Origin of the sequence: Anaeromyxobacter sp., from assembly GCA_016718565.1 — a bacterium.
Classification (GTDB): domain Bacteria; phylum Myxococcota; class Myxococcia; order Myxococcales; family Anaeromyxobacteraceae; genus JADKCZ01.
The window spans coordinates 114,601-342,510 of the sequence record JADKCZ010000001.1 but is presented as its reverse complement, the minus strand read 5'-3'; the positions used below and the strand labels follow the sequence as shown (position 1 = coordinate 342,510).

190 protein-coding genes and 5 pseudogenes (2 of these 195 cut by a window edge) are annotated in these 227,910 nt (G+C 75.3%); 89 read left to right on the top strand and 106 right to left on the bottom strand.

Annotated features, from left to right (window positions below):
* The 4 genes from IPO09_01485 to IPO09_01470 form a co-directional block, all read right to left on the bottom strand.
* Positions 1-514 carry the 5' portion of a hypothetical protein gene (locus tag IPO09_01485; GenBank protein ID MBK9516023.1) on the bottom strand. It extends 236 nt beyond the left edge of the window, so 514 of the gene's 750 nt are visible here — the first part of the coding sequence; the start codon lies at positions 512-514; its stop codon lies beyond the left edge, outside the window.
* A 174-nt stretch (positions 515-688) separates the two neighbouring features.
* Entirely contained in the window at positions 689-2,161 is a 1,473-nt protein-coding gene (locus IPO09_01480; protein ID MBK9516022.1) for a sigma-54-dependent Fis family transcriptional regulator, read from the bottom strand.
* Entirely contained in the window at positions 2,158-3,621 is a 1,464-nt protein-coding gene (locus IPO09_01475; GenBank protein ID MBK9516021.1) for a HAMP domain-containing histidine kinase, read from the bottom strand. The genes IPO09_01480 and IPO09_01475 overlap by 4 nt, the downstream gene beginning before the upstream one ends.
* A 10-nt stretch (positions 3,622-3,631) precedes the next feature.
* Positions 3,632-6,514, bottom strand: coding sequence for a beta-propeller domain-containing protein (locus IPO09_01470; protein MBK9516020.1), 2,883 nt, complete (start codon positions 6,512-6,514; stop codon positions 3,632-3,634).
* Positions 6,515-6,713: 199 nt separating this feature from the next.
* On the opposite strand from IPO09_01470, the gene IPO09_01465 reads away from it, so the two are divergent.
* Together IPO09_01465 and IPO09_01460 are read left to right on the top strand one after the other, a co-directional pair.
* Positions 6,714-8,048, top strand: coding sequence for a metallopeptidase family protein (locus IPO09_01465; GenBank protein MBK9516019.1), 1,335 nt, complete (start codon positions 6,714-6,716; stop codon positions 8,046-8,048).
* A gap of 53 nt (positions 8,049-8,101) precedes the next feature.
* Positions 8,102-9,529: a peptidase S41 gene (locus IPO09_01460; GenBank protein MBK9516018.1), complete on the top strand. Its 1,428-nt coding sequence runs from the start codon at positions 8,102-8,104 to the stop codon at positions 9,527-9,529.
* Positions 9,530-9,532: 3 nt separating this feature from the next.
* Here the strand turns inward: IPO09_01460 and glgA are convergent.
* The 8 genes and pseudogenes from glgA to IPO09_01420 all read right to left on the bottom strand — a co-directional run bounded on the left by glgA (position 9,533) and on the right by IPO09_01420 (position 20,646).
* A pseudogene (gene glgA, locus IPO09_01455) lies at positions 9,533-10,964 on the bottom strand (glycogen synthase GlgA).
* A gap of 20 nt (positions 10,965-10,984) precedes the next feature.
* Positions 10,985-11,986, bottom strand: coding sequence for a DUF4931 domain-containing protein (locus tag IPO09_01450; protein ID MBK9516017.1), 1,002 nt, complete (start codon positions 11,984-11,986; stop codon positions 10,985-10,987).
* Between the two features lie 9 nt (positions 11,987-11,995).
* Entirely contained in the window at positions 11,996-13,159 is a 1,164-nt protein-coding gene (locus tag IPO09_01445; GenBank protein MBK9516016.1) for an MFS transporter, read from the bottom strand.
* 117 nt (positions 13,160-13,276) lie between these two features.
* The gene (locus tag IPO09_01440) at positions 13,277-15,457 is read right to left on the bottom strand and encodes a glycoside hydrolase (GenBank protein MBK9516015.1); all 2,181 of its coding nucleotides are present in this window, start codon (positions 15,455-15,457) and stop codon (positions 13,277-13,279) included.
* A gap of 20 nt (positions 15,458-15,477) precedes the next feature.
* Complete coding sequence (locus IPO09_01435; GenBank protein ID MBK9516014.1) at positions 15,478-16,044, bottom strand: PilZ domain-containing protein; 567 nt, start codon at positions 16,042-16,044, stop codon at positions 15,478-15,480.
* A gap of 147 nt (positions 16,045-16,191) precedes the next feature.
* Positions 16,192-19,728, bottom strand: coding sequence for a hypothetical protein (locus tag IPO09_01430; protein ID MBK9516013.1), 3,537 nt, complete (start codon positions 19,726-19,728; stop codon positions 16,192-16,194).
* 81 nt (positions 19,729-19,809) lie between these two features.
* A complete protein-coding gene (hpt, locus tag IPO09_01425) occupies positions 19,810-20,340 on the bottom strand; it encodes a hypoxanthine phosphoribosyltransferase (protein MBK9516012.1) in 531 nt (176 codons plus the stop codon).
* A gap of 96 nt (positions 20,341-20,436) precedes the next feature.
* Positions 20,437-20,646 carry a hypothetical protein gene (locus tag IPO09_01420; GenBank protein ID MBK9516011.1) on the bottom strand — a complete coding sequence of 70 codons (210 nt, stop codon included), beginning with the start codon at positions 20,644-20,646 and terminating at the stop codon, positions 20,437-20,439.
* 225 nt (positions 20,647-20,871) lie between these two features.
* On the opposite strand from IPO09_01420, the gene ispE reads away from it, so the two are divergent.
* The 3 genes from ispE to IPO09_01405 all read left to right on the top strand — a co-directional run bounded on the left by ispE (position 20,872) and on the right by IPO09_01405 (position 23,120).
* Positions 20,872-21,774, top strand: a complete 903-nt coding sequence (ispE, locus tag IPO09_01415) for a 4-(cytidine 5'-diphospho)-2-C-methyl-D-erythritol kinase (protein MBK9516010.1) — start codon at positions 20,872-20,874, stop codon at positions 21,772-21,774.
* Positions 21,741-22,040: a septation regulator SpoVG gene (spoVG, locus tag IPO09_01410; GenBank protein ID MBK9516009.1), complete on the top strand. Its 300-nt coding sequence runs from the start codon at positions 21,741-21,743 to the stop codon at positions 22,038-22,040. The genes ispE and spoVG overlap by 34 nt, the downstream gene beginning before the upstream one ends.
* Before the next feature lie 114 nt (positions 22,041-22,154).
* Positions 22,155-23,120, top strand: coding sequence for a ribose-phosphate pyrophosphokinase (locus IPO09_01405; GenBank protein ID MBK9516008.1), 966 nt, complete (start codon positions 22,155-22,157; stop codon positions 23,118-23,120).
* A gap of 10 nt (positions 23,121-23,130) precedes the next feature.
* On the opposite strand, the gene IPO09_01400 is transcribed toward IPO09_01405, so the two are convergent.
* The 5 genes and pseudogenes from IPO09_01400 to IPO09_01380 all read right to left on the bottom strand — a co-directional run bounded on the left by IPO09_01400 (position 23,131) and on the right by IPO09_01380 (position 27,456).
* Positions 23,131-24,639, bottom strand: a complete 1,509-nt coding sequence (locus tag IPO09_01400; protein ID MBK9516007.1) for a hypothetical protein — start codon at positions 24,637-24,639, stop codon at positions 23,131-23,133.
* A gap of 204 nt (positions 24,640-24,843) precedes the next feature.
* Positions 24,844-25,194, bottom strand: coding sequence for a cytochrome c (locus tag IPO09_01395; GenBank protein ID MBK9516006.1), 351 nt, complete (start codon positions 25,192-25,194; stop codon positions 24,844-24,846).
* Between the two features lie 432 nt (positions 25,195-25,626).
* Positions 25,627-25,962 (bottom strand): annotated as a pseudogene (locus IPO09_01390) (cytochrome c).
* Positions 25,945-27,030, bottom strand: a pseudogene (locus tag IPO09_01385) (cytochrome c). Before IPO09_01385 ends, IPO09_01390 begins: the two co-directional pseudogenes overlap by 18 nt.
* A 270-nt stretch (positions 27,031-27,300) precedes the next feature.
* Complete coding sequence (locus IPO09_01380) at positions 27,301-27,456, bottom strand: hypothetical protein (protein ID MBK9516005.1); 156 nt, start codon at positions 27,454-27,456, stop codon at positions 27,301-27,303.
* A gap of 289 nt (positions 27,457-27,745) precedes the next feature.
* Between IPO09_01380 and IPO09_01375 the strand changes: the two genes are divergently transcribed.
* The 7 genes from IPO09_01375 (at position 27,746) to IPO09_01345 (ending at position 32,695) form a co-directional block, all read left to right on the top strand.
* Positions 27,746-28,468, top strand: coding sequence for a 50S ribosomal protein L25/general stress protein Ctc (locus IPO09_01375; protein MBK9516004.1), 723 nt, complete (start codon positions 27,746-27,748; stop codon positions 28,466-28,468).
* A gap of 5 nt (positions 28,469-28,473) precedes the next feature.
* Positions 28,474-29,052: an aminoacyl-tRNA hydrolase gene (locus IPO09_01370; GenBank protein MBK9516003.1), complete on the top strand. Its 579-nt coding sequence runs from the start codon at positions 28,474-28,476 to the stop codon at positions 29,050-29,052.
* Between the two features lie 145 nt (positions 29,053-29,197).
* Positions 29,198-29,656 (top strand): 30S ribosomal protein S6, encoded by a 459-nt coding sequence (rpsF, locus tag IPO09_01365; GenBank protein MBK9516002.1) that lies wholly within the window; start codon positions 29,198-29,200, stop codon positions 29,654-29,656.
* A gap of 3 nt (positions 29,657-29,659) precedes the next feature.
* Positions 29,660-30,058 carry a 30S ribosomal protein S18 gene (locus IPO09_01360; GenBank protein MBK9516001.1) on the top strand — a complete coding sequence of 133 codons (399 nt, stop codon included), beginning with the start codon at positions 29,660-29,662 and terminating at the stop codon, positions 30,056-30,058.
* 9 nt (positions 30,059-30,067) lie between these two features.
* The gene (locus IPO09_01355) at positions 30,068-30,514 is read left to right on the top strand and encodes a 50S ribosomal protein L9 (protein ID MBK9516000.1); all 447 of its coding nucleotides are present in this window, start codon (positions 30,068-30,070) and stop codon (positions 30,512-30,514) included.
* 406 nt (positions 30,515-30,920) lie between these two features.
* Positions 30,921-32,021, top strand: a complete 1,101-nt coding sequence (locus tag IPO09_01350) for an aminoglycoside phosphotransferase family protein (GenBank protein MBK9515999.1) — start codon at positions 30,921-30,923, stop codon at positions 32,019-32,021.
* Positions 32,018-32,695 carry an adenylyl-sulfate kinase gene (locus tag IPO09_01345; protein ID MBK9515998.1) on the top strand — a complete coding sequence of 226 codons (678 nt, stop codon included), beginning with the start codon at positions 32,018-32,020 and terminating at the stop codon, positions 32,693-32,695. Before IPO09_01350 ends, IPO09_01345 begins: the two co-directional genes overlap by 4 nt.
* On the opposite strand, the gene amrS is transcribed toward IPO09_01345, so the two are convergent.
* The 3 genes from amrS to IPO09_01330 form a co-directional block, all read right to left on the bottom strand.
* Entirely contained in the window at positions 32,578-33,657 is a 1,080-nt protein-coding gene (amrS, locus tag IPO09_01340) for an AmmeMemoRadiSam system radical SAM enzyme (protein ID MBK9515997.1), read from the bottom strand. The two genes, IPO09_01345 and amrS, sit on opposite strands and share 118 nt — an antisense overlap.
* A complete protein-coding gene (gene amrB, locus IPO09_01335) occupies positions 33,654-35,018 on the bottom strand; it encodes an AmmeMemoRadiSam system protein B (GenBank protein MBK9515996.1) in 1,365 nt (454 codons plus the stop codon). The genes amrS and amrB overlap by 4 nt, the downstream gene beginning before the upstream one ends.
* A 180-nt stretch (positions 35,019-35,198) precedes the next feature.
* Entirely contained in the window at positions 35,199-37,013 is a 1,815-nt protein-coding gene (locus tag IPO09_01330; GenBank protein ID MBK9515995.1) for a protein kinase, read from the bottom strand.
* Positions 37,014-37,091: 78 nt separating this feature from the next.
* On the opposite strand from IPO09_01330, the gene IPO09_01325 reads away from it, so the two are divergent.
* From IPO09_01325 to IPO09_01295, 7 genes are all read left to right on the top strand, one after another.
* Positions 37,092-39,152 carry a S9 family peptidase gene (locus tag IPO09_01325; GenBank protein ID MBK9515994.1) on the top strand — a complete coding sequence of 687 codons (2,061 nt, stop codon included), beginning with the start codon at positions 37,092-37,094 and terminating at the stop codon, positions 39,150-39,152.
* Positions 39,153-39,216: 64 nt separating this feature from the next.
* On the top strand, positions 39,217-40,254 hold the full coding sequence (locus IPO09_01320; GenBank protein MBK9515993.1) for a rod shape-determining protein: 1,038 nt from the start codon (positions 39,217-39,219) through the stop codon (positions 40,252-40,254).
* Between the two features lie 220 nt (positions 40,255-40,474).
* Positions 40,475-42,190 (top strand): hypothetical protein, encoded by a 1,716-nt coding sequence (locus IPO09_01315; protein ID MBK9515992.1) that lies wholly within the window; start codon positions 40,475-40,477, stop codon positions 42,188-42,190.
* A 154-nt stretch (positions 42,191-42,344) separates the two neighbouring features.
* Positions 42,345-43,253 (top strand): hypothetical protein, encoded by a 909-nt coding sequence (locus IPO09_01310; protein ID MBK9515991.1) that lies wholly within the window; start codon positions 42,345-42,347, stop codon positions 43,251-43,253.
* Positions 43,250-44,755, top strand: a complete 1,506-nt coding sequence (locus IPO09_01305; protein ID MBK9515990.1) for a HAMP domain-containing protein — start codon at positions 43,250-43,252, stop codon at positions 44,753-44,755. Before IPO09_01310 ends, IPO09_01305 begins: the two co-directional genes overlap by 4 nt.
* Positions 44,756-44,773: 18 nt before the next feature.
* Positions 44,774-46,126: a sigma-54-dependent Fis family transcriptional regulator gene (locus IPO09_01300; GenBank protein MBK9515989.1), complete on the top strand. Its 1,353-nt coding sequence runs from the start codon at positions 44,774-44,776 to the stop codon at positions 46,124-46,126.
* A gap of 157 nt (positions 46,127-46,283) precedes the next feature.
* A complete protein-coding gene (locus IPO09_01295) occupies positions 46,284-46,751 on the top strand; it encodes a GNAT family N-acetyltransferase (protein ID MBK9515988.1) in 468 nt (155 codons plus the stop codon).
* Here IPO09_01295 and scpB read toward each other — a convergent pair.
* From scpB to IPO09_01275, 4 genes are all read right to left on the bottom strand, one after another.
* Positions 46,738-47,517 carry a methylmalonyl-CoA decarboxylase gene (scpB, locus tag IPO09_01290; protein MBK9515987.1) on the bottom strand — a complete coding sequence of 260 codons (780 nt, stop codon included), beginning with the start codon at positions 47,515-47,517 and terminating at the stop codon, positions 46,738-46,740. The two genes, IPO09_01295 and scpB, sit on opposite strands and share 14 nt — an antisense overlap.
* 107 nt (positions 47,518-47,624) lie before the next feature.
* Positions 47,625-48,146: a hypothetical protein gene (locus IPO09_01285; GenBank protein MBK9515986.1), complete on the bottom strand. Its 522-nt coding sequence runs from the start codon at positions 48,144-48,146 to the stop codon at positions 47,625-47,627.
* 105 nt (positions 48,147-48,251) lie between these two features.
* Entirely contained in the window at positions 48,252-48,863 is a 612-nt protein-coding gene (locus IPO09_01280) for a hypothetical protein (protein MBK9515985.1), read from the bottom strand.
* 17 nt (positions 48,864-48,880) lie between these two features.
* Complete coding sequence (locus IPO09_01275; GenBank protein MBK9515984.1) at positions 48,881-49,810, bottom strand: PD-(D/E)XK nuclease family protein; 930 nt, start codon at positions 49,808-49,810, stop codon at positions 48,881-48,883.
* A gap of 135 nt (positions 49,811-49,945) precedes the next feature.
* Here IPO09_01275 and IPO09_01270 point away from each other — a divergent pair, with 135 nt between their 5' ends.
* Complete coding sequence (locus tag IPO09_01270) at positions 49,946-52,555, top strand: carbohydrate binding family 9 domain-containing protein (protein ID MBK9515983.1); 2,610 nt, start codon at positions 49,946-49,948, stop codon at positions 52,553-52,555.
* Positions 52,556-52,630: 75 nt separating this feature from the next.
* Here the strand turns inward: IPO09_01270 and glgC are convergent, their stop codons facing one another.
* The 3 genes from glgC to add all read right to left on the bottom strand — a co-directional run bounded on the left by glgC (position 52,631) and on the right by add (position 55,547).
* Positions 52,631-53,872, bottom strand: a complete 1,242-nt coding sequence (glgC, locus tag IPO09_01265; GenBank protein MBK9515982.1) for a glucose-1-phosphate adenylyltransferase — start codon at positions 53,870-53,872, stop codon at positions 52,631-52,633.
* Positions 53,873-53,955: 83 nt separating this feature from the next.
* Positions 53,956-54,372, bottom strand: coding sequence for a methylated-DNA--[protein]-cysteine S-methyltransferase (locus tag IPO09_01260; protein MBK9515981.1), 417 nt, complete (start codon positions 54,370-54,372; stop codon positions 53,956-53,958).
* Between the two features lie 65 nt (positions 54,373-54,437).
* On the bottom strand, positions 54,438-55,547 hold the full coding sequence (gene add / locus IPO09_01255; GenBank protein ID MBK9515980.1) for an adenosine deaminase: 1,110 nt from the start codon (positions 55,545-55,547) through the stop codon (positions 54,438-54,440).
* 99 nt (positions 55,548-55,646) lie between these two features.
* Here add and IPO09_01250 point away from each other — a divergent pair, with 99 nt between their 5' ends.
* Both IPO09_01250 and IPO09_01245 read left to right on the top strand, forming a co-directional pair.
* A complete protein-coding gene (locus tag IPO09_01250; GenBank protein ID MBK9515979.1) occupies positions 55,647-55,985 on the top strand; it encodes a hypothetical protein in 339 nt (112 codons plus the stop codon).
* A gap of 4 nt (positions 55,986-55,989) precedes the next feature.
* On the top strand, positions 55,990-56,442 hold the full coding sequence (locus IPO09_01245; GenBank protein MBK9515978.1) for an SRPBCC family protein: 453 nt from the start codon (positions 55,990-55,992) through the stop codon (positions 56,440-56,442).
* A 14-nt stretch (positions 56,443-56,456) separates the two neighbouring features.
* Here the strand turns inward: IPO09_01245 and IPO09_01240 are convergent, their stop codons facing one another.
* The 7 genes from IPO09_01240 to IPO09_01210 all read right to left on the bottom strand — a co-directional run bounded on the left by IPO09_01240 (position 56,457) and on the right by IPO09_01210 (position 61,293).
* A complete protein-coding gene (locus tag IPO09_01240) occupies positions 56,457-57,509 on the bottom strand; it encodes a chorismate-binding protein (protein ID MBK9515977.1) in 1,053 nt (350 codons plus the stop codon).
* Entirely contained in the window at positions 57,506-58,216 is a 711-nt protein-coding gene (locus IPO09_01235) for a chorismate-binding protein (GenBank protein MBK9515976.1), read from the bottom strand. The genes IPO09_01240 and IPO09_01235 overlap by 4 nt, the downstream gene beginning before the upstream one ends.
* Positions 58,132-58,971: a hypothetical protein gene (locus tag IPO09_01230; GenBank protein ID MBK9515975.1), complete on the bottom strand. Its 840-nt coding sequence runs from the start codon at positions 58,969-58,971 to the stop codon at positions 58,132-58,134. Before IPO09_01230 ends, IPO09_01235 begins: the two co-directional genes overlap by 85 nt.
* The gene (locus IPO09_01225; GenBank protein MBK9515974.1) at positions 58,971-59,138 is read right to left on the bottom strand and encodes a hypothetical protein; all 168 of its coding nucleotides are present in this window, start codon (positions 59,136-59,138) and stop codon (positions 58,971-58,973) included. Before IPO09_01225 ends, IPO09_01230 begins: the two co-directional genes overlap by 1 nt.
* A 70-nt stretch (positions 59,139-59,208) precedes the next feature.
* Complete coding sequence (locus IPO09_01220) at positions 59,209-60,009, bottom strand: UvrD-helicase domain-containing protein (protein ID MBK9515973.1); 801 nt, start codon at positions 60,007-60,009, stop codon at positions 59,209-59,211.
* Positions 59,964-60,539, bottom strand: a complete 576-nt coding sequence (locus IPO09_01215; protein ID MBK9515972.1) for a UvrD-helicase domain-containing protein — start codon at positions 60,537-60,539, stop codon at positions 59,964-59,966. Before IPO09_01215 ends, IPO09_01220 begins: the two co-directional genes overlap by 46 nt.
* Positions 60,540-60,657: 118 nt before the next feature.
* Complete coding sequence (locus IPO09_01210; GenBank protein ID MBK9515971.1) at positions 60,658-61,293, bottom strand: hypothetical protein; 636 nt, start codon at positions 61,291-61,293, stop codon at positions 60,658-60,660.
* Between the two features lie 125 nt (positions 61,294-61,418).
* Between IPO09_01210 and IPO09_01205 the strand changes: the two genes are divergently transcribed.
* Complete coding sequence (locus IPO09_01205) at positions 61,419-61,901, top strand: hypothetical protein (GenBank protein MBK9515970.1); 483 nt, start codon at positions 61,419-61,421, stop codon at positions 61,899-61,901.
* A 355-nt stretch (positions 61,902-62,256) separates the two neighbouring features.
* Here the strand turns inward: IPO09_01205 and IPO09_01200 are convergent, their stop codons facing one another.
* A complete protein-coding gene (locus tag IPO09_01200) occupies positions 62,257-62,868 on the bottom strand; it encodes a hypothetical protein (GenBank protein ID MBK9515969.1) in 612 nt (203 codons plus the stop codon).
* Positions 62,869-63,136: 268 nt separating this feature from the next.
* A complete protein-coding gene (locus IPO09_01195) occupies positions 63,137-63,811 on the bottom strand; it encodes a hypothetical protein (protein MBK9515968.1) in 675 nt (224 codons plus the stop codon).
* Positions 63,812-64,065: 254 nt separating this feature from the next.
* Here IPO09_01195 and IPO09_01190 point away from each other — a divergent pair, with 254 nt between their 5' ends.
* From IPO09_01190 to IPO09_01175, 4 genes are all read left to right on the top strand, one after another.
* Positions 64,066-64,749, top strand: a complete 684-nt coding sequence (locus IPO09_01190; protein ID MBK9515967.1) for a PAS domain-containing protein — start codon at positions 64,066-64,068, stop codon at positions 64,747-64,749.
* Positions 64,750-64,771: 22 nt separating this feature from the next.
* Complete coding sequence (locus IPO09_01185) at positions 64,772-66,418, top strand: ribonuclease J (protein ID MBK9515966.1); 1,647 nt, start codon at positions 64,772-64,774, stop codon at positions 66,416-66,418.
* Positions 66,419-66,470: 52 nt separating this feature from the next.
* Entirely contained in the window at positions 66,471-66,959 is a 489-nt protein-coding gene (locus tag IPO09_01180; protein MBK9515965.1) for a YajQ family cyclic di-GMP-binding protein, read from the top strand.
* A gap of 76 nt (positions 66,960-67,035) precedes the next feature.
* Positions 67,036-68,226 carry a glycoside hydrolase family 1 protein gene (locus IPO09_01175; GenBank protein ID MBK9515964.1) on the top strand — a complete coding sequence of 397 codons (1,191 nt, stop codon included), beginning with the start codon at positions 67,036-67,038 and terminating at the stop codon, positions 68,224-68,226.
* A gap of 45 nt (positions 68,227-68,271) precedes the next feature.
* Here the strand turns inward: IPO09_01175 and IPO09_01170 are convergent, their stop codons facing one another.
* Genes IPO09_01170 through IPO09_01160 form a run of 3 tightly spaced genes read right to left on the bottom strand, consistent with a single transcriptional unit; the run spans position 68,272 to position 73,253 of the window.
* Positions 68,272-68,847 (bottom strand): hypothetical protein, encoded by a 576-nt coding sequence (locus tag IPO09_01170; protein ID MBK9515963.1) that lies wholly within the window; start codon positions 68,845-68,847, stop codon positions 68,272-68,274.
* 7 nt (positions 68,848-68,854) lie between these two features.
* On the bottom strand, positions 68,855-70,972 hold the full coding sequence (locus tag IPO09_01165; protein ID MBK9515962.1) for a TonB-dependent receptor: 2,118 nt from the start codon (positions 70,970-70,972) through the stop codon (positions 68,855-68,857).
* Positions 70,953-73,253: a response regulator gene (locus tag IPO09_01160; protein ID MBK9515961.1), complete on the bottom strand. Its 2,301-nt coding sequence runs from the start codon at positions 73,251-73,253 to the stop codon at positions 70,953-70,955. Before IPO09_01160 ends, IPO09_01165 begins: the two co-directional genes overlap by 20 nt.
* 283 nt (positions 73,254-73,536) lie before the next feature.
* Between IPO09_01160 and rimO the strand changes: the two genes are divergently transcribed.
* The 5 genes from rimO (at position 73,537) to IPO09_01135 (ending at position 79,396) form a co-directional block, all read left to right on the top strand.
* A complete protein-coding gene (gene rimO / locus IPO09_01155) occupies positions 73,537-74,958 on the top strand; it encodes a 30S ribosomal protein S12 methylthiotransferase RimO (protein ID MBK9515960.1) in 1,422 nt (473 codons plus the stop codon).
* Between the two features lie 139 nt (positions 74,959-75,097).
* Positions 75,098-75,802, top strand: a complete 705-nt coding sequence (locus IPO09_01150; GenBank protein MBK9515959.1) for a pirin family protein — start codon at positions 75,098-75,100, stop codon at positions 75,800-75,802.
* A 259-nt stretch (positions 75,803-76,061) separates the two neighbouring features.
* Positions 76,062-77,351, top strand: coding sequence for a ferric reductase-like transmembrane domain-containing protein (locus IPO09_01145; protein ID MBK9515958.1), 1,290 nt, complete (start codon positions 76,062-76,064; stop codon positions 77,349-77,351).
* Between the two features lie 54 nt (positions 77,352-77,405).
* Entirely contained in the window at positions 77,406-78,290 is an 885-nt protein-coding gene (locus tag IPO09_01140) for a carbon-nitrogen hydrolase (GenBank protein MBK9515957.1), read from the top strand.
* A 5-nt stretch (positions 78,291-78,295) separates the two neighbouring features.
* The gene (locus IPO09_01135; GenBank protein MBK9515956.1) at positions 78,296-79,396 is read left to right on the top strand and encodes an agmatine deiminase family protein; all 1,101 of its coding nucleotides are present in this window, start codon (positions 78,296-78,298) and stop codon (positions 79,394-79,396) included.
* 22 nt (positions 79,397-79,418) lie between these two features.
* On the opposite strand, the gene IPO09_01130 is transcribed toward IPO09_01135, so the two are convergent.
* The 3 genes from IPO09_01130 to IPO09_01120 all read right to left on the bottom strand — a co-directional run bounded on the left by IPO09_01130 (position 79,419) and on the right by IPO09_01120 (position 82,315).
* Complete coding sequence (locus IPO09_01130; protein ID MBK9515955.1) at positions 79,419-79,838, bottom strand: hemerythrin family protein; 420 nt, start codon at positions 79,836-79,838, stop codon at positions 79,419-79,421.
* A 236-nt stretch (positions 79,839-80,074) separates the two neighbouring features.
* Positions 80,075-81,553, bottom strand: a complete 1,479-nt coding sequence (locus tag IPO09_01125) for a DUF853 family protein (protein ID MBK9515954.1) — start codon at positions 81,551-81,553, stop codon at positions 80,075-80,077.
* A gap of 63 nt (positions 81,554-81,616) precedes the next feature.
* Positions 81,617-82,315: an outer membrane lipoprotein carrier protein LolA gene (locus IPO09_01120; GenBank protein MBK9515953.1), complete on the bottom strand. Its 699-nt coding sequence runs from the start codon at positions 82,313-82,315 to the stop codon at positions 81,617-81,619.
* A 133-nt stretch (positions 82,316-82,448) separates the two neighbouring features.
* Here IPO09_01120 and IPO09_01115 point away from each other — a divergent pair, with 133 nt between their 5' ends.
* The 4 genes from IPO09_01115 (at position 82,449) to IPO09_01100 (ending at position 89,221) form a co-directional block, all read left to right on the top strand.
* Entirely contained in the window at positions 82,449-82,808 is a 360-nt protein-coding gene (locus IPO09_01115; protein MBK9515952.1) for a hypothetical protein, read from the top strand.
* Entirely contained in the window at positions 82,805-86,254 is a 3,450-nt protein-coding gene (metH, locus tag IPO09_01110) for a methionine synthase (GenBank protein MBK9515951.1), read from the top strand. Before IPO09_01115 ends, metH begins: the two co-directional genes overlap by 4 nt.
* Before the next feature lie 87 nt (positions 86,255-86,341).
* Complete coding sequence (locus IPO09_01105) at positions 86,342-87,853, top strand: endonuclease/exonuclease/phosphatase family protein (protein ID MBK9515950.1); 1,512 nt, start codon at positions 86,342-86,344, stop codon at positions 87,851-87,853.
* A 372-nt stretch (positions 87,854-88,225) separates the two neighbouring features.
* Positions 88,226-89,221 (top strand): putative Ig domain-containing protein, encoded by a 996-nt coding sequence (locus IPO09_01100; GenBank protein ID MBK9515949.1) that lies wholly within the window; start codon positions 88,226-88,228, stop codon positions 89,219-89,221.
* 19 nt (positions 89,222-89,240) lie between these two features.
* On the opposite strand, the gene IPO09_01095 is transcribed toward IPO09_01100, so the two are convergent.
* Together IPO09_01095 and IPO09_01090 are read right to left on the bottom strand one after the other, a co-directional pair.
* On the bottom strand, positions 89,241-90,860 hold the full coding sequence (locus IPO09_01095; GenBank protein ID MBK9515948.1) for a sigma-54-dependent Fis family transcriptional regulator: 1,620 nt from the start codon (positions 90,858-90,860) through the stop codon (positions 89,241-89,243).
* Between the two features lie 239 nt (positions 90,861-91,099).
* On the bottom strand, positions 91,100-91,930 hold the full coding sequence (locus IPO09_01090) for an LEA type 2 family protein (protein MBK9515947.1): 831 nt from the start codon (positions 91,928-91,930) through the stop codon (positions 91,100-91,102).
* Between the two features lie 241 nt (positions 91,931-92,171).
* On the opposite strand from IPO09_01090, the gene dnaB reads away from it, so the two are divergent.
* Both dnaB and IPO09_01080 read left to right on the top strand, forming a co-directional pair.
* Positions 92,172-93,584: a replicative DNA helicase gene (gene dnaB, locus IPO09_01085; GenBank protein MBK9515946.1), complete on the top strand. Its 1,413-nt coding sequence runs from the start codon at positions 92,172-92,174 to the stop codon at positions 93,582-93,584.
* Between the two features lie 222 nt (positions 93,585-93,806).
* Complete coding sequence (locus IPO09_01080; GenBank protein ID MBK9515945.1) at positions 93,807-95,066, top strand: aminotransferase class I/II-fold pyridoxal phosphate-dependent enzyme; 1,260 nt, start codon at positions 93,807-93,809, stop codon at positions 95,064-95,066.
* 45 nt (positions 95,067-95,111) lie between these two features.
* Here IPO09_01080 and IPO09_01075 read toward each other — a convergent pair whose 3' ends face one another.
* The 4 genes from IPO09_01075 to IPO09_01060 form a co-directional block, all read right to left on the bottom strand.
* Positions 95,112-95,543: a hemerythrin family protein gene (locus IPO09_01075; protein ID MBK9515944.1), complete on the bottom strand. Its 432-nt coding sequence runs from the start codon at positions 95,541-95,543 to the stop codon at positions 95,112-95,114.
* Positions 95,544-95,670: 127 nt separating this feature from the next.
* The gene (locus tag IPO09_01070; GenBank protein ID MBK9515943.1) at positions 95,671-96,411 is read right to left on the bottom strand and encodes a hydroxymethylpyrimidine/phosphomethylpyrimidine kinase; all 741 of its coding nucleotides are present in this window, start codon (positions 96,409-96,411) and stop codon (positions 95,671-95,673) included.
* The gene (locus IPO09_01065; protein ID MBK9515942.1) at positions 96,411-97,157 is read right to left on the bottom strand and encodes a gamma-glutamyl-gamma-aminobutyrate hydrolase family protein; all 747 of its coding nucleotides are present in this window, start codon (positions 97,155-97,157) and stop codon (positions 96,411-96,413) included. Before IPO09_01065 ends, IPO09_01070 begins: the two co-directional genes overlap by 1 nt.
* Positions 97,154-97,810, bottom strand: a complete 657-nt coding sequence (locus tag IPO09_01060) for a thiamine phosphate synthase (protein ID MBK9515941.1) — start codon at positions 97,808-97,810, stop codon at positions 97,154-97,156. The genes IPO09_01065 and IPO09_01060 overlap by 4 nt, the downstream gene beginning before the upstream one ends.
* Before the next feature lie 90 nt (positions 97,811-97,900).
* Between IPO09_01060 and IPO09_01055 the strand changes: the two genes are divergently transcribed.
* From IPO09_01055 to IPO09_01045, 3 genes are all read left to right on the top strand, one after another.
* Positions 97,901-98,089 (top strand): hypothetical protein, encoded by a 189-nt coding sequence (locus tag IPO09_01055; protein ID MBK9515940.1) that lies wholly within the window; start codon positions 97,901-97,903, stop codon positions 98,087-98,089.
* 4 nt (positions 98,090-98,093) lie between these two features.
* Positions 98,094-99,455 carry a trypsin-like peptidase domain-containing protein gene (locus tag IPO09_01050; GenBank protein MBK9515939.1) on the top strand — a complete coding sequence of 454 codons (1,362 nt, stop codon included), beginning with the start codon at positions 98,094-98,096 and terminating at the stop codon, positions 99,453-99,455.
* 80 nt (positions 99,456-99,535) lie between these two features.
* Complete coding sequence (locus IPO09_01045) at positions 99,536-99,757, top strand: DUF1844 domain-containing protein (GenBank protein ID MBK9515938.1); 222 nt, start codon at positions 99,536-99,538, stop codon at positions 99,755-99,757.
* A 19-nt stretch (positions 99,758-99,776) separates the two neighbouring features.
* Here the strand turns inward: IPO09_01045 and IPO09_01040 are convergent, their stop codons facing one another.
* Genes IPO09_01040 through bioA form a run of 3 tightly spaced genes read right to left on the bottom strand, consistent with a single transcriptional unit; the run spans position 99,777 to position 102,150 of the window.
* A complete protein-coding gene (locus tag IPO09_01040) occupies positions 99,777-100,049 on the bottom strand; it encodes a hypothetical protein (protein MBK9515937.1) in 273 nt (90 codons plus the stop codon).
* A 49-nt stretch (positions 100,050-100,098) separates the two neighbouring features.
* Positions 100,099-100,773 carry a dethiobiotin synthase gene (gene bioD / locus IPO09_01035; GenBank protein MBK9515936.1) on the bottom strand — a complete coding sequence of 225 codons (675 nt, stop codon included), beginning with the start codon at positions 100,771-100,773 and terminating at the stop codon, positions 100,099-100,101.
* Between the two features lie 3 nt (positions 100,774-100,776).
* Positions 100,777-102,150: an adenosylmethionine--8-amino-7-oxononanoate transaminase gene (bioA, locus tag IPO09_01030; protein ID MBK9515935.1), complete on the bottom strand. Its 1,374-nt coding sequence runs from the start codon at positions 102,148-102,150 to the stop codon at positions 100,777-100,779.
* Positions 102,151-102,368: 218 nt separating this feature from the next.
* Here bioA and IPO09_01025 point away from each other — a divergent pair, with 218 nt between their 5' ends.
* Entirely contained in the window at positions 102,369-102,695 is a 327-nt protein-coding gene (locus tag IPO09_01025; protein MBK9515934.1) for a heavy-metal-associated domain-containing protein, read from the top strand.
* Positions 102,696-102,799: 104 nt separating this feature from the next.
* Complete coding sequence (locus tag IPO09_01020; GenBank protein MBK9515933.1) at positions 102,800-103,573, top strand: GGDEF domain-containing protein; 774 nt, start codon at positions 102,800-102,802, stop codon at positions 103,571-103,573.
* Between the two features lie 21 nt (positions 103,574-103,594).
* Here IPO09_01020 and IPO09_01015 read toward each other — a convergent pair whose 3' ends face one another.
* The 3 genes and pseudogenes from IPO09_01015 to IPO09_01005 all read right to left on the bottom strand — a co-directional run bounded on the left by IPO09_01015 (position 103,595) and on the right by IPO09_01005 (position 107,318).
* A complete protein-coding gene (locus tag IPO09_01015) occupies positions 103,595-104,272 on the bottom strand; it encodes a hypothetical protein (protein MBK9515932.1) in 678 nt (225 codons plus the stop codon).
* Positions 104,269-105,330 (bottom strand): tRNA 2-thiouridine(34) synthase MnmA, encoded by a 1,062-nt coding sequence (mnmA, locus tag IPO09_01010; GenBank protein MBK9515931.1) that lies wholly within the window; start codon positions 105,328-105,330, stop codon positions 104,269-104,271. Before mnmA ends, IPO09_01015 begins: the two co-directional genes overlap by 4 nt.
* Positions 105,331-105,388: 58 nt before the next feature.
* Positions 105,389-107,318: pseudogene (locus IPO09_01005) on the bottom strand (YgiQ family radical SAM protein).
* Between the two features lie 134 nt (positions 107,319-107,452).
* Between IPO09_01005 and IPO09_01000 the strand changes: the two are divergent.
* Positions 107,453-110,671, top strand: a complete 3,219-nt coding sequence (locus tag IPO09_01000; GenBank protein ID MBK9515930.1) for a hypothetical protein — start codon at positions 107,453-107,455, stop codon at positions 110,669-110,671.
* Between the two features lie 7 nt (positions 110,672-110,678).
* Here IPO09_01000 and IPO09_00995 read toward each other — a convergent pair whose 3' ends face one another.
* From IPO09_00995 to IPO09_00975, 5 genes are all read right to left on the bottom strand, one after another.
* Entirely contained in the window at positions 110,679-111,449 is a 771-nt protein-coding gene (locus IPO09_00995) for a hypothetical protein (GenBank protein MBK9515929.1), read from the bottom strand.
* Positions 111,450-111,451: 2 nt separating this feature from the next.
* Positions 111,452-111,649 (bottom strand): hypothetical protein, encoded by a 198-nt coding sequence (locus IPO09_00990; GenBank protein MBK9515928.1) that lies wholly within the window; start codon positions 111,647-111,649, stop codon positions 111,452-111,454.
* A gap of 113 nt (positions 111,650-111,762) precedes the next feature.
* Complete coding sequence (locus IPO09_00985; GenBank protein MBK9515927.1) at positions 111,763-112,962, bottom strand: acetyl-CoA C-acyltransferase; 1,200 nt, start codon at positions 112,960-112,962, stop codon at positions 111,763-111,765.
* Between the two features lie 45 nt (positions 112,963-113,007).
* The gene (gene tatC / locus IPO09_00980) at positions 113,008-113,796 is read right to left on the bottom strand and encodes a twin-arginine translocase subunit TatC (protein ID MBK9515926.1); all 789 of its coding nucleotides are present in this window, start codon (positions 113,794-113,796) and stop codon (positions 113,008-113,010) included.
* A 4-nt stretch (positions 113,797-113,800) separates the two neighbouring features.
* Complete coding sequence (locus IPO09_00975; GenBank protein ID MBK9515925.1) at positions 113,801-114,160, bottom strand: twin-arginine translocase TatA/TatE family subunit; 360 nt, start codon at positions 114,158-114,160, stop codon at positions 113,801-113,803.
* A gap of 99 nt (positions 114,161-114,259) precedes the next feature.
* Between IPO09_00975 and IPO09_00970 the strand changes: the two genes are divergently transcribed.
* The gene (locus IPO09_00970; protein ID MBK9515924.1) at positions 114,260-114,676 is read left to right on the top strand and encodes an EVE domain-containing protein; all 417 of its coding nucleotides are present in this window, start codon (positions 114,260-114,262) and stop codon (positions 114,674-114,676) included.
* Positions 114,677-114,836: 160 nt separating this feature from the next.
* On the opposite strand, the gene IPO09_00965 is transcribed toward IPO09_00970, so the two are convergent.
* Together IPO09_00965 and IPO09_00960 are read right to left on the bottom strand one after the other, a co-directional pair.
* The gene (locus tag IPO09_00965; GenBank protein MBK9515923.1) at positions 114,837-116,924 is read right to left on the bottom strand and encodes a HAMP domain-containing protein; all 2,088 of its coding nucleotides are present in this window, start codon (positions 116,922-116,924) and stop codon (positions 114,837-114,839) included.
* A gap of 82 nt (positions 116,925-117,006) precedes the next feature.
* Positions 117,007-119,574 carry a PBP1A family penicillin-binding protein gene (locus IPO09_00960; GenBank protein MBK9515922.1) on the bottom strand — a complete coding sequence of 856 codons (2,568 nt, stop codon included), beginning with the start codon at positions 119,572-119,574 and terminating at the stop codon, positions 117,007-117,009.
* A gap of 140 nt (positions 119,575-119,714) precedes the next feature.
* Here IPO09_00960 and IPO09_00955 point away from each other — a divergent pair, with 140 nt between their 5' ends.
* Entirely contained in the window at positions 119,715-120,263 is a 549-nt protein-coding gene (locus IPO09_00955) for a hypothetical protein (GenBank protein ID MBK9515921.1), read from the top strand.
* 40 nt (positions 120,264-120,303) lie between these two features.
* On the opposite strand, the gene IPO09_00950 is transcribed toward IPO09_00955, so the two are convergent.
* Together IPO09_00950 and IPO09_00945 are read right to left on the bottom strand one after the other, a co-directional pair.
* Positions 120,304-121,275, bottom strand: a complete 972-nt coding sequence (locus IPO09_00950) for an RluA family pseudouridine synthase (protein ID MBK9515920.1) — start codon at positions 121,273-121,275, stop codon at positions 120,304-120,306.
* Positions 121,276-121,343: 68 nt separating this feature from the next.
* Positions 121,344-122,342, bottom strand: a complete 999-nt coding sequence (locus IPO09_00945) for an MBL fold metallo-hydrolase (GenBank protein ID MBK9515919.1) — start codon at positions 122,340-122,342, stop codon at positions 121,344-121,346.
* A gap of 343 nt (positions 122,343-122,685) precedes the next feature.
* Here IPO09_00945 and IPO09_00940 point away from each other — a divergent pair, with 343 nt between their 5' ends.
* Positions 122,686-125,301: a response regulator gene (locus IPO09_00940; GenBank protein ID MBK9515918.1), complete on the top strand. Its 2,616-nt coding sequence runs from the start codon at positions 122,686-122,688 to the stop codon at positions 125,299-125,301.
* Positions 125,302-125,332: 31 nt separating this feature from the next.
* Positions 125,333-125,950 carry a PilZ domain-containing protein gene (locus IPO09_00935; protein MBK9515917.1) on the top strand — a complete coding sequence of 206 codons (618 nt, stop codon included), beginning with the start codon at positions 125,333-125,335 and terminating at the stop codon, positions 125,948-125,950.
* A gap of 13 nt (positions 125,951-125,963) precedes the next feature.
* Here IPO09_00935 and IPO09_00930 read toward each other — a convergent pair whose 3' ends face one another.
* The 13 genes from IPO09_00930 to IPO09_00870 all read right to left on the bottom strand — a co-directional run bounded on the left by IPO09_00930 (position 125,964) and on the right by IPO09_00870 (position 138,272).
* Entirely contained in the window at positions 125,964-126,839 is an 876-nt protein-coding gene (locus IPO09_00930) for a DMT family transporter (protein ID MBK9515916.1), read from the bottom strand.
* Positions 126,840-126,849: 10 nt separating this feature from the next.
* Complete coding sequence (locus IPO09_00925) at positions 126,850-128,193, bottom strand: phenylacetate--CoA ligase (protein MBK9515915.1); 1,344 nt, start codon at positions 128,191-128,193, stop codon at positions 126,850-126,852.
* A complete protein-coding gene (locus tag IPO09_00920; GenBank protein MBK9515914.1) occupies positions 128,190-128,939 on the bottom strand; it encodes an ABC transporter ATP-binding protein in 750 nt (249 codons plus the stop codon). Before IPO09_00920 ends, IPO09_00925 begins: the two co-directional genes overlap by 4 nt.
* Positions 128,933-129,697: an ABC transporter ATP-binding protein gene (locus IPO09_00915; protein MBK9515913.1), complete on the bottom strand. Its 765-nt coding sequence runs from the start codon at positions 129,695-129,697 to the stop codon at positions 128,933-128,935. Before IPO09_00915 ends, IPO09_00920 begins: the two co-directional genes overlap by 7 nt.
* A 3-nt stretch (positions 129,698-129,700) precedes the next feature.
* Positions 129,701-130,777 (bottom strand): branched-chain amino acid ABC transporter permease, encoded by a 1,077-nt coding sequence (locus tag IPO09_00910; protein ID MBK9515912.1) that lies wholly within the window; start codon positions 130,775-130,777, stop codon positions 129,701-129,703.
* 3 nt (positions 130,778-130,780) lie between these two features.
* Complete coding sequence (locus tag IPO09_00905) at positions 130,781-131,671, bottom strand: branched-chain amino acid ABC transporter permease (protein MBK9515911.1); 891 nt, start codon at positions 131,669-131,671, stop codon at positions 130,781-130,783.
* Positions 131,668-132,843, bottom strand: coding sequence for an ABC transporter substrate-binding protein (locus IPO09_00900; GenBank protein ID MBK9515910.1), 1,176 nt, complete (start codon positions 132,841-132,843; stop codon positions 131,668-131,670). Before IPO09_00900 ends, IPO09_00905 begins: the two co-directional genes overlap by 4 nt.
* A gap of 29 nt (positions 132,844-132,872) precedes the next feature.
* Positions 132,873-134,015, bottom strand: coding sequence for an ABC transporter substrate-binding protein (locus tag IPO09_00895; protein MBK9515909.1), 1,143 nt, complete (start codon positions 134,013-134,015; stop codon positions 132,873-132,875).
* 88 nt (positions 134,016-134,103) lie between these two features.
* Positions 134,104-134,535 (bottom strand): amino acid-binding protein, encoded by a 432-nt coding sequence (locus IPO09_00890; protein MBK9515908.1) that lies wholly within the window; start codon positions 134,533-134,535, stop codon positions 134,104-134,106.
* 131 nt (positions 134,536-134,666) lie between these two features.
* Positions 134,667-135,443 carry a TerC family protein gene (locus tag IPO09_00885; GenBank protein ID MBK9515907.1) on the bottom strand — a complete coding sequence of 259 codons (777 nt, stop codon included), beginning with the start codon at positions 135,441-135,443 and terminating at the stop codon, positions 134,667-134,669.
* A 45-nt stretch (positions 135,444-135,488) separates the two neighbouring features.
* The gene (locus tag IPO09_00880) at positions 135,489-136,493 is read right to left on the bottom strand and encodes an MBL fold metallo-hydrolase (protein ID MBK9515906.1); all 1,005 of its coding nucleotides are present in this window, start codon (positions 136,491-136,493) and stop codon (positions 135,489-135,491) included.
* A complete protein-coding gene (locus tag IPO09_00875) occupies positions 136,490-137,449 on the bottom strand; it encodes an electron transfer flavoprotein subunit alpha/FixB family protein (GenBank protein ID MBK9515905.1) in 960 nt (319 codons plus the stop codon). Before IPO09_00875 ends, IPO09_00880 begins: the two co-directional genes overlap by 4 nt.
* A gap of 19 nt (positions 137,450-137,468) precedes the next feature.
* A complete protein-coding gene (locus IPO09_00870; protein MBK9515904.1) occupies positions 137,469-138,272 on the bottom strand; it encodes an electron transfer flavoprotein subunit beta/FixA family protein in 804 nt (267 codons plus the stop codon).
* A gap of 225 nt (positions 138,273-138,497) precedes the next feature.
* Between IPO09_00870 and IPO09_00865 the strand changes: the two genes are divergently transcribed.
* Positions 138,498-138,992 carry a DUF3015 family protein gene (locus tag IPO09_00865; protein ID MBK9515903.1) on the top strand — a complete coding sequence of 165 codons (495 nt, stop codon included), beginning with the start codon at positions 138,498-138,500 and terminating at the stop codon, positions 138,990-138,992.
* A gap of 124 nt (positions 138,993-139,116) precedes the next feature.
* A complete protein-coding gene (locus IPO09_00860) occupies positions 139,117-141,147 on the top strand; it encodes a DUF4105 domain-containing protein (GenBank protein MBK9515902.1) in 2,031 nt (676 codons plus the stop codon).
* A 10-nt stretch (positions 141,148-141,157) separates the two neighbouring features.
* Here the strand turns inward: IPO09_00860 and IPO09_00855 are convergent, their stop codons facing one another.
* From IPO09_00855 to IPO09_00845, 3 genes are all read right to left on the bottom strand, one after another.
* Complete coding sequence (locus IPO09_00855) at positions 141,158-141,871, bottom strand: outer membrane beta-barrel protein (GenBank protein MBK9515901.1); 714 nt, start codon at positions 141,869-141,871, stop codon at positions 141,158-141,160.
* A gap of 163 nt (positions 141,872-142,034) precedes the next feature.
* The gene (gene buk, locus IPO09_00850) at positions 142,035-143,120 is read right to left on the bottom strand and encodes a butyrate kinase (GenBank protein MBK9515900.1); all 1,086 of its coding nucleotides are present in this window, start codon (positions 143,118-143,120) and stop codon (positions 142,035-142,037) included.
* Entirely contained in the window at positions 143,113-144,048 is a 936-nt protein-coding gene (locus IPO09_00845; GenBank protein ID MBK9515899.1) for a phosphate butyryltransferase, read from the bottom strand. The genes buk and IPO09_00845 overlap by 8 nt, the downstream gene beginning before the upstream one ends.
* 132 nt (positions 144,049-144,180) lie before the next feature.
* Between IPO09_00845 and IPO09_00840 the strand changes: the two genes are divergently transcribed.
* The 5 genes from IPO09_00840 (at position 144,181) to IPO09_00820 (ending at position 149,523) form a co-directional block, all read left to right on the top strand.
* On the top strand, positions 144,181-145,842 hold the full coding sequence (locus tag IPO09_00840; GenBank protein MBK9515898.1) for a thiamine pyrophosphate-binding protein: 1,662 nt from the start codon (positions 144,181-144,183) through the stop codon (positions 145,840-145,842).
* A gap of 2 nt (positions 145,843-145,844) precedes the next feature.
* Entirely contained in the window at positions 145,845-146,324 is a 480-nt protein-coding gene (locus IPO09_00835) for an indolepyruvate oxidoreductase subunit beta (protein MBK9515897.1), read from the top strand.
* Complete coding sequence (locus tag IPO09_00830; GenBank protein MBK9515896.1) at positions 146,321-147,646, top strand: phenylacetate--CoA ligase; 1,326 nt, start codon at positions 146,321-146,323, stop codon at positions 147,644-147,646. Before IPO09_00835 ends, IPO09_00830 begins: the two co-directional genes overlap by 4 nt.
* 49 nt (positions 147,647-147,695) lie before the next feature.
* On the top strand, positions 147,696-148,139 hold the full coding sequence (locus IPO09_00825; GenBank protein ID MBK9515895.1) for an amino acid-binding protein: 444 nt from the start codon (positions 147,696-147,698) through the stop codon (positions 148,137-148,139).
* Between the two features lie 61 nt (positions 148,140-148,200).
* Positions 148,201-149,523, top strand: a complete 1,323-nt coding sequence (locus IPO09_00820; GenBank protein MBK9515894.1) for a phenylacetate--CoA ligase — start codon at positions 148,201-148,203, stop codon at positions 149,521-149,523.
* Here IPO09_00820 and IPO09_00815 read toward each other — a convergent pair.
* Together IPO09_00815 and IPO09_00810 are read right to left on the bottom strand one after the other, a co-directional pair.
* The gene (locus IPO09_00815; GenBank protein MBK9515893.1) at positions 149,520-150,845 is read right to left on the bottom strand and encodes a hypothetical protein; all 1,326 of its coding nucleotides are present in this window, start codon (positions 150,843-150,845) and stop codon (positions 149,520-149,522) included. The two genes, IPO09_00820 and IPO09_00815, sit on opposite strands and share 4 nt — an antisense overlap.
* Before the next feature lie 155 nt (positions 150,846-151,000).
* Positions 151,001-152,272 carry a hypothetical protein gene (locus tag IPO09_00810; protein MBK9515892.1) on the bottom strand — a complete coding sequence of 424 codons (1,272 nt, stop codon included), beginning with the start codon at positions 152,270-152,272 and terminating at the stop codon, positions 151,001-151,003.
* Positions 152,273-152,719: 447 nt separating this feature from the next.
* Between IPO09_00810 and IPO09_00805 the strand changes: the two genes are divergently transcribed.
* From IPO09_00805 to IPO09_00795, 3 genes are all read left to right on the top strand, one after another.
* Entirely contained in the window at positions 152,720-155,653 is a 2,934-nt protein-coding gene (locus IPO09_00805; GenBank protein MBK9515891.1) for a hypothetical protein, read from the top strand.
* An 11-nt stretch (positions 155,654-155,664) separates the two neighbouring features.
* The gene (locus tag IPO09_00800; GenBank protein ID MBK9515890.1) at positions 155,665-156,906 is read left to right on the top strand and encodes an outer membrane protein transport protein; all 1,242 of its coding nucleotides are present in this window, start codon (positions 155,665-155,667) and stop codon (positions 156,904-156,906) included.
* A 97-nt stretch (positions 156,907-157,003) separates the two neighbouring features.
* Positions 157,004-158,065 carry an NADH:flavin oxidoreductase/NADH oxidase gene (locus tag IPO09_00795; GenBank protein MBK9515889.1) on the top strand — a complete coding sequence of 354 codons (1,062 nt, stop codon included), beginning with the start codon at positions 157,004-157,006 and terminating at the stop codon, positions 158,063-158,065.
* Positions 158,066-158,093: 28 nt separating this feature from the next.
* On the opposite strand, the gene IPO09_00790 is transcribed toward IPO09_00795, so the two are convergent.
* Positions 158,094-158,537: an Rrf2 family transcriptional regulator gene (locus IPO09_00790; GenBank protein MBK9515888.1), complete on the bottom strand. Its 444-nt coding sequence runs from the start codon at positions 158,535-158,537 to the stop codon at positions 158,094-158,096.
* A gap of 189 nt (positions 158,538-158,726) precedes the next feature.
* On the opposite strand from IPO09_00790, the gene IPO09_00785 reads away from it, so the two are divergent.
* Entirely contained in the window at positions 158,727-158,963 is a 237-nt protein-coding gene (locus tag IPO09_00785; GenBank protein MBK9515887.1) for a hypothetical protein, read from the top strand.
* 130 nt (positions 158,964-159,093) lie between these two features.
* Here IPO09_00785 and IPO09_00780 read toward each other — a convergent pair whose 3' ends face one another.
* Both IPO09_00780 and IPO09_00775 read right to left on the bottom strand, forming a co-directional pair.
* Complete coding sequence (locus IPO09_00780; GenBank protein MBK9515886.1) at positions 159,094-159,504, bottom strand: hypothetical protein; 411 nt, start codon at positions 159,502-159,504, stop codon at positions 159,094-159,096.
* Positions 159,505-159,554: 50 nt separating this feature from the next.
* Positions 159,555-159,776: a hypothetical protein gene (locus IPO09_00775; GenBank protein ID MBK9515885.1), complete on the bottom strand. Its 222-nt coding sequence runs from the start codon at positions 159,774-159,776 to the stop codon at positions 159,555-159,557.
* A 317-nt stretch (positions 159,777-160,093) separates the two neighbouring features.
* On the opposite strand from IPO09_00775, the gene IPO09_00770 reads away from it, so the two are divergent.
* Both IPO09_00770 and IPO09_00765 read left to right on the top strand, forming a co-directional pair.
* On the top strand, positions 160,094-161,464 hold the full coding sequence (locus IPO09_00770; GenBank protein MBK9515884.1) for a tryptophanase: 1,371 nt from the start codon (positions 160,094-160,096) through the stop codon (positions 161,462-161,464).
* Positions 161,465-161,534: 70 nt separating this feature from the next.
* Positions 161,535-161,741: a hypothetical protein gene (locus IPO09_00765; GenBank protein ID MBK9515883.1), complete on the top strand. Its 207-nt coding sequence runs from the start codon at positions 161,535-161,537 to the stop codon at positions 161,739-161,741.
* Between the two features lie 70 nt (positions 161,742-161,811).
* Here IPO09_00765 and IPO09_00760 read toward each other — a convergent pair whose 3' ends face one another.
* Positions 161,812-163,056, bottom strand: a complete 1,245-nt coding sequence (locus IPO09_00760) for an 8-amino-7-oxononanoate synthase (GenBank protein ID MBK9515882.1) — start codon at positions 163,054-163,056, stop codon at positions 161,812-161,814.
* Between the two features lie 158 nt (positions 163,057-163,214).
* On the opposite strand from IPO09_00760, the gene IPO09_00755 reads away from it, so the two are divergent.
* The 3 genes from IPO09_00755 (at position 163,215) to IPO09_00745 (ending at position 164,950) form a co-directional block, all read left to right on the top strand.
* Positions 163,215-163,775 carry a Fis family transcriptional regulator gene (locus tag IPO09_00755; GenBank protein MBK9515881.1) on the top strand — a complete coding sequence of 187 codons (561 nt, stop codon included), beginning with the start codon at positions 163,215-163,217 and terminating at the stop codon, positions 163,773-163,775.
* A 120-nt stretch (positions 163,776-163,895) separates the two neighbouring features.
* Positions 163,896-164,567 (top strand): hypothetical protein, encoded by a 672-nt coding sequence (locus tag IPO09_00750; protein MBK9515880.1) that lies wholly within the window; start codon positions 163,896-163,898, stop codon positions 164,565-164,567.
* 26 nt (positions 164,568-164,593) lie between these two features.
* Entirely contained in the window at positions 164,594-164,950 is a 357-nt protein-coding gene (locus tag IPO09_00745; protein MBK9515879.1) for an alkylphosphonate utilization protein, read from the top strand.
* A gap of 262 nt (positions 164,951-165,212) precedes the next feature.
* On the opposite strand, the gene IPO09_00740 is transcribed toward IPO09_00745, so the two are convergent.
* The gene (locus tag IPO09_00740; GenBank protein ID MBK9515878.1) at positions 165,213-165,509 is read right to left on the bottom strand and encodes a hypothetical protein; all 297 of its coding nucleotides are present in this window, start codon (positions 165,507-165,509) and stop codon (positions 165,213-165,215) included.
* Between the two features lie 48 nt (positions 165,510-165,557).
* On the bottom strand, positions 165,558-167,840 hold the full coding sequence (locus IPO09_00735; GenBank protein ID MBK9515877.1) for a hypothetical protein: 2,283 nt from the start codon (positions 167,838-167,840) through the stop codon (positions 165,558-165,560).
* A 223-nt stretch (positions 167,841-168,063) separates the two neighbouring features.
* Between IPO09_00735 and IPO09_00730 the strand changes: the two genes are divergently transcribed.
* Positions 168,064-170,388: a PAS domain S-box protein gene (locus IPO09_00730; GenBank protein MBK9515876.1), complete on the top strand. Its 2,325-nt coding sequence runs from the start codon at positions 168,064-168,066 to the stop codon at positions 170,386-170,388.
* 73 nt (positions 170,389-170,461) lie between these two features.
* Here the strand turns inward: IPO09_00730 and IPO09_00725 are convergent, their stop codons facing one another.
* From IPO09_00725 to IPO09_00715, 3 genes are all read right to left on the bottom strand, one after another.
* Positions 170,462-172,978: a S8 family serine peptidase gene (locus IPO09_00725; GenBank protein MBK9515875.1), complete on the bottom strand. Its 2,517-nt coding sequence runs from the start codon at positions 172,976-172,978 to the stop codon at positions 170,462-170,464.
* 139 nt (positions 172,979-173,117) lie between these two features.
* Positions 173,118-173,579: an AAA family ATPase gene (locus IPO09_00720; protein ID MBK9515874.1), complete on the bottom strand. Its 462-nt coding sequence runs from the start codon at positions 173,577-173,579 to the stop codon at positions 173,118-173,120.
* A gap of 107 nt (positions 173,580-173,686) precedes the next feature.
* Positions 173,687-176,611, bottom strand: a complete 2,925-nt coding sequence (locus tag IPO09_00715) for a PQQ-binding-like beta-propeller repeat protein (GenBank protein ID MBK9515873.1) — start codon at positions 176,609-176,611, stop codon at positions 173,687-173,689.
* Between the two features lie 154 nt (positions 176,612-176,765).
* Here IPO09_00715 and IPO09_00710 point away from each other — a divergent pair, with 154 nt between their 5' ends.
* Positions 176,766-177,728 carry an NAD(P)H-binding protein gene (locus IPO09_00710; protein MBK9515872.1) on the top strand — a complete coding sequence of 321 codons (963 nt, stop codon included), beginning with the start codon at positions 176,766-176,768 and terminating at the stop codon, positions 177,726-177,728.
* On the opposite strand, the gene IPO09_00705 is transcribed toward IPO09_00710, so the two are convergent.
* Positions 177,712-178,293 carry a heme-binding protein gene (locus tag IPO09_00705; GenBank protein MBK9515871.1) on the bottom strand — a complete coding sequence of 194 codons (582 nt, stop codon included), beginning with the start codon at positions 178,291-178,293 and terminating at the stop codon, positions 177,712-177,714. The two genes, IPO09_00710 and IPO09_00705, sit on opposite strands and share 17 nt — an antisense overlap.
* Positions 178,294-178,534: 241 nt before the next feature.
* Here IPO09_00705 and IPO09_00700 point away from each other — a divergent pair, with 241 nt between their 5' ends.
* Positions 178,535-179,044, top strand: a complete 510-nt coding sequence (locus tag IPO09_00700) for a lipocalin family protein (GenBank protein MBK9515870.1) — start codon at positions 178,535-178,537, stop codon at positions 179,042-179,044.
* Entirely contained in the window at positions 178,993-179,466 is a 474-nt protein-coding gene (locus tag IPO09_00695) for a DUF393 domain-containing protein (protein MBK9515869.1), read from the top strand. The genes IPO09_00700 and IPO09_00695 overlap by 52 nt, the downstream gene beginning before the upstream one ends.
* Positions 179,467-179,504: 38 nt before the next feature.
* Here the strand turns inward: IPO09_00695 and dctP are convergent, their stop codons facing one another.
* A complete protein-coding gene (gene dctP / locus IPO09_00690) occupies positions 179,505-180,506 on the bottom strand; it encodes a TRAP transporter substrate-binding protein DctP (protein MBK9515868.1) in 1,002 nt (333 codons plus the stop codon).
* 676 nt (positions 180,507-181,182) lie between these two features.
* Here dctP and IPO09_00685 point away from each other — a divergent pair.
* Entirely contained in the window at positions 181,183-181,968 is a 786-nt protein-coding gene (locus IPO09_00685) for a ZIP family metal transporter (GenBank protein MBK9515867.1), read from the top strand.
* Positions 181,969-182,060: 92 nt separating this feature from the next.
* Here IPO09_00685 and IPO09_00680 read toward each other — a convergent pair whose 3' ends face one another.
* From IPO09_00680 to IPO09_00660, 5 genes are all read right to left on the bottom strand, one after another.
* On the bottom strand, positions 182,061-182,591 hold the full coding sequence (locus tag IPO09_00680) for a gamma-glutamylcyclotransferase (protein MBK9515866.1): 531 nt from the start codon (positions 182,589-182,591) through the stop codon (positions 182,061-182,063).
* A 97-nt stretch (positions 182,592-182,688) separates the two neighbouring features.
* Positions 182,689-183,354 (bottom strand): dihydrofolate reductase, encoded by a 666-nt coding sequence (locus IPO09_00675; GenBank protein ID MBK9515865.1) that lies wholly within the window; start codon positions 183,352-183,354, stop codon positions 182,689-182,691.
* A 376-nt stretch (positions 183,355-183,730) separates the two neighbouring features.
* Positions 183,731-185,449, bottom strand: coding sequence for a hypothetical protein (locus IPO09_00670; protein MBK9515864.1), 1,719 nt, complete (start codon positions 185,447-185,449; stop codon positions 183,731-183,733).
* Between the two features lie 197 nt (positions 185,450-185,646).
* Positions 185,647-185,829, bottom strand: a complete 183-nt coding sequence (locus IPO09_00665; protein ID MBK9515863.1) for a hypothetical protein — start codon at positions 185,827-185,829, stop codon at positions 185,647-185,649.
* Between the two features lie 358 nt (positions 185,830-186,187).
* Entirely contained in the window at positions 186,188-187,609 is a 1,422-nt protein-coding gene (locus IPO09_00660) for a sigma-54-dependent Fis family transcriptional regulator (GenBank protein MBK9515862.1), read from the bottom strand.
* A gap of 320 nt (positions 187,610-187,929) precedes the next feature.
* Here IPO09_00660 and IPO09_00655 point away from each other — a divergent pair, with 320 nt between their 5' ends.
* The 3 genes from IPO09_00655 (at position 187,930) to IPO09_00645 (ending at position 192,365) form a co-directional block, all read left to right on the top strand.
* Positions 187,930-188,445 carry a transcriptional repressor gene (locus IPO09_00655; GenBank protein ID MBK9515861.1) on the top strand — a complete coding sequence of 172 codons (516 nt, stop codon included), beginning with the start codon at positions 187,930-187,932 and terminating at the stop codon, positions 188,443-188,445.
* The gene (katG, locus tag IPO09_00650; protein MBK9515860.1) at positions 188,442-190,676 is read left to right on the top strand and encodes a catalase/peroxidase HPI; all 2,235 of its coding nucleotides are present in this window, start codon (positions 188,442-188,444) and stop codon (positions 190,674-190,676) included. The genes IPO09_00655 and katG overlap by 4 nt, the downstream gene beginning before the upstream one ends.
* Positions 190,677-191,072: 396 nt before the next feature.
* The gene (locus IPO09_00645) at positions 191,073-192,365 is read left to right on the top strand and encodes a hypothetical protein (GenBank protein MBK9515859.1); all 1,293 of its coding nucleotides are present in this window, start codon (positions 191,073-191,075) and stop codon (positions 192,363-192,365) included.
* A gap of 58 nt (positions 192,366-192,423) precedes the next feature.
* Here IPO09_00645 and IPO09_00640 read toward each other — a convergent pair whose 3' ends face one another.
* Positions 192,424-193,293: a hypothetical protein gene (locus tag IPO09_00640; protein ID MBK9515858.1), complete on the bottom strand. Its 870-nt coding sequence runs from the start codon at positions 193,291-193,293 to the stop codon at positions 192,424-192,426.
* A gap of 133 nt (positions 193,294-193,426) precedes the next feature.
* Between IPO09_00640 and IPO09_00635 the strand changes: the two genes are divergently transcribed.
* The 4 genes from IPO09_00635 to IPO09_00620 all read left to right on the top strand — a co-directional run bounded on the left by IPO09_00635 (position 193,427) and on the right by IPO09_00620 (position 197,388).
* Positions 193,427-194,020: a hypothetical protein gene (locus IPO09_00635; protein MBK9515857.1), complete on the top strand. Its 594-nt coding sequence runs from the start codon at positions 193,427-193,429 to the stop codon at positions 194,018-194,020.
* 205 nt (positions 194,021-194,225) lie between these two features.
* On the top strand, positions 194,226-196,583 hold the full coding sequence (locus IPO09_00630; GenBank protein MBK9515856.1) for a VWA domain-containing protein: 2,358 nt from the start codon (positions 194,226-194,228) through the stop codon (positions 196,581-196,583).
* Positions 196,580-197,158 (top strand): hypothetical protein, encoded by a 579-nt coding sequence (locus IPO09_00625; GenBank protein ID MBK9515855.1) that lies wholly within the window; start codon positions 196,580-196,582, stop codon positions 197,156-197,158. Before IPO09_00630 ends, IPO09_00625 begins: the two co-directional genes overlap by 4 nt.
* Entirely contained in the window at positions 197,155-197,388 is a 234-nt protein-coding gene (locus IPO09_00620) for a hypothetical protein (protein ID MBK9515854.1), read from the top strand. The genes IPO09_00625 and IPO09_00620 overlap by 4 nt, the downstream gene beginning before the upstream one ends.
* Positions 197,389-197,401: 13 nt before the next feature.
* Here IPO09_00620 and IPO09_00615 read toward each other — a convergent pair whose 3' ends face one another.
* The 4 genes from IPO09_00615 to IPO09_00600 all read right to left on the bottom strand — a co-directional run bounded on the left by IPO09_00615 (position 197,402) and on the right by IPO09_00600 (position 202,533).
* The gene (locus IPO09_00615) at positions 197,402-199,255 is read right to left on the bottom strand and encodes a response regulator (GenBank protein ID MBK9515853.1); all 1,854 of its coding nucleotides are present in this window, start codon (positions 199,253-199,255) and stop codon (positions 197,402-197,404) included.
* On the bottom strand, positions 199,252-200,466 hold the full coding sequence (locus IPO09_00610; protein ID MBK9515852.1) for an FIST C-terminal domain-containing protein: 1,215 nt from the start codon (positions 200,464-200,466) through the stop codon (positions 199,252-199,254). Before IPO09_00610 ends, IPO09_00615 begins: the two co-directional genes overlap by 4 nt.
* A gap of 153 nt (positions 200,467-200,619) precedes the next feature.
* Entirely contained in the window at positions 200,620-202,125 is a 1,506-nt protein-coding gene (locus IPO09_00605; protein MBK9515851.1) for an AAA family ATPase, read from the bottom strand.
* A gap of 36 nt (positions 202,126-202,161) precedes the next feature.
* Positions 202,162-202,533, bottom strand: a complete 372-nt coding sequence (locus IPO09_00600; protein MBK9515850.1) for a hypothetical protein — start codon at positions 202,531-202,533, stop codon at positions 202,162-202,164.
* Positions 202,534-203,045: 512 nt separating this feature from the next.
* Here IPO09_00600 and IPO09_00595 point away from each other — a divergent pair.
* The 7 genes and pseudogenes from IPO09_00595 to IPO09_00565 all read left to right on the top strand — a co-directional run bounded on the left by IPO09_00595 (position 203,046) and on the right by IPO09_00565 (position 217,248).
* Positions 203,046-205,019, top strand: coding sequence for a Hint domain-containing protein (locus IPO09_00595; GenBank protein MBK9515849.1), 1,974 nt, complete (start codon positions 203,046-203,048; stop codon positions 205,017-205,019).
* A gap of 172 nt (positions 205,020-205,191) precedes the next feature.
* Complete coding sequence (locus tag IPO09_00590) at positions 205,192-207,930, top strand: hypothetical protein (protein MBK9515848.1); 2,739 nt, start codon at positions 205,192-205,194, stop codon at positions 207,928-207,930.
* Positions 207,931-208,311: 381 nt separating this feature from the next.
* Positions 208,312-209,823: a fatty acid desaturase gene (locus IPO09_00585; protein MBK9515847.1), complete on the top strand. Its 1,512-nt coding sequence runs from the start codon at positions 208,312-208,314 to the stop codon at positions 209,821-209,823.
* A gap of 291 nt (positions 209,824-210,114) precedes the next feature.
* A complete protein-coding gene (locus IPO09_00580) occupies positions 210,115-211,980 on the top strand; it encodes an OPT/YSL family transporter (GenBank protein MBK9515846.1) in 1,866 nt (621 codons plus the stop codon).
* A 195-nt stretch (positions 211,981-212,175) separates the two neighbouring features.
* On the top strand, positions 212,176-215,094 hold the full coding sequence (locus IPO09_00575; GenBank protein ID MBK9515845.1) for a protein kinase: 2,919 nt from the start codon (positions 212,176-212,178) through the stop codon (positions 215,092-215,094).
* A gap of 191 nt (positions 215,095-215,285) precedes the next feature.
* Positions 215,286-215,651, top strand: a complete 366-nt coding sequence (locus IPO09_00570; protein ID MBK9515844.1) for a hypothetical protein — start codon at positions 215,286-215,288, stop codon at positions 215,649-215,651.
* A 699-nt stretch (positions 215,652-216,350) separates the two neighbouring features.
* Positions 216,351-217,248: pseudogene (locus tag IPO09_00565) on the top strand (hypothetical protein).
* Between the two features lie 469 nt (positions 217,249-217,717).
* On the opposite strand, the gene IPO09_00560 reads toward IPO09_00565, so the two are convergent.
* From IPO09_00560 to IPO09_00550, 3 genes are read right to left on the bottom strand one after another with little or no spacing between them, the layout of a single operon-like run.
* The gene (locus IPO09_00560) at positions 217,718-218,146 is read right to left on the bottom strand and encodes a hypothetical protein (GenBank protein ID MBK9515843.1); all 429 of its coding nucleotides are present in this window, start codon (positions 218,144-218,146) and stop codon (positions 217,718-217,720) included.
* Entirely contained in the window at positions 218,136-218,471 is a 336-nt protein-coding gene (locus tag IPO09_00555; protein ID MBK9515842.1) for a hypothetical protein, read from the bottom strand. Before IPO09_00555 ends, IPO09_00560 begins: the two co-directional genes overlap by 11 nt.
* Complete coding sequence (locus tag IPO09_00550) at positions 218,464-219,018, bottom strand: RNA polymerase sigma factor (protein MBK9515841.1); 555 nt, start codon at positions 219,016-219,018, stop codon at positions 218,464-218,466. Before IPO09_00550 ends, IPO09_00555 begins: the two co-directional genes overlap by 8 nt.
* A gap of 256 nt (positions 219,019-219,274) precedes the next feature.
* Between IPO09_00550 and IPO09_00545 the strand changes: the two genes are divergently transcribed.
* The 6 genes from IPO09_00545 (at position 219,275) to IPO09_00520 (ending at position 227,408) form a co-directional block, all read left to right on the top strand.
* Complete coding sequence (locus tag IPO09_00545) at positions 219,275-219,544, top strand: HPr-rel-A system PqqD family peptide chaperone (protein MBK9515840.1); 270 nt, start codon at positions 219,275-219,277, stop codon at positions 219,542-219,544.
* Between the two features lie 23 nt (positions 219,545-219,567).
* Complete coding sequence (locus tag IPO09_00540; GenBank protein MBK9515839.1) at positions 219,568-220,626, top strand: ATP-grasp domain-containing protein; 1,059 nt, start codon at positions 219,568-219,570, stop codon at positions 220,624-220,626.
* Positions 220,627-220,673: 47 nt separating this feature from the next.
* The gene (locus IPO09_00535; GenBank protein ID MBK9515838.1) at positions 220,674-222,020 is read left to right on the top strand and encodes a diaminopimelate decarboxylase; all 1,347 of its coding nucleotides are present in this window, start codon (positions 220,674-220,676) and stop codon (positions 222,018-222,020) included.
* Positions 222,008-224,185 (top strand): urea transporter, encoded by a 2,178-nt coding sequence (locus IPO09_00530; protein MBK9515837.1) that lies wholly within the window; start codon positions 222,008-222,010, stop codon positions 224,183-224,185. Before IPO09_00535 ends, IPO09_00530 begins: the two co-directional genes overlap by 13 nt.
* Positions 224,186-224,306: 121 nt before the next feature.
* Entirely contained in the window at positions 224,307-224,927 is a 621-nt protein-coding gene (locus tag IPO09_00525) for a tetratricopeptide repeat protein (GenBank protein MBK9515836.1), read from the top strand.
* Positions 224,928-225,005: 78 nt separating this feature from the next.
* Positions 225,006-227,408, top strand: coding sequence for a DUF1566 domain-containing protein (locus IPO09_00520; protein ID MBK9515835.1), 2,403 nt, complete (start codon positions 225,006-225,008; stop codon positions 227,406-227,408).
* Positions 227,409-227,797: 389 nt separating this feature from the next.
* On the opposite strand, the gene IPO09_00515 is transcribed toward IPO09_00520, so the two are convergent.
* A protein-coding gene (locus IPO09_00515) for a DUF4215 domain-containing protein (protein MBK9515834.1) crosses the window boundary here: on the bottom strand, positions 227,798-227,910 show its 3' portion. 1,210 nt of this gene lie beyond the right edge of the window; 113 of the gene's 1,323 nt are visible here — the last part of the coding sequence; its start codon lies beyond the right edge, outside the window; its stop codon occupies positions 227,798-227,800.

The window sequence follows — 227,910 nt, the reverse complement described above, 5'->3', positions numbered from 1 at the left end:
GCAGGCTGCCCGGCCCGGGCGGCGGCCCGTCGGTGGCGGCCTGGCGCAGGCCGCCCCGCGAGGTGACCCCGTCGGCGAAGAGGTCGGAGGCGGCCCCCAGGGCCTCCAGCCCCTCGCTGAGCGCGGCACGGCGGCGCGCCTCGGCCAGCGCTCCCTCCAGCCGGACCAGCGCCGCGGCCTGCTTGTCGGCCCGGTCGCGCAGGGCGTCGGCCCGCTCGCGCAGCTCGCCTGCGTCGGGACCGGGGGGCGCCGGCCCCGGCCCGGCCGGTGTGGCCAGCCGCTCCAGCCGGGCGGCCAGCGCCTGCGCCTGCGCCAGCAGCCGCTCCAGCTCCGCGCCGGCGCCGCGGCCGGCCGCGGCCTCGCGCTTCAGGAGCTCGATGCGCGGCGCCAGCGACGAGAGCTCGGCCTGGAGCGCCGCCCGGTCCTCGGCGACGGCCGCCACGGCCAGCCCCGGCGAGGCCAGGGCGGCGAGGGCGAGCGCCAGGAGCGCGACGCGGTGGAGGGCGCGGGTCATCACCCCGGGAGGAGAGCAAGGCGCGTGCCGCGGCGGGGCCTGGAAAAGCCCCGTGGTGGCGCGGGCCCCTGGCTCGCGCCGGGCCGGCCGGGCGCGGAACTCCGAGCGGAGCCTCGGAAATCCGAGGGGGCCACCGTCGGGCGCCCGGGGCGCCGTCCCGCGGCCCGGCCGCACCTAGCGCCCCTCCCGCTCGCCCGGCCCCGGCTGGCGCGCCGGACCATCCTCCGGCCCGTCACCGCCGGCCGCGCCGCCGGGCCGGTCGGCCGGACCGACGCCGCCGATGCCGTACTTCTCCAGCTTGTAGTAGAGCGCCGAGGGCTTCACGCCGAGCAGCCGCGCCGCCTCGGCCTTGACGCCGCGGGCCCGCGAGAAGGCGTCGGCCACCAGCTGCCGCTCGATGTCGTCGAGCAGGTCCGGCAGCGGCCGGTCGCCGCTGGGCACCGGCAGCGCGGCCGGGGCGTCGCGCAGCGCCGCCGGCAGGTCGGCGGCCCGCACCAGCGGCCCCTCGGCGAAGACCATGGCCTGCTGCACGGCGTTCTCCAGCTCGCGCACGTTGCCCGGCCAGGGGTGGCGCTCCAGCAGCGCCAGGGCCTCCGGCTCGAGGCCGTCCAGCCGGCGCCCCAGCCGGCCGGCGTGCTTGGCCAGGAAGTGGGCCGCCAGCGCCGCCACGTCGCCCGGCCGGGAGCGGAGGGGCGGCAGCGAGAGCGGCACCACCGCCAGGCGGTAGTAGAGGTCCTCGCGGAAGGCCCCGGCCGCGGCCCGGGCCTTGAGGTCCCGGTTGGTGGCCGAGACCAGCCGCACGTCCACCTCCAGGGTCTCCTCGCCGCCCACCCGCTCGAAGCGCCGCTCCTGCAGCACCCGCAGCAGCTTGACCTGCAGCGGGGGCGGCAGCTCGCCCACCTCGTCGAGGAACAGGGTGCCGCCGTCGGCCAGCTCGAAGCGGCCGATCTTGCGGCGGGTGGCGCCGGTGAAGGAGCCCTTCTCGTGGCCGAAGAGCTCGCTCTCCAGCAGCCCCTCCGGCAGCGCGGCGCAGGAGACCGGCACGAAGGGCCGCTCGCGGCGGCGGCTCTCGGCGTGGATGGCCCGCGCCACCAGCTCCTTGCCGGTGCCCGACTCGCCCAGCACCAGCACGGTGGCGTCGGTGGGCGCCACCTTGCGCACCAGCTCGCGCACCCGGGCCAGCGCCTCCGACCCGCCCACCAGCCCGAGCGGCCCGGCGTCGCGGGCCCGGTCCTCGTCGAGCGCCGCCGCCCGGGCGTGGGCGTCGCGGGCCCCGCGCCGCTCGCGGGCGATCTCGGCCGCCTTCTCCACCCGGGCCGCCAGCAGCTCCGGCGGGAAGGGCTTCTCCACGAAGTCGATGGCCCCGGCGCGCATGGCCTCCACCGCGGCCGGCACGCTGCCGTGGGCGGTCACCACCAGCACGGTGGCCTCCGGGTCGAGCTCGCGCAGGCGCCGCACCACCTCCAGGCCGTCCACCGGCACCATGCGCAGGTCGGTGACCACCACGTCGGCGTGGCGCCTGGCGTAGGCCGCCACCGCCTCGGCGCCGCCCTTCACGCCGCGCACCTCGTAGCCCAGCCGGGTCAGGGTGAGGACCATCCCCTCGCGCATGGCATCGCTGTCGTCGGCCACCAGCACGCGGATCATGCCGGGACCTTACCCTGGCCGCCGGCGCGGGCGGTGGGGCCGGGCGCCGCCGGGCCGGCCGGGCCGGGGCCCGTCGGGACGGTCAGCCGGGCCTCGGTGCCGCCGCCGGCCCGATCGCACAGGACGAGCCCGCCGCCGTGGGCCAGCGCCACCTTGCGGGCCAGCGCCAGGCCGAGCCCGGTGCCCCGCTCGCGGGTGGTGGTGAAGGGCTCGAAGAGGCGCGCCCGCACCGCCGCCGGCAGCCCGGGGCCGCGGTCGCGCACCGAGAGGGCCGCCTCCGCGCCGCCGGCCGGCGCCGCCACCTCCAGCTCCACCGCCGCCCCCGGCGGCGAGGCCTCCAGGGCGTTGCGCACCAGGTTGAGCGCGGCCCGGCGCAGCTGGTGGCGGTCGGCCAGCAGGGTCCCGGCGCCGGCGGCGGCCAGCGCCACCCCGCGCTCGGCGGCCAGCGGGCGGCACAGCTCCGCCACCTCCTCGGCCAGCCAGGCCCCGTCCACCGGCTCCAGGTCGGGGGCCCGGGTGCGGGCGAAGTCGAGGAACTCCTCCACCAGCCGCGACAGCGCCGCGAGCTCCCCCTGCAGGCGCGCCAGGTGGGCCGCCTCCGGGCGCCCCTCGAGGTCGGCCTGCAGCGCCCCGGCGTAGAGCGCCATGGCGCCCAGCGGGTTGCGCACCTCGTGGGCGATGCCGGCCAGCATCACCTCGCGCTCCCGGTCGCGGGCCCTGAGCGCCAGCCGGGTCTCCTCCAGGGTGCGGCGCAGGGTGGCCACCTCGCCGCGCGCGCCCACCTCGGGCAGCGGCGAGTCGAGGTCGCCCTCGCCCATGCGCCGCGCCGCGCCGGCCAGCGCGTGCAGCGGCCGGGTCACCGAGTGGGCCGCCACCACCGCCGCCGCGGCGCCCAGCACCGCGCCGCCCAGGGCCAGCAGGAGCAGCAGGGCCCGGAAGTCGCGCAGGGTGGCGAAGGACGGGGCGGTGCCCTCGGCGGCCACCAGCGCCACCACCCGGCCGCCCTCCAGGAGCGGCGCGTACCCGGTCTTGGTGAGGTGGCCGCCCTGCCCCTCGAAGAGCCGCTGGCTGGCGGTGGCCTGGCCGGCCGCCACCCGCTCGAGCTCGAAGCGGTCCAGCTCCAGCGCCGGCACCGGGGCGCCGATGGCGTGGCGCCCCTCCGAGTCGCCCAGGGCGGTGCGGTCGAGGCGCGCCACCGTGAGCCGGGTGCCGGTGGCCCGGGCCAGCGCCGTGAGCCGGGTGCGCAGGTGGCCGGCGGTGCGGGTCCCCTCGTCGCCGGGGACCAGCGCCGCCACCCGCTCGGCCGGCAGCGCCGCCGCCGCGGCCTGGGCCACCGCGGTGAGCCGCGCCCCCAGCTCCTCCTCCAGGGCGCGCCGGGCCAGCCGGTCGCCCAGGAGCGCCATCAGCACCAGGGAGAAGAGGGCCGGCAGCGCGGCGGCGAGGGCGAAGCGGAGGCGCACGCTGGCGAGGCTACCTCGCCAGCTCCACCATGGGCACGCCGTAGGGGCCGGACGGCAGCCAGGCCAGGCCGTCGCCCACCACCACGTCCTGCACCCAGCCGTTGGTCCGGTGGAAGGCCTCGAAGGCCGGCCGGGCCGGGCTGGAGAGGTCGTAGACCAGCAGCCCCTGGTCCTGCCACCCGGCCTGCAGGAAGAGCTTCCCGCCGGCCGCCTTGGCCAGCCAGGCCCAGGCGCCGTCCACCCGCTGCGAGCTCCTGACCGCCATGGCGTCGAGGTCCACCGCCGAGAGGCGGGTCACCGAGGCGCCGGCGCTCCAGTCGGAGGTGGCCACCCAGGCATAGCCACCCTCGCGGGCCGCGCCCGACGGGTAGCCGGGCAGCTCGACGCTGCCGCGCAGGCGGGCCGCGCCGCGCGGGGTGAGGGTGAGGCCGTGCACCCAGGTGCGCACCGTCTCCCCGGTCCACTCCGACTCGAGCGTGGTCAGGTCGCGCCCGTCGGCCGAGGCCGCGAAGAGCACGCCGGGCACGTTCACCTTGGCCAGCAGCTGCGGGTTGCTGGGATCGGTGAGGTCGATGCGGTCCACGTAGTAGCGCCCCATGGCGGCGCCGCTGGCCGGCAGGGCCAGGTCGCCGCCCCACTCGAAGTGGGTCAGCCAGAGGAAGTTGCCGCTGGCGGTGAGCCCCCAGGACCAGGCGCCGTCGGGGATGGTCACCACCGCGGCGCGGGCCGGGTGGTCGGGATCCGACAGGTCGTAGACGTGCACCGAGTCGATGGGGTTGCAGGGATAGGAGACACAGGTGACGTAGGTGAGCCGGTGGATGGCCAGCGCGCTCCCCACCAGCGCCGCCTCGTCGCCGTAGCCCCACCAGCCGGGGGAGAAGCCGGCCGTCTCGCCGGAGGTCAGGTCGAGCCTGCCGCGCGGCGTCGGGTGGAGCGGGTCGGAGAGGTCCACCGCCTGCAGCCAGCCCGCGCCGCTCCTCCAGTCGCGCGCCAGCAGCCAGGTGATGCTGCCCAGCTGGAACATGCGGGCCGAGGGGGCCTTCACGGTCAGCCGCGCCAGCGGCACGGCCGCGTCCGGGTCGCGCTGCTCGGTGACCACCAGCTCGGTGTCGCCGCGCGACCAGTCGCCGGACAGCTCCACCAGCTTGCCGTTGACCGGCGCCACCGCGTTGACCGGGCGGGCCAGGTCGAGGCGGGCCAGCTCCACCGGCGCCGAGCGGTTGGTGGCGTCGATGGTCTGCAGGGCCTGGTCGGAGAAGGCCACCAGCCTGGCGCCGGCCGCGTCGGCCGGGAAGGCCCGGGACGGCGCGCCCGGGTGGGAGAGGAAGCCGCGCAGGGTGAGCGCGTCGCGGCCCAGGTCGATGAGCTGGGTCCCGCCGGTGGAGGTCCAGCTCAGCGGGTCCCAGCCGAGCAGCGGCACCAGCACCAGGCCGATGCCGGCCGGGGGCGGGTCGAACACCAGGAAGGCCTTGCGCAGGTCGTCGGCGCTGGCGTTCACCTGGCCGAAGGCGCCGCCGAAGGTGACGCGGGAGAGCAGGGTCGGGGCCGAGAGGTCGGCCACGTCGATGAGCGAGGCGGCCAGCTGGAAGGTGGTGCCGGCCTCGCCGGTGTGGCCCAGCGCCACCAGCCGGTCGCCGCGCGGCTCGATGAAGTCGAGCTGGCCGGGCATGGTCAGCTCGGCGGCCAGCCGCGGCGCGGCGGGATCGGTGGTGTCCACCACCCAGAGCGGGTCGATGCGCATGGCCGTCACCAGGTAGACGCGCGCCCCGTCGAAGCGCGCGGCGGTGAGCGACTCCTGCACCGGGATGAAGAGGCGCGAGAGCGGCGCCACCTCGGCGGGCGTGGGGGAGCGCCACAGCTGCACGGCCGCGCCGGTGTTCCCGCCGGCGTCCGCCACGGCGCGGAACAGGTCGGTGGCGCCGTCGTAGTCCATGCCCCAGCGGTCGCGGACCGTGCCGGCCATGGCGAAGGTGGCCCCCTCGGCCAGGTCGCCGGCCGGATCCGAGCTGTCCACCACCTTGAACTCGGTGACCGGGCCCCAGGTGGTGGTCGGGTCCATCTGCCAGCCGGCGAAGGAGAGGGTGATCCGCTCGCTGGTCACGTTGGCGTGCACGTCCCAGCCGCTGGCGGTGAACTCCAGCCGGTCGACCGGCGCCGGGTGGGCCGGGTCGGAGAGGTCGAAGCTGGCCACGTACACGGTGTCCTGGCCGGGCGCCACCAGCGAGGCCTGCACCGGCGCGCCCAGCGACGCGGCCGGCCCCACCGCCACCGGGCCGACCCAGTCGTACCACCACCAGCGGCGCGACACGGCGTAGAGCACGTCGCCCACCAGGCGCGACTCCTCCACCTGGCCGTCGATGGCGAGCTCGCCGGTGACCACCGGGGCGGCCGGGTCGGAGACGTCCACGCTCACCAGGCGCGAGCCGCGGGTGGGGCGGGTCGAGCCGTCGGTGGCCACCACGTAGGCGAAGGCGTCGCTCACCAGCAGGTGGGCGGTGGTGCCGCGCACGTACAGGTCCACCGGCGTGCCCACCACCGGGACGCGGCCCACCAGGCGCGGGTGCGAGAGGTCGGCGAGGTCCACCACCTGCAGGCCGCGGTAGGCGTTGAGCACCAGCAGCCTGGAGCCGAGCCGGGCGTAGATGTCGGCCTCCTCGATGGTGCGCGTCGAGGTGGCGTTGCCGGTGGCGGCGCCCGGGGCGGCCGGGGCCGGGGCGCCCACCGGGGAGGTGCCCGAGTCCTCGCCGGCCAGGCTGCCGCGCGAGCCGCCGGGCGCCTGGGAGGTGAAGCGCTCGGTGCCGGTGTCGTGCGGGCCGTCGGAGGCGGGGCCGCCGGAGCAGGCGGCGGCGCCGGTGGTCAGGAGGAGTGCGAGGGCCAGTCGGGTCGAGGTCATGGTGGTCTCCGAGGCGGAAGGCACCGTGGAGAGGAGCACTCGCCGTGCCACCGCCAAGCACCTGGACACACTTGGATCATTGGATCGCAGGTGGCGGAAAAGCGAGGGGCGGGCTCGGAAAACCGAGGGTCCCCCGGCGGCGGCGGGGGCGGTCTGGTTTGTCCCGGCCTCGCCCGCCGTGGCACCCTCCTGGGCGTCCATGCCCGCCCGCCTCGCCGCCCTGCTGGGGGTCCTCGCCTGCGCCGCGCTCTCGCCCGGGTGCAAGCGCTCCACCCCCGAGCCCGGCGCCGGCGCCGCACCGGCGGCCGCGGCCGCTCCCGGCCCCTCCGCTCCACCGGCCACCGCCGCCGCGACCTCCCCGACGAGCGCCCCCACGACCTCTCCGGCCGGCGCCGCCGGCAGCGCGCCAGCCGGCCCGGAGGCGGCCACCATCGGCCCATTCCCCCACCCGCCGGTCCGCCCGCCCTTCCGCTGCGTCGAGGACGCCGCCCTCACCACCGGCGCGCTGGTGCGCGAGGCGGAGGCGGCGCTGGCGGACGGCAGGCACGAGCGGGCCCTCGGCTGCGCCGACGAGGCGCTGCGGGCCGACCCGCGGCTGGTGCGGGCCCTGACGGCGCGCGGCGAGGCGCTGGCCACCGCCCGGCGCGCCCCCGAGGCCCAGCTGGCCCTGGCGCGGGCGCTGGCCATCGATCCCGACGACCCCTGGGCGCTGGCCGCCGCGGCCGACCTGTACGTGCGCGGGCTGGGCGGCGCCCACGACGCCCTGGCCGCCGGCCTGGAGCAGGCGCTGCGCGGCCTGCGCGCCCTGACCCGCGTGCCGCGCCGCGACCCCGACCTGGCCCAGCGCCTGGAGCTGTCCGCCGCGGCCGCCCTGAACGACCTGGGCCGGGCCGCCGAGGCGCTGCCCCACGCCGACCGGGCCGTGGCCCTGCGCCGCACCGAGCCCGCCGCGCTCTCCGAGCGGGGCTTCGCCCTCTTCGAGCTGTGCCGCTTCGAGGAGGCCCGCCTGGCCTTCGAGGCCGCGCTGGCCCTGGCGCCGGAGGATCCCTGGGCGCTGCACCAGCTCGGCCTGCTGGCGGAGCGGCGCGGCGACGAGGCCGGGGCCGCCGGGCTCCTGGCCCGGGCGCGGGCCGCCGCGCCCGCCGAGTTCCCGCCCGAGGTGACCGTGAGCGGGGAGTCCTTCCGCGCCGAGGTGGCGAAGGCGGTGGCCGGGCTCTCCGAGGTGGACCGGAGGGCCCTGGCCGGGGTGCCGGTGCAGGTGGCCGACCTGCCCGCGCTCGACGACCTCACCTTCGGCGACCCGCCGCTCTCGCCCTCCATCCTGGGGCTCTTCCGCGGGCCGCCGCTCGGCGAGGCCTGCCACCCGGAGGACGGCGACCCGTGCCGCTCCATCGTCCTGTACCGCAAGAACCTGGCCCGCTTCGCCCACGACCGGGCCGAGCTGGACCGGCAGGTGCGGGTGACCTTGACCCACGAGCTCGGCCACCTGCGCGGCGAGGACGACGGGGCGCTGCGCGACCGCGGCCTGGAGTGAGCCGGCGGGGCCGGCCGGCGTTACACTCCCGCCACCCCAGGAGGAGCCCCGCCATGTTCGCCCCCTCGCGCCCCGCGCCCTCGCCGCGCCTCGCCGTCCTGGCGCTCGTGCCCGCCCTGGCCCTCGCCCTCTCCGGCTGCTCCAGGAAGGCCGACTGCTCCGACGCCACCACCAAGGCCTCGGTGCTGGCCACGGCCCGGGACTGGTACCTCTTCGACGACCTCATCCCCGCCGCCGGCCTCGACCCCGCCGACCCGACCCAGTCGCCGCAGGACTTCCTCGACCAGCTCACCGCCGAGGCCCGGGCCCAGGGCAAGGACCGCGGCTTCAGCTACCTGACCACCCGGGCCGAGAGCAGCCAGTTCTTCGTGGAGGGGACCAGCCAGGGCTACGGGCTCGGCCTGCGCCAGGTGGGCGGCACCCGGCTGCTCCTCACCCAGGTGTTCGGCGGCTCGCCCGCGGCCCTGGCCGGCTTCGCCCGCGGCGACGAGCTGCTGGCCATCTCGCCCACCCTGGGCGGGCTCGACCTGCTGGAGAACCAGGTGGCCACGCTGCTGCCGGCCGGCCTGCTCGGACAGGCCCTGAGCTCCGGCGTGGCCGGCACCACCCGCAGCTTCCGCGTGCGGCGCGCCGACGGCGCCCTGGCGGTGCGCACCGCCACCACCGCCACCTACTCGCTCGACCCGGTGCCGGACGCGGCCGCCCCGCTGATCCTCGACCGCGGCGCCGCCGGCAAGGTCGGCTACCTCATGCTGCGCACCTTCGTGGGCACGGCCGACCCGCTGCTCCGGCAGGCGGCGGCGGCCTTCCGGGCGGCCGGGGTCACCGAGCTCGTCATCGACCTGCGCTACAACGGCGGCGGCCGCATCGACGTGGCGGAGACCTTCCTCGACCTGCTGCGCGCCGCGCCCGGCTCGGCCGACGTGATGTTCCGCTTCAGGTACAACGCCCGGCACGCCGCGGCGGAGGAGTCGGCGTTCTTCCGGCCCCTGCCCCAGTCGCTCCCCCTCACCCGGGTGGCCTTCATCGTCACGGGCGGCAGCGCCTCGGCCTCCGAGCTGCTGGTGAACTCCCTGCAGCCCTACCTGCCGGTGGCCCTGATCGGCGAGCGCACCTACGGCAAGCCGGTGGGGCAGTTCGGCTTCGAGGAGCCCGACTGCCCGACGCTGCTCTACCTCATCTCCTTCCAGCTGCTGAACCGGGACGGCGCCGGCGACTACTTCCAGGGGCTGCCCGACGCGGCCTTCACCGGCGCCTCCTGCGCCGCCGAGGACGACCTCGGCCACCCCACCGGCGACGCCGCCGAGGCCTCCACCGCCGCGGCGCTGCAGTGGCTGGCCGACGGCACCTGCCCGGCCGGGCCCATCCCGGACCCGGCGCCGGCGGCGGCCTCGCGGCTCCTCGAGGGCCGGGGGCCGGCCGGCTTCCCCGAGGTGGCGGCGCCGTCGCTCGTGCAGCGCCACCTGCCGGGGGTCTTCTAGCGCCTAGGCCACCAGCGCGTCGTAGAGCGCCTCGTAGCGCGCCGCGCTCCGCCCCCAGGAGTGGTCGAGCGCCATGCCGCGCTTCAGCATGGCGTTCCAGGCGCGCTTGTCGCGGAAGAGCTCCTCGGCCCGGCGCAGCGCGCCCAGCATGGCGCGCGGGTCGTAGTCGGCGAAGGTGAAGCCGGTGCCCTGCTTCCAGCCGTCGAAGTCCTGCACCGTGTCGGCCAGGCCGCCCACCCGGCGCACCACCGGCACCGTGCCGTAGCGCAGCGAGTAGAGCTGGTTGAGGCCGCAGGGCTCGAAGCGGCTGGGCATGAGGAAGGCGTCGGCGCCGGCCTCGATGCGGTGGGCCAGCCCCTCGTCGAAGCCGATGCGCGCCGCCAGCCGGTCCGGGTTGGCCCGCGCCGCCTCGGCGAAGGCCTGCTCCCAGTCGCGCCGCCCGCTGCCCAGCAGCACCAGCTGCAGGTCGCGGCGCAGGAGCTCGGGCAGCGCCGCCAGCACCAGGTCGATGCCCTTCTGGTCGGCCAGCCGCCCCACCATGGCCACCAGCGGCAGGTCGGCGCGCGGCGGCAGCCCCAGCTCGCGCTGCAGGGCCTCCTTGCAGGCGTGCTTGCCGGCCACCTTGCCGGCGTCGAAGTGGGCCGGCAGGTGCGGGTCGCGGGCCGGGTCCCACTCGTCGAGGTCGATGCCGTTGAGGATGCCGGTGAGGTCCCGCTGCCGGTGGCGCAGCAGGCCGTCGAGCCCCTCGCCCCCCTCCGGCGTGGTGATCTCGCGGGCGTAGCCGGGCCGAGACGGTGGTGATGGCGTCGGCGAAGACCAGCCCGGCCTTCATGAAGTTGAGCCGGTCGTGGAACTCCATGGCGTCGAAGCGGAAGACGTCCCAGGGCAGGCCCAGCGCCGGCAGGACCTCCTTCCGGAAGACCCCCTGGTAGGCCAGGTTGTGGATGGTGAAGACCGAGCGCACCGCGCCCAGCAGCGGGTCGTCGCGCCGCTCGTGGCGCAGCAGCCAGGCGCACAGGGCGGTCTGCCAGTCGTTGAGGTGCAGGATGCGCGGCCGGTGCCCGAAGGCGGCCGGCACCTCCAGCGCGGCGCGGCACAGCCAGGCGAAGCGTTCGGCGTTGTCACCGTACTCGTGGTGCGGGTCGCCGTAGAGGCCGGGGCGCGAGCCGAAGAAGTGCTCGTGCTCCACCAGGTAGTGGGCCAGCCGGCCGCGGCGCCGCTCCCACACCGTGGCGGCCTCGCCGCGCACCCGCACCGCCCGGTGGCGCGCCACGAAGCCGTGGCGGGCCGCGTCGATGCCGCCGTAGCGGGGCGAGACCACCGCCACGCCGTGCCCGCGGGAGGCCAGGGCCGCCGGCAGGGCGCCGGCCACGTCGCCGAGCCCGCCGGACTTGGAGAGCGGGGCCACCTCGGAGGCGACGAAGAGCAGCTCCATCGGGGGCGCCGGACCGCCGGCTAGGCCACCACCTTGCGGAGGAACTCGGCGGCCTCCTCGGGCGGCACCGGGTTGATGTGGAAGCCGGAGCCCCACTCGAACCCGGCCACCTGCGTCAACGCCGGCATGACCTCGATGTGCCAGTGGTAGCTGGGGGTGGGCAGGTCGCGCAGCGGGTTGGAGTGCACGATGAAGTTGTAGGGCGGGTCGCCCAGCGCCACGGCCAGCCGGCGCAGGGTGGTGCGCAGCGCCTGGGCGCACTGGCCCAGCCGCTCCTTGGGCTCGGCCTCGTAGTTGGACTCGTGCCGCTTGGGCACGATCCAGGTCTCGAAGGGGCTGCGCGGCGCCCACGGGGTGAAGACCAGGAACTCCTCGTTCTCGAAGACCAGCCGCGAGCGGTCCTTGCGCTCCTGGCTGACGATGTCGCAGAAGATGCAGCGCTCGCGGTGCTCGAAGTGGCGGCGCGCCCCGTCGATCTCGTCCTGCACCTGGCGCGGCGTGATGGGCAGCGCGATGAGCTGGGAGTGCGGGTGCTCCAGCGAGGCGCCGGCCGGGGCGCCGTAGTTCTTGAAGAGCAGGATGTAGCGGAAGCGCAGGTCGTTGCGCAGGTCCAGCATGCGGGCCTTGAAGGCGAACAGGACCTCGGTGAGCTCCTGCTCGGAGAGGTCCTTCATGAGCCGGTCGTGCTCGGGGGTCTCGATGACCACCTCGTGCGCCCCCACCCCGTTCATCAGGTCGTAGATGCCGTCGGCCTTGCGGTCGAGGTCCCCCTCGATCTTGAGCGCCGGGAAGCGGTTGGGCACCACCCGCACCTTCCAGCCCGGGGCGTTGGGCGGCGCCGAGGGCGGCCGGCCGGTGACGTAGACCTCGCGCGGGGTCTTGTCCTCGTGGCCCGGGCAGAAGGGGCACAGGCCGGAGGCGGGGCCGGGGGCCGGCCGGACGAAGTCGGAGGGCTTCTTGGCCCGGTCGGTGGCGATGATGACCCAGCGGCCGACGATGGGGTCCCTGCGGAGCTCGGGCATGTGTCGATCCTACCTCGCCTCGTCGGGCGCCGGGCGCGCCCGCATGGTCAGGCCGATGAGCGCGGAGACCAGCATGAGGACCGCCCCGCCCACGTAGGGCCAGGCGTGCGACGCCACCGGCGCGTGCGCGTAGCTGGCGGTGCCGCTGATGGGGCCGAGCACCCGGCCCAGCGCCGAGGCGGCCTGGCCGACCCCCAGGGTGCCGCCCTGGGCCTCGGCCCGGGACATGCGGGAGAGCAGCGCCGAGAGCGCCGGCGAGGTGAGCCCGCTGCCGATGGCCAGCGGCGCCGAGGCCACCGCCAGCTCGATGAAGCCGGGCGACAGCCAGCCGGGCAGGGCCGCGTCGGCCGGGAACCAGCCGTGGGCGAAGGGCAGCCAGAGGAGCGAGCCGGCCTGCATGGTGGCCCCGATGATCAGCAGCCGCCGCTCGCCGAGGGCGCGCGTCAGCGGGCCGATCAGGCCGCCCTGCACGATCACCACGAACACCCCGATGACCAGGAAGGAGAGCATCACCCCGCGGTGGTCGAGGCCGTAGTAGGCCTCCGCCAGGAAGGCGTAGGTGGCCTCCATGGCGCTGAAGGCCCCGGTGACCAGGAAGAAGATCACCAGCAGGCGGCGGATGCCGGGGCGGGTCAGCGCCTCCAGCAGCGCGCCCATGCGGTGCTTCAGCTCGGCGCCGGCCTGGCTGCGGGCGGCCGGCTCCGGCAGGAGGAACCAGGCCCCCACCAGGTTGACCGCCGAGAGCCCGGCCGCGGCCAGGCCGGGCCAGGCCAGCGAGTAGCCGGAGAGCCAGGCGCCGATGGCGGGGCCGAAGACGAAGCCCAGGCCGAAGGCCGCGCCGATGACGCCCATGCCCTTGGCGCGCCCCTCCGGCGTGGTCACGTCGGCCACGTAGGCCTGGGCGATGGCGATGTTGGCGGTGGCGGCGCCGGCGAAGAGGCGCGAGGCCAGCAGCCAGGCGAAGGTGGGCGCCAGCGCGTAGCCCAGGAAGGCCACGCCGGTCATGGCGATGGAGAGGAGCAGGACGGGGCGTCGGCCGATGCGGTCGGAGAGCACGCCCCACACCGGCGCGAACCCCAGCTGCATGAGCGAGAAGCCGGTCGAGAGCCAGCCGGTGGACCACTCGGCCGCGCCCAGGTGCTTGGCGTAGAGGGCCATCACCGGGATGACCATCCCGAAGCCGAGCAGGTCGACGAAGACGACGAGGAAGAGGACGCCCAGGGCCGAGCGGCCCCGGGCTGCGGACAGTGGCTTCACGGCGGCGCAGCATACCCGAGATGGCCCCGGGACCTACACGCGCCAGTTGACGCCCTCGAAGTCGGCGTCCGGCGCCGCCAGGTTGACGAACCCGTACCGCGGCAGCCGCTCCACCTCGACCATGGAGCGCAGCACGTGCAGCGCCAGCGCCACCTTGTCGCCCGGCCCCACGCCGAGGGCGGCGAAGGGGATGGAGATCTCCAGCACCTCCTGGAAGGCCGCCTGGCCGGCCTCGCGGCCGCCCGGGGCGCGGCCGGCGCGCACCTGGCCGTCCGGCAGGATCTCGAAGTCCACCTCCACCTGCCGGTCGCGGGCCAGGACCTCGACGCGCACGTGGTTGCCCACCTCGGCGGCGCGGCCGGGCGACTCGGCCGGGTCGAGCCGGAGGTGCAGCGCGGAGAGGTCGAAGCCGAAGCGCAGCAGGGCGAAGGCCTGGGCCCCGCCGTACATCGAGCCGCGGGTCTGTCCCGGCCGGTAGAGGCCGGAGCCCTGCCACTCGTAGAAGTCGGTCTCGCGGCCGTCCAGGATGGGCGTCAGGAGCAGGGTGGGCTCGCGCAGCGGCTTGGCCTCGGCCGAGAGCGAGGTGCTCACCACGTGCTTGATGGGCTCGAGCGCCTCGGCCGGCGGGCTGGCGCCGGCCAGCAGCGCCGCCTGCACCACGTGGCCGCGGAAGAGCGCGTCGAACTCCGCCAGCTGCTCGGAGCCGAAGTCGTCGCCGTACCACCAGAACCAGTCGGAGCCCTCGGCCGCGTAGCAGTGGCGGGTGGCCCGGGCCAGCCGCGCCGGGTCGGTGGCGCCGGCCTGCGCGGCGGCCGCCACCGCGTCGCGCGCCTTGCCCAGCGCCGTCCAGCCCTGGCGGTCCTCGTGGTGGCCGATCCAGATGCGGTAGGAGGCCTCGATCCAGGAGCCGGAGTGGATGCGCGCCACCGCCGGGCCGGGCGCGTCCTTCACCGCGTCGCCCACCGTGGTGGTGGTGACCCCGGGCGAGGACTCGAGGGCGCCGTAGAAGGTGTCGAGGAAGGCCAGCCCGGAGCCGTCGTAGTGCTCCCAGGCGTTCTCGCCGTCGAGGAAGACGCCCACCGTGGCCGGCCCCTGCTGGCCGTCGCGCGCCCAGGCGTCGCCGATGGCCTGGACCCGGTTGAGGAAGTCGGCCACCGCCTCCTTGGCCACGGCGCGCGCGTAGGTGAAGCCGATCAGGTCGGAGAGCGGCCGGTCGCGGAACAGCATGCCCAGCTCGCGCCCCGGCCCGGCGGCGACGCGCCAGGGGCGGTAGAGCGAGCGCAGCCGGGTGGCGTCGGGCGGCAGCGAGTGCAGCAGCACGCCCTCGTCCGAGGCGGCCCAGCCCACCCCCTCGGAGGCCAGCACCTCGAGCGCCTCGGGCGAGACCGAGCCCTCGGCGGGCCACATGCCGGCCGGCGGCGCGCCGAAGCGGGCGGCGTGGCTGGTCATGGCCTCGCGCACGTGCCAGCGGGCGTCCTCCGGGCGCTGGAAGCGCGGCGGCAGCTGCAGGCCGGGCAGGGCCCGGCGGGCCGCGTCGGTGTCGCAGACCAGCGGCAGGATGGGGTGGTAGTAGGGCGTGCTGGAGAGCTCCACCTGGCCGCGCTCGGCCAGCGCCTTCCAGCGCGGCACCACCTGCTCCATGAGGCGCCGCTGGGCCGCCAGCAGGTACTCCACGTCGGCCTGCTCGAAGTTCTGGCCCTTGACCCGCAGCGCCGCCAGGCCGGGGTCGTCGTGCAGGCCGCCGAAGCCGACCCAGGCCAGGTTGAAGAGCACCTGCAGGTCGGTCAGCTCCTGCTCGGTGAAGGCCCGGGCGGCGCGCGGCAGGTCCACCAGGCGCAGGTCGCGGCCGCGCCGGTGCAGGAGCTCCCAGTAGCGCGGCAGCGGGCGGATCATGGTCTCCCAGTCGACCATGAAGAACTGGCGCAGCACCGCCTCCCGCTCGTCGAGCGAGAGGTCGGCCGAGGGGCGGGCGGTCAGGTCCAGGAAGCGGTCGCGGGCCACGCCGCTGACGTAGTCCTCCAGCTGCTCCAGCAGCACCGGCGTGAAGTTGACGGTGCAGCGCACGCCCGGGTGGCGGTCCAGGATCCACGCCATGTCGTAGTAGGCGCGGGTGGCGTGCAGCCGCACCCAGGGCATCAGGTACTCGCCGGTCTCCGGCTCCCGGTAGAGCGGCTGGTGCATGTGCCAGAGCAGGGCCAGCCGGACCGGGGTCATGGTCTCCTCGGGAGCCTGGGTCAGCGGCCGCGCGGCCGGCGCGGGGCCGCGGCGGGGCGGGCGGGCGAGGGCGGCGCCGGGCCGCGGCGCGGCGTGGCGGGCGGGGCGCCCGAGGCGATGGAGGCCGGGCCACCCTCGCGGCGCACCTTCCACTCCTCCCAGAGGTTCAGCACCAGCGCCACGTCGTCCAGCGGCAGGTCGCGGCCCAGGTGCGGGAACTCGGCCAGCAGCGCGGCGTGGAAGGCCTGGTAGCCGGCCGGCGTGAAGTAGCGCAGCAGCGCCTCGCGGCCGCGGGCGTCCAGCTCCAGGAACTCGATCCCCAGGCCGGTCTCCAGCTCGGGGTGGCCGTGGCCCACCACGTGGGCCACCCGGGAACGGACCGCCAGCGGCCCGGCCGGCAGCCGCAGCTCGGCGTAGAGCGCCATCCCCTCCGGCAGGAGGAAGCCGGAGGAGACGAAGACCCCGCCCAGCCCCAGGTTGCGCGAGGTGAAGGAGGCCTCGAAGCGGAGCCCGCCGGCGCCCGGGACGAAGAGCCGGACCGGCAGCTCGATCTCGATCCTCTCGTACCGGCGGTTGGCTTCGCTCACGGGGCCGGAAGATAACACCGAGCCTTCGGGTGCGACAGGGAGGATGCGGCCCGGCCCGGGCGCCTGGGCGCCACCTGGGCAGCCGGACGGCGAGGCGCCCGCCGGCTGCCCCCGCGCCGGGCAGGTGCCCGCGGCGCGGGCAGGCGTCTACCTGAAGATCTTCCCCAGCCCCTTGGCCTTGAGCTCGCCCATCTCCTTGGCCAGCCGGCCCAGCCGGTCGGTCTTGTCGGCCACCTCGCGCTGCAGCCGGGTGATGCGGGTGTCGCGCTCCGCCACCGCCGCCGCCAGCGCCTCGCGCTCCTCGCGCAGCCGGGCCAGCCCGGCCTCGCCGCCCTGGTCCGCGCCCGGCGCGGCCAGCGCCGCCAGCCCCGCCTCGGCGGCGTGGGCCCGTGCCGCGGCCTCGCTGGCCCGGGCGTCGGCCTCGGCCGAGCGGCGCGCCATCTCCACCAGCCGCGACTCCGCCTGCGAGGCGCGCGCCTCGGCGGCGGCCAGCGCGGCCTGGTCGGCGCCGCCGTCGAGCGGCCCCGGACCGCTGGTCAGCTCGCGGACCACCGCCTCCAGCCGGGCCACCTCCTTGCGCAGCCCCACCGCCTCGGCGGTGCGCGCGGCCACCTCGTCGCGCACCCGCGTCAGGTCCGGCGGAGGCAGGGCCTGGGTGGCGGCCTGGGCCGCCAGCGCCGCCTGCAGCCGCTGCTCGATCTCCTCCTTCTCCCAGCGGATGGCCTGCAGCTCGGCGTCGATCTCCGCCGCGCTCCCCTCGGCCACCTCCTGCGCGGTGCGGGCCGCCGCCAGCTCGGCCTCCACCACCCGGCGCGCCTCCTCGGCCGCCGCCAGCGCCTGCTGCAGCCCGTCGAGCTGGCCCGCGGCCGCCACCTGCCCCTCCCCGCGCGCCTCGGCCTGGCTGGCGCGCACCTCGGCCTGGCTGGCCTGTGCTGCCGCCTCGCCGGCGCGCGCCTCGGCCTGCCGGCGCGCCTCGGCCGCCTCGTCCGCCAGGGCCAGGGCCTCTGCGGCCCGCGCCTCCGCCTGTCCGCGCCGCTCGCTCTCGGCATCGAGGCGGGCCTGCGCGTCGACCAGCCCCGCCTGCAGCGCCTCGCGCTCGGCCGCCAGCTCCGCCTCGGCCGCCCTGAGCCCGATCACCTCGGCCGAGAGCGCCTCGGCCCGCCCGGCCAGCGCCGCCGACTCCTCCTCGCGGCTGCCGGCCTGGCTGGCCCGCCCCTCGGCCGCCTCCACCTGCGCCGTGGCCTCGGTGGCCCTGGCCTCGGCTGCCTCGGCCCGCGCCTGCTGCTCGGCGGCGCGCGCCCTGGCCTCCGCCGCCCCCCGCTCGGCCGCCTCGGCCCGGGCGCGCGCCTCCTCCAGCGCCTGCCCGGCCGCCTCCGCCGCCGCCTGGGCCTCGGCCTCCCGCGCCGCCAGGGCCGCCTCGCCGGCCGCCGCCGCCTGCCTGGCGGCCTCGGCCGACTGGCCGGCCTGGCGGCCGATCTCGCGCTGCGCCGCCAGCTCCCGGGTCAGCTCCGCGGCCTGGGCCGCCTGCTCCGCCTGCCCGGCGCGCAGGGCCTCGAGCTCGCCGCGGGCCTCGGCCAGCGCGGCCTCCCGTCCGCCCACCTCGCCGCGGGCGGCCGCCAGCCCGGCGCGGGCAGCCTCGGCCTCTGCGCGGGCCCGCTCGGTCTCCGCGCGTGCCGCCTCGGCCTCCGCGCGGGCCGCTGCCACCGCCGCCACCGCCTCCGCCGCCGCGCCCGCCTGGGCGCGCGCCGCCGCCAGCGCCTGGTCGGCGCGCAGCGCCTCGCCGCGGGCGGTGTCGATCACCCGGTGGGCCACGTCGGCCTCGCTGCGGGCCGTCACCGCCTGCTCGCGCAGCCCGTCCACCTCGGCCCGGAAGCGGGCCGCCTCCTGCCTGGCCTGCTCAAGCTCGGCGCGGCCGGCCTCCACCTGCGCCGCCGCCTCGGCCCGGACCTGGTCGGCCAGCCGCTGGGCCGCCTCGACCTCGGCGTGCACCACCCCCTGCTGCCCCTGCCGCCGCTCCAGCTCCTCCTCCAGCGCCTCGACCCGCGCCTCGGCCTGGTCGGCCCGACCCAGGGCCGACGCCAGGGCGCTGTGGCCCGCCTGCGCCTCGGCCCGGGCGGCCTGCAGCGCCGCCTGCGCCTCGTGCATGGCGCCGGAGCTGCCGGCCAGCTCGGTGACGGCCCGGGTCCGCTCCTCGCCGACACGCGAGGCCTCCAGCTCGGCCTCGGCCACCCGCCGCTGCAGCCCGTCCACCTGCCCCCGCAGGTCGCCCACCTCGCGCTCGCGCAGCGCCAGCACCTGCCCGAAGCGCTCGGCGTCGGCCCGGGCGGCGTGCCCGGCCTCGCGCTCGGCGTCGCAGAGCGCCTCGGCGCCGCGCAGCCGCTCGGCGGTGGAGGTGAGCTCGCCCTTGAGCCGCTCCACCGAGCCGGCCCCCTCGGCCCGGGCCGCCTCGACCTCGCGCCGTGCACCCTCCACGGCCTCGTCGCGCGCCGCCACCGCCTGCGCCAGGGCCGCCGCCAGCTCGCCCTGGGCCCGCTCCACCGCCGCGGCCGTGCCGGCCAGGGCCGCGGCCACGTCGCGCTGCTGCCGCTCCACCGCCAGGGTGGCCTCGCCCTGGGCCGCCGCCAGCTCCCGCCGCAGCGCCTCGAGCTCGGCGCGCGCCGCGGCGTCGGACGCCGCCAGGCCGTCGCGCTCAGCGCCGGCGGCCTCGAGCTGACCCGCCAGCCGCTCCGCCTCGGCCCTCGCCTCGGCCTCGGCGGTGAGGGCGGCGTCGCGGTCCTGCGCCAGCCCCTCGCGCTCCTGGGAGGCCGCCTCGCGCTCCGAGAGCAACCCCTGGCGCTCGGCGCGCAGGGCGTCGCGCTCGGCCAGCACCTCGGCCAGCTCGGCCGCCGACCGCTCGGCCGCGCCCCGGACCTCCTGCTCCACCCGCTGGGCCTCGGCCAGCGCGGCCTCGCCCTCGGCCCGCGCCTCCGCCGCCGCGCGCCGCGCCGCCGCCGCCGCCTCCAGCAGGTCCCGCGACGGCATGGCCGCCAGCGTCAGGCCGGACAGGCCGGTGGCGTCGTCGCCGCAGATGGCGATCCAGCCGGCCGCCTCGGCCTCGCCGGCGTGCGAGCCGTCCACGCTCACGTCGGGCTCGCCGCCGCCCGGCGGGGGCAGCACCACCGCGTAGCCCACCGAGGCCGACAGCGTGGCCACCTCCACCGAGGGGAAGTGCTCCACCAGCGCGGCCACGAAGTCCTGGTAGGGCGGGGCCAGCAGCGGCTCCGGCTGGCCCGCCAGGTCGGCCAGGGTGTGGCCGTCGGGCGCCGACAGGGCGGTCACCAGGTGGCCGCCGTCGGCCAGGAGCCGCCGCAGCGCCGCCAGCCTGGCCAGGTCGGCGGCCAGGGGGGCGCCGTCGGCCAGCAGGATCAGGTCGAAGGCGCCGGGCTTGAGGGTGCCGACGTCCAGCGCCTCGAAGCGCACGAACGGGTGGTGGCCGGCCCGCCGGGCCTGGGCCAGGTCGGCCTCGTCGGCCTCCACGCTCAGCACCGCCGCGGCGCCGCGATCGGCCAGCAGGAGGGCGCTGGCGCCGTCGGTGGCGGCGGCCGCCCCGAGCTCGAGGACCCGCCGCCCCTCCAGCAGGGGCTCGATGAAGCTGTAGCGGGCGAGGAGCTCGCCCGCGCCGTTGCGCGCGAAGAAAGGGGACATGTCCAGGCGATGGTACACCCGCCCCGGCGGGTTCGCGCCTATCTGGCCGGGGGTGGCGGACCCCTCCGCCGGGGGCCCCCGTCACCTGAGATGCAGCAGCGCCACGTGGGGCAGGTTGCGGAGCCGGCCGTCGTAGTCCAGCCCGTAGCCCACCACGAAGCGGTCCTCGATGGTGAAGCCCCGGAAGTCGACGGGCACCTGGACCTTGGCCCGGGCCGGCTTCTCCAGCAGGGCCGCCACCTTGAGGGTGCGCGGGCGCCGGGTGGCCAGGTTGTCGAGCAGGTAGCGGATGGTCAGGCCGGTGTCGACGATGTCCTCCACCAGCAGCACGTCCTCGCCCTCGATGCTGCGGGCCAGGTCGGTGGTGATGCGCACCACGCCGGTGGACTGGGTGCCCTGGTAGGAGGAGACGCCGATGAAGTCCACCTCCAGCTCCGGCAGCGGGATGGCCCGCACCAGGTCGGCCAGGAACATGAAGCTGCCCTTCAGCACGCCGACGCAGACCAGCCGCTTGCCGGTGTGCTGCGCGGCGATGTCGCGGCCCAGCTCGGCGATGCGCTCGCGGATCTGGGCCTCCGAGATGAGGACCTGGGTGTCGTAGGCGGGGGGCATGGCGCGCCACTCTAGCAGCGCCGCCAGGGCGCCGGGGCGACCTCGGGTGGCGTGCCGCAGCGCGGCGCGGGGCGGTGGCGGGCGGCGGCCTTCGGCTCAGCCCTTGGCGACCGGCCGCTCCGGCGGCAGGCGGGAGCGGCCGTCGGGCAACAGGTCCGGCGGCACCGCCGCCCCCGCCAGCGTCAGCCGGTAGCGGACGCACCGGTCGAAGCCGCTGTCGCAGAAGAGCGTCTGCCAGACGGTGAGCGCGCTCCTGGTCCCCAGCTGGTCGTGCAGGGTGCACCGCTTGGCGTGTGGGCAGGACATCGTGGAGCCTCCGGCCTCACCCCACTGCACCGGGCGGACCAGCCGCCTGGACGCAGCGTGAACACGGATCGGCCTGCTGGGCGGCCCTTCGGGCCCGAGGCCCCGCGGCGGCCGCCTGGGTTGTCCCCACCCCGCGGTACGGCGTGACCGTGGGGCGGATGAGGGCGGACGGGGGCGGGCCGGCCACACGCCACCACCGGTGCGGCGGGGTGGTAGAGAGGGGCGGTGCGCCTCGTCACGCTCGCCCCCGCCAAGGTGAACCTCGTCCTCAAGGTCGGCCCGCTCAGGGCCGACGGCTTCCACGATCTCGTCAGCCTGCTGGTCCCGCTCGACCTCGGCGACGGGATCGAGGTGCGGGTGGCGGCGCGCGCCGGGCCGGTCACCTGCCGCACGCCGGGCCACCCGGACCTGGCGGGCCCGGGCAACCTGGCGGCCCGCGCGGCCGAGGCCTTCCGGCGGCGCTTCGGCGTGGACCGCGGGGTGGCCGTCACCATCCAGAAGCGCACGCCGGTGACGGCGGGGCTGGGGGGCGGCTCCTCCGACGCCGCGGCGGTGCTGCGCTGCCTGGCCCGGGCCTTCGGGGTGCGGGACGCGGCGGCGCTCGCCGAGGTGGGGCTCGCCATCGGCTCGGACGTCCCCTTCTTCCTCGGCCCGGGCCCCGCCTGGGCCGCCGGGCGCGGCGAGCGGCTCACCCCCGCCGAGGTCCCGCCGCTGCACCTGGTGCTGGCCTACCCGCGTGATCCGGCCCTGGCCATCCGGGCCGGTGAGGCCTACCGCTGGCTCGACGAGGCCCGCGCCGGCCGGCCGGCGCCCCGCCTGCGCCGCCCCGCAGGGCCCTTCCGGCCGACCCAGGCGGGGAACGACCTCCAGGGCGGCTGCGTGGCCCACCGCCCCGCCTTAGGACCGCTGCTGGGTTCCCTGGTGGGCGCCGGCGCCGAGGTGGCGCTGCTGTCCGGCAGCGGCCCCACCGTCTACGGGCTCTTCGCCGGTCGGGCCGCCGCCCGGCGCGCGGCCTCGGCGGTGCAGGCTGTCGAGGGCCCGGGCGTCCGGGTCCTCGTCGCACGGACGGTGCAGCGGCCGCCGAGGGTGTCGCCATGGAGATCACCGAGGTCCGCGTCTTCCCGGTGAACGAGGAGAAGCTGCGCGCCTACGTCACCGTCACCCTCGACGACTGCTTCGTGGTGCGCGACCTGAAGGTCATCCACGGCACCGCCGGGCTGTTCGTGGCCATGCCGGCCAAGCGGCGCAAGGACGGCACCTTCAAGGACATCGCCCACCCGCTCAACGCCGAGACGCGCGAGCGGTTCGAGCGGGCCATCCTGGCGGCCTACGACCGCGAGCTCAGGGGCGCCGAGACGCCGCGGGCCACCGGCACCGACCCCCACGCCGACTGACCGCGTCCGGCGCCCTCCGCCACGCTGGATCCGGCCAGCGGGAGGGCGGATTCGGCGGTCGACGGGTGGGCCTCCGCCTGCTATGAGCCCCCTCGCACCCCATCCGGAGGCTCGATGTCCAGCAACGGCAATCGCTCCGACTACAAGCTCTTCGCCGGCAACTCCAACCGGAGGCTGGCCGAGGCCATCTCGCAGGCGCTGGGCAAGCCCCTGTCGCAGTGCATGGTGGGCCGCTTCTCGGACGGCGAGATCCAGGTGGAGATCGGCGAGAACATCCGCGGCCTCGACACCTACATCATCCAGTCCACCTGCCAGGACGCCAACTCCAACCTGATGGAGCTGCTCATCATGATCGACGCGCTCAAGCGCGCGTCGGCCGGCACCATCAACGCGGTCATCCCCTACTACGGCTACGCCCGCCAGGACCGCAAGGTGGCCTCGCGCAGCCCCATCACCGCCAAGCTGGTGGCCGACCTGCTGGTGGCGGCCGGCGCCACCCGCGTGGTGTCGATGGACATGCACGCCGGACAGATCCAGGGCTTCTTCAACATCCCCTTCGACCACCTCTACGGCGCGCCGGTGCTGCTCGACCACATGAAGAAGCGGTTCGAGGGCAAGACCGACGACCTGATCATCGTCTCGCCCGACGCCGGCGGCGTGGAGCGCGCCCGCGCCTACTCGAAGCGGCTGGGCGCCGGCCTGGGCATCGTGGACAAGCGGCGCCTCAAGGCCAACGTGGCCGAGGTGCTGAACGTCATCGGCGACGTCAACGGCAAGGTGACGGTGCTGCTCGACGACATGATCGACACCGCCGGCACCCTGACCCAGGCCGCCAACGCCCTGGTCGACAAGGGCGCGGCCAAGGTCTACGCCTACGCCACCCACGCGGTGCTCTCCGGCCCGGCCGTCGAGCGCATCATCAAGAGCCCCATCGAGGAGGTCGTGGTGACCGACTCGATCCCGCTCTCGGCGGCCGCGGCCGCCTGCCCGAAGATCAAGGCGCTCTCCTGCGCCAGCCTCTTCGCCGAGGCGGTCCGCCGCATCCACCACGGCGACTCGCTGTCGAGCCTGTTCGTCTAGGGCCGGCCCCTCACCAGCAGAGCCGCAGCGCCACCCGCCCGCCAAGGGCCTCGGCCCACGCCGAGCGGACCTGGTAGGCGCCGCTCGGATCGGTGGGCAGCGACCAGCGGGTGGCGGACCAGCTGCCCAGCAGCCGCGCCGAGAGCGGCCCGCCGAGGGCGACCTCCGCCCCGGCCTCCACCCCCAGGCCGAGCGCGCTGCCGCCAGGGAAGAAGGCGGCCCCGCCGGCCAGGTCGGGGGCGTCGCGCCACCAGGCCAGCCGCGCGCCGGCCAGCACGGTCACCCGTCCCGCCCCGAGGCGCCGCTCCAGGTCGAGCCCGCCCGTGGGTCCCTCGAGCCGGGAGTCGGGCAGCCCCGGGATGCCGGCGCCGCCCACCGCGCCCACCCGGAAGGACTCGCGGCCCCAGCCCACCCAGGGCACCAGCACCAGCCGCTGGCCCACCCGGGCGCGCCAGAGCAGGCCGGCCCGCAGCTCGAGGAAGGTGGCGCGATGCGTCCCGGCCGCGCCCGGGAGCGCCACGCCGCCCTGCCAGGCCCCGTCGCCGAAGAGCCCCAGCCCGGCGGCCGTGCCGCCGGCCGCGGCCAGCGGGAAGACCTCGAGCCTGAGCCGCGGCGTGAGAGGCAGGGTGGCCGTGTAGCCGACCGGGGCGGTGCCGGCGCCCGGGAAGGTGAGGGCGCGGCGGGAGGGGGCGAGGCCAGCCTCCAGGGTGAGCCAGCGAGGGGCAGGGCTGCTTGGGGCCGGACCGCCAGGTGCAGGGCTGCGAGCATCCGCACTCCCTCTCCCCCAGCTGGCTGGGGGAGAGGGCCGGGGTGAGGGGGCGCCACGCTCCGCCGCGGCAGGCGGAGACACGGAGGTCGAGGTCGGGGTCGAGGTCGGGGTCGGGGTCGAGGTCGGGGTCGAGGTCGGGGTCGAGGTCGGGGTCGGGGTCGGGGTCGAGGTCGAGGTCGAGGTCGAGGTCGGGGTCGAGGTCGGGGTCGAGGTCGGGGTCGAGGTCGAGGTCGGGGTCGAGGTCGAGGTCGGGGTCGATGGGGCGCCGCGCCCCGCCCCCAGCACCGCGTCGAGGTCGCGCGCCACCCCGGCCAGCGCGGATGGCCGCGGCAGGCCGTCGCGGCCGAGCGGCAGGGTCCAGGTCCGCGCCGGTCGTTCACCCTTCGTGAAGAGCGCCAGCGAGAGGACGCGCCCCGCCGACTCGGTCCAGACCGAGCCGACCAGCACGGCCTGCGCGCCGAGCCGGCGGGTCCGGGCCAGGTCGCGGCCGGGCGAGCCGCTGGCCTTCACCCCTGCCAGGCACGGGCGCGCCTCGCACAGCGCGGCGACCAGCCTGGCCCCGATCGCGCCGCCGGGGTCGCGGCGCACCGGCGAGATGGCGAGGCGGCCGGCCTCGGGTCTGGCGGGAGCCCCCGCAGGCGCGGCCGCCGGCCGGGGGCCGTGCGTGGCGCCGCGGGCCTGGTCGCCACGGGCCGGCGCCGCGCCCAGGCAGGACGCCACCAGCAGCGCGAACCACCTGGCCAGTTGCACCTGCTCCTCCGCTCGCGGCGGCGCCGCGGCGCGCCTGGCCGCCTCGCCGCCCTCGTCATCCTGCCACCACACACCAGAAACGCCCCGCCCCGCGGCTGCGAGGCAGGGCGTCGCTGGTTCACCCGGACCGGCCCGGGCCCGCACGGAGCGGGCGCGGACCAGCCGGGAGACCGGGGCCAGGCCGGAGCCCGGCCCCGTGGTCCGCTACGGCGCCGCCGCGATGGCGGCCAGCTGGGCCGGGGTCAGGGCGCGCAGCGCCGCCGAGCCCATGCCACCCCGGTTGGAGTTGATGGCGCTCTGGGTGCTGCTCGCCGACGCGCCCTTCTTCGAGTTGCCGTGGCACCCGGCGCAGTACTGGTTGTAGAGCGCCGTGCCGTCGAGCGGCGGGGTGTAGGTGCAGGCCTGCATGGTCACCGGCGCGCCGCCGGTGCAGCCGGCCGGCGAGGAGGTCAGCACGCTGCGGGTCTGGGTGTTGTTCGGCTGGCAGGCGCCGTAGGCCGAGTAGGTGAACGAGCTGCAGGTGGTGACCGGCGGCACGTAGGTGCAGGCCTGCATGGTCACCGGCGCGCCGCCGGTGCAGCCGGCCGGCGAGGAGGTCAGCACGCTGCGGGTCTGGGTGTTGTTCGGCTGGCAGGCGCCGTAGGCCGAGTAGGTGAACGAGCTGCAGGTCGTGACCGGCGGCACGTAGGTGCAGGCCTGACTGGTCACCGGCGCGCCGCCGGTGCAGCCGGCCGGCGAGGAGGTCAGCACGCTGCGGGTCTGGGTGTTGTTCGGCTGGCAGGCGCCGTAGGCCGAGTAGGTGAACGAGCTGCAGGTGGTGACCGGCGGCACGTAGGTGCAGGCCTGGCTGGTCACCGGCGCGCCGCCGGTGCAGCCGGCCGGCGAGGAGGTCAGCACGCTGCGGGTCTGGGTGTTGTTCGGCTGGCAGGCGCCGTAGGCCGAGTAGGTGAACGAGCTGCAGGTCGCCGGGGTCGGGTTGCCCGCCGCGGCGATGGCCGCCACCTGCGCCGGGGTCAGGGCGCGCAGCGCCGCCGTGCCCATGCCGCCCCGGTTGGAGTTGATGGCGCTCTGGATGCTGCTGGCCGAGGAGCCCAGCATCGAGGTGCCGTGGCAGCCGGCGCAGTACTGCGTGTAGAGCGCCGCGCCGTCGGGCGGCGGGGTGGTGCCGCAGGCCTGCGAGAGCACCGGCGTGCCGCTGCAGCCGGCCGGCGCGGAGGCCAGCACGGTGCGGGTCTGCGCGCCGCTGCTGCAGGTGGACCAGGCGCTGTAGGTGTAGGTGCAGGCGGCCGGCGGGGTGGTGCCGGAGCGCAGCGCGGTGGCGATGGCGGAGAGCTGGGTGCCGCTGAGGGCCCGCAGCGCCGCCGTGCCCATGCCGCCCTCGTTCTCGGCGATGGCCTCGGCGATGGAGCTGGCCGACTCGCCGCGCACCTGGCTGGAGGCCAGCCCGCCGTGGCAGGAGGCGCAGTTGGAGGCGTACAGCGCCGCGCCGTCGGTGGTGGTGGGCGGCGGGGTGGTGCCCGGGCCGGCCGGCATGTTGGCGGCGGTGAAGGTGCCGGCGGCCAGGTTGCTGAGCCGGCCGGTGAAGATGACCTTGCCGGTCTCGCGGTTGGTGACGGTCACCACCCCGTCGTCGCGGCGCACCCGCACGTCCTCGAGCAGGACCCGCACCGCGGCCTTGTCGACCCGGGGGTCGGTGATGCCGTACCGCTCGAAGAGCGGCGCCAGCACGCTGCGCAGCTGCACCAGCAGGGCGCTCGCCCGGGTGGAGGCCTCCCGCTTGTCGTCGGAGCTGGAGGTCTGGAAGACCTGCTCGTCGTCGCTGCCGCCGGAGGCGGCGCCGAAGGCCACGTCGGTGATGGGGTTCACGTCCAGGTTCTCGTTGCCCTCGGTCACCGCGTAGAGCTTCTTGGCCCCGGCGGCGTCGGCCCACTCCACCCGCAGCATGTACGGCGGCGTCAGCCCGGCCACGTCCACGGAGAAGGACCCATCCGCCCGGGTGGCCACCAGCCGCTGCTGCTGCTGGGCCGACGAGTCGGCCAGCGTCACGGTCCCGGTCACCGGGGCGTCGGACAGCGCCACGCCGGTCACCGCCGCGCCGTTCACTTCGTTCCCGCCACAGGCCACGAGCACCAGGCCGGCTGCGACCGCAGCCAGCCACACCACACCACTCGACGTCATCGGCTTCGTCATGCGTCCTCCTCGAACGCTGCAGGTGGACGCCTCGGGGTTTCGGACAGGTCCTCCTGACCCCATCCTCGACCTGGACCGCTGCTGTGCCGGTCCAGGTAGGTCCCCGTGGCGCAGGCCTCTCCGATGAGCACGTGAACCGCGTTCAAGGGACAGACGTGTCCCGTGGTTACGCGACACGCCGCGGAGCGTCAACCGATCCATGTGCCTGATTGTACTGAGGAAGCACACGGTGTGCGCCGACCAGATGCGGTGTGCGCCTCGAGCGATATCGACACCTTGGACTGACTCCAGCGGGTTACCGCGACTGGAGTATGAGTTTGCTGGCACCCAAGAGGGCCAGCCAGCTCGCGCGAGGAGAGACGGACTGAGGGGTGGTGTCTCGGCGGAGGAGCCGCGCGCCCGGGGCGATCACGAGCGCTGCGCGCCGGAGCCCCGGCCAGCAGGTGGCCGGCGGCTCGGGTGCCAGCGTGCTCAGCCGCGGGCGGGCGGCGTGGGCCGGGCGGCCTGGGCCACCTCGGCGCCGGCCGGCGCGGCGACCTGATCGGCGACGCTCGGCGCGGCGGCCAGGCTGAAGAGGAACCCGGCTTCGACGATCACGACCAGCACCGCAGTGACGATGGACTTCATGGGACGGCCTCCTTGTGGCTCGTGGCTCCACCTACGGAGGCGGGCGGGAGGTATTTCGCGGAGGGGAAGCCGGACCCGCCCGGGCCCAGGTCGACCGCCCAGCCTGGCCAGGCCCCCCCGCCCGCTTGACCACCCCGGCCTGATCGGCTAATCACCCGCCTTCCCTGGGGTCCAGAGCAGCCGCCGCACGGGCCCCTTTCACCGTCACCCAGGGCAGCCGCCTTCACCGGCGCCAGCCCCTCGCCCGAGCCCTTCGAGGGGCCGGCTCGAGTCCATTGGGAGGTCTCGCATGTCGCAGAACGTTCTCACCGCCGAGAAGCGCGAGGGCAAGGGCAAGGGCCCGGCCCGCCGCCTCCGCCAGAAGGGGCTCATCCCGGCCGTCAGCTACGGCAAGCAGGGCGCCCCCTCGCACCTGTCCGTCGATCCCGGCCTCCTGATGGAGGCCATCGCCACGCCCCGCAAGTTCAACACCCTCCTGACCCTCAAGGTCGAGGGCACCGAGACCTTCGTCCTCTTCAAGGACTACCAGGTCGACCCGGTGACCCGCCGCCTGCTGCACGCCGACTTCCTCGAGGTGAAGCTCGACGAGCCGGTCAAGGTGGCCGTGCCGGTGTCCATCGTCGGCAAGTCGATCGGCAGCCTGGAGGGCGGCATCCTCTCGGTGTCGGCCCACACCATCGTGGTGCAGGCGCTCCCCACCAAGATCCCGGAGAAGATCGAGGTGGACGTCACGCCGCTCAAGGTGGGCGCGTCCATCCACATCTCCGAGGTGAAGGCCCCCGAGGGCTGCACCTTCAAGTTCTCCACCGACTACGTGGTGGCCTTCGTGGCCATCCCGGAGAAGGAGGAGGTCGTCGCCGTCGCCGCCGCCGTCCCGGGCGCCGAGGGTGCGGCCCCGGCCGCTGGCGCGGCTCCGGCTGCTGGCGCGGCTCCGGCCGCGGGCGCGGCCCCGGCCGCCAAGGGTGGTGCCGCTCCGGCGGCTGCCCCGGCCAAGGACGCGAAGAAGAAGTAGCCCCCGTGAAGCTCGTCGTCGGCCTGGGCAACCCCGGGGACGCCTACGCCAGGACCCGCCACAACGTCGGCTGGAACGTCGCCGACCGCCTGGCGGGTCTCCTCGGGGCCAGCTTCACCGTGAAGAAGTTCGCGGCGGAGCTGGCCGAGGCCAGGAGCGGCGACGAGCGGATCTGGATCATGAAGCCCCAGACCTTCATGAACCGCTCCGGCGAGTCCGTCGGGCCGGCGCTCAAGTTCTGGAAGCTGGACCCGGCGGACCTGGTGGTGGTCCACGACGACCTGGAGCTCGACCCCCTGCGGGTCCAGCTCAAGGTGGGCGGTGGCCACGGCGGGCACAACGGGCTGAAGAGCGTCAACGCCCACGTGGGCACCCCCGACTACGCGCGCCTGCGCGTGGGCGTGGGCCGCCCGCCGGCGCAGGTGGATCCAGCCGACTACGTGCTCGGCCGCTTCCCGCGCGCCGAGGACGACAGGCTGGAGGCCTGCGTCGAGTGGGCGGCCGAGGCGACCCGGCTGTGCTGCGTGCTGGGGGCGGCCAAGGCGATGAACCAGGTGAACCGCCGGCGCGAGCCGGCGGGGTAGCAGGACCGGCGGGCCCGCTGCGGGCCGCCGCCGGGTGGTGAGGCAGGGCGTGCGGCCAGGGCATCGGGCCCTGGGGCGCGCGTGGCAGTGGACAGCAGCTCCTCGCGGCGGGTGAACCGCCGCTGTGAAACCGAGGGGAGTACCGATGACACAAGCATCGAAGCGTCTCGCACGCGAGTACGAGACCATCTACCTGCTCAAGGCGGAGACGCCCGACGAGCAGGTGGAGGAGATCAAGGAGCGGCTCCGCGGGGTGGTCACCCGCGAGACCGGCAAGGTGATCCGGTTCACCAACCAGGGGAAGCGCAAGACCGCCTTCCCCATCGGCAAGAACCCCCGGGCCCTCTACATGCACTGCCTGTACGTGGGCTCGCCGGGCCTGGTGGCCGAGTTCGAGCGCAACCTGAAGATGATCGACGCGGTGGTGAAGTTCCAGTCGGTCAAGCTGGCCGACGACGTGGACTTCGAGGCCCGCCAGATCGAGGCCGACGTGAAGGTGGCGCCGGTCGAGGACGAGACCAAGCCGCGCGAGGAGCGCGAGTTCGGCGAGCGCGAGGAAGGCTTCGAGGCCGACGGCCCTGCCTTCGAGCGGGGGGAGGAATAAGCCATGGCGCGTCCTGACATGGGTGGCAAGTCGTTCGGTGGTGGTGGCGGCGGCGGCGGCGGCGGCGGCTACGGCGGAGGGGGCAAGTCCTTCGGCGGCGGTGGCGGCGGCGGCGGCGGCGGCCGCGGCGGCGACCGCGAGGAGCGCGGCGAGCGCGGCGGCGAGGACGGCGGGCGGGGCCGCGGCTTCGGCCGCCGCAAGGTCTGCCGGTTCTGCGCCGACAAGGCCCTGAAGGTCGACTACAAGGACCAGCAGGCCCTCAAGTACTTCCTCACCGAGCGCGGCAAGATCATCCCCCGGCGCATCAGCGGCAACTGCGCCAAGCACCAGCGCGAGGTCGCCACCGCGGTGAAGCGCGCCCGCATGCTCGCCATCCTGCCCTACACCTCGGGCACGGCGTAGGAGCCCACCATGAAGCTCATCCTTCGTGAAGATGTGGAGAACCTGGGCAAGGGCGGCGAGCTCGTCGACGTCAAGCCCGGCTACGGCCGCAACTACCTCCTCCCCCGCGGGCTGGCCGTGCAGGCCAACTCGAAGAACGTCCGGGAGATGGAGCACCAGAAGTCCGTGGCGCAGGCCAAGGCGGCCAAGCTGAAGGCCTCGGCCGAGGCCGTCGCCAAGCGGCTGGCCGACACCGCCATCACCCTGAAGCGCAAGGTCGGGGAGCAGGACAAGCTGTACGGCTCCGTCACCGCCCTGGACCTGGTCGAGGCCCTGGCCGCCCGCGGCCTGCAGATCGACCGGCGCACCATCGACCTCTCCGAGCCGCTCAAGACGCTGGGCGACTTCGAGGTGCCGGTGAAGCTGCACTCCGAGGTGGTCGGCAAGGTGAAGGTGAAGATCGTGGCCGAGGCGTAGTCCCGCCTCGACCGTCGCCGGGTCCCTCGCGGGGCCGGTCCCTCCGGGGGCCGGCCCCGCTCCCTTTTCGCACGCCCGCTGGCCTTCCGGCGCGCCCGCTGCCTGGCGAGGTCACCCTCATCGGGTGCGGCAACGAACCTCCCGCCCGGATCGCGACAGGCCGCCGCCGAAGGCCTACGATCTCCTGGCAGCACACACGAAGGAGCCCGTCATGACCACCACCACCACCACCAGCACCGGCTCGGGTCTCGGCGCCACCACCAGGCTGACCATCCTCGTGGCCGCCTTCATCGGCGTCGTGGTCGTCGCGCTCATGCTGCTCGGCCGCTGATTCGCCGAGCCAGGTCGTCGTCCCAGTCCGTGGCGGCCGGATCGCAGGGCGCGGTCCGGCCGCGGGGAGCGCGCCATGCCCACCACCCTGCCGGCCCCGGGCGAGGTGTCCACCGAGGCCCTGGCCCAGGCGGTGGGTCGGCTCCTGCCCGGCGCCCGGCTGCTGTCGGCCGAGCCGCTGGGGGCCGAGCGCCCCGGGGCCGTGGCGCGCAAGGCCACCGGGTACGGCCGGCCGGTGAAGCTGCAGGTCGAGCTGCCCGGCGGCGAGCGCCGGGCCCTGGTCTTCCGCACCGCCGCGCCCGACGAGTTCGGCCACGATCGGCGCTCCGACCGGACCGCCGAGCTGCAGCTGTCCTTCGACACCTTCGAGCTGGTCCCGGACCACGTCCTGCCGCTCGACGTGGGCGCCCTGACGCCCGGGGGGCTCACCTCGCTGCGCGGGGCGGGCGAGCCCTACCTCATCACCGACTTCGCCGAGGGGCGGCTCTACGCCGACGACCTGCGCGCCCTGGCCCGCGACGACGTGGCGCCGCTCGACCTGGACCGCGCCCGGGCGCTGGCCCGCTGGCTGGCCCGCCTGCACGCCACCCGGCTGGAGGACCCGGTGGCCTGGCGGCGCGCCGTGCGCGACCTGGTCGGCTCGGGCGAGGGGATCTTCGGGCTGGTGGACGCCTACCCGCCGGCCGTCCCGGGCGCGCGGCCCGCGGCGCTGCAGGCGCTCGAGCGCCAGGCCCTCGACTGGCGCTGGCGGCTGCGCGACCGGGCCGACCGGCTGCGCCGCATCCACGGCGACTTCCACCCCTTCAACCTGCTCTTCGACGCGGGGCTCGGGCTCACCGTGCTCGACGCCAGCCGCGGCGCCGCCGGCGACCCGGCCGACGACGTCACCGCCCTGTCCGTCAACTACCTGTTCTTCGCCCTGCAGGCGCCGGGGCGCTGGCGCCGCGGCTTCGCGCCGCTCTGGACGGCCTTCTGGGAGACCTACCTGAGCCACGCCGGCGAGGCGGTGCTGGAGGCGGCGCCGCCCTTCCTGGCCTGGCGCGCCCTGGTGCTCTGCTGCCCGCGCTTCTACCCGGACCTGCCCGCCACCACCCGCGAGGCCCTGCTGGCCTGGGCCGGCCGCGTGGCGGCGCGCGACCGCTTCGACCCGGCGCTGGCGGCGGAGCTCTTCCCGTGAGGCGCGGCCGCGCGGCGCCGGCCGGACCGGCGCGGCGCGGCGCCGTGGCCTGGCTCACCGGGCTGCCGTCGTCGGGCAAGAGCACCCTGGGCCGCCGGCTGGCGGCGCGGCTCAGGGCGGCGGGCCGTCCCGCGGCGCTGCTCGACTCCGACGCGCTGCGGGCCGCGCTGGGGCGTCCGGCCGGGCGGGGCCCCGCCGAGCGGGCCGCCTTCTACCGCGCGCTGGCGCGGCTGGCGGCGCTGCTGGCGCGCCAGGGGCTCCTGGTGGTGGTGGCCGCCACCGCCAGCCGGCGCGCCTTCCGGGCCCGGGCCCGCGCGCTGGCCCCGGCCTTCCTGGAGGTCCACCTGGCCACCCCGGAGGCCACCTGCCGCCGCCGCGATCCCAAGGGGCTGTACGCCGGGGCCGCCGCCGGCCGGGTGCGCGGCCTCCCCGGCGCGGGGGCGGCCTACCAGCCCCCGCTCCGGCCCGACGTCACCGCCCGCGGCGGCCGCGACGCCGCGGCCCTCGAGGCGGCGCTGGCCGGGCTGGTGTCGCTGGCCGACCGCGCCGGCGCCGCTCAGCCCGCCAGGCGCACCGGGACGCGCCGCCGCCCGAAGCGGCCGGGGGCGGCGTCGAAGCGGCCGGCCAGGGTCCGGCCGCAGGCCTGGCAGCGCCCCTCCGGCGTCAGCCGGTAGTCGAGCAGCTCGTACCAGTCGCGGGCGATGACCACCTTGCCGCAGCCGGCGCAGCTGGTGGCGTCCCCCTCCAGGTCGTGCACGTTGCCCGTGTAGACGTGGCGCAGCCCGGCCGCCAGGGCCTGGCGGCGGGCCCGCGCCAGGGTGGCCGGCGGCGTGGCCGGCAGGTCGGCGAGCTGGAAGTCGGGGTGGAAGGCCGAGAAGTGCAGCGGCACGTCGGGGCCCAGGTGCTCGGCGATCCAGCCGGCCAGCGCCGCCACCTCGGCCTCGCCGTCGTTCTGGCCCGGGATGAGCAAGGTGGTGATCTCGGTCCAGACCCCCAGCGACTTCACCAGCACCTCCAGGGTCTCCAGCACCGGCGCCAGGTGGCCCAGGCACAGCCTCCGGTAGAAGCCCTCGGTGAAGGCCTTCAGGTCCACGTTGGCGGCGTCCATGCGCCCGAAGAGCTCCAGGCGCGGGGCGGCGCGCACGTAGCCGGCGGTGACCGCCACGGTCTTCACGCCGCGGGCGCGGCAGGCCTCCGCCACGTCGATGGCGTACTCGGCGAAGACCACCGGATCGTTGTAGGTGAAGGCCACGCTGCGGCACCCGAGCGCCACCGCCCGCGCCGCCACCTGCTCCGGCGTGGCCTGGTCCATCAGCCGGTCCAGGGCGGTGGCCCTGGAGAGGTCCCAGTTCTGGCAGAAGCGGCAGCCCAGGTTGCAGCCGGCGGTGCCGAAGGAGAGCACGCTGGAGCCCGGGTAGAAGTGGTGGAGCGGCTTCTTCTCGATGGGGTCCACGCAGAAGCCGGAGGACCGGCCCCAGGTGGTGGACACCAGCCCGTCGCCGGACCGCTGGCGCACGAAGCAGAAGCCGCGCTGCCCGTCGCGCAGCCGGCAGTCGCGCGGGCACAGGTCGCACTGGAGCCGGCCGTCGGGCAGGGCGTGCCACCAGCGGGCCGGGTGCGGGGCCGGGCCGCTCACCGCGGCTCCTGGTACCGCGCGGCGGTGAAGCGGGAGAGGCGCGTCCCGGGCACCCAGGTCTCCGGCAGCCCGGCCTTGCCCCGCAGGTGGCGCAGGAAGTCGCGCGGGTCGGGCAGCTGCTCCCACATGGCCGGGATGAAGGTGGCGCTGCGCCCCTCCGCCTCCAGCACCACCCCGTCCACCCCCGGGCGGAGCCGCGCCAGGGCCTCGGCCTCGTCCCGCGCCGGCAGCGGCTCCACCGGCGACAGCACCGAGACCTCGAAGTCCAGGCCGGGCAGCTCGCCGACCTCCACCGGGTCGAAGCGCGGGTCGCGGATGGCGGCGGCGCGGGCACAGGAGACCACCTCCTGGAAGAGCGTGGCGCGCGGCTCGAGGGCGCCGATGCAGCCGCGCAGCTGGCCGTGGTGGTGCAGGCTGACGAAGCAGGCCCGGCGCTCTTCCAGCCAGGGCTCGCCGGCCGGGAGCGCCGGGGGCGGCCCGCCGTAGAGGCTGGCCACCGCGGCGCGCGCCAGGCCGGTGACCACGCCGGCCCGGTGGTGCGCCGCCGGCCCCGCGCCCGGCGCCGGCGCGGGCGTCCGGTCCGGCGCCGGCCGCGGCGCGTGCAGGGCGAAGGCCCCGTAGCCCACCACCCGCTCCATGTCGCCGCAGGCGTCGCCCGAGTTGCGCAGGTCGAGCAGGGAGGCGGCCAGGTGGCGCCGCCGGGCCTCGAGCAGCAGGCCGGCCAGCGGGGTCCGGCCGCAGGCCTGCTCGCGCCCCAGCCCGGCGGCGTCCAGCGCCAGCACCTGGGCGGCGGTGCGCCGATCGAGGAGGCAGGCCTCGCCGTAGGCCAGGAAGTGCGACAGGTCGGTGGAGCAGACCACCAGGGTCTCCTCCCCTCCCCACAGGGCGTGCAGCACCTCGGCCACGTCCTCGGCCGAGCAGTGGCCCACCGTCAGCGGCACGAGCGAGAAGGCGCCCAGCGCCACCTGCAGGAAGGGGAGCTGCACCTCGAGCGCGTGCTCGCGCAGGTGGGCCTCCCCGCTCACCGTCACCTGCGGGAGCGCCAGGGCCTGCGCCACCCCGGCGGCGTCCACCGGGACCTCGCCGAGCGGGGTGCGGAAGCGCGCGACGTCCGGCAGCGCCAGGCCGGCGTGGCTGGTGGTGTGGGACGGCCCGAGCAGCACCACCCGCTCCACCGGCGGGCCCGGCGCGCGGAGCTGGGCGTAGGCGGTGGCCGCCACCGCCCCCGAGTAGACGTGGCCGGCGTGCGGCACCACCAGCGCCTTGGGCCGGGAGGGGCCCGGCGCCGGCGCGGCCGCCAGCAGGCGGGACACCTCGGCTCGCAGCGCCGCCGCGTCCCGCAGGTAGAAGGTGCCCGCCACGGCGGCGCGCCGCACCAGCGCTGGATCTGGGAGCGCGCTCCTCACCGCTCGATCGTAACGCCGGCAGCGGCCCTGGCCAGCCCACGGTCGGGCGCGCTCCCTCGGGTGCGACGCCAGGGCACGGCCCCGCCCGCGCCGGGACCGGCCGGGCCGGCGCCGGGCCCGGACGCGCCGCCAGCGCTAGGGCGTGGCGGCTGGCGGGACCGGCCCGGTCGGCGCCCCTGGCCCGGGCGCCGCGCCACCGGCCACCTCCCCGGGCGTCGGCCGGGTCAGGCGCACCGTCAGGTGGTACCAGTCGGTGGGCTTCTCCACCGGTCCGGTGGCCTCGGCGTGCTTCTCGCGCACCGCCAGGAAGTAGGTGCCCGGCTCCACCGCGGCGCGCAGCCGCTCCGGCTGGCCCGGCCCCCCCTCGTCGGCGCCGGCCACCAGCGGCGCGCTGGTCCGCTCGGACCCCTCCTGGCGCTGCCGGTTGAGCGACAGGGCCACGTCGAGGCCGCGGATCCCCTCGCCGGCCCGCTCACCCTCGAAGGTGGCCTCCAGCACCGACCCGGCCGCGCCGGCGGGCACCACCACCCGGTAGACGTCGAGGTCGCCCGAGCTGTCGGAGACCTTGGCCCCCACATGGCCCCGCACCAGCGCCAGCCCGCCGCCGGGCGCCCCGTCGGGCCCCGGCGGGAGCGGCAGGCTGGTGGCCTGCGGCGGCACGTTGTTGGGCTCGTGCTCCTCGCCGTCCACGTGGTCGGCCGGCCGGAGCGAGGCCGGCAGGGCCTGCACCAGCGCCGGAGCGCGGACCTGCAGGACGGCGTAGACGTCGGCCCAGCGCCAGGCCACCAGCCCGGCCGCCAGCAGCAGCAGCACGACCGACCAGGGCGCCACCACCCGGCTGCGCCGCAGCCGGATCACCTCGCGCTCGAAGGCCTCGAAGTCCTCGCGGCTGGCCAGGGCCAGCCCGCCGGTGGTGGCGGCGGCGCCGCCGCCGGTGGGCGGGCGCGGCGTGGGCGGCCGCCCGCCGGGCGCGGTCGAGGCCACCGCCGTGAGGGCGGCGCGCATCTCGTCCGCAGAGGCGAAGCGGTCGGCCGGCCGCTTCTCCAGCGCCCGGTGGATCACCGCGGCCAGCCCCTCGGAGACCCCCGGCGCCACCTGGTCGAGCGGCCGCGGCGGGTCGCGCAGGTGGGCGGAGACCATGGCCAGCGGGCTCATGCCGTGGAACGGCGGGCGGCCCGACACCAGCTCGTAGAGCAGCGCGCCCACCGAGTAGAGGTCGGCGCGGCCGTCGAGCGGCTCGCCGCGGGCCTGCTCGGGCGAGAGGTAGCTGGGGGTGCCGATGATGGCGCCGGCCGAGGTGGTGGAGAGGGCAGCCGGGTCGTCGCGCAGCTTGGCGATGCCGAAGTCCAGCACCTTGACGAAGTCCTCGCCGGCCCGCGTCGCCAGCAGCATCACGTTGGCCGGCTTGATGTCGCGGTGGACCACCCCGGCGTCGTGCGCCTCCGCCAGCGAGCCCAGCACCTGCTGCCCCAGGGCCACCACGCGCGCCTCCGGCAGGGCCCCCTGCTCGTGCAGCACGGTGGCCAGGTCGCGCCCCGGCACGTACTCCATGGCCAGGTAGAAGCCGTCGCCGCCGGGCAGCTCGCCGAAGTCGAAGACCGCGATGGTGTGCGGGTGGGAGAGGCGCGAGACGATCTGCGCCTCGGAGCGGAAGCGGGCCACCGCCCCCTCGTCGCGGGCGAAGGCGCCGCGCAGCAGCTTGAGCGCCAGCACCTTGCCCATGCGGATGTGCTCGGCCTTGTAGACCGCGCCCATGCCGCCCTCGCCGAGCAGCGAGAGGAGCCGGTAGCGGTCCGCCACCACCGCGCCGAGCAGCGCCTGGGTGGCGGTCCGCTCCGACGCCCCGCCGCGCAGGTCCTCGCCGCAGGCGGGGCAGAAGTTGACCGCCCCGGAGGCCACCTGCACCTGGTAGCCGCACGTGGAGCAGGGAGACGGGGACGGCCGCGACATGGGCCGGACAGCCTACCGCGCCGGGGCGCGGCCCGCCAAAGGGAGGCCCCGGCGGTCGCGTGGTAGAAGGTCGGCCCCATGACCACCTCGCTCCTGCTGGCGCTGGCGCTCCTGGCCACGCCCGCCCCGGCCGGCCCGGCCGCGGCCGGCCGCCGCCCCTTCTCCCTCGACGACCTGCTCTCGCTGGAGCGGGTCGGCGAGGTGGACCTCTCCCCCGACGGCGCCCTGCTGGCCTACACCCTGGCCCGCGTCCTGCCCGACGAGTCCGGCCTGCGCGCCGCGCTCTGGCTGGTGCCGGCCGCGGGCGGCGCGCCGCGCCGGCTCACGCACGGCGAGGGCTCGGTGCGCGCCCCGCGCTTCTCCCCCGACGGCCGGACCCTGGCCTTCGTCGCCACCCGCGGCGGCAGCCCGCAGATCTCCCTGCTCCCGCTCGACGGCGGCGAGGCGGCCCCGGCGCCGCTCGTGCCGGGCGGGGTGGCCGACTTCCGCTTCGCCCCCGACGGCGCGCTGCTGGTGCTGGCCGAGGTGGACCCGGCCTGCGGCGCCGATCTGGCCTGCAACCAGCGCGCGACCGCGGCCGCCGCGGGCCGGCCCTACCGCGCCGGTCGCCTCCTCTTCCGCCACTGGGACGAGTGGCGCACCCGGCTGCGCGTCCACCTGCTGCGGGTGCCGCTCGACGGCGGGGCCGCCGTGGACCTCACGCCCGGCGACCGCGACGCGCCGCCGGCCCACCGCGGCGGCCTCTCCGACGTGGCCACCTCGCCCGACGGGCGCACCGTCCTCTACGCCGCCATCACCGACCCGGTGGAGGCCACCTCCACCAACGCCGACCTGTACGCCGTGCCCGCCGCCGGCGGCCCGGCCCGCCAGCTGACCCGGGCGCCCGGCTGGGACGGCGCGCCGCGCCCCTCCCCGGACGGCCGCCGCCTGGCTTGGCTGCGGATGCCGCGCCCGGGCTTCGAGGCCGACCGGCGCCACGTCATGGTGGCCGCCGCCGACGGCAGCGGCGAGCGCGACCTGACCGCCGACCTGGACGTCTCGGCCGACGAGCTGTGGTGGACCGCCGACGGGCGGGCGCTGCGCTTCAGCTCGGTGGAGGCCGGCCGCAGCGCCATCTGGCAGGTGCCGGCCGGCGGCGGCACGGCCACCCAGCTGCTGGCCTCGAAGGTCCACCTGGCGGCGCTCAGGCCCGGGCGCGACGGCCGGCGGCTGGCGGCGCTGCTGGACTCGCTCGACCACCCGGCCGAGGTGGCGCTGGTGGAGGCCTGCCCGCAGGAGGCCGCACGCCTCTGCGCCAGGCCGCTCACCCGCACCTCGGCCGCGGTGCTCGATCGCGTGGAGATGGGCGCCTGGCGCCCGCTCGAGGCCACCTCGCCGGACGGCGCCGCGGTCCACGGCTGGCTGCTCACCCCGCCCGGCCACCGCCCCGGGCAGCGCCACCCCACCGTGGTGCTGGTGCACGGCGGGCCGCAGGGGGCCTGGAGCGACGCCTGGAGCTACCGCTGGAACCCGCAGCTCTACGCGGCCCGCGGCTGGACGGTGGTGCTGCCCAACCCGCGCGGCTCCACCGGCCACGGCCAGGCCTACACCGACGCGGTGAGCGGCGACTGGGGCGGGGCGCCCTACCAGGACATCATGGCCCTGACCGACGCCGCCGTCGCGTCGGGCGAGGCGGACGGGGCCCGCGCCTGCGCCGCCGGCGCCAGCTACGGCGGCTACATGGTCAACTGGATCAACGGCCAGACCGACCGCTTCCGCTGCCTGGTGAGCCACGCCGGCACCTTCGACACCGTGAGCGCCTCCTTCGACACGGAGGAGCTCTGGTTCACCGACTGGGACCTGGGGCGCGGCAAGGCCCCGTGGCAGGACCCGGCCGCCTACGAGCGCTGGTCGCCGCGGGCCTTCGTGGCGCGCTGGCGGACCCCCACCCTCGTGACCCATGGTGAACTGGACTACCGGGTGACGGTGACGCAGGGGCTCTCGACCTTCACCGCCCTGCAGCGGCGCGGGATCGAGTCGCGCCTGCTGGTCTTCCCGGACGAGAACCACTGGATCCTCAAGCCGCGCAACGCCCGGATCTTCCACGAGGAGGTGCTCGGCTGGATCGAGCGCCACCTCGGGGCCCCCAAGTCCCCCTGATCCCTCCATTGACGCGCTGCGTCCGGGGTTGTCCGCCCGGGCCGCCGTGTTAAGGTCCCGCCCCGTGCTCGACTGGCTCCACAACATCCTCTCCCGCGATCTGGCGATCGATCTCGGGACCGCCAACACCCTCATCTACATCCGCGGCGAGGGCATCGTCTCCAACGAGCCCTCGGTGGTGGCCGTGCAGCAGGACGCGCGCGGCGGCCGCAAGGTGCTGGCGGTCGGCAAGGAGGCCAAGGAGATGCTGGGCCGCACGCCCGGCAACATCGTCGCCATCCGGCCCATGAAGGACGGCGTCATCGCCGACTTCGAGGTGACCGCGGCCATGCTGCGGCACTTCATCACCACCGCCCACAACCGGCGCTCCTTCGTGAAGCCGCGCATCATCATCGGCATCCCCTCGGGCATCACCGAGGTGGAGAAGCGCGCCGTGCGCGAGGCCGCCGAGAGCGCCGGGGCGCGCGAGGTCTACCTCATCGAGCAGCCCATGGCCGCGGCCATCGGCGCCGGCCTGCCCATCACCGAGCCGTCCGGCAACATGATCGTGGACATCGGCGGCGGCACCTCCGACGTGGCGGTCATCTCGCTGGGGGGCATCGTCTACAGCCGCTCGGTGCGCGTCGCCGGCGACAAGATGGACGAGGCGATCATCCAGCACATCAAGCGCAAGTACAACCTGCTCATCGGCGAGCGCACCGCCGAGCTCATCAAGATGGGGATCGGCACCGCCTACCCCACCGAGGAGGAGCTCACCATGGACGTGAAGGGGCGCGACCTGGTGGCCGGCGTGCCGCGCACCCTGACGGTCAGCTCGTCCGAGATCCGCGAGGCGCTCTCCGAGCCCATCAACGGCATCGTCGAGGCGGTCAAGGTGACGCTCGAGCGGACCCCGCCCGAGCTGGCCGGCGACATCGCCGACCGCGGCATCGTGCTGGCCGGCGGCGGCGCGCTGCTCAAGAACCTCGACGTGCTGCTGCGCGAGGAGACCGGCCTGCCGGTCTTCCTGGCCGAGGACCCGCTCTCCGCCGTGGTCATCGGCGCCGGCAAGGCGCTCGAGGAGCTGGACATCCTCCGGCAGGTCACCGCCTCCAACCGCTGAGCCTGGCCGGGCGGGAGGTCGTAAACCTCCGCTCCGGCGGCGCTTCTCCAGGGGTCCGCGCAGCCTCCCTGGCGCAGCCTTTCCCGGGGGGCCCGTGTTCGCGCAAAGGGTGCGATCCGTCTTTCAACTGACCCCGGTCAATGTCCCCTGAAACCAGGACGTTAGAATCCGCGCCCTCCTCCCACCCAGGGCACTCTCGTTGCATTGCCGCCCGGAGCCCATGCGCACCCTCCTCCTCGCACTCGCCTTGTCCCTCTCGACCTCTGCCCTCGCGGCGGAGGCCGGCGCCGCCGCCCCCGCGGCCGCCGCCGTCCCCCAGAACCTGCCCGCCGACGCGGCCGACTGCCTGGAGTGCCATAAGGCCGGCGGCGACGGCCCGGCCGTGTCGCACCTGGCTGACTTCGGCGCCTCGGTGCACGGCCAGAACGGCGTCTCCTGCAAGGACTGCCACCAGGGCTACGCCATGGGGCCGCACGACGGCGAGGTGACCCTCTCGCCGGCCGACGCCGCCACCGTGGCGGCGCTCGGCGCCGCCACCTGGGGCCCGGCCGACAAGCAGGTGAAGCTCAGCTCGCCGCGCGCCCTGCTGGCCTGCGTCAACTGCCACGACGCCCAGGCGGCGGACTACCAGAAGAGCGTGCACGCCAAGTTCCTGGCCGGCGGCGCCCCGGTGTCCGGGCCGACCTGCCTCTCCTGCCACGGCTCGGTGCACGCCCTGCCGAAGAAGCTCGAGCCGTACGCCCCCACGGCGGCGGCCCGGGTGGCGGTGCCGGCCGACCGGCGCGAGATGCAGAAGGCCTGCGAGCGCTGCCACGGCGACGAGGAGTACGCCAAGGCCGCCGGCCTCAACCCCGAGGTGAAGAGCGCCTACCAGGACTCCATCCACGGCCGCCTGGTGCGGGTGGGCAACGCGGTGGCGCCCACCTGCGTCTCCTGCCACTCCGGCCCGGTCGGCGGATCGCACGGCATCCTGGCCAAGACCGACCCGGCCTCGTTCGTCTCGGCCGCGAACAAGAAGGCCGCCTGCGCCCGCTGCCACGAGGGGGCCAACGACAACTTCGCCGCCCTCATCGCCCACAAGCAGATCCAGGAGACGGGCCACCACATCGTCCCGCACCTCACCCACGTCGCCTTCTCGTACCTGACGACGCTGACCCTGCTGTTCTTCGCCTTCCACGTCCTCATCGACTTCATCTACGAGCTGCGCCAGCGGCTGGCGGCCAAGAGCCACGGCCACTCGGCCGACGCGCTCCGCAGCGTCATCCGCTTCGACATCCACCAGCGGGCCCAGCACTGGTTCATGCTGTCGGGCGTCATCATCCTGGGCCTGACCGGCTGGCCGCTGCGCGGCGCCGGCGACCCGCAGGCGGCCGAGTACTCGCGGGCCTTCATGAAGGTCTTCGGCGGGGCCGAGGGCGCGGCGCTGTGGCACCGCATCGGCGCGGTGCTGATCATCATCTCCAGCGCCTACCACCTCTTCTACCTGACGTTCCTGGCCTCCAAGCGGCGGCTGCCCTTCTCGATGGTGCCGGTCCCCAAGGACGCCATCGACATGCGCGACAACATCCTCTTCATGCTCGGCCTGAAGAAGGAGCGTCCCAAGTTCGACCGGTACATGTACCTGGAGAAGTTCGACTACTGGGCGGTGTTCTGGGGCATCATCATGATGGTGGGCACCGGGTTCGTCTTCTGGTTCCCGGTCTTCTTCGCCACCTACGCGCCGGCCTGGCTCATCACGGCCACGCAGATCATCCACGGCGAGGAGGCCACCCTGGCCATCACCTTCCTCTTCGTGGTGCACTTCTACAACGTGCACCTGAAGCCCTCGATCTTCCCGATGAACTGGGCCTGGATCAACGGCCGGATCAGCGTGGAGATGCTCAAGCACGAGCACCCGGGCGAGTACGAGAAGCTCAAGGACAAGATCGACCCGTAGGCCCGCGCCGCCGGGGCTTCGAACGAGGGGTCGCGCCGAGGGGCGCGGCCCCTCGCGCGTTGCGGGCCCGCGCCGCGCCGGCCGCCCCCCGTTCGCGTGACCCGCGCCACCTTCGACGGGGCGGCGGGCGGGCGCTAGGATGCGGGTCCCGTCCATGCGCTTGAGCCCCTTCACCCGCAACCTCCTCCTCGGCGGCGCCGCCCTGCTCGTCGCCGTGGCGGTCTTCGGCTTCCTGCGCTTCAAGCGGTTCGTGGACGAGGACCCGCGCCTCTGCGCCACCTGCCACCAGGCCAGCCCGGAGTTCTCGCTCTGGCTGGGCGGCAGCCACCGCAGCGTCTCGTGCCAGAAGTGCCACCACTCCACGTCGGAGGAGGGCGTGGCCATGCTGCGGGCCTTCCTGGCGGGCAAGAAGCCGCAGGGGCGCCACGCCCAGGTGGAGGTGGGCACCTGCGCCGGCTGCCACCTGTCGCACGACCCCAAGTGGCCCCAGGTGGGCGCCTCGCGCGGCCACAAGGTCCACTTCGAGGAGCAGAAGATCGCCTGCGTCACCTGCCACGCCACCAGCGTGCACGGCTTCGAGCCGGTCAGCGCCACCTGCGTGGGCTGCCACGGCAAGCACCTGGTGGGCGTCTCCGGCATGGAGAAGCTCCACTGCTTCGCCTGCCACGAGTTCCTCACCACCGAGTCCGGCCTGCGCCCCACCCGGCGCGACTGCCTGCGCTGCCACAGCGCCCAGGGCATCCACGCCCCCATGAACGACCACGGCGGCGGCATGGAGATGGCCTGCGCCGCCTGCCACAAGCCGCACGCCCCGCCCGACCAGGCGCTGCTGGCCTGCACCAGCTGCCACCAGCAGATCAGGCGGGGCGGGCTGCACGCCCGGGCCGGCCACGCGCGCTGCGTGGACTGCCACCCGCCGCACACCTGGACCAGCACGCCGGGCGCCTGCACGCCCTGCCACGCCGGCGCGGCCGGGCACGCCAGGGGCGCGGCCTGCCTCTCCTGCCACGCCTTCGGCGGCGCCCCCCTGCCCCCGCGCGCCCCGCGGCCGAGCGCGCCGTGACCCTCCGCCTCAAGCTCTTCATCCTCATCGCCGGCGCCATCTTCTTCGCCACCACCGGGGTGACGGCGGTGGCCCTGTGGCGCGAGGTGATCCGCGGCCAGGAGCTGCTGGCGCGCGAGGGGGTGGCGCTGGCCTCCACCGCCGCCAGCGCCGCGTCCCACTGGCTGCAGCCCGGCGGGGTGGTGGCGCCGGGCGGCGAGGAGGCGCTGCCGGTGGTGCTGCGGCGGCTCATGGACTCGGCCCCGCTCGACCGGGCCTGGGTGGTGGACCGCGCCGGCCGGGTGCTGGCCTGCCAGAGCCGCACCGACGAGGGCTGCCCGGAGGGCGTGCAGCCCTCCGAGTTCCTCTCGGCCGACTGGCCGCTGCAGGCGCTCAAGCGGCTCATCCAGCCGGAGGGGATCGTGGCCAGCGCCCCGGTGCTGCACGCCGGCGAGGTGGTGGGCGCGGTGCGGGTGGACTTCGCCCACGAGGAGGTGGTGGGCAGCGCCCGCGACCTGGCCCTGGGCGCCAGCCTGGTGGGCGCCTTCTGGATCGCCATGGGCCTGGGCATGGCGGTGATCTTCATCTCCTCGGTGACCAAGCCGCTGCTGCGGCTGGTGGACGCGGCCGGCAACCTGGCCGAGGAGCGGGGGGTGCAGCTCGAGGTGCCGGAGGACCGCGAGACCGCCGACCTGGTGCGGGCCTTCAACCACATGTCGACCCGCCTGGAGGAGCGGCGCGCCGAGAACCAGCGGCTCATCTCCGAGCTGGAGCGGCGCGTCGAGGAGAAGACCCGCGAGGTGCTCAAGGCCGACCGGCTGGCCACCCTGGGCGGCATCGCCGCCGGCTTCGCCCACGAGATCGGCAACTCGCTCAACGTCATCCGCGGCTACGCGGCGGTGGCCGAGCGGGAGCTGCCGGAGGCGCACCCCAACCGCCCCGACGTGCACGCCATCCGGCGCGAGACGGCGCGGGCCGCCGAGCTGCTGGAGCGCTTCCTGGTCTTCGCCCGGGCCCGCGCCAGCCAGGCCTTCGCCCAGCCCGTCGAGCCGGTGCTGCGCGAGGCGGTCGAGGTGGTGGGTCCGGCGGCGGCCCAGGCCAAGGTGGAGCGGGTGCTGGAGCTGGCGGAGGGGCTGCCCTGGGTGGTCATCGACGCCGGCCTGCTGCGCCAGGCCTTCCTCAACCTGTGCGTCAACGCGGTGCAGGCCATGACGCCCGGCGGCGGCCGGCTCACCGCCAGCGCCCGGCACGAGGGCGGCCAGGTGGTGGTGGAGCTGCGCGACACCGGCCCGGGCTTGCCCCCCGACGCGGCCAAGCGCATCTTCGAGCCCTTCTTCACCACCAAGGCCGAGGGCACCGGGCTGGGCCTGGCCATCGTGCGGCAGGCGGCCGAGGCCCACGGCGGCACCGTCGAGGTGGAGAGCGCCCCGGGCCAGGGGGCCACCTTCCGGCTCCGCCTGCCGGTGGCGCGCGCGCAGGATCTCGAGCAGGCGGGCCCGGCCGGCGACGGGGAGGCGACCTAAGTGGACAAGCCCAGGCTGATGGTGATCGACGACCTCGACTCGGCCCGCGCCATGATGAAGCGGACCCTGGCGCGGTCCTACCAGGTCTTCGACTTCGCGGCGGTGGCCGAGGCGCTGCCGGCGGTGGAGCGGGCCGAGTTCGACTGCATCGTCACCGACCTGCGCATGCCCGGCATCGACGGCCTGACCGGGCTGCGGCGCTTCAAGGAGAAGGTGCCGGGCATCCCGGTCATCCTGGTGACCGCCTTCGCCACCGTGGAGACCGCGGTGGAGGCCATGAAGGCCGGGGCCTTCGACTACCTGAAGAAGCCCTTCGAGCCGGAGGAGCTGGAGATCGTGGTGGGGCGGGCGGTGGAGCACGCCCGGCTGGTGCGCGACAACCAGCGGCTGCGGGCCCAGCTCTCCGGGGCCAGCGGCGCCCACGGCATCGTGGGCCGCTCGCAGGCCATGAAGGACGTCACCTCCATCCTGGCGCGCATCGCCCCCTCCGACGTGCCCATCCTCATCGAGGGGGAGAGCGGCACCGGCAAGGACCTGCTGGCGCGGGCGGCCCACGCCATGTCCTCCCGGGCCGCCGGGCCCTACGTGGCGCTCAACATGAGCGCCATCCCGGAGAACCTGGCCGAGGCCGAGCTCTTCGGCCACGAGAAGGGGGCCTTCACCGGCGCCGACCAGGCGCGCGAGGGGTTCTTCGCCGAGGCCGAGGGCGGCACCCTCTTCCTCGACGAGCTCGGCCTGCTGCCGCCGGCGCTGCAGCCCAAGCTGCTCCGGGTGCTGCAGGACGGCGAGTACATCCCGGTGGGCAGCCGCAAGCCGCGCAAGGCCAGCGTGCGGGTCATCGGCGCCACCAACGAGGACCTGGGGCAGCTGGTCAAGGCCGGCAAGTTCCGCGAGGACCTGTGGTTCCGCCTGCGGGTGGTGCCGGTGCGCCTGCCGCCGCTGCGCGAGCGGCGCGAGGACATCCCGGCGCTCATCGAGCACTTCGTGCAGAAGCACGCGCTGCGCCTCAACCGGCAGCCGCTGCAGCCGGACGCGGCCGCCCTGCGGGCGCTCCTGGACCACGCCTGGCCCGGCAACATCCGCGAGCTGGAGCACGCCGTGGAGCGCGGGCTCCTGCTGGCGCAGGGCGAGGCCATCACCCTGGCCGACCTGCCGCCCGAGCTGACCCCGCCGGCCGGCGGCGAGGCGGCGGGCGGCGAGGGGCGGTACCAGCGCGAGCGGGAGGCCTGGGAGCGGGGCTGGCTCCAGGCCCTGCTGCGCGAGGTGGACGGCAACGTCACCCGCGCGGCCGAGCTGGCCGGGCTCAACCGATCCACGGTGTACGACAAGCTGAAGCGGTACGGGCTGGTGGAGAAGGACCAGAGGGGGTGAGGGCCTGCAGGCGCCCCCTCACCCCGGATGGGAGAGGGACACCTCGTCTGCTCCCTCTCCCCTCCGGGGAGAGGGCAGGGGTGAGGGGACCGTGAGCCGACCGAGGGCCCACCTCCGCCCCGCCCGCCCCGCCGACGCCGCCGCCCTGGCCAGGGTGATGCGCGCCGCCACCCGCGCCGAGGCCGCCGCCTACCCGGCCGGCCTGGCCGAGGCCTGGGGCGCCCTGCCGGCGCTCTACCACCGGTGGGCGGTGACGGCCGGCGGCGAGACCCGGGTGCTGGCCGAGGTGGCGGGCCGGGTGGTGGCCTTCGCCGGCTGGCGCGGGCGCGAGGTGACGGCGCTCTTCGTCCACCCGCGGGCCCGCGGCCTCGGGCTGGGCGCCCGGCTGCTGCGGCGGGCCGAGGTCGGCGCGGCGCGGGCCGCGCCGGGGCGCGCCCTGGTGGTGATCGCCGCGCTCGGGGCGGCGCCCTTCTACCTGGCGCGGGGCTGGCGCGACGCCGGCCCGGCCGCGTCCCCGCTGCCGGGCGGCCGGTCGCTGCCGGCGCGGCGGCTCCGCACCGGCCCGGCGCGCCCGGCCTCCCGCCCCGCGCGGCGGGCCCGGCGGGCGGCGCCTACTTCCCCTTGAAGACCGGCTTGCGCTTCTCCTGGAAGGCCTTGCGCCCCTCGATGTAGTCCTGGCTGTCGTAGGCCTTGCGGCGCAGCCCCTGGACGCGCTCGAAGGTCTCCGGCTGGAGCGGGTAGCTGTTGCCGAGGATGCGCAGCTGCTCCTTGATGACCGCGATGGAGAGCGGCGAGTTGCCGGCGATCTGCTTGGCCAGCGCGTAGGTGTGGGGCTCGAGCTCGGCCAGCGGCACCAGGTGGTTGAGGATGCCCACCTCCAGCGCCCGGTGGGCGTCGATGGGCTGGGCGGTGAAGAACATCTCGCGCGCGATGCGCGGCCCCACCAGGTTGATGAAGTGCAGGATGCCGCTGATGTTGTAGGGCACGCCCAGCTTGGCGGGCGTCATGGCGAAGGTGGCGGTGTCGCAGCCGACGGCCAGGTCGCAGATGAAGCTGAGGTCGCAGGCGCCGCCCCAGACCGTCCCCTCGATCATGGCGATGACCGGCGAGGGCATGGTCTGGATCTTCCGGATCAGCACCTCGAGCGGGTCGTAGTAGCTCAGGGGATCGCGCCCCGGCACCGGCAGCTCGTCCACGTCGAAGCCGGCGCTCCAGACCTTGCTGCCCGGCAGGGCGCGGATGACCACCACCCGCGCCTTCATCTCCACCAGCTGGTCGAGCGCGTCGGCCATCTCGTGCAGCAGCGGGTTGGAGAGCGCGTTGCGCTTCTCGCCGTGGTTGAAGGTGATGGTGCCGACGCCGTCGTTCAGGGAGACCAGGATGAGTGACATGGGGACGCTGCCCGCCTGCGGGTCCGGTGGGGCCGCCGGCGGGTCCGGTGGAGGGGTGGGCCCCGCGGCGCCGAGGCGGCGCCCGGACCACCCGTGAGGTGCGGCGCCTAGGTGCCGGGCTTCTTGGCCGGCTTGGCGGGGAGCTTGCCGGCGGGCTTCCTGGCCGGCTTGGCCGGGGCCTTCTTGACCGCGGGCTTGGCCGGCGCGGCCTTGGCCTCGGCCCGGGCCGCGGGGGCCGGCGCGGCGGCCGGCGCCTGGGCGGCCGGCGGGGGCTCGACCCTGGCGGCGGGCGGGGGCTCGGGCGCCCGGGCCGGCGCGGCCACGGCCGGCAGCGCCGGGTCGGGCCGGTGCGCCAGGAGCGCCGCCGGCACGCGGCGGGGGTCGGTGAGGACGAACGGCTCCTCCGCCAGGCGGGTGGAGAACCAGCCCTGGTCCTGCCTCACCCAGTAGGCGCCGGCGGCGAAGAAGACCTCGAGGTCGATGCCCTTCACCACCTGGACGCCGCTGGCGGCCGGCCCCAGCTGGGGCACGTCGGGCAGGGCGATGCGGAGCTCCTCCGGGTCCTGGGCCAGGGCCGGGGCGGCCAGGAGGGCGAGCGCGAGGAGGGCGGCGCGGATGGGCGTGGTCATGTCGGGGGAACATAGGACGCGCGGCCGGCGGGCGGAAGGGGCGTGGGCCGGCCGAGGCCCGGCGCCGTCCGGGGCCGGGGCTCCGCGCCCCTGGGGCAGGACCGGCTACCGCGCCAGCAGCCAGGCCACCCGCAGCCCCGGCTCGGCGCGGCAGCGGGCCGCCAGCTCGAGGAGCCGCGCGGCCGACCGCGCCGCCTGGCCGGCCTCCCCTCCCGCCCCCGCCTCCGCCCCGGCCGCCCCGGCGCGCAGCGCCTCGGCCAGCCGCTCCACCTCGGCCGCCTGCAGCAGCAGGTAGCGCTCCGGCCCCTCGCCGGCGAAGAGGTCGCGGTCGCACAGGGCGCCGGCCGGCCGCGCCGCCCCGAAGACCGCCGCCGGGCCGCCCGGCACGAGGAGCTCCACCCGCTCCTCGCCGAAGGCCGCCTTCTCCGCCAGCGCGGCCCGGGCCAGCGCCACCTCGGCCTCGTCGGCGGCCCCGGCCAGCGCCAGGGCCAGATCGTCCCAGTGGCCCAGGAAGGCCTCCACCGGCGGCAGCGCGGCCGCCTCGGCGGGCGGCAGGGTGCGGCGCAGCACCGCCAGCAGCGCCGCGGCGCCCCGGCGGGTGGTGGCCTTGAGCGCCGGCAGCTCGGCCCTGAGCCAGGCGAGCAGCGCCGCGTGGTCCAGCGCCAGCAGCCGCCGCGCCAGCGAGAGATCGAAGAGCCGCGCCGCCTCGTCCGCCACGTCCGCCTCCCCCTGGCCTAGAGCCGCCCGCAGGGGCGCCGGAAGGGACAGCGCCGGCAGCCCTCGCGGTCGGCCAGCTGCGGGAAGGCGGCCACGTCGGCGGTGTTGCGGCGCGGGTCCACCAGGGTGGCCTTCATGGCCGCGATGGAGGCCCGCATCTCGCCGCGGCAGGCCTCCAGGGTGGCCTGGTCGGCCTTCACGTCCACCCGCACCGCCGGCGCGCCCTCCGCCTGGGCCAGGTAGACCAGGCCGCCCACCACCGCCTCGGGCGGCACGCCCCACTTCTGCTGGGCGTAGAGCGAGTAGGTCCCCACCTGCAGGTGGTCGGCCTCCCGCTCCTGGCCGGTCTTCCAGTCGAGCAGGTGGATGCGGCCGTCCTGGTCGCGGTAGGCGAAGTCCACCGCCGCCCAGATCTTGGTCCCCTCGAACGTCCAGCTGTCGAGCTGGTCCACCGTGAGCCAGCGCTCCCGCGGGGTGGCCAGGATCTCGCCCAGCAGCGGCGAGGCGTGCAGGGCCTTGAGCGAGCCGTCGATGACCGCCTCGTAGAGCCGCCGCCACTCCTCGTCCTTCACCGGCTCGCCGTACTCGTGCTCCACCAGGCCGTCGATCTTCGACCGCTCGCGCCAGTAGCTCTTCTCCCGCGAGGTGGCGAACTGGGCGCGGGCGCGGCGGCGCACCTGCTCGAGCACCCGCTCCAGCGGCCAGGGCTCGCCGCCGGCGCGGGCCCGGTCGAGCAGCTGCTTGATCGCCTCGTGCACCACCGAGCCGGCCCACTGCCAGCGGCTGGAGAGCTTCTTGAGGACGTAGAGCTCGCGCACCGGCGAGCCGGGGGGCGCGTCCCAGCCGCCCCATGACCCGTAGTACGTGTAGAAGTAGGCCCGGCGGCACTCGGAGAACTTCTCGTGCCGCGACTTGGACCAGCTGAAGTCGTTCTGGAGGTCGCCCATGTGGGCCGCGAGTCTAGCCCGGCGACGGGGCGCCGGCCCCGCCCTGTCACGCCTGGGCGCGGCGCGCCTCCCTGTGGCCAGTGAAATAGGCGCAGCCACCCGCCGTAGGACCGGCCCGGAGCCAGGGACCCCCACATGCCCACGCTGGCCCTCGCGGCCCTCCTCGCAGCCACGCTGACCGGCGGCGCCCCGGGCGACCCGGTGCGCGCCGCCCGCCTGGAGGGCGCCCTCACGCTCGACGGCCGGCTGGAGGAGCAGGCCTGGCACGCCGCGCCCGCCTTCGACGGCTTCGTCCAGCTCTCGCCGCAGCAGGGGGCCGCCCCGTCGGAGCGGACCGCGGTGCGGGTGCTGTACGACGACCGGAACCTCTACGTCGGCGTCCTCTGCCAGGACGCCCGGCCGGGCGAGGTCTCCCGCCCGCTGGGGCGCCGGGACAACGCCCCGCGCTCCGACCGGGTGGCGGTCTACCTCGACTCCAACCGGGACCGGCGCACCGCCTACGCCTTCGAGCTCAACGCCGCCGGCGTGCAGACCGACGTGCTGCTGCACGGCGACGACCTGGAGAACCTGGAGTGGGACGCGGTGTGGGACGGCGCCACCGCCGCCACGGCCGACGGCTGGTCGGCCGAGTTCGTGCTGCCGCTCTCCATCTTCCGCTTCTCGGCGACGCCCGAGCAGGTCTGGGGCCTCGCGGTGAAGCGGGTGCTGCGCTCGGCCGAGGAGCTGGTCTCCATCCCGCTCAGGCGCGGCGACCGCGGGGTGGTGGCCCGCTTCGCCGAGCTCACCGGCCTCTCCGGCCTGAGGCCGGTGCAGGAGCTCTCGGTGGCCCCCTACCTGGCCACCCGGGTCACCACCCGCCCCAGGTACGACGACGACACCCGCCCCCGGCCGCGCCTCACCGACCCCTCGGCCGACCTGGGCGTGGACCTGCGGGCCTCGCTGGGGCGCGGGCTCTCGCTGCAGGCCAGCCTGAACCCGGACTTCGGCCAGGTGGAGGCCGACCAGCTGGTGCAGAACCTGTCCAACTACGAGCTCTTCTTTCCGGAGAAGCGCCCCTTCTTCACCCAGGGGCTGGACCTCTTCCAGGGGCCGGCGCCGCACAACCAGCCGTCGCCGCAGCAGCTCTTTTACTCCCGACGCGTCGGCCTCGACGCCCCCATCCTGGCCGCCGCCAAGCTGACCGGCCGGGTCACCGACCAGCTGCAGGTGGGGCTGGTGGAGGCGGTGGTGACCGGCGCCGGGGCCCCGGCCGGGTCCACCGAGGACCACCCGGTGCGGGGCTACCGCTTCTCGCCGCGGCAGCCGCTCCACTTCGGGCCGGCCGGGTCGCTCCCGTCGCCGGCGCCGGCCAGCCGCAACTTCGCGGCGGCGGTGGCCCGCTGGCACCCGAGCGCCACCGCCACCTTCGGCCTCTTCGCCGCCAGCGCCGCCCTGCTGGGGGCGGACTGCACCACCCTCCAGGCCAACTCCTCCGGCGACCGGCCGGGCGCGTGCGATGTGCTGGCCGGCGACGCCCTGGCGCTCGACTTCAACCTGCGCTCGACCGACTCGGAGTGGTTCCTGCGCGGCCAGCTGACCGGCTCGCGCTACGCCGGCGGCGAGTGGTCGGCGCAGGAGGACCCGGTCACCGGCGATCCGCTGGCGCTCGAGCCCCTGCGCCGCCTGGCCGACGGCACGGCGCTGCGGCGCGGCGAGCTGGGCGGCGGCGCGTTCCTGGCCTTCGGCCGCAACGGCGGCGAGCCCTGGCGCTTCGACGTGGACCTGGAGTGGGAGTCGCCCACCCTGGAGCTGAACGCGGTGGGCTACCAGCGGACCCAGAACGAGCTGCGGCTGCGCCCCATCGCGCGCTACGTGCGGCCCACCGGCGGCGGCCCGTTCCACGAGCACCTGCAGGGGGTGGGGGCCGACCTGCGCGCCACGGCCGACGCGGCCCGGCGTCGCGGCCTGACCTTCTTCTACTTCAACGAGCTGGTGCTGCGGAGCCTGCACTCCCTCGGCTGCGAGGTGGACCTGGACCTCGAGGGGGACGACGTCCGCGAGATCGAGGGCAGCGGCGTGGCCTTCGGCCGCGCCGGCTCCTGGAGCGGGAACTGCTGGGTGAACACCTCCAAGTCCCGCCCCTACTTCCTGGAGCTGTGGGGCGGCGGCGGGCGCACCCTGCCCCTGGCGCCGCTGCGGACGGTCGACTTCTGGTTCGCCGGGGCCCTGGTCTCGGCCCGCCCCCACCCTGGCGTCGAGACCCGCTTCGCGGTCGGCTACGAGCGCAACGCCTGGCCGGCCCGCTGGGTGGAGACCACCGCGGCCGGGGACGAGCTGTTCGCCGAGCTGACCGCCCCGCTGCTCACCTTCACGCTGCGGCAGCAGTTCCTCATGACCCCGCGGCTCACCCTGCAGGTCTACGCCCAGCTCTTCGTGACCAACGGACAGTACGGGCCCTACTACACCGGGCGGGCCGGGCCGGGCGGCCGGATCGCCTCCGCCTCCCTGGCGCCCGCCACCGACCCGACGCTCGACCCGGCCTACGCGGCGCCCGACTTCCACGAGACCGCGCTCAACCTCTCGGCGGTGCTGCGCTGGGAGTGGCGGCTCGGCTCCACGCTCTACCTGGTCTACTCGCGGGCCGCCGCCGAGCCGGGGCTGTCGGCCGGCGAGGTGCCGGCCGCCGACCTCCGGCCGCGCGGCCTGGGCAGCGGGCCCACCACCGACACCTTCCTGCTCAAGTGGAGCTGGTACTGGTCGGCCTGAGCGCCCACCGGGCGCTCGTCCGGGAGCTCCCGCGGCGGCGCCCGGCCAGGAGGGGCCGGCGCCAGCCCGGGCGCGCTACGGCGTCGGCTCGACCCGCATCCCCTTGGGGATGACCACGATGCCGCTCTCGGTGACGTGGAAGCGCCGCTTGTCGGCCTCGGGGTCGTAGCCGATGACCGTGCCGGCCGGGATCACCACGTGCTTGTCGATGATGGCGTTGCGGATGCGGCAGTGGCGGCCGATGGAGACCTTCTCGAAGACGATCGAGTCGGAGAGCGTGGTGTAGCTGTTGAGGCGCACCGTGGGCGACAGGATGGAGTGGTGCACGTGGCTGCCGGAGATGATGCAGCCCTCGGAGATGAGCGAGTCGGTGGCGTAGCCCACCCGCTTCTCCCCCTCGTTGTTGAAGACGAACTTGGCCGGCGGGGCGTTGGCGTGCAGCGTGTAGATGGGCCACTGGTCGTTGTAGAGGGAGAAGACCGGGTCCACCGCCACCAGGTCCATGTTGGCCTGGAAGTAGGCCTCCAGGTTCCCCACGTCGCGCCAGTAGCCGCGCTCCTTGGCCCCCTGGCCGGGCACCTCGTTGGTCATGAAGTTGTAGACGTAGACGTTCTTGCGCGCGTACATCCCGGTGACGATCGACTTGCCGAAGTCGTGGGCGCTCTTGGGGTCGCCGGCGTCGTTGACGATCTCCTGCACCAGCTCCTTGGTGGTGAACAGGTAGTTGCCCATCGAGGCCAGGCAGCGGGTCGGGTCGCCGGGGATGGTCTTGGGGTTCGACTTGGGCTTCTCGACGAAGCCGATCATCCGGCCGTCCGAGTCCACCTCCATGATGCCGAAGTCCTTGGCCTCCGCCACCGGCACCGGGATGGCCGCCACGGTCAGGTCGGCCTTCTTGTCGACGTGGTAGTCGAGCATCTGCCGCACGTCCATGCGGTAGATGTTGTCCGCCCCGAAGACGAAGGTGTACTCGGGCTCCTCGTCGGTGATGATGTTGAGGTTCTGGTAGATGGCGTCGGCGGAGCCCTCGAACCACTTGGGCCCGTAGCGCATCTGCGCCGGCACGATCTCCACGTACTCGTTGAGGAAGGCGCTGAGCCGCCAGGCCCGCTGCACGTGGGTGTTGAGCGACTCCGACTTGTACTGCACCAGCACCTTCATCTTGAGGATGCCGGAGTTGGCGAAGTTGGAGAGGACGAAGTCGATGATGCGGTAGCGCCCACCGAACGGGACCGCCGGCTTGGCGCGGTCGCGCGTCAGGGGATCGAGCCGCCGCCCCTCCCCGCCAGCCAGGATCATCGCGAGCAGCTTCGCCATGGTGTGTCTCCCCTTCCCGACGTCCAGGCCGAATGTACGGCCCTCCCCCCCGGGGGGCAAGGAACAGGCGGTCGCGGGGGCGATCAGGCGCGGCGCAGCACCGGCCCGTGCGCCGCCTCGTGGGCCAGCAGGTCCCGCTTCAGCTGCAGCCCCCCGGAGTAGCCGCCCAGCCGGCCCCCGGCCGCCACCACCCGGTGGCAGGGCACCAGGATGGCCACCGGGTTGCGCCCGTTGGCCGCGCCCACCGCGCGGGAGGCCCCCGGGCGCCCCAGGCCGGCGGCCAGCTCGCCGTAGGTGCGCACCTCGCCCCACGGGATGCCCAGGAGCGCCCGCCAGACCAGCCGCTGGAACTCGGTGCCCTTCAGGTCCAGGGCCGGCAGCTGGGGCGGCCGCCCGGCGAAGTAGTCGGCCAGGGCGCGCCGGCCGGCCTCGAGGTGGCCGCGGGCCAGCGCCGAGGCCACCGGCTGCACCGGCCCGCGCTCGCCGAAGGCGATGCCCATGACCCCCTGGTCGGTGGCCTCCAGGGTGAGCCAGCCGAGCGGCGAGCGGTAGCGGGCGCGGGCGGTCACCGGCGGCCCTCCTGCGCGGCCTGCCCGGCCGCCGCCAGGGCGAAGCGCTCGCGCACCGCCGCGATCTCGGCGTTGACCACCGCCAGCACCTCGGCCTTCTCGCGGAACGGCAGGAAGGCGCTCTTGAAGCCCTGCACCACCACGGTGCACAGGTCGTCGAGGGTGAAGCCCATCTCGCGGTGGGCCACCATCAGCTCCTTGGTGCAGGTGGTGTCGGTGACCAGCCGGTTGTCGGTGTTGACCGTCACCCGCAGCCCGAAGTCGAAGTAGAACTTGAGCGGGTGGGCCGCGAAGCCGGTCACCGAGCCGGTCTGCACGTTGGAGGAGGGGCACAGCTCCAGCGGGATGCGGTGGTCGTTGACGTAGTTGAGCAGGTCGCCGTTCTCGCGCAGCCGCACCCCGTGGCCGATGCGGTGGGCCCCGCAGACGTGCACCGCCTGGGCGATCGACTCCGGGCCGAAGGCCTCGCCGGCGTGGATGGTGAGGTTGACGTTGTTGTCGAGGATCAGCTGCAGCGCGGCGCGGTGGTGGCGCGGCGGGTTGCCCTCCTCGGCGCCGGCCAGGTCGAAGCCCACCACGCCCTTGCCCTTGTAGGCCACCGCCAGCTCGGCCAGCCGCACCGAGGTGGCGGGGTCCATGTGGCGGATGCCGCAGATGATGACGTTGGAGTGGATCCCCTTCTCGCGCCTGGCCTGGCGCAGACCGTCGAGCACCGCGTCCACGATGGAGGTGGGCTTCAGCCCCTGCCGGGTGTGCAGCACCGGCGAGTAGCGCACCTCCAGGTAGCGCACGTTCTCCTCGGCGCAGTCCATGGCCAGCTCGTAGGCCACCCGCCGCAGGGACTCCTCGGTCTGCAGGACCTCCAGCGTCACGTCGAAGGCGGTGAGGTAGTCCTCCAGCGAGGCGCAGGTCTCGCCCATGTGGATGGCGCGGGCCAGCCCCTCCGGCGTGTCGGCGGGGAGGCGCACCCCCTGCTGCTCGGCCAGCGAGAGGAGCGTGGCGAGCCGCACCGAGCCGTCGAGGTGGCAGTGCAGGTCGGTCTTGGGCAGGGCCCGCACCAGCGCCTCGGTGACGGGCGGGGCGTGGGGGCGGGGGGCCGGGGGCATGTGGCCATTGTACGCCGGGCGGGAGGCGTGGGCGGACCGGCCGCCACGGCCCCTTTGGTCCGGCGGCGGCGGACCGGGGCTCATGCCATGCTCGGGCCCATGCTCCGTGGACTCCTCGCCTTCGCCGTCCGCCTCGTCCTCTCCGCCGCGGTGCTGGCCGGCGCGGTGGCCTTCGTCTCGCCGGGCAACCCCACCAACACCTTCGGCCAGGCGGTGGTGATCTCGGTGGTCCTCTCCATCGCCTGGTACGTCACGCTGGCCAGGTTCCTCTGGTTCCTGCTGCTGCCCTGGCTGCTCTACGTGGCCTTCTGGCTGGCCACCATCATGGGGGCCTACGGGGTGGGCTTCCTGCAGGCGCTGCTGGTGGCGGTCCTGCTGGCCTTCCTCTCCTGGGTGGTGGAGGCGGTCCTCGGGGTGAAGACCTTCCGCAAGGAGTGAGGGCGTGGCCGACGACGACCTGGAGCTGGTGAGCAGCGTCCTCCTCGACGCCCCGCAGGAGCGCGTCTTCGAGGCCTACGCCGACCCGGCCCGGCTGGCCCGCTGGTGGGGGCCGGCCGGCTTCAGCAGCACCTTCCACGAGTTCGACTTCCGCCCAGGCGGGCGCTGGCGCTTCGACCTGCACGGCCCCGACGGCGCCACCTACCCGAACGAGAGCGTCTTCGTCGAGATCGTGCGGCCGGAGCGGATCGTCCTCGACCACCTCGGTGGCCACCGGTTCCGCATGACCATCACCCTGACGGCCCGCGGCCGGCAGACCGAGCTGGTCTGGCGCCTGCGCCACGAGGCGGCGGCCCAGGCCGCCCAGGCGCGGCCCTACGTCCTGGCCGGCAACGAGGAGAACTTCGACCGGCTGGGGCGCCTGCTCTTCCAGGAGGAGGAGGCGCGGCGGGGCTGAGTCACCGCGGGCGCTCAGGCCGGCGGGACCAGCCTGGCCTCCACCCAGCCGCGCAGCGCGTTCACCAGCCAGAGCCGGGTGGCCCGCTCCACCTCGGCCCGGGTGAGCGGGCGCTCCAGCACCTCGCCGCGCGCCAGGAGGTGGGCGCGGAAGACCCCGGGCAGCAGGCCCTCCTGGAGCGGCGGCGTCACCCGCTGGCCGTCCTGCTCCACCACCAGGGTGCCGATGGTGGTCTCGGTGGGCCGCCCCGCCTCGTTCAGCAGGATGACGTCGAAGCAGTCGGGGCGCCCGGCGCGCCGGGCCTCGTAGAGGCCGCGGGCCGTGGTCTTGTGGAACAGGGCCGGGTCGCGGCTCGAGATGGGCGCGGCGGCGAAGGCCAGGCGGGCCGGGCCTTCGAGCGGCGCGGGCAGCGGGGCCCGCTCCAGGGTGAGCGCCCCGTCCGGCCCGAGCAGCAGCCGGAGCCGACCCTGGCCGCCCTGCGCCTCCACCAGCGCGCGGGCGGCGGCCAGGTCGACCGGCAGGGCGTGGTAGCGGGCCGACGCCGCCAGGCGCGCCAGGTGGCCGTCGAGCAGGGCCACCCGGCCGCCCTCGAGCCGCATGGTCTCGAGCAGCGTGGGGCGGCCCGGCGCGGCGGCCAGCACCGCGGTCTTGGCCTGCGCCTCGTCCCACTCGGCCTCGGGGCGGGAGGCCCAGGTGATGCCGCCGCCGGTGCCGTAGCGGGCCGCGCCGTCGAGCCCGACCTCAACGGTGCGGATGGCCACGTTGAAGCAGGCGTCGCCGCCCGGGGCCACCGCCCCCACCGCGCCGCAGTAGGCCCCCCGCGGCGAGCGCTCCTCGGCCGCGATGAGCCGTGTGGCCATGGCCTTGGGGGCGCCGGTGATGGAGCCGCAGGGGAAGGTGGCGCCGAGCAGCGCCTCCAGGCCGGCCCCCGGCGCCAGCCTGGCCTCCACGGTGGAGGTGAGCTGCCAGACGGTGCGCAGCCGGACCACGTCGAAGCGCGAGGTCACCGCCACGCTGCCGGTCTGGGCCACCCGGCCGAGGTCGTTGCGCGTCAGGTCGGCGATCATGACGTTCTCGGCCCGGTCCTTCTCCGAGCCGGCCAGCGCCCGCGCCGCCGCCTCGTCCTCCTCGGCGAAGCGGCCGCGCCGCGCCGTGCCCCCTTCATCGGGCGGGTCAGCACCCGGTCGCCGGTCTTCAGCAGGAAGAGCTCCGGCGAGGCCGAGACGATGGCCCGGTCGCCGGCGCGCAGGAAGGCGGTCTCGCCGCCGCCCTGCGCCGCGCGGAGCCGCCGGTAGAGGGCGAGCGGGTCACCGGCCAGCCGGCCGCGCAGCCGGTAGGTCAAGTTCACCTGGTAGGCGGTGCCGGCCGCGATGGCCTCGCGGAGCCGCTCCACCGAGGCCTGGTGGGCGGCGCGGTCCACCTCGGGGTGGAGGTCGAGGAGGGTGGCCTGGAAGGGGTCGAGGCCGCGGGCGGGGTCGCGGTCGGGGTCGGGGTCGAGATCGCCCTCGAGCGGCCGCTCGTGGATCCCGAACCAGACGAGCGGCCCCTCCCCGGCCCGCACCACCAGGGCCTCGTCGAACGCCGGCGCCGCCTCGTAGGCCAGGTACCCCACCGCCCAGCGCCCGGCCCGGGCCGCGGCCTCCACCAGCCGGATGGCGGGGCGCACCTCGGCCAGCCGCCGGGCCTCGATCACCTCCACCGGGGCGCCGAAGCGGAGCCGCCCCCAGGGGGCGCTGTCGAGCTCCAGCACGGCGTGGACGTCCGGGGCGGCCATGGGCGCGGCGGACCATAGCGCGGGGCGGGAGGGCCGCGCCGGCCCCTGTCCTGGCCGCCCCGCCCTACCCCCGCCCGCCTGAGGAACCTGGCCAGCACCCGCTTCTCACCCGCCTCGTAGAAGCGGACCGTCACCTTGGCGTCCCGGCCGGCGCCGTCGCAGGCCAGCACCAGCCCCTCGCCCAGCGCGTCGTGCACCACCGCGTCGCCGCGGGTGAAGGGGGCGCCGCCGGGGCGCGCCTGGTCGTCGTACTCCACCCGCGGCTCGCCGCGCGGGGCGGCGCGGGGAGCGGCGCGGGGCGAGGGCAGCGGCCGGGCGCCGGCGGGCTCCAGGAACGGGCTCTCCCCGTCCTCCTCCACCTCGATGTGCGGCTCGTCCGGCAGCGCGCCGGGGTGGCGCCGCACGATGGGGCCGCGGGCCAGCGGGCCCGGCGTGGCCTGGGCGCCGGGCGCGGCCCGCCCGGGCAGGCCGAAGAGCTCCGGCGGCAGCTCGGCCAGGAAGCGCGAGGGCTCCATCGACCGGTAGCTGGGGCCGCCCTCTCCGTACCCCATGCGGCGGCGCGCCAGCGAGAGGGTGAGCCGCGCCTTGGCGCGGGTCATGCCCACGTAGCAGAGCCGCCGCTCCTCGTCCTCGGCGGCGGCCCGCTCGGCCGCGCTCTTGTCGTCCCAGGGGCGCTCCAGCGGCAGCGTGCCGTCCTCCAGCCCGCACAGGAACACCGCGGTGAACTCCAGCCCCTTGGCGGCGTGCAGCGTCATCAGGGCCACCCGCCCTCCGGCGTGTCGGCGTCGGCCTCGCCCAGGAGGGCGATCTGCTCCAGGAAGCGGGCCAGCGGCGGCGGCGGCACCGGCTCGTCCGGATCCTGCGGCGGCGGGCGCTCGGCCAGCTCCTCGTCGAAGTCGTGCGCCGCGGCCACCAGCTCCACCAGGTTCTCGGCCCGCTCGGCCGACTCGTCGGTGCGCCCGCCTCGAGCCGCCCCAGCAGCCCGGAGCGGGTCAGCACCAGCTGCACCGCCGCCTCGGCGTCCAGCCCAGGCGCCTCGGCGGCCAGGCCGGCCAGGGTGGCGTGCAGCTCGCCCAGGGCCCGGCGGGCCTGCGGCTTGAGCCCTCCACGGCGTCCCGCTCGCCCAGCACCTCGAAGAGCGGCAGGCCGCGCGCCGCGGCGTGGGCCCGCAGCCGCTCCACCGACCTCTCGCCGATGCCGCGCGGCGGCCGGTTGACGATGCGCTCCAGGTCGAGGTCGGAGGCGGGCGAGAGGGCCAGCCTGAGGTAGGCGGCGGCGTCCTTCACCTCGGCCCGGTCGTAGAAGCTGGTGCCGCGCACGATGACGTAGGGGATGCGGGCCGCCCGGAGCTGCGCCTCGAGCGGCCGGCTCTGGGCGTTGGTGCGGTAGAGGACGGCGATCTCCTCGCCGCGGGTGCCGCGGGCCCGCTCGGCCGCCACGGCGCGGGTCACCCGCTCGGCCTCGTCGTGCTCGTCCTGGCCCACCAGCAGCGCCAGCGGGTCGCCCGGCCCGGCCTCGGTCCAGAGCTTCTTCTCGCGCCGCACCCGGGCCCGCGAGATGACGGCGTGGGCCGCGTCCAGGATGGTGCGGGTGGAGCGGTAGTTCCGCTCCAGCTTGACCACCCGGCACCCCTCATGGTCGGCGTCGAAGCCCAGGATGTTGCGCACGTCGGCGCCGCGCCAGCGGTAGATGGCCTGGTCGTCGTCGCCCACCACGCAGACGTTGCGGCGCGGCCCGGTCAGCAGCCTCATGAGCCGGTACTGCACCGGGTTGGTGTCCTGGAACTCGTCCACCAGCAGGTGGCGGAAGCGGCCCAGCGGGCCCGGAGCCTGGGGTCCTCCTCCAGCAGCCGCACCGGCCGCACCAGCAGGTCGCCGAAGTCCACCGCCCCGGCCCGGCCCAGCGCCGCCTCGTACTTCTGGTAGAGGTCGCGCGCCAGCTGCCCCTCCACGTCGTAGTCGGCCAGCTTGACCATCTTCGGCCGCAGCGCCTCGTTCTTCCAGCGGTCGATGCGCCACAAGACGTCGCGCGGCGTGAGCGGCTCCCCCGCCGAAGGCGTGGAAGGTCTGCACCCACAGGTCGGCGGCGGCCAGCCCCAGCAGCTTCCGAGCCGGGCCCGCATCTCGCCGGCCGCCTTGTTGGTGAAGGTGACGGCCAGGACGTGCCAGGGCAGCACCCCCTCCTCCAGCACCAGCCGGGCGATGCGCGAGACGATGACCCGGGTCTTGCCCGAGCCGGCGCCGGCCAGCACCAGGAGCGGCCCCTCCCCGTGGAGGACCGCCTCGCGCTGCGGGTCGTTGAGGCCGTCGAGGAGCTCGGACATCGGGGCCGGGAACATAGCCCAGCCGGCGGACGCGGCGGGGCCCGCCGGCGCCCCGGGTCCGGGCCGGGCGGGGCCGACGGGCCACGGCCCCGGCCGGCGGCGGGGGCCCGCGGGCCTCTCAGGGAGCCGGGCGCACCACCCGCCGCGCCAGCGGGGCCGGCGGCCAGCTGGCCTGGGTCATCAGGAACGGCCGGCCGCCATCCTTGTCCTTGTTGTTCATCCAGAGGGCGAAGATGGTGTCGCCCCAGCGGCGCAGCCCGGTGAAGAACGGATCGGTCTGCGCGATGTAGGAGGCCGCCGGCAGCGTCAGGTGGCCGGTGCCGTTGATCTCGTCGCGCAGGAACTCCACGTACTCGCGGCTGGTGGTCTGGTAGTAGACCTTGACGGCCACCCCCTCGGCGCCGGCCGGCACCGTGAGGTGCACCTCGTCGTACCCGCCCGCGTACTCGGCCGCGGTGAAGTAGTCGGGGGCGCTCAGGCCATTCCAGACCGGCTCGACCAGGCGCGCCGCCGCGCGGGCCACGTCGAAGCCCTGCGGCGGGATCCGGTTGTCCTTGGTGCGGCCGGTGGCCAGGGCGAAGTGGAAGGTCTTGTCCTCGCCGGTGACGGCGCTGTTCATCTGCACCTCGTAGACCAGCGCGTCCAGGTAGGCCTGGTTGGCGGCCAGGGCCGGGCTGGAGTGGGCGTGGGGCAGCCCCCGCAGCGTGCCGACCGCGAGGTCGTAGGGGTTGATCTCCCTGCACCACCTGGCCACCCTGGGTGACCACCACGTTCACGAACATGCGGCGCCCCTCCGGGAAGCCGGAGATGAGCTTGTGCCCGGTGTTGTTCTGGAGGCGGAAGGTGAGCGCCCCGCTGCCCGGGTCGTAGCCGAGGTCGGTGAGCGAGGCGGCGTTGGAGAGCACGCCGCGGTTTCGGCTGGCGGCCAGCAGCAGCGCGTCGGCCACGTTGGGCGCGTGCTGGCCGGGCGCCACGTTGGCCGGGGAGAGGCTGGTCCAGGTGCCCTGCATCGGGTCGAGGGTCAGCTCGCTGGAGCGGCCGACCAGCAGCGCGGTGTTGACCGCGTCGGGGGTGGCGTTGCCGGGGGCGATGCTGGCGAGGATGTCGCTCACCCAGACGTTGCCGCCGGTCATGGCGTGGCAGGGGGTCCAGGTGTCCGGGTGCTCCTTCGAGTCCTCCGGCCGCACCGGCGCGTCCGGGTCGTTGGCGCCCGGCGTCCAGCGGGAGCACATGTGGCAGTCCTGGCACTTGGAGATCCAGTTGTTCGGCTGGTCGGTCTCCCAGCCGTTGACCGGGAAGGTGCCGACCGGCGTGTTGGGCCGGAAGTTGCCCTTGCCCGGCGCGCCGCCCGGCGCGTCGTAGGCCGACAGGCGGTACTCCGAGAAGGTCCGCTCCACGTGGGACCAGGCGTAGGCCGGCTGGGTCTCGCTCGGCAGGGCCGCCGGATCGCCCGGCCTGGCGCCGGCCCGGTCGAGGTTGGCCATGATCGGGTTGGAGACGTCGTGGCAGGTGCCGCAGATGAACTTGCCCTTGTGGAAGCGGCTGTAGAGCGTGGCGTGCCCCTCGGCGGCGTTGTCGCCGAAGGCGCCCACGTCGGCGAAGGGGCCGCGCATCCGCGGGTCGGGGCTGACGAAGTACTGGCCGGCGCCGGCCTCGTCCCAGGCCGGGCTGAACGGGGCCAGGTCCTGGTAGAAGGCGGCGCCGCTGAAGCGCTGGATCAGGTGCTGGCTCCCCTCGTCCACCCGTAGGTCACCAGCGCCCGGGCGGCCGAGCGCTGGTCCGCCGCCACCTCGGGGCTGTTCTGCTCGTCGAAGTTGACCAGCAGGCTCCCGCCCTCGCGGGCCTCGTCGAAGGTGGCCTTGGTGAGCGGGTCCTCGAGCCGGTGGCAGAAGGAGCACTGGATGCCGTCGTAGTCCTCGCCGGTCATGGCCGAGGCGTTGAGCGTGCTGGAGCGCCCCTCCAGCCAGCCCTTGGGGAAGTGGCAGCGCAGGCACAGGTCCACCGCGTTGAAGGTGCCGAGGGCGTGCTTCGAGTCCTGGGCCGCCACGGTGAAGCAGGCGAACATGAGCGGGTCGCGGGCCGAGTTGCCCATCATCGAGCCCTGCCAGGCCTTGAAGAGGTTGTACTCCTCGTAGTCGGTGCGGCCGCGGGCGTCCGGGGTGGCCTGGGTGAAGGCGCGGTCGCCGCCGCCGTGGCAGCGGTGGCAGGTGGCCGAGCCCTCCAGCGTGACCTGGCCGGGCTGGGTGCCGGGCATGCGCAGCAGGGGGTCCTGGCGGACGGCCGCCTCGGACGGTGGGTCGGTCCGCTGGCTGCAGGCCGCGACCGTCACGATCAGTGACGCGAGCGCGAGCCCGCGGAGCCCCTTGTTCCGCATGTTGTCCACCCCTCGTGGGCCGGCCAGAGCGCCGCGCCCGTGATCTCGATCAGGGTCGCAGAGCCACCCGGCGGGACCAATCCGGCGGGCAGGGGACAGCGGCGGCAACGGGGCGTTCCACGCAGGCCTTGCGCGGCGCCGGACCGTCCGCTGAACGCACCGACCCCCGCCGGCGCGAGGGCGCGGGCGGGGGTCGGGGTGCGGCGGGCGCCGCGGGTGGTGGCTACGGGTGACCGGGGCCGTGGACGCCGTGGTCGTCGCCGACGTCGTGGGTGAGCGGGTCGTCCACGCCGTGGTCGTCGCCGACGTCGTGGGTGAGCGGGTCGTCCACGCCGTGGTCGTCGCCGACGTCGTGGGTGAGCGGGTCGTCGATGCCGTTGTCGTCGCCGACGTCGTGGGTGGCCGGGTCGTCCTCCGTGTGCACCTTGCAGACGCCGTCGTCGCACTCGAGGCCGGCGCCGCACTCGGCCGCGCAGGTGAGGCCGTGCTCCATCTCCACCTCGCCGAGCCGGTGGACCTCCACCTCCACCTCGCCGGCGTGGCGCCGCTTCTCGAGCTCGTGGCGGACCTCGCCCTCGGGGCCGTGCTCGACCTCGGACAGCCTGACGTTGGCGTCGTCCACCCGGAAGGTGAGCGTGGCCGGCGCGGCCAGGGCCAGCCCGGCGGGCTGGAGCGCCACCCGGGCCATCGCGCCGCCGCCGGGCTCGGCCTCGACGAGGCGCACCTCGGTCTGGGTGGACAGGGCGCCGGCCGGGACCCGGAGCGTGATGCCGGACTGGGTCGAGACCGAGCCGCCGGCGGCGCCGATGAAGACGGAGGAGTGGAGGGGGCCGTCGCTGCAGGCGGCGATGAGGGTGGCGAGGGAGAGGGTGAAGGCGAGTCGGGTCGAGGTGGTCATGGTGTGCTGCCTCCTTGTCCCTTGAGACACCGACCCGGGGGGCGGAGTGCCAGGCCCGATCAGGTGCACGCCGCATCGGCGGGGTGCCTGCGCACCTGCGCGACCGCGCCGCCGCGCCGCCGACGGCGCCCGGGGCGCCGTCCGGCCCGACCGCTGCCGCCCGACCTGTCCCGACCTCCGCTGCCGGCGCTGCGGCCGCGTGACAGCCTTCTCTTGAACCCCCGCCGCTCGGCCCCGGCCAACCCGGAGAACCCATGCCCACACAGGCCATGCCCACCCCGGGAGCCCCTCCCACGGAGGTGGAGGCGCTCCGCGCCGAGCTCGCCGTGCTGCGGGCCAGCGAGGCGAGCTTCCGGGTCCTGCTCGACGAGTCGAGCGACCCGATCTTCTCGTTCCTGCCGGACGGCACCTACCGCTACGTCAACCAGGCCTTCGCCCGCGGCGTGGGGAAGGCCCGCGAGGAGATCATCGGCCGCCGCATCTTCGACGTCTTCCCGCCGGCCGAGGCGGAGAAGCGGTTCGCGGTGCTGCGGCAGGTCTTCAAGACCGGGCTGCGCCAGGACTTCGACGTGCGGGTGCCGCGGCCGGACGGGGACCGCCACTACCTCACCACCGTGCAGCCGGTGCTCGACGCCGCCGGCGTCGTCACCTCGGCGATGTGCAACTCCAAGGACATCACCGACCGGAAGCGGATGGAGGGGGAGCTGCGGGAGCGGCTCTTCGAGCTGGAGGCGGCCCTGGCCCACGTCCACCAGCTCCAGGGGATCATCCCCATCTGCGCCCACTGCCACTCCGTGCGGCGGGCGCCGGAGAGCTGGCAGCGGCTCGAGTCCTACGTGGCCGAGCACAGCGACGCGACCTTCTCCCACGGCATCTGCCCGGACTGCCTGGCGCGCAACTACCCGGAGGAGGGCAAGCCCGGGCCCGGCTCGGTATAGATTGCCGCCCGTGCCACCCCCCATCCGCATCGTCCCGCTCGGCGGCCTCGGCGAGGTCGGCATGAACTGCCTGGCCCTCGAGGCGGAGGGCCGCATCGCCGTGGTGGACTGCGGCGTCCTCTTCCCCGACGAGAACCTCGGCGTGGACGTGGTGGCGCCGGACCTCACCTGGCTCCTGGAGCGGCGCGAGCAGGTGGGCGCGGTCTTCCTCACCCACGGGCACGAGGACCACATCGGCGCCCTGCCCTTCCTGCTGCGCCACCTGCACGTGCCGGTCTTCGGCACCCGCTTCACGCTGGCCTCGGTGCGCCGCCGGCTGGCCGAGGCCGGGGTGGCCGCCGACCTGCGCGAGGTGGTCCCCGGCGACGTCCGCCAGGCCGGCGAGGGCGGTCCCCTGGCGGCCGAGTTCGTGGCGGTGACCCACTCCATCCCCGACGCCTGCGCCCTGGCCTTCCGCACGCCGCAGGGGGTGGTGATCCACACCGGCGACTTCAAGCTCGACGAGCGGCCGGTGGCGGGTCCGGCCACCGACCTGGCCCGGTTCGAGGCGCTGGGGCGCGAGGGGGTGCGCCTGCTGCTCTCCGACTCCACCAACGCCGAGCAGGCCGGCTCGACCCTCTCCGAGTCGGTGGTCGGCCCGGCCCTGGAGGACGTCATGCACGACGCCCCGGGGCGGGTCTTCGTGGCCACCTTCGCCTCCAACGTCCACCGGCTCCACCAGGTCATCCGGGCGGCCGCGGCCACCGGGCGGCGCCTGGCGCTGCTGGGGCGCGGCATGGTGGAGACCTTCGAGGTGGCCCGCGCGCTCGGCTACCTCACCGAGCCGCACTGGCTGCCGGTGGAGGCCGCCCAGGCCCGCCGCCTGCCGCGCCGCGAGCTGGCGGTGCTCACCACCGGCACCCAGGGCGAGCCGCGCTCGGCGCTCTCCCGGCTGGCGCGCGGCGAGCACCCCGACCTCTCCATCGAGCGCGGCGACACGGTGGTGCTCTCCTCGCGCCGCATCCCGGGCAGCGAGCTGGCCCTGGGCCGGCTCCTCGACGACCTGTGCCGGCGCGGCGCCGACGTCCGCACCGCCGGGGCGGCGCCGCTGCACGCCTCCGGCCACGCCCACGAGGGGGAGCAGCGGCGGCTCCTGGCCCTGGTCCGCCCGCGCCACTTCGTGCCGGTGCACGGCCAGTACCGCCACCTGGCCCGGCACCTGGCGCACGCGGTGGCCGAGGGCGTGCCGCGCGAGCGCTGCCACCTGCTGGAGGACGGCCAGGTGCTGGAGCTCGACGAGGCCGGGGCGCGGATCCTGCCGGCCCGGGTGCCCTTCGGGCGGGTCTACGCGGTGCGCGACGAGCTGGGGGCCAGCGACGTCCCCGAGCTGGTGGTGCGCGACCGGCGCCTGCTGGCCGAGCACGGCCTGTGCCTGGCGGTGCTGGTGCTGGACCGCACCAGCGGCGAGGTGGTGCGCGGCCCGGACCTCTTCGGGGTGGGTGTGGCCGGGCTGGAGGGGCGCGAGGCCGAGCTGCAGGGCGAGGTGCTGCGGGCCGTGGGGGCGCTGCCCGCCACCGCCCGGGCCGACCTCGGCGAGGTGCAGGAGGCGCTCCGCGGGACGGTGCGCCGCTTCTTCCGGCGGGCCACCGGGCGCAGGCCCGCGGTGCTGCCGGTGGTGCTGGAGCTGTGAGGGCCGCCGCCGGCGGCCGCCTGGACGACACTTCACGGAGGGAGAGGAACCGATGCCCAGCTTCGACGCGGTGAGCGAGCTCGACATGATGGAGGTGGAGAACGCCTGGAACCAGGCGGTCAAGGAGATCGCCCAGCGGTTCGACTTCAAGGGGACCGGCACGGCCATCGAGCGCGACAAGGAGCTGCACTTCGTCGTCCGCGCCAACAGCGAGGGGCGGGCCGAGGCGGCGCTGGGCGTGCTGATGGAGAAGCTGGCCAAGCGCGGCGTGCCGATGACCGGGCTCGACCCGCAGAAGGTCGAGCCGGCCGGCGGCTCCACGGTGCGCCAGCAGGTGAAGCTGAAGAAGGGGCTCAAGTCGGAGGACGCCAAGAAGGTGGTGGCGCTGCTCAAGGAGACCGGCCTCAAGGTCCAGGCGGCCATCCAGGGCGAGGCGGTGCGGGTCACCGGCAAGAAGCGCGACGACCTGCAGGCGGCCATGCAGGCCCTGCGCGCCGCCGACCTCGGGCTGCCGCTGCGCTTCAACAACTTCCGCGACTGAGCCGGGCGGCGGCGCGGCCCGGACACCCGGGCCTCCCTGCCGCTGGCGCGGCCGGCGGCGTAGACTCGGCCCCGCCGTGTCCGCCCCCCCGCCCGACCGCCCACCCGACCTCCCACCCGACCTCCCGCCAGGCTTCCTGCTGGGCGCCGCCACCGCGGCCCACGCGGTGGAGGGCGGCGGCCCGCCCAGCGACTGGTCGATCTGGGAGCAGGTACCGGGCCGGGTGGCGGGCGGCGCCACCTCGCGCCGCGGCGCCGGCTGGTGGGAGCGCGCCGACGACGACTTCGTCATGGCGGCGCGGCTCGGCCTGACGGCGCTGCGCTTCTCGGTGGAGTGGAGCCGCGTCGAGCCGGACGAGGGGCGCTTCGACGAGGGGGCGCTGGCGCGCTACGCCGCCTGGGCCGAGCGGCTGCGCGGGCTCGGGCTGGAGCCGGTGGTCTGCCTGCTCCACGGCACGCTGCCGGCCTGGCTGGCCGCCCGGGGAGGCCTGGCGCGGCCCGACGCGGTGGCCCTCTTCACCCGCTACGCCGACCGGGTGGCGGCCGCGCTCTCCGACCGGGTCCGCTGGTGGCTGACGATGAGCGACCCGGTGGGCCTGGTGCGCCGCGGCCTGGTGGAGGGGAGCGCCCCGCCCGGCCGGCAGGACCTGGCGCAGGCGCTGCAGGCCGCCCGCGCCCTGGCCCGCGCCCACGCCGCCACCTACCACCTGCTGCACCGCCGCGTGGCCGGCGCGCAGGTGTCGGCCGGCGTCCGGCTCCGGCCCGGGCCGGCCGGCGAGGCGGGCTCGCTGCTCGGCCGCGGCGCCGCCTGGCTGCGCCACTGGCTCACCAACCGGGTCTGGCTGGAGTCCACGCTGCAGGGGCGGCTCCGGCCGCCGCTGGGCGCGCTGGAGCCGCTGCTGGGCGGCTCGCCGACCCATGACTTCATCGGGGTGGAGGCCGAGGGCCGGGAGCTCGGGCCGGCCCTGGAGGCCCTGGCCCAGCACGGCCTGCCGCTCCTGGTGGCCTCGCACGCCCTCGCGGGCGAGGCCGCGGCGCCGCTCGAGGCCGCGCTGGCGGAGGTGGCGCAGGCGACGGCGCGCGGGCTCGAGGTGCTCGGCTACCTGCACTGGTCGCTGGTCGACGGCTTCGAGTGGGAGGCAGGCTACGGGCGCCGCACCGGCCTCCTCACGGTGGACCGCGAGAGCGGGGCGCGCACCGTCTCGGCGCGGGGCGAGGCGCTCGGCCGGCTGGCGCGGGCGCGCCGGGGGCGGGGCGGGGCGCGCTGACCGGACGCCCGGCCGGGCCGCAGCCGGCGCTCCGGCGTCCGGCGGCTACCGACCCTGGACCAGCTCCGCGACCGAGAGAAGCGCCGAGTCGAGGTCGGCGCCGGCGGCCACCGCGGCCTCCCGATCCACCACCAGCCCGGCGCGGGCTCCACGGTCAACCAGCGCCAGCGCGAAGCCGCCGTCCACCACCTGGCGCCGCTCGCCGGCCATCGCCAGCACCTGCGCCGCGCGAGCCTCCAGCGCCACGGTGCGGGCGTCCTCCCCGAGGTTGGCGCAGCCGTAGAGCGCCACCGGTCGCAGCCGGGCCAGCTGGGCCGCGAACGGCGCGGGCCCCTCGTAGGGGACGGCCACGGCGCGCACCGGCAGGCCCGCTGCCTTGACGGTCCGGGACAGCTCCTCGAAGGCGGCCAGCAGCGCCTCGGCCTCGGTGGCGTCGGCGCCCGGCCGGAAGACCACCGCCACCGTCACCGTGCCGGCGGCGCGCTTCGCCAGGGCGCGGTCGTAGGTCAGCACCCGCAGGAGGAGCAGGGCCCGCTGCCGGGGCGCGACCTCGGCGCCGCGCGCCGGCCCGGCGACGGCCAGGAGCAGGAGGAGGAGGAGGGTGGCGAGGCGGCGGAGCATGGGGCCGCTAGCGCTGGTAGCGCAGGCCGAGCCGGAAGGTGCGCGGGGGCTCGGGCAGCTCGGTGAGCGGCGCGAAGTCTTGCGGCGCCGGGTGGAGCACCACCGAGTCCAGCAGGTTGGCCAGGCCGGCCTCCACGGTGAGCCCGGGTGCCCCGGGAACCTCCAGCACGGCGCGCGCGTCGAGGCGGAGCGCCGGGCCGACCTCGGGCTTCACGCCCGGGGCCAGCGCCACCGGGTCCTTGTCGCGCCGCCCGGTGAAGGCCGCCAGGAGTGACAGGGTGAGCGGCCGCCAGGGCGCCCGGGAGGCGACGGCCAGGTTGCCCGTCACGGCCGGGAAGTTGGGCCGACCCGAGCTGGCCTGCTGGAGCGACACCCCCCCGTAGGCCCGCAGCGTCCCCTCGACGTTCACCTCGACCCCCAGCTCGCCGCCGAGCACCTGGAACGAGCCGCTGTTGACGGACTGCTGCCTGAAGTCCGAGGGGTTGGCGGGGTCGGGGTTGGGCACCCCCGGCGCCGGGACCGTCGCGGTGACGATGAGGTCCTGGTAGTGGTTTCTGAAGAGGCTCAGGCCGAGCGCCACGCCCGCGGCCACCCGGTGCTCGTAGCGCAGCTCGGCGGAGCGGACGGTCTCCGGGCGGACGTCGGGGTTGGGGATGAAGAAGACCTCGTCGTCGAAGAAGGCCTCCGCGGCGGTGGGCGGCCGGAAGCCTTCGGAGTAGATGGCCTTCACCCTGGCCCGCGGGGTCGGGCGCCACACCAGGGCGGCCCGCGGTGAGACCCGCTGCCCGAAGAGCTCGTGCCAGAACCAGGACAGGCTGCCGTGCAGCACCACGCCGGCGGCCACCTCCCACTCGGCCAGGGCGTAGGTGTTGAGCGTGAGGTAGCTCGCGCGGATGGTCCCCACGCCCAGCCCGTTCACGGGGTCGACCGAGAGCGGCGGGATCAAGTCGGCCTGCGAGAGCTGGGTGGTGTCGTGGGCCTCGCCGGTGGCGCCGAGCGTGAAGCTCCAGGGGGCGGCGAGCGACCAGCGCAGCCGGACGTCCGCGGAGAGCCAGTCGTCGGTCCCATGGTCCCGGAAGGGCCCGGTGCCGCCGCCCTGGCCCTGCCCCGGCGGCTCGTACGCGTAGTAGTCACGGTAGGCGAAGTGATCGACGCCGAGGCGCAGCGCGATCCCGGCCCGCTCGCCGAGCGGCTGCTCCACCCCGAGCTGGGCAAAGCAGGCCTGCGTCTCCACCTGGTTCCGCTCGTCCAGGATGATGCTGGAGTAGGGCGCTGAGGGGAGGCCGCGCCGCCAGCGGGCGCATCCGGCCCGGAGCTCCAGATCGTGCCGGGCCGCGCGCAGGTAGGCCCGCTGCGCGCTCCACTGGTCCACGCCGGCCACCACCCCTCCGGGCGGAGCGGGTCGGTCGGTCGACGCCGCGAGCTCCGGGTAGGTCCAGGCGAAGCCGTGGGACTGCTCCGCCTCCACGCCAGCGGTGACCTGCCAGCCTCCCACCACACCGGTGCCCCCGCCGGAGATCCGGCCGCCGAGGGCGCCACCCTGGGCCAGGGTGGTGTCCACGCTGGCCGCCCAGCCAGGCGACGAGCCGCGCAGCGTCACCACGTTGACCACGCCGAGGAAGGCGGTCGGACCGTAGACGCCGCCGGCCGGCCCCTTCACCACCTCGATCCGCTCCACCAGGCCGAGCGGCACCGGCAGGTCCGGGCCCAGCGAGTTCTCCCCGATCCCGAGCGTGTTGTTGACCGGGTGCCCGTCGATGAGGACGAGGAGCCGGGTGGTGTAGTCCACCAGCAGGCCGGTGCCCCGGACGCCGGCGTACTGGTAGAACCCGTCGCTGTAGGTGAAGAGGCCCGGCACCGTCCGCAGCGCCTCGGAGAGGGTCCGGAACCCGCCGGCCCGGAGGTCCTCGCTGGTCAGCACGAAGACCGCCGCCGGGGCCGCCGAGCTGCGCTCCTCGTGCAGCGAGGCAGCGGCCAGGTTCGGGTCGAGCAGCGCCTCCAGGTCGAGGTCGCCGACCTCCACCGCGTCCTCCGGCACCCCTGACCGGACCGGCGCGGGCGCCAGGGCCAGCGCGAGGGCGGCGGCAGCGGCGGCGAGGCGCCGGTCAGGCGGGGCGGATGGCATGCAGGGCGCTCCGGAGCGTGTCGAGGTCGAAGGGCTTGTCGAGGCAGCGGGCCCGGTTCCGCTCCACGAAGGCCGCGGCGGCCTCGGTGAACGCGCCGCCGGTCATGAAGACCAGGCGCTCGGCCTGCTCGGGCGCCCGGAGGACCAGCTCGGCCTCGAACTGCATGCCGGTCATGACCGGCATCATCAGGTCGCAGAGCAGGTGGTCGAAGCGCTCGCCGGCGGCCACCCGGTCCAGCACCTGGCGCGGGCAGGTGGCCACCTCCACCTCGAGCGCGCCGGCCAGCATGCGGCGCACCGCGGCGCCGATGGCCGGCTCGTCGTCCAGCACCAGGAGCCGCCCGGCGCGCAGTGGCGGGGTGAGGGCCGGGCCGTCCGGGCCGGCCGGCGCCGGGCCGGCGGGCGGGAGCAGCACCCGGAAGGCGGATCCGTGCCCGGGCTCGCTCCAGACCTCGATGCGGCCGTCCAGGCCGGTGACGATGCCCTGCGAGGTGGAGAGCCCCAGCCCGGTGCCCTGGCCCAGCGGCCGGGTGGTGAAGAAGGGATCGAAGATCCTGCCGAGCACGTCGGCCGGGATGCCGCAGCCGGTGTCGCGGACCTCGGCGAAGGGCCAGCCGCCCTCGCCCACGCCCACCGTGGCGGTGACCAGGTGGAGGTCGGCGGCGCCCGGCGGGATGGCCTGGGCCGCGTTGAGGAGCAGGTTGAGGAAGACCTGCGACAGCCTGACCCGATCCGCCACCGCCAGGGGCGCCGGCTGGTAGTGGCGCACCACGGTGGCGCGGTGGCGCAGCTCGTGGGCGGCCATCGACAGCGCGGCCTCCATGGCGCCCTCCAGGCTGGTGGGGACCCGCTCCTCGGCGGTGGGCCGGCTGTAGGCCTTGAGGTCGCTGACGATGCGCGCCACCCGCGCCGAGCCGTCGGCGGCGTCCGCCAGCGCCTCCTGCAGCTCCTCCACCGAGACCGCCGCGGTGCCGTCCGGCGGGGGCGTACCCGGGCCCAGGGTGGGCAGGTGCTCCCGCACGAACTTCAGGTTGGCCGCCACGTAGGCCAGCGGGTTGTTGATCTCGTGGGCCACGCCGGCGGCCAGCCGCCCGATGGCGATGGCCCGGTCGGCCTGCACCAGCTGGTCCTGGGTGCGGTGCAACTCCTCGAGCCGGGTGGCCAGCTCGGCGTTGGCCCGGGCCAGCTCGCCGGTGCGGATGGCCACCCGGGCCTCCAGCTCCACGTTGAGGTTGCGCACCCGCGCCTCCGCCTGGCGCACCACCGTGACGTCGCGGAAGGTGAGGCTGAGGCCGCTCACCGCGCCGTGCGGCGTACGGATGGGCGCCGCGTGCAGCTCGACGTGGCGCCCGTCCTGGCAGGCCAGCTCCTCGGTGGCCGGGCCCTCCACGGGCAGCGCGGGCGCGTCGGCCTCCAGCCAGGCCGGCAGGGGCGCGGCCAAGAGCGGCTGCAGCCGCTGCCGGAGGGCCGGCCAGGCCCCGCCGACCAGCGCCTCCACCGGGAGCTCGCAGAGCTGCCGGAACCGACGGTTGTGGACCAGCACCTTGCCGTCGAGGCCGAGGGTCAGGATGCCGTCGTCGGAGGCCTCGTTCTGGGCCTCCAGCATGGCCCGCTGCGCCACCAGCTGGTCCACCACGCCGCCCAGCGCCGAGGCCATGGCGCCGGCCTCGCCGCGCTCCGTCGCGTCCAGGTGGCGGGCCGCGCCCTCCTCGCCGCGGGCGATGCGCCCGGCCACCTCGGTGACCTGCTCCAGCGGGCGGACCAGCAGCGTTAGGAGCCCCGCCGCCGCCACCAGCCCCACCAGGAAGATCACGCTGGCCGTCACCGACACCAGGGCGCGCGCCTCGTCGCGCCGGCGCCCCAGCCCTTCCAGGCCGAGCCCGAGCTCCAGCGCGCCGCGCTGGCCGGAGCGGGTGATCACCGGCACCGTGGCGTGGATCAGCCCTCCCTCGTCACCGACCACCGGCTCCAGCCCGGCGGCCGGCGGCGCCGCCGCCACGGCGGCCAGCGGCGGCGTGCCCCACACCGCCAGCGGCCAGCCGTCCGGCCCGCGCAGCCGCGCGTAGACTGGCCCCTTCACCTGCTGCAGGCCGCGCAGCACCTCGGCCGCCCGGGCCTGGTCGCCGAAGTCGATGGCCACCTCGCCGGCGCCGGCGAAGGCGCGCGCCAGGTCGACGGCCCGGCGCTCCTCCTCCAGGCGGTCGCGCGCCTCCAGGCGGCCGGGCAGCACCAGCAACGGCGCCGCCGTGGCCGCGGCCAGCAGCAGCCCCGCGGTGAGCACCAGCCTCGACCGGAGCGATCCGAATCGGTCTCCCCACGTCACGAGGCGGGATGATAGGCCTCCTCCGAACCCAGCGTATAGCTCCCGGGTTTGGGGGACGGGGCCTGCGTCCCGGCGTCAGCGCCGCCGGGGACAGGGTGGTGGACGCGGGTGGGGCCGCCTCCCACACGGCCGGGACGGCGTCCGGGGCGGCGCGGCGCGGCGGGCGGGCGCCGGAGCGGCGGGACGCCCCCGGGGCGGTCGCGTTGCCCCTACCCGCCCGCCCTGCTAGATCCCGCGCGCGATGACCACCCGCGTCTACCTGCACACCCTCGGCTGCCCCAAGAACCGCGTCGACTCCGAGGTGATGCTCGGCACGCTCACCGTGGCCGGCTACCGCCTGGTCCAGGACCCGGCCAAGGCCGAGATCATCGTGGTCAACACCTGCGGCTTCATCGAGAGCGCCAAGGTGGAGTCGGTGGAGGCCATCGTCGAGCTGGCCGACTGGAAGCGCGCCGGCCGCTGCAAGAAGCTGGTGGTGACCGGCTGCCTGGTGCAGCGCCACGCCGAGGAGCTGGCCAGGGAGCTGCCCGAGGTGGACCACTTCCTCGGCACCGGCGCCTACCAGGACATCGCCAGCGTGGTGGCCGGCGCCCAGGCGGCGCGCCTGGTGGTGCCCGACCCCGACTTCGTCCACTCGGCGCAGAGCCCGCGCATCAACTCGCTGCCCTCCCACACCGCCTACCTCAAGATCGCCGAGGGCTGCGACAACGCCTGCGCCTTCTGCATCATCCCCACGCTGCGCGGGGCCCAGCGCTCCCGCCCGGTGGAGGACCTGGTGGCCGAGGCCGAGCAGCTGGCGGCCCAGGGCACCGTGGAGCTGTCGCTGGTGGCGCAGGACCTGACCGCCTACGGCCAGGACCTGCCCGGCAAGGTCCGGCTGCTCCAGCTGCTGCCCGCGCTCTGCCAGGTGGAGGGGATCCGCTGGATCCGGCTCCACTACGCCTACCCGCGCGACTTCCCGGTGGCCCTGATGGAGGCCATCGCCGAGCAGCCCAAGATCGTGAAGTACCTCGACATGCCGCTGCAGCACTCCTCGGACCGGCTGCTGCGCGCCATGAAGCGGGGCCGGGACTCGACCTTCCTGCGCGAGCTGCTGGCCAAGCTGCGCCGGAAGGTGCCGGGCCTGGCGCTGCGCACCTCGCTCATCGTGGGTCTGCCGGGCGAGACCGAGGCCGACTTCGACGACCTGCTCTCGTTCGTGGAGGAGCAGCGCTTCGAGCGGCTGGGGGTGTTCGAGTACTCCGCCGAGGAGGGGACGCCGGCGGCCGAGATGGGCCACCAGGTGCCCGCGGCGCTCAAGAAGGAGCGCTTCCAGCGGATCATGGAGGTGCAGCGCGACATCAGCGCGGCCCACCAGCGGGCCATGATCGGCCGCACCGTCGAGGTGCTGGTGGAGGGGCGCGCCGAGGAGACCGAGCACCTGCTGGCCGGCCGCCACGCCCAGCAGGCGCCGGAGATCGACGGGATCACCTACCTGAACGACGGCGTGGCCTACCCCGGCGAGCTGGTGCGGGTGGAGATCACCGACGCCGCCGACTACGACCTGGTCGGCAGGGTGGTGGGGCGCGACCAGGCGCGGGCCCGGACCACGCTGCCGGCGGCGCGGCGCAAGCCCCCGGCGGCGCCGCCCCGGAAGCGCGGCGGGCTCACCGTCATCCCCTGAGGCCCCGGGGGCGGCCTGAGGAGGCCCGCCGCAGGCGCCGAGGGGTCCACGACCCGCCGGCGGGGGGCCACATGGGTGGCCCTTGCCCGGGCCCCGGGCGCGGCTAGCTTCCCCTCATGGACACGACCGGAGCGACCCGATGATCACCGTGCGCCCGGCCGCCGCGCGCGGCCACTTCGACCACGGCTGGCTCGACACCAGCCACACCTTCTCCTTCGCCGGCTACCAGGACCCGGCGCACATGGGGTTCCGCGCCCTGCGCGTCCTCAACGAGGACCGGGTGGCCCCGGGGGAGGGCTTCGGCACCCACGCCCACCGCGACATGGAGATCCTGACCTGGGTCCTCTCCGGCGCCCTGGCCCACCGCGACTCCACCGGCGGCGGCGGGGTGCTCCGGCCCGGCGACGTGCAGCGCATGAGCGCCGGCGCCGGGGTGACCCACTCCGAGTTCAACGGCTCGGACGCCGAGCCGGTCCACTTCCTCCAGGTCTGGCTCCTGCCCGACCGGCGCGGCCACGCGCCGTCCTACGAGCAGCGCACCTTCCCGGCGGCGGGGCGGCAGGGGGCGCTGCAGCTCATCGCCTCGCCGGACGGCGCCGAGGGCTCCACCACCATCCACCAGGACGCCCGCGTCCACGCCGCCGCCCTCGCGCCCGGCCGGCAGGTGGCGCTCGCGCTGGCTCCGGGCCGCCACGCCTGGGTGCAGGTGGCGCGCGGGGCGGTGGAGGTGAACGGCCGCCGGCTCGAGGCCGGCGACGGCGCGGCCCTCTCCGAGGAGCCCCTGGTGACGCTCACCGGCGCCCCCGGCGAGCCGGCCGAGGCCCTGGTCTTCGACCTGCCCTGACCCGGCGGGCGGCGCTGGGCGAGGCGGTGGCGACCGGCGGCGCGGCGCCCCCGACCGGCCATGACGCCACGCCCCGAGAGTACCGGCCCCCCGCGCCGGTCCTTCGTCTATCCTCCGCGCCCACATGCGCTCCCGCCTCGCCCTCTACGCCGCCCTCGCCACCGGGCTCGGCCTGCTCCTGGCGGCGGTCCTCTTCGCCCTGGCGCGGGGCGCCTGAGCCGTGCTGACGCTCCGCGACCTGACCCGCGCCGCGCTCTGGATGGGCCTGTACGCCCTGCTGGCGCTCTTCCCCCTGCTGCTGCTGCTGGCCGCGCCGGCCTCGTACGGCGGCGGCTTCATGGAGGAGCTGGCCTCGGCGCTCGGCTTCCTGGCCCTCTCGCTGCTGGCCATGCAGTTCGTGCTGACCGCCCGCTTCCAGTGGATCGCCCCGCCCTTCGGCACGGACCTGGTCTACGCCTTCCACCGCCACGTCACGGCGGTGGCCCTGTGCTTCGCCCTGCTCCACCCGGTGCTGCTGTTCGGCGCCACCCTGCGCGACGCCCTCGGCTACCTGTGGCCCTGGGCCGCGCCCTGGGAGATCGCCACCGGGGTCTGGTCGGCCTACGCGCTGCTGGCCCTGTCGCTGGCCTCCTGGCTGCGCAAGCGGCTGCGCCTCCCCTACGAGGCCTGGCGCTGGACCCACGGGGCGCTGGCGGTGGCGGCCCTGGGGGTGGGCGTGTGGCACGCCGTGCTGGCCGGGCGGCTCCTGTCGCGCCCGGTGGTGCGCTGGCTCTGGCTGGCCTGGACCTTCGGCTGGATGGGGCTGCTCCTGCGGGTGCGGGTCATGAAGCCCCTGGCCCTGCTGCGCCGGCCCTGGACCGTGGTGGCGGTGCGGCAGGAGCGCTGCGACTCGGTCACCCTGGTGCTGGAGCCCGAGGGGCACCCGGGCTTCCGCTTCCGGCCCGGCCAGTTCGCCTGGCTCACCCTGGGCGGCTCGCCGTTCTCGGGCCGGGAGCACCCCTTCTCCATCTCCTCCTCCTCGCAGCAGGCGCCCCGCATCGAGCTCTCGGTGAAGGCCGCCGGCGACCACACCCGGCAGGTGCAGGCCACCCGCCCCGGCGCGCGCGCCTGGCTCGACGGCCCCTACGGCTCGATGTCCATCGACGCCTTCCCGGACGTGGACGGCTACGTCTTCGTGGCCGGCGGCATCGGCCTGGCCCCCTGCCTCTCCATGCTGCGCACCCTGGCCGACCGCGGCGACCGGCGCCCCCACCTGGTGGTCTACGGCACCGCCGACTGGGAGCGGACCCCCTTCCGCGAGGACCTGGCCGCGCTGCAGGGGCGGCTCGACCTCCGGGTGGTCCACGTGCTGGAGCGGCCGCCGGCCGGCTGGACCGGCGAGCAGGGCTACATCACCGAGGCGCTGCTGGACCGCTGGCTGCCGCGCGCCGGCCGCCACGGCCACTTCGTGTGCGGCCCCGGGCCGATGATGGACGCCGTGGAGGTGGCGCTGCAGCGGCTGGGCGTGCCCCTCTCCGACCTGCACGCCGAGCGCTTCGACCTGGTGTGAGCCGCCGCTTCGGCCTCCACCGCCGCGGGGGTGATCTGGTATGAGGAGGCCGCCATGAAGACGACATTCAACGTGGGCCTGGTCCAGATGGCGATGTCGCGGGACCTCGAGGCCAACACCGAGAAGGCCGCCCAGAAGGTGGCCGAGGCGGCCGGGCGCGGGGCCGAGGTGGTCTGCCTCCCGGAGATGTACCGCTCGCCCTACTTCTGCCAGTCCGAGACCCACGCCTTCTTCGACCTGGCCGAGAAGGTGGACGGCCCGTCGGTGCGGCGGCTCTCGCAGGTGGCCAGGCAGCACGGCGTGGCGGTGGTGGTGCCCATCTTCGAGGAGCGGGCCACCGGCCTCTACCACAACAGCGCCGTGGTCCTGGACGCCGACGGCTCGGTGGCCGGCCTCTACCGCAAGATGCACATCCCGGACGACCCGGGCTTCTACGAGAAGTTCTACTTCACCCCCGGCGACCTGGGCTTCAAGGCCATCGACGTGAAGGCCGGCCGCATCGGCACCCTCATCTGCTGGGACCAGTGGTACCCGGAGGCGGCGCGCCTCACCGCCCTGTGCGGCGCCTCGGTGCTCTTCTACCCCACCGCCATCGGCTGGCACCCGGCCGAGAAGGCCGAGTTCGGCGCGGCCCAGCGCGACGCCTGGAAGACCATGCAGCGCAGCCACGCCATCGCCAACGGCTGCTACGTGGCGGCCGTCAACCGGGTGGGGCACGAGCGCGAGACCCCCGACGCGGTGGGCCTGGAGTTCTGGGGCACCACCTTCCTGTGCGACCCCTACGGCGTGGTGGTGGCCGAGGCCTCCACCGGCGGCGAGGAGACCCTGGTGGCCCCGGTGGACCTCGCCAAGGTCCAGGAGATGCGGCGCCACTGGCCCTTCCTGCGCGACCGCCGCATCGACGCCTACGGCGACCTGACCCGGCGGTTCCGCGATTGATCGCCATGGCCTCCAGCACCCCGGCCGACCAGGGCTTCTCCATGCCGGCCGAGTGGGCGCCCCACGACGCCACCTGGCTGGCCTGGCCGCACCACGCCCCCGACTGGCCCGGCCGCTTCGCCCCCATCCCCTGGGTCTTCGCCGAGATCGTCCGCCACGTCGCCCGCGGCGAGACGGTGCGCCTCTCGGTGCAGGACGCCGCCCACGAGCGGAAGGTGCGCGGGGTGCTGGGCCGGGCCGGGGTCTCGCTGGAGAACGTGGAGCTGCGCCGCTTCCCCACCGACCGGATCTGGGCCCGCGACCACGGCCCCATCTGGCTGACCCGCAGCGGGCCGCAGGCGGCCAAGGCCATCGCCCGCTTCCGCTTCGACGGCTGGTCCAAGTACCCCAACTGGCGGCGCGACGACCGCATCCCGGGGCGGGCCGCCAGGGCGCTCCGGGTGCCGCTCCTGCCGGTGGTCCACCGCGGCCGCGAGGTGGTGCTGGAGGGCGGCGGCATCGACGTGAACGGGCGCGGCTCGATCCTCACCACCGAGGAGTGGCTGCTCGACCCGGCCGTGCAGGTGCGCAACCCCGGCTTCTCCCGCGCCGACTACCAGCAGGTCTTCCGGGCGGCCCTGGGCGCGCCCAACACCATCTGGCTCGGCAAGGGCATCGCCGGCGACGACACCCACGGCCACGTGGACGACCTGGCGCGCTTCACCGACGCCCGCACCATCGTGCTGTGCCGCGAGGAGGACCCGCGCGACCCCAACCACGTGCCGCTGGAGGAGAACCGCGAGCGGCTGGAGGGGGCCCGGCTGGAGGACGGCTCGAGGCCCGAGCTGGCCTTCCTGCCCATGCCCTCGCCGGTGGTCTTCGACGGGCAGCGCCTGCCGGCCTCCTACGCCAACTTCTACGTCTGCAACGCCGCCGTGCTGGTGCCCACCTTCAACGACCCGAAGGACCGGGTGGCGCTGGGCCTGCTGGCCGAGCTGTTCCGCGACCGCCCGGTGGTGGGCATCCACGCCCTCGACCTGGTGTGGGGCCTCGGCACGCTCCACTGCCTGTCGCAGCAGGAGCCGTCGGTGCCGCCCCGGGTGCACACCACCGCCCAGGCGGGGTGAGCGCGGCGCTGGGCGCGGCGCTTCAGCGCTGCGCCGGCGCGCCGGCCTGCTGCAGGAACACGCCGAGCTTCCGGTCGGTGGTGCCGACGTGCTCGCGCAGCCACTCGCAGAGCAGCTTGTTCAGCTTGATGGTGAGGAGCGCCGTGGGGCCGCTCCGGTTCACCTCGGACGCCAGCGCCTGATACTCGCCGACGAAGTAGGTGTGCTGCGAGACGTGCGCGGCGGCCCCCGGGTAGCGGTGCGCCGCCATGAGCCGCTGCTCGCCGCCGAAGTGGGTCCCGACGTAGTCGGAGAGGAAGTCGAGCAGCGGCAGGACCTCCTGCGTGGCGCGCGAGGCGGCCATGGCGTCGAGCAGCGCGTTGACGCGGCGGAAGAGCTCCTGGTGCTCCTCGTCGATCTGCGGCACGCCGACGGCCAGCTTGGGGGTCCAGGTGATCGCCATGGTGGTTCTCCCGGGGGGGTTGGTCCAGGCTGGGTCGCCCGGTCGCGGCACGGAGGATTGCAACCCGCCTGCCGGCCATGCCCGAAAGGGAAGCAGCCTGATCACGCGGACCTGCGCGATCCGCCGCGGGTTCCCGGCCCGGGGCCAGGCCGACCCGGGGTGGCAGGCCGGACCGAAGGACGAGTGGTGGCAGGTGGTTGGACCGGCCGCAGCGTCCGGGCGGCCGCCACCCGCGCCTACCTGCGCCGACGCGCCCCGCCGAAGAGCGACCCGAGCAGCCCGCGCATGATCTCGCGGCCCAGCTGCGTGCCGGCGGCCCGCGCCGCCCGCCCCGCCATGTCCGCCACCACGCCCCCGACCTGGCTGGCGGTGGACGGCGGCGGGGCGGCCGAGCGCCCCCGCGGCGCGGGCGGCGGCGGGGCGGCCTCGGCCAGCTCGGCGGCCCGCCGGCCCAGCCGCTCGTAGGCCGACTCGCGGTCCACCAGCTGGTCGTAGCGGCCGCGCAGCGGCGAGGAGGCCAGCACCTGGGCCCGCTCCTCCGAGGTGAGCGGCGCCAGGCGGCTGCGCGGCGGCAGCACCAGCGCCCGCTCCACCGGCCGCGGGATGCCCCTCTCGTCGAGGCAGGAGACCAGCGCCTCGCCCACCCCCAGCTCGGTGATGACCTGGGCCACGTCCACCCCCGGGTTGGCCCGGAAGGTCTCGGCGGCGGCGCGCACCGCCTTCTGGTCGCGCGGCGTGAAGGCGCGCAGGGCGTGCTGCACCCGGTTGCCCAGCTGGCCCAGCACCACGTCCGGGATGTCGAGCGGGTTCTGGGTGACGAAGTAGACGCCCACCCCCTTGGAGCGCACCAGCCGCACCACCTGCTCGATCTTCTGCAGCAGCTCCGGGGGGGCGTCGGTGAAGAGCAGGTGGGCCTCGTCGAAGAAGAAGACCAGGCGCGGCTTCTCCAGGTCGCCCACCTCGGGCAGCGACTCGTAGAGCTCGGAGAGGAGCCAGAGCAGCAGCGCTGCGTAGAGGGTGGGGGAGCGCAGCAGCCGGTCGGCGGCCAGCACCGTCACCTGCCCCTGCCCGGACAGGTCGGTGCGCAGCAGGTCCGACAGGTCGAGCGCCGGCTCGCCGAAGAGCCGGTCGCCGCCCTGCGCCTCCAGGGTGAGGAGCTGCCGCTGGATGGCGCCCACCGAGGTGGGGGCCACGTTGCCGTAGCGCGCCCGGATGGTGTCGGCCTGCTCCGAGACGTGGGTCAGGATGGCGCGCAGGTCCTTCAGGTCCAGCAGGAGCAGGCCGGCCTCGTCTGCCACCCGGAAGGCCACCTGCAGCACGCCGGCCTGGGTCTCGTTGAGCCCCAGGATGCGCGAGAGCAGGAGCGGCCCCATCTCCGAGATGGTGGTGCGCAGCGGGTGGCCCTGCTCGCCGAAGACGTCCAGGAAGGCCACCGGCACCGGCGCCGGCTGGAGGTCGAGCCCCAGCAGCGCGGCCCGCTCCAGCACCTTCGGCGAGTCGCCGCCGGCCCTGGCCAGGCCGGAGAGGTCGCCCTTCACGTCGGCCAGGAAGACCGGCACGCCGATGCGGCTGAAGCCCTCGGCCAGGACCCTGAGGGTGATGGTCTTGCCGGTGCCGGTGGCGCCCGCCACCAGGCCGTGGCGGTTGGCGAGCGCGGGCAGGAGGTGCAGCGGGGTGGCCTGGTGCTGGGCCAGGTGGATGGGCGCGGTGGGCATGCCGCCCGTTCTACCGGAGCGGGCGGCGGATGCAACGGTGCGGACGGGTGCCGGCGCCCTCGCTCAGCGGCCGGGCGGCGCCAGGCGGCGCACGCCGGGCGGCAGCGCCACCTGGAAGTCGGCGTCGGCCAGCCCGCCGTTGCGGGCCAGGCCGCTGAAGACCAGCCGGTTCTCGTTGCCGGCGCCGTCCACCACCGCGGTGCCCAGCACCTCGCCGTCCGGCCCGGTGGTGAGGGTGATGCGCGCCACCCTGGGATCGGCCTGCCGCGGCACCAGCACCAGCGCCCCGCCCTCGCCGAGCGAGGGCTCGAACTCGCGCGCCAGGTCGCCGGTGCCGAGCAGGAAGGTGACCGCCGCGCTCATGGCGGTGGCGTCGAAGCGCTCGTCCACGTAGGCCTGCTGCTCGTCGGGCTCGTACTGCACCAGGCGGGCGCCGGTGACCGCGATGGTCTTCCTGGAGGGCGTGGCGTAGTCCCAGCGGAGCAGGCCGGGCTTCTTGACCCGGAGCGTGCCGGTGGAGACGGCCTTCCGGCCCATGCCGGCGTAGGTGTAGGTCTGGGTGAAGGCGGCGGTGAGGTCGCGGGTGCGCTCGTAGAAGGCCTGGACGCGCCGCACCAGCGCGGCCGCGGTCGCGGCCGGGGTCGGGGTCGCGGCCGGGGTCGCGGCCGGGGCCGGGGTCCTGGGCGGCGTCGGCGTCGGGGCCTGCGCCGGCGCGGCCACGGGACCAAGGAAGAGCAGCGCTGCGAGTGCCGCGGTGAGCATGGCGCCTCCGTTAGCAGGGACGGCCCGTCCACGCAAAGATTCACGGCCGGCCGGGGGCGGCCCGGCAAGGGCCAGCCAGCGCCGCCCCATCGCCTTGACCTTCCTGGTCCGGCACGCGATCCTCCCCGCCCTCATGCGCTTCCCCGCCGTCGCCTTCCTCGCCCTCGCCTCCCTGTCCCTCGCCGCCTGCGGCAACCCCTGCCAGGACCTGGGCGACCGGATCTGCTCCTGCACCGGCGGCGGCACCTCCGCCGACACCTGCCGGCAGCAGATCAAGAACCTGCTGTCCGACGCCGGCATGGACGCCACCGACGAGGCCTTCTGCTCGGAGCGCCTCGACGCCTGCAACGTGCCGACGGCGCCGGCCGGGCAGCCCGAGATCCTCTTCTGCGAGTGGATCAACACCGCCGGCGGCAAGGTGGCCTGCGGCCTGGCCAACCCGTCGGCCCGGGCCCCCGCCCCGGCCGCCTCCTTCGCGCCGGCCACGCCGTGACCTTCCGCGAGGCCATCGCCCGGCGGGTCCTGGTCTTCGACGGGGCCATGGGCACCCAGATCCAGGGCGAGCACCTCACCGCCTCGGACTTCGGGGGCAAGGAGGGGGCCAACGACCTGCTCACCCTGACCCGGCCCGACCTCATCGAGGCCATCCACGGCCGCTACTTCGCCGCCGGCTGCGACGTGGTGGAGACCAACACCTTCGGCTCCTCGCGCCTCAAGCTCGACGAGTACGAGGTGGGCCACCGCACCTACGAGGTCAACTTCCGGGCCGCCATCCTGGCCCGGCGCGCCGCCGAGCGGCACGCCACCAGCCACCACCCCCGCTTCGTGGCCGGCTCCATGGGCCCCACCGGGATGCTGCCCTCGTCCTCCGACCCGGCGCTCGGCAACATCACCGGGGACGCGCTGGAGCGGATCTACTACGAGCAGGCCAAGGGGCTCATCGAGGGCGGCGTGGACGCCCTCATCCTGGAGACCCACCAGGACATCCTGGAGCTGCGCGCCGCCGTGCTGGCGGCCGACGCCTGCCGGCGCGACTGCCTGCGCGACGTCTTCATCATCGCCCAGCCCACCCTCATCGACGCCAACGGGCGCATGCTGCTCGGCACCGACGTGGCCAGCGCGCTGGCCACGCTGGAGCGGCTGCCGGTGGACTGCATCGGCCTCAACTGCTCCACCGGCCCCGCCGAGATGCGGGCCTCGGTGCGCCTGCTGGCCGAGCGCTGCAGCCACTACGTCTCGGTGCTGCCCAACGCCGGCATGCCGGAGAACGTCGACGGCCGGGCCGTCTACCAGCTCTCGCCCGACGCCCTGGCCGACGCCCTGGGCGAGTTCGTGGCCGAGCTGGGCGTGGACATCGTGGGGGGCTGCTGCGGCACCACCCCGGCCCACATGCAGCGGGTGGTGGAGCGGGTGCGGGCCCTCTCGGCGCCGCGCCGGGTCCGCCCGGCCGTGGGCAGCGAGCTCTCCTCGGCCATGAAGGCGGTGCCCCTGACCATGGAGCCGCGCCCGCTGCTGGTGGGCGAGCGGCTCAACAGCCAGGGCTCGCGCAAGGTGAAGGAGCTGCTCATCGCCGGCGACTACCCCGGCCTGCTGCAGATCGCCCGCGGCCAGGTGGAGGCCGGCGCCCACGTCCTCGACGTCTGCGTGGCCCTCAACGAGCGCGAGGACGAGGGGGCGCAGATGCGCACCCTGGTGAAGCTGCTGGCCCAGGCGGTGGACGCGCCGCTCATGATCGACTCGACCGAGGCCGACGTCATCGAGTCGGCGCTCAAGGTCAACCCGGGGCGCTGCATCGTCAACTCCATCAACCTGGAGAAGAGCGGCGAGCGGGTCAAGAAGGTGCTGCCGCTGGTGAAGCGCTACGGCGCGGCGGTGGTCTGCATGACCATCGACGAGAAGGGCATGGCCCAGACCGCCGACCGCAAGGCCGAGATCGCGCGCCGGCTGGTGGCGGTGGCGGGCGAGTACGGGGTGGCCCCCGACTGCCTGGTCTTCGACGCCCTCACCTTCACCCTGGCCACCGGCGGCGAGGAGTACCGCCAGAGCGCCGTCGAGACGCTGGAGGGCATCCGCCGCATCAAGGCCGAGACCCCGGGCGTGCTCACCACGCTGGGCGTCTCCAACGTGAGCTTCGGCCTGGCCAAGCACGCCCGCGAGGTCGTCAACTCGGTCTTCCTCTTCCACGCCGTCAAGGCCGGCCTGGACCTGGCCATCGTCAACCCCAAGGACCTGACCCCCTACCCGGCCATCGGCCAGGCCGAGCGGCTGCTGGCCGAGGACCTGATCTTCGACCGCCGCCCCGACGCCCTGGCCCGCCTCATCGAGCACTTCGGCGACAAGGGCGCCGAGAAGGCGGCCGCCCCGGTGGAGGACCTGCTGGCCGGCAAGACCGCCGAGGAGCGGCTGCACCTCCAGATCCTGCACCGCCGCCCGGAGGGGGTGGAGCGGCTCATCGACGAGGCGCTGACCCGCCACACGCCGGTGGAGGTGCTCAACGGCGTGCTGCTGCCCGCCATGAAGGACGTGGGCGACAAGTTCGGCTCCGGCGAGCTGATCCTGCCGTTCGTGCTGCAGTCGGCCGAGGTGATGAAGAAGGCGGTCTCCTACCTGGAGAACTTCCTCGAGAAGAAGGCCGGCTCCACCAAGGGCACCATCGTGCTGGCCACCGTGTACGGCGACGTGCACGACATCGGCAAGAACCTGGTGCGCACCATCGTCTCCAACAACGGCTTCACGGTGCACGACCTCGGCAAGCAGGTGCCGGTGGCCACCATCATCGAGAAGGCGGTGGAGGTGGGCGCCGACGCCATCGGCCTCTCGGCGCTGCTGGTCTCCACCTCCAAGCAGATGCCCTTCTGCGTGGAGGAGCTGCACCGCCGCAACCTCTCCTTCCCGGTCATCATCGGCGGGGCGGCCATCAACCGGCGCTTCGGCTACAAGGCCCACTTCGCCCAGGACGGCACCCCCTACGCCGGCGGCGTCTTCTACGCCAAGGACGCCTTCGAGGGGCTGGACCTGGTGGAGGCCCTGGTCGACCCGGCCAGGCGCGCCGCCGTGAAGCAGGAGGTGCTGGAGAAGGCGCTGCGCAACAAGAACGCCCCCGCCGCCGAGCCGCCGCCGGCCCCGCCGCCCGGGGCCCGCTCGCTGGTGGCCCCGGCGCCGCACGTGCCGGCCCCGCCGTTCTGGGGCCCGCGGGTGGTGCCGGCCGGGCAGATCCCCCTCACCGACCTGTGGCCGCGCCTCGACCTCAACGAGCTCTACAAGCTGCAGTGGGGCGTGCGGGCCAAGGGGGCCGAGTACGAGCGGATGATCCGCGAGGAGTTCGCCCCCAAGCTGGAGGCCCTGAAGGCCGAGGCGCAGGAGCAGGGCTGGCTCCAGCCCAAGGTGGTCTACGGCTACTACCCGTGCCACGCCGCCGGCGACGAGCTGGTGATCCTCGACCCGCTGCACAAGACCACCGAGCTGGCCCGGCTGCGCTTCCCGCGCCAGCCCGACGAGCGGCTGCTCTGCCTGGCCGACTTCTTCCGCAGCGAGCCCGGCGCCGACGTGTGCGCCCTGCAGGTGGTGACGGTGGGCGACCACGCCTCGCGCCTGGCCGACGAGGCCAGCGCCCGCGGCGACTACTCGCGCGGCCTGTTCCTGCACGGCCTGGCCGTGGAGGTGGCCGAGGCGCTGGCCGAGCACTGGCACCGGGTGGTCAAGGGCGAGCTCGGCCTCAAGCCCGACCAGGGCAAGCGCTACAGCCCCGGCTACCCCTCCTGGCCGGAGCTCGCCGACCAGGCCCAGCTCTGGAGGCTGCTCGAGCCGGACAAGACCATCGGCGTGACCCTCACCGAGGCGCACCAGATGGTGCCGGAGCAGTCCACCAGCGCCATCGTGCTGCACCACCCCGAGGCGGTCTACTTCACCATCCGCGGACAGAGCGTGCTGGCGGGGTAGGCTGGCGTGGCGCGGCCCGCGGGCGGGGTCTCCCGCGGGGGCTGGCGGCGCCGACGGTCGGGTGACCGGCACGACCCCGGAGGCGCCATGCGACTCGTGCCTGCTCCGGTGGTGGCGCTCGCGCTGTGCGGGCTGGCCTGCGCGGCCGGGTGCGGCGGGGGTCCTGGCGACGGGCCGGCGCCCGAGGCGCTGGCCTACGCCACGCCCGCCGCCGAGTACACCCAGGGCGTGGCCATCGCGCCCAACCCGGCCACCCTGACCAACACCGCGACCACCTTCACCGCCACCCCCGCGCTCCCGGCCGGCCTCCTCCTGGACGCCGCCACGGGCCTCGTCTCCGGCACGCCGGCGGTGGCCCAGGGCCGGACCACGCACACCATCACCGCGGCCAACCGGGCGGGGGCGACGACCGCCACCCTCTCCATCCTGGTGCGGCCGCCCGGGCACCTCTCGGAGAAGGTGGTGCACTTCCACGACGACGCCGGCTGGGGCGCGGTGAGCCTCCTCTTCCGCACCGACGATGGCCCCTGGCCGGCGCCGCCCGGCGTGGCCATGACCGACGAGGGCGGCGGCTGGTTCCGCCACGTCATCCCGCAGAGCCGCACCGCCGAGCTCGCCTTCTCGGGCGGCGCCGGCCGGGTCCCCTCCCTGGCGGCCAACACCCTGCGCACCTCCTGGGAGGAGGTCTGGATCCGGGGCGGCCTGCTCTTCACCGCCGACCCCGACGCCGGCCCCGGGCCCTCCTCCGAGCTCACCATCCTCACCCTGAACCTGCACACCTACCAGGAGCTCCAGGAGCCCTCCGGCGGCAGCCAGGCCGCGAAGCTCGACCGGGTGGCCGCCGCCATCGCGGCCAGCGGCGCGGACTTCGTGGCCCTGCAGGAGTGCGCCCAGCGCGCCGGGGCCGCGGTCATCACCGACCCGCGGGCGCACCTGCGCGCCGCCGAGCCGCTCCGGGCCGACAACATGGCCTTCCTGCTCTCGCAGCGGCTCCAGGAGGGCCACGGCCTGGCCTACGACTACGCCTGGTCGTGGGCGCACTACGGCTTCACCATCTACGAGGAGGGGGTGGCCATCCTCACCAGGCACCCCATCGACGCCTTCGACGACACCTACGTCTCCACCAGCACCTCCACCGGCGACCCGCTCGGCGCCCGCAAGGTCATCCACGTCAGCTCGACCCTGCCGGGCGGGCGGGTGGTCAACCTCTTCTCGGCCCACCTCTCCTTCGGCGGACCGGAGCAGGACCGGCAGCTCGACGCCTTGCGCGGCTGGATGGCCGCCAAGGCCGGCAACGGCGCGGTGGCCTCCATCGTGGCCGGGGACTTCAACATGGACCAGGGGTCGGGCGGCTACCTGCGCATGACCTCCAGCGCCGGCGGCGACCGTCACGTGGACGCCTACTGGCTCGCCAACCCGGAGGGCTACGCCGACGCCACCATCCTGGGCGGCCAGCGCATCGACCACGTCTTCTTCGGGGCCGGCGACGGGCTCACGCCGCTCACCGGCCAGGTCTACTTCCGGGCCGGCGACGCCGCGCTGGGCGGGCGGGTCTCGGACCACGCCGGCGTCATCGTGCGGCTCAGGCTCGGTCAGTGAGCCGGTGGGCCTTGAGCTTGCGGTAGCGGGTGGCCGAGGCGCACCCGCTGGTGCCGGAGCAGTCCACCAGCGCCATCGTGCTGCACCACCCCGAGGCGGTCTCCTTCACCATCCGCGGGCAGAGCGCGCTGGCGGGGTCGCGGGCCCGGCGTCCCTCCCGCCGGGGTCACGGTGGGCTGGCCGGCGGCGGCCCCTGCGGTGGTTCGCCGCGGCTCGCAGGGACTTCACTCAGGGCGCACCCGCCCCGCCTTGGTGACCCGCTTTTCTGCGGTGCGCCGGGCGCCAGGCTGCCATGGTCGCGTGGCAGGCGTGGCCGGCTCCGCCGGCCGGACGGGCCGTCGAGCGCGGCCAGTCCCCTGCCAGGAGCCCACCATGACCTCGCGCCCCGCCCTCACCCTCGCCGCGGTCCTCTCCTCCCTGGCCGCCTGCGGCGGCGGCGGCGACTCCCAGCCCGCGGTGGAGGCGCCGAGCGGCCTCAGCTACGGCGCCTCGCCGGCCAGCTACACGGTGGGGACGGCCATCGCCCCCAGCGCCCCGACCAGCACCGGCGGCGCGGTGGTCTCCTACGCGGTGGTCCCCCCGCTGCCGGACGGCCTCAGCCTCGACGTCGCCACCGGCGTCATCTCCGGGACGCCCACGGCGGCGGCGGCCGAGGCCAGCTACGTCGTCACCGCCACCAACACCGCCGGCCACGCCTCGGCGAGCCTCCTCATCACGGTCCGGGCGCCTGCCGCCTCTCCGGTGCGGCTCGACTCCCTCACCGCCACCATGGACCCGGGCGCGCAGCGGGTCTTCACCGCCGCCGTGGAAGGGTTCGCAGACCAGTCCGTCACCTGGACCACCACCCCGGCCGGCGTCGGAGTCCTGCTGGTGCTCGACGCCTCGAGCGTCGCCTTCACGGCGCCCGCCGCCGGCGGCCAGGTGCTCCTCACGGCCACCAGCGTGGCCGACCAGACCGCCAGCGCCAGCGTCACCATCACGGTGAACGCCGCGCCGGCGCCAGTCGAGGACGTGTTCAACAACTGGAACGTCGGCGGCGTCCAGAGCGGCCCCACCAGCCCGACCACCTTCACGCTCGCGGTGGCCCGCCACGTCGTCTACTTCGACACCTACCACTACTTCAACGGCGGGGCGGCGCCCGGCCTGCTGGGGCTCCGGCACGCCGACGGCACCGAGTACGGGCCGTGGCAGGCCACCGGCGGGGTGGGCCAGGGCGGGGTCCAGAACGCCGTCTGGATCTGCCACCCCGAGGTCGACCTCCCGGCGGGCAGCTACACGGTGCTCGACTCGGGCGCCGCCACCTGGTCCTTCAACGGCGAGTCGGGCGGGGCCGGCTTCGCCCACCTGATCGCCCTGGCGCTCCCCTGAGCGGGAGCCCCCCGGCGGCTCAGCAGGCCCGGCCCGACGCCCGCGCCCGGTAGGCCTTGAGCTTCCGGTAGAGGGTGGCGGTGCCGATGCCCAGGGTGGCGGCGGTGCGCGCCTGGTTGCCGCCGTGGGCGGCCAGCGCCGCCAGGATGGCCTCGCGCTCCACCTCCTCGAGCCGCCGGGAGGCCGCCGGCCGGGCGGGGGCGTCGGGCCGGCGCAGCTCGTCGGGCAGGTCGCCCACGTCCACCCGGCTGCCGCTGGCCATGGCGGCGGCGCGCTCCAGCGCGTTCTCCAGCTCGCGCACGTTGCCCGGCCAGGGGTGGCGCTGCAGCAGCTCGCAGGCGGCCGGGGTGAGCCCGCCGAGCCGGCGCCCCATGCGGCGGGCGATGGCGCCGAGCAGCGCCCGCGCCAGCGGCAGCACGTCCTCCGGCCGCTCGCGCAAGGGCGGCACCCGCACCTCCACCACCTTGAGGCGGTAGTAGAGGTCCTTGCGGAAGCGGCCCGCCTCCACCTCTGCGCCGAGGTCGCGGTTGGTGGCCGCCACCACCCGCACGTCCACCGTGCGGCTGACGCTCTCGCCGACGCGCCGCACCTCCAGCTCCTGGATGGCGCGCAGCAGCTTGGCCTGCATGCCCAGCGAGGTCTCGCCCACCTCGTCGAGGAAGAGGGTGCCGCCGGCGGCCGCCTCGAAGAGCCCGACCCGGTCGCCGGTGGCCCCGGTGAAGGCGCCGCGGGCGTGGCCGAAGAGCTCCGACTCGAGCAGGGTCTCGGTGACGGCGCCGCAGTCCACCGGCACGAAGGGGCCGGCGGCGCGGGCCGAGCGCCGGTGCACCAGGGCGGCGATGCGCTCCTTGCCCACGCCGCTCTCGCCGGTGATGAGCACGGTGGAGTCCACCCGGGCCACCCGGCGCGCCAGGTCGAGCGCCCGCCGCATGGGCTCGCTGCGCGCCACCTCGTCGTCCTCGTCGCCGCCGGGCTCGGCCGGCACCACCAGGCGGCGCTGCTCGGCCAGGCGCCGCTCGTCGGCCAGCAGGGTGGCGGCCAGCCGCTCCAGCGAGGCGTCGAGCGTGCCCTTGTCGTAGGGCACGGGGCCGCCGGTCCACTCCTCCTTGAAGCAGCCCTCGATGCGGCAGGCCCGGTCGCCGCGCCCCACGCAGGCGGTCTCCCAGACCACCACCTCGCGCCCGTTGGCGCGCGACATGTAGCCGGCCGCGAAGGCCGTCAGCGTCCAGCAGACCGGCTCCCGGGACGGCCCCAGGTGCAGCAGGTGCTGCTCGGCCTCGTAGGAGTCGTGCCAGATGGCCTCGGCGAACGGGTGCGACCCGGGGTAGTCGGGAACCCGCTCCACCCGCACCAGCCCCTGCAGCGTGTGGAGGCGCCCGCCGGCGCGCCGCCAGTCGCGCTCCTCCACCCAGGGCAGGGCGCCGTGCATGCTCTCGGCGGTGCGCCAGCCGTGGGCGTAGCCGAAGCGGGAGAGCAGGCCGCGGGCGGCGGCGTAGCCGTGGCTGGTGATGAGCTCGGTGCGCAGGAGCCCCAGCGCCACGGCGTCCAGCAGGAGGGCGCGCTGCCCGCCAAAGCGGATGCTGCCGGGCGCGGGGCCGAGCTCCAGGAGGTCGCTGAGGTCGAGGTCGTCGAGGCGCATCCGCCTCTGTGAGACACCCGGGCCCGTCGCCACGGGCCACCGATCCATCAGGATGATTGGCCGCCCATCGAAATGACTACACCCTCATGCGACGCTGGGCGCGCGACATCATGTCGTTTCGGCTACTTGACCGACGTCAGGGGCTGGCCCGTCGTTTGCTATATGAAGTGGTGCCTCGGTCGATCCCCCTCTTCGGCCGATGATGCGCCTCGCGGCTCCCCTCCCGCGAGGCGCTTTTTTCATCTCCCGCCGGCCCGCCCGCCGATGTCGATCGGGATGGGCAGCGCGCCCAGCTTGGCCTCGCCGGTGAGCCGCACCTCCGCGCCGCCGCCCCGCGCCGCCGCCGCCGCGGTCCGCCCCGCGCCCACGAGCGAGAGCGTCACCGGGATGCGCAGCTCGCCCTGGCCGCGGGCCGGCACCGCCGACAGCCCCTCCTCGCTCGACAGCACCACCTCGCCGCCCACCGCCAGGCCGAAGCGCAGGGCGCCGTCCGGCAGCGGGAACGGGTTGGGGTTGGCCACCGCCACCCGCACGGTGAGCTCGACCTCGGTGAGCGAGGCCAGCCGCACGCCCACCCCGGCCACCCGGAAGGTGGGCAGGCCGGGCAGCGCCACCGAGCCCGAGTGCTGCACCGGCAGCGTCACCGGGCCGACCGGCGTGGCCACCGCCACCTCGCCGCCCAGCGTGTAGGCCACCGCGCCGCCGCGCTGCACCAGCTCGAGCAGGCGCGGCACCTCGGCGAAGGGCAGGCGGGCCGTGAAGCGCACCGGCGCCGAGCCCTTGGCCCGGATGGTGAGGCCGCCCTTCACCTCGCCGCGGGTCACCACCCGCCCGTCGAGCTGCAGCCAGTACCCGACCCGCGAGAGCGAGAGCCCGAAGCCGTTGGGGTTGTCGAGCCGGTGATCGAAGGCCAGCGTGGCGCCGTCGAAGTCGAGGGCCTCCACCGTGACGGCCACGAAGGTGAGGGTGGGCCGCTGGAAGGCCCCCTTGGCCAGCTCGCTCAGGCCGGCGCAGCCGGAGAGGAGGGAGGCCAGGGTGACGAGCCAGGCGAGGTGGGGGCGGGTGCGCATGTGGTGAATCCTCCCGTGGGGGCGGCATGATACCCCCGGCGCCGGCGCGGGGCCTCCAGGGGCGGGACGCCAGGGCCGCCGCCGCCCCGCCTGCCCCATCGCGCCCTCCCCGCCCCATCCCCGGGCCGTCCACCGCGTTTCCACCGGCCATCCACCGACTCATGCCCCGAGAATTCCGACGTTTTCCACCGATCACCCACGATGCGCGTCGTCAGGGGCGGGTGCTAGGTTGCCCGCCTCCATGGCCGACAACGAGCTCTCCCGGAAGCCCGACGGCGCGCCGGTCCCGATGCGCGGGGCGCGCGACCTCCCCCACAACGTCGAGGCCGAGCAGGCGGTGCTCGGGGCGCTGCTCCTCGACGAGCGGGCCTTCGATCTGGTGGCGGCCTTCCTGCGCACCGGCGACTTCTACCTGCTGGCCCACCAGCACGTGTACGCCGCCTGCGAGGAGCTGGCCAAGGAGTCGCAGGCCGTCGACCCGGTGCTGGTGAACAACCGGCTCGACGCGCGCGGCCTGCTGGGCAGCGCCGTGCCCAAGGAGCTGGTCTTCGGCCTGGCCCGCGGCGTGGGCGTCACCGGCAACGTCATCCACTACGCCCGCGTGGTCCAGGACCTGGCGCGCGGCCGCAAGATGATGCTGACCGCCCAGCGGGTGGTGGAGCAGGGCTACGAGGCGGGCGCCAACGTCCAGCACTTCCTCGACTCCGCGCAGCAGGAGGTGTTCGGCGCGGCCCAGGGCTCGTCGATCGAGACGCTGAAGAAGATCGGCGAGCCGATGATGCGGGCCGTCGAGAACCTGGAGGCGGTGCAGAAGCGGGTCATGGCGGGCGAGTCGCCCATCACCGGCGTGCCCACCGGCATCGCCTCGCTCGACAAGAACACCCTGGGGCTGCAGCCCGGCACGCTCACCGTGCTGGCGGCCCGCCCCTCGGTGGGCAAGACCGCCTTCGCCCTCAACATCGCGGCGGCCGCCGCCACCCGCTTCGGCAAGAAGGTGGCCTTCTTCTCGCTGGAGATGCCCTCCGACCAGCTGGCCCTGCGCGTGCTGGCCTCCGAGGCCAAGCTCGACTGGCGCAAGATCACCCAGGGGCAGCTGGGGCGGTACGAGTGGGACAAGATCGCGGTGCACGCCGACCGCATCTCCCAGTCCAGCCTCTGGCTCGACGACAACTTCGTGCTCACCCCGGTGGAGCTGCGCTCCAAGTGCCGCAAGATCCAGCGCGAGAGCGGCCTGGACCTGGTGATGGTCGACTACCTCCAGCTCATGCACGCCCCCAGCGACCGGGCCAGCCAGTCGCGCGAGCAGGAGATCGCCACCATCTCGCGGTCCCTCAAGGCGCTGGCCAACGAGCTCAAGATCCCCATCGTGGCGCTGTCGCAGCTCAACCGCTCGGTGGAGAAGCGCAAGGGCGAGCCCCCCATGCTCTCCGACCTGCGCGAGTCCGGCGCCATCGAACAGGACGCCGACATCGTCATGTTCCTCCACCGGCAGGAGGAGGAGGACAAGGAGCAGGCCGGGCCGCCCGCCGACACCCAGCAGGTGCAGCTCATCATCGCCAAGCAGCGCCAGGGGCCGGTGGGGGTCATCGACCTGGTCTTCTTCCGCACCAACACCTTCTTCGCGGAGATGGAGCGCCGGCGCGACGGGCCGTAGGGCGATTCCGTTCGCCCCGAGCCGAGGGCCCCAGGCCCGGAGTCGAGGGGCGCCCCACGTGCCGGGCCGGCCGCGCCACCGCTCCGCTCCACCGGACGCACCGCCGCCCGTCCGCCCGGGCGGACCCCTCCGCCGCAGCGGTCGAATCGCCGCCGCCCCCCAAGTGGGCGGGCGCGGCGGGCGCGGCCGCGGCGCAGCATCACGGGCGCACGGAGGTGCGCCATGCCAGGTCCCCGCCCGCTCTCGCCGCAGACCCTGATCTTCGAGAAGGGGTACGACCCGCAGCGCTCCGAGGGCGCGGCGGTGCCGCCGGTCTTCCGCACCTCGACCTTCATCTTCAAGCGCGCCGCCGACGGCAAGCGGGCCTTCGAGATCGCCTACGGCCTGCGCCCGCGCGGCGAGGGCGAGAGCCCGGCGCTCATCTACACGCGGGTCAACAACCCCAACAGCGAGATCGTGGAGGACCGGGCGGTGGCCTGGGACGGCGCCGAGGCGGCCGCCCTCTTCTCCTCCGGCATGGGGGCCATCTCCTCGGCCTGCCTGGCCTTCCTCCGGCCCGGCGACACGCTGCTCTTCTCCGACCCCATCTACGGCGGCACCGAGTACCTCTTCCGCCGCATCCTGCCGGAGTTCGGCGTCACCACCGTGCCCTTCCCGTCGGGCGCCGACGAGGCGGCGCTGGAGCGGCTGGTGGCCCAGCACGGCGCGCCCCGCATCGTCTTCATCGAGTCGCCCGCCAACCCGACCATGCAGCTGTGCGACATGGCGGCGGCGCGGCGGGTGGCCGACCGCCACGCCACCCCGGGGCGCCCCTCGCTGGTGCTGGTGGACAACACCTTCCTCGGCCCCATCTTCTCCCGGCCGCTGGCCCACGGCGCCGACCTGGTCCTCTACTCGGCCACCAAGTTCTTCGGCGGCCACTCCGACCTGGTGGCCGGCCTGGCCATGGGCAGCGCCAGGCTGATCGGGGCGGTCAAGGTGATGCGCACCATCCTCGGCTCCAACTCCGACCCCGACACCGCCTGGCTCATCCACCGCTCGCTGGGCACGCTGCAGCTGCGCATGGAGAAGCAGCAGGAGAACGCGCAGCGGCTGGTGGCCATGCTGCGCGCCCACCCGGCCGTGGCGCGCGTCTATTACCCCGGGCTGCCCGAGATGGGCGAGGCGCAGGTGGCGCTGTGGCGCCTCCAGTGCACCGGGGCCGGCAGCCTGGTGAGCTTCGACGTCCGCGGCGGCGAGGCCGAGGCCTTCGCGGTGCTGGACGCGGTGCGCCACATGCGGCTGGCGGTCAGCCTGGGCGGCATCGAGACGCTCATCGAGCACCCCTGGTCGATGACCCACGCCGACATGACGCCGGAGGAGAAGCGCACCGCCGGCTTCAGCGACGCCATGATCCGGCTCTCGGTGGGGCTGGAGGACCCCGAGGACCTGGCCGACGACCTGGACCGGGCGCTGCGCGGGGCCGCCCCCCCGGCCGGCTGACCGCGGCGCGGGGCCGGTCGCGACCGGCGGCGCCGCTGCGGCCGCTCAGCCCCGCGTCGCCGGGGGAGCCGGGTAGGCCGGCTCCTCGGCCTCGGTGCCGTCGAGCCAGGTGGTGTAGCGCCGGTCGGTGCCGAGGATGTGGGCCTGCAGCCAGGTGCGGGCCAGGTCCACCGCCGCGCGGGTCGGCAGGCCGGGCCGGGACTCCAGCAGCGCCACCTCGCGCACGAAGGCGCGGTGCTCCACCTGGTGGGCCGGCAGGTCCGGGTAGCCCACCGCGTCGAGGAACTCCTCCTCGTTGGTGAAGTGGAGCTCGGCGTAGCGCCTGAGCTCGCCCAGCGCCGCGCGGGCGATCAGGTCGTCTCCCAGCCGGACGCCGGCCTCCAGCGCCCTGAGCAGGGCGAAGAAGGTCTGGTGCTCCTGGTCGACGCCGGGGATGCCCAGGCGGTAGGCGTCGGACCACTGGTAGGTGTCGGTCATCGGGCGTGGGCTCCGGTCGGGCGCGGCGGTCGGCGCCCCTCAAGGTTCCCAGCCGGACCGGCCCGTCGGCAAGACCATGAAGGGCCGGGCTGGCGCCGATCCGCCGCGGCGAAGTGCCGCGGCGGCGTCACCCGGCGGCGGCGTCCAGGTAGCGCTCCACCACCAGCCTGGCCCCGCGCACCGCGTCCTCCAGCGAGGCGCCCTGCGCCAGCAGGCCGGCGATGGCCGAGGCCAGCCGGCAGCCGGTGCCGCGCGCCGTGCCGGGGCGGCGCGTCCCCTCGAACCGCGTCACCCGGCGCGCCTCGACCAGCAGGTCCACCGGCGCCCCCTCCCGGTGGCCGCCCTTCACCAGCACCGCCCGCGCGCCGAGCCGGCGCGCCGCCTTGACCGCGGCGGCGTCGCTCCCGACGTCCAGGCCGGTCAGCGCCGCCAGCTCCGGCAGGTTGGGGGTGGCCAGGCGGGCCCGCGCCAGCAAGGGCGCCAGCGCCTCGAAGGGCGTGGCGCCGCCGCAGTCCAGCAGCTGGGTGCCGGAGGTGGAGAGGAGCACCGGGTCGAGCACCAGCGGCACCCTGGCCAGGTCGGCGGCGGTCAGCCGGCGGCACAGGGCGGCCGCCAGGCCGGCGGTGCCGAGCATGCCGGTCTTCACCGCCCGCGGCCGCTCCCCGGCCCCCTCCAGCAGCGCGTCGACCTGCGCCAGCAGCAGGTCCTCGGGCACCGGGCTCCAGCCCTTCACCCCGGCCGGACCCTGGGCGGTGAGCGCGGCCGCCACCGGCCAGCCCCGCGCCCCCACCGCGTGCAGCGCCTCCAGGTCGGCCGCCAGGCCGGCCCCCGCCGTGGGATCCAGCCCGGCCACCAGCAGCACCCGCATCAGGTCCTCCGGGCGGCCTCGACCAGGCCGCGGTAGATGGCCGCGTGGCGCGGCTCGTGGCGGGCCGCCGCCTCGGGGTGCCACTGCACCCCCAGCGCGAAGGCCGGGCCGGCCAGCTCCAGGGCCTCGACCACGCCGTCCGGCGCCAGCGCCGAGACCACCACCCCGGCGCCCGGCGCCCGCACCGCCTGGTGGTGCGTCGAATTCACCATGAGTGGACCGGCCCCCACCAGCCCGGCCAGCCGGGTGCCCGGCGCCACCTCCACCAGGTGCGAGGGCACGTCCTTGGGCGCCGGCTGCTCGTGGCGCAGGCCCGCGACCCGGCGGCCCGGCGGCGCGCCGTCCGGCCCGGCCGGGCCCAGGTCGGCCACCAGGTCCTGCCAGAGCGCCCCGCCGCGGGCCACCGCCATGAGCTGCATCCCGCCGCACACGCCCAGCACCGGCAGGCCGGCCGCCAGCGCCGCCTGCAGCAGGGCCAGCTCGGCCCGGGTCCGCTCCGGCCTGCTCGGCCCGCAGGCCGGGCGGCGCGCCTCGCCGTACAGCTCGGGCGGCACGTCGAAGGCGCCGCCGCTGATCACCAGCCCGTCGAGCGCGGCCAGGGTCTCGGCCGCCAGCGCCGCCAGGTGCGGCAGGAGGAGCGGCAGCCCGCCGGCCTCGGCCACCGCGTCCACGTAGGCGCGGCCGAGCAGGTAGCGGTCGCCCGCCTGGTCGGCGTCGAGCGTCAGGCCGATGCGCGGGCGGCTCACCTTCGCCCCCGGCCGGCCTCGAAGGCGGCCGCCAGCGCCCGCGCCCGCGCCGCCGGGTCGGGCCCGTCGAAGAGCGCGCCGATGACGGCCGCCGCCGCAGCGCCGGCCTGGGCCACCTCCGCGATCCCCTCCAGGCCGATGCCGCCGATGGCCACCAGCGGCGCCGGCAGCGCGGCCGCCACCTCGCGCAGCGCGGCCAGGCCGCGCGGCGCCACCGCGATGGCCTTGCTGGCGGTGGCGAAGACCGGGCCGAAGCCGACGTGGTCGGCGCCGGCGGCCAGGGCGGCCTGCCCGTCGGCCAGGGTGCGGGTGGAGCGGCCCACCAGCAGGTCCGGCCCCATGAGCGCCCGCGCCTCCGCCACCGGCAGGTCCTCGTCGCCCAGGTGCACCCCGTCGGCGCCGGCCAGCAGCGCCAGGTCGGCCCGGTCGTTGACGATCACCAGGGCCCGGCCGGCCGCCAGCGCCACCACCCGGCGGGCCGCCTCCAGCACCTGGCCGGCGGGCGCGTCCTTCACCCGCAGCTGCACCACCCGGGCGCCGCCCGACAGCGCCGCCCCGGCCTGCGCCACCGGGTCGGCGCCGCCCACGATGGCGTACAGGCCGGAGAGGCGCGACAGGCGCGCGGCGCGCGCGGCGGAGGGCGGGAGGGGCATGCTCCCCGGCGGGGTAGCACGCCGCTTGACGGCCCGGCAAGGCGCCGCATAAGGTCCGCGCACTTCACGGCAGCCCGAGGTCCCCCACACATGGCCGAGACGTTCGAGACGAAGCAGATCGACAAGCGCGTGGTCACCCGCTACCTGCGCAAGGGCCTCGTGGACGAGAAGGCCTACGCCGCCCACCTGAAGGCCCTGCCCGACCTGGAGAACCAGGTGCTGGAGATGGACGCCGCCCTCGACGACGACGACCTCGACGACGAGGACGACGCGGAGTAACGCCGTGACGGCCCGGCCCCTGCTCGCCGCGGCCCTGATCCTCGCCGCCTCTGCGGCGAGCGCGCGGGAGGTCCTGCCCCGCGCCGAGTCCACCCCGATCGCCGCACGCCGCACCCCGGTGGTCGCCGCCGTGGAGAAGGTGCGCGGGGCGGTGGTCAACGTCTCCGCCGAGGAGCTGGTCCGCATCCGCGTGCCCTCGCGGCAGGGGGCGGCCAGCGGGCTGTTCGAGGACTTCTTCTCGCGCCCCCGCACCCGCAAGGGCTACGCCGTCACCTCGCTCGGCTCGGGCGTGATCGTCTCGCCCGACGGCTACCTGCTCACCAACAACCACGTGGTCGAGCGCGGCGCCCGCTTCCGCGTCGGGCTGGCCGACGGCCGCGACCTGCTGGCCAAGGTGGTGGGCACCGACCCGGCCGCCGACCTGGCGGTGCTCAAGCTGGAGACCCGGGAGCGGCTCCCCTTCGCCGCCATGGGCCGCTCCGAGGAGCTGCTCATCGGCGAGACGGTGCTGGCCATCGGCAACCCCTTCGGCCTCTCGCACACCGTCACCACCGGGGTGGTCTCGGCCCTGCACCGCAACTTCCGGGCCGGCGAGCGCATGCTCTTCGACTTCATCCAGACCGACGCCTCGATCAACCCCGGCAACTCGGGCGGGCCGCTGCTCGACATCGAGGGGCGGCTGGTGGGCATCAACACCGCCATCCTGGGCGAGCGCAGCGCCGGCATCGGCTTCGCCATCCCCATCGACCGGGCCCGCCGCATCGCCGAGGACCTGATCACCCACGGCGAGGTGCGCGAGGGCTACCTGGGGCTCTCGGTGGCCGACCTGCCGGCCCGCGACGGCGCCGCGGTGGGCGCCTCGGGCGGCGTGGAGGTCACCGCGGTGGACCCGGGCTCGCCGGCCGAGAAGGCCGGGGTGCGGCGCGGCGACGTCGTCGAGGCGCTCGACGGCGCGCCGCCCGAGCTGGCCGAGGAGGTGAAGTTCCGGCTGCGCGACCTGGCCATCGGCGGGGCGGCCCGGCTCGACCTCCGGCGCGGCGCCGCCCGGCTGCAGGTGGTGGTGGCGGCGGTGGAGCTCTCGCCGCAGCGGGCCGAGCAGCTGGTGCAGCGGCGCGTCGGCCTGGCGCTCGAGCAGGTCAAGGCCGCCGGCGGCACGGTGCTGGCGGTGCGCGCCGTCACCAAGGGCAGCCCGGCGGCCACCAGCGGCATCGTCCAGGGGGACCTGGTGCGCGAGGTGAACGGGGCCGAGGTCTCCACCCTCGACGAGTTCCGCCGCGGCGCCTCCTCGGCCCGCCGCACCGGGCAGCTGGTGGTGCTGGTGCAGCGCGGCTACGCCGCCGAGCGGATCGCCTTCGATCTCGACTAGGCTCACCCCGATCGCCCCGCCCGGAGGACGCCGTGACCGACCCGAAGCCGTCGCCCCTGCTCGACTTCACCACCTTCCTCATGGGGCTGGGCTCCTCGGCCTTCATCCACCTGGGCGACGCGCCCCACCCCGAGACCGGCGCGGCCCAGGCCCCGGACCTGACCCTGGCGCAGCAGACCATCGACGTGCTGGCCATGCTGCGCGAGAAGACGCGCGGCAACCTGACGGCCGACGAGGAGGCGCTCTTCGACCACCTGCTGCGCGACGTGCGGCTGCGCTTCGTGGAGAAGACGCGCGGCTGAGCGGCGCCCCGGCCCGGCGCTACAGCCCGGCCTGCAGCATGGCGTCGGCCAGCCGGCGGATCAGCTCGCGGCGGACCACCCGGCGGGTGCGCGACAGCGCGTTGGGATCGCGGCGGGCGCGCCGCCCCACCCGGCGGCGGGCGCACTCCACCACCCAGGCGATGCGGCGCGAGTCCAGGCGCGGGGCGCGGGTGCGCTCCTCGAGGAAGAACCCGAGTCCGCGCTCGTCCAGCATCCGGAAGAGGGCACGCCTCGCCTGGGAGACGAGCGTGAGGTCGACGACGTTCGGCACGCAGGGATCTCTAGGATCGATCCGGCGACCGATCCAATTTTCGCCACGCTCACGAAAACTGGACTTTGCCGCGCAGCGCGGATCGCAGTTTCGCTTCTCTCCCAGCGATATCGGCGCAGTACGGCAGGCTGGCCAGCACCACCAGGCCGGTCAGCCTGGCCAGCTCGGCGGCGTTCTCGGGCACCGAGGGGTCGTCGTCGGGCGAGGTGCGGTTGAGCACGATCCCGGCCAGCCGAAGCCGGCGCGCCCGCAGCGCCTCCACCGTGAGCGCGGTGTGGTTCACCGTGCCGAGGCCGGCCCGCGCCACCACCAGCACCGGCAGCCCCAGGGCCACCATCAGGTCGGCGTAGGTCTCGGTGGGGGTGAGCGGCACCAGCAGGCCACCGGCCCCCTCCACCAGCAGGGCCTGGTGGCGGGCCGCCAGCGCCCGCGCCGCGTCCACCAGGGCGGAGAGCGAGATGGTCACCCCGGCCAGCCGCGCCGCCACCCCGGGTGCCAGCGGGGCGGCGAAGCTGTGCGGGCAGACCAGCGCGGGCGGGTCGCCGCCGCCGGCCGCGGCGGCCAGGCGCTCGGCGTCGCTCGCGACGCCCGGGGTCACGCCGGACTGGGCCGGCTTCATGACGCCCACGTCCAGCCCGTCCTGGCGCGCGCCCGACACCAGGGCGCAGGCCACCTCGGTCTTGCCGACCCCGGTGTCGGTGGCGGTGACGAAGAGGCCGCGCATCGCTCAGGCCCGGGCCGTGACCTGCTCGATGGCGGCCCGGGTGATGCCGGCCAGCCGGGCCAGCTCCGCCTCGGTCATGGCCAGCGGCGGCATGAGCACCACCACGTTGCCGAGCGGCCGCAGGATGGCCCCGAGCGGCCGGGCCGCCAGGCAGACCTGGTGCCCCACCCGGAGCGCGTAGTCGTATTCGGCCTTGCTGGCCCGGTCGCGCACCAGCTCGATGCCCACCATCAGGCCGCGCTGCCGGAGCTCGCCCACGTGCGGGTGGGCCTGGAGCGGCGCCAGGGCCGCCGCCAGCGCGGCCGCCCTGGACGGCAGCCCCTCGACCACCCGCCTCGAGGTCATGAGCTTGAGGGAGGCGGTGGCCACCGCGCAGGCCAGCGGGTTGCCGGCGTAGGTGTGGCCGTGGAAGAAGGTCCGCTTCGACTCGAACGGCCCGAGGAAGGAGCGGAAGACCTCCTCGGTGGCCAGCGTGGCGGCCAGCGGCAGGTAGCCGCCGGTGAGCCCCTTGGCCACCGTCATCAGGTCCGGCCGGACGCCCTCCTGCTCCACCGCGAACATGGTGCCGGTGCGCCCGAAGCCGGTGGCCACCTCGTCGCAGACCAGCAGCGCCCCCTCGCGGTCGCACAGCTGGCGCAGCCGGCGCAGGTAGCCGGGCGGCTGGGTGATCATGCCGTCGGCCCCCTGCACCAGCGGCTCCACCACCAGCGCGGCGATCTTCCCCGGCCGCTCGGCGAAGATCCGCTCCACCTCGCCGGCGCAGGCCAGGCCGCACGACGGCAGGGCCTTCCCGAGCGGGCAGCGGTAGCAGTACGGCTGCGGCGCGTGGTGCACGTCGAAGAGCAGCGGGGCGAAGAGGCGGTGGAACAGGTCCATGCCCCCCACCGACACCGCCCCCAGGGTGTCGCCGTGGTAGCCGCCGGAGAGCGCCACGAACTCGCGCCGATCCAGGTCGCCGCGCAGCTGGTGGTGCTGGTAGGCCATCTTGACGGCGACCTCCACCGCGGTGGCCCCGGCGTCGGAGAAGAAGACCCGGGTCAGCCCCGCCGGCAGGTGGCGCACCAGCTCCTCGGCGCACTCGATGGAGGCGGTGGAGGCCAGCCCCAGCAGCGTGCTGTGGGCCACCCGGTCGAGCTGGGCGCGCACCGCCTCGTCCAGCTCCGGCACCCGGTGGCCGTGCACGTTGCACCAGAGGGAGGAGACGCCGTCGAGGTAGCGGCGGCCGAGCGTGTCGGTGAGGTACACGCCGTCGGCCGAGTCCACGATGAGCGGATCCTCCTCGAGCCAGCCCTCCATCTGGGTGAAGGGGTGCCAGAGGTGGCGGTGATCGGCCTCGGCGAGCCGCTGGTGGCGCGCCAGGCGCGCGTCGTCGGTCATGGCGGGCGGAGGCTAGCGCGTCAGGGTCGCCGGGGAGAAGCAGGTCGGCCGGCCCACCGCCGGACCGGCCCCGCGGCCCCGGCCGGTCAGCGGTCGCTTGCACCCGCCGCGGGGCGGCGTTTGCGACCTTCCGCCACATGCGCCCCCCGGGGCGAGGGACTTCCCGCCGGCCCCCCCGCCGCCTTACACATGGGGTTCACCCCACGAGGTCCCCCCCGATGAAGACGCTCGCCGCCCTGCTCGCCGCCCTGCTGCTCCCCACCCTCGCGCTCGCCGCCGAGGCCCAGGCCGCCGCGCCCGCCGCGGCCGAGGTGAAGCCGGCCGACGCCAAGGTCACCATCCCGGTGGGTGGGATGACCTGCGGCGGCTGCGTCAACAACGTGGGCTCCTCCCTGAAGAAGCTGGACGGGGTGAAGACCGTGGAGGTGAACCTGGAGCAGAAGAAGGCCTTCGTCACCTACGACGCCTCCAAGGTGACCGCCAAGCAGCTGGTGGCCGCCATCAGCGAGGCCGGGTTCGAGCCCGGCGTGCCGGCCGTGAACTGAGCGGCCGTGACGAGATCCCCTCGCGGCCGCTGAGCCGCCGGTCCGGGGCGCCGGCGAGCGGCCGCGGGAGCGCGCCACCGCCCGCGGTGCGGTAGGTTGGCGCCATGAGGTCCTCACCCGCGCTCCGCCGCAGCCCCCCGCCGCGCCGCGCGTTCCTGGTCGCCCTGGCCCTGCCCGGGCTGGCCGCCGGGGCCGCCCTGGCCGCCGGCCACGCCGCCGGCACCATCGCCGTCAGCGAGGCCGCCGGCTTCCTCCCCACCGTGCCGCCGGGGCTGCCCGGCCTGCTCGGCGCCCTGGCCGCCGGGCTGCTGGTGGCGCAGGGCGTGGTGCTGCACCGGCTGCGCCGACGCGTCGAGACGGCCCACCTGCAGGCGGCCGCCCTCTCCATCACCGACGAGCTGACCGGCGCCGGCACCCGCCGCTTCGTGCTGGAGCGGCTGGCCGACGAGTTGGGCCGCGCCCGCCGCTACGGCCGCGCCCTCTCGCTGGCGCTGGTGGACCTCGACGGCATCGCCCGCATCAACCAGGCGGTCGGGAGCGACGGCGGCGACGCGGTGCTGCGCGCCATGGCCGGCGCGGTGCGGGCGCGGCTGCGCCGCTCCGACGCGGTGGGCCGGCTGCGCGACGACGAGCTGCTGGTGCTCCTGCCCGAGACCGACGCGGTGGGGGCGCAGGTCATCGCCGAGCGGCTCCGCGCGGCGGTGGCCTCGCTGCAGGTGCTGCACGCCGGCATCACCCTGCAGGCCACCTGCTCGGTGGGCGTGGCGGCCTACGCGCCGGCCGAGGAGCGCGAGCCGCCCGAGGCCGAGGCGCTGCTCCGGCGCGCCGACGAGGCGCTCTTCCGCGCCAAGGCCGACGGCCGCAACCGCGTGGCCTAGCAGGCAGCGGCGCCTCGGCCGCTAGGCCCGGCCCGGGCGGTGGCTCCGCAGCGCCGCATAGACCCCGGCCTCCGCGAAGCCGGGCCGCCCCTCCGGCCGCGCCCGCCACCAGTTCATGATCAGCGCCAGCCGCAGCGGCGTGGCCGGCGTGAGGCGGCCGTGCGGGACCTGGCCGCGCGCGTCGAGGACGCCGTGGGTGGCGTCGCCCGGGAAGAGGGCCAGGCGGTTCGGCCAGGGGCGGACCAGGTCGCCGTCGAAGGGGAGCGGGGCGCAGGCCGGGTTGGCCTCGTCGCAGGGCTGGCCGGTCACCGCCAGCAGGCCGCCGCGGCAGCGGTTGAGGAAGAGCACCGAGCCCTGCGCCGGGCAGCGGGTGCGCCCGGTGCGCCCGAACAGCAGCTCGTCGCGGTCCTGGTGGAAGTCCACCTGGACGTCGCTGGTGCGCATGCGGCTGAGCCACCACTCCACCCCGGCCAGCCGCCCGGCGCGCCGGCCCCAGGCGAGGGGGCGCAGGGCCAGGATGGCCTCCTCCGCCAGGCAGGCGGGCGCCCCCAGGTCGAACCAGAAGGCGGTCTGGTAGGTGTCGCGGAGCCGCTCGGTCCCGAGCGCCCGCACCGCCCCGGCCAGCCGCCGGAACTGGCCGGCCGGGAGCGCGCCGTCGTGCACGGCCGCCAGCGGGGCCAGGGGCGGGGAGGCCCTCACGGCGCCGCCTGGCCGGCCGGCAGGGCCCGCTCGATCCAGCCGCCCCCGAGCAGCACCTCGCCGTCGTAGACCACGGCGGCCTGGCCCGGCGCCACGGCGTGGACCGCCTCCTCGAAGGCCACCTCGAAGCGCGGCCCGCCGCCGCCGCTGAGCCGGGCCGGCGTGGCCCGGTGGCCCGAGCGGATCTGCACCGCCACGAGGCCCTCGGCCGGCACCTCGGCCTGCCAGGAGGCCGCCGCGGCGGTGAGCCCGCCCGCCAGCGTGGCCGCCCTGGGTCCCACGGTGACCGCGGCGGTGGCGGGGTCCACCGCCGTGACGTAGCGCCGCTCCGGCCCGGACAGGCCGAGGCCGCGCCGCTGGCCCACCGTGAAGCGCCCGTAGCCCTGGTGGCGACCGAGCTGGTGGCCCGCCTGGTCGAGGATGGGCCCCGGCGTGAGCGCCCGCGGCGCGCGCGCCTGGAGCACCCGGGCGTGGTCGCCGTCCGGCACGAAGCAGATCTCCTGGCTGTCCGGCTTGGCGTGCACCGGCAGGCCGAGCCGCCGGGCCAGGGCCCGGACCTCGGCCTTCGACTCCAGCTCGCCGAGCGGCAGCACCAGCCGGCCCAGCGCCTGGCGCGGCAGCTCGAAGAGCACGTAGCTCTGGTCCTTCTCCAGGGCCCGGGCCCGCGCCAGGGCCGGGCGCCCGCCGTGGGACACCACCCGGGCGTAGTGGCCGGTGGCCACCGCGTCGAAGCCGAGCTGGCCCGCCCGCTCCAGCAGCCGGGCGAACTTCACGTCGCGGTTGCAGCCGATGCACGGGTTGGGGGTGCGGCCGGCGGCGTACCCGGCGGCGAAGGCCTCGATGATCCGCTCGAAGCCGGCGGTGGCGTCGAGCACGAAGAGGTCCACCCCCAGCAGGCCGGCCACCCGGCGCGCGTCGGCCGCGTCCTCGGGCGAGCAGCAGCCGGCGCCGCCCTCGGCGTCGGCCGCCCGCCCCATGCAGACGAAGGCGCCGGTCACCTCCCAGCCCTGGTCGCGCAGCAGGGCCGCCGCCACGGAGGAGTCCACCCCCCCGCTCATGCCCACCAGCACGCGGCCCCTCGAGCCGGCCACGGCGCGCCTCAGCGGCCCCTGGGCTTCAGGCCGCGCTTCGCCCAGGGCGGCCGGTGCCCCTCGCGCGCCGGGCGCATGCCGCCGCCCATGCGCTGCCCCGGGGCCAGCCGCCCGGTCTTGCGCAGCGCCTGCTCGATGAGCGGGGCGTTGTCCGGGTCGCCCCAGCGCAGGAGCGCCTTCTGCATGCGCTTCTCCTCCGGGTCCCGCGCCACGTGCAGCGGCTTCATGGTGAAGGGGTGGAAGCCGGACCAGTACATGTCGGACGCCAGCGTCATGGGCGTGGGCGTGAAGTCCTGCACCTGCTGCGGCTTCCAGTGGTTCTTCTGCAGGTACTCCATGAGCTGCACCGCCTCCTCGAGCGAGGAGCCCGGGTGGGAGGAGATGAAGTAGGGCACCAGGTACTGCTCCTTGCCCGCCTCCTTGGAGTAGCGCTCGAAGTCCCGCCGCAGCTTCTCGAAGGACTCGACGCCCGGCTTCTTCATGACCTTGAGGACCGGCTCGCAGACGTGCTCCGGCGCCACCTTGAGCTGGCCGGAGACGTGGTTCTGCACCAGGGCCTTGAGGTACCGGTCGCCGTTCACCTTGTCCGCCTGGGCCAGGTCGTAGCGCACGCCCGAGCCGACGAAGAGGTGCTTCACCCCCTTCACCTTCCTGGCCTTCTCGTAGAGGTCGACGAGCGGCCCGTGGTCCACCGAGAAGAACTGGCAGACCGAGGGGAAGACGCAGGAGAGCCGCCGGCAGGCCTTGTGGGCCTCGGCGCTGGTGCAGCGCATCCCCCACATGTTGGCGGTGGCGCCGCCGAGATCGGTGATGGTCCCCTTGAAGTTCTCCTTCCGGGCCAGCTCGCCGAGCTCGCGCAGCACCGAGGCCTCGGAGCGGCTGGCCACGTCGCGCCCCTGGTGCTCGGTGATGCAGCAGAAGGCGCACCCGGCGGCGCAGCCGCGCAGGATCTGGATGGACCAGCGGATCTGCTCCAGGGCCGGGATGTGGGCCCCGCCGTAGCTCGGGTGGGCCTCGCGCACGTAGGGCAGCTCGGCGATCCGGTCGAGCTCCTCGGTGGTGGGCGAGGGCATCGGCTGGTTGACCACCACCAGCCGCTCCCGGGCGCCCTTCCCGTGCCGCTGCACCATGACCCGCGCGTTGTCCTCGTTGTGCTCCAGGTGGTAGAGGCGCGAGAACTCGGCGAAGCGGCGCTTGTCCTCCGCCACCTCCTCGAAGGCCGGCAGCTCCAGCACCCCGCGCGGCCGCTCGTCGAGCAGGGCCAGCTCGCGGTGGGCCACCGCCACGGCGGTGCCGGGCACGTCGGTCAGGCCGCAGGGGTCCTCCCCCATGGCGAGCCGCCGCGCGATCTCCAGGATGGGCTTCTCGCCCTGGCCGTAGACCAGCAGGTCGGCGCCGGACTCCACCAGCACCGAGGGGCGCACCCGGTCGTCCCAGTAGTCGTAGTGGGCGATGCGGCGGAGCGAGGCCTCGATGCCGCCGATGACCAGCGGGGTGGTGGGCCCGAAGGCCTCCCGGCAGCGCCGCGCGTACACCGAGGTGGCCCGGTCCGGGCGCTTGCCCGACGCGGCGCCGGGCGTGTAGGCGTCGTCGGAGCGGCGCCGCTTGTTGGCCGTGTAGTGGTTCACCATGGAGTCCATGGCGCCGGAGGTGATGCCCACGAAGAGCCTCGGCTTGCCCAGCCGAAGGAAGTCGGCGGTGCTGCGCCAGTCCGGCTGGGCCACCAGGCCCACCCGGTAGCCGGCCGCCTCCAGCACCCGGCCGATCACGGCGGCCCCGAAGCTGGGGTGATCCACGTAGGCGTCGCCGGACACCAGCAGCACGTCGAGCTCGGTCCAGCCGCGCGCCTGGAGCTCGGCGCGCGAGGTCGGGAGGAAGGCGCTGGCGGGCGGCGCGGGGCTCGAGGCCCGTCGCGGCGGAGGCCGGGGTGGGCCGGTGTGGGAGTTCTGGGCCATCGGGCGGCACATTCATGCGCGCCGGACCCCCGTGAAATCAAGTCGCCGGCTTCTTCCGGCTGGGCGGGCCTGCGGGGTATCATCCCGGGACCCCCGCTCGCACCCACACCCTGCTCGGCGCGGCGGAACCGACCATGTCCAACCAGCGCAGCGTCATGACCGAGTTCCGCTCCCTGGAGCAGAAGCGCCAGGCCGGCGGCCTCACCGCCGCCGAGGCGGCCCGCCACGCCGAGCTGCGCGAGCTGGTCGGCCCCGAGGTGGCGAGCCCGGCCCGCCCCGGCTTCGACGTGAACGCCGCCGCCAGCCGCCTGCGCGAGTCCCTGCTGCCCGCCGGCCTGCGCGTCCGCCCGCCCGAGATGGGCCCGCCCCCGGCGCCCGACCCGGCCCCGGCGCCCGCGCCGGACCCCGACGTCGCCTCGCTCGAGCCGGCCTGGGACGAGGCCCCGCTGGCCGAGCCTGCCCCGGCCCCGCCGGCCGACCTGCTCTTCGACCCAGGCACCATGGGCCTGGAGCCGAGGCCGCAGGCCTGGAACCCCGAGGCCCCCGGCTACGACCCCGACGCCCCCTTCGACGAGGCCGCCTGGATCGCGGCGGGCTACGACCCGAACGTCACCTACGACTGGTCGGCCGCGGGCTACGGCCCCGACGGCCAGCCGCTGGCGGAGGGCGCGGCGGAGGCCGTGGCCGAGGCCCCCGCGTGGACCGAGGCGGAGCCGGTGGCGGAGGCCTGGACCGAGGCCGTCCCGGAGGAGGTCCCGGAGGCGGAGCCGGTGGCGGAGGCCTGGACCGAGGCCGCCCCGGAGGAGGTCCCGGAGGCGGCCCCGGAGGCGGCCCCGGAGGCGGCGACCGAGCCGTGGATCGAGGCGCCGGCCGAGCCGGCGGTCGAGCCCTGGGCGGCCCCGCTCTCGGAGGCGTCGGTCCTGGACGCGGCCACGGCCGCGAGCTGGGAGGCCGTCGGGCCCCCGGCCACCGAGCCGGCCCTCGCGCCGGAGGAGGCCCTCGAGGCCAGCCAGGAGCCCCCGGACGCCGAGCAGCGCGACGCCGACCTGGCCCACGCCACCTCCCTGGCGATGGACGAGGCCGCGGCCGACCTGGGCGGCCTCGAGGCGGACTTCGCCGGATCGGCGGAGCGGTCGCCGGCCGAGGCGCCGGAGGCCGAGTCCGTTCCCGCGCTGGCCACCGCGGCCGAGGAGCCCTGGGGGGCCGAGCCGCTCGAGCTCCCCGCGGCGTCCGGCGGCGGCGAGCCGGCGGCGCCCTTCGCCGACACCTCCTGGGCCGCGTCGGACTTCAGCGCGGCCCCGTTCGCGGCCGTGCAGGTGCCGGTGGCCGCGCGGATCGAGGCCGCTCCCTTCGAGGAGCCGCTCCCCTTCGACCCCAACGCCCCCTTCGACCACGCCAAGTGGTTCGGCCGCGCCGCGGCCGAGACCGCGGCGCCGCCGGTCGCCGAGCCGGAGCCTGAACCGGAGCCCCTGGCCATCCCGGAGGAGGAGGCCCTGGAGCTGGAGCCGGCGGCGGACCTCGAGCCCGCGCCGCTCGCTCCGGAGCCGGACCCACCGGTCGAGCCGCTCGAGCCGCCCGCCCTGGCGCCGCCAGCCGCGGTGTCCGGCCTGGAGTCCCCGGAGGCCGCCGCCGAGGATGCGCCGGAGCCGGTGGAGCTGGTGGCCGGCTCCGGCTTCGAGCTCGACCCGGAGCCGCCGGGCGAGCTGGCGCCGGAGCCCTCGCTGGAGCTGGCGGGTGCCCCGGCCCTGGAGCTGGCGCCCGACCAGATCCTGGACCTCGAGCCGGCCGCCGAGCTGGCCGCCGACCCGGCCGCGGCCTTCGGCGAGTACGACGAGTCCGGCGGGTCCTTCGCCCCGGGCCTGGCGCCCCTGGCCGAGCCGACCGCGCCTGCCGCGGCCCAGGTCGACCCGATCTCCTCCTGGTTCGACGACGCCGCCGTCCCGTCCCACCTGCCCGCGCCCCCCTCGGCCGCCTTCGGCGAGTACGACGAGAGCGCCGCGCCGGCGGGCCTGGCCGCCGGGCTCGACCTGGGCGGCCCGGGGCAGGCCCCGCCGCCCCTGGCCGTCGACGCGCTGGACCTGGAGGCCGACGGGCTGCCCGAGGCCTACGAGACCGGCGGGCCGGTGCTCGACGCCGACACGCTGGCGCCCCTGCCGCCGGCCGAGGAGGCCGGCTTCGACGCCTCCGACCTGTACGGCGGCCCGGAGGGTGACGCGCTGCCGGGCGGCGCGCCCCTGGAGCTGGGCGAGCCCGCGGCCGAGTGGCACCCGGACGCCGCCCTCGAGGCCGGCTTCGAGCTGGCCTCCGACGGCTCCTTCGGCCACCCGGATCCGGGCCTGACCGGCACCCCGGCCTGGGGCACGCCGGCGGCCGCCTCGCTCGCCCCCGGCGAGGGCTGGGAGAGCGCGCCGGCCCTGGACCTGTCGTCGCCGTTCGACGCCCCGGTGCGGCCCCCGGAGGCCGCACCGGTCGAGCTGGTCGAGCCGATCGAACACGTGGAGCCGATCGAGCACGTGGAGCCGGCCGAGCCGCAGGCCGAGGAGGAGCTGCCCACGCTGGAGGCCGCGGACCTGCTCGAGGTGGCCGACGAGGTGGCCCCCGCCGAGGCGCCGGTCCCGGCGAGCGAGGCCCCGGTCGAGCTCACCGCAGACCCGCCGCCCTGGCAGGCGGAGCTGGCCGGCCAGCCGGTGGACCCCGCGGCGCTGGCGCTCTCGCTCGAGCCCGTCGAGCCGGAGCCTGGGCCGCCCCCCGCGGAGGAGCTGCAGGCCCGGGCGCCCTGGGAGCCCGAGCCCGCCGTCTCCTACGAGGCGCCGGCCGAACAGGCCGGGGCCTTCCCGCCGGAGATCGCGGCCGCCTACCCGGACGCTCCGGGCGCGGCCGACACCTTCGAGCTCCCGCCGTCCGTCTCGGGCGACCACCTCGGCGCCGCCGAGGCCGCGCCGCCGCCGGAGCCCCCGGCGCCCGGGCCGCCCCTGCCCTCGGCGCTGGTGGAGGGGAGCTGCCGGGTGGTGCTGCACACCGTGGATGGGCAGGTGCGGCGCGGCCTGCTCACCGACGCCTCCCTCGACGCGGCCGATCTCACCCTGCACCCGCAGGGCGCCGGCGCGCCCGAGGCCATCCCCACCGACGGGATCAAGGCCATCTTCTTCATGCTCGCGCCGGGCGAGAAGGCGCCGGCGCCCGAGGGGCGCAAGGTGCGGGTCACCTTCCGCGACGGCCGCCAGGTGGCCGGCTACTCGCCGGACTACCGCGAGGGGGCCTTCGGCTTCTTCATGATCCCGGCCGACACCCGCACCAACACCGGCCGCATCTGGGTCTACCAGGCGGCGGTCCGCCAGGTGGCCATCAGCTAGGGCAGGCTCAGTTCTTCCACTGCGTCGGGCCCGGCCCGTCGGTGGTGATGACCTTGAAGCGCCGGCGCTGCCGGTCGAGGGTGCGGCGCAGCCACCACTCGCGCAGCCGGAACCAGGCGCGGCGCGGCCCGCCGGTCACCAGCAGCCAGGCCAGGCCGAGGGCCAGGAGGTGGGGCAGGTAGGCGATGAGCCGGCCCGCCACGCCCAGGCCCGGCGGCCCCGCCACCAGCGCCCAGAGCGGCGTGGCCACCGCGATCACCTTGGCCACGGTGGCGCCCGTCATCTCCAGCGCCCCGAACCAGCTGATGCGCTGGCGCGGGAAGATCAGCCCCCAGGTGAGGAGCAGCGCGTTCACCACCGCCCAGACCCCGAAGTAGCCGATGGGGTAGCCGAAGGGGGCCAGCAGCACCAGCGTGCCCAGCCCGGCGCCGGCCGAGAGCACGAAGAAGCGCACCAGGAAGCGGCGCTCGCTCCAGGCAAAGGAGAGCTGCCGGCCGAGCCACAGCAGCATGAAGCCGGCGAAGAGCAGGGTCAGCAGGCTGCCGGGCAGCGGCCCCTGGTAGAGCGGCCAGGTGACCAGCCGCCAGGCCTCCAGCAGCACCAGGAAGGCCGGCGTGTCGAGCGGCGGCACCTCCAGGGTGAGCCACCGGCCCAGGGTCGGGGAGATGGTGCCCACCACCGTGGCCACCGCCATGGCGGCCAGCAGCGCGCCGACCGCCAGCGGGGCCTGGCCCCCCAGGGTGAGCGCGCGGCGCAGGTCGAAGGAGCCCCGGGCCATGGTCAGGCCTTCTGCCGTTCCTTGTAGAAGAAGGTGATGGTGAGGCAGTGGAACTCCTTGTCGGAGCTCTGCCGCACCTCGCGGTCCACGATCTCGAGGTCCGGGTGGGCCGCCAGCCAGCGGCTGATGGACTCGCCCATCTGTTCGCGGTCGCGCGCCAGCGTCGTCGAGAAGACCTTCACCCCGGTGAACCCGTCCATCACGCCTCCCATCCGCCTGGTCCGGGGTGAAGCTACCGCCCGCCCCGGGCCGCGGCAAGAAAGGCCGCCGATCCTCGGGCGCCGGTCGGCCGGCCGCGCCCGGCCGCCTCGGGTCAGGGGGCCGCCAGCACCACCGCCACGCCCTGCCCCCCGCCGATGCAGGCCGAGCCCACGGCGGCCTGCCCGCCGCGCCGCCTGAGCTCGTGGCACAGGTGGGCGGTGAGGCGCGCGCCGCTGGCCGCCAGGGGGTGGCCCATGGCGATGGCGCCGCCGTCCACGTTGGTGCGCGCCCGGTCCAGGCCGAGCACCTGCTCCACCGCCAGGTACTGCGGCGCGAAGGCCTCGTTCACCTCCACCAGGTCCATGTCGGCCAGGGTGGCGCCGCAGCGGGCCAGGGCGTTGCGGATGGCCGGCACCGGCCCGATGCCCATGATGGTGGGGTCCACCCCGGCGTGGCCCCAGGCCACCAGCCGGGCCAGGGGCGTGAGGCCGTGGCGCTCGGCGTAGGCGCGGCTGGCCACCACCAGCGCGGCCGCCCCGTCGGCGATGCCGCTGGCGGCGCCGGCGTGGATGACGCCGTCCTTCTTGAAGACCTTGGGCAGCTTGCGCAGCCCCTCCACGGTGGTGTTCGGGCGCGGGTGCTCGTCCCGCTCGAAGGTCACCGGCCCCTTCTTCGAGGCCAGGGTGAGCGGCGCCAGCTCGGCCTGGAACCGGCCGGCCGCCTGGGCCGCGGCCCAGCGCTGCTGCGAGCCGACCGCGAACTCGTCCACCTGCGCCTGGGTGATGCCGTGCTGCTCGGCCAGCTTCTCGGCGGTGAGCGCCATGGGCATGCCGGCCAGGCTGTCGGTGAGGGCCGACCAGAGGGTGTCCTCCAGCGGCGGCACCGTGCCGAAGGGGTGGCCGAAGCGGGTGCCGCGCAGCGCCAGCGGGGCCTGGGTCATCGACTCGGTGCCGCCGGCCAGCACCACCTCGGCCTGCCCGGTCATGATCCACATGGCGGCCTGGATGACCGCCTCGAAGCCCGAGCCGCACAGCCGGTTGAGGGTGAGCGCCGGCACCTCCACCGGCAGGCCGGCGCGCAGGCCGACGTGGCGGGCCAGGTAGATGGCGTCGGCGCTGGTCTGCGCCACGTTGCCCATCACCACCTGGCCCACGTCGGCCGGGGCCACCCCGGCGGCGGCCAGGGCCGCCTGAGCGGCGTGGACCGCGAGGTCGGTGGCGGTCAGGTCCTTGAGCGCGCCGCCGAAGGCGCCGAAGGGGGTGCGCTTGGCGGAGAGGAGGAGGACGTCGTCGCGGCCGGCGGGCTTCAGCATGGCGGGGCTCCAGGGGGCGGTGGGGCGTGGCCGCGGCGGGGTGGCTCAGGCCGGGGTGATGGCCTGGGCGGCGGGCTTCTTCTTGCCGACCACCCGGGCCAGCAGGATGCCCACCTCGTAGAAGACGATCATGGGCACGGCCATGAGCGCCAGGTTGAGCGGGTCGCCGGTGGGCGTGATGATGGCGGCGGCCAGCACGTTGACCAGCACCGCGTAGCGCCGGTGCTTGACCAGGAACTCCACCGAGACCAGCCCCACCATGGAGAGGAAGGCGATCACCACCGGGACCTCGAAGACGATCCCGAAGCCGAGCAGCATGGCCAGCACCAGCGAGAGCTGCTCGCTCATGGTGAGCATGGGGCGCAGCGAGGCGTCGGTGGCGATGGCGCGCATGGCCGGGAAGGCCTGCGGCATGACCACGAAGTAGCAGAAGAGGGCGCCGCCGTAGAACAGCAGGGTGCCGAAGAAGAGGAAGGGCACCACCACCCGCCGCTCCTTCTTGTAGAGCCCGGGCGCGATGAACTGCCAGACCTGGTAGAGGATCCAGGGCGCGGCCGCGAAGATGGCGCCGTACATGGCCACCTTGATGTAGACCATCAGCGGCTCGATGTAGCTGGTGTACTGCAGGGTGCGCTCCCCCTCCGGCAGCGAGTCCAGGATGGGCTTCATGAGCGCGTGGAAGATCTGCTCCACGAAGGCGCCCACCGCCAGCATCCCCACCAGCACGCCCCAGCCGCACAGCACCAGCCGCTTGCGCAGCTCGCGCAGGTGGTCCCAGAAGGTGAGCTTGACCTCGCTCTCGGGGACGGGGGCTGGGGCCGGCGCGGCGCTCATGGGGTCAGGCCTGCGGGTCCGAGGGCGGCGCCGGCGGCGGCGGCATGGGGTCCACCAGGGCCGCCTCCAGCCCCGGCACGTTCTCGGCGCTGGCCTGCGGGGCCGGCGCCACCGGGCGGGTGGTGGCGCCCATGGCCGCCGAGGCCACCGGCGGCACCTCGGGGGCGTCCACCAGCCGGGTCAGCGACTTCTCGGCCTGGTAGAGCTCGGTCTCGAGCTGGTCCTTGAGGCCGTCGGTGGTCTTCTTGAAGTCCTTGAGCGTCTTGCCGATGGTGCGGGCCGCCTCGGGGAGGCGGTCGGGTCCCAGCAGGACCAGCGCCAGGATCGCGATGATCACGATCTCGCTGAAGGAGAGGCCGAACACGGGCCGACCATATATCACGGGCCTCCCGGCCGCGCCTCCCGGGCCCCCCCGCCCGGCGCCGTTGCGCCCGGGGCCCGCCCCGCCTACCTTCCGGCCCCTATGGCCCACTGGCTGCTGAAGACCGAGCCCTCCACCTACTCGTTCGACGACCTGGTCCGGGAGCGGACCACCCGCTGGACCGGGGTGAAGAACCCCCAGGCCCGGCTGCACCTGCGCGCCATGGCGGCCGGCGACCAGCTGGTGGTCTACCACTCCGGCCGGAAGGAGGCGGTGGGCCTGGCCTCGGTGGTGGGGGCCGCCCGGCCGGACCCGGAGGCCGGCGAGGGCGGGGTGTCGGTGGAGGTGGCGGCCGGCGACCGGCTGGCCGCGCCGGTGCCGCTCGAGGCGCTCAAGGGCTCCACCGCCTTCGCCCGCTCCCCGCTGCTCATCCAGGGGCGCCTCTCGGTGGTGCCGCTCACCGCGGCCCAGTGGAAGGCCCTGCTGGCGCTGTCGAAGCACGCGAAGAAGAAGGGCTGAGGGGCTGCCCGCCCCCCCCCCCCCCCCCCCCCCCGGGCGCCCCCCGCCCCCCGCCCCCCCCCCCCCCCGCCCGCCGCCCCCCCCCCCCCCCCCTCCCCCCCCCCCCCCGGCCAGCACAGCGACGAGGCTGGCACGCGAATGCCGGCATCGCTCGCCGCAGCTAAATCTGGAAGCGCTTGACCTCGCCCCGCAGCACGTCCGCCTGGCCCGCCAGGTCGGCGATGGCCCCCTCCAGCTCGCGGGCGGAGTGGGTCTGGGTCTCGGCCACCTGGCGGATCTGCACCACCGCGGTCATCACCTGCTCGGTGCCCTTGGTCTGCTCCTTCTGGGCCCGGTTGAGGTGGTGCACCATCTCGCTGATCGACTCGATGGCCTTGGTGATCTGCTTCGAGCCGCGGGCCTGCTCCTGCGACGAGCGCTCCACGTGCTTGGTGATGGTCTTCATCTTCTCGGCGCTCTTCATGATCTGCTCGGAGCCCCGGGCCTGCTCGGCGGTGGCGGTGGCGATCTGCTGCACCGTCTCGGCGATGCGGTTGATGGCCATGGTGACCTGCTTCGACCCGCGCGCCTGCTCGATGGTGGCGCGGGCGATGGCCTTCACCATCTGGGTGGCCTTGTGGGAGGACTCCTCGATCTTCTTGAGGGCGGTCTCGGTCTCCTGGCCCAGCCGCACCCCCTCCTCGACGTTGCGCACGCCGCGGTCCATGGCGGTGATGGCGCTCTTGGACTGCTCCTGCACCGCCCGGATCAGCTCCCCGATCTCCTTGGTGGAGGCGCCGGTCCGCTCGGCCAGGTCCTTGATCTCGTCGGCCACCACGGCGAAGCCCTTGCCGTGCTCGCCCGACTGGGCGGCCAGGATGGCGGCGTTCAGGGCCAGCAGGTTGGTCTGCTCGGCCACGTCGTCGATGACGTTGAGGATGTTGCCGATGGCGGAGATCTTCCGGCCCAGCGCCTCGATGACCGAGGCCGCCTCCTTGGAGGACTCCTTGATCTTGTCGATGCCCATGAGGGTGCGGGAGAGCGCCTCGGCGCCCATCTCGGCGTCGCGCTGGGCCTGCTCGGAGAGCTTGGCGGTCTCGTTGGCGTTGGTCTCCACCTGCGAGATGGAGACGTCCATCTCGTTCATGGAGGAGGAGGTCTCCTCGGTGGTGGCCGAGAGGTCCTCGATGTTCTTGGCCACCTCCTTGATGGAGTAGGTCATCTGCTCGATGGCGGCGGTGGTCTCCTCCACCGAGGCGGCCAGCGCCTGGATGTTCTCGGCCACCTCGTCGTTGGTGGCGGCCATCTGGAGGATCGAGGAGGAGGACTCCTCGGCGCTCTGGGCCAGCACCTCGACGTTGTCGGCGATGCCCTTCAGGGAGGCGATCATCTCCCCCATGGAGGCGGAGGTGTCCACCACCCGCGCCGACACCGTGCCGGCGCCCTCGGAGACGGCCTTGCCGGTGCGGTCGATGCGCTCGATGACCGCCGCCACCCCGCCGGTGACGGTCTGCACCCGCGACAGGGTGGCCGAGAGGTTCACGCCGATCTTGTTGAGCGACTCGGCCAGGACGCCGAGCTCGTCGTCGCCGATGCGCTCGGCCCGCGCCGACAGGTCCGACTCGCTCATGCGCCGGACCACCACGGTCATCTCGGCCAGCGGCTGGAGCACCAGCCGCGCGGTGAACCAGTAGACCAGCACCGCCAGGATCAGGCCGCCCAGCGCCAGCAGCCCCAGCACCAGCCAGCGCACCTGGCTCACCTGGGCGCTGGTCTCGGCCGCCGAGAGGCCCAGCAGGAGGTGCCCCACCTCGCGCTCGCCGCGGCCGCCGTCCGGCCCGGTCACCACCAGCTTGATGGGCACGGCGAAGCGGTAGAGGCCGCCGTCCAGCGCCATGGCCTCGGCGGGGTTGCGGGCGAAGGCGTCGCGCACGTCCTCGGCCGAGCCGGGGGCGGCGCGGGCGAAGCGCTTGGCCGCCACCGTGTAGTCGGTCCGCAGCACCACCACGTAGGCGTCGTCCGCCTCGTCGAAGGTGGCCTCGATCTCGGCCGCCAGGCGCTCCTCCTGGCCGGCCGCCAGCAGCGGCGCCAGCCCGGCCGCCAGGACCCGGGCGTCGGCCTGGCCGCGGTGGCCCTGGGCGTGCTCCAGGGCCCCCAGCACCACCCGGTTCACCGTCACGCCGGTGAACACCCCCGACACCGCCAGGGCGGCGGCGATCGAGAGGAAGAGCGTCCGCTTCACCCCCAGCTTCGCGATCGATCTCAGCATGGCGCGCGCGGATGCTACCACGGCGGGCCCTGCCAGGGCGGGCCTGGCCCGGCCGGTTCCCGCCCGCCGGCGCGGCGGCCGGCTACTGCATGAACAGGTCCTGCACCTCCACCGGCTTGGGCGGCTGGCCCTCGCCGGCGCCCTTCGGCTCGGTCCCCTCCTTGAAGGGCTCGAGCACGCCGCGCTCGCCCGGGCCGGCCACCTGCCCGGTGTCGGGGTCGATGCGCACCTCCACGATGCCGGCCGGCGGCACGAACTCCTCCTGCGGCCGGTCCCGCAGGGCGGCCGACATGTAGTCCAGCCAGATGGGCAGGGCGGCGCGGCCGCCGGTCTCGTAGCGGCCCAGCGGCGTGACGTTGACGTCGTAGCCCAGCCAGACCCCGGTGGCGAGGTCGCGGGTGAACCCCATGAACCAGGTGTCGAAGGAGTCGTTGGTGGTGCCGGTCTTGCCGGCCGCCGGCTTGCCCAGCCGGGCCGCCTGGGCGCCGGTGCCCACCGTGGCCACCTCGCGCAGCAGGTGCACCACCTGGTAGGCGGTCCGCTCGTCCATGGCCCGCGCCCGCGGGCGCGTCACCTCGGCCACCGCCGCGCCCAGGCGCGTCGAGAGCGGCACCCAGGGGTCGCGCGGCTCGGTGTGGTCCTCCAGGGTGCGCCCCTCCCGGTCGAGCACCCGCCGCACCATCACGCCCGGCCGCTTCTCGCCGTAGCGGGCCAGCAGGGCGTACACGCCGGTGAGCTCCCAGAGCGAGACGCAGGAGGAGCCCAGCGCGCTGCCCAGCTCCTGCTTGACCGGGGTGGTCAACCCGAGCTGCCGGGCCCACTCGCCCAGGAAGGCCGGCCCCAGCTTGCTGGCCAGCGCCTCGGCGGTCTTGACCGCCGGGATGTTCATGGAGTGGACCAGCGCCGAGCGCAGGGTGACGTCGCCCTTGAAGTCCTCCCCGTAGTTCTGCGGCTTCCAGGCGCTCTGGTCGTCGCGGAAGACGATGGGCGCGTCGGTCAGGATGGTGGCCGGCGTCCAGCCCAGCTTCTCCAGGGCCGCCGCGTACACCAGCGGCTTGAAGGCCGAGCCGGGCTGGCGGCAGGACTGGAAGGCGCGGTTGAACTCCGAGGCCTCGAAGTCGTAGCCGCCCACCATGGCCACCACCGCGCCGCTCACCGGGTCCACCGAGACCAGGGCCCCCTGCAGGGTCGGCTCCTGCTCCAGCGCCAGCAGCACCTCGGCCTGCGGCAGCTCCTTCAGGCGGGCCGGGTCGTTCTCCTCCCGCTCGGCCAGCTCGCGCCGCTCCACCCGGCGCACCAGCACCACGTCGCCGGCGCGCAGCACCGCGCTGGCGCGGCCCACCAGCGCGTCGGGGTAGGAGACCTCCGGGTTGGGCTTGCGGGCCCAGCGCAGCCCGGCCACCGGCAGCAGGCCGGCCTGCCCGCCCACCGTGACCGCGGCCGCCTTCTCGTCCACCCGGTCCACGATCCCCACCGCGTAGTCGCCGGGCCCGAGGGCCCCGGCCGGCCAGGCCCGGGCCAGCCGCGCCTGCAGGGCCTGCCGCTCCGCCCCCTCCACGTGCGACACCGGGCCGTGGAAGCCCTGGCGGTGGTCCACCTCCATGAGCCCCTTGAGCATGGCGGCCTGGGCGGCCCGCTGCTTCTCCAGGTCCATGGCCAGCTCCACCCGCAGGCCGTCCTGGAGGAGCCGCTCGTTGCCGTACCGCTCGACCACCTGCCGCCGCCCCTGCTCCACGTAGAAGGGCGCGGTCTCGCGGAAGACGTCGTCCACCCCGAAGACCTTCACCTCGGCGGCCTCGGCCCGGGCGCGCTGGTCGGCGCCGATGAACCCCTCCTCCACCATGCGGCGCAGCACGTAGCGGCGCCGGTCCTTGGCCGACTCCGGGTGGGCGAAGGGGCTGTAGCGCGAGGGGGCCTGCGGCAGGCCGGCCAGCAGCGCCGCCTCCTCCAGGGTCAGGTCCTCCACGTTCTTGCGGAAGTAGTTCTCGGCCGCCGCCTGCACCCCGTAGCTGTGGTGCCCCAGGTAGACGCCGTTCAGGTAGAGCCAGAGGATCTGCTCCTTGGAGAGCGACCGCTCCAGCCGGGTGGCCAGGATGAGCTCGCGCAGCTTGCGGCGCAGGGTGCGCCGCGTCCCCTCGGAGAACCCCTCGGCCGAGACCAGGATGGCCTTGGCGGTCTGCTGGGTGATGGTGGAGCCGCCCTTGACGCCGCGGCGCAGCACGTAGGTGGTCAGGCCGGCGCGCAGGGTGCCGCGCCAGTCCACCCCGCCGTGGTCGAAGAAGCGCTGGTCCTCGGAGGCCAGGAAGGCCTGGATGAGCCGGCGCGGGATGCGCTGGTACGGCACCACCTTGCGCCGCTCGGTGAAGAACTCGCCGGCGATCTGGCCGTCGGCCGAGATGACCTCGGTGACGATGGGCGGGCGGTAGCCCTCCACGCTCGGCAGGTCGGGCAGGCCGCTCGAGAAGTGCAGCCAGAGCCCCACCAGCGCCGCCAGCGCGACGTTGCCGAGCACCAGGGCGCCGTAGAGCGCCCACCGGAGGACGCGCCGCCAGGCCGGGCCGGCAGGCGGCAGGCCGGTGAGCACCAGCCTGGTCCCGGTCGGGCCGCCCGGGCCGGCCTCGGCCGGGGTCTGGTCCTGGGGTGAGCGCATGAGGGGGACGACCATACGCGGGGGTGGGGCGGGGGTTCAACGAGCCTTCTCGCGGCGACCCAGGGGGCGGGCGGACCCGGCGCCCGCCGGCGCCCCGGGGGGCGGGCGGGCGTGGTACGGCACTGGCAGAGGAGAGGCCCATGCCCCAGCCCCGCAGCGCCCCGTTCGCCGCCCCGCTCGCCGCCGCCCTCGCCGCCGCCCTGTGCCTGCCCGCCTGGGCCGCCGCCGCGCCCACCCCGGCGCCCGCCCCCAGGGCCAAGGCCTCACGCGCCCAGCCCACCGAGCGGATCGACAAGGGAGTGCGGTTCCTCCTCCCGGCCGGCTACGCGGTGGAGGAGAAGCTGGAGCACGAGCCGGGCGAGCTGAACGACAGGCTCTACCTGGCGCGGCGCGGGCGCAGCGAGCTCCGGGTCGAGGTGGAGCAGGGGGCCATGCACTGCACGCCGCAGGGGCTGGCCGGCGCCCCGCAGCAGCTCGCGGTGGGTGGCCGCCCGGCCTGCCAGACCCTCACCGACGCCCCGCCCAGCCTGGACCCGAAGATCGGCCAGCGCCGCTCGGCGGTGGTGCTGGTGCAGTTCGGCGACCGCTACCTGAGCGTCTTCGCCCTGGCCCCGACCGACCGGGCGGCGCTGGCGCTGGCGCGCGCCGTCGCCGAGAGCGCGGCCGAGGTCGCGCCCGCGGCCAGGTGAGGGCGGCGGCGGTCGCGAGCCGGCCGCCCCGCGCCAGCCCTCAGGCGCCCTCGGGCACCGGCAGGTTCATCATCTTCAGGACCTCGCGCAGCTCCGGCGGCAGCGGCGCCGTCAGCGCCAGCCTGGCCCCGGTGACCGGGTGCGGCAGGCTGAGCTTCCAGGCGTGCAGGAACATGCGCCTGAGCGCCCAGCGGGCCCGCGCCACCCGGTTGAAGTTGAAGTCGCCGTAGCGCGAGTCGCCCGCCACCACGTGGCCGGCCCCCTGCAGGTGGCGCCGGATCTGGTGGGTGCGCCCGGTCTCGATGACCACCCCCAGCAGCGAGGCCTCCTTCATCGAGGCCAGCACCTTCCAGCGGGTCAGGGCCGGCTGCAGGTTGACGCCCCGCTGCTCCTTGGAGCGGGCGGTCTGCTCGTGCTCGGAGAGCGGGGTGTCGAGCAGCCCGGTCTCGCGCGGCATCTTGCCCTTCACCAGCGTGAGGTACTGCTTCTTGACGTCCTCCTTGTGCTCGAACATGGCCGCCAGGGCCGCCATGGTGCGGCGGTTCTTGGCCACCAGGATGACGCCGGAGGTCTCGCGGTCGAGCCGGTGGGCCGGCGAGGGCTTGAACTCGGTGGCCGGCAGCGCGCTCGAGCCGACCACGTGCTGGCGCACCAGCTCCACCAGGGTGGCGCCGGTGATGCCGGTGCCCGGGTGGGCGGCCAGGCCGGCCGGCTTGTTCACGGCGAACAGGTCGTCGTCCTCGAAGAGCACGTCGAGCGCGGGGCCGCCCTGGCGCCGGCCCGCCGGGCCGGGGGCGGCCTTGGCCAGCAGCTTCTCCTGGTCGCCGAAGATGGCCACCCGGTCGCCCTCGACCAGCAGCTGCTCCGGCTTGCCGCGGGCCTCGTTCACCTTCACCTTGCGGGTGCGGAACATCTTGTAGACGTGCGACAGCGGCACGTCCTTCAGGGCCCGGCGGACGTACTTGTCGAGCCGCTGGCCGGCGGCGTCGGCGGAGACGGTGAGCTCGATCACGGGGCCCTTGTACTACAGATGGGGCGCCCGGCCCGCGGCCCGACCCGCCCCCGCCGGCCCCACCCGGATCACAGCAGCTCGAGCTGCTGCTGCTCGGCCAGCGGCTGGGCGCGGATCCCCTCGCGCCGGAGCGAGGCCGCCAGCTCGGCGGCGTGGCCGTGCACCGTGAAGACCCGGCTGGCCCCGGTGGCGCGGGCGTAGGCCAGCAGCGACGGGTAGTCGGCGTGGTCGGAGAGCGGGAAGGCCGCGTCCACCCCCCGGAAGAAGCGGTCGCCGTCGATGGCCCAGCCGGTCAGCACCGCGGTGCGCCGCCGCCGCACCGCGCGCATGGCCGGGCTGAAGGCCAGCTGCTGCGGCACCACCACCACCTCGCCCACCGGCGGCGCCTCGGGGTCGAGCACCCGCACCCCCGGCAGGGCCACGCCGTGCGCCTGGTAGACCAGGTCGATGGCGTGCACCACCGGGTGGACCCGGCAGGCGTAGCCGGCGCCGGAGAGGAAGGCCAGGATCTCCTGCGCCTTGCCCAGCGAGTAGCCGTAGAGCACCGGCGTGGCGCCGTCGGAGAGCGCGTCGTCGCAGAAGGCGCGCACCCGGGCCAGGGTCTCCGCCTTCCCGGGGAAGACGTAGCGCGGCAGCCCGAAGGTGGACTCCAGCACCAGCACGTCGCAGGGCATCACCTCGGCCGCCTCGGCGGCGTGGGTGGGCTCGGTGCACAGGTCGCCGGTGTAGCCCAGGGTGCGGCCGTCGCGGAAGGTGACGCGCAGCTGCGCCGAGCCGAGCACGTGGCCGGCCGGGAAGAGCTCCAGCGTGAGCTCGCCGAGGCCGAAGGGCTGCCGGTAGCCCACCGGCAGGTGCTCCGCCTTCACCTTGCGCTTCGGCTCGCCGAGCCGGTGGTTCATGAGGGCCAGCGTGGCCGGGGTGGCGATGGTCCGGTCGTGGCGCCCGATGTGGTCGCCGTGCGCGTGGCTGACGAAGGCGCAGGGCGCCCGGCGCCGCGCGTCGAGGTGCAGCGGCGCGCCGGTGATCTTGAGCTCGCCGCGGACGAGCTCGATGGGCGGGAGGCGCATGAGGGAGAGGATCTAGCGCACCGGGCTGACGGCGGCCGGACGGCGGCTGGACGGGGACCCGGACGGACCGTTGACTGGCCGGGGACCGGCAGCTGGACTGCCCGATCCCCGGGCCTGCGGCCACCTTGACGCTGCGTCCTGCGCGCCGGTGACGCGCCCGCGCGCGTCAGCCCAACCGCCGACAGTCATAATTGATTTTTTCCGGCTTCCGTCAAGGCTCCCGGGCGCGCCGCGGGACTACAGTGGTCGTCGCTCCATCGAATGGTCGGACCTGCACCGCTCCGGGGGGGGAGTAGATGGTTCCGCATCCTGCGCGCACCGGCCCGCCGGCCACCGCCTGACCATGGCCCGCGCCCGCTCCAGCTCCCGCCAGGGCATCCTCCAGCGCTTCCGTCGCTGGCGCGGCGACACCCTCGCCAACCGCTTGTCGCTGGCCGCGGTGGCCGTGTCGCTCCTGGTGCTGGTGCCGGCCGCGCTCCTCTCCTTCAGCTTCTCGGCCCGGGCGGCCCGCCTGGAGTTCGAGGCCCGCCTGGGCGCGCGCGCCGACCTGCAGGCCCGCGAGCTGGCGCTGTCCCTCCAGGCCACCCGCGAGGCGCTGGCCGACGTGGCCGGCGGCACCCTCCTCACCACCGCGCTCACCGATCAGGCCGGCTGGCGGCGCTACGGCCTCCCCTTCCTGCGCTCGCACCGGCTGCCGCTCCCCTACCCGACCCGCCTGGCGCTGCTCGACACCCGGGGCGGGATCCTCGGGTCCGGCAACGAGGCGCCCACGGTGGAGGCGTCGGAGTGGGCGCCCGTGGTGGCCGGCGCCTGGCGGGCCCAGGTGCACGGCGAGGGGGCCACGGCCCACTTGATGGTGATGGCCCCGGTGCAGTGCACCGCCTCGGGCCCGGTGGAGGGGGTGGTGGCGGCCGAGCTCCCGCTGGCCTCCCTGGCCGCCGGGCTGGCCGGCGCCGGCCAGCCCGCGCGGCTGCTCGACGGCGCCGGCCGGGTCCTGGCCGGCGACCAGCAGGGCTGGGCGGACCGGCTCACCGTCTCCCGGCCGGTCCAGGTGGCCGCGCCCTTCCAGGCCCTCGGCCTGCGCGTCGAGGTCGGCCAGCCGCGGGCCCTGCTCACCAGCTCCATCCTGGTGCTGGGCCTGGGCCACCTGGCCGCCGTGCTGGGGGTGCTGGGCTTCGCGCTGGTGCTGAGCCGGCGCCAGGCCGAGGCGCTGGCCGCCCCCATCCGCGACCTGGCCGCCTCGGCCTGGAGCATCTCCACCACCGGCGCCCTCGACACCCGGGTGGCGGTGGTGGGCCGCGACGAGGCGGCCCGGCTGGCCGCCGCCTTCAACGAGATGCTCACCGAGCTGGCCCGCGCCCGCGCCGCCACCGAGGCGGCCCTGCGCAGCGAGCGGCGCGAGGTGGAGGACGCCCTGCGGCTGGCCCACGGGGCCATGGAGCGCTCCAGCGAGGCCATCTCGGTCATCGAGGCCTCGGGGCGCGTCGCCTGGTGCAACGTGGCCGCCTGCCGCCTGCTCGGCCTGCCCCGCGACCAGGTGCTGGGCCGCCTGGCCTGGGAGGTGGACCGCAGCCTGACCGAGCCGGCCTGGGCCCAGCTGTGGGCCACCCTCGGCAGCGCCGGGCGGTTCGTCGGCGAGAAGCCGGTGCACGCCGCTGGCGCCCCGACCCGCTGGCTGGAGACCAGCGTCCACCCGCTGCAGCACGGCGGCCGCCAGTACTGCGTCGCGGTGAACCGCGACGTCACGGCGCGGCGGCAGGCCGAGGCGGCGCTGCGGCTGGCCGGGGTGGGGACCCTGGCGGCCGGCGCGGCCCACGAGATCAACAACCCGCTCACCAGCATCATGGGCAACCTGGTCTACCTGCGCGACCAGCTGGCCCGGGTGCGGCCGCTGGTCCCCGCCGAGATCGCCGCCGAGCTGGGCGAGACGGAGCAGGCCCTGCTGGACGCCATGCAGGGCGCCGAGCGGGTGCGCGACGTGGTGCGCGGCCTCAAGGCCTTCTCCCGCCCCGACGAGGAGCCGCTGGCGCCCACCGACGTGGCCGAGGTGATGCGCTCGGCGGTGGCCCTGGCCCGCAACGAGCTGCGCCACCGGGCCCGCCTGGTGGAGCGCTACCAGGAGGTCCCGCGGGTCACGGCGGTGGGCCGGCGGCTGGAGCAGGTCTTCCTCAACCTGCTGGTCAACGCCGGCCACGCCCTGGGCGACCACCCCGGCGCCGACCACCAGGTCACCGTGACGGTGCGGCCGGGCGCGCCGGGCGTGGTGGTGGCCGAGGTGTCCGACAGCGGGGCCGGCATGACGCCGGAGGTGCGGGCCCGCATCTTCGAGCCCTTCTTCACCACCCGGCCGGTGGGCGGCGGCACGGGCCTGGGCCTGGCCATCTGCCACGGCATCGTCACCTCGCTGGGCGGCCGCATCGAGGTGGAGAGCGAGGCCGGGCGCGGCAGCACCTTCCGCGTCCACCTGCCGGCCCTGGCCGCCTCGGCCGCCGAGGGCGCCGCCCCCCGGCCCGCCCCCGCCGCGCCGGCGCCGGCGGTCCCGCTGCCCTCCGGCGCCAGGCTGCTGGTCATCGACGACGACCCGCTGGTCCTCAACCTGCTGGCGCGGGCCCTCTCGGGCGGCCCGGAGGTGGTGACCCTGGAGGACGCCCGCGAGGCGCTGCGGCGGCTGCACCTCGGCGAGCGGTTCGACCTGATCCTGTGCGACCTGATGATGCCGGACCTCTCGGGCATGGACTTCCACGCCGCGCTGCAGGCCCACGACCCGGCGCAGGCGGCCGGCGTGATCTTCATCACCGGCGGCGCCTTCACGGCCCGGGCCCGCGACTTCCTGGCCACCGTGGGGAACCCCTGCGTCGAGAAGCCCTTCGAGGCCAGCGCCCTGCGCCAGCTGGTGGCGGAGCGGCTGCGCACCCTGTGGTCGAAACGGACGCTGGCGCCCGCCGACCCGGCCCCGTAACATCAGTGGTCTCCACGCGGGAGGAGACCCGATGACCGACTCGATCCAGAACCCCAGGCGCGTGCCGCGCGCCCCCGCTCGCTGCGAGGCCCGCTGCCTCCTGCCCGGCGGCGGCTTCTGGGCCTCCGACACCACCGACTTCGGCCCCAAGGGCTGCCAGCTGGCCGCGCCCGGGCCCTTCAAGAAGGGCGACCCGGTCAAGCTGGTGCTGACCAGCGAGCGGCTCGACTCGCCCCTGGCGGTGACCGGCACGGTGGCCTGGGCCAGCAGCCAGGCCCCCTGGCGCATCGGCGTGTCCTTCGACCCGCCCTTCCTCCCCACCACCGGCAGCTGGTTCGACCTGCTGGTGGCGGCCTACCCGGGCCTGGCCACCTACCAGCTGGCGCCCGACTCGCTGGCGCTGGCCGACACGCTGCACCTCGGCCCGGTGCCGCGGGTGGCGCCAGAGCTGGCCCCCGACGAGGTGGCGGTGATGCGCGCGGTGGGGCCGGGCCTCTCCGTGAAGGCCCTGCAGGAGCGGCTGGGGCCCGACTGGCGCGGGCTGGAGGGGGTGCTCTTCGCCATGATCGGCCGGAAGCTCCTCACGCTCGACCCGGCCGCGGCCGCCCAGCCGGCCTCCTGGGCCCCCTCGCTGGCGGCCCACCCCTAGGCGCGCCCGCGCCTCAGGCGGCGGCGCGCCCGACCCACAGGCCGCCCAGCTCGCCCGCCACCACCCCCACGACGATCAGGCCGCCGCCGACCCACCCGGCCGCGCCCAGCTCCTCGCCGGTGACCAGCCGGCTGAAGAGCGCCGCCGCCACCGGCTCCAGCGCGTAGATGAGGGCGGCCCGCACCGCGCTGGTGTGGCGCTGCGCCCAGTTCATCACGAAGAAGGCGAAGGCCGTCATGGCCAGGCCGGTGAAGGCCACCACCACGGCGAACTCCCGCCAGCGGGCGGTGTCGAGGCGCGGCCCCTCGAGCGGCGCCAGGAGCAGGGCCCCCAGCAGCACCACCGACACCTGCAGCAGGGTGAAGGGGACCAGCGGGTGCCGGTGCGACCACTCGCTCATGTAGGCGATCTGGAGCGCGTAGGCCACGGCGCAGCCCAGCGTCAGGAGGTCGCCGAGCCGCACCGCCGCGGTCACCGCGCCGGCGTCGAAGGGCCGGGTCAGCAAGGTCAGCCCCACCACCGCCAGCGCCGCGCCGCCCCAGGCGAAGCGGTGCACCGGCCGCCCCAGGGTGAAGCGGGCGATGAAGGGCACGATGGCCACCGACATGCCGGTGATGAAGCCGGAGCGGGCCGGGGTGGTGAGGGCCAGGCCCAGGGTCTGGAAGACGAAGCCGCCCAGCATGAACAGCCCGAGCGTCAGGCCGTGGCGCCAGAAGGCGGGGCCGAGGCGGTCGCGCCGCAGCACCGCCACCAGCCCCAGCACCAGCGCCGCGGTGGCGAAGCGGGCCACCAGGAAGACCCCGGTGGAGGCGATCTCCAGCGCCCCCTTCACCAGGGTGAAGGTGGTGCCCCAGAAGAGCGTCAGCACCAGCAGGGAGAGGTCGGCCACGGCGCGCCTTCTACACGACGTCACCCGGGGCCGCCAGCCCGGACGAGCCACCGCGCTGGTCCACCACCCGCGTGGCCTTGCCCTCGCTGCGGGCCAGCGACTTGCGCTCCACCAGCTTGACCGCCACCGAGACCCCCAGCTCGTCGGCCAGGCGGCGGGTGATGGTCTCGCGCAGGCCGCTCTGGCGGCGCATCTCGTCGAAGAAGATGGCCTCCGACACCTCCACCAGCACGGTGGCCTCGTCGATGGCGGCGCGGCGCGTCAGCACGATCTGGTAGTGGGGATCGGCCCCCGGGAGCGTCACCAGCACCGCCTCGATCTGCGAGGGGTAGACCTTGACCCCCTTGATGATGAGCTGGTCGTCGGTGCGGCCCAGCACCCGCCCCATGCGCGCCAGGGTGCGGCCGCAGGGGCAGGGCGCCGCGGTGAGGGTGGTGAGGTCGCCGGTGCGGTAGCGCAGCAGCGGGAAGGCCTCCTTGGTGAGGGTGGTGAGCACCAGCTCCCCCACCTCGCCCTCCCGGGCCGGCGCGCCGGTCTCCGGGTGCACCAGCTCCGCCAGGAAGTGGTCCTCGGCCAGGTGCAGCCCCTGCTTGGCCTGGCACTCGCCGGCCACCCCCGGCCCCATCAGCTCGGAGAGGCCGTAGTTGTCGGTGGCGGTGATCTGCAGCTGCTCCTCCAGCTGGCGGCGCATGGCCTCGCTCCAGGGCTCGCCGCCGAAGAGCCCCACCCGCAGCGACAGGGCGCCGCGCGCCACCCGCTGCTCGGTGAGCTCCTCGGCCAGGTGCAGGGCGTAGCTGGGCGTGCACACCAGCGCGGTGGTCCGGTAGTCCTGCATGATGCGCAGCTGCTGCCGGGAGTGGCCGCTCGACATGGGGATGACCGAGGCGCCCAGCAGCTCGGCCCCCTGGTGCAGCCCGAAGCCGCCGGTGAAGAGGCCGTAGTGGAAGGCCACCTGCACCACGTCGTCCTTGGTGACGCCGCCCGCCACCATGACCCGCGCCACCGCGTTCGACCAGGCGGCCAGGTCGTTGCGGGTGTAGCCCACCACCGTGGAGAGGCCGGTGGTGCCCGAGGAGGCGTGCAGCCGCACCACGTCGCGCAGCGGCACGGCGAAGAGGCCGTAGGGGTAGCTCTGCCGCAGGTCCTCCTTGGTGGTGAAGGGGATGCGGCGCAGGTCGGCCGGCGAGCGGACGCCGTCCGGGTCCACGCCGGCCTCGTCGAGCCGCCGGCGGTAGAAGGGCAGCGTCCGGTAGACCCGGGTCAGGGTGGCCTCCAGCCGCTCCAGCTGGAGCTGCGCCAGCGCCTCCCGGTCCATCCGCTCGATCTCCGGCTGCCAGCAGGTGGCTTCGCTCATCGCCGCTCCTCCCCCTCGCGCGCCGCGCTGGGCTCTCCGCCCAGGTAGGCGCGCTGCACGTCGCGGTTCTGCAGGAGCGCCGCGGCGCTCCCGGTCAAGACGATGCGCCCGGTCTCCAGCACGTAGCCGCGGTCGGAGAGCCTGAGCGCGCCGCGGGCGTTCTGCTCCACCAGCAGCACCGTGGCCCCCTCGTCGCGGATGGTGCGGATGGCCTGGAACAGGTCCTTCACCACCAGCGGCGCCAGGCCCATGGAGGGCTCGTCGAGCATCACCAGGCGCGGCCGGGCCATCAGGGCCCGCGCCATGGCCAGCATCTGCTGCTCGCCGCCCGAGAGGGTGCCGGCCAGCTGGGCGGCCCGCTGCTCCAGCCGCGGGAAGAGCCGGTAGGCGCGCCGCAGGTCCTCCTCCACCTCGCGGTGGCGCCCGCGCCGGTACTGCACGGTGGCGCCCAGCAGCAGGTTCTCCCGCACCGGCATGGTGGCGAAGACCTGGCGCCCCTCCGGCACCAGCGAGCAGCCCAGCATCACCACCTGCTCGGGCGGCAGCCGGGTCACGTCCCGCCCGTCGAACAGCACCTCCCCGGCGCGGCCGCGGCCCAGCCCCGCCACGGTGCGCAGGAGCGTGGTCTTGCCGGCCCCGTTGGCGCCGATGAGCGAGACGATCTCCCCCGGGTCCACGTGCAGCGAGACGTGGCGCAGCGCCAGCCGCTGCCCGTAGGCCACGTCGAGGTTCCGCACCCTCAGCACGCGTCGTCCCCCAGGTAGACGCGGATCACCTCGGGGTCCCGCTGCACCGCGGCCGGCGCGGCGTCGGCGATCTTCTCGCCGAAGCAGAGCACCGCCACCTCGTCGGAGATCTCCATCACCAGCGACATGTCGTGCTCCACCAGCAGCACCGTCACGCCGCGGTCGCGGATGCGGCCGATGAGGGTGGCCAGCGCGGCGGTCTCCTTCATGTTGAGGCCGGCCGCCGGCTCGTCGAGGAGCAGCAGGTCGGGCTCGGAGGCCAGGGCCCGGGCCAGCTCCACCCCGCGCTGCTGGCCGTAGGAGAGGCTGACCGCCTCGGCGCCGGCCACCTCGCCGAGCGAGAGGAACTCCAGCGCCTCCTGGGCGCGCCGCCTGGTGTCGCGCTCCTCGGCCCACCGGCCGGGCCAGTGGGTCAGCCCGGCCAGGAAGCCGGCCCGGGTGCGGGCGTGGCGGCCCACCATGACGTTCTCCAGCGCCGTCATGCCGGAGAAGAGCCGGATCTGCTGGAAGGTGCGCGACAGCCCGAGCGCCGCCACCTGGTGGGTGGGCCGGCCCTGGATGGCCTGGCCCTTGAAGGTCACGGTGCCCCGGTCCGGCGGGGTGACGCCGGAGATGAGGTTGAAGAGGGTGGTCTTGCCGGCGCCGTTGGGGCCGATGATCGCCTTCACCGTGCCGGGCGCCACCGTGAAGGCCACGTCCTTGACGGCCTGCAGGCCGCCGAACCGCTTGCCGAGCCCGGCCACCTCGAGCAGCGCCACGCCTCAGCCCTCCGCCGCCGGCGCGCCGGGCCGCCGCAGGAGCGCGCGCGCCGCCCCGGCCAGGTCGACCCGGAGCAGGCCGTCCGGGGCGAAGAGCATCACGGCGATGAGGATCACCCCGAAGACCGCGTCGTCGAAGGAGCCGAAGAGGCCACGCAGCGAGAGGAACTGCAGCGCCGAGCCGACCAGCAGGGTGCCCCACAGGCTGCCCATGCCGCCCACCGCCACGATGGCCACGTAGCGCACCGACTTCATCACCGCCGCCTCGGAGGGGCCGATGCCGCCGGTGTAGTGGGTCAGCAGCACGCCGGCCAGGGCCGCGAAGGCCGCCGAGAGCACGAAGGTGCGCAGCTTGAAGTCGGCCACGTCGATGCCCATGGCGCCGGCCGCGTCCTCGGCCCCGTGGATGGCGCGCAGCGCCCGGCCCACCCGCGAGGCCACCAGGTTGAGCAGCAGCCACATGCCGAGGGCCACCAGCCCCCAGGCCAGGTAGTAGTTCTGCACCCGCGCGGCGGCGCCGCCGGTCACCGCCAGGCCCAGCCCCAGCTCGAAGGCCGGCACGCCGGAGAGGCCGTCGGCCGCCCCCAGCCGCTCGGTGCCCACCACCACCGAGGAGACGATGGTGCCGAAGCCCAGGGTGGCCATGGCCAGGTAGTGCCCCTTGAGCCTGAGGACCGGCACGCCCACCAGGGCCGCCACCAGCACCGCCAGCGCCACCGCCGCCAGCGCCGCCGGCCAGGGCCGCACCGTGAGCAGCTCGCCGCCGTAGAGGTCGGGGCGCTGCACCAGGAGGTGCCAGCGCCCGGCCCAGGCGGTGAGCCCGGCGCCGCGGCCGGCCGTCAGGTCGAAGGTGGTGAGGAAGGCCGAGGTGTAGCCGCCGATGGCGAAGAAGCCGGCGTGGCCCAGCGAGATCTGCCCGGCGTAGCCCATGAACAGGCACAGCCCGATGACCACCAGCCCGGCGTAGGCGGTCATGGTGAGCTGCGTCAGGTAGAAGGGCTTGCCGCCCAGCGCGGTGGCCAGCTGCACGGCCACCACCACCAGGGCGAACAGGCCCAGCTGGGCGTAGCGGCTCCGCATGGCTCAGTAGGCCTTGAGCCGCGAGAGCTCGCGGCTGCCGAAGAGCCCGGAGGGGCGGAGGAAGAGCAGGCCGAGCAGGAGCGCGATGGCCACCGCGTCCTTGAAGGCGGCCGGCAGCACCGCGATGGAGAAGGCCTCCAGGGTGCCGAGCAGGAAGCCGGCCGCCACCGCCGCCGCCGAGTTGCCCAGGCCGCCCAGGATGGCCACGGTGAACCCCTTGATGGCCAGCGAGCCCCCGATGTCGTAGCGGGTGTAGGTGATGGGCGAGACCACGCAGCCGGCCAGGGCCCCGATGCCGGCCGAGAGGACGAAGGAGAGGGTCACCAGGTTGCGGGTGGAGAGGCCGCACAGCGCCGCCGCCTCGCGGTTGGAGGCGCAGGCCCGCATCTCCCGCCCGGTGCGGGTGTGGCGGAAGAAGAGCGCCAGGGCCGCCACCACCAGGGCGCAGGTGCCCAGGCTCCAGAGCACCTGCGGCGAGACCCGCACCCCGCCCAGGTCGAGCGCCGAGACCTCGTCGCCGCTGAAGTAGGGCAGGGAGCGCACCTGCTCGCCCCAGGCGAGCAGCGCCGCCTCGCGCAGCACGATGGAGAGGCCGATGGTGATGATGATGAGCCTGAGGACCGAGGGCCGCCGGAGCCAGCGGATGAAGGCCACCTCCACCAGCGCCCCCACCAGCATGGTGCTGGCCACCGCCCCCAGGATGGCCAGCGGCAGCGGCACCACCCGGTGCAGCGACACCGCCGTCATCCCCCCCAGCATGACGAACTCGCCCTGGGCGAAGTTGATGATGCCGGTGGTGTTGTAGATGATGTTGAAGCCGATCCCCACCACCGCGTAGATGGTGCCGTAGGTCAGCCCGGCGACGAGGTACTGGAGGGCGTTCTCGGTCGTCACGGCTGCTTGCTGGTCAGCGGCACGAACCTGCCGTCCTTCACCGTGAGCATCTCGAAGGCGCCGGCGTCGAGGCCGTTGTGGTCGGTGGCCGAGAAGTTGAACACCCCGGCCGTGCCGACCAGGCCGCGCGTCCCCTCGATGGCGGCGCGCACCTTCTCGCGGTCGCCGCCCCCCTCGCCGAGCGCCTTCACCAGCACCGTGAAGGCGTCGTAGCCGTGGCCGCCGAAGGTGCTGACGTCCTCCTTGAAGCGGGCCTCGTAGGCCGCCTTGTAGCCGGCCACCACCTTCTTCTGCGGGTGGGTCTCCGGCAGGCCGTCGGCCACCACGACGCGGCTGGCCGGGAAGACCACCCCCTCGGCGGCCGCCCCGGCGGCCCGGGCGTACTGCACGTTGGCGAAGCCGTGGCTCTGGTAGGCCGGCACCTCCAGCCCCACCTGGCGGAGGTTCTTCAGCACGATGGACTGGGCCGGCTCGATGGACCAGTTGAGCACCGCCTGCACCCCGGCGGCCTTCAGCTTGGTGACCTCGGCGGTCAGGTCGGTGGCCGCCTTGTCGTAGACCTCGCTCACCAGCACCTGGATGCCGGCGGCGCCGGCGCGCTTCTCCACCTGGTCCTTGCCGGCCTTGCCGAAGCCGGTGTTGCTGGAGAGCAGGCCGATGCGGGTGGTGCCGGCCGCCTTCATGCGGGCGAAGATCAGGTCCACCGCGTCGGCGTCCTTGGGGGCCACCTTGAAGACCCAGCGCGCCAGCGGGTTCACGATCACCTCGGCGGCGGCGCAGGAGAGCAGGATGGTCTGGCCCTGCTCGGCCAGGGCCTTGATGGCCATGGTCTCGCCGCTGGTGGAGGGGCCGATGATGGCCACCACCTGCTCCTCGTCGATGAGCTGCTTGGCGAAGGAGACCGCCTTCTCCGGGCTGCCGCCCGAGTCGCGCAGCAGCAGCTGGAGGGGCCGGCCGCCCACGCCGCCCCGGGCGTTCTGCTGCTCCACCAGCATCTCCAGGGTGCGGGCCTCGGGGGCGCCCAGGTTGGAGGCCGGGCCGGTGACGGCCAGGATGGCGCCCACCTTGATGGGGTCGGCGGCCAGGGCCGGGGTGGGGCCGAGCAGGGCGGCGGCCAGGCAGGCCGCGGCGGCGAGGGCGGGGGCGAGGGCGGGGGTGCGCGCGCGGGTCATATGGGCTCCGGGGGCGATGGGCCGGGTGGTCACTTGGCGCCCAGCAGGGCGAACTTGCCGTCCTTCACCGTGAGGAGCTCGAAGGAGTCGAGCCCCAGGCCGTTGTGGTCGGTGGGCGAGAAGCCGAAGGTGCCGCTGACGCCCACCACCCCGGAGAGCTTCTCCACCGCGCTGCGCACCGCCTCGCGCTCGGTGCCGGCCGCCTTGACGGCCTGGGACAGGAGCAGGAGCGCGTCGTAGGCGTAGCCGCCGAAGCCGGAGACGTCCTCCTTGAAGCGGGCCTCGTAGGCCTTCTTGTAGGCCACCAGCACCTGCTTCTGCGGGTGCTTCTCCGGCAGCGCCTCGGCCACCACCACCCGGCCCATGGGGAAGACCACCCCCTCGGCGGCGGCCCCGGCCGCCTTGACGTACTGGATGTTGCCGAAGCCGTGGCTCTGGAAGATGGGGATGGTCAGGCCCAGCTGGCGGGCGTTCTTGATGACGATGGCCTGGGCCGGCTCGATCGACCAGTTCACCAGCGCCTGCACGCCGGCCGCCTTCACCTTGGTGACCTCGGCGGTCAGGTCGGTGGCCGCCTTGTCGTAGGTCTCGGAGACCAGGATCTGGACGCCGAACTCCGGCGCCAGCTTCTCCAGCTGCTCCTTGCCGGCCTTGCCGAAGCCGGTGTTGCTGGTGAGGACGCCCACCTTGGTGAGCCCCTGCTTCCGGAGCTGCTGGAAGATCATGGCGGCGGCGTGGCTGTCCTTCTGGGCGGTCTTGAAGACCCACCTGGCCACCGGGTTCACGATCACCTCGGCCGCGGCGCAGGAGAGCAGGAGCGTGCCGGAGCCCTCGGCCAGCCCCTTCACCGCCATGGTCTCGCCGCTGGTGGACGGGCCGATGATGGCGAAGACCTGCTCCTCGTCGATGAGCTGCTTGGCGAAGGAGACCGCCTTCTCCGGGCTGCCGCCGGTGTCCTTGACGATGAGCTGCACCGGGCGACCGCCCAGGCCGCCCCGGGCGTTCAGGTCCTCCACCGCCATCTCCAGGGTCCGCTGCTCCGGACCTCCCAGGAAGGAGGCCGGGCCGGTGACGGACAAGAGGGCGCCCACCTTGAGCGGCTCGGCGGCGCGGGCCGGGAGCGCCAGGGTGAGCAGGGCGAGCAGCAGGGGCAGCGGGGAGGGGAGCCTCATGTCGGTGCCTTCCTCGTCGTCGGGGTTGGCCGGGGCGCCGTGCCCCGGGTGCGGCCTTCGTGGTGCGGTGCGGGGGCGGCGCGGCGGATCACGCGGCGTGGACCTCGGCGGCGTCGAGCACCCGCAGGCGGGCCGCGGCCAGCGCGGCCACCGCGCCGTCGTGGTCCTCGACCCGGAACAGGATGATGGCCTCCTCGCCCTGGCGGCGGGCGAAGGCGTACATGTACTCGACCGCCAGGCCCCTGGCGGAGAGGGCCCGCAGCACGGCGGCCAGGCCGCCCGGGCTGTCGGGGATGCCCACCGCCACCACCGGCGTGCTGGTGGTGGTGAAGCCGGCGGCCTTCAGGGCGGCGCGGGCGCGCTCGGGCTGGTCGACCACCAGGCGCAGGATGCCGAACTCGGCCATGTCGGCCAGGGCCAGGGCCCGCACGTTGACGGCGCCCCCGGCCAGCACCTCGGCCACCTCGGCGAGGCGACCCGCCGCGTTCTCGAGGAAGACCGAGAGCTGCACCACCGACATGAGGCGCCTCCAGGGAAGGGGGCGAGGATACCCGATCGGCCCTGGCGCCGCCCTCCCCGTCTGGCGGAGGGGCGGCCGGCCAGGTCCCCGGGGGCGTGGCTGGCCCTGACCCCCGGCGCCCACCCCGGTGGTCAGGCCGGCGGCGGCCCCGCCCGCTCCTCGGCCGGCCCGTGCAGGTGGACCGGCGCCGCCTTGGCCTTGCGCATCCGCTGGTTGAGCAGCTCCACCAGCAGCGAGAAGGCCATGGCGAAGTAGATGTAGCCCTTGTCGACGTGCTTGCCGAAGGCCTCGGCCACCAGCATGACGCCGATGAGGATCAGGAAGGAGAGGGCCAGCATCTTCACGGTGGGGTGGCGCTCCACGAACTCGCCCACCGGCCCGGCGAAGATCAGCATGACCCCCACCGCCAGCACCATGGCCGCCACCATGACCGGCAGGTGCTGCGCCATGCCCACCGCGGTGATGACCGAGTCGAGCGAGAAGACGATGTCCAGCACCGCGATCTGGGTGATGACCCCCCAGAAGGCGCCGGCGCCCTTGGGGCCGGGCCTGGGGGCGTGCTCCACCTCCAGCTTGTCGTGGATCTCGAAGGTGGCCTTGGCGATGAGGAAGAGGCCGCCGCCGAGCAGGATGAGGTCGCGGCCCGAGATGTCGTGCCCCAGCACCGCGAAGAGCGGCTGGGTCAGCCCCATCACCCAGGAGATGGCGAAGAGCAGGCCGAGCCGGGTGAGCAGGGCGAAGGCCAGGCCGAGGCGGCGCGCCTTGGGCTGCTCGTGGGCCGGCAGCCGCCCGGCCAGGATGGTGAGGAAGACGATGTTGTCGAGCCCCAGCACGATCTCCATGGCCGACAGGGTGGCCAGGGCGATCCAGGTGTCGGGCTGCGCGAAGAGGGCGAGGAGGTCCGTCATGGCCCCCTACATCGCCCGCCCGGGCGTGGGTTGTCGAGGGGCGAATCAGCCCGCCAGCCGGTACTCGAACCCGCCGCCCACCAGCTGGCGCGCCACCTCGCCGCGCGCCTGCATGACCTCCAGGTTGGCCACCGCCTCGCTCACCGTCAGGAAGGCCTCGTGCGGCCGGGAGAGCGGGAAGAGCGCGCTGGTGAGCTGCCAGCCGGTGCGCGGCCCCCCGGCCAGGAAGCCGGCCAGCCGCGCCTGCCGCTTCAGGTAGAAGCCGGTCAGGCCGTCGATGACCCGGCGGTGGCCGGAGAACGGCGGCCCGTGGCCCGGCAGCACCAGCGCCAGCTCGAGGGCGCGGGTCCTGGCCAGCGAGGCCAGGTAGGCCAGCAGCGGCCGGAAGAAGCCGTCCTGCCCGTCGGGTCCCAGCTCGATGAGCGGGTTGGGCGAGATCCGCTCCAGCAGGTGGTCGGCCGGCAGCAGCAGGCCGAGCCGGGGCTCGTGCAGCGCCACCAGCCCGGGCGTGTGGCCGGGGAAGTGGCGCACCTCGAAGCGCACCGCGCGCCCCTCCACCACGTCGCCCTCGCCGATGGGCTGGACGTCGGGCACGCGGCGCGACAGGCCGTGGCTCCGCTCGCCGGCCTGGCGCATCACCAGCCGCACCTCGGCCGGCACGCCGAGCCGCTCGAAGTGGGCGTCGAAGGCCGGCATGAGGGCGGCGAAGGCGGGGCCGGCCTCGTCGAGCTTGGGGGCGTCGGCCGGGTGGGCCAGCACCTCCACCGCGCGCCCGGCCTGCTCCGCCACGAAGCGGGCCGCGCCGAAGTGGTCCACGTGGCCGTGGCTCACCACGATGCGGCGCACCTGCGAGAGGGAGAACCCCAGCCGTGCGAAGCCGGCCAGCAGGGCGGCCTGCGCCTCGTCGGAGCCCAGCCCGGCGTCGAAGAGGGTCAGGCCCCCGTCGGCCTGCTCGATGACGTACAGGTTGACCGGCCCGCCGGCGGCGGCGAACGGGATGGGAATGGCGATCCGGTGGACCCCCAGCCCGGCCAGGTCCGGCTCGGTCACGTGCCGGCCTTGATCCTCGCCTCCAGCTCCGGCAGCACCTTGAAGAGGTCGCCCACCAGGCCGAAGTCGGCCACGGCGAAGACCGGGGCCTCCGGGTCCTTGTTGATGGCCACGATCACCTTGGAGCCCTTCATGCCCGCCAGGTGCTGGATGGCCCCCGAGATGCCGGCCGCCACGTAGAGCTCCGGCGCCACCACCTTGCCGGTCTGGCCCACCTGCCAGTCGTTGGGCACCCAGCCGGCGTCCACCGCGGCGCGGCTGGCGCCCACCGCGGCGCCCAGCAGGTCGGCCAGCGCCTCGATGGGCTTGAAGTCGCCCTTGGTGCCGCGCCCGCCGGACACCACCACCCGGGCCTCGGTCAGCTCGGGCCGGGCCGACTTCACCTCGGTGAACTCCACGAAGCGGGTCCGGAGCGCCCCCGGCGTCACCGCCACCACCTTCACCTCGCCCGGCGCCGCCGCCGGCGTGGCCGGCGCGAACTCGGTGGGGCGGATGGTGAAGGCCTTCACGGCGGTGCCCAGCGCCACGTCGGCCACCACGTTGCCGGCCCACATGGGGCGGCGCAGCAGCACCTCGGCCCCCTGGCCGGCGAAGGCCAGCACCTCGGTGGCCATGGCGGCGTCGAGCAGCGCGGCCGCCCTGGGCAGCAGGTCCTTGCCGCCGGAGGTGGCGGCCCCGCCCACCCAGGTGGCGCCGCAGGCCCGGGCGATCTGCACCACCACCGGCGCGGCCGCCTCGGCCAGGCCGTGGGCCAGGGCCGCGTGGTCGGCCGCGTGGACCGTCACCCCCAGCGCCGCCAGCGCGGCGGGGGCGCCGCCCAGGCCGTGGCCCAGCAGCGCCACGTGGAGCTGCCCGCCGGTGCGGGCGCAGAGCAGCTGCCCGGCCCCCACGGCGTTCAGGGAGGACTTCTTGAGCTGCCCGCCGGACTGCTCGGCGACGACGAGGACGTTGGCCATGGTGTCGGTTCTCCCGGTCCTAGAGGACCTTCGCGTCCACGTGCAGCTTCTTCCAGAGCTCGTCCACGTCGGCCACCTTCAGGCCGCCCTGCCGCCGGGGCGGCTCGGCCAGCGCGCGGATGACCACCTGCGGGGTGAGGTCCACGCCCAGCGAGGCGGCCGGCAGGTCCTTCAGCTCCTTCTTCTTGGCCTTCATGATCCCGGGCAGCGAGGCGAAGCGCGGCTTGTTGAGCCTGAGGTCCACCGTCACCACCGCCGGCAGGTCGAGCTCCAAGGTCTCCACGCCGCCGTCCACCTCGCGCACCACCTGGATCGCCTGGCCGGAGGCGCCGAGCTTCAGGCCGGGCTGCTTCTTCTGCTCGGCCTCGCTCTCCAGCCCCTCCTTCTTGGAGGCGAAGGTGCCCTGCGGCAGCCCGAGGCGGGCGGCCAGGTACTGGCCGGCCTGGTTCTGGTCGTCGTCGATGGACTGCTTGCCGAGCAGCACCAGGTCCGGCTTCTCCTGCTCGCAGAGCCTGGCGAGCAGCGCCGACACCACCACCGGGTCGAGCGGCCCCTCGTGGCGCACCAGCACGCCTCGATCGGCCCCCATGGCCAGCGCGGCCCGGATCTCGGTCTGGGCCTTGTCGCCGCCGATGGAGGCCACCACCACCTCGCCGCCGTGGGCCTCGCGGAGCCGCAGGGCCTCCTCGACGGCGATCTCGTCGAAGGGGTTCATCTTGTAGTTCACGCCTTCGGTCACGATGCCCGAACCGTCCGGCTTCACACGGATCTTCGACTCGGGGTCCTCGACGCGCTTCGCGGTCACCAGGATCTTCAACGCCATGGACGCGGCCTCCGTTGATTCCAAAATCGGTCGTGGGAGTATGCCGTTTGGCCCGGTGCGTCGCAATGCCACCTCCGCGGGAGACGCCTGGCCGGTCGGGGAGCGCCCCGCCCGGGACGATCACGCGGGCCTTCTTCGGGGTTATGCGGTGTGACTCTGCGTTTCAGGGGACTTCACCCACCGACACTTTCACCCGCAGCCCACACCACACCAAGGAGCGATCGAATGAAGAAGATCCTGGCAGTCCTCGCGGGCATCCTCGTGGCAAGCGTCACCCTCGCGGCCGAGACGGGCGCGGGCCTCAAGGGCAACGGCGCCTACGGCGCGGCCGGCTGCGGCCTCGGCTCGCTGGTCTTCTCCAACCAGCCGGGCGCGGTGCAGATCTTCGCCGCCACCACCAACGGCACCTTCGGCAGCCAGACGTTCGGCATCACCTCCGGCACCTCCAACTGCGGCTCCTCGATGGTGGCCTCGGGCACCAAGAACTTCGTGGACGCCAACCGCGAGGCGCTGGCCAAGGACATGAGCCGCGGCCAGGGCGAGACCATCGGCGCGCTCACCTGGATGGCCGGCTGCAAGGACTCGCGCGAGGTCGGCGCCCGCCTGCAGGCCAGCTACGGCACCATCATCCCGAGCGAGCAGGCCACCAGCGAGGAGATCGCCAACAAGCTGCTCGAGACGCTCAAGGCCGACCAGGCGCTGGGCTGCAAGATCGGCTAGCTCCATCCGCCGCGGAGCCCGCGGCGCCGTGTTTCACCCAGGGGAGCCTTCGCGAGAGGGCTCCCCTTCGTTTACCCTCGTGCCGCCCGTGCCCCCCGCCCTCCTCCCCTCCGCGCCCACCCGCCTGCTCCTGGCCGTGCTCCTGGCGCTCTGCGCCTCGGGCCGGGCGGAGGCGACCGCGCACCCGGGGCCGGACCCGACCGCGACCGCACCCGCGACCCTGACCGCACCCCTGACCGCGACCGCGACCCCGACCCCGACCGCCGCCCCGCTCGACCTGGCGGCCCTGTCGGCCCGCGCCCGGGCGCTCCACCTGGCCGACTCACCCGCCTGGCGCCGCCTCGGCCACTGGCGCCCGCGCTGGCTCGGCGGCGTGAAGGGGGAGAACGACGCGCCCGCCTTCTACCGCTCGCCCGAGGGGCAATACGACCCGGCCGCAGAGCTCGACGCCACCCTGGCCGGCCTGCTCACGCCGCCGCCGCCCGGCGGCGACGAGCTCGCCGACGCCCGCTGCCGCTTCCCGGCGCGGGCCCGCTACCTGGCGGGCGCCCTCGGCTTCGAGCTCGACGCCCTGCCGGCCCGCCCCTGCCCGCGGCTGGCCGAGTTCGTGGAGCGGGTGCAGGCCCGCAGCGTCACGGTGGTCTTCTCCAGCTACTACCTGAACAGCCCGGCCAGCGCCTTCGGCCACACCTTCCTCCGGCTCAACCGGGCCGAGACGGCGCGCGCCGGCAAGACCCAGGAGCTGCTCGACTACGGGGTGGACTACTCGGCCCAGGTCGACACCGGCAACGCGGTGCTCTACGCGGTGAAGGGGCTGTTCGGCCTCTTCAAGGGGACCTTCAACCACTACCCCTACTACTACAAGGTCCGCGAGTACGCGGACTTCGAGTCGCGCGATCTCTGGGAGTACGACCTCGACCTCGCGCCCGCCGAGGTGGCCCAGCTGGTGGACCACCTGTGGGAGCTGGGCGGCGCCTGGTTCGACTACTGGTACCTCGACGAGAACTGCAGCTACCACGTGCTGGGGGCGCTGGAGGCGGCCGCGCCGCGCCTGGACCTGACCAGCTGGGTGGCCCCGCGGCCGCTCACCGTGCCGGCCGACACGGTGAAGGCGCTCCTGCGCAACCCCGGGCTGGTGCGCGCCTCCCACTACCGCCCGGCCGTGCGCACCCAGTTCGAGGCCCGGGTGCGCACCCTCACGCCCGCCGCCGCCGGGGCGGTGGAGGCGCTGGCCGCCGACGCCGCCGCGCCGCTGCCCGCCGCGGCCAGCCCGGCCGAGCAGGCCGCCGCGCTCGACGCCGCCGCCGACCTCCTCGACCTGCGCCACGGCAAGGGGATGCTGCTCGGCGAGAAGCCCTGGGCCTCGGCCAACCGGCAGGCGCTGCTGGTGCGCCGCGCCGGCCTGCGGGTGGTCTCGCCGGAGCTGGTGCTGCCGCCGCCCGAGACCTTGCGCCCGGAGCGCGGCCACGGGTCCCTGCGCGCCGGGCTGGGGGGCGGCCTGACCCGCCCGCTCGGCACCGGCCGGCCGCAGGGCGGCTTCGCCACCCTGGACCTCCGGCTCTGCCTGCACGATCTCCTCGACCCGCCCGACGGCTACCCGGCCCACTCGCAGATCGAGTTCCTGCCCACCCGCCTGCGCTGGGACGCCCGCGCCGCCCGGCTCGAGCTGGACGAGACCTCGGCGGTGCGCATCGTGTCGCTCTCGCCCGCCACCCGCTTCGACCTGCGCCCGTCCTGGCGCTTCCGGCTGGGCGCCGAGGTGCTGCGCGACGCCGGCTGCGACCGCTGCACCGCCGGGGTGCTGGCGGCCGGCGGCGGCCTGGCGGTGGCGCTGGTGCCGGGCGCGCTCGACGCCGCCCTCTTCGCCGACGCCGAGGTCACCGGCTCGGCGGGCCTGGGGGGCTGGGGCGGCGGGCGGCTCCGGGTCGGCCTGGGGCCCGGCGGCCTCCTGCGGGCCCGGCTCGGCCAGAAGGTGGCGCTGCTGGCGCAGGGCGCCTGGCGCTGGCTGCCGGAGGCGGCACCGCGCGAGACCTTCGGCGTGGACCTGGCGGCCCGCTTCCACCTCTCGCGCGGCCTGTCCCTGGCCCTCGAGGCGCGCCGCCGCCCGGAGGAGGCGGCGCTGGGGCTCACGCTCTACGCCTACGACTGGCTGTGACCGGGTGAGCTCAGTACCAGTCGCAGCCCAGGTAGAGCGCCCAGAAGCCGGAGGTCTCCGGCTGGGTGTCGGAGGAGCCGTAGCTCTGGCCCGAGTAGTCGAGGTTGACCGTCAGGTTCCACCCCTGCCCGAGCCAGAAGGCGTAGCCCACGCCCACCAGCATGTTCACGCCGTTGTAGGTCTCGCGGCCGAGCGCGTCGAGGTCCCAGACCAGGGCCGAGACGCCCACCCCGCCGCGGACCAGGAAGCCCTCGCCCTGCGGGAACCAGGTGAGCATCAGATCGTAGTTGTTGATCTGGGCCATGGTGTTGGCGCCGCCCTCGCTCGACTGGGCGCTCATGACGTTCACGTCGAGGCCGAGGAGCAGGCGCGGCGTCAGGGTCGCGCCCACCTTGAACCCGAGCGCCAGCTTGGTGGTGTCGCGGTCGAAGTTCATCTCGGTGAGCGTGAAGCTGTCGCCCTGGCCGGAGACGTGGCCGTCGCCGGTGCCGAGGTGGAAGCCGATGTACCAGGGGCTGCGCTGGTGGCGGCGCGGCGCCATGGCCAGGGCCGGCGGCGGCGCGGGCTGCACCGGCACCGCCTGGTAGACCGGGTTCTGGGGCGGCGGCGCCTCGCTGGTCACCGGGACGGCCGGGTAGACCGGGTTCTGGGGCGGCGGCGGCTCCTGGGCCAGGGCGAGGGCTGGCACGAGCAGCGCGGCGGCGACGAGCGGGGCAAGGCGCATGAGGGGTCCTCCTCGGGTGGAGCCCCACTCTACACCGGGGGTGCGGTCAAGGCCGGGATCCGGCGCGCCGGAGGCCCCGCGAACGCTGAGGCTCCTGATCTGGATCAGGAAAATCGGACCGGCGACGGCGGCCCGGGCCCGGACCAGCCCCCGGACCCACCGCTCAGGCCGGGCGGGCCGGCGCGTAGGCCCTGGCCGGCTCCTCGCCGGAGAGCACCCGCAGGGCCCCCTCGGCCAGCGCCTGGAGCTCGTCCTCGCCCGGGAAGAGGTGTACCGGCGCGATGAAGGCCACCCGCCGCCGCACCGCCTCCACCACCGGATCCAGGAAGGCCAGCCCGCCGGTGAGCAGCACCGCGTCCACCCGCCCCTCCAGCGCCGCCGCCAGCCCGCCGGCCGCCTTGGCCACCTGGTAGGCCAGGGCCTCCATCACCAGGCCGGCCGCCTGGTCCCCCGCCGCGGCGCGCCGCAGCACCTCGCGCGCGTCGCGGGTGCCGGTCAGGCTGAAGAGCCCGCCGTCGCCGAAGAGCCGCCGCTTCACCTCGCGGGCCTCGGCGCCGGGCGCGAAGCACAGGTCCACCACCGCGGTGACGGGCACCCCGCCGGCCCGGTCGCCGGAGAACGGCCCCTCGTCCTGCGGGTTGACCACGTCCACCATGCGCCCGCCCGCCAGGGCCGCCAGGCTGACCCCGGTGCCCATGTGCACCACCACCAGGCGCAGGTCCGTGAGCGGCCGGCCCACCGCTGCGGCGTGCCGGCGCGCCACCGCCCTGAGGTTGAGGGCGTGGGAGAAGGAGCGGCGCGTCACCCCGCGCAGCCCGGTCAGCCGCGCCACCGGCTCGAGCTCGTCCACCGAGACCGGGTCCACGATGAAGGCCGGGCAGCCGTAGGCGTCGGCCACCAGCCGGGCCAGCGGGGCGCCCAGGTTGGAGGCGTGCTCGCCGCGCTCGGCCCGCTCCAGGTCGGCCAGCAGGGCCGCGTCCACCACGTAGGTGCCGGCCTCGAGCGGCGGCAGGAGCCCGCCCCGCCCCACCGCCGCGGCCAGGTGGCCCGGGCCCACCCCGGCCGCGGCCAGGAAGGCCCGCACCGCCGCCAGCCGCGCCGGCCGCTCGTCCCACACCCGGCCGAGCGGCCGCGCCATCAGCTCGGGGTGCTCCAGGCGCGCCGTCTGCTCGGGGCGCGGCCCGCGGAAGAGCGCCAGCTTGGTGGAGCCGGCGCCGGGGTTGATGGCCAGCACCAGGGGCTCAGCCACGGGCGCCCCCCTGCGGCGTGGCCGCCAGCACCCCGAGGGCGATCGACAGGAGCTTGTCCTCGGCCCGCTCCACCCGGCTGGGGATGAGCACCGGCGCCAGCGCCCCCACCAGCACGTGGGCCACCCGGGCGTGGGCCAGGTAGGTGAAGGCCTTCCCCAGGGTGTTGCCGGCCTCGATGGTGGGCGCCAGCAGGACGTCGGCCCGCCCCGCCACCGGGTGGTCGATGCCCTTCTCGCGCGCCGCCTCCACCGAGAGCGCGTTGTCGAGGGCCAGCGGCCCCGACACCAGGCAGCCGGCCAGCTCGCCGCGGGCGTTCAGCTCGGCCAGCGCCTGGGCGTCCTCCGTGTGGGGCATGGCGGGCGACACCTTCTCCACGGCGCACAGGCAGGCCACCCGCGGCCGGTCGTGGCCGAGCCGGCGGAAGAGGGCCACCGCGTTCTCCACGATGGCCTTCTTCTGGGCCAGGTCCGGCGCCACGTTGACGCCGCCGTCGGTGACCCCCACCAGGCGCGGCTCCTGCGAGAGCGGGTGGTCGGCCACCAGCACGTCGGAGAGCAGCCGCCCCTCCTGGCGCAGCCCGGTGCGGCGGTCCAGCACCGCCCGCAGGAGGTCGGCGGTCTGCAGCCGCCCCTTCATGAGCACGGCCGCCTCGCCGGCGCGCACCATGCCCACCGCCCGGCGCGCCGCGTCGGCGTCGTCGGCGGCGGCCACCAGCTCGAAGAGGGCCGGGTCCTCCTGCAGCTCCTGCAGCCGGCGGCGCAGCTGGGCCGGGTCGCCGGTCAGCACCACGTCGGCCAGCCGCTGCCGCCGGGCCAGGCAGGCGGCCTGGAGGGCGGTGGTGCTCTCGGCCGCGGCCACCACGAGCCGCACCGGGCCGCGGGCGCGGGCCTCGGCGAGGAGCCGGTCGAGCGTGGGGATGGGCATCATCGCCGGGGTTCACTAAGATGGCCGGCCCACGACGTCGCAGTCGGGCACCGCCCTGGGTTTGTAGCCCGGAACGGGGTCAGCCTGCACGCCACGGTCGGCGCCACGCGCGGCGCGACGGAGCACCACCCCCCTATGGAACGACGGCTCCTCTCTGGTGACGAAGCGGTGGCGGCGGCGGCCCTGGACGCCGGCGTGCACCTCGGCACCGGCTACCCAGGCACGCCCTCCACCGAGATCCTGGAGGCCTTCGACGCCCTGGGCGGCCGGGCCCAGTGGGCCCCCAACGAGAAGGTGGCCCTGGAGGTCGGCCTGGGGGCCGCCTACGGCGGCGCCCGCTGCCTGGTCACCATGAAGCACGTGGGGCTCAACGTGGCCGCCGACCCGCTCTTCACCGCCGCCTACACCGGCGTGCAGGGCGGGCTGGTGGTGGTGGCGGCCGACGACCCGGGCATGGCCTCCTCCCAGAACGAGCAGGACTCGCGCCGCTACGCGGTGGCGGCCGGGCTCCCCATGCTGGAGCCGGCCGACTCGCAGGAGGCCTACGACCTGATGCTGGCGGCCTTCGAGCTGTCGGAGCGGTGGCAGCTGCCGGTGCTCTTCCGCATGACCACCCGGGTGTGCCACGGCAAGTCCATCGTGACCCGCCACGCCACGCGCGCCCCCGCCGCGGTGCAGCCCTTCCAGCGCGACATCCCCACCCGCGTGATGATCCCGGCCTACGCCCGGCCGGCCCACAAGAAGCTGCGCCAGAAGCTGGCGGCGCTGCAGGTCTTCGCCGAGGGCTCGGCGCTCAACGTGTGGCGCCCCGGCGACGTGCTGCTGGGCGTCATCGCCAACGGCGTCACCGCCCGCCACGTCCGCGAGGCGGCGCCGGAGGCCTCGCTCTTCGAGGTCAAGACCATCCACCCGCTGCCGCTGGCCAAGCTGCGCGAGTTCGCCGCCTCGGTGGAGCGCTGCGTGGTCATCGAGGAGGGCGACCCGGTCATCGCCGACGCCTGCCTGGCCGCCGGCCTGCGGGTGGAGGGCAAGCCGGAGGCCTTCCGCTTCGGCGAGCTGGACGTGGACCGGGTGCGCCGCATCCTGGCCCGCGACACCAGCCCGGAGCCGGTGGCCCCGCGCGGCAAGCCGCCCATGCTCTGCGAGGCCTGCCCCTACCACCCGGTCTACGCCTCGCTGCGCAAGCACGACTGCATCGTGGCCGGCGACATCGGCTGCTACACGCTGGGCGTGCTGCCGCCCTACCTGGGCATGGACACCTGCGTGGCCATGGGCGCCTCGCTGGGCGTGGGGCTGGGGCTGCGCCACGTGCTGCCGGAGGCCGACGCCCGCCGGGTGGTCTCGCTCATCGGCGACTCCACCTTCGTGCACTCGGGCATCAACGGCCTGGTCGAGATGGTCTACAACCCGCCCGCCACCGGCCACGTGCTGGTGGTGCTCGACAACGGCACCACCGCCATGACCGGGCAGCAGGAGCACCCCGGCACCGGCCGGACGCTGGACCACGAGCAGACCACCCGGCTCTCCATCGAGGGCATCGCCACCGCGCTGGGGGTGAAGAACGTGGACGTGGTGGACCCCATCGCCGACCCGGGCTCCTTCGAGCGGCTGCTGGTCGACCGGCTCGGCCGCAACGAGCTCTCGGTCATCGTGTCGCGGCGCGCCTGCATCCTGGCGGCGGCCGACATCCGGACCTACGACAAGGCGAACGCGGCCAAGGCCCTGCTGGTGGTGGACGGGGCCGGCCCGGCCCAGCCGGCCGGCTGCGGCGGCACCTGCACCTCCGAGGAGGCCTGACCATGGCCACCCGGGTGGTCAACGTGGTGGTGGCCGGGCTGGGCGGCCAGGGGGCCATCAAGGCCTCCGACATCCTGGCCGACGCCGCCTTCCGGGCCGGCTTCGACGTCAAGAAGGCCGAGATCCACGGCATGAGCCAGCGGGGCGGCTCGGTGACCAGCGACGTGCGCTACGGCACCGAGGTGCTCTCGCCCATGATCCCGCGCGGCGAGGCCGACTTCCTGGTGGTGCTGGCCGGGAGCGAGGTGGAGGTGAACCGCCCCAACCTCCGGCCCGGCGGCGTCCTCATCCCGCCCGACGCCATCAACGAGGCGGACCTGCCCAACCGCCGCTCGCTCAACGTGGCGCTGCTGGGCGTGCTGGCGGCGCGCCTCGACCTGGCCGACGAGCACTGGCTGGCCGCCATCCGGGCCGCGCTGCCGGAGCGGCTGCACGAGGTGAACGAGAAGGCCTACCGCCTCGGCAAGGAGTCGGTGCGATGAGGACCGCCTGGAACGACGCCCCGGCCGCCTTCCACCCGGCCAGCGCGCCCGACTACCTGCCGCGCGCCCAGCTCGAGGCGCTGCAGCTGGGCCGGCTGCAGGCGGTGGTGCGGCGCGCCTACGAGCGGGTGCCGCTCTTCCGCGAGCGCATGGAGCAGCGCGACCTGGGGCCCGAGGCGATCAGGGGGCTGCCGGACCTGGGGCTGCTGCCCTTCACGGTGAAGACCGACCTGCGCGACACCTACCCCTTCGGCCTGTTCGCCTCGCCCATGGAGGAGGTGGTGCGGCTGCACGCCTCCTCCGGCACCACCGGCAAGCCCATCGTGGTGGCCTACACCGAGGCCGACCTGCAGGTCTGGACCAGCGTGATGGTCCGCTCCTTCGCCGCCTGCGGCCTGCACCAGGGCGACGTGGTGCAGAACGCCTACGGCTACGGCCTCTTCACCGGCGGCCTGGGGGCCCACTACGGCGCCGAGGCGCTGGGGGCCACCGTCATCCCCATCTCCGGCGGCAACACCGAGCGGCAGCTCATGGTGCTGGCCGACTTCGGGGTCACCGCCATCTGCTGCACCCCGAGCTACATGGTGCACCTCATCGAGCGGGCCAAGGAGGCCGGGGTCGGCTTCGGCAAGCTGAAGGTGGGCGTCTTCGGCGCCGAGCCCTGGAGCGAGGAGATGCGGCAGCACATCCAGGCCGAGACCGGCATCCGGGCCCACGACATCTACGGCCTCTCCGAGATCATCGGCCCGGGCGTGGGCATCGAGTGCCTGCACCGCGACGGCCTGCACCTCTTCGAGGACCACTTCTACCCGGAGATCATCGACCCGGTCAGCGGCGCGGTGCTGCCGGACGGCAGCGAGGGCGAGCTGGTGCTCACCACCCTCTCCAAGCAGGCCATGCCGATGCTCCGCTACCGCACCCGGGACATCACCAGCCTGCACCCGGACCCCTGCCCCTGCGGCCGGACCATCCGGCGCATCCGCCGCATCGGCCGCCGCTCCGACGACATGTTCATCATCCGCGGCGTCAACGTCTTCCCGTCGCAGGTGGAGGCGGCCCTGCTCAAGGTGGAGGGCACCCTGCCGCACTACCAGATCGTGCTGACCCGGCAGAAGGGGCTGGACGAGATGGAGGTGCAGGTGGAGGTGACGGCCGCGTTCTTCTCCGACCGGATCCGCGGGCTGGAGGCGCTGCAGGACCAGCTGGCCGACGCCATCGAGCACACCATCGGCATCCGGGTGAAGGTCCACCTGGTGCAGCCCAAGACCCTGGCCCGCAGCGAGGGCAAGGCCAAGCGGGTCGTCGACCAGCGCAAGATCTGAGCGCGCCGGGGGGCCCCTCGGGGCCGCCCGCGCCCGCACCGGAGCCACCATGAAGATCCGCCAGCTGTCGCTCTTCCTCGAGAACCGCCCCGGCCAGCTCCGCGTGCCCTGCAAGGTGCTGGGCGACGCCGGCATCGACATCCTCACCATGTCGCTGGCCGACACCCAGCAGTTCGGCATCCTGCGCCTCATCGTCAAGGACTGGGCGCGGGCCAAGCAGCTGCTGGAGGCGGCCGGGCAGGTGGTCAACGTCACCGACCTCCTGGCCCTCGACGTGCCGGACCAGGCCGGGGGCCTGGCCGCGGTGCTGGAGGTCTTCGAGCGGACCGGCCTGGGCGTCGAGTACATGTACCCCTTCACGATGCGCGAGCGCGGCAAGGCCGCCACCCTGCTCTTCCGCCTGGAGGAGCCGGACGCCGCCGCGGTGAAGCTGGCCGCCGCCGGGGTCCAGCTGGTCTCGGCCGGCGAGCTCTTCCGGCGCGCCGGGGCCTAGCGGCGCCGCCCGGCCGCCGCCCCTCCCGCGGCCACCACCCCGAGAGAGCCCTCCCGCCCCCGTGACCACCCTGCTCGTCGAGAACCGGCTCTTCGACCCGGCCGAGGCCCTGCCGCGCCCCGAGCTGGCCGCCCTGCAGCTCGGCCGCCTGCGCCAGACCGTGGCCCAGGCCGGCCGGGTGCCCTTCTACCGGGCGGCCCTGGCCGCCGCGGGCGTGGGCCCGGACGACCTGCGCTCGCTCGACGACCTGCGCCGCCTGCCCTTCACGGTGAAGGACGACATGCGGGCCCACTACCCGCTCGGCCTGCTGGCGGTGCCGCGCGCCGAGATCGCGCGCGTGCACGGCTCGTCCGGCACCACCGGCATGCCCACCTTCGTGGCCTACACCCGCCGCGACCTCGAGACCTGGTCCGGGCTGGTGGCCCGGGTCCTCACCGCCGGGGGGCTCCGCCCCGGCCACCTGGTGCACGTGGCCTTCGGCTACGGCCTCTTCACCGGCGGGTTCGGGCTGCACGCCGGCATCGAGCGGGTGGGGGCCGGGGTGGTCCCCGCCGGCGGCGGCAACACCCCGCGCCAGGTGCTGCTGCTGCGCGACCTGGCCGCCGACGCCCTCATCTGCACCCCCTCCTACGCCTTCCACCTGGCCGAGGTGATCCGCGACGCCGGCCTGCCGCGCTCAGACCTGGCGCTGCGCTTCGGCCACTTCGGCGGCGAGCCCTGGACCGAGGAGCTGCGCGAGGCGCTGGAGCGCGACCTCGGCATCCTGGCCTTCAACAACTACGGCCTCTCCGAGGTGATCGGCCCGGGCGTCTCCGGCGAGTGCGGGGCGCGGCGCGGCATGCACGTGGCCGAGGACCACTTCCTGGTGGAGTGCCTGGATCCGGAGACCCTGGCCCCGCGGCCCGACGGGGAGGTGGGCGAGCTGTGCTTCACCTCGCTCACCAAGGAGGCCATGCCGGTGCTGCGCTACCGCACCCGGGATCTCGCCTCGCTGGACCGCTCGCCCTGCCCCTGCGGCCGCACCGGCGTGCGCATGAGCCGGGTGGTGGGGCGCACCGACGACATGCTCATCATCCGCGGGGTGAACGTCTTCCCCAGCCAGGTGGAGGAGGCGCTGCTGCGGGTGGAGGGGACGGCGCCGCACTACCTCATCGAGGTGTCGCGCCCGGGCGCGCTCGACGAGGCCACCGTCAAGGTGGAGGTGCGCCCGGCCGACTTCTCGGACGAGATGCGCCGGCTGGTGGCGCTGCGGGACCGCATCGACCGCGAGATCCACGCGGTCACCGGCATCCGCATGACGGTGGAGCTGGTGGCGCCGGGCTCCATCGAGCGCTCCGCCGGCAAGGCCCGGCGGGTGGTGGACCACCGCAAGGCCGGGCCCTAGAACGCGTAGCGCGTCGCCAGCTCCAGCTGCCCGGAGAGCACCTCGCGGTCGGTGGGCCCCACGAAGACCGTCCGGTAGACCGTGTACTCGGCCCCCACGCTCCAGCCGGTGGCCAGCTCCAGGGTGGCGCCGCCCGAGACCTGGGCGCTCTCCAGCACCACCGTGGCGGTGGGCGGGTTGAAGGGCAGGTCGGCGCGCGCCGCCGCCTCGAGGCCGGCGCCGACGAAGAGCGCCAGGCCCGGCAGCGGGGCCAGGGAGAGCTGGGCCCAGCCGCCCGCCACCGCCACGCCGGTCACCGCCACCAGCCCGCCGGCGCCGGAGAGGCTGCCGGTGGCGCCCTGGCTGGCGGTGTTGAGCACGTCGAGGTTCTTGCCCGCGTAGCCCGCGCCCGCCAGGGTCAGCCAGGGCAGGTCGAGGCGGAGGTCCAGCGCCGCGCCGTAGGCGTCCAGGCTGGCGTCCACGCCGCCGGCCATGCGGTAGGTCTCGCGCCCGGCGTGGCCCGACAGGCCCACCTCCAGCAGCGGGGCGCCGCCGCGCCGCCAGGCCAGCGCCACCCGCCCCTCCACGTCCGGCAGGCCGGAGCGCTCGCCCACGCCGGTGGGGCTGGCGGCCGACGGCACCGGGGTGGTGGCGCGGTCGAGCGGGGCCAGCAGGGCCGCGCCGGCCGAGAGCGCCAGGTCGCCGCCGCCGGCCACCGAGAGCCGCACCTGCGGGGCGCGGCGGCTGAGGAGGCCGGCCCCCTCGAAGCGCGGGATGGCCACGTGCGCCAGGCTCACCGCCCGGTGCGGGCCGCCCATGAGCCCGTCGGCCTGGCCGACCAGCAGCGTCAGGCCGGCCAGCCGCTCCCACCGCGCCGAGAGCCAGGCCTGGCGGAGCCGCACCAGCGGCTGCGCCCCGTCGCCCGCGGCCAGGCCGCCGGCGAAGTCGAGCTCCACCCGCCCGGCCAGGGCCGCCCCGGACAGGCGGCCGTCGCCGGGGGCGGCCAGGCCCAGGTGCAGGCGGCTCTGGCCGATGGTCATGCCGAAGGTCCTGGCCGTGTCGGGCGGCAGGGCGTAGCTGGCCAGGTGGTGGTCGTCGAGCCCGCCGAAGCCCGAGGCCGCGGTGAGGGTGAGCGCGCCGCCGAGCTCGAGGGTGAAGAGCGGGGCGGCCGCCGCGCCGGCGGGGAGCGCCGCCGTCGTGCCCGCGGTCGGGGCCGTGGTGGTGATGACCGTGGTGGTGGTGGTGGTCGTGACCGTGGCCGGCGCCGCGGCGTCGGCGGCCGGCGCCTGGGCGCGCCCGGCGAGCGGCAGGGCGGCGAGGCAGAGGAGGGCGAGGCGGGTCATCGAGGCGCTCCCGGGGTGAGGTGGCGCCGGACTCTAGACGGGCGGGCCTGATTCGGGAACCCCGTTCGCGCCGCTCCCCATCGACACCTCGACCCCGGCCGCACCCGCGTGGGCGGGGCGGGCGGGGCCGAGGGCGCAGCGGCTCCGGGGTGCGGCTAGAAGGCGTACAGCGTGGACAGCTCCACCTGGCTGGCGGTCTGCTTCACCGGGGTGGTGTCGTTGTAGGTGGTCTTGTACTCGGTGTACTCCAGGGCCGCCCTCCACTTGGGCGCCACGTTGACCACCAGGCCGGCGGAGAGCTGCTGGTTCTCCTTCACGGTGGTGGCGCTGACGGGCAGATCGCCGACGGTGGGCTTCTCCATGCCGCCGCCGAGGAGGAGCTGCCAGCCGGCCACCGGGGTCACCTGGAGCTGGACCCAGCCGCCCTTGGTGGAGATGGCGTCCACCGTGGCCGGCGGGGTGCCGGCGCCCGCGCGGACGCCGGGCGTGACGGTGGCCCACACGTCGATGTTGTCGCCCGAGAAGGCCGAGCCGACCAGCGTGACCATCGAGACGTCGAGCTTGAAGTCGACCGCCATCCCCTGGCTCGGCACCGTCTTGTTGGCGTTGCCGGTGACCAGGTACTTGTCCTCGCCGTAGTGGCCGGAGACGCCGAGCTCGAACATGTTCTTCTTCTCGGGCCGGTAGACCACGGCGACGCGGGCCTCGACGTCCGGGAGGCCCGAGCGCTCACCCACGCCGGCGCCGCTCGTCACCACCGCGCCCGCGGTGGCCTTGTCCATCGGCGCGAGCAGGGCGGCGTCCCACTTCAGCGCCACCGCGCCGCCGAGGTCGCCGGAGAGGCGGAGCTGCGGCGCGCGGCGGTAGAGGAAGCCGGCGCCGGCGAAGCGCGGCAGCGCCAGGTGGCCGAGGCTGGTGGCGAAGTAGGGCCCCGTGAAGACGCCCCAGGTCTGGCCGACGGTGAGGGTCAGGTTGCCGAGGTCCTTCCAGGTGGCGGCGGCCCAGGCGTGGCGCAGGCGCAGGAGGGGGAGCGAGGCGTCACCGCCCACGCCGCCGCCCATGAAGTCGATCTCGACGAGCCCCTTGAGCTTGGCGTCGCCGAGGAGCCCGCCGCCGGGCAGGCCGAGGACGGCGCGCAGGCGGCTCTGGCGGACCTGCATGCCCACGGCGTGCTCGCCCGGCAGGCCGGCGGTGGCGCGGGCCGGCAGGTCGGCGGGGGCCGAGGTGTTGCCGGAGTTGAAGAAGGAGTTGAAGACCAGCCAGCCGCCCCAGTCGATGGTCAGGGCGGCGGGGGCGGGCGCGGCCACGGGGGCCGCCGCGGGGGCGGGGGCGACCACCGCGGCAGGCTCGACGGGGGCGGGCGGGGTCTGGGCGAGGGCCGCGAGCGGCAGGGCGGCGGCGAGGACCAGGGCGAGGCGTCTCGTCATTCGGGTCTCCTTGGGAGGTGGGCAGCCAGGCGGGGGGACGGCGGTGCGGCGCGGAGCGGGCGAGGCGCCGGCCTCGCTTCACTGTGGGTGACGACTGGGGGCGGCGGGTGCTGCGGGCGCAGGAAAGGCGCGAATGATATGCGCTCCGGACGTGAAAGGGCCAGCGCCGAGCGTGTCACTGCCAGTTGATTCTCCGGTCAGCCAGGTCCGCGATATTCGGAGCGACGCGGCGGTGCGGCGACGACCGAGACCAGGTCGCAGCGGCACCCCGGGTACCCCCGATCGGGCCGGCGACCCACCTCGACCGGACCATCAGGCGCAAGTTTGACGCACGGTGTCGTCGGTCTTTCGTTGACTTCGAATCAGCGGGGAACCAAGTAGAAGGGCCGCCCCCCGCAGGTCCCGGACTTCACGCTCCGTCGAACGTCTTCCCCGAGGAGAAAAAAGATGTCACTTCGCCGAGCCGGACTCCTGGCCGTGCCCCTCGCGCTCGCCGCCTGCACGGAGGTGACGCAGCAGCCCCTCCCCGCGGACCTGGTCTTCGCGCGCTACTCGTCACCCAACGTGCCGACGCCCAACGACCTGGCGCTGGCCGCGGTGCCGGCCGCCCCCTGCGCCTTCCTGCCCAACGCGCAGGCCCAGCTCCTCTGCACCTTCAAGAACGCCGGCGGCTTCCCGAGCGATCAGGAGGTCTCGATCTCCATCCCCTTCACCGCCTCCAGCTGGGACCCGGCCCGCGGCGACAACGGCGAGTACGTGGCCGTGGCCGCGCCCGCCATCGACCTCACCACGGTGACGGCCGACACGGTGGCCGTGCTCCGGGTGGACGTGTCGCCGGTGGCGGTGGTCGAGACCGAGGCCGCCTCCGCGGCCGGCGCCTGCTCCGCGCCCGGCACCTGCACCCCCGCCACCCTGACGCTGCGCAAGAAGGCCGACGCCACCGGCAGCCGGCGCTGGGCCCCCGGCGGCCGCTACGTCATCGGCGTCCGCGGCGGCCCGAACGGCGTCAAGACCAGCACCGGCCAGGTGGTCAACGCCGACACCGCCATCGCGCTGGCCATCATGAACCGCGACCTCACCAAGAAGGAGAACCAGCCGCTCGGCGCCATCCCCGACTCCAACGGCAACGGCACCAACGCCGACGAGGTCGCCTCGCTGGAGGGGCTGCGCCAGGCCCTGTGGAACCCGCTGCGCTGGTCCGGCGCCAGCGGCGTGTGGATCCCGGCGGCCGACCCGGGCGTGACCGCGGCCTTCCCCGCCATCGACGGCCGCTTCCCGCTCGGCGAGACCGCCAGCCTGGCCACCTTCGGCGTGGCCCCCTCGGCCGGCACGGTGGTGCTCATCGACTCCGGCTCGGGCGTGGCCCCGCTGCCCATCGACCTGCTCCGCACCGACGCCGACGGCACGGTGATCTTCAACCCGGCCTTCGGCCCGGCGGCCGCCGGCCTCGACACGCTGGACGGCTTCTCCACCAGCGCCATGATGCTGGCCCAGACCTCCGCCACCCTCGACGCCTCGACCGTGACGGCGGCCAACGTCTTCCTCTACAAGCTCGGCGGGGCCGCGCCGCAGCGGCTGCTCGACCTGCCCAGCGCGCTCGGCGCCGGCACCCCGGCCGCGGCCGCCTACCTGACCCAGCCGCCGCCCATCGTGGTGACGCAGGCGCAGGGCTGCCCCATCGCCGGCGGCTGCTCCAGCATCATCGGCCTGCAGCCGGCCGTGACGGCCCCGGTGCCCGGCCTGGGCACCTTCTACCTGCCGCCCCTCGACGAGGGGACCACCTACGCCGTGGTGGTCACCAACCGGGTGAAGGACGTGGCCGGCGGCGCCCTGGTGCGCCCCACCGTCGCCAAGATCCTGCTCGAGTTCACCGCCCCGCTGGCGGTGGGCGGCGTGTCGGCCATCCCGGGCGTGGCCAACGGCACCGCGGCGATGCTGCAGACCATGCGCGCCGCCCTCGACCCGATCTGGGCCGTGCTCCCCGCCGGCACCACCAAGGCCGACGTGGTGACCGCCTACACCTTCAAGACGCAGAGCATCACCGGCCTCTCGCTGCAGCTCTCGGCGGCGCCCTACCTCATCGAGTCGCGGGCCGGCCCCGGCGGCACGCCGGCCGCGGTGTTCGCGGTGACCTCGGTCACCCCCGGCACCTCGCCGCTGCCCGCGCCCAACGTGGCCGGCTTCTTCGACGTCACCTTCAACAGCCTGGACGCCATCGACAAGACCACCGGCACCCTGCGGCGCACGCTGGCGGCCGACCTGGCCAACCCCGCGGCGCTCCTCACCTCGCTCCACGCGCTGGTGGCCACGCCGCTGCCGGCCAACGTGCCGGCCTGCCTGCCGCCGTTCCCGGCCGGCACCTCCTGCGCCAAGGTGGTGGTGGTCGGCCACGGCCTGGGCGGCTCGAAGGAGACCCTCTACGCCCTGGCCGACGCGCTGGCGGCGCGCGGCTTCATCGCCGTGGCCACCGACTTCCCGCTGCACGGCGCGCGGGCCTGGTGCAAGGCCAGCGCGGAGTGCGGCGCGGGCGGCGTCTGCACGCCGTTCGCGGGCGGCGCCGGCCAGGGTGACGCCACCCCGCCCGGCACCTGCTCCGCCGGCGCCCCCATCTCGCAGATCTCCGGCCAGTTCTTCATCAGCGCCAACTTCTTCCGCATCCGCGACGCCTTCCGGCAGAACCTCATCGACCAGTCGGCGCTGGCCCTGGCCATGGCCCGGCCGCCGGCCGGCCTGGCGCCGCAGCCCGCCCAGGACGCCCGCGCGGCGCTCGGCCTCCCCGCCAACGTCCTCATCGACCCGAGCGCGGTCCGCTGGGAGGGCGTGTCGCTCGGCGCCATCGCCGGCACCGGCGTGCTGGCCACCAACCCGCGCTTCGACCGCGGCGCGCTGGCCGTCGGCGGCGCCATGCTGGTGGACCTCTTCACCGACCAGGCGAGCACCTTCGCCCCGCAGGTGGACGCCGTCTTCGCCGGCATCGGCATCCCGCGCGACCAGATCGCCACCAACCCGGTGGTGGCGGCCGCCTACCTGCGGACCGTCAACGTGGCCAAGTGGATCGTCGACCCGGCCGACCCGGGCAACTTCGCCAAGCACGTCTCCCGCTCGCCGCTGCCCAACCTGCTGGCCAGCCCCGACGGCTCGGTCCCGCAGGCCGCCAAGGGCACCTTCGCCATCATCGCCAAGGGCGACCCCGCCATCCGCAACCCCTACAACCAGCTGCTGGCCAACCTGACCGGGTCGAGCACCTTCGTCTACCAGGGACCCGGAGGCATCGACCTGCCGCACAGCTTCATCGGGACGTCGGCGCCGACCCAGGCCGACGCGGCCAGCTACCTCTTCGACGCGACCCTCCCGGCGGCTTCGCCGGTCACGCTGCCCTGAGGACGACCGCCATGAACCTGCTCAAGCACGCCCTCGCCCTCGCCGTCCTCGTCCCCTCGCTGGCCCTGGCCAGCGGCTACGAGGTCATCAACGTCAACCCGCGCGACCTGGCGCTCTCCTCGTCGGCGGTGGCCGTCCAGCAGGACGCCGCCGCCACCTTCTCCAACCCGGCCGCCCTCTCCAAGCTGCGCGGCTTCAACCTCTCGCTGGCCGGCTCCATCCTCTCGCTCACCACCGAGTGGACCGCGCCGGACGACGGCGGGGCCAGCGGGGTGAGCGGCACCGCCAAGACCAACTTCGCCCCCACGCCGCCGGTGGCGCTGTACGCCGCCTACGGCACCGAGGTGGCGGGGCGCGGCCTGGGCGTCGGCTTCGGCATCGGCACCCCCGGCGGCGGCCAGATGAAGTGGGACGAGACCTGGCAGGGGCGCGGCCGCATCATCACCAACGAGCGGCGCATCATCGGCGCCTACCTCAACGCCGGCTACGAGCTCTCCCCCTACCTCCGCCTCGGCGGCGGCGCCGTGTACTACTACGGCATCCAGTACCTCAAGCAGGGCATCGAGCCCTTCCCGGACGCCTACGGCGAGCTCTCCACCAAGGGCGGCGGCCTCACCTTCCAGGTGGCCATGGAGGCCCAGCTCACCAAGAACCTCTCGCTGGGCATCGACTACAAGCACAAGGCCACCATCTCCATGAAGGGCGACGGCCACTTCCAGATCCCCCCCTCGCTGGCCAGCGGCGCCACGCAGGACCAGGGCGTCAAGGAGGACCTGGCCTTCCCCAACACCCTGGCCGTCGGCATCGGCTGGCGCATCTCGAAGCCGCTGCTCTTCACGCTGCAGTACAGCTTCAGCCGCTTCGTCGAGTACACCGACGACACCTTCGTCGGCGACGCCGGCCTGACCCTGGTGGTGCCGCGCGACTACGGCAACGGCCGGGTCATCCGCGGCGGCCTGGAGTGGCAGGCCACCGACGCCCTGACGCTGCGGGTCGGCGCCATGCGCGACGTCTCCGGCCTCTCCACCGATCACCTCTCGCCCACGCTGCCGGACTCCAACACCACCGCGGTGACGGCCGGCCTGAGCTTCAACGTGACCCCGGCCCTCGGCCTGCACGCCGCCTTCTTCTACGGCGACCGCGACAAGCAGACCGCCACCGGCACCACCGCCTTCCCCGGCAGCTACAAGACCGAGATCCTCATCGCCTCGGCCGGCGTCACCTGGACGCCGGTGGTGGCCCCGGCCCCCTAGCGGCGGCGCCCACCAGCCTGGCCCTCGAGCGGGCGGCGACCTCCCGGGTCGCCGCCCGCTGCTTCTCTCCGGCGCCGCCCCGTGGCAGAAGGCGGCCATGCTCTTCGACCCCCTCACCCTGCGCGGCGTCACCCTGCGCAACCGCCTCGGCGTCTCCCCCATGTGCCAGTACTCGGCGGTGGAGGGGCGCGCCGCCGACTGGCACCTGGTGCACTACGGCGGGCTGGCGCAGGGCGGCGCCGGCCTGGTGCTGTTCGAGGCCACCGCGGTGGAGGCCCGCGGCCGCATCTCGGCGGCCGACCTCGGGCTGTGGGAGGACGCCCAGGTGGAGCCGCTGGCCCGGGTGGTGCGCTTCGTGGAGGCCATGGGCGCGGTGGCCGGGGTGCAGCTGGCCCACGCCGGGCGCAAGGCCTCGGTGCGGCCGCCCTGGGTGGCCGGCGGCGCGCCGCTCCTGCCGGGCGACGGCGGCTGGGCGCCGGTGGGGCCGAGCCCCCTGCCCTTCGCCGGCGGGCACGCCACGCCGGTGGAGCTCACCGCGGCCGAGCTCGACGCCCTGCCGGCCACCTTCGCCGCCGCCGCGGCGAGGGCGCTCACGGCCGGCTGCCGGGTGGTGGAGGTCCACGCCGCCCACGGCTACCTCCTGCACCAGCTCCTCTCGCCGCTCTCCAACCGGCGCACCGACCGGTACGGCGGCGGCTTCGAGAACCGCACCCGCCTGGCGCGCCAGGTGGTGGGCGCCGTGCGGGCCGTCTGGCCGGAGGCGCTGCCGCTGCTGGTGCGCCTCTCGGCCACCGACTGGGCCGAGGGCGGCTGGACGCCCGACGAGACGGTGGCGCTGGCGCGCCAGCTCGGCGCCCTGGGGGTGGACCTGGTGGACTGCTCGTCGGGCGGGCTGGTGCCCACCGCCGCGGTGCCGGTGGCCCCCGGCTACCAGCTGCCCTTCGCGGCCCGGGTGCGGCGCGAGGCCGGCGTGGCCACCGCCGCGGTGGGGCTGCTCACCGGGGCGGCGCAGGCGGAGCAGGTGCTGCGGGAGGGCCAGGCCGACCTGGTGCTGATGGGGCGCGAGCTGCTGCGCGACCCGCGCTTCCCGCTGCGGGCGGCCGCCGAGCTGGGCGTGGACGGCCCCTGGCCGGCGCCCTACCTGCGGGCGCGCCGCTGAGCGAGCGGCGGGAGGCGCGCCGCGGCGCTCAGGGTGCGGCGGCGGCGCGCGCCGACTTGCCGCGGCGGACCGCGGTGCGGGCCACGTCGGCCACGGTCTGCCCGGCCAGCGCGGACTCCACGCCGGCGCGGGCGGCCGCGGCGGCGCCGGCGAAGGCGGCGCGCATGCCGGCCCCCACGGGGCAGCGCAGGTTGGGGTCGCAGGGGCTGGGGGCGAGCGGCCCCTCCGGCTCGACCGCCCGGTAGACCTCGGCCAGGGTCACCTGGTCGGCCGGGCGCGCCAGGCGGTAGCCACCGCCCCTCCCCTCGCGGGCCGCGATGAGCCCGGCCTCGGCCAGCCGCCGCAGCACGCGCCGCAGGAAGACGGCGTGCGTGTTGACGCTGCCGGCCAGGTGTTCGCTGGGGTAGCCGTCCGCGTCCTGGGCCAGGACCGCGAGGGCGTGCACCGCCATGGCGAACTTTCCGGAGGCCATCGTGGGCTTTTCTGTAATTGTGCCGGTTGCAGTCGTCAAGGGCACCGACCTGTCACACCTTCGTTCACCCGCCGGCACCGCCCCCCCTTGCGTCGGATCCGCTTCGAGATCATCCTTGTGCAAGTCCGGCGGCTCGAGAGGGCGTGGTGGTGGGGTGGCGGGGGCGAGGGCGCCGGTGGGAGACCGCCGATGACCACTGCCGAGCTCTACGACGTCTACACCCGGGCCTACGCCGACTTCGACCGGCTGCTGGGCGGCGCGCCGGGAAGCCCCGCCGCCGCCGGCACCCCCATCGAGCGCGCCATCGCCGAGTACGCGGCCGAGGACGCCGCCAACGGCATCGGCCTGCGCAGCCGGGAGCAGTTCGCCCGGGCCATCGCGGATGGCGCCGCGGCGCTCGGCCCGCTCGGGCTGCGCGCCGCCTGAGGTGGCCGCCCGCCGCGCCGCGAGACGGCCGGCGGGCGCCGCTCCGGCGTGCGAAGGGCCGGTCACCTCGCGGTGCCGGCCCCCCTCGCTGCCCCGCGCGGTCCTCCTTCGGACCGCGCCGCGCTGGCGGCTACTCGCCGCGCTTCGCCTTGATCTCCCCCTCCAGCTTCTCGATCTCGGGCGTCACCGGCGCGTCCTTCTTCTCCGCGTCCTTGTGGCCGGCCAGGTAGGCCGCGCCGGGAGCCAGGTCGGGCGCCACCGAGGCGGCCAGCGACGAGGCGCCCTCGGCCACGTGCCCGGTCACCTTCATGACCAGGGCCTGGGCGAAGAGCGCGAACCCGATGGCCGGCAGGAACATGAGGAACGCCAGCCCGACCACCGGCACCACCAGGAAGAGCGCCGGGAAGGGCACCGAGACGTACTTCGCCGTGGCGGCGCCGGGCAGCGTGCCGCCGCCCTCGGGGACCACCTCGATGGCGAAGCTGCGGGTGTTCAGGTAGTAGCCGCTCTGGACGCTGGAGTTGCCGGTGTGGGTCGTCATGGTCTGCTCCGTTCGGTGAGGCTGGGAAGTGGGTGGGGAAGCCGGGAAGCTCAGCGGCAGGCGCGGCGCCGCTGGATGTGGAGGAGGAGCTCGTCGAGGTCCTCGTCGAGGGTGGAGGCGCGGGCCGGGGCGCGGCAGGGCGCGCCGGCCAGGTGCGCCTCACCGGGCACGAGGCCGGGGGCCAGGGTGGCCAGCAGCGTCGCGGCCAGCTGGCCGAGCCCGCGGGCCGCTGCCTGCAGGGTCGTCTTCGCGCTGTCGAGGTTGGTCGTCATGTGTCGCTCCCTTCGTCAGTGAATATCGTCGATCAGAGCCGCCGCCGATATTGGGCCAACTCCCCGATCGCGCGGCTTTGAGTCCGGGGCGCCGCCGCGTCGGGCGCCCGATCCGGGCGGGGCGCGGTCCGTGGTCCGGGGGTGGGGAGTCCCGAGTCCGGCCTCGGGCGATCACCCGAGGACCCTGGCGGGGCGGCCGGCACGCGCCGCTTGCGCCCTGTTTCCGCGGGGTTCAGCGTGTGGGTGGCGCCTCCGCCGCGCGGCGGCGGTCGCCCTCCCGGCCTCGCCACGCCGCTCCCGGCCCCCACGGTGCGCCCATGCCACACAGCCGCTTCGAGCCCTTCCGCATCAAGATGGTGGAGCCCATCCGCATGACCACGCGCGCCGAGCGCGAGGCGCTGCTCTCGGCCGCGCGGCTCAACGTGTTCGCGCTGGCCGCCGACGACGTGCTCCTCGACTTCCTCACCGACTCCGGCACCGGCGCCATGTCGGCGCGGCAGTGGGCCGGCCTGATGGTGGGCGACGAGAGCTACGCCGGCGCCCGCAGCTTCTTCCGCTTCGAGCGGGTGGTGCGTGCGCTCACCGGCTACCAGCACGTCATCCCGGTGCACCAGGGGCGCGCCGCCGAGCGGATCCTCTTCAAGGTGGCCACCAGCCCGGGCGACGTGGTGCCGAGCAACACCCACTTCGACACCACCCGCGCCAACCTCGAGTACGGCGGCGTGGAGGCGGCCGACCTGGTCATCCCCGAGGGGCTGTCGCCGCGGACGCGCCACCCGTTCAAGGGGAACGTGGACCTGGAGCGGGTGGAGGCGCTGCTGCGGGAGCGCGGCGACCGCGTGCCCTTCGGCATGATCACCCTCACCAACAACTCCGGCGGCGGGCAGCCGGTGTCGCTCTCCAACCTGCGGGCCTACCGGGCGCTGCTGGCGCGCTTCGGCAAGCCGCTCATCATCGACGCCTGCCGCTTCGCCGAGAACGCCATGTTCGTGAAGCTGCGCGAGCCCGGCCAGGAGGGGCGGGCCGTGGCCGACATCGCCCGCGAGGCCTTCTCGCTGGCCGACGGCTGCACCATGAGCGGCAAGAAGGACGGGCTGGCCAACATCGGCGGGTTCATCGCGCTCAGGGAGGACCGGTGGGTGGAGGCGGCCCGCACCCTGCTGATCCTCACCGAGGGCTTCCCCACCTACGGCGGGCTGGCCGGGCGCGACCTGGAGGCGCTGGCCACCGGCCTGGAGGAGGTGCTGGAGGAGGACTACCTGCGCTACCGGCTGCGCACGGCCGAGTACCTGGGCGAGAAGCTGCTGGCGGGCGGCGTGCAGATCGTGGAGCCCACCGGCGGCCACGCCGTCTACCTGGACGCGCGCGCCTTCCTGCCCCACCTGCCGCCGGAGCAGTACCCGGCCTGGGCGCTCACCGCCGCCCTCTACCTGGAGGGCGGCATCCGCGGCGTGGAGATCGGGTCGGTGATGTTCGGCCGGCGGCTGCCAGACGGCACCGAGACCTTCCACCCGCTGGAGCTGGTGCGCCTGGCCTTCCCGCGCCGGGTCTACACCCAGAGCCACTTCGACTACGCCGCCGAGGTGATCTGCGAGCTGAAGGCCAGGGCGGGCCAGGTGCGCGGGGTGCGGCTGGTGAAGCAGGCCGGGGTGCTGCGCCACTTCACGGCGGAGGCGGAGTGGGTGTGACCCGGTGATCGGCACCCCCGCCGCTTGCCAAGCCGCGAATGAGCCTTACCTGGATGGGTGAGGTGACACGATGACTAGCCAGCGCCCAGGGGAGCCGAGGAGCGACGAGGACGTCCAGGTCGAGGGCGGCTGCCCGACCTGCGGCGGCGCGGTGGCGGCCCGGTTCACCCGGTCGATGGTCTGGGCCTGGTGCGGCCCCTGCCGGCGGCTGTCCCGGCCGGTGCTGGTGGCCGGCGCCGACGGCGCCAGGCTGTTCCACCCGGCGGCGGCGGCCTGAGAGGCCATGAAGAAATCCCCTCCCGTCGCCGGATCGGCCGCCGGCGCGGGGTCGGGTCGCCCTGGCCGGCCTACCTTGCCGGCAGCACCCCGGCCTCGCGGCCCGCCGCGGCGATGGCGAGCACCGCCCGGTCGACCTGCTCGCGCGTGTGGGTGGCCATGACGGTGAGCCGCAGGATGCACCGGCCCGGCGGCACCGCCGGGGGCAGCACCAGGCTGGCGTAGACCCCGTCCGCCTCCAGCCGCCGCCACATGGTGAAGAGCCGCTCCTGCTGGCCCACCTGTACCGGCACGATGGGCGAGCAGGTGACCCCGATGTCGAAGCCCTCCTCCGCCAGCCCGGACTGCAGCCGGCGGGTGTTCTCCCACAGCCGCAGGCGCCGCTCCGGCTCCTCCTCGATGAGGTCCAGCGCCGCCAGCGTGGCGGCCTGCACCGCGGCCGGCCCGGAGGCGGTGAAGATCATGGGGCGGGCCAGGTGGCGCAGGTACTCCACCACCGGGGCGTCGGCCACCACGTACCCGCCCAGCGTGCCGGTGGCCTTGGAGAGCGTGCCCACCAGCACGTCGATCTCCGCCTCCAGCCCGAAGTGCTCGGCCACGCCGCGGCCGGTGGGCCCGAAGACGCCCACCCCGTGCGCGTCGTCCACCAGCAGCCGCGCCCCGTGGCGGCGGCAGGCCGCCAGCAGCTCGGGCAGCGGGGCCAGGTCGCCGTCCATGCTGTAGACCCCGTCCACCGCCACCAGCGCCGGCCGGTCCGGCTCCGACGCCAGCAGGCGCGCCAGGTGGGCCGGGTCGTTGTGGCGGAACCGCTTGACCCGCACCCCGGCCAGCTTGCAGGCGTCCACCAGGCTGGCGTGGGCCAGGCGGTCGAGCACCACCAGGTCGCCGGGGCCGCACAGGGCCGAGATGGCGCCCAGGTTGGCCAGGTAGCCCACCGAGAAGACCGCCGCCGCCTCGCGCCGGTGGAAGGCGGCCAGCCGCGCCTCCAGCCGCTGGTGCAGGTCGAGGGTGCCGTTGAGCAGGCGCGAGCCGGTGGTGCCCACGCCGCACTGCGCCAGCGCCGCCGTCGCTGCCGCCACCAGCCGCGGGTGGGTGGCCAGGCCCAGGTAGTTGTTGGAGCCGAACATCAGCACCGGGCGGCCCTGCACCTCGGAGATGGCGTCCGGGCCGCCCTGCGCCGGCCGGTGGTACGGGTAGAGCCCGGCGGCCTTCAGCTCGCCGGTGATGGTGAAGGCGCGGCAGCGGGCGAAGAGATCGGCCCGGTTGGCGGCGGGCACGACCGCCAGCGCGGCCGAGCCCGGGTGCTTGGTGGTCATACCGTGAGGGTAACTGGACTGATCGTGCGGGGACAGCTGGTCATGGGCTGGACAGCGCGGGTGCGACAGGATGCGCACCGGCCAGGCGGCTCGACCCCTCGCGGCCGGCGGGGCGGGCCGGCGGGCACGGGGAGGGCGGGATGTGGCATCGTCGGGCCATGACCCCTCGCGCGCGCTGCCTGCCGCTGCTCGGACTCCTGGTGGCCCTCGCCGGCTGCGGCGGCGCCGCGGCGGTGGCCGACGGACCGACCGGTCCGGCCACCGAGCCGGCCGAGCTGGCCGGCATCACCGCCGCCCACAACGCCGTCCGCAGCGGCGTCGGCGTCGGCCCGCTCGCCTGGGACGCCGCGCTGGCGGCCACCGCGGCGGCCTGGGCGGCCCGCTGCGTGGACGTGCAGCAGCCCTCCGGCCTGGTCGACCACAACCCTGGCCGGAGCGACGGCCACCCGTTCTACGTGGGCGAGAACATCTACGCCTCGACCGGCACCGCCGCGGGCACCGATGCGGTGGCGAGCTGGAGCGGCGAGGCCGCCCACTACGACCACGCCACCAACACCTGCGCCAGCGGCCAGGTCTGCGGCCACTACACGCAGGTGGTCTGGGCCGCCAGCACGGCGCTGGGCTGCGCGCGGCGCGACTGCCCGGCCCTGCGGTTCCGCTCCACCATCGTGTGCGACTACGGCCCGGGCGGGAACATCAGCGGGCAGCGGCCCTACTGAGCGCCTCCCTCGGTGGGCGCATGGAGGGAATGGTGCGACTCCGCCTCCGTTGACGCTCGGCGCCGCGGACCCTAGGTTTTTGGTCTTCCGCCATCACCACCTGCGTCCGGAGGAGGCCTCATGTCCCGCCGCCTGTCCCGCCTCGCCCTCTTCTCGCTGCTCGCCGCCTCGGCCCTGGGGCCCGCCCCGGCCCGCGCCATCGACCTCGGCTGGACCGCCCTGGGCGGCTGGCAGGGCGGTGGGGTGCTGCGGCTCACCAGCACCGCCACCGGCGTGGTCAAGAAGCTCCCCCTCTCCTTCGACGTGGGCATCGGGCACGCCTTCATCGACCCGGGCGACGCGGCGCTGGCCCGGCGCGTCTTCATCAACGAGAACACCAACGGCACGCCGGAGGAGAGCGGCGGCGTCTGGGACTTCCGGGTCGACGGCGTGTGGGGCCTGAAGGTGAGCGGCCTGCAGGACGCCGGCGTGTTCGGCGGCGTCCGCTACTCGATGTACTCCGGCCGCTTCAAGTACGTGGGCGGCAACGAGGACTTCATCATCACCTCCAACGCCTGGGGCCTCGGCGTCGGCGCCCGTGGCTCGCTGGCCGTGAACCGCCGCTGGAGCCTGACCGCCAGCCTCGGGCTCGACTGGTTCCCCACCCAGACGGTCTATGGCCACGACGCCAGCTACTCGTCCAACAACGTCAACAACGGCCGGGAGAACTTCACCTGGAGCGACGCGGACCGGGCCGTCAACCAGCCCTGGCTCCTGCCGAGCCTGCTGGTGGGAGTCAGCTGGAGACAGTAGGAGGCATCGGGGGTAAGACGCCCGCCATGAACGACCTGCCCGCCTGCCCGACGTGCCAGTCCACCCTCACCTACCAGGACGGGGCCATGCTGGTCTGCCCGGAGTGCGCCCACGAGTGGGCGCCCGGCGCCCCGGCGGCGGCGGCGGCGGCGGCGGCGGCGGAGCCGGGGCTGGTGGTCCGCGACGCCTTCGGCACGGTGCTCATCGACGGCGACACGGTCACGGTGATCAAGGACCTGAAGATCCGCGGCACCTCCTCGGTGGTGAAGGTGGGGACCAAGGTGCGCAACATCCGGCTGGTCGAGGGCGACCACGACATCGACTGCAAGGTCGACGGCGTCGGCGCCATGGGGCTCAAGTCGGAGTTCGTGAAGAAGGCCTGAGCGCGGTGCGGCCAGGCGCGTGGGTCGTGTGGCCCGAGGACGACCGGCCGGCCGCTCAGGGCCCGGGCCAGCTCCAGGGCGGCCTGGCCGCTCGGCGCCTGCAGCACCTCGAACCCGGCGTTGCGCAGCGCCCGCGCCAGCAGGGGGCGCACGTGCTCGTCGTCCTCGGCCAGCAGCACGGTCCGGCCCGGCGCGGCCAGGTGGCCGGCCAGCACGGCCAGGACGGTCGGGTCGCCGTCGGCGATGAGCAGGGTGGGCATGGTCACTCCGGGAGGGCGAAGAGCTGGAGCGGACCGGACGCGTCGCCGGCCGCCACGTAGACCGTGGTCTGGCCGCCGGCCGCGAGCGCGCGGGCGTCGAGGAAGCGGGTCCGGGCCGGGGCGCCGAAGCCAGCGCCGCCCAGCCCGACGCAGCCGGCCGCTCCGACCGAGCAGCCGTCGCGCCCCTTGAAGTCGGAGAGCCGGGTGGGCGCCACCGCGGCGCGGAAGAGCTGGGCCCCATTCACCGCGTCGTCGAAGCCGAGGTAGAGGTAGCGCGCGGTGGCCAGGAGCACGCTCACCGCGCCGTGGGTCGGCGCGTGCCGTGCCGGGGTGACCGGGGCGGGGCGCTATCGGCCGCGGCGCAGGCGCGCACCCCAGGCCAGCAGCAGCCCGAGCCCCAGCGCCGAGGCGAGGAGCCCGGCCGCCACCTCGGGCGGCCGGTAGCGCATCTCCAGCACGTGCCGGCCCGCCGGCCAGGGGACCGCCCGGAGCACCACGTCGGCCGGGAGGATCGAGGCCCGGGCCCCGTCGATGGTCGCCTCCCAGCCTGGCCACCAGGCGTCGGCGATCAGCAGCGTGGCGTCGCCGGCCGTCTCGGCCTCCACCCGCAGCGACTCGAGGCCACGCTCCACCGAGAGGACCCGCCCCGGCGCGGCGCTGGGCCGGCCGCGGGTCTCGAGCACCACCACCCCGGCCGCCTCGAACGGCGTCTGGACCGTCTCCCGGATGGCGGCGGCCTCGTCGGCCACCGGGCGCAGCGCCTCCGGGAAGCTGGCCCAGGCGCGGTGGGGGATGCTCCAGACCTCGCCCGGGCCCGCCGCCAGCGGCGTGCGGGTGGCCCCGCGGGTGGCGAGGTCGTGGAGGAACCGCTGGTCCTCGGTGGTGGGTGGCGCCACCACCACGTGGGTGGCGCCGTAGCGCCTGGCCTCCCTGGGCCAGGTCGGCCAGAGCGCCGCCTGGAGCCGCGCCAGCCGCCCGGGCCGCATGGCGCCGTAGTCGGCCAGCGAGTCGAGCCTGTGCCGCACGTGGTGCGCCGGGTACCCGAGCGCGGCGTGCTCCCGCCCCTGCTGGTCGGTCCAGTCCAGCCCGGGATCCCTGGCCAGCGGCTCGTAGGTGTACGGGGTCAGGATGCGGGGACCGGGGGGCGCCGCCGTGAGCGCCGGGCCGGGCGAGGTGAGGCGGATGGCCGGGTCGCCCGGGCGCAGCGCCGCCGGCGAGGCCGCCACCGCAGAGGCCCAGACCAGGGCGGCCAGGGCGCCGCCGCTCACCTGGGCGCCGGCGCGCTCGCCGAGGAGCACCCAGCCGCCGAAGGCGAGCAGCGCCCCGGCCACGTGCCACCCGCCCCGCAGGAGCCGGGCGCCTGCCAGCGCCGCCACCTCGGGCGGGAGCCCGCCGGCCATGAGGCGGCTCGCCAGGACGGACGCCAGCCCCAGCGCCGCAGCCGTCCCCAGGGCGAGCCACGCGGCCCGGCGCCGCTCGACGACGGCGTCGAGCCCGAGCCCCGCCAGCACCCCGACCAGGAGCGACAGCGGGCCGACCAGCTTCTCCGCGTAGCGGAAGGCGCTCCAGAGCGGCACCTGGCGCAGCACCGCGTCGGCGCCCAGCCGCGTGCCGAGCGCGCCCCACAGGAGCGCGAGCGCCAGGCCGGCGAGCCACCGCCCGCGGCGGGACTGGACGCCCCCCGCCAGCGCCAGCGCCACCGGCACCAGCCCCACCGCCACGCTGGGCGCGAAGGGGATGGGCAGCCCGCCGGCCGGCCAGCGCCCAGGGCCGCCCATCGCCTCGAAGACCTGGTCGAGCAGCGGGTCCGGCCCCCACGCCAGCCCGGGCAGCACCAGCTCCGGGAGGCGCCAGGGCTCGAAGGCCCAGACCCCCGGGACCGGGACCCAGCTCCCGCTGGCCCGGTCGGTCCGGGGGAGGTGCACGGCGGACGGGACCAGCTGCACGCCGGCCAGCAGCAGGCCGATCAGCCCGGCCGCCACCGCCCGCGCCGCGCCGCGCCAGCCGCCCACCTCGAGGGCAAGGGCCAGCGAAAGGGCGCCCCCCACCATGAGCGCCTGCGCGTCGCCGGAGAGCGCCAGCACCATCGCCCCCGCGGCGCCCATGGCCAGGGTGGCGGGGCCTGGAGCGGCCGCGAAGCGGCGCAGGCCGGCCAGGCAGAACGGCAGGCTGCCGGCGCCGGCCAGGAAGACCAGGTTGCCGGCCATCGACAGCACGAACCCGGAGAGGCCGTAGGTGAAGGCCGCCGCGGCCGCGCCGGCGCGGGAGGCCCCCAGGTCGCGCGTGAGCAGCGCCGCGCCCAGCCCGGCGCAGGCCACGTGGCCGCCGATGAGCAGGTCCGCGCTCCGGCCGGTTCCCAGCCAGGCGGTCAGGACCGACACCGGGTGCAGCACCCCGTGGATGGCGTCGGCCAGGAACGGCACGCCGGCGCCCATGAACGGGTTCCAGAGCGGCAGGCGGAAGGAGCGCAGCGCCTCGTCCACCAGCCAGCGCTGCGGCGCGTAGAGCCGGAGCGTGTCGAACCAGGCCAGGGTCCGGCCGCCGGCCCAGTGGAAGGCCAGGGGCGCCAGCACCGCGCAGGCCACGGCCAGCGGGAAGGCGAGGTGGCGGGCTCGGGCGGAGCGGGGCAAGGCGCGCATGATACCGCCAGGCCGGCGCCGCGGGCGGCCGGTCGCGGCGGCGCTCGCCCGGGGCGCCGAGGAGACGCCCGCGGCGCGCCGGGGGCGTGGCGTGGTGTGGGTCCCGAGCACCCACGCCGAGGCGCCGGGGGCCCCGGGGCCGAGGCGCCCCTTGCCGGGACATACCGAGCGTGGGACCGTGTCGGCAGGGCGCCTGGCGTCCGAGGGGGACTGCGTGGACCAGCCGATCGAGGTCCTGCCCGGCGCCAGCGACGAATGCTACCGGCGGCTCTTCGAGTCCCTGGCCGATCCGGTCTTCGTCGTCGACCAGGGGAGCGGCCTGATCCTCGAGGTCACCCCGGCGGCGGCGCCGATCTACGGGTACACGCGGGCAGAGCTGCTCGGCCAGGGCATCGCCCTGGTCGCCGCCGAGCCGGAGCAGGCCCTGCGCGACCTCCGGCCCGGCCCCTTGCCCAAGGCCCGCCGCGACCACCGGCGCCGGGACGGCTCCCTGTTCCCCGTGGAGGTCATCGCCAGCGTCGTCGAGTGGGACGGGCGCCCGGCGGTCGTGCAGGTGGTCCGTGACGTCACCGAGCGGGTGCGGGCCGAGGAGGCCTTGCGCGAGTCGAAGTCCCTGGTCGAGGCGGTGCTGGAGAACGTGCCCCTCATGGTCTTCCTCAAGGAGGCCTCCGACCTGCGCTTCGTCCTGTTCAACCGCGCCGGCGAGGAGCTGGTGGGGTACGACCGCAGCACCTTACTCGGCAAGAACAACCTGGACCTCTTCCCGCCCGACCAGGCGGCGCACTTCATGTCGAAGGACCGCGAGGTGCTCGACGGGGCCGCCGGCGTCCTGGACATCCCGGAGGAGGAGATCCTGACGGCCAGGCAGGGGCTGCGGCTGCTGCACACCCGCAAGGTGTGCATCCGCGGGGCCGACGGGACCACCAAGTACCTGCTGGGCGTCTCCGAGGACATCACCGAGCGGAAGCGGGCCGAGGCGGCGCTGAAGGCCAGCGAGGAGCGCTTCCGCGAGATCATCATGGCCTCGCCCGTCCCGCTGGCCCTGAACGACGACCAGCAGCGCATCACCTTCCTCAACCCGGCCTTCACGCAGGCGTTCGGCTACACGCTGGACGACATCCCCACCCTCGCCGAGTGGTGGCCCAGGGCCTACCCGGACCCCGCCTACCGGCGCCAGGTCGCCGAGGCCTGGCAGGCCGAGCTGGACCGCTCCCGGCGGACCGGGGAGCCGTTCACGCCGCAGGAGGTGGAGATGCGCTGCCGCGACGGCTCGGACCGGAGCGTGCTGGCCAGCGCCGCCTCCCTCTCGCCGGCCTGGTTCGGCGAGCACCTCATCGTGCTGTTCGACATCACCGAGCGCAAGCGGCTGCAGGTGGGCCTGGCCCAGGCGGATCGCCTCTCGAGCATGGGCATGCTGGCGGCCGGCGTGGCCCACGAGATCAACAACCCGCTGACCTACGTCCTGGCCAACGTCGACGCCGTCGCCCAGGACCTGCCCCGGCTGGCCGGGGACGGCGCCGGACCGGTCGACCCGGCCAGGCTCCAGGGCCTGGCGACCTGCGTCCAGGGCGCGCTCGAGGGGATCCACCGGATCCGAAAGATCTCGCAGAGCCTGGGCTCCTTCTCGCGCGTCGAGCGCGTCGAGCTGGCGCACGTCGACCTGAACCTCGCCGTCCAGGCCGCCGTCACCATGGCGCACAACGAGGTGAAGTACCGGGCCCGGCTGGTCACCGAGCTCGGCCAGGTGCCCACCGTCCTGGCCTCCGACGGCAAGCTCTCGCAGGTGTTCCTGAACCTCATCCTGAACGCCGCCCACGCCATCGACGAGGGCCGGGTGAACGACCACCGCATCCTGGTGCGAACCTGGACCACCGGGGACCACGTGCTCGCCGAGGTCTCCGACACCGGCCACGGGATCCGGCCGGAGGACCTGGAGCGCATCTTCGAGCCGTTCTTCACCACCAAGCAGCCCGGCGCGGGCTCCGGCCTGGGGCTCGCCATCAGCCGGAACATCGTCGCCGGGTTCGGCGGCGACCTGCGGGTCGAGAGCGAGGTCGGCCATGGGGCGCGCTTCGTGGTGCGGCTGCCCGCCTGCCCGGCGCCGCCCGCAGGGCCGCCCGGCGCGGCCGCCCCGGAGCGGCCCGCCCGTCAGCCGGTGCGCGGGCGGATCCTGGTGGTGGACGACGAGGAGCAGGTGCGCCGCGTGCTGGTGCGGCTGCTGGGGAGCCAGCACGAGGTGGTGGCCGTCGCCTCCGGCCGGGAGGGCCAGGCGCTGCTGGAGCGGGACCGGGGCTTCGACGTGATCCTGTGCGACCTGATGATGCCCGAGCTGACCGGCATGGACCTGCACGCCTGGCTGGTGGACCTGGCCCCGGCCCTGGCCAGCCGGGTGGTCTTCATGTCCGGCGGCGCCTTCACGCCCAGGGCCTCCGACTACATGACCAGCGTGGGCAACCTCCAGATCGAGAAGCCCTTCGACCCGGCCACGCTCCGGGAGGTGGTGCTGCGGCTGGTGGCCGAGGCCCGGGGCGGGCGCTGACGCCGGGGGCGGGCGCCCGCCGCCTCCCGCCCCCGGCCGTCCGGGCGGTCCCGTCCGGACGGCCGCCAGCGCCTCACGGCTGGCAGACGATGGTGCGCTCGGCGGTCCCTCCGAAGCGGCCGCTCGTCGCGCCCATCTGCGCCTGGAACCACCCCTGCCCGCTGCCGTTGCAGATCACCTCGAAGGTGAAGCTCTGGCTCTGCCCCGGCGCCACGCCGCCGACCACCGGCTTGCCGAACTGCGGCAGGCTGATGCGCAGGCCACGCGCCAGCACCAGCCGGTGGGAGGGCGTGGTCCAGGTGGTGGTGCCGATGTTGGTGGCGGTCACCGTGACGCTGCCGGTCTGGCCGTCCTGCAGCGAGCCCGGCGCGCTGTCGACGACGATGCTGGCGTTGTCGATCGGGGTGTTGGGCTGCGCCACCACCACCGCGGCGGCCGGCGAGCGGGCCAGCACCACCCCGCCCGGCGCCACCAGCTGGACCACCAGCCGGTAGGTGCCCGGCTGGGCCGGCGCGCTCACCACCATGGACCCGGTGACGCGGTCGCCCGGCTGCACCGGCGCGGCGGCGCGCCCCTGCGGCAGCGAAGGCCCCGCGAACTCCTGCTGGCCGCTCTGGAACGACGGCGCCACCGACATGACGTGGCCGCCGGTCCAGCGGGCGCTGCCGGAGTTGTCGAACTGCGTGGTCAGCGAGAAGGTGGCCCCGGGCGCCACCGTGAGGGGCGCGCCGGCCTGGCCGACGAAGCGCGCCGCGTCGGGGAGGTACCCGGCCACCGCCCGCGCCAGGTCGGGCTGGGGCCCGATGGCCGGCATGGTGCCGGCGGCCTGGGGCGTGCCGGTGGCCACCAGCAGGGTGCGCAGCGCCACCGGGGCCAGGCGGCCCAGGCCGGCCGCCAGCCGGGTCGACTGGACCAGGGCGGCCGCGCCGACCACGATGGGCGAGGCCCCCGAGGTGCCGCCGAACAGCCGCGTGTACCACTGGGTGGCGTCGGCGCCGTTGGCGCGCATGGCCGGGTCGGGCAGCAGGTCGACGATCGGGGTGCCGGTGGCGTCCAGCACCGGCGCGCCGCCGGCGTCGACCCGCATGAAGAGCGACTCGCCGTAGCCCAGGCTGCCGATGCCGCCACCCCAGGCGTGCACGTCCACCCGCGGGCCGAAGTTGGAGAAGCAGGCCGGCGTCAGGTCGCCGTTGCTGGCGCCCACCACGATGGCGCCCGAGTCGGCCGGCGACGCGGGCGTCACCAGCGTCTGCCCGTTGCCGGCGGCCTCGACGACGACCACGCCGGCCCCGGTGAGCAGCGAGATGGCCAGGTGCTCGTAGGGCACCGTCTCCACGGCGACGAAGCCGAACTGCTCGCAGTTGCACCGGTTCGGGCAGGGCCCGGCCAGGAGGTCCGGGAAGTGCTGCTCGATCAGCGCGATGTCGCCGGCGCGCAGGGTCAGGCCCGACATCAGGAGCGCGTTGGCGACGCTGTAGAAGTAGATGGGCGCGGCGAACGGGTCGAGGTTGGTCACCGACGACCAGCCCACCGTCGCCGCCGGCGCGATGCCGCTGGCGCCGAAGCCGTTCACGCCCGCGGCGATCTCGCCGAGCACCGCGGTGCCGTGGTCGTCGCCCCAGTTGACGCCGAGGCGGAAGGCCATGGGCGGCAGGTCCTCGTGGCGGTCGTCCCACCCCGCCTCGACGTCCACCACCCGCACGCCCGCCCCGTCCCCGCCCGGCAGCCGGCTGGCCAGGTCGACGTCGATGCCCGTCGGCGCCGGCCTGAAGTACCCCTGCGCGTCGGTCACGTCGATGGTGGTGGTGGGCGGCTGGTCCACCACCTGGGCGTTCATGGGGATGGGCTGGAAGTAGGTCGTCTCGAGGCTGCCGAGGCCGCGCAGCGCCGTGAGCAGCGCGGCCGCCGCCAGCGGCCTGGTGCCCGCCGGCAGGTGCACGAAGTAGAAGAGGTTGGGATCCGGCTGCTCGCGGCCGGTGGTGGCCTCGGCCCGCCGGTGCAGCCGCTGCAGGTCGGCCTCGTCGAGCCGGGGCGCGGCGCGCCCGAGCGTCCCGCCGGCGGCCTTCACCGCCACCTGGAGCGCCCGCAGGTCCCCGAGGAGCGCCTCCGGGGTGAGCCCGGCGCGCTCCAGGCGCCGCGCCTGGTCGGGCGTGGCGACCTCCGCCGCCGGCACCAGCTGGCCGCCGCGCAGCCGCACGGCGGCGCCCTGCGCCACCTTCACCACCAGCTGGCGCAGGTTGTAGCGCTTCGGATCGGGCGGCGTGGCGAGGTGCCGGTAGGGCGCGTAGGGCGTGAGCGACCCCGGCGCCGGCGGGGCGTCGGCCGGCAGGTCGCGCAGCTCGGCGAAGACGCCCTGCAGCCCGGGGGCGATGAAGTGCTGCGCATCCGGTGCCCGGTCGAGGAATCGCTCGGCCTGGCGCGCGCCCATCCAGGTGCGCCGCGCGGTGGCGCCGTCCGGCGCCGGCTTCGGCGGCAGCGGCACGCAGGCCACCAGCCAGGCCAGCGCGAGGCCCGGCGCGAGGCGCCTCCAGCAGGTGGTGGCGGTGCGGCGGCGGGTGTTCCCGGGTGAAGCGGTCTGGATCTCGGCCATGGTGCCCCCGATGGGACCGCCCGTGGCAGCACGAGCCGGGTCCGCGCACAGAGACAGCGTGCCCAGGTGGCTTGTGACCCCGCCTCGTCGATCCCGGGAGGCGCCCGCGCCCGGCGGGGTGCGGAGGGCCCGGCCCCGCCTACCTGCCGCCGCGGAGGCGATCGATGGCCGCCTTCGGGTTCCTGGCGCCCTTCCTGAGCATCCAGCCCAGGACCTTCAGGCCGCCGCTGGCGAGGACCCCGAGGTAGCCGCGGGCGATGAGGCTGGCGGTGGACGCCTCGATGCCGACCCGGACCTTCCTGGCCGGGTCCTTCGAGATCACCAGCGAGAAGAACTCCACACCGAACTCGCCCACGTCATCGCTCTTCAGGGTGGTGAGGTGGACCACCGCCTGGGCCGGCAGCCTGAGGGTGAAGTCCGGTCGCCGGGCCGGCTCCAGGAGGACCCGTGGGGCGCCCCCCTCCATGGTGAAGCGGGCCCGCTCGTCCCCTTCGAGGACCAGCCCGACCTCGGCGTCCCTGGAGAGGGCGCTGGTCGCCCGCCTGGCGACGGGGGCCGACTCGAAGAAGGTCTTCAGGGCCTGGAAGCTCTGGGAGGGCACGGGAGCGCGAGCCTAGCGGGATGCCCCACCTGGCGGGTAGTCCCTCGAATGGCAGGGCGGCCTGCGGCGAGGTGCGGCGGGGGCCTCGTGCCCCGCGCCGCCTCCACCTACCTGGTGAGCCGGAAGGCCACCAGGTCGCCGGTCCGGGTCTCGCTCACCAGCAGCAGCCCGGCCCCGACCGCGAACCTGCCGCCAACCGGCGCCGTCCAGACCACCTGGTGGGTGGCGAGGTCGAGGGCGTAGACGTTGGCGTTGCTCGCCACGTAGAGGTGCCCGGCGGCCACCACCGGCGGGTGGCGCAGCAGGGAGTCGCCGTCGAAGGACCAGCGCGACCCGCCGGTGAGGGCGTCGAGCGCGCGCAGCCGGCCCTCGGTGCGGGAGGCGATGCTGGAGAGGGCGTAGACCACGTCGCCCGCCACCGCCGGGGGGCCGAAGAACCGGTCGGTGACCGTCCAGACCGGCTCCAGCGTCCCCGGGCGGAAGGCCTGCAGGCTGGCGTCGTCCACGAAGGGGGTGAGGTTGTAGGCGAGGTAGCCGAAGGAGGAACCGAAGACCGGGACCATCGAGCCGGTCGGGACTTCGCGGCTGGCCGTGACGGCGCCGGTGGCGGGGTCGTGGGCGCGGAGCAGGCTCGGCCCGAGCCCCGTGGGCGCCAGGAGCGTGTAGACCGCCCCACCGGACCAGGCCGGGCTCCAGTACCAGAGCGACTCCAGGCTGGCGTGCCAGAGCTCGGCGCCGCTGGCGGCGTCGAAGGCGTAGAGCCCGCCGAAGGTGCCGCCGCCGGTGTAGAGGACGCCACCGGCCACGATGGGGGAGAGGTAGCCCTGCCCCTGCGAGAGGTACGGGACCTGGAAGCCGGCGGTCCCGTCGCCGAGGTCCACCTGCCAGAGCCAGTGGCCGCCCACGCCGTCCGCCCCGGCCTGGAAGACCCGGCCGCCGTCCACCGCCGGCCAGGAGGGCGAGGTGAGCGGGAAGCTCCAGAGCTCTGCGCCGCTGGTGGCGGCCAGGGCCACCAGGCGCTGGCCGGTGGTGACGACCACCCGGCCGCGCTCGATGAGCGGCGGCGCCAGGCCGCCGAGCCCCCTGGCCCGCCAGGCCAGGGTGAGCGGCGGCGTCCCGGTCTCGCCGGCGTTGAAGCCGGAGTGGGCCGGGTCGCCGCCCACGGTCCGGGAGGTGCTGAGGTCGGGCACGCAGCCGCCGCCCTGGCAGGCCTGGCCGGCCGGGCAGGCCGCGTCGCAGGCGCCGCAGTGGTAGGCGTCGGCCGAGAGGTCGATGCAGGCGGGGCCGGCGCCGCAGGCCTGCGAGCCGGGCGCGCAGGCGCAGCCGCCCGCCGCGCAGACCTCGCCGTTGGCGCAGGTGACGCCGCAGCCGCCGCAGTTGGTGGGGTCGGCCTGCTGGTCGACGCAGGCGGTCCCGCAGACGCTCTCCCCGGCCGGGCAGCGGCAGGCGCCGGCCAGGCAGGTCTGCTCGGGCAGGCAGGCGGTGCCGCAGGCGCCGCAGGCGAGCTCGTCCGCGGCGAGGTCCCGGCAGGTGGCTCCGCAGAGCTCCTGGCCGGCAGGGCAGCCGCAGCTCCCGGCCTCGCAGCCGTAGTAGGAGGGGCAGGTGACGCCGCAGCCGCCGCAGTTGTTCCGGTCCGCCTGGAAGTCCACGCAGGCCTCACCGCAGGCGGTCAGGCCGCCCGGGCAGCAGCTCCCATCGACGCACACCTGGGCGCCCCGGCAGGTGGTGGCGCAGCCGCCGCAGGCGGTGCCGTCGGTCTGCAGGTCCACGCAGCGGTCGCCGCACACCGACCTGCCGCCGTCGCAGGCGCACTGCCCGGCGCTGCAGGCGTAGCCCGGGCCGCAGGCGTGGAAGCAGGCGCCGCAGCTGGTCAGGGTGGACGAGAGGTCGAGGCAGGTCTCGCCGCAGCACGGGTCGATGTCCATCTCGACCGGGAGCTCCAGCGCCGAGACGACGCCCGCGGCCGAGGTGTAGCGGCAGCGGAGCGCGGCCTGGTAGCTGCCCGGCGGCAGGCAGTCGTAGCCCGGGTGACCGGTGCAGGCGCGGACCGTGTAGCCCCCGCTCGCGCCCGCCTCCACGGAGTGGGTGAGCCAGGCGCCGTCGAGCGGGGCGCCGGCCGCCGCCGCGGGCGCGGCGAGGTAGGTGACGCCCACGATGGCCATCGACCCGCCGGGCACCTGCTCCCACAGCCGCAGGTGCCCGGTGGCCTGGTACTCGATCCCTGCGGTGGCGATCTTGAAGTCGAACCGCGGCGTGGCCGGGGTGGGGATGAGCGCGAACGGCCGGGTCGGATCCGGCAGCACCCGGTAGGTGATGGGGAGCGTGGCCACCAGGTTGGCCGTGAACCCGGGCCTCGACGGATCCGGCACCGCCGCCTCGACCGTGGCGCTGCCGGTGTAGCTGCCCGCCGGCGCCGGCAGCGGGGTGACCTCGATGCCCGTCTCGCCGAGCACGCCGCCCACCTCCATGTACGGCACGCTGGCGCCGCCGATGAAGCCGCTGCTGGTGCCGGCCGGCTGGAGCACCTCCACCCGCTGCTTCGCCGGCAGCTGGCCGAAGGGCACCTCGATGGTCAGGGCGGGCGGCGAGAACTCCAGGCCGCGCTGGACGTCGATGGTGAAGGGGACCATCCAGGGGGAGTTCCCGAGCGGTCGGGTGCAGGCCCGGTCGAGGCAGAGGGAGATGGTCACGTCCCCGGCCAGGCGCCCCGCCGCCGCCACCGGGCGGAACCCCGTCAGCTCGATCTCCAGCGTCTCCCGCGCCTGGTCGACGAAGAAGGTGGGGTCGAAGTAGGAGGGCTCTGGGACGGACGCGCTGACGTAGACCGTCTCGCCGTTGAGCGTGGTGAGGTCGCCCGTGAAGGAGACCGAGAGGCGCATCACCGGGGCGGGCAAGGTGGCGATGCCGGTGAGCGCCAGCGCCGGCGGCGACACCGCGGCGATGGAGACGTCCACCCGCTTCTCGCCGCCGCCACAGGCGGCCAGGAAGGCGAGGGAGAGGGCGAGGGCGGTCGGCAGGGAGCGCTGGCGCATCGGGGGACCTCGCGCGCGACGGCCCGTGGCCTCGTCGAGCGGGATGAGCGGACGGGGCACTGTACGATCACGCTCGCGGTATGGGTCGGGAATTCGACGCTGGGGTGGGGGCCGGGGTGACACGAGCCGCCGGACCGTAGCAAGGTGTGGCGCGATGCCTGATCAGGTCCTCCTCACCGGCGCCACGGGCTTCATCGGCCAGCAGCTCCACCCCGCGCTGGTGCAGGCCGGCCACCAGGTCCGCTGCCTCACCCGGAGGCCCGACCAGTCGCGCTCCCGCTGGCCGGAGCGCGACTGGGTGGGGGGGGACGTCGGCGAGCCGAAGGGCCTGGCGCGCGCCCTGGCGGGCTGCGCGACGGCCTACTACCTGGTCCACGGGATGGCCGGGGCGAAGGCCGGCTGGGCCGACGAGGAGCTGCGCTGGGCCGAGGACTTCGCCGAGGCGGCCGGCCAGGCGGGCCTGCGGCGGGTGGTCTACCTGGGCGGCGTGGCGCCTCGCGGCGAGCCGTCCGAGCACCTGCGCTCGCGGCTCGAGACCGGCGAGGTGCTGCGCGCCGGCCCGGTCCCGTGCCTGGAGCTGCGCGCCGGGATGATCGTCGGCGCCGGCAGCGCGTCGTGGACCATCGTGCGCGACCTGGCGGCCCGGCTCCCCGGCATGGTCCTGCCCGCCTGGCTGGCGCACCGCAGCCAGCCGGTGGCGGTGACCGACGTGGTGGCGGCGCTGGTGGCGGGCGCGCGGCTCACGCTGCCGGGCAGCGCCTGGTGGGACCTGCCGGGCCCCGAGGCCCTCTCCGGGAAGGAGATCCTGCTGCGGGTGGCCGCGGTGATGGGGCGCCGGCCGCTCCTCCTCGACGTCCCGCTCATCACCCCGCGCCTCTCCTCCCACTGGATCCGCCTGGTGACGCGCGCCGACTTCGGGCTGGCCCGAGAGCTCGTCGAGGGGCTCACCAGCGACCTGGTCGCGAGCCGGCCGGGCTACTGGGCCGCAGCGGGGCTGGCGGAGCCCATCCCGCTCGAGGAGGCGGCCCGCCAGGCGCTCGCCGCCGAGGCCGGGACGCTGTCGCTCCGCGGGCAGCTCGCCGAGGCGCTGGCGGGCCTGCTCACCCGGCGGGCGTGACGCCTGGCTCGCCTGGCGCCAGCTCCACCAGGATCTCGTTGGTGCGCAGGAACCAGGGCATGAAGGGCGGGTCGTAGCGGGCCCAGGTCGGCTGGCCCACCGCGGTGAGGCCGGCCGCGGCCAGCGCCGCGCGGAGCGTGGCGAGGTGCTCCTCGTACCGGGCGGCGGACCAGGTGCCGGAGTAGGTGTGGGCGGCGACGCGCCGGGCCGGGACGAGGCGGAAGGAGACGGCCGGGTCGAGCGGCTCCGGCAGGGTCTCCAGCGTGTAGGCCGAGGGCATCATGAACTGGATGGTCCAGCGCCCCTCCTGGCCCGCCTGCGCCACCGGCGCCGTCATGGCGATCTTGGACGGCTCGGCCTGGGTGACCGGCGCCGTCATGGCGATCTTCTTGGCCCCCCGGTTCTTGCCGAAGATGTACCCGGCCAGGATCCGGAAGCCCGCGTTGCCGGCCTCCTCGCGGCTGCCGCCCACCACGGTCTCGGCGACCAGGTACGGGGCGTAGTCGCGGAGCTCGAAGGCCTCGCGGCGCTCCACGAGCTTGAAGCTGGGCTTCTCGATGGCCATGGCGGGGCTCGCGGCGAGGAGCGCGCCGAGGACGGTGGTGAGGAGGAGGCGGGAGGGCATCTTGCAGGGATCTAGCCGGCGGCGGGCCGTCACGCACGGCACCCCCCACCAAGAGCGTTGCGTCCGGGCAGGCCAGGGGGAAAGAGGCACCATGACGCCTCGCCTCCCCGCCGCCCGGCCCGCCGGCGCGGCCGGCCTCCTCCTCGCTGCGCTCCTGGCCGGCTGCGCCTCGGTGGCCCCCATGAAGACCGTCGAGCAGGTCGATGTCCCGCGCTTCATGGGGGACTGGTACGTCCTCGGCGCCATCCCGGCCTCGCAGGAGCGCAACGCCGTGAACGGCGTCGAGACCTACCGGCTGCGCCCGGGCACCTCCGACGTCATCGACACCACCTACGTCTTCCGCGAGGGCGCCTTCGACGGGAAGCTGGTGACGCTGCGTCCGACCGGGTTCGTGCAGGGCGGCGGCGGCGCCCGCTGGGGCATGAAGTTCGCCTGGTGGCAGGGGCCGTTCCGGCTGGAGTACCTGGTCGCCTGGCTCGACCCGGACTACACCCGCACCGTCATCGCCCGCAGCGCCCGGGACTACGTCTGGATCATGGCGCGCACCCCGACCCTCCCGCCCGGCCAGTGGGAGGAGCTGGTGCAGGTGGTGAAGGACCTCGGCTACGACACGGCCAAGCTCCGGGTGGTGCCGCAGCAATGGGGGGTGCCGCCCGACCTGTCACCCGGCCAGCGGGCGGCGGCGCAGTGAGCGCCGGCAGCCCCGGGGACTTCGACGTCGAGGTCTACTTCGACGGCGACTGCCCGCTCTGCCTGCGCGAGATCCGGCTGCTCCAGCGGCTCGACCGCCGCGGCCGCATCCGCTTCACCGACATCGCCGCGCCGGGCTTCGACGCCGGCCCGACCGGCCTCGGCTGGCAGGACCTGATGGACCGGATCCACGGCCGCCTGCCGGACGGCACGCTCATCGAGGGGGTCGAGGTCTTCCGCCGGCTCTACGCGGCGGTCGGGTTCGGTCCCCTGGTGGCGGCGACGCGGCTGCCCGGGGTGTCGCACCTGCTCGACCTCGGCTACCGGCTCTTCGCCAGGAACCGGCTCCGCCTGACGGGCCGCTGCCAGGACGGCCAGTGCGCGGTGCACGCCCGGCGCACGCCCGAGGCCCACCGTCCGTAGCCCAGGCGGGGCGCGCCGCGTCCGGCCCGCGTGGTGGCCTACCTGCCCCGGCCCTGGAGCCCCTTCCGGCAAGCGTCCCGCGCCGCCAGCACCTCGTCGAAGAAGGGGGCCGGCACCACCCCGCCGCGCAGCACGGCCCAGCTCCGCTCCAAAGCGGGGCGCCAGGCCTCCGGGTCCACCGCCACCACCTGCAGCCCCTGGCGCTTCATCACCTCGAGCGCGTCGGCGTTGAGGCGGCGCACCTCGGCGTCCACCCGCCCGCCCAGCTCCCGGGCCGCCGCCAGCAGCCTCGGCCGCAGCTCGGCCGGCACCCGCTCCCAGGTGTCCCGGCGCACCACGGTGACGCCCAGGATGAAGCCCATGGGCAGATCGATGAGCCAGGGGGCCTTCACGAAGGTGCGGGTGGCGAGCGCGTAGAGCGGGACGTTGTTGAGGCACTCGATCATCCCGGTCTGCAGCGCCGGCACGATGTCGGTGGCGGCCAGCACCACCGGGGTCAGGCCGGCCAGCCGCCAGGCTGCCTCGACGCCGGGGTCCCCCTGGGCTGCGAAGATCCTGGCGCCGGCCAGCTCGGCCGGCGTGCGCCGCGCGGCGTCGCAGTAGAGGGCCAGGCTGCCGATGGTGCTCCACTGCACCGCCACCAGCCCGCGCTCGAGGAGGACCTCCTCCAGGCGCGGCCGCACCCGCTCGAGCGCGCAGGCCATCTCCGGCTCGTCGCGGAAGAGCAGCGGCGTGGTGAGCGCCTGTGGCTCCTTGACCACGTCGTGCAGCCCCACGTTGGTGAGGGCGGCCGCCTGGAGCTGGCCGATCCCCAGCTTGCGGATGGCCTCGCCCTCGCTCCCCTGCGTCCCGCCGGCGTAGACCTTGAGCCTCACCTGCCCGCCCGAGGCCTCCTCCCAGCGCCGCCCCAGCTCGCGCAGCAGGTCGTGCCAGGCCGAGCCCGTGGGGGCGAGCGTGGCGAGCTTGATGGTGACCTCGGCCTGCGCCGGCGCGGCGGCGGCCAGCCCGAGCGCGACGGCGAGCCAGTGACCTCGAGACATGATGGCCTCCCCAGCCCTGGCGCAGGGCCCCGTGCTCACTGGAGGCGTGGAGGGCCGCGGCGTGTGACCGGGGGTGCGGCGGCGTGGGTGTGGAGGTGGTGGGTCGGGTCGGCGGACTGGGTGGTGGTCGTCGTGGTGGGCTCCTTCGAGCGGGTCGGCGCCGGCTGCGCCCTTCCACCACGTCGACGACCTACCGGCGATGACGACCCCCCCCCCCCCCCCCCCCCCCCCCGCGCTTGGCGTCGACTTCCAGGGAGTGCGGGCCCCCCCCCCCCCCCCCCCCCCCCCCCCCCCCCCCCCCCCCCCCCCCCCCCCCCCCCCCCCCCCCCCCCCCCCCCCCCCCCCCCCCCCCCCCCCCCCCCCCCCCCCCCCCCCCCCCCCCCCCCCCCCCCCCCCCCCCCCCCCCCCCCCCCCCCCCCCCCCCCCCCCCCCCCCCCCCCCCCCCCCCCCCCCCCCCCCCCCCCCCCCCCCCCCCCCCCCCCCCCCCCCCCCCCCCCCCCCCCCCCCCCCCCCCCCCCCCCCCCCCCCCCCCCCCCCCCCCCCCCCCCCCCCCCCCCCCCCCCCCCCCCCCCCCCCCCCCCCCCCCCCCCCCCCCCCCCCCCCCCCCCCCCCCTTCCCCCCCCCCCCCCCCCGCCGTTCGACGCCGGCTCGAGAGGCGGGTATCCTCGGAATCTCAATGGATTTCATCGAGCTGACGCCCGTCACCCAGGGGCTCCTCGGCAGCCTGGCGGCCGCCCTGGCCACCGGGGTGGGGGCCCTCGCCATCTTCCTCCGATCCACCTGGAGCGCCCGCAGCCAGGCCATCCTGCTGGCCGGCGCCGGCGGCGTGATGCTCGGCGCCACGGTCTTCTCCCTCTTCCTGCCGGCGGTGGTGATCGCCACGGCCCGGACCGGCAGCCCGGTGGCGGGCACGGCGGTGGCCTGCGCCGGCCTGCTGCTCGGGGCGCTCGGCATCCACCTGCTGCACCAGTCGATCCCGCACGAGCACTTCGTGAAGGGGCCGGAGGGCACGCCGCGGCTCAACCTCGGGCGGCACTGGCTCTTCATCCTGGCCATCACGCTCCACAACCTGCCCGAGGGCATGAGCGTCGGCGTCGGCTACGGCGAGAGCGCCTCCACCGGCCTGGCCGTCATGCTCGGCATCGGGGCGCAGAACGTGCCCGAGGGGCTGGCGGTGGCGGCGGCGCTGGTGGACGGCGGCTCGACCCGCCTGCGGGGCTTCACGCTGGCCCTGCTGACCGGCCTGGTGGAGCCGATCGGCGGCCTGCTCGGGGTGGCCGCGGCCTCCTTCTCCTCGGCGCTGCTCCCCTGGGCGCTGGGCTTCTCGGCCGGGGCCATGTTCTTCGTGGTCTCGGGCGAGATCATCCCGGAGACCCACCGGGGCGGCAGCGAGCGGGCGGCCACCTTCGCCCTGGTGATCGGCTTCGCCGGGATGGCGATGCTGGACGTGCTGCTCGGGTGAGCGGGCGGGAGCCCCCGGCGTTCGGGCGGGGCGCCTCGAGCTCCAGGCCGACGGCGACGTCCGGCTCGGGGGCGACGCAGCGCTCGAACCGCTCAGCCCTGCGGCGGGGCGAGCCGCGCCAGGTACGCCTCGGGGAGGCCCGCCGCCCGGGCGCCCCGGACGAGCGCCTCGACGAACCGCGCGCTCACGGGCCCCTCGAGCGAGGCGCGCTCGGGGCGGGTGGTGAAGGCGGTGGCCTCGAGCCGCTCCCCGCCGGCGATCACCCAGACCGGGCGCTCCACGCACATCCCGGTGATGGCGCCCTCCTTGTGCTGCACGATGGGCCAGTCGACGCCCGCCACCGTGAAGAGCCGTCCGAAGACCGCGGCGCCGGGCCGATCCACCAGCCCCGCCACGCGGCCGCCCCACCAGCGGGACGGGAAGTCGTAGACCAGGTCGACGTCGAGCGCCTCGGCGACCGCGCCCTCCGGCAGGTCGAACGAGTCGTACCCGTGCTCGGTGCGCCACGCCTCGAAGGCGAGCCGGTCGAGCACGGTGGAGTAGGCGAAGTAGCGCCGGGGCGGCGCCGCCTGGCGCTGGAGGTCGGCCCGGAGGCGCATGACCTGATCGAAGTGGGCGTCCATGTGGGCAGGCCTCTAACCGGGGCTCGGCCGGGTGGCAGGGCCAAGGGGGGCCCTCGTCGGGCGCACCGGGGGCGTCCGACACCCCTGGCGCCCCCGGTCACCTCGTCAGGACCACGTGCAGGGCGTTGGCGGTGGCGACGTGCTCGGTGCACCGGTAGCCCAGGCGCGTGAGGTCGATGCCGGCGAGGAGGGGTTCGCCGCGGCCGAGGACCACGGGGGCGATCGCCAGGTGGAGCTCGTCGACCAGGCCCGCCGTGAGGAACTGCCGGATGGTGGCCGCGCCGCCGCCGAGCCGGACGTCCTTGCCCCCGGCCGCCTGCCTGGCGCGCTCCAGCGCGGCCTGGGGGCCGTCGACCACGAAGTGGAACACCGTCCCACCCTCCATGGTGATGGGCGCCCGCGCGTGGTGCGTCAGGACGAAGACGGGCACGTGGTAGGGCGGGTTCGTCCCCCACCAGCCCTTCCACGTCTCGTCGACCCAGGGGCCCCGCACCGGGCCGAACATGTTGCGGCCGAGGATCCAGGCGCCCAGGTTCTCGAAGCCCCGCGCGGCGAAGGCGTCGTCGGCGTCCACCCGGCCGGCCTGGTCGCCGCTGAGCGGTCCGGCGAAGTCGGCGTGCAGCCGCTGGAAGGTCCTGGTGCCGAGCACCCACTGGTGCAGCGCCATGCCGCCGACGCCCATGGGGTTCTCCAGGCTCTGGTCCGGGCCGGCGCTGAAACCGTCGATGGACACCCCAAGTGAATTCACCCGAAGCCTCGACATGTGGCTCGCTCCTCTCGATGCGGTCGTCGCGTGTGGGCCTGGCCTCACGGGGTGCAGGCGCCTGCGCCGTCGCAGGTCGAGCTTCCGGCGCACTCGGAGTCAGGGTCCGCCCCGTTGGCGATGAGGACGCAGCTGCCCAACGCTCCGGGCTGGTTGCACCGCTGGCAGGTGCCCCCGCAGGCGGTGCTGCAGCAGACCGAGTCGACGCAGTTTCCGGACTGGCAGGCGCTCGAGATCACGCAGGCCGACCCGGTGGGCAGGATCGGCACGCACTGGTTCGCCGAGCCGCAGGTGAAGCCCGGGGAACAGTCCCCTGCCGTGGCGCAGGCCGTCCGGCACAGCCCGGTCGCCGGGTTGCAGAGGAAGGCGCCGCAGCTCACCGGGCCCGGCGCCACGCACTGGCCCGCCCCGCTGCAGAGCGACTCGGGAAGCGACGCGCCCCCTTGGCAGGTGGCGGCGGCGCAGACGGTCGTGGACGGCAGCGGCGCGTGGGTGCAGCCCGCGGGCGACACACAGAAGTCGACCGTGCAGAGCTGCCCATCGTCGCAGATGAGCGGCGTTCCGGCGGTGCAGCCAGTCTGGGGGTTGCACGTCTCGACCCCGTTGGGTTGCACGTCTCGAACCCGTTGCAGGGGTTGGAGTCGTCGCAGAGGACGGGCGAGTGGGCACAGCCGGTGGCGGGGTCGCAGGACTCGGCGGTGCAGGCGTTGCCGTCGTCGCAGCTGACGGCCAGGTGCGCGCAGGCGCCAGTGGCCGGGTTGCAGACGTCGGTCGTGCAGGCGCTGACGTCGTCACAGCTCCGGGGGACGTGGACGCACCCCGAGGGCATGCTGCAGGAGTCGTCCGTGCAGGCGTTCCCGTCGCCGCAGGAGAGCGGCGCGGCCGGGACGCAGCCGTCCAGCGGGCTGCACGTCTCGACGCCGTTGCAGACGTCGGCGTCGTCGCAGACGACCGGCGTGCCCGGGACACATCCCATCAGCGGGTCGCACGCCTCCACGCCCGTGCAGAAGTTCCCGTCGTCGCAGGCGGGCGGCGTCCCCGAGACACATCCCGCCAGCGGGTCGCACGCCTCCGCGCCGGTGCAGAGGTTCCCGTCGTCGCAGGCGAGCGGCGTCCCCGGGACACATCCCGCCAGCGGGTCGCACGCCTCCACGCCCGTGCAGAGATTCCCGTCGTCGCACGTCAGGGGCGTGGCGGTGCAGCCCGTGATCGCGTCGCACGCGTCGGTGGTGCAGGCGTTCCCGTCGTCGCAGACGACGGGTGTGGACCGGCACCCCGTCACGGCGTCGCAGGCATCTGCGGTGCAGGCGTTCCCGTCGTCGCAGATGCCGGAGGCGCCGCCGCCGCACAGCCCCGTGGTGCACCGGTCCGGTCCGGTGCAGAGGTTCCCGTCGTCGCAGGCGGCCCCGTCTTCGGCCGCCACCAGGTGGCACCCGTCCGCGGGATCGCAGCTCGCCACCTGGCAGGGGCCGGCCGGGCAGGTGACCGGCGAGCCGAGGCAGCCCCCGTCCGCGTCGCAGGCGTCGCCCGCGGTGCAGGCGTCGGCGTCGGCGCAGGCCGACCCCGCTGGCTTGAGGTCGAACTGGCAGCCGCTGGACGGGTCACAGCTGATCGCCGAGTAGCACCCCGGGTTCCCGGGAGGGGTGCAGGCGGCCTGCGCGATGGCGGCGCAGGCGCCGGACTCGTCGCAGGCGTCGTCGACGGTGCAGGCGTTGCCGTCCTCGCACGGGGTGCCCGCCGTCCGCCGGTCCTGCTGACACCCCGCCGTCGGATCGCACCTCGGCGCACCCCAGCACTGGTCGTTCGCCGGCGGAGGGCACACGACCGGGGCGCCGCCCCGGCAGGTGCCGGCCGTGCAGGCGTCACCCGTCGTGCAGGCGCTCCCGTCGTCGCAGGGGGCGGCGTTGGCGGCGTGCTGGCACGCGCCGGCCACGCAGCCATCGTCGGTGCACGGGTTCGAGTCGTCGCAGGAGAGCCCCGCGCACAGGTCGATGGGGGGCTCGCTCGAGCCCGAGCCCGAGCAGCCGGAGAGCGCGAGGAGGAGCACGGCCACCGCGACGGGGGCGAGGGCGGCGCGCTGCAGGGTGCGGGACATGGCGGGCCTCGGGGAGGGCGGGGGGCCGGGGGAAGCGGGAGGCAGGCCGAACCTGCCCGAGCGTTCGACCTGGTTTCACCGGCAGGTCGGCACCCAGGGTACACCACCGCCGCCGCGCGGAGCGGTGGCCCTCGGCACCTCGCGGATCCCGCGCCGCTCCAGGTCGCCTCGTCAGGTCCACGCACCGGGCCCACGACTCAGGGCCGCGGGACCGGGGGGAAGTGGGTGGTCAGCGTCTCGGCCAGCACCAGCAGGAACATCCCGAGCCAGAAGGCCGCCAGCATGCCGGCCATGCGGAAGCGCTCCCCGCTGGCCCCCAGGAGGAGGCTGCCGCCGACCAGCACGGCCGGGGCGACGACCGGCAGGAGGAGGACACCCACGACGCAGCACCTCACCAGAGCGACCGCCCACTGGGGCGGCGCCAGCTGCACCGCCGGTCCACGACACCCCGCTCCGTGTTCGAACATCATGGTGACCCCGCTCGACGCCCCGCGGCATCAACCGGAGACACAGCAACCGGCGCGCCAAAGACCCGCGGGCCGAAGGTGCCGAGGAACCTGAAGGTCTGGCGAGCCGGCCCGGACGCGGCGCTGGCCAGGATCCGTGCAGTGCCTCAACCTGCCGGAATTCCCTGGCCGGGGCTGCCAAGATCCTTGGCACCCCTCGGGCCGCTCCGGCCGGCCGGCGGAAGCACGCCCCGCCGGTGCAGGCCAGGCCCGGGTGGCACCTCGTGGGGCGCTAGCGGTGGCCGGCCGGCAGGGGCCGCGGGTGGGCGACCCCGGCCGCCGCTGCGGGGTCGTGCTCGCCGCCGAGCCGCTTCAGCTTCGACAGCAGCCCCATCCGCGAGATCCCGAGGATGCGGGCGGCGGCGCTCCGGTTGCCGCTGGTGTAGTCGACGACGGCCAGGATGTGCTCGGACTCCATGTCGGCCAGCGTGCGACGCACCCCCGGAGGCGACGCGCCGCCCGCCCGCGGTGCCGCGGCGCGCAGCGGCGCCGGCAGCGCGTGCAGCCCGAGCGTGTCGCTGGTCTCCAGCACCACGGCGCTGGCGATGGCGTTCTCGAGCTCACGGACGTTGCCTGGGAAGCGGTAGGTGTCCAGGGCCAGCAGCGCGTCGGCGGCGATGGACGTGAGGTGGGAGCTGCCACCGTGGCGGTCCAGGAAGTAGTGGGCCAGCAGCTCCACGTCCCCTGGCCGCTGCCGCAGCGGGGGCAGCTCCACGACGCTGACGTCGAGCCGGTAGTAGAGGTCGCTGCGGAAGCGACCGGCCGCGATCTCCCGCTCCAGGTCCTTGTTCGTGGCGGCGACGACGCGCACGTCGGCGGCCCGCGCCCTGGTGGAGCCCACCCGGTGGTACTCGCCGCTCTGCAGGGCGCGGAGCAGCTTGGCCTGGACCTGCGGCTCGACGTCGCCGATCTCGTCGAGGAAGAGCGTCCCGCCGTGGGCCTCCTCGAAGAGCCCCCTGGCGGTGCTGTCGGCGCCGGTGAAGGCGCCTCGCTCGTGGCCGAAGAACTGGGAGTCGAAGAGCCCCGCCGCGAAGGCGGCCGCGCTGACCGACACGAAGGGGTGGCTGGACCGGGACGAGAGCCGGTGAATGGCCTGGGCCACCAGCTCCTTTCCGGTGCCGCTCTCGCCGCGGATGAGGACCGTGTTGGCGCTCTGGGCGATCCGCTGGACCTCGGAGAGGGTCTGCATCAGGTGTCGGTCCTGGGTGACGAAGTCCTTGAACGCCTCCTTGAAGAGCACGCCGTGCGGCCCGCCCCGGGCATGCCCCCCTCCGGCCCCGCTGCGCCTCCGGCCGCGCTCCAGCGCGCGATCCAGGCTGGCGATGAGGCGCCCACCGTAGACCGGCTTGCAGAGGTAGTCCGCGGCCCCAAGCCGCATCGTCTCGACGGCCTGCTCGACGGTGGCGGCGCTCGTGAAGGCCACCACCTCCAGGTCCGGGTGCTCCTGCCGCGCCTGGCTCAGCAGCTCCATGCAGGCCTGGCCTGGCAGGTCGAGGTCGAGGAGGAGCAGGTCGAACCCGCCCGCCGCGAGGGCGCGGTGCGCCTGGGGGGCGTCGCTCGCCACCTCGACCTCGAACCGGCGGGACGCGGCGAGGAGGGCCCTGAGCCGCTCGAGCTCCCCCTCGTCGGCGTCGCTGACCAGGATCCGGCACATGTGTCGTTGCTCCCCCGACCGCCGCCAGCCGACGCCGGCCCGTGACCGCCGATCTTTGCCCGGTCCCACCTTACGCTCGGAGGCCTCGGACGCGAACGCGCCGCCTGGCCCACTGGATGCGACGTCTCGCCACGCCTCACCGCCACGCGCCGGGCCGGTCCGCCGGCTCCAGCACGGCCCAGGCGGCGGGCCCGTGGTGGACGGCGCAGGCGCAGCGAAGGTCGGCCGCCCTGATCCGTCGAGCAGGCGGGGCGAGGGCTTGACGCCGCCACATGCTGTTGGTAGATTCCTATCTGCGTATTATTCTTAGTTAGGAGTCCATGAGCATCAAATCCCACGCCCAGCTCGAGCGGCGGCTCGCGCACCTCGAGGCCGTCGCCAGGAAGGCGGGCGTCAAGCTCACCCACCAGCGCCTCGAGATCTTCAAGGAGCTGGCGTCGACCGGGACGCATCCGGACGCCGACTCCATCTACCGGGCGGTGCGGCAGCGGCTGCCCACCGTGTCGCTCGACACGGTGTACCGGACGCTGTGGATGCTCCAGGACCTCGGGCTGGTCACGACCCTGGGCCCGCAGCGGGACAGGGTCCGGTTCGACGCCAACCTCGAGCACCACCACCACTTCGTCTGCGTCCGGTGCGGCCTGGTCCGCGACTTCGAGAGCCAGGCCCTGGCGCGGCTTCCCCTCCCGGCGAGCGTCACCGCCCTCGGCCGCGTCCACGACGCCCACGTCGAGGTGCGCGGCACGTGCGGGGCCTGCCAGAAGGCCGCGCCCGCGCCGGGCCCGGCGCGTTCGGCTTCAGCACGACAGGTCAGTCCAATCAGGAGCAAGCCATGAGCGACCCGAAGCAGAGCCCGCCCGCCGCACCGACCTCCCCCGAGACCGAGACAACCGGCAGGTGCCCGGTGAATCACGGCGCCAACGCGGCCGGCGCCGGGCGCACCAACCGCGACTGGTGGCCGGACCAGCTGAACCTCTCGATCCTGCACCAGCACTCGGCGCTGTCGGACCCCATGGGCGAGGGCTTCGACTACGCCGCCGAGTTCGCGCGCCTCGACTACCAGGCCCTCAAGCGAGACCTGCGCGCGTTGATGACGGACTCGCAGGACTGGTGGCCCGCCGACTGGGGCCACTACGGCGGCCTGTTCATCCGCATGGCCTGGCACAGCGCCGGCACCTACCGGATCTCGGACGGGCGCGGCGGCGGCGGATCCGGCAACCAGCGCTTCGCGCCGCTCAACAGCTGGCCGGACAACGGCAACCTCGACAAGGCGCGCCGGCTGCTGTGGCCCATCAAGCAGAGGTACGGCCGCCGGATCTCCTGGGCCGATCTCATGATCCTCGCCGGCAACGCCGCGCTCGAGTCCATGGGCTTCAGGACCTTCGGCTTCGGCGGCGGGCGCGCCGACATCTGGGAGCCGCAGGAGGACGTCAACTGGGGCACCGAGCGGACCTGGCTCGGCGACGAGCGCTACAGCGGGGACCGCCAGCTCGCCAACCCGCTCGGCGCGGTGCAGATGGGGCTGATCTACGTGAACCCCGAGGGCCCGAACGGAGTCCCCGACCCCGTGGGCTCGGGGCGCGACGTGCGCGAGACCTTCGCCCGCATGGCCATGAACGACGAGGAGACCGTGGCGCTGGTGGCCGGCGGCCACACCTTCGGCAAGGCGCACGGCGCCGGCGCAACCGCGCTGGTCGGCCGCGAGCCCGAGGGCGCGCCCATCGAGGAGCAGGGGCTCGGCTGGAGGAACGCCCTCGGCACCGGCGCGGGCGCCCACACCACCACCAGCGGCATCGAGGGGGCGTGGAAGCCGCACCCGACCAGGTGGGACAACGGCTACTTCGACATGCTGTTCGGCTACGAGTGGGAGCTCGTCAAGAGCCCGGCCGGCGCCCACCAGTGGCGGGCCAAGGACTGCAGGCCCGAGCACCTGATCCCCGACGCGCACGATCCCTCGAAGAAGCACCCGCCGATGATGACCACGGCCGACCTGTCGCTGCGCTTCGACCCGGCCTACGAGAAGATCTCCCGCCGCTTCCACCGGGACCCGCAGGCCTTCGCCGACGCCTTCGCCCGCGCCTGGTTCAAGCTGACCCACCGTGACATGGGGCCGAGGGCCCGATACCTCGGCCCCGAGGTCCCGAAGGAGGAGCTCCTCTGGCAGGATCCGGTGCCGGCCGTCGACCACCCGCTCGTCGGCGCGGAGGACGTCCGCGCGCTCGAGGCCAGGGTCCTGGCCTCGGGGCTCACGGTCTCCGAGCTGGTGGCGACGGCGTGGGCGTCGGCCTCCACCTTCCGCGGCTCGGACAAGCGCGGCGGCGCGAACGGGGCGCGCCTCCGCCTGGCGCCGCAGAAGGACTGGGAGGTCAACCAGCCCGCCCAGCTCGCCAAGGTCCTCGGCGTGCTCGAGCGCCTCCAGGGCGAGTTCAACGCGGCGCAGGCGGGCGGCACGCGGATCTCGCTCGCCGACCTCATCGTCCTGGCCGGCGGCGCGGCCGTGAAGCAGGCGGCCCTGGACGCGGGCCAGGCGGTGGAGGTGCCCTTCACGCCGGGGCGGACGGACGCCTCGCAGGCGCAGACCGACGTCGAGTCGTTCGCGGTGCTCGAGCCGGTGGCGGACGGCTTCCGCAACTTCCAGCGGCCCGGCGTCCAGGGGGCGCCGGAGGCCATGCTGGTGGACCGGGCGCAGCTCCTGACCCTGACCGCGCCCGAGCTGACGGTCCTCGTCGGCGGGCTGCGCGCGCTCGGCGCCAACGCCGGCGGGGCGCGGCACGGCGTCTTCACGCGGCGCCCGGGCCTGCTCACCAACGACTTCTTCGTCAACCTGCTCGACATGCGGACGGCCTGGGCGCCCTCCCCGGGTGACGCCGGCGTGTACGAGGGCCGCGACCGGGCCACCGGCGAGCTCCGGTGGACGGCCACCCGGGTCGACCTCGTCTTCGGCTCCAGCTCGCAGCTCCGGGCGCTCGCCGAGGTCTACGGGAGCGCCGACGCCGGGCCGAAGCTGGTGCGTGACTTCGTGGCGGCCTGGGTGAAGGTGATGAACCTCGGCCGCTACGATCTCTGACCTGGCGCCTGGGCCGACCTCCTCGCAGAGGCACCGTGTCGCGGCGCCGTGCCGACCCATCCGGCGTGGGGTGGTCGCTCCGGCGCCCCGAGGCCACCAGGGGCCAGCCCGGGCCGAGGTCCCTGAGCATCACCAGGGTCTCGCCCGCGGGCGCGACCGCAGCCTCCGGCGTGGCGCCACGGGGGCCCCGGCGTGACCGGGGGGTCAGGCGTTGCCACGCTCGAGGCCCGGCCGGTCGCTGGCCCAGTCGAGACGGAGCTGACCGTCCCTCACTCCCTGTGGTCCGCCCCACCCTCCCCGCCGGGGGCGCGACGGTCACAGGCCCGCTGGAGCAGGCCGAAGGCTAGGCTCCTCCATGGACGGTCGGTATCATTGGCCTGTTCGAGGGGGCTCGGCATGCAACCGTACGTGCAGTCGTTCCTGCGAGAGCCGCGCGAGCGGGGACGGCGAGTGGTCATCTTCCTCGCCGCCTTCGTGGTGCTCGCCTACCTCCCGCTCGACGCCCACGTCCGGCAAGGACCCTTCCTCGACCTGGTGCTCCTCCGCGTCGGCTGGGCCGCCATGCTCGTGGCCATTGGCCTCGTCCAGCCGCGGCTCGGGCCGTCCGGCTGGGATCGGCTCATCCTGCTCGGGGCCGCCGCCTCGAGCGCCTGCTACGTCGCCATCGTGGCGCTGGCCGGCGGACTGGCCACGCCCCAGGCGGTCTGGCTGCCGGTGATGCCGCTCGCCACGGTCCTGCTGGCGTGGGAGCGCTACCGCGCCGTCGGACTGAGCGGCCTCGTCACGCTGGCCGGCACCGTCGCGCTGGCGCTCTGGCAAGGGCATGGGGTCGCCATCTGGATCGGCCTGGTGGCCGGGACGATCTGCCTGGCCATCGGGACCTCCCTCGCCTTCCTGCGCGTGCAGCTCGACGAGGCCGCCGCGGTGACCTCCCGCGACGAGGCCCAGGCCCGGCTCCTCGAGAGCGAGCGCGGCCGGCAGCGCGCCGAGCGGCTCGCCGTGGCCGGGCGGCTGGCGGCCAGCGTGGCGCACGCCGTCAACAGCCCGCTCGCCGCGGTGAAGTCGAACCTCCACCAGCTCGCCGAACGGGCGGGCACCGGCGCCGTGGAGGCCGGGGAGCGGGCCGAGGTGGTGGCGGACACGACCCTGGCCGTGGACCAGATCACCCGCATCGTCGGCGCCCTGCGCATCTTCTCGCAGGACGAGTGGACGGCCCCGTCCCTGGCCTGCCCGGTGGCCCCGGCCGTGGCCGAGGCGCTCCGCGAGGCCGGCCGGCTGCTGCCGTCCGGCGTGGCCTGGCGCACCGACGTGGAGCCTGGGCTGCCGCCCGTCTCGGCGGGCGAGGCCCTCCTCACGCAGGTGCTGGTGGGGGTGCTCGTGAGCGCCGGGGACGGCGACCGCCCTGGCCGGCCGCGGCAGGTCTCACTCGAGGCGCGCCGCGACCTCGCCGGCGTGCGCCTCGACGTGGTGGACGACGGCCCGGCCTTCCCGGCGGTGGTGCTGGCCGCGCTCCTCGACGTCCGCGCCGCCACCTGGACGCCCGGACGCGGCGTCGGGCTCGGCCTGGCCCGCGAGCTGCTCTCGCTCGAGGGCGGCCGGCTGGACGTGGAGAGCCGGGCCGAGGGCGGGGTTCGCCACCGGCTCTGGCTGCCGGTCGCTGGCATGGCCCCGGTCCCCCCGCCCAGCTAGGACCCGCCGGAGTGCTCCAGCCCGCACGAGGCGGACCACGCGTGCACCCTGTGGTGCGTCACGGGAAGTAGAGGACGGGGTCCCTGGTGCCCACCAGGCTGGCGGCCGGCTGCGGGTCCTTGTGGTAGCTGAAGGTCGTGGCGGTGGCCGAGCCGCAGGTCGGATCGCCGCTGCAGCACTCCTCCCTCCAGAGCTCGACGCCGGCCTCGCTGGCCGAGGCGTCGGCCTGGGTGAGGAGGCGGCGGGCGGCCTCCGCCGGGGAGGCGCGGACCTCGGCGTCGAGGAAGGCCATGTGGTTGGGGAGCCAGCCCGGATTCTCCAGGGTGAGGTCGACCCTGACGGAGTGACCGGCCGGCGCCATGGCCGCGTGGGGGCGGGCGACGAACGTGAGGTCCTCCGGACGGTCCGGGAAGAAGAGCACGTCGGCCCAGTTGGCCTGGCCCATGACCAGGCTGGGCGCCTGGATCCGTGACAGCTCGTGGTAGCGGAGCAGGTCCCCCGAGCCGTCCAGGCTGACGACGGCGGTGAAGCGCGGGTCCGCCGGGGTCGCCTGGCAGAAGGCTGCGACCTCCTCGGGGGTGGCCCCGTCGGTGATGCCGAACGCACCGCAGGGCTCGTCGTCGCCGCCCAGCAGCGCCAGGGCGGTGTAGCCGCCGAAGGAGTGGCCGGCCGCCACCACCCGCCGCGGGTCGATGGCGCCGTGGAGCAGGTCGCCGGCCGCCCCGCTCCGGCCGAGCAGCTCGGTGAAGGCGAAGGAGAGGTCCCGCGGCCGGCGGTGGATGGCGGCCAGGAACCCGTCGAACCCCGAGTCGAGCCACTGCAGCTCGTTGAAGGGCTCCACCACGGCCACCACGTGGCCGTGGCTCGCCAGCCGGGTGCCCAGGAACAGGGAGGCGTCGCCGTACACCGTCGCGCCGGGGGAGACCATGACCAGCGGGAAGGGGCCCTGGGCCGCAGCCGCCGCTGGCGTGCCGACCTCACCAGCTCGAGGACGACCAGGTGGTGACCTGTGCCCCGGCGGACGCCTTGTCCGCGCCCGGCGGCTCCTCTACGATCACCAGGTGTCCCTGTCATCCCGCCGTCCCGCGGCGCGCGCCAGCGCGGCCCGCGACATGCTCGATGCGACCGAGGCGTACCGGTCCGGCACGCGGAGCGCCATCCGCTCCGGCATACCGTCCGCCTCGCTCGAGGCCATCGACGGGCTGGCCAGCAGCTCCTGGCTGGAGTGGGAGCACGATCGCTGGTTGATGGACCGGACCATGGCGGTGCTGGGCCGGCAGGACGCCGTCGCCTGCTGGCGCGCGGCCATGGGGCGCCTGGCGGAGCGACCGCTCCTCAGGAGCTTCTTGCAGCCCGCGCTGAGGCTCTTCCTCGGCAAGCCGGGCCAGGTGGTCGGGCTCATCCCCAAGGGGTGGAACCTCGCCTACCGCGACTTCTGCCTGCCCAGCTTCCGGCGCACCGGCCCCGGAGCGGCCGAGCTCCACTTCGACCAGGTCGCTCCCGAGGCCTTCGAGGCCGAGGGATACCTCCATTGCTGGTACGCCGTCTCCATGGGCGTCTTCGACCTGGAGAAGGCGCCCGGGGCGCGAGGGGGGTTCGACATCGATCGCCCGCAGGCGCGGGCGGTGGTCACCTTCGGCTGGGACGAGCGGTAGGGGAGGAGCAGCGGGGCCGGGGGGGCGGCCCCCGGGTCGCCGCGCCGACGAGACAGCCGCTCCGTCCGATCCTGGCCTCATGGAAGAACGTGAATGATCTCGGGCGCATCGGCCCTTGGCTGGCCGCTCCTCTTTCCGGCACTGTCACCAGACCGCTCCCCCCGGCGTTGACCGGGTGAACGCTGCACCTCGGGAGGAGCCACCCATGAGCCACGCCGCCGCCGTCCTCGCCACGCCGCCCTCGAACCCCTCTGCCGGAGGCCGGCTGGTCACCGCCGACGGCCGCCCCCTGCCGCTCACCGGCACCCGCCTGACCGCCCACGCCGCCGGCGGCCTCTGCCGCGTGCTGCTCCAGCAGCGCTTCCACAACCCGCACGCCGAGCCGCTCCGCGTCACCTACCTCTTCCCCCTGCCGCACGACGGCGCGGTGAGCGGCTTCGCCTTCACGATCGGGGGCCGCCGGGTGGTGGGCGAGGTGGACCGGCTGAAGGCTGCCCGCGACCGGTTCGAGCAGGCCATCCTGGAGGGGAAGACGGCCGGCCTCCTCGAGCAGGTGCGCGGCAGCGTCTTCACGCAGGAGCTCGGCAACGTGCCGCCAGGCGCCGAGGTGGTGGCCGAGATCACGGTCGACCAGCGGCTGGCCTGGCTGCCCGAAGGGGCGTGGGAGTGGCGCTTCCCCACCGCCGTGGCGCCCCGCTACCAGGGCGCGCCGGGGCGGGTGGCCGACGCCGACCGGCTGCAGGTGGAGGTGGCCGAGGGCGGGGTGCCGGTGCGGCTCACCCTCTCGCTGGAGGTGGCCGACCCGCTGGCCGAGGGCGGCACCCTCTCCTCCCCGACCCACGCGCTGCGCCTCGGCCACGGCGGGGCCGGCCTCACCGCCGCGCTCGCGGCGGCCGGGGGCGCGCCGCTCGACCGCGACGTCGCCATCCGCTGGCCGGTGGCGGCGAGGCAGGTCGGGGCTTCGCTCCAGGCGGCGCTCGCCGCGCCGGGCTCGCGGCTGGCCGGCCGGGCCTTCGGCCTCCTCACGCTGGTCCCGCCGCGCCCCGAGGCGGTGCGGGCGGTGGCGCGGGATCTCATCGTGCTCCTCGACACCTCCGGCTCGATGTCCGGCCAGCCGCTCGACATGGCGCGCCAGGTGGTCGCGGCGCTCGTCGAGTCGCTCGGCGACGAGGACCGGCTGGAGCTCATCGAGTTCTCCGACGCGCCGCGCCGCTGGAAGCGGGGACCGGGGGCCGCGACCGCGAGGGCGCGCCAGGAGGCGCTCGCCTGGCTGGCGGGGCTCCGGGCCGGCGGCTGCACCGAGATGGGCCAGGCGCTCCTCGAGGCGCTGGCGCCGCTCCGCGAGGACGCCCAGCGCCAGGTGATCCTGGTGACCGACGGGCAGATCTCCTTCGAGGACGAGATCATGCGGACGCTCCTCCATCGGCTGCCGCCCGCCTCGCGCCTCCACGCGGTGGCGGTGGGCGACGCGGTCAACCGCTCGCTGACCGGCCCGGCAGCCCGCGCCGGGCGCGGCGTCGAGGTGGTCATCGGCCTCGACGAGCCCTCCGAGGTGGCGGCGGCGCGGCTGCTGGCTCGCACCGTGGCGCCGGTGGTGACCGGTCTCACCCTCTCCGGCCCCGCCCTCCGGGCTGGCGTGGCCCACGCCCCCGACCTCTTCGCCGGCGCGCCGGCGCTCCTGCCGGTGGAGCTCGACCCAGACGGCGGGGCGCTCACCGTGCGCGGCCGGACCGCCGGCGGCGAGTTCACGTGGACGGTGCAGGTCGCTGCGGCCGAGCCAGCCACCCGGGCCGGCGCGCTCTCCGCCCTCTACGCCCGCGAGCAGGTGGAGGCGCTCGAGCTCGAGCGAACCATCGCCAGCGACGCGAAAGCGGTGGACCGGCAGGTCGAGGCGCTCGGCCTCCAGTTCCAGATCTCGACGCGACTGACCTCCTGGGTGGCGATCTCCGGCGAGGTCACGGTGGACCCGCGCGACCCGACCCGTCACGAGGTGATGCCGCAGGCGCTGCCGCACGGGCTGTCGGTGGTGGGGCTGGGGCTCAGGGCCTGCGCGCCGGCTTCGTTGGTCCACCCGCCGCTGGCCAGCCTGTCGTTCGCCGCGCCCTCCCCGACGACGCGCCCCCTGGAGGCCGACGAGGAGGAGCTCGGGCTGCGCGGCCCGAGCCGGAGCGTCCTCCGGGATTCGCCCCCTCGCCACCGCTCGCCTTCGGCCGGGTTCCGGGAGCGTCCGCCTGCCGCCGCGCCGTCGGGCACCGCTGCCCCCTTCACGCTCCACGCCCGGCTCGTCCTGCGCCGGGGGCGCCGGCTCACCTTCGAGGTGGTGGTGCCGGACGGCGGCCTCGCCTGGGACGCCGGCGCCGTGGCAGGGCTCCTCACCGCGCTCGGGCTGGTGCAGGCCGTGGTGGTCTCCGCCGCCACCACCGCCCCCGGCCACCTGGCCGCCGGCACGCTGGCGCGGCTCACCCTGACGCTCGAGCCGCAGCCGGGCGATCCCGCGGTCCTCCGCATCATCCTGGCGAGCGGCCTCGCCCTCGATGTCGAGCCTCGGCCCAGCGCGCCGTGAACGACCTCGACCTCCACCTCCCGGCCATCGCCGCCGGCGACCGGACCGCCTTCGCGGCCTGGCTCGCCGGCGCCGAGCGGCCGCTGCGGGACGCCCTGCGCAGCTTCGCGGCCCGGGTGGACGTCGAGGCGGTGCTCCAGGAGGCGCTGCTGCGCGCCTGGCAGCTCGCGCCGCGCCTCGCGCCCGACGGCCGCCCCAACGCGCTCCTGCGCTTCACCTTCCAGGCCGCCCGCAACCTCGCGCTCGACGGCCTGCGGCGGCGGCGCCGCGAGGAGCCTCCCGGCGACGAGGAGGCCTTCGTGCGCCTGCTCGACCGGCTGGCCGACGAGGGCCCGGCCCTCCCCGACCCGTTCCTGCGCCGGCTCATCCTGGCCTGCCTCGACCTCCTCCCGCCCCAGCCGCGCGCCGCGCTCCTGGCCCGCCATACCGGCGGCGGCGCCGAGCCCGACCGGACGCTGGCCGCGGGCCTGCGGATGCAGCTCAACACCTTCCTCAAGAACGTCGGGCGGGCGCGGGCGGCCATGGCCGACTGCCTCCGCTCGAAGGGCATCGACCTCCCGCAGGAGCGGCCATGACCGACCCCACGACACGCCAGCTCCTGGTGGAGGCGGCGACCGGCGCCTGGCGCCCGCGCCGGGCCGACGGCGGCATCGGCTCCCTGCCGCAGTGGCACGACCTGGACGACGACGGCCGGCGCGAGGCCTTCGAGGCGGCCCGCCTCGCCCGGCACCTCGAGGCCGCGCTCGACCCGGACGGCCTCTCCACCACGGCCCGCGCCGTGCTCGCCAGGCTGGCCGAGGGCTGATCCTTCGCGTCGCCTACCCGCCGTCCTGGGGCCTGTCCCCGGACGCGGCCGGTCGACCCGGACGGCGGGCGAGCACCGCCCGCAGCTGCCTGCGGAGCGTCTCGAGCTCATAGGGCTTCTGCACGATGCCGTCCGGCGGTTCCTCCCGGAAGCGCGCCGCGACCTCCTCCTGGGCGTGGCCGCTCGCGATCACCACGCACGCGCCGGGGTCCAGGGTCCGCAGCCGGCGGAAGGTCTCCACGCCGTCGAGGTGGGGCATGGTGAGGTCGAGGAGCACGAGCCGGATCCGGCCAGCGCTCCGCTGGTAGAGCTCGACCCCCTCGGCGCCGCCCGGGGCCTCGAGCACCTCGAACCCCAGCAGGCGCAGGAGCCGCCCCGCCGCCCGCCGGACCGCCGGCTCGTCGTCCACCACCAGGGCCAGCCCTTCGCCGGTCCAGTGGCCGGGCCCAGGCGCGGCCGCCTCCCCCGGGGCCGGCGCCACCTCACCGGGCTCGGCGGGGACGAGCACGCGGAAGCGGGAGCCGCGGCCCGGCGCGCTCTCCACCTCGATGGCGCCGCCGAGCTGGCGGACGATGCCGAGCACCGCCGACAGGCCGAGCCCGCGGCCGGCGAACTTGCTGCTGTAGAAGGGCTCGAAGATGCGGCGCTGGGTTTCCTGGTCCATCCCGCAGCCGGTGTCCGTCACCTCCAGCACCAGGTGGCGTCCCGCCGGGAGCGCCTCCCCCAGCAGGGCCTGCCGCAGCCGCTCCGGGCCGGCCCACTCGGCGCCGACCCGGACGGTGACGGTCCCGGCCCCCTCGCCCACCGCCTCGGCGGCGTTGATGACCAGGTTCAGCACCACCTGCTGGAGCCGGGCCGGGCTGCCACGCAGCAGCGGGAGCCCAGCCGCCGCCTCGACCGTGAGCTCGAGCCGGTGCGACACCGAGGAGCGGAGGAGCTGGGCCATGTCCCGCACCAGGTTCCCGAGGTCGATGGGCTCGGTCGCCAGGGGCGCCCGGCCGGCGTAGGCCAGCATCTGCTGGCAGAGGCTGGCCGCGGTCCGGGCGGCGGCCTCGACGTCGGCCAGGCAGGCCTCCGCGGCGACCTCCTCGGGCGCCTCGGCCCGCAGGACCATCACGTTGCCCAGGATGGCGGTGAGCAGGTTGTTGAAGTCGTGGGCGATCCCGCCCGCCAGGACGCCCAGGCTCTCCAGCCGCTGGGCCTGCTCGACCTGCCGCTCCAGCTGGCGCCGCTCCTCCTCGCCTCGCTTCAGGTCGGTCACGTCCAGCGTGAAGCCGCCGAGGCGGGCGGCGCCATCCCCCCGCGGGATGACGAACTTGTAGCTGGTCCAGCTCCGCCCGCCGAAGGCCTCCTCGAAGCGCGCCGCGCGGCCGCTGCCCAGGACCTGGAGGTCGTCCCGCGTCACCTGGGTGGCGAAGGGCTCGGGGAAGCTCTGGGCGTTGGTGCGGCCCACCAGCGCCGCCGGGTCCAGCCCCAGGCTGGTGCGGAAGCCCTCGTTGGCGAAGACCACCGCGGTGTCCGCCTCCTTGATGTAGGCCAGCCCGGGGAAGTTGCTCATGAAGGAGCGGAACACCTCCTCGCTGGACCGCAGCGCGACCTCGGCTCGCTCGCGCTCGGCGACCTCCCGGCTCAGGTGCGCGTTGGCCGCCGAGAGCTCGGCGGTGCGCGCCGCCACCCGCTGCTCCAGCTCGTCCCTGACCTGCTCCAGCTCCCGCTCGGCCCGCTGGGCCCGCGCCAGGAGCAGCGAGAGGGCCTCCCCCTCGCGGAGCCGGAGCCGGCCGGCCTCCTCGGCGATGCGCCGGTAGTGCTCGGCCTCGCGCCTGGCGGCCTGCAGCGCGTCGGGCGGTTCGGGCGGCTGGCCGCTCATGGCCCGCGCTCGCCGATCAGGAGCAGGACGCCGGTCCAGTCGAGCCCGCGGCTGGCGCCCTGGATCGGGGCCACCTCCACGCCGGAGTAGAAGCCCAGCAGGGGGATGCCCGCCCGGGTCATCACGGCCTGGACCTCGGCCGCCTCCTCCGTGACCGTCCCGGAGGCGATGGCCGCGCGCCCGGCGCAGTCGATGTAGAGGGCGAACTCCGGCCGGCCGCCCTCGCGGCGCATGCGCGCCACCGCCGCCTCGCTGCCGGCCCGGGCCGACTCGAGCATGAGCCCAGGATCGCGCAGCATGAACAACACCTCGGCGCCGGCCTCGAGATCCGGCTCGAAGAGCCCCACCGCCAGGCCGTCGGGCATGACCCCGGTGATGAGCCGGTTGACGTAGCCGTCCTCGCCGGGCCGGTGGTGGGGCTCGCCGTGGCGCACGCCGAGGGTGAGCCGATGGACCGGCCGCTGGGTGCGCCAGTCGGCGGAGCCGTAGAGCTCGTCGACGACCGCGGCGGCGGGGCGGCCGTCGATCTCGTGGACGACGCACCCCGTCACGCGGGTGAGCACGTGAGGGACGCCGTCCATGGGCGTGCACCCGTGCATCACCTGCACGGTGGTGCGCGCCGACGGCGGGAGCAGCGCCCCCACCGCGAGCTGCTGCCCCGCCGAGGCGCCGCCGAACTGCCAGGTCGGGGAGAAGGCGAAGTCGCCCAGCAGGCCGGCGCCGACCACCATGGGACAGCCCGGCAGCCCCTCGGCCAGGCCGGCGATCAGCGGCCGGGAGGCGTTCATGACGGGCGGCGCCGAGGCGGTCGGCGGCGTGTGGATCGAGTCGTAGAAGAGCAGGAGGGCGGGCGAGCCGTCCGCGCCGGCCCCGGCCAGCGCCCGTCCGAGCCGGCGCCCGGTCTCGCGCTCGGCCCCCGCGAGCCCCTCGATGGCCGCCAGGCCCAGGAGCGGCGCCCCCAGCTCCAGCACGGCGACCCCCGCCGGATGGCCGGCGTAGGCGAGCTGGTCCTGGGCGATCACGCCGATGGCCGAGCCGCCCAGGATGGGCGCCCGCGGGCCGACGGCGGCGCGGACCCCGGCGTGGAAGGCCTGGGCGTCGAGCGAGCCGCCGCAGAAGGCCAGGACCAGGTCCGGCGCCGTGACGCCACCGCTGCTCATCGCCTCGGCGGCGGCCAGGCGCCCCGCGTCGAGCGCGGCCGGCGCGTTCACGAATCCGACTCCGACCCTCATCCCACCCACCCCCGGCCCGACGACGGGTTCGCCAAGTCTCCGACGCATCGTGCCACAGCGCCGCGGCGCGCGCCCAATCGAAGCCGGTGCCGGAGGCCACGCGGTCGAGGAGGGGTGGCGACCGCGGCGGCGTCACCCCTGGCCGGGCGTCTCCGGGACCGACGGCAGGACCAGGGGCCCCCCGGGCACCAGCGGGGTGGGCAGCCCGCTGAGGACGGCGCGCAGCCCGCGGAAGGCGCCGCCCACCACCACGCCGCCCTCGCCGACCACCATGCGCCGCACCTCGCTGGCGTGCCGCACGCCGCGCGCCTTCAGGACGGCGATGGCGCGGTCGAGCTGGCCGTCCTGCTCCAGGTACTTGAGCTGGATGACGTTGTCGGCCGCGAAGGAGACGCCGTGCCCGGAGAGCTGGGCTGCCCCGAGCACCTCGGCCACCTCCATGTTCAGGGCGAGGGTGACGCCCAGCGCGCGGAAGTGCTTGGTGAGCGCGTAGACCAGCTCCTTGAAGCGTCGGGGGGACGTGACGCCGAGCTCCAGGCTGGTGAGGCTGTCCAGGAGCGCCCGCCGGGCGCCGACCCGCTCGACCTGCTGGCGCGCCAGGTGGAGGAAGGCGTCGGTGGAGAGCTCCACCGGCGAGACGTAGCAGATGGTGAAGAGGCCTCGTCGCTCCAGCTCCGCCAGGTCCCAGCCGAAGCCCTGGGCGATGCCGCGGAGCTGGTCGGGGGTCTCCTCGAGGGTGAAGTGGACGACCGGCTCGCCGCGCCGCGCCCCGTCGAGGAGGAGGTGCAGCCCGAGGAGCGTCTTGCCGGTGCCGGTGGCGCCCATGACCACCGTCGAGCTGGAGCGGGGCAGGCCGCCGCCGAGCATGTCGTCGAGCCCGGCGATGCCGGTGGGGGCGCGCTCGCCGGCGGGGACGGCGGCGGCCGGATCGCCGGCGTCGGGCGCGCGCACCCGGGGGAAGAAGGCCAGCCCGTCGGCGCCGATCTCGAAGAAGTGGCGGCCGGTGACGCAGGCGGCGCCGCGCAGCTTGAGGACCTCCACCGCCCGGACCGCGGTCAGCTCCTCGCGCTGGGTGGAGAAGCGGAGGATGCCGTCGGCGATGGCGAACTCGGGGAAGGTGGCGACCTCGTCCGGCGTGTACTCGCCGACGAAGAGGGCGGCCGCGCCCCAGCCCGACAGGTGGACCGCCAGGTCGTAGACGAAGGTGCGGATGGCCGCCGGGTCGCCAGCGAGCTCGCGCAGCGCCTTGAAGCTGTCGATGACCAGCAGGGCCGGCTCCTCGGCCTCGACGCGCGCGGTGATGGCCTGGATCACGTCGCCCGGGTGGCGCCCGCGCACCACCTTGCCCAGGTCCACGAAGCTCACCCGCTCGCCGATGGCCTCGCCTTCGAAGAAGGAGAACTGCTGCATGTAGTGCAGCAGCTTGGGCGACGGCTCGGAGAGCGTCGTGAAGTAGAGGCACTTCCGCCCCTGCCGGGCCAGGTGGAAGACCATCTGCAGCGAGAAGAGGGTCTTCCCGGAGCCCGGCTCGCCGGCCACGATGGTCAGGGAGCGGGCCGGCACGCCGCCGCCGAGGATGCGGTCGAAGGTGGGGCTCCCGGTCGGGAGGCGCTCCAGGGGCGGTGGGAGCTGCGGCAACGGGTTCCTGTCTGCGAGCGCGGGCCCGCGGTGGCGCTAGGAGGCGAGGGCCACCCAGTGCTGCAGCTCCGGGACCCGGGCGAGGTGGCGCTGCGCGATCGGCCCGATCGACTCCTGGAGCAGCGGCTGGAGCTCGCCGGCCAGCGCCCGCAGTGCCACCGACGGCCCCCTGGTCCGGTGGAAGGAGGGCGGCACCGCGTAGGTGAACTGGTCGTCGACCTGGTCGAAGGTCAGCTGCCCCAGCTCCTGGGCGAGGGGCAGGGCGCGGCGGGCGGCGCGGTGGAGGATGGTGGCGGTGGCGGCGGTGCCGAGCAGATCGGCCAGCTCGTCCCAGAGCCGGGTGAAGAGGGCCGAGGTCTGCAGGCCGGCCGCGGGGTCGCCGTCACGCACGACCGTGAGTTTGCGCAAGACTCCTCCTCTCGAGCGGATGGTCGAGCTCCGACGCCTCCATCCTAATCTCATCTCGGGTTCGGGGGGCGCCTGGTTGCCACGATCGCGGGGATCCTGGGGATCACCGGTCTGGCCAAGAAGGGTCCGGCGGCCGACGGTCTGGGTCGCCACCGAGGAGCCGCCGGAACGGCTCGGCCAGACCGGGGCCGCGCCGACCCGTCCGGCCCTGGCAGCGCTGCTGGGACTGCCCTGCCAGGGTCTGTCGAGTCGGCCGCCGGCGCCTGCCCGTGCTCCGCGGGGCGCAGTGGCTGGTGGAGCCCTGCCCTCCGAGGAGACCGCGCGGGATCCGGGGCATGCCCCGTTCGCGTGAGCAGGCCGCGCGCCACCGGTGTCCGTCGCGCCTCCCCGCCTCCCGGCGGCTCGGGGCCGCCCTCCTCCGTCGGGCCTGCGGGCCCGGGGCTGGGAGTGGTCCACCCGGAATCGGGGAAGTGGCCCTATCGGCGCAGTCCTGGTGGATGCAGCATCCGGCGATGAGCCTCCAGCGCACCGCCGTCGCCCTCCTGATCGCCATCGCCCTCGTCGCCTGTGGCGGTGGTGGTGGCGGCGACACGCCGGGAGGTGAGGACCCGGGCGGTGGCGGCGGCCCGAACACCTGGCTGCCGGGGCAGGCCGAGGTGAAGGGGTCCTCCGGGTGGGTGGTCTTCAAGGAGCGCGCGCCGGACGGGGCCGTCACCGGGCACGTGATCAACCCCTGGGGCGTGGACGGGGCAACCGGCCTCGCGGCGTTCCGGCTCCACGCCAGCAGCGCCACCGCCGCCGAGCTGGCGATCGACTACGCCCCTGGGCCCAAGGTGACCGTCGTGCTCACCGACGGCGGCCACGCCACCACCACGGTGGATGGAGTCGCCTTCTCCGGCCTCGGTCCGCTCACCCCGGGGCAGGCGGTGGTGGCCGCCCGGTTCCTCCTGATGGAGCGGCTGCCGGTCGCCGTGAACGGCAAGACCGGCTTCCTGCCGGTGGAGCTGGCGGTGGCGCTCGTGCCGCTCCAGCTCGGCCTCAAGTACGCCACCCTCGACCCCCTCTCCGGCGTCGCCGACCTGTTCTGGAGCGCCGGCTGTAGCGTGCAGGCCGGCGCGTCGGCGCCCGCCACCTCGCTGCCGCGCTGCCCGGGTCCCATCCTCCTCAGCGCCGAGGCGCCGCTCCCGGTGGTGCTCGGCTTCTTCCCCTTCGACGGCGAGGGGGCGGGGAGCGGCATCGCCTCCCTGGCCCCCGCCACGGCCCAGCGGAACTGCGCGGTCGCCGCGTACCCGGGCGACGCGTCCCGCGGGGCGTGTGACTCGCTCTGCCGCGGCGCGTGCGGCGCCGACTGCGAGCCGAACAACTGCCAGCGGGGTGAGCACAAGACCTGCGAGCTGGGCCCCGACGGGCTGAACACCGGCCTCCGCATCACCTGGGGCGACTACGACTGCGGCGTCCACCAGGGCTGCATCGACCACGACGACTGCTACGACCAGTGCAACGACGTCTGGGGCTGCACCGGCGCCGGCGCCTTCCTGGCCGCGGCCTGCCGCCATGGCCCTGGTCCGACCACCTGCGATGGCCTGGCCTGGAACATCTGGGGCACCGCCAACGTGCTCCTCTGGTGGAAGGGGTACGGCGACTTCTCCTCGCGCCGGACCTTCAGCTACGCCGAGGCCCAGGAGCTCGATCCGGTCCTCTGCCCGTACGTCGACGTCTGCGTCCCGGCCGGCACGGCGGTGACCCTCCCCGACGGCAGCCAGGTGCCCATCGAGTCCCTGGTCCCCGGCGCCGAGATCGCCGCCGCCGCCTCGCACCTCCCGCGCCCCTTCACGGCGCTCGTCGAGCAGGTGCTGGTCCACCGCGACGGCCCCTACCCCCTCGACCGGCTGGTCAGCGCCAGCGGCGCCGAGCTCGAGGTCACCCCCGAGCACCCCATCTGGACCGCCGAGTACGGCTACCTGATGGCCGCCGACCTCGAGCCAGGCCTCCACCTCCTGGAGGTCGACCCGGTGAGCGGCGAGACGCGCCAGGTGGAGCTGGTGGCGGTCCTGCGCGCCGCCTCGGTCGCCGGCACCGTCTACAACCTGAAGACCTCCGCCGCGAGCTACCTGGCGGCGGGCCTGCTGGTCCACAACAAGTGCCTGGCGCGGGGCTCCCTGGTGGAGACCCCCGAGGGCCTGGTGGCGGTCGAGACGCTCCGCCCCGGCGACGAGGTGCTCGGCGACCGGGACGGCCGGCGGGTGGTGGCCCGGGTGGTCCGCACCTACCGGAAGGCGACCGTGCTCGGGAGCCTCCCCGGCCGGCGCCTCGCGCCCGGCCTCCTCGTCACCGTGAACCACCCGGTGGCCGACGGCGGCCTCTTCACCGAGGCCGGCCTGCTCCCGGCCCCGGCCGAGGCCGCCCAGGGCGACGTCTTCGACCTCGAGACCTCCACCGGCAACTACTACGCCGACGGCGTCCTGCTCGGGGCCGCCCTGCCTTGACCGAGGAGCGCCTCAACGCCGCAGCGCACGCGCAGCCCATGGGTGCCCACCCGGAGCACGGCCTCCCGGGCCCCGTGGCCAGCGGGGGATGCGCACTCGGCGCCGTTCACCTTCCCGCTGGAAGGGCCGTACCCGTCGACGGGGGCGCTTCAGCCCCCCAGAGGATCCACCCATGAACCGCACGCTGGGACTCGCCGGTGCCCTCCTCCTGCCTGGACTCGCCGGGATCACCGCCTGCGGCGGCGGCGGCGGCGGGGAGCCCCCTCCCACGCCACCCCTCCCGACCTTCATGATCAGCGCCGACGACGGCACCACCGGCTATGAGCCGTTCCTCACCGATGGCACGGCGGCCGGCACCCGGCTGGTGAAGGACATCAACCAGCGCAGCCCCTCCAACCCGAGGCCCGACGCCACCGGGAGGGCAGGGCAGCTGGCCGTGATCGGAGCGGTGACCTACTTCTCCGCCGCAGATGGCCGCAGCGGCCAGGAGCTCTGGAGGAGCAACGGCACGGCGGCCGGGACGGTGCTGGTCAAGGACATCAACCCCGGCCCCCCCTCGAGCGACGTCTCCTCCCTCACCGCCCTGGGCGGCACGCTCTTCTTCATCGCCAACGACGGCGTCCACGGCGTCGAGCTCTGGAGGAGCGACGGCACCGCGGCCGGCACGGCGATGGTCCACGACATCGACACGTCCCCCGGCGTCGGCGGCATCGACCCGTCGGAGGGGGCGCTCGTCGCGCTCGGCGGCTTCGTCTACTTCTCGGCCGCGGACGGGGGCCACGGCGTCGAGCTCTGGCGCAGCGACGGCACGGCGGCCGGTACGGTGATGGTGATGGACCTCAACTCCGGCGCGGGTGCCGGCTCCTTCCCGTACGCCCTCACCGCCCTCGGCGGCGCGCTCTACTTCTCCGCCGACAACGGCGTCCACGGCCATGAGCTCTGGAAGTTCGATCCCTCGAGCGGCGGGATGCTGGTCCGGGACATCAACCCCGGTGCGGCAGCGGCCCAGCCGTTCGCCCTGGTCGCGGTCGGGACCACGCTCTACTTCAGCGCCTACGAGGACGTGCACGGCTTCGAGCTCTGGAGGAGCGACGGCACGGCGTTCGGCACCGTGCTGGTGAAGGACATCACCCCCGGGCCGACGACCACCTACCTGGCCGGGCTCACCGCCGTCGACGACACGCTCTCCTTCGTCGCCGACGACGGCGTGCACGGCATCGAGCTCTGGAGGAGCGACGGCACCGCGACGGGCACCGCGCTGGTCAAGGACCTCACCCCCGGCGCGGCTGGCTCCGACCTGTCCCACTTCGCCGCCGCCGCCGGCGGCAGGCTCTACTTCAGCGGCTACGACGGCGTGAACGGGACCGAGCTCTGGAGGAGCGACGGCACCGAGGCGGGCACCGTGGTGGTGGTGGACCTTCGCCCGGGCACGGACAGCAGCATGCCCTCGGGCCTGACCGCCCTGGGCAGCGCGGTGTACTTCAGCGCCGACGACGGCGTCCACGGCGTCGAGCTCTGGAGGAGCGACGGCACCGCGACGGGCACCGTGCTGGTCCGGGACGTCTGGGAAGGCGCCGACGGCAGTGCCCCTGCCTACCTCACCGTGGTCGGCGGCACGACGCTCCGCTTCTCGGCCGACGGCGGCCAGGGTGCGGAGCTCTGGACCAGCGACGGCTCCGCGGCCGGCACCACCATGGTGGCCGACATCTGCCGGATCAGCGCCGGCTCGAACGCGAGCGCCGCCTCGAAGATCGGCGCCATCCGCTACTTCTCCGCGGACGACGGCCTGCTTGGCCGGGAGCTCTGGCGGAGCGACGGCACGGCGGCCGGCACGGTGCTGCTGAAGGACATCCGCCCCGGCGTGTTCGGCAGCTCGCCGGGCCCGCTGTTCGCCCTGGGCGGGGCGCTCTACTTCAGCGCCGACGACGGCGTGCATGGCCGGGAGCTCTGGCGGAGCGATGGGACGGCGGCCGGCACGGTGCTGCTGAAGGAGTTCGCCGGGGGCGTGTACAGCGGCAATCCCGGCCAGTTCACCGCCATCGGCAGCACGCTCTACTTCACCGCCGACGACAGCGGCATCGGCAACGAGGAGCTCTGGAAGAGCGACGGCACCGCGGCGGGCACCGTGCTGGTGAAGGAGATCGCCCCTGGCCTGGCCGGCGCCAACCCCCGTGGCCTGGTGGTCATGGGCGGCAACCTCCTCTTCTCGGCCATCGACGAGGTCCACGGCTATGAGCTGTGGAAGAGCGACGGCACCGCCGCCGGCACCGCGCTGGTCAAGGACGTCAACGTCTCCGCGGCCGGCGCCAGCAGCCGCCCGTGGAATCTCACGGTGGTGGGCAACGCGCTCTTCTTCAGCGCCGACGACGGCGTCCACGGCTATGAGCTCTGGTGGAGCGACGGCACCACCGGGGCGACCGGCCTGCTGCAGGATCTCAACCCCGGCCTCGCGGACGGCGACCCCTGGGGCTTCACGGCCCTGGGTGGCTTCGTCTACTTCCAGGGCACCGACGCGGAACACGGCCAGGAGCTCTGGAGGAGCGACGGCACCGCCGTGGGCACGACGCTGGTGAAGGATCTCAACCCGGGCCCGGGGAACGGCGACCCCTACCAGCTCCGGGCCAGGGGCGGCGCGCTCTACTTCGTGGCCTCCGACGCCACCCACAGCTACGAGCTCTGGAAGACCGACGGCAGCGCGGCCGGCACGGCCATGGTCACGGACCTCAACGCGGGCGAGGGCTACGGGGTCGACGATCTCCTCGTGATCGGTGACTGGATGTACCTGCAGGCCACGGACGGCCTCTCGGGCTACGAGCTCTGGAGGAGCGACGGCACCGCGCTCGGCACGACCCAGGTGCTCGACCTCTTCTCCGGCGCCGGCAGCGGCTTCGGCTTCATCATGGACAGGTAGCGGGCGGCGCCCCCTCGGAGGCATGCCCCAGCGCCACCAGGCGAGTCGTCGGGCGCCGGGCGTGCGAGCGGCTCCTCGAACTGCCGCTTGGCGCTGAAGGCGACCTCGCCTCGAACTCAGGAGACTGACTGCCCTGCTCCTGGGCGCGAGGAGGGAGCCGACCACCTTGAGGAGCCCGTCCGGGAGACGCTGGAGGCGCGGCTGGTGCCGCGCCCAGACCACCACGGTCGCGAAGGACGGGCGGCCCCGGCTGGCCCGGCGAGGTGCTCCGGCGCCACCCCGGGGGCAGGACCACCGTGAGCACACTGGCTGCCGCAGCGACCATGTCGTGGGGCGCCTCGCCCGTGCCATCATGGCGCCCGTCCCCTGCGGAGGAGGTCCATGGCGGCACGGCCCATCAGCGTCCGGCTCGGCGATCGGACCTTCGAGGTCCGCCCGCGGGAGACGGTGCTGCAGGCGGCGGAGCGCCACGGGGTCCCCTTCCCCTCGAGCTGCCGGGTCGGCGGCTGCGGCACCTGCCGCTGCCGGCTCCTCGAGGGGCGGGTGCGCGAGCTGACCGAGACCGCCTACCTGCTCACGGCCGAGGAGCTCGAGCGCGGCACCATCCTGGCCTGCCAGAGCGTGCCGCTCGGCGACGTCACGGTGGCGCTCGACCAGGCGCCGCTGGCCGCTCGCCGCGGCGCAGGCGCCGCGCGGGCGCAGGCCCTCGGGGCGCGGAGCCCGGCCGGGCCGCTCCAGTACCTCAAGTTCTTCGGCTTCCACGCCGTCGGGCTCCTCGCCGTGGCGTCCCTCCTCGCCGGCGGCTGGTGGACCACCGCCGGGCTGCTGGCCATCCTGGCCTTCTACCTGCTGGGCGACGCCGTCTGCGGTGACGACACCACCACGCCGTCCTACCGCCACGCCTGGCTCCTCACGGTCCAGCTCTGGCTGGCCCTGCCGCTGCTGTCGCTGGTGGTGCTCGCCGCGCTCTGGGGCGTGAGCCCGGGCGATCCGCTCGGCCTCGGGGCGTGGCTGTCCGGCCCCACCGGCCACGACCTGCTGGCGGCCCGCGCCGCGGCCGGCGCCGGCCACCGGGTCTCGGCCTGGATCCTGACCGGGCTCATGATCGGCATGGTGGGGACCATCCCGGCCCACGAGCTGACCCATCGGACCTGGGACCCCGTCTCCATGCTGGTGGGGCGCTGGCTCCTCGCCTTCAGCTTCGACACCACCTTCGCCATCGAGCACGTCTACGGCCACCACCGCTACGTCTCCACCAGCCTGGACCCGGCCACCGCCCCGCGCGGAAGGAGCGTCTACCACCACGTGCTCGCCTCGACCTGGAGGGGGAACGCCAGCGCCTGGCGCATCGAGGTGGAGCGGCTGCGCCGGCGGCGCCGCTCGGCCTGGTCGCGGCACAACGCCGTGCTGCGCGGGGCGCTCATGAGCCTGGCCCTGCTGGCGGGCGCCTTCGCCCTGGGCGGGTGGCGCGCCGCGGCCTTCTTCACCGCGAGCGCCCTGTGGGGCAAGGCGCTGCTGGAGATCGTGAACTACATGGAGCACTACGGCATGGTGCGGGCGCCCGCCGAGCCCGTGAAGCCGCGCCACTCCTGGAACACCAACCGGCGCCTCAGCTCCTGGACCCTCTTCAACCTGACGCGCCACTCGCACCACCACGCGCAGGGCGAGGTGCCCTACCAGGCGCTGCGGCCGCTGCCCGGGGCGCCCCAGATGCTGAACGGCTACCTCACGACCATCGTGGTGGCGCTCGTGCCGCCGCTCTGGCACCGGCTGATGTCGCCGCGCCTGCTGGCCTGGGACCGCGACCACGCCAGCGCGGAGGAGCGGCGCCTGGGCGCCGAGGCCAACCTTCGAAGCGGCATCCCGGCGCTGATCCGGGCCGCGGCGCCCTGAGACCGGGCGGCCGGGGCGTCGGTGGCGGAGAAGGAGGTCACGCCTCCGAGCACGGCCAGGTGCGTTGCTCTCCCGCTGGCGTCTGGCCGCGGGCTGGAGGAGCTGAGCTGGTTGATGTCCCTCACCAGCCGGGAGCCGGCCGGCGTACCGTCGATGAGGAACGGCTCGGAGCCGGTGGCGCCGTCGTCGGCGCCGAGCATGAAGGTCGGGAGCGGCGGTGTGGCCGCGCCGGACCGGACCGGGCCGCGCCCGAGGTAGGCTCCCTCGACCCGCCGCCACCGCCGAGGGGACATGGACCAGCCGAGCGCGCCGCTGCACCCCGAGCCGACCCTCGACCCCGAGCAGGCCTGGCTCGACCGGACCTACCAGCCCCACGCCACCCAGCTCACCGTCCGGGCGGTGCTGGTCGGGATGCTCCTCGGCGGGGTGATGTGCCTCTCCAACCTCTACGTCTTCTTCAAGACCGGCTGGTCGATGGGCGTGACCATCACCGCCGCCCTGCTGGCCTTCGCCCTCTTCCGGGGCCTGGAGGCGGTCGGGCTGGTGAAGCGGCCGCTCACGGCGCTGGAGAACAACGCCCTCACCACCGTCAGCTCCGGGGCCGGCTACATGACCGGCGGCGGCAACATGGCCGCCTTCGGGGCGCTCATGATGGTCACCACCATCCGCCCGGACTGGGGGCCCATGGTCGGCTGGTTCGCCGCCATCGCGGCGCTGGGGGTCTTCACCGCCATCCCCATCAAGCGCCAGCTCATCAACCGCGAGGCGCTGCCCTTCCCCACCGGCACCGCCACCGCCGAGACCCTGCGGGCCATCCACGCGGCCGAGGGGGCGGCCGGCGTGGCTGGGGATGGCTCGCGCCAGGCCGGCGCGCTCGGCCTGGCGGCCCTGGCGGCCGCGGCCATGACCTGGCTCCGCTCCGGCAAGGTCGCCTGGATGCCCTGGAACCTGCCCGAGGCCTTCGCCCTGCCGGTCACCCTGGCCGGGCGGGCGCTCAAGGACTGGACCTTCGTCCTGAAGACCGAGGTGGTGCTGGTCGGCGCCGGCGCGCTCATGAGCTTCCGCACCGGCTGGTCGGTGCTGCTCGGCGGGGTGCTCACCTACGGGGTGCTGGCGCCCGCCTTGGTGGCGGCCGGGGTCCTCACCACGGTGAGCTACAAGGCGATCGTCGGCTGGACGGTCTGGCCGGGCGCCGCGGTGCTGGTCGGGGCCGGGCTCACCTCCTTCGCCCTCGACTGGCGCAGCGTGACCCGCTCGCTCTCCGGGCTGACCGCCCTCTTCTCCCGGCGGGGCGCCGCCACCCCGGTCGAGCCGATCGACGCCGTCGAGTGCCCCGGCTGGTGGTTCCCGGCCGGCTTCGTGGTGCTCGGGCCGGTGGTGGTGGTGCTGATGACCTGGCTCTTCCAGATCCCCTGGTGGGCCGGGATCATCGCCGTGCCGCTGGCGGTGGTGATGGGCTTCGTCGCGGCCCGGGTCACCGGCGAGACCGACGTGACCCCCACCAAGGCGCTCGGACCGGTCACCCAGCTCCTCTACGGCGTCATGACGCCCGGCAACCTCTCGGGCAACATCATGAGCGCCAACGTGACCGGCGGCATCGGCCTGCACGCCGCCGACCTCCTCACCACCTTGAAGACCGGCTGGCTGCTCGGCGCCAGCCCGCGGGTGCAGTTCTACGCCCAGCTCTTCGGCGTGGTGGCGGGCGCGGCCATCGTGGTGCCGGCCTACTTCCTGATCATCGGCTCCGACCCGGCGGCGCTCGGGTCGGAGGCCTGGCCGGCCCCGTCCTGCCTGGTCTGGGCCGGCGTCTCGCAGGCCTTCGCCGGCGGGGTGGGCGGCCTCGGGGGGCTGGCCCGCTCGGCCATCGCGGCGGGGCTCCTGCTGGGCATCGCGCTGGCGGCGGCCGAGAAGCTGGCGCCGAGGCGGCTGCTGCCCTTCGTCCCCTCGCCCGCCGGGCTCGGGATCGCGATGGTGATCCCGGGCAGCAACGCCTTCGCCATGTTCCTGGGCGCCGCCCTGGCATGGGGCTGGCGTCGCTGGTGGCGCCCCTCGGCCGAGCGCTACGTCACGCCCATCGCCTCCGGCCTGATCGCCGGCGAGAGCCTGATGGGCGTGGTGATCGCGCTCCTGATCGCCGCCGGGGTGCTGGCGCGGTAGCCCGGGTGCGGCGGGCGTGGAGCCCGACCGCCCCGCCGGGCGCGGTCCCCCGTTTGGGGTGGGATCCCGGCGCCGCCACCCTGGTGATGCGGACGGCCCGCGACAACGTCGCGCACCGACGGTGGCGATCTGCCACCACGGGACAGGACAGACTGCAGGTACCATGGGTCTCCCTTGGCGGCCTGGGGGGCACCGATGGCGGCGGAGAACCAGCCAGGGCCTGAGTCGACCGACGCGGCGCCAGCGCCGACGACGGTCGCGCCCGGTGCGCTCTCCGCGCTGCTGGCGGAGCTGGTCCGCGCGCCCCGGGAGGCTCCCGCGGAGCCGCCGGCGGGGACGATCATCGGGCGCTTCGAGCTCCTGAGGAAGCTGGGCATCGGCGGCTTCGGCGTGGTCTGGGAGGCGCGCGACCGACAGCTCGGCCGCTCGGTGGCCTTCAAGCTGGTCCGGCCCGGCGAGCAGGCGGACCAGCGCGAGCAGACCCTGCTGCGGGAGGCCGAGGCGGCGGCGCGGCTCTCCCACGACAACCTGGCGGCGCTCTACGACGTGGGGAAGAGCGCGCACGGCCCTTACCTGGTGTTCGAGCTGCTGCACGGCAGGACGCTGGCGGAGCGGCTGACGGCGGGGCCGCTCCCCCGCGCCGAGGCGCTCCGGATCCTGCGCGACGTCACCCGCGGGACGGCCCACGCCCACCGGGAGGGCGTGGTCCACCGCGACCTCAAGCCGGCCAACGTCTTCCTGTGCGACGACGGCCGGGTGAAGGTGCTCGACTTCGGCCTGGCCCACGCCTTCGGGCTGCGGCGGCTGTCGGGCGGGACGCCGGCCTACATGGCCCCGGAGCAGTGGCGGGAGGCGCCGGAGGACGAGCGGACCGACGTCTTCGCGCTCGGGGTGATGGCCTACCAGCTCATGGCCGGGACGCTCCCGTTCGCCGACGAGAAGGGCACGATCGGGAGCCGGCCGGCCCCGGCGCTGGTGGTCCCGGGCGCGCCGGCGCTCGGGGCGCTGGTGGCCCGGATGCTCGAGAAGGATCCGGTGAGGCGGCCACGCGACGCGGGAGCGCTCCTCGAGGTGCTCGCCGCCACCACGGCGGCGCTGGAGCGCGCCGGCGCCGAGGCGGAGGCGGCGCCGGTCCGCACCCGGCGCCACCCACGCTGGCGGGTGGCTGGGCTGGTGGCCGGCGGCGCGCTCCTGGGGCTCCTGGCCGCCGGGGGGCTGCTCCTGGCCCGGCGCCCTGCGCCGACCAGCGACGGCCGGGTGGCGGTAGCGGTGGCCGACTTCGCCAACCCCACCGGCGACCGGGAGTTCGATGCACTCTCCGGCCTGCTCATCACCTCGCTCGAGCAGTCGCGCGGGCTCCGGGTGGTGACCCGCGGCCGGATGCTCGACGTGCTCAAGCAGGCGGGCAAGGGCCGGGTATCGCTCATCGACGAAGGCCTGGCGCTCGAGGTGGCCCGGCGCGAGGGGGTGGCCGCCCTGCTCCTCCCGTCGGTGCGGCGGCTGGGCGACCAGTACGTGGTGGAGCTGCGCGCCCTCGACCCTTCCCTCGATCGCACCCGCTTCTCCGCCCGCGAGACGGCGGGCTCCAAGGCGGGGCTGCTGCCGATCATCGACCGGCTGGCCGAACGCACCCGCGTAGAACTGCGGGAGCCCGGTGGCCGGAGCGAGGCCGCGCCTGCCCCCGTGGCGGGGTCGGTCACCGCCTCCCTGGAGGCGTATCAGCACTACTTCCTGGGGGAGCAGCTCTACGACGAGCTGAAGATCTCTGCGGCGCTCCCGGAGTTCCAGCAGGCCCTCTCCGCCGACCCCACCTTCTCGCTCGCCCACTACGGCATCTCGCGGTGCCAGTGGTTCCTGGCGGCCCCGGCCGCCGACTTCCATGTCCACGCCGACGCCGCCGCAGCGGCGGCCGACCGGCTGCCCGCCAAGGAGGCGCTGCTGGTGCGGGCCTGGCGGGCGCGGGTCTACGCGCGGCGCCCGGAGGCCAGGGCCCTCTACGACCAGGCGCTGGAGCGCTATCCGGAGGACAAGCACCTGCTGCTCTGGGCCGGGAACGTCGAGCTCAACGGAGGCGACCCGGCCCGCGGCCTCGACTTCTACCGCCGCGCGCTGCAGCTGGACCCCGGCTCGCGGAGGATCCGCAGGAGCCTGGTCATCTTGCTGAGCCGGCTCGGCCGCCTGGACGAGGCGACCGACTTCGTGCGCCGCTGGGAGGTGGAGTTCCCGGGGCAGGCGGCCACCTGCTCCCTCGTCGAGGTGGAGGTGGCCCGGCACGATCTCCAGGCGGCGCTCGCCGCGGCCCGCCGCTGCCCTGACGAGCAGCTCTCGACCGGGAACGTCTGGCGCCAGTCGGAGTTCTGGGTGGAACTGCTCCGGGAGGACCTGGCGGCGGCCGCGGCCGTGGCCGGTCGCGGGAGATCCCCGGGCAGGGCGCCGACCTGGGAGGACGCCTTCCTGGCGGCCGCGCAGGGGCGCCAGCGAGAGGCTGAGCGGCTCGCGCGCCAGGCGGATCAGGGGGAGAAGCTCACCGTCGCCTTCCACATCAACCTCCTGGCCGCGCGAGGGCGGACCCCGGAGCTCGCCGACGCCGTCCGGAAGCTGCGCGCCTCCACGCACCAGATCGATCACTCCTTCGCCGGCGTCCTCGCCGCTGCCCACGCCTCGGATCCGAGCGTGGAGAGGGAGTCGGGAGGCGACGAGCGCTGGCCCGGGCAGCTGATCGAGGCGGCCGCGCTCGCGGACCAAGGGGACCTGGCGGGCGCCAGGGTGATCCTGGAGCGCCGGTTGGCGGATCCGCTGGGGCTGGATCGCCTCCCGGCGGCCTACGCGCTCGCCGAGACCTGCCACGCGCTCGGCGACGCCCGCTGCGTCCTCGCGGCGGCCGAGGCCTTCAGGTACCCCGATCAGTGGTTCGAGTTCTACTTCGCCTGGCGCAGCTGGGGGTGGCCCCGGGCCCTCTACTGGTCGGCCGCGGCCCACCAGCGGCTCGGCGAGCTCGACCAGGCCCGCGGCAAGGTCGAGCGGCTGCTCAGGCACTGGAGGAGGGCCGATCCGGACCTGCCCCTGCTCGGCGAGGCGCGGGCGCTCTGCGTGGCGCTGGGTTGCCGCCCCTGACGGGCGCGGCCACCGGGGGCGACTCGTCCGCGCGGCCGGGATTCGCAGGCCGCCGGGACTCATGCTTCACTGGCGACGTCATGCCGACCTCGCTGAAAGCCTGCGGTGAGCTCGCGGGGACCGCACGGCGCCGGACCGCCTCCAGGGCACGCGGCCGGATTGGCGCCCCCGATCGGCCCGGCGTTCTGCTGGTGTCGCTGGCGCAGGTGCGGCGCTGCCTGACGTTCGCCCTGCTGTTCGCAGTCTCCGCCGCCTCTTCCGGCTGCACCAGGCAGGCCCCGGAGCTCGACGCCGCCAGGGCCTGCGCCCTGGTGCGCGCCGCCACGCAGGCGGGCGACGACCTCCTGCTGGCGCGGTCCCTCGCCGAGGAGCTCGGGCTCAAACCCTCCAACCTCTGGATCGACCGGAACGGCGTCTTCGTGAGGACGGGTGGCTTCTTCCCGAAGGAGCAGGGGCTCTTCCTGGCGCGACCCGGCGTGGCGCCGCCCGCCGGGGGGACCGACCCGTCGTTCACGCTGGTGAGCGACTGCGTCTATCGGTACGCCATCAAGGGGTAGGAGGCCGGCCGGAGCCCGGCGTTCAGCTGCAGCGCCAGGCCGAGCCCGAGGAGGCCCCGTCCCGCGGAGGCCCCGTCCCAGAGACGTTTCCGCGGAGGCCCGGAGGCCCCGTCCCAGAGACGTTTCCGCGGACCCTCTGGTCCGCGGCGCGGACCAGCAAGCGCCAGCCATCGCTCCAACCCATCTGAACCACTCGGGCTGGCCTCCGGTACGCTCCGTGCGATGCCGAAGGTACATGACCGCACCGCGACAAGTGCTGCCCGGCGTCACCTACCTCATCTCGCGACGCTGCTTCGGCCGGATGCTCCTGCTCCGGCCGTCGCCGGGAGGCCCCGTCCCAGAGACGTTTCCGCGGAGGCCCCGTCCCAGAGACGTTTCCGCGGAGGCCCCGTCCCAGAGACGTTTCCGCGGACCCTCTGGTCCGCGGCGCGGACCAGCAAGCGCCAGCCATCGCTCCAACCCATCTGAACCACTCGGGCTGGCCTCCGGTACGCTCCGTGCGATGCCGAAGGTACATGACCGCACCGCGACAAGTGCTGCCCGGCGTCACCTACCTCATCTCGCTGGAGGCCCCGTCCCAGAGACGTTTCCGCGGACCCTCTGGTCCGCGGCGCGGACCAGCAAGCGCCAGCCATCGCTCCAACCCATCTGAACCACTCGGGCTGGCCTCCGGTACGCTCCGTGCGATGCCGAAGGTACATGACCGCACCGCGACAAGTGCTGCCCGGCGTCACCTACCTCATCTCGCGACGCTGCTTCGGCCGGATGCTCCTGCTCCGGCCGTCGCCGCTGGTGAACGCGGTGTTCGAGTACGTCCTCGCCGCCAAGGCGAAGGAGTACGGGATCCTGCTCCACGCCTACGTGGTCCTCTCGAACCACTGGCACTGCGTCCTCACCGACCCGCGCGGCCTGCTGCCGGAGTTCCAGCGGGACCTGGGCTCCACGGTGGCGCGGGCGCTCAACGCGGCGCTCGGGCGGTGGGAGTCCTTCTGGGCGCCCGGGTCCTACAGCGCCGTGGCGCTGCAGTCCGCCGAGGACGTGCTCGACAAGATGGCCTACGTGCTGGCGAACCCCGTGGCGGCCGGCCTGGTGCGGCGAGGGGCGGAGTGGCCCGGGCTGTGGTCGGCGCCCTCGACGGTCGGGGCCGGTGCGCGAGAGGTGAGGCGCCCCGACCACTACTTCCGCAAGGAAGGACCAGCGCCCAGGACCGCGCCGCTCAAGCTGGTCTGCCCGAAGGGACTCGGATCGGTCGAGGCGCTGCGGCGACGCCTCGCCGTTGCGCTCACCGAGCGTGAGGACCGCGCCGCCCGTGAGCTGGCCGAGGCGGGACGGTCGTTCATGGGGGGCGCGAAAGGTGCTCGCCCAGAGCCCGTTCGCGAGGCCGGCGCCCGGCGAGCCGCGGCGGGGACTGAAGCCGCGCGTGGCCAGCCGGGACAAGTGGAAGCGCCTGGAGGCCATCGGGCGGCTCAAGGCCTTCCTGGCGGAGTACCGAGAGGCCTGGAGCTCCTTCAAGGCCGGCGCGCGGGAGGTGGTCTTCCCGGACGGGACCTACGGGATGCGCCAGTGGTGCGGGGTGGCCTGCGCATCGAGCGCCTGACGGTCCAGGTTCCGGACCTGCACAGCATCATGAGGCGAAGCGCCGCTGCGCCTCGCCTGGTGGTGCTGGCGCAGCCCCGCCAACGGCGGAGGCTCCAACGGGAATCGGTCGAGCGAGGACCCGCTTCGCCGCCGCATGGTGGCCTGAGGAGCCGCGCCCCGGTTGGTCGGTGGCCTCCCGGCGCACGATACGTTCGGTGTACGCGGGCGTGCCGGGTGCGCCACGACAACTTCTCTGGGACGGGGCCTCGCTGGGACGGGGCCTCGCACTGCGGAGGCTGCTGGTGAAGGACGGGCGCGGCGGTGCCCTCAGCGCGATGGCCGACCCTGGTGCGCCCTGGTTCGGTCTCACCTTCACCTGGCGGCCGGGTGGGGGCCGGTGAGCGCACGCACACCGTCGTAGGCCTGGCGGGGGCACGGTGCCGTACGAGATGCCAGGCCGGCTGAGGCCGTGAGCGGGCTGCCCTCGATCAACGGGGTGGAGCGCCCGCCGGCGGCCCGCCCTGCCCCGGAGCCGGCCCGGGCCGGTGGGCGTCCAGCTTCCTCGCCTGCGTCTCGGTGAGCGACGGGCGAAGCTCCGCCTCGTAGCGGTGACGGATGGCCTCGAACCTGGGGAAGGTCTCCTTGAGGACGGCCTCCATCTCGGGGCGGAACCTGTCCATCAGCGCCCGGGCGGTCTTCTCCTGCTCGGCCGTGAGCTCGAGCTCCCGGAGCCCCGGAGGGAGTGGGGCGCCAGCGGGCGGGAAGAGCCCGGCACCGTGGCCGGGTGGCCCGAACGGTCCACCAGGCCGGAACAGGTGGACGGCCCCAGCGCCGGTGGCCGCGCCGGCGAGGAAGATGGCGACGACGGCGAGGCCGGTCCAGAGGCGGAGCTTGCGGGTGGTGGCGTCAGCGGGCATCGGGAGCTCCGGACAGGGCGAGCAGGTTGGCGTCGGTCGGGATGGCGCCGGCCTGCGCCCAGGCGGCCACCTGGAGGACCGGGTCCACCGCGCTGGAGGCGGTGGCCTGGGGGGGGCTATCCGAGGACCAGACCGGCAGCCAGGTGACCAGCGCCAGGATGGCGGCCACGGCCACCGCGCCCCGGCTCCAGCGGGTGAACTCCTGGAGGAAGGGGTGCGGCGCGGGCCTCAGCGCCGCGGCGGCGAGGGCGGCCACCTGCCGCCGGTAGCGCTGCGGATCGCCGTGGCGGTCGAGCGCCGAGAGGTCGAGGGGCTGGTCATCCATGGTCGGCGTCCTCCGTGGACGGGTTGGCGAGGTCCTCGCGCATGGCGCGGCGGGCGACGAAGAGGTGCTGGCGCGACATCACCTCGGAGAGCTCGAGCGCGACGGCGATCTCCGGGTGGGTCCAGCCCTCCAGGTCGTGGAGCAGCACCACCTCGCGCTGGGTCGGTGAGAGCCGCTCCAGGGCGGAGAGGAGCCGCTGCCGCAGCACCACCCGCTCGGCGTCGGCCTCCACCACCGCGCCGCGCTCGGCCTCGTCGGCGTGCCGGACGCGGAGCCGGCGGTGGGAGACCTGCTTGAGCGCCCGGTGGCGGACGCTCTGGAACAGCCACGCCGCAAAGCGGGCGGGGTCGCGGCACTGGTCGAGGCTGCGCAGCGCCGTGAGGAGGGCCTCCTGCGAGGCGTCCTCCGCGTCGGCCGGGTGGCGGAGGACCGAGAGCGCCACGGCGTAGCTGGCCCGGAGGTAGCGGTGGGCGAGCGCCTCCATGGCCGTCGCGTCGCCGCGCCGTGCCCGCACCACCAGGTCGCTGTCGGAGGGCTCCGAGGTCACCGCGTGAGAGGAGAGCCCGGGCCTGCGCCAGGTGTTAGCCCAGGCCCCAAATGGGATGGGCTGCAGTCCAGGGCAGGTGGTCGCGGATGAGTTCGCCATCGGTGGCAGTCAGGTCCGGCACCCCGCTCGAGCGTTAGCCGCTGGCCATCGGCACCCGTGACTAACGGTCTGGCCGCCTCCGAGACCTACCGGGCTCCATCCTCCTCAGCGTCGGGGAAGGCGCGCAGGCGCCGCCTCCGACCAAAGGTGAACCACCGTGACCGACCGGACGCAGCGCCTCAAGGACCTCGCCGTCAGCGAGAGTGGCTTCCTCTTCGACCCCTACACGGGGCTCACCTTCAGCCTGAACCAGACGGGCCGGTTCATCCTCGAGCGGCTGCGGGGCGGGCTCACCGAGCCGGCCATCCGCCAGGCCCTCGAGGCTGGCTACCAGACCGGGCCCGGCGACGACCCGCTCCGCGACGTCCGCGAGTTCCTGGAGCAGCTCCGCGAGAGCGGGCTGCTCCCCGCCGAAGAGCGCCCCTAGCCACCCCTCACCGGAGCGCCCCCATGTCCAGGCACGACCTCACCATCGCCGTCACAGGGCTCAACGCCACCGACAACCCCGGCCCCGGCGTCGCCGTCCTCCGCTCCATCCGCCACGAGCCCCGCTTCTCGGGGCGGCTCATCGGCCTGGCCTACGACACCCTCGACCCCGGCCTCTACAGCGAGGAGCTCGGCCTGGCCGGCGCCTTCCTCATCCCCTACCCGAGCCAGGGCATCGACGCGCTCCGCGAGCGGATCCGCTACGTCCACTCCAGGTTCCACCTCGACGTCATCATCCCCACGCTCGACTCGGAGCTGCCCTCCTTCATCGCCCTCGAGGAGGAGCTGCGGGCGCTCGGCATCAGCATGTACCTGCCCACCCGCGAGCAGTTCGAGCTGCGCTCCAAGGTCCGGCTGGCCGAGCTCGGCGCGAAGGCCGGCATCGAGGTGCCGGCCTCGCAGGTGCTCTCCGACGTCCGCGAGCTCCACACCGTCCACGAGCGGGTCAGCTACCCGTTCATGCTCAAGGGGATCTTCTACGGCGCCCACCACGTCGCCTCGCTCGACGAGGCGCTCGGCTCCTTCCACGCCACGGTGGCGAAGTGGGGCCTCCCGGTGATCGCCCAGAAGTTCCACGCCGGCGAGGAGTACGACGTGGTGGCGGTGGGCGACGGCCTGGGCGGCCTGGTGGGCGCGGTGCCCATGAAGAAGATGTCCCTCACCGACAAGGGCAAGGGCTGGGCCGGCGTCGCGGTCAACGACCCCCACCTCATCGAGATGACCCGCAAGTTCATGGCCGCCACCCGCTGGCGCGGCCCCTGCGAGGTCGAGGTGATGCGGACCCCGGAGGGGAGGTACTTCCTCATCGAGGTCAACCCGCGCTTCCCGGCCTGGGTCTACCTCGCCGCCGGCGCCGGCCAGAACCTGCCCTACGCCACCGTGCAGCTGGCCGCCGGCCAGGCGCCGGCGCCGCTCCCCGACTTCAAGGCCGGCACCATGTTCGTCCGCATCTCGCTCGACCAGATCCGGAGCATGAGCACCTTCCAGGCGCTCGCCACCACGGGCGAGCGGCTCGCTGGCTGACCGCCGCCGCCCCTCCACTACCCCCCCCCACATCCGCAGAGGCCCGCATGTCACTCGTCCGCTACGAGCGCCCCACCTTCGTCCGCCACCAGCTCGGGATGCTGAACAAGTTCGCCCGCGCCCAGGCCACCCGCCCGCTCACCGAGCTCGAGGGCGTCCCGGTCCGCGAGCTGGTGGCCAGGTACGGCTCGCCGCTCTTCGTCTTCAGCGAGCGCTCGCTGGTCTCGCGCTACCGGGAGCTGCGCGACGCGCTGGCCCTGCGGCTGCCGCGGGCCCAGCTGGCCTGGTCCTACAAGACCAACTACCTCGACGCCATCTGCAAGGTCTTCCACCGCGAGGGCTCCTGGGCCGAGGTGGTCAGCGCCATGGAGCTGGAGAAGGCCCTCCACCTCGGCGTGCCCGGCCCGCAGATCCTCTTCAACGGCCCCTTCAAGCCCGACGCGGCGCTGGAGAAGGCCTTCACCGTGGGGGCCCGCGTCCACCTCGACAACTTCGACGAGATCCTGCGCGCCGAGCGGGTCGCCCAGCGGCTCGACCTGCGCCCCACGGTGGCCATCCGGCTCAACATGGCGGTGGCGGGCACCCCGGCCTGGTCCCGCTTCGGCTTCAACCTGGAGAGCGGCCAGGCCGCGGACGCGGTGCGGCGGCTCCGCGCCGGCGACCGGCTGGTGCTGGCCGGCCTGCACTGCCACATCGGCACCTTCGTGCAGGACGTGGAGGCCTACCGGCAGGAGGCGGCCAAGATGGCCGAGTTCGCCAACCAGCTGGCGCGCGAGCACGGCCTCCACCTCGACTCCCTCGACCTCGGCGGCGGCTTCGCCTCGCGCAACACCCTCCACGCACAGTACCTGCCCGGCGAGCAGACCACGCCGGCCTTCAGCGCCTACGCCGAGGCCATCGCCGACGGGCTGGGCGCCCTGCAGTACCCGCCGGAGAAGGCGCCCACCATCTTCCTGGAGACCGGCCGGGCCCTGGTGGACGAGTCTGGGTCGCTGGTGGCCAGCGTCCACGCCAACAAGCGGCTCCCCGACGGCCGCCGCGGCGTGGTGCTCGACGCCGGGGTGAACCTGCTCTTCACCGCCAACTGGTACAAACACGACGTCATCCCCGCCCAGGAGCTGAGCGGCACCCCGGAGCCGACGGTGATGTACGGCCCGCTCTGCATGAACATCGACGTGGTGCGGGAGAACCTGCTCTTCCCGCCCGTGAGCCCCGGGGACCAGCTCGTCTTCCGCAACGTCGGCGCCTACAACGTCACCCAGTGGATGCAGTTCATCCAGGAGCGGCCGGCGGTGGTGCTGATCTCCCGCCAGGGTGAGGTCTCGGTCATCCGCAGGCGCGAGACGGTCGACACCCTGCTCGGGCAGGAGGAGGTCCCGGCGTGGCTGTCGTGACCGCCGACCGCGCCGCCCTGGCGGAGGGCGTCGGGCCGTCGCCCCGGCCAGCCCTGCACCCCTCCGCCGCCGGCGCGCTGGTGGCCTACGCCCAGGTGCTCTTCTCCGACCACCCCGGCGTCGGGGCGCTGCTGCTCCTGGCCACGGCGCTGTCGCCGCGCCTCGGCCTCTCCGGCCTGACCGCGGTGCTGCTCGGCCAGGCCCTGGCGCGGCTGCTCTCCCTCGGGGAGGCGGCCACCGCGCGCGGCCGGTACGGCTACAACCCGCTGCTGGTCGGCCTGGCCGTCGGCGCCCTCTTCGAGCCGGGGGCCGGGGCCGCGGCGCTGCTGGCGCTGGCCGTGGTGGCGGTGGTCTTCCTGGAGGCGGCCCTGGAGTCGGCGCTGGCGTCGGTCTTCGCCCTGCCCCTCCTCTCGCTCCCCTCGCTGCTGGTCACCTGGCTGGCGCTGGCCGCGGCCCCGCTGGTCGGGGTGGTCTCGCGGACGGCCGCGCTGCTCACCCACTCGGCGCCGCCGGCCTGGCTCCCGGCGCTGGCGGCGCTCTACCTGCGCAGCCTGGGGGCCATCTTCTTCTCTCCGACGCTCTGGGCCGGGGCGCTGGTGCTGGGGGCGCTGGTGCTCCACAGCCGCATCGCCACCCTGCTCTCCCTGGTCGGGTTCGGCGTCGCCGCGGCCCTGGCCGCCGGCGTGGTGACGCTGGCCAGCGACGCCTCGCTGCTGGTGCTCTGCGCCAACGCCATGCTCACTGCGGTGGCGGTGGGCGGCGTCTGGTTCGTCCCGCAGCGCGCCGCCTTCCTGCTCGCCGCCGGCGCGGCGCTGCTCACCGGGGTGGCCACCGCCGGGGCCACGGCGCTGCTCGGGCCCATCGACCTGCCGGTCCTGCTCCTCCCCTTCAACGTCACCGTGCTGGTGGTGCTGCTGGCGCTGCGGCAGCGGGTGCGCGACGCGGCGCCCAGGGCGGTGGACTTCGCCGCCGGGACGCCGGAGGTAAACCTGGCCTACTACCGGACCCGGGTGGCCCGCTTCGGGCCGGGCCACGGCGTCCGCTTCACCCTCCCCTTCGCCGGCCGCTGGCTGGTGACGCAGGGGGTGGACGGCCGGCACACCCACCGCGGCCCCTGGCGCCACGGCCTCGACTTCGAGGTGGCCGAGGCCGACGGCACCACCCACGCCGCCGGCGGGCTGGAGCTGCGCGACCACCGCTGCTACCGGCTGCCGGTGCTGGCGACGGCCGACGGCACCGTGGTGAAGGTGGTCAACGACGTGCCGGACAACGCCCCGGGCACCCGCAACGCCCGCGAGCCCTGGGGCAACGTGGTGCTGCTGCAGCACGGCGTCGGACTCTATTCGCTGGTGGCCCACCTCGCCCCGGGGACGGTGGAGGTGCGTGAGGGCCAGCTGGTCCGGCAGGGGGCGCGGCTCGGTTTGTGCGGCAACAGCGGCCGGTCCTTCGTGCCGCACCTCCACTTCCAGCTGCAGGGCAGCCCCCGGCTCGGGGCGCCCACCCTGGAGGCGACCTTCTCCGACGTGCTCTCCGGGGGCGAGGACCAGCCGGTGCTCCACCGCTGGCTGCTCCCCGCCGAGGGGCAGTCCGTCCGGGCGCTGGTGCGCCGCGAGGAGGGGACCGCCTCCTTCTGCTTCGGGATCGGCGCCCCGTTCGCCTTCGAGGTGACCGGGGCGCGGGGGCGGACGCAGCGGGAGCAGGTGGACTCCCGCATCGGCCTCTTCGGCGAGCTCTTCCTGGAGTCGCCGTCGATGGGCGCCACCCTCTGGTTCGAGAACCACGGGCGGCAGTTCGTGGTCCACGACCAGATCGGGCGCCGCGAGAGCGCGCTCCACCTGCTGGCCACCGCCGCGCCGCGGGTCCCCTACGAGCTACCGACGGGGCTGCGATGGGACGACGTGCTGCCGCGGCGGCGGCTGCGTCCGCGCTGGATCCGCTGGCTCTCCGACCTGGCCGAGCCGTTCCTCCCCGAGGGCGGGGTGGCGGTGGCCTACACCGCGGCGCGCCGCGGGGCCCGGCTGGAGATCCGCGGCGCCGGCCGCGCCGGCGGCCGCGAGCTCCGGACGCTGGCGGTCTTCGACGCCGCCGGCCCCCTGGAGCTCGAGGTTCGGGTGGGCGACGAGGCCCGCCGGGCCCGCCGGGTCGAGGCGGTGGCCCGTGGGTAGCCCACCTGCGGCGCGGCGCCTGGGTCTCCTCCATGCCGGCGGGCTGCCGGCCGCCGGGCCGGCGGTCCGGGCTCGGCCAGCTTCACCTGCTCCTTCACGCACCCGACTCGAGGTGAACGTCATGTGCACCACACCGCCCCGCTTCGCCCTGCTCCTCGCCGCCCTGCTCGCCGCCCCGGCCGCCCGGGCCGAGCGGGCCTCCGCCGACCTCTTCCGGCAGTCCTACGCGGCCGAGGCCCGCGGCGACTATGCCGGCGCGCTCGACCTCGTGGAGCGGCTCGGCCCGGCCGGTGAGGACTACGTGGGCCTGCTCCGCAAGGGGTGGCTCCACTTCCTGGCCGGCCACCACGCCCCCTCGGCCAGCGCCTACCAGAAGGCCGCGGCGCTGGAGCCGGCGGCGGTCGAGCCGAGGCTGGGCGCCATGCTCCCGCTCATGGCGCTGCGGCGCTGGAAGGAGTCGCAGGCGCTGGGTGAGGAGGTGCTGCGGCTCGCCCCCAACGACTTCACCGCGGTGAGCCGGCTGGCCTGGATCCACTTCAGCCAGCTCCAGTACGGCGAGGCCGAGCCGCTCTACCGGCGGGCGGTGGCCGCTTACCCGGCCAGCGCCGAGATGCGCACCGGGCTCGGCTGGACGCTGCTCAGGCTGGGGCGGAGCCGCGAGGCGCGCGTGGCCTTCGAGGCGGTGCTGGCCTTCGCCCCAGATCAGCGCTCGGCGCGCGAGGGGCTGAGCCAGATCCCCTGATGGAGCCGGCGCCGGCGCCTAACGGTATGGCCGGCTCGGAGACCTCATGGGCTCACGAACCGAACGAGGAGCGCCCTGATGCCCCCGCCGTCCGATCGCCGCACCGCCCTTCTCCCGCTGCTCGCCGCCCTGGCCTTCGCTGCCCTGGCCGGCTGCGCCGGCGCGGGCTCCAGCTCCAGCTCGGGCGGGTCCACGCCCTCCACGCCCCGGGCCTTTCTGGTCGTCGACACCGGGCAGGTGAAGACCTTCGACGCGCTCGGCGAGATCGCGCCGCCGGTCGCCGAGCAGCCTTTCTACGGGCAGGATGCCCAGTTCACCGGGAGCCGGCCCAGGTACTCCCGGAGCGCCGACGGCCTGACGGTCCTCGACGACGTCACCGGCCTCACCTGGCAGAAGAGCCCGGACACGAACGGCGACGGCACGATCGATTCGATCGACAAGATGACCCTCGCCGAGGCCAGGGCACGGCCCGCGGTCCTGAACGCGGCCAGGTACGGCGGCTACGACGACTGGCGCCTGCCCACCATCAAGGAGCTCTACTCGCTCATGGACTTCGCCGGCGCCGATCCGAGCGGCGCCACCGGCAACGACACCTCCGGCCTCACGCCCTTCATCGACCGCGCCTCCTTCGACTTCGGCTACGGCGACACGGCGCGCGGGGAGCGGATCATCGACATGCAGTACGCCTCCAGCACGGTCTACGTGAGCACGACCATGCTCGGGAGCCCGACGATGTTCGGCGTCAACTTCGCCGACGGCCGGATCAAGGGCTACACGCTGGACATGAGCTACCAGGGCCCGGGCGACGCCAAGTTCCCCGTTCGGCTCGTCCGGGGCGCTGCCTACGGCGAGAACGACCTCGCCGACAACGGCGACGGCACCATCTCCGACCGGGCCGGCGGCCTCACCTGGACGAAGGGTGACAGCGCCGCGGGGATGACCTGGCCCGAGGCGCTCGCCTGGGTCCAGGCGCGAAACGCCGACAACCACCTGGGCCACTCCGACTGGCGGCTGCCGAACGCCAAGGAGCTGCAGAGCATCGTGGACTACACCCGCTCCCCGGACACCACCTCGTCGGCGGCCATCAGCCCCCTCTTCACCAGCACCGGCATCACCAACGAAGCCGGCAAGGCCGACTACCCCTACTACTGGACCAGCACGACGCACGAGTCGCAGGCCGGCGGCCCCGGCGGCGTCATCGGCGGCGCGGCCGTCTACATCGCCTTCGGGCGGGCCATGGGCTACATGACGGCCCCTTGGGACCCGACGCTCGGCGCCTGGCTCGACGTCCACGGGGCCGGGGCGCAGCGCAGCGATCCCAAGGAGGGCGACCCCGCCGACTTCCCTCAGGGGCGCGGCCCCCAGGGAGACGCCATCCGCATCTACAACTTCGTCCGCATGGTTCGCGGCGGCAGCTCCTACCCGCTCGTCGATACCAGGCAGTCGGCCTGCTACGACACCTCGGCCCCGATCACCTGCCCCGCCCCGGGCGGCGCGTTCTACGGCCAGGATGCCCAGTCCGCGGGCGCCCAGCCCAGCCACACCAGGAGCGGTGATGGCCTGACCGTCCACGACGCGGTGACGGGGTTGACGTGGCAACAGGGCTACACCTCCCGCGTGGGCTGGACGGCGGCCATGGCCGTTCCTGCCACCCTCAACGCCGCCCGCTTCGGCGGCTACTCCGACTGGCGGCTGCCTACCATCAAGGAGCTCTACTCCATCTGGGATGCCAGCCAGGGCTGGCCCTACCTGGACACGACCTTCTTCGCCCACGACCCGGCGGCTGTACCGCACGGGATCCTCTGGAGCAGCACCCGGTTCACCGGGCTGCTCGAGAGCACCACCGACCCGACCGTCGGCGCGGCGATGGCGTTCGGCGTGAACTTCGACACCGGCCACATCAAGGCCTACGCCATGGAGGTGGGGCCGACGCACGGCGTCCGCTGCGTCCGCGGCGACCGCTACGGCGTGAACGATCTCCAGGACCATGGCGACGGCACCATCACCGACCAGGCCACCGGGCTCATGTGGGCGCAGGCCGACAGCGGGGCCGGCATGGACTGGGAGAACGCCCTCGCCTACGCCCAGGCCATGAACGCGGCCAGCTACCTCGGGCACGCCGACTGGCGGCTCCCGAGCACCAAGGAGCTCCAGAGCATCGTGGACTACGGCCGCTCTCCCGGCGCGACCGACCCGGCCCGGATCGGTCCGGCCATCGACCCGCTGTTCAGCGCCACGCCCATCACCAACGAGGCCGGCGACGCGGACTACCCCTGGTACTGGACGGGCACGTCGGCGAAGGCTCAGGCGAGCGAGCCTTACACGTCTGCGTGGTACGTGGCCTTCGGGCGCGCCGTCGGCAGCGATGGAAGGGACCTCCACGGCGCGGGGGCGGTGCGCTTCGACGCCAAGGTCGCCGGGGCCCCTGGGGGCGAGGGCCGGTACTTCAACTTCGTCCGGCTGGTCCGGAGCGCCCGCTGAAGCGTCGGGCGCGCCGATGCGGGGTGGGAGGGCCGGGGCCTCCGGCTCCTTCCACCCTGGCGTCGGGAAGCGGATGGACCGCGGCTCGGTCGGGCCGGGGCTCGCCTCGCCGGCGATGCATCGCTCCCGAGAAGCAGAAGGCCCCGCGAGAACTTGCGTTCACGCGGGGCCGAGATGTCGGACGAGATGAAAGTGCCTGGACCCGGAATCGAACCAGGGACACGGGGATTTTCAGTCCCCCCGTCCAGACCCTCAAGGCCGCGACTTCACGTCGTTTCCCCGAGGGTGCGGCGGAGCGGGTAGCGGATGGGTAGCGGCGCGGGTGCTCCCCTGGCAACCAGGGCAGGTTTCGGGAGAGGCACAGGGGATGTTCGGTCGGTTCCTCTACCTCATGGAGAGACCGAGCTCCAGTTCGGTGCGTCGAGGAGGTCGGCGCGGTTGAAGGCGAATTGGTCCTGGTCGTCGTTTGCCAGTCCATGGGTCGTGCAGGCCTTGATGAGCC

Excerpts from the sequence above, each read along its gene's own strand:
- hpt (MBK9516012.1), bottom strand. The coding sequence starts at position 20,340 with ATGCCCCCCGCCTACGACACCCAGGTCCTCATCTCGGAGGCCCAGATC.
- IPO09_00640 (MBK9515858.1), bottom strand. The coding sequence starts at position 193,293 with ATGGTCTCCCCCGGCGCGACGGTGTACGGCGACGCCTCCCTGTTCCTG.
- IPO09_01445 (MBK9516016.1), bottom strand. The coding sequence starts at position 13,159 with ATGGTCATCCCGGTGATGGCCCTCTACGCCAAGCACCTGGGCGCGGCC.
- IPO09_01090 (MBK9515947.1), bottom strand. The coding sequence starts at position 91,930 with ATGCGCACCCGCCCCCACCTCGCCTGGCTCGTCACCCTGGCCTCCCTC.
- IPO09_01270 (MBK9515983.1), top strand. The coding sequence starts at position 49,946 with ATGCCCACGCTGGCCCTCGCGGCCCTCCTCGCAGCCACGCTGACCGGC.
- IPO09_00835 (MBK9515897.1), top strand. The coding sequence starts at position 145,845 with ATGGCCACCCGGGTGGTCAACGTGGTGGTGGCCGGGCTGGGCGGCCAG.
- IPO09_00575 (MBK9515845.1), top strand. The coding sequence starts at position 212,176 with ATGGCGGCGGAGAACCAGCCAGGGCCTGAGTCGACCGACGCGGCGCCA.
- IPO09_01295 (MBK9515988.1), top strand. The coding sequence starts at position 46,284 with ATGCGCGCCGCCACCCGCGCCGAGGCCGCCGCCTACCCGGCCGGCCTG.
- IPO09_01465 (MBK9516019.1), top strand. The coding sequence starts at position 6,714 with ATGCCCGCCCGCCTCGCCGCCCTGCTGGGGGTCCTCGCCTGCGCCGCG.
- IPO09_01275 (MBK9515984.1), bottom strand. The coding sequence starts at position 49,810 with ATGGGCGACCTCCAGAACGACTTCAGCTGGTCCAAGTCGCGGCACGAG.
- IPO09_00770 (MBK9515884.1), top strand. The coding sequence starts at position 160,094 with ATGCCACACAGCCGCTTCGAGCCCTTCCGCATCAAGATGGTGGAGCCC.
- IPO09_00555 (MBK9515842.1), bottom strand. The coding sequence starts at position 218,471 with ATGGATGACCAGCCCCTCGACCTCTCGGCGCTCGACCGCCACGGCGAT.
- IPO09_01350 (MBK9515999.1), top strand. The coding sequence starts at position 30,921 with ATGCCCACCACCCTGCCGGCCCCGGGCGAGGTGTCCACCGAGGCCCTG.
- IPO09_00780 (MBK9515886.1), bottom strand. The coding sequence starts at position 159,504 with ATGACGACCCACACCGGCAACTCCAGCGTCCAGAGCGGCTACTACCTG.
- IPO09_00895 (MBK9515909.1), bottom strand. The coding sequence starts at position 134,015 with ATGAGGCTCCCCTCCCCGCTGCCCCTGCTGCTCGCCCTGCTCACCCTG.
- IPO09_01285 (MBK9515986.1), bottom strand. The coding sequence starts at position 48,146 with ATGACCACGCCCATCCGCGCCGCCCTCCTCGCGCTCGCCCTCCTGGCC.
- IPO09_01325 (MBK9515994.1), top strand. The coding sequence starts at position 37,092 with ATGACCACCTCGCTCCTGCTGGCGCTGGCGCTCCTGGCCACGCCCGCC.
- mnmA (MBK9515931.1), bottom strand. The coding sequence starts at position 105,330 with ATGAGCGGGGGGGTGGACTCCTCCGTGGCGGCGGCCCTGCTGCGCGAC.
- IPO09_00790 (MBK9515888.1), bottom strand. The coding sequence starts at position 158,537 with ATGGCCTCCGGAAAGTTCGCCATGGCGGTGCACGCCCTCGCGGTCCTG.
- IPO09_00725 (MBK9515875.1), bottom strand. The coding sequence starts at position 172,978 with ATGGCCGAGATCCAGACCGCTTCACCCGGGAACACCCGCCGCCGCACC.
- IPO09_00925 (MBK9515915.1), bottom strand. The coding sequence starts at position 128,193 with ATGAGCGAAGCCACCTGCTGGCAGCCGGAGATCGAGCGGATGGACCGG.
- IPO09_01430 (MBK9516013.1), bottom strand. The coding sequence starts at position 19,728 with ATGTCCCCTTTCTTCGCGCGCAACGGCGCGGGCGAGCTCCTCGCCCGC.
- IPO09_00900 (MBK9515910.1), bottom strand. The coding sequence starts at position 132,843 with ATGACCCGCGCGCGCACCCCCGCCCTCGCCCCCGCCCTCGCCGCCGCG.
- spoVG (MBK9516009.1), top strand. The coding sequence starts at position 21,741 with ATGGAGATCACCGAGGTCCGCGTCTTCCCGGTGAACGAGGAGAAGCTG.
- IPO09_00870 (MBK9515904.1), bottom strand. The coding sequence starts at position 138,272 with ATGGCGTTGAAGATCCTGGTGACCGCGAAGCGCGTCGAGGACCCCGAG.
- rpsF (MBK9516002.1), top strand. The coding sequence starts at position 29,198 with ATGACACAAGCATCGAAGCGTCTCGCACGCGAGTACGAGACCATCTAC.
- IPO09_01355 (MBK9516000.1), top strand. The coding sequence starts at position 30,068 with ATGAAGCTCATCCTTCGTGAAGATGTGGAGAACCTGGGCAAGGGCGGC.
- IPO09_01100 (MBK9515949.1), top strand. The coding sequence starts at position 88,226 with ATGACCTCGCGCCCCGCCCTCACCCTCGCCGCGGTCCTCTCCTCCCTG.
- IPO09_00965 (MBK9515923.1), bottom strand. The coding sequence starts at position 116,924 with ATGCTGAGATCGATCGCGAAGCTGGGGGTGAAGCGGACGCTCTTCCTC.
- IPO09_01300 (MBK9515989.1), top strand. The coding sequence starts at position 44,774 with ATGGTGATCGACGACCTCGACTCGGCCCGCGCCATGATGAAGCGGACC.
- IPO09_00560 (MBK9515843.1), bottom strand. The coding sequence starts at position 218,146 with ATGCCCGCTGACGCCACCACCCGCAAGCTCCGCCTCTGGACCGGCCTC.
- IPO09_00525 (MBK9515836.1), top strand. The coding sequence starts at position 224,307 with ATGTGCACCACACCGCCCCGCTTCGCCCTGCTCCTCGCCGCCCTGCTC.
- IPO09_00590 (MBK9515848.1), top strand. The coding sequence starts at position 205,192 with ATGAACCGCACGCTGGGACTCGCCGGTGCCCTCCTCCTGCCTGGACTC.
- IPO09_01095 (MBK9515948.1), bottom strand. The coding sequence starts at position 90,860 with ATGCGCCTCGACGACCTCGACCTCAGCGACCTCCTGGAGCTCGGCCCC.
- IPO09_00945 (MBK9515919.1), bottom strand. The coding sequence starts at position 122,342 with ATGCGCCTCCCGCCCATCGAGCTCGTCCGCGGCGAGCTCAAGATCACC.
- IPO09_00815 (MBK9515893.1), bottom strand. The coding sequence starts at position 150,845 with ATGACCCGCCTCGCCCTCCTCTGCCTCGCCGCCCTGCCGCTCGCCGGG.
- IPO09_01080 (MBK9515945.1), top strand. The coding sequence starts at position 93,807 with ATGCCAGGTCCCCGCCCGCTCTCGCCGCAGACCCTGATCTTCGAGAAG.
- IPO09_01395 (MBK9516006.1), bottom strand. The coding sequence starts at position 25,194 with ATGCAGGCCTGCACCTACGTGCCGCCGGTCACCACCTGCAGCTCGTTC.
- IPO09_01440 (MBK9516015.1), bottom strand. The coding sequence starts at position 15,457 with ATGACCCCGGTCCGGCTGGCCCTGCTCTGGCACATGCACCAGCCGCTC.
- IPO09_00960 (MBK9515922.1), bottom strand. The coding sequence starts at position 119,574 with ATGCGCTCACCCCAGGACCAGACCCCGGCCGAGGCCGGCCCGGGCGGC.
- IPO09_01310 (MBK9515991.1), top strand. The coding sequence starts at position 42,345 with ATGCGCTTGAGCCCCTTCACCCGCAACCTCCTCCTCGGCGGCGCCGCC.
- IPO09_01180 (MBK9515965.1), top strand. The coding sequence starts at position 66,471 with ATGCCCAGCTTCGACGCGGTGAGCGAGCTCGACATGATGGAGGTGGAG.
- IPO09_00865 (MBK9515903.1), top strand. The coding sequence starts at position 138,498 with ATGAAGAAGATCCTGGCAGTCCTCGCGGGCATCCTCGTGGCAAGCGTC.
- IPO09_00840 (MBK9515898.1), top strand. The coding sequence starts at position 144,181 with ATGGAACGACGGCTCCTCTCTGGTGACGAAGCGGTGGCGGCGGCGGCC.
- IPO09_01470 (MBK9516020.1), bottom strand. The coding sequence starts at position 6,514 with ATGACCTCGACCCGACTGGCCCTCGCACTCCTCCTGACCACCGGCGCC.
- IPO09_01405 (MBK9516008.1), top strand. The coding sequence starts at position 22,155 with ATGTCCAGCAACGGCAATCGCTCCGACTACAAGCTCTTCGCCGGCAAC.
- IPO09_01130 (MBK9515955.1), bottom strand. The coding sequence starts at position 79,838 with ATGGCGATCACCTGGACCCCCAAGCTGGCCGTCGGCGTGCCGCAGATC.
- IPO09_00710 (MBK9515872.1), top strand. The coding sequence starts at position 176,766 with ATGCCTGATCAGGTCCTCCTCACCGGCGCCACGGGCTTCATCGGCCAG.
- IPO09_00885 (MBK9515907.1), bottom strand. The coding sequence starts at position 135,443 with ATGACGGACCTCCTCGCCCTCTTCGCGCAGCCCGACACCTGGATCGCC.
- IPO09_00705 (MBK9515871.1), bottom strand. The coding sequence starts at position 178,293 with ATGGCCATCGAGAAGCCCAGCTTCAAGCTCGTGGAGCGCCGCGAGGCC.
- IPO09_01140 (MBK9515957.1), top strand. The coding sequence starts at position 77,406 with ATGAAGACGACATTCAACGTGGGCCTGGTCCAGATGGCGATGTCGCGG.
- IPO09_00595 (MBK9515849.1), top strand. The coding sequence starts at position 203,046 with ATGAGCCTCCAGCGCACCGCCGTCGCCCTCCTGATCGCCATCGCCCTC.
- IPO09_00995 (MBK9515929.1), bottom strand. The coding sequence starts at position 111,449 with ATGGCCCGGGGCTCCTTCGACCTGCGCCGCGCGCTCACCCTGGGGGGC.
- IPO09_01145 (MBK9515958.1), top strand. The coding sequence starts at position 76,062 with ATGGGCCTGTACGCCCTGCTGGCGCTCTTCCCCCTGCTGCTGCTGCTG.
- IPO09_00660 (MBK9515862.1), bottom strand. The coding sequence starts at position 187,609 with ATGTGCCGGATCCTGGTCAGCGACGCCGACGAGGGGGAGCTCGAGCGG.
- IPO09_00620 (MBK9515854.1), top strand. The coding sequence starts at position 197,155 with ATGACCGACCCCACGACACGCCAGCTCCTGGTGGAGGCGGCGACCGGC.
- IPO09_01460 (MBK9516018.1), top strand. The coding sequence starts at position 8,102 with ATGTTCGCCCCCTCGCGCCCCGCGCCCTCGCCGCGCCTCGCCGTCCTG.
- dnaB (MBK9515946.1), top strand. The coding sequence starts at position 92,172 with ATGGCCGACAACGAGCTCTCCCGGAAGCCCGACGGCGCGCCGGTCCCG.
- IPO09_00805 (MBK9515891.1), top strand. The coding sequence starts at position 152,720 with ATGTCACTTCGCCGAGCCGGACTCCTGGCCGTGCCCCTCGCGCTCGCC.
- IPO09_00940 (MBK9515918.1), top strand. The coding sequence starts at position 122,686 with ATGGCCCGCGCCCGCTCCAGCTCCCGCCAGGGCATCCTCCAGCGCTTC.
- IPO09_01250 (MBK9515979.1), top strand. The coding sequence starts at position 55,647 with ATGCTCCGTGGACTCCTCGCCTTCGCCGTCCGCCTCGTCCTCTCCGCC.
- IPO09_00585 (MBK9515847.1), top strand. The coding sequence starts at position 208,312 with ATGGCGGCACGGCCCATCAGCGTCCGGCTCGGCGATCGGACCTTCGAG.
- IPO09_00685 (MBK9515867.1), top strand. The coding sequence starts at position 181,183 with ATGGATTTCATCGAGCTGACGCCCGTCACCCAGGGGCTCCTCGGCAGC.
- IPO09_00765 (MBK9515883.1), top strand. The coding sequence starts at position 161,535 with ATGACTAGCCAGCGCCCAGGGGAGCCGAGGAGCGACGAGGACGTCCAG.
- IPO09_00695 (MBK9515869.1), top strand. The coding sequence starts at position 178,993 with ATGGGGGGTGCCGCCCGACCTGTCACCCGGCCAGCGGGCGGCGGCGCA.
- IPO09_00935 (MBK9515917.1), top strand. The coding sequence starts at position 125,333 with ATGACCGACTCGATCCAGAACCCCAGGCGCGTGCCGCGCGCCCCCGCT.
- IPO09_00795 (MBK9515889.1), top strand. The coding sequence starts at position 157,004 with ATGCTCTTCGACCCCCTCACCCTGCGCGGCGTCACCCTGCGCAACCGC.
- IPO09_00520 (MBK9515835.1), top strand. The coding sequence starts at position 225,006 with ATGCCCCCGCCGTCCGATCGCCGCACCGCCCTTCTCCCGCTGCTCGCC.
- IPO09_00645 (MBK9515859.1), top strand. The coding sequence starts at position 191,073 with ATGCAACCGTACGTGCAGTCGTTCCTGCGAGAGCCGCGCGAGCGGGGA.
- IPO09_01115 (MBK9515952.1), top strand. The coding sequence starts at position 82,449 with ATGCGCTTCCCCGCCGTCGCCTTCCTCGCCCTCGCCTCCCTGTCCCTC.
- IPO09_01480 (MBK9516022.1), bottom strand. The coding sequence starts at position 2,161 with ATGATCCGCGTGCTGGTGGCCGACGACAGCGATGCCATGCGCGAGGGG.
- IPO09_00670 (MBK9515864.1), bottom strand. The coding sequence starts at position 185,449 with ATGTCCCGCACCCTGCAGCGCGCCGCCCTCGCCCCCGTCGCGGTGGCC.
- rimO (MBK9515960.1), top strand. The coding sequence starts at position 73,537 with ATGACCACCCGCGTCTACCTGCACACCCTCGGCTGCCCCAAGAACCGC.
- IPO09_01450 (MBK9516017.1), bottom strand. The coding sequence starts at position 11,986 with ATGCCCGAGCTCCGCAGGGACCCCATCGTCGGCCGCTGGGTCATCATC.
- IPO09_00745 (MBK9515879.1), top strand. The coding sequence starts at position 164,594 with ATGAACGACCTGCCCGCCTGCCCGACGTGCCAGTCCACCCTCACCTAC.
- IPO09_00760 (MBK9515882.1), bottom strand. The coding sequence starts at position 163,056 with ATGACCACCAAGCACCCGGGCTCGGCCGCGCTGGCGGTCGTGCCCGCC.
- IPO09_01060 (MBK9515941.1), bottom strand. The coding sequence starts at position 97,810 with ATGCCCCTCCCGCCCTCCGCCGCGCGCGCCGCGCGCCTGTCGCGCCTC.
- IPO09_00830 (MBK9515896.1), top strand. The coding sequence starts at position 146,321 with ATGAGGACCGCCTGGAACGACGCCCCGGCCGCCTTCCACCCGGCCAGC.
- IPO09_01240 (MBK9515977.1), bottom strand. The coding sequence starts at position 57,509 with ATGATCGCCGACCTGACGCGCAACGACCTCGGCCGGGTGGCCCAGACC.
- IPO09_01075 (MBK9515944.1), bottom strand. The coding sequence starts at position 95,543 with ATGACCGACACCTACCAGTGGTCCGACGCCTACCGCCTGGGCATCCCC.
- IPO09_00855 (MBK9515901.1), bottom strand. The coding sequence starts at position 141,871 with ATGCGCCTTGCCCCGCTCGTCGCCGCCGCGCTGCTCGTGCCAGCCCTC.
- IPO09_00615 (MBK9515853.1), bottom strand. The coding sequence starts at position 199,255 with ATGAGCGGCCAGCCGCCCGAACCGCCCGACGCGCTGCAGGCCGCCAGG.
- IPO09_00540 (MBK9515839.1), top strand. The coding sequence starts at position 219,568 with ATGTCCAGGCACGACCTCACCATCGCCGTCACAGGGCTCAACGCCACC.
- add (MBK9515980.1), bottom strand. The coding sequence starts at position 55,547 with ATGCCCCCGGCCCCCCGCCCCCACGCCCCGCCCGTCACCGAGGCGCTG.
- IPO09_01215 (MBK9515972.1), bottom strand. The coding sequence starts at position 60,539 with ATGTCCGAGCTCCTCGACGGCCTCAACGACCCGCAGCGCGAGGCGGTC.
- IPO09_00680 (MBK9515866.1), bottom strand. The coding sequence starts at position 182,591 with ATGGACGCCCACTTCGATCAGGTCATGCGCCTCCGGGCCGACCTCCAG.
- IPO09_00655 (MBK9515861.1), top strand. The coding sequence starts at position 187,930 with ATGAGCATCAAATCCCACGCCCAGCTCGAGCGGCGGCTCGCGCACCTC.
- IPO09_00800 (MBK9515890.1), top strand. The coding sequence starts at position 155,665 with ATGAACCTGCTCAAGCACGCCCTCGCCCTCGCCGTCCTCGTCCCCTCG.
- IPO09_00580 (MBK9515846.1), top strand. The coding sequence starts at position 210,115 with ATGGACCAGCCGAGCGCGCCGCTGCACCCCGAGCCGACCCTCGACCCC.
- dctP (MBK9515868.1), bottom strand. The coding sequence starts at position 180,506 with ATGTCTCGAGGTCACTGGCTCGCCGTCGCGCTCGGGCTGGCCGCCGCC.
- IPO09_00970 (MBK9515924.1), top strand. The coding sequence starts at position 114,260 with ATGGCCCACTGGCTGCTGAAGACCGAGCCCTCCACCTACTCGTTCGAC.
- IPO09_00845 (MBK9515899.1), bottom strand. The coding sequence starts at position 144,048 with ATGATGCCCATCCCCACGCTCGACCGGCTCCTCGCCGAGGCCCGCGCC.
- IPO09_00675 (MBK9515865.1), bottom strand. The coding sequence starts at position 183,354 with ATGTCGAGGCTTCGGGTGAATTCACTTGGGGTGTCCATCGACGGTTTC.
- IPO09_01230 (MBK9515975.1), bottom strand. The coding sequence starts at position 58,971 with ATGACGCTGCACGCCGCCAAGGGGCTGGAGTTCACCGCGGTGTTCCTG.
- IPO09_01315 (MBK9515992.1), top strand. The coding sequence starts at position 40,475 with ATGCGCACCCTCCTCCTCGCACTCGCCTTGTCCCTCTCGACCTCTGCC.
- IPO09_00750 (MBK9515880.1), top strand. The coding sequence starts at position 163,896 with ATGTCCCGCCGCCTGTCCCGCCTCGCCCTCTTCTCGCTGCTCGCCGCC.
- IPO09_01165 (MBK9515962.1), bottom strand. The coding sequence starts at position 70,972 with ATGCCATCCGCCCCGCCTGACCGGCGCCTCGCCGCCGCTGCCGCCGCC.
- IPO09_01120 (MBK9515953.1), bottom strand. The coding sequence starts at position 82,315 with ATGCTCACCGCGGCACTCGCAGCGCTGCTCTTCCTTGGTCCCGTGGCC.
- IPO09_01070 (MBK9515943.1), bottom strand. The coding sequence starts at position 96,411 with ATGCGGGTGCTGCTGGTGGCCGGGCTGGATCCCACGGCGGGGGCCGGC.
- IPO09_00890 (MBK9515908.1), bottom strand. The coding sequence starts at position 134,535 with ATGTCGGTGGTGCAGCTCTCGGTCTTCCTCGAGAACGCGGCGGGTCGC.
- IPO09_01360 (MBK9516001.1), top strand. The coding sequence starts at position 29,660 with ATGGCGCGTCCTGACATGGGTGGCAAGTCGTTCGGTGGTGGTGGCGGC.
- IPO09_01045 (MBK9515938.1), top strand. The coding sequence starts at position 99,536 with ATGGGGCTGGGCTCCTCGGCCTTCATCCACCTGGGCGACGCGCCCCAC.
- IPO09_01235 (MBK9515976.1), bottom strand. The coding sequence starts at position 58,216 with ATGGCCGCCCCGGACGTCCACGCCGTGCTGGAGCTCGACAGCGCCCCC.
- IPO09_01260 (MBK9515981.1), bottom strand. The coding sequence starts at position 54,372 with ATGGGCATCGCCTTCGGCGAGCGCGGGCCGGTGCAGCCGGTGGCCTCG.
- IPO09_00825 (MBK9515895.1), top strand. The coding sequence starts at position 147,696 with ATGAAGATCCGCCAGCTGTCGCTCTTCCTCGAGAACCGCCCCGGCCAG.
- IPO09_01170 (MBK9515963.1), bottom strand. The coding sequence starts at position 68,847 with ATGCTCCGCCGCCTCGCCACCCTCCTCCTCCTCCTGCTCCTGGCCGTC.
- IPO09_01190 (MBK9515967.1), top strand. The coding sequence starts at position 64,066 with ATGCCCACACAGGCCATGCCCACCCCGGGAGCCCCTCCCACGGAGGTG.
- IPO09_00910 (MBK9515912.1), bottom strand. The coding sequence starts at position 130,777 with ATGCGGAGCCGCTACGCCCAGCTGGGCCTGTTCGCCCTGGTGGTGGTG.
- IPO09_01000 (MBK9515930.1), top strand. The coding sequence starts at position 107,453 with ATGTCCAACCAGCGCAGCGTCATGACCGAGTTCCGCTCCCTGGAGCAG.
- IPO09_01020 (MBK9515933.1), top strand. The coding sequence starts at position 102,800 with ATGAGGTCCTCACCCGCGCTCCGCCGCAGCCCCCCGCCGCGCCGCGCG.
- glgC (MBK9515982.1), bottom strand. The coding sequence starts at position 53,872 with ATGGCGAAGCTGCTCGCGATGATCCTGGCTGGCGGGGAGGGGCGGCGG.
- IPO09_00700 (MBK9515870.1), top strand. The coding sequence starts at position 178,535 with ATGAAGACCGTCGAGCAGGTCGATGTCCCGCGCTTCATGGGGGACTGG.
- IPO09_01025 (MBK9515934.1), top strand. The coding sequence starts at position 102,369 with ATGAAGACGCTCGCCGCCCTGCTCGCCGCCCTGCTGCTCCCCACCCTC.
- katG (MBK9515860.1), top strand. The coding sequence starts at position 188,442 with ATGAGCGACCCGAAGCAGAGCCCGCCCGCCGCACCGACCTCCCCCGAG.
- IPO09_01375 (MBK9516004.1), top strand. The coding sequence starts at position 27,746 with ATGTCGCAGAACGTTCTCACCGCCGAGAAGCGCGAGGGCAAGGGCAAG.
- IPO09_00630 (MBK9515856.1), top strand. The coding sequence starts at position 194,226 with ATGAGCCACGCCGCCGCCGTCCTCGCCACGCCGCCCTCGAACCCCTCT.
- IPO09_00810 (MBK9515892.1), bottom strand. The coding sequence starts at position 152,272 with ATGACGAGACGCCTCGCCCTGGTCCTCGCCGCCGCCCTGCCGCTCGCG.
- IPO09_00755 (MBK9515881.1), top strand. The coding sequence starts at position 163,215 with ATGACCCCTCGCGCGCGCTGCCTGCCGCTGCTCGGACTCCTGGTGGCC.
- IPO09_00775 (MBK9515885.1), bottom strand. The coding sequence starts at position 159,776 with ATGACGACCAACCTCGACAGCGCGAAGACGACCCTGCAGGCAGCGGCC.
- IPO09_01195 (MBK9515968.1), bottom strand. The coding sequence starts at position 63,811 with ATGACCACCTCGACCCGACTCGCCTTCACCCTCTCCCTCGCCACCCTC.
- IPO09_00535 (MBK9515838.1), top strand. The coding sequence starts at position 220,674 with ATGTCACTCGTCCGCTACGAGCGCCCCACCTTCGTCCGCCACCAGCTC.
- IPO09_01105 (MBK9515950.1), top strand. The coding sequence starts at position 86,342 with ATGCGACTCGTGCCTGCTCCGGTGGTGGCGCTCGCGCTGTGCGGGCTG.
- IPO09_00990 (MBK9515928.1), bottom strand. The coding sequence starts at position 111,649 with ATGGACGGGTTCACCGGGGTGAAGGTCTTCTCGACGACGCTGGCGCGC.
- IPO09_00985 (MBK9515927.1), bottom strand. The coding sequence starts at position 112,962 with ATGCTGAAGCCCGCCGGCCGCGACGACGTCCTCCTCCTCTCCGCCAAG.
- IPO09_01135 (MBK9515956.1), top strand. The coding sequence starts at position 78,296 with ATGGCCTCCAGCACCCCGGCCGACCAGGGCTTCTCCATGCCGGCCGAG.
- IPO09_00715 (MBK9515873.1), bottom strand. The coding sequence starts at position 176,611 with ATGCGCCAGCGCTCCCTGCCGACCGCCCTCGCCCTCTCCCTCGCCTTC.
- scpB (MBK9515987.1), bottom strand. The coding sequence starts at position 47,517 with ATGTCACTCATCCTGGTCTCCCTGAACGACGGCGTCGGCACCATCACC.
- IPO09_01125 (MBK9515954.1), bottom strand. The coding sequence starts at position 81,553 with ATGCCCACCGCGCCCATCCACCTGGCCCAGCACCAGGCCACCCCGCTG.
- IPO09_00875 (MBK9515905.1), bottom strand. The coding sequence starts at position 137,449 with ATGGCCAACGTCCTCGTCGTCGCCGAGCAGTCCGGCGGGCAGCTCAAG.
- IPO09_01150 (MBK9515959.1), top strand. The coding sequence starts at position 75,098 with ATGATCACCGTGCGCCCGGCCGCCGCGCGCGGCCACTTCGACCACGGC.
- IPO09_01380 (MBK9516005.1), bottom strand. The coding sequence starts at position 27,456 with ATGAAGTCCATCGTCACTGCGGTGCTGGTCGTGATCGTCGAAGCCGGG.
- IPO09_00785 (MBK9515887.1), top strand. The coding sequence starts at position 158,727 with ATGACCACTGCCGAGCTCTACGACGTCTACACCCGGGCCTACGCCGAC.
- IPO09_01420 (MBK9516011.1), bottom strand. The coding sequence starts at position 20,646 with ATGTCCTGCCCACACGCCAAGCGGTGCACCCTGCACGACCAGCTGGGG.
- tatC (MBK9515926.1), bottom strand. The coding sequence starts at position 113,796 with ATGAGCGCCGCGCCGGCCCCAGCCCCCGTCCCCGAGAGCGAGGTCAAG.
- IPO09_00955 (MBK9515921.1), top strand. The coding sequence starts at position 119,715 with ATGCCCCAGCCCCGCAGCGCCCCGTTCGCCGCCCCGCTCGCCGCCGCC.
- bioA (MBK9515935.1), bottom strand. The coding sequence starts at position 102,150 with ATGACCGACGACGCGCGCCTGGCGCGCCACCAGCGGCTCGCCGAGGCC.
- IPO09_01055 (MBK9515940.1), top strand. The coding sequence starts at position 97,901 with ATGGCCGAGACGTTCGAGACGAAGCAGATCGACAAGCGCGTGGTCACC.
- bioD (MBK9515936.1), bottom strand. The coding sequence starts at position 100,773 with ATGCGCGGCCTCTTCGTCACCGCCACCGACACCGGGGTCGGCAAGACC.
- IPO09_01330 (MBK9515995.1), bottom strand. The coding sequence starts at position 37,013 with ATGTCGCGGCCGTCCCCGTCTCCCTGCTCCACGTGCGGCTACCAGGTG.